At 63.7% G+C, this 222,311-nt stretch carries 213 protein-coding genes, 2 tRNA genes, 1 other RNA gene and 3 pseudogenes; 128 read left to right on the top strand and 91 right to left on the bottom strand.

What is annotated here, in order from left to right:
• Nucleotides 1-40: 40 nt before the first annotated feature.
• Nucleotides 41-277, bottom strand: a complete 237-nt coding sequence (locus AC0L2V_RS17775) for a hypothetical protein (RefSeq protein ID WP_128168674.1) — start codon at nucleotides 275-277, stop codon at nucleotides 41-43.
• 164 nt (nucleotides 278-441) lie between these two features.
• Here AC0L2V_RS17775 and gcvA point away from each other — a divergent pair, with 164 nt between their 5' ends.
• On the top strand, nucleotides 442-1,377 hold the full coding sequence (gene gcvA, locus AC0L2V_RS17770; protein WP_473520730.1) for a transcriptional regulator GcvA: 936 nt from the start codon (nucleotides 442-444) through the stop codon (nucleotides 1,375-1,377).
• 60 nt (nucleotides 1,378-1,437) lie between these two features.
• Here gcvA and AC0L2V_RS17765 read toward each other — a convergent pair whose 3' ends face one another.
• The 6 genes from AC0L2V_RS17765 to tsaD all read right to left on the bottom strand — a co-directional run bounded on the left by AC0L2V_RS17765 (nucleotide 1,438) and on the right by tsaD (nucleotide 5,609).
• Entirely contained in the window at nucleotides 1,438-1,860 is a 423-nt protein-coding gene (locus AC0L2V_RS17765; protein ID WP_473520729.1) for a DUF1761 domain-containing protein, read from the bottom strand.
• A 132-nt stretch (nucleotides 1,861-1,992) separates the two neighbouring features.
• On the bottom strand, nucleotides 1,993-2,592 hold the full coding sequence (locus AC0L2V_RS17760) for a class I SAM-dependent methyltransferase (protein WP_473520732.1): 600 nt from the start codon (nucleotides 2,590-2,592) through the stop codon (nucleotides 1,993-1,995).
• A 53-nt stretch (nucleotides 2,593-2,645) separates the two neighbouring features.
• Nucleotides 2,646-3,071 (bottom strand): EVE domain-containing protein, encoded by a 426-nt coding sequence (locus AC0L2V_RS17755; protein ID WP_027154811.1) that lies wholly within the window; start codon nucleotides 3,069-3,071, stop codon nucleotides 2,646-2,648.
• Nucleotides 3,072-3,194: 123 nt separating this feature from the next.
• Nucleotides 3,195-3,491: a YciI-like protein gene (locus tag AC0L2V_RS17750; protein ID WP_128168672.1), complete on the bottom strand. Its 297-nt coding sequence runs from the start codon at nucleotides 3,489-3,491 to the stop codon at nucleotides 3,195-3,197.
• Between the two features lie 25 nt (nucleotides 3,492-3,516).
• Entirely contained in the window at nucleotides 3,517-4,527 is a 1,011-nt protein-coding gene (locus tag AC0L2V_RS17745) for an NAD(P)H-dependent glycerol-3-phosphate dehydrogenase (protein WP_473520728.1), read from the bottom strand.
• Nucleotides 4,524-5,609 (bottom strand): tRNA (adenosine(37)-N6)-threonylcarbamoyltransferase complex transferase subunit TsaD, encoded by a 1,086-nt coding sequence (gene tsaD / locus AC0L2V_RS17740; RefSeq protein ID WP_208602488.1) that lies wholly within the window; start codon nucleotides 5,607-5,609, stop codon nucleotides 4,524-4,526. The genes AC0L2V_RS17745 and tsaD overlap by 4 nt, the downstream gene beginning before the upstream one ends.
• A 232-nt stretch (nucleotides 5,610-5,841) precedes the next feature.
• On the opposite strand from tsaD, the gene hemC reads away from it, so the two are divergent.
• The 6 genes from hemC to AC0L2V_RS17710 all read left to right on the top strand — a co-directional run bounded on the left by hemC (nucleotide 5,842) and on the right by AC0L2V_RS17710 (nucleotide 11,957).
• The gene (gene hemC, locus AC0L2V_RS17735) at nucleotides 5,842-6,768 is read left to right on the top strand and encodes a hydroxymethylbilane synthase (RefSeq protein WP_473520727.1); all 927 of its coding nucleotides are present in this window, start codon (nucleotides 5,842-5,844) and stop codon (nucleotides 6,766-6,768) included.
• 1 nt (nucleotide 6,769) lies between these two features.
• On the top strand, nucleotides 6,770-7,486 hold the full coding sequence (locus AC0L2V_RS17730; RefSeq protein WP_473520726.1) for a uroporphyrinogen-III synthase: 717 nt from the start codon (nucleotides 6,770-6,772) through the stop codon (nucleotides 7,484-7,486).
• A 91-nt stretch (nucleotides 7,487-7,577) separates the two neighbouring features.
• The gene (locus AC0L2V_RS17725; RefSeq protein ID WP_473520725.1) at nucleotides 7,578-9,071 is read left to right on the top strand and encodes a COG4223 family protein; all 1,494 of its coding nucleotides are present in this window, start codon (nucleotides 7,578-7,580) and stop codon (nucleotides 9,069-9,071) included.
• Between the two features lie 10 nt (nucleotides 9,072-9,081).
• Nucleotides 9,082-10,683 carry a heme biosynthesis HemY N-terminal domain-containing protein gene (locus tag AC0L2V_RS17720; protein WP_473520724.1) on the top strand — a complete coding sequence of 534 codons (1,602 nt, stop codon included), beginning with the start codon at nucleotides 9,082-9,084 and terminating at the stop codon, nucleotides 10,681-10,683.
• A gap of 64 nt (nucleotides 10,684-10,747) precedes the next feature.
• The gene (locus AC0L2V_RS17715) at nucleotides 10,748-11,227 is read left to right on the top strand and encodes a tellurite resistance TerB family protein (RefSeq protein WP_287343388.1); all 480 of its coding nucleotides are present in this window, start codon (nucleotides 10,748-10,750) and stop codon (nucleotides 11,225-11,227) included.
• Nucleotides 11,228-11,240: 13 nt separating this feature from the next.
• Nucleotides 11,241-11,957 carry a glutamine amidotransferase gene (locus AC0L2V_RS17710; protein ID WP_077380871.1) on the top strand — a complete coding sequence of 239 codons (717 nt, stop codon included), beginning with the start codon at nucleotides 11,241-11,243 and terminating at the stop codon, nucleotides 11,955-11,957.
• Nucleotides 11,958-11,994: 37 nt separating this feature from the next.
• Here the strand turns inward: AC0L2V_RS17710 and AC0L2V_RS17705 are convergent, their stop codons facing one another.
• The 6 genes from AC0L2V_RS17705 to AC0L2V_RS17680 form a co-directional block, all read right to left on the bottom strand.
• On the bottom strand, nucleotides 11,995-13,236 hold the full coding sequence (locus AC0L2V_RS17705; RefSeq protein ID WP_473520723.1) for an MFS transporter: 1,242 nt from the start codon (nucleotides 13,234-13,236) through the stop codon (nucleotides 11,995-11,997).
• A 300-nt stretch (nucleotides 13,237-13,536) separates the two neighbouring features.
• Nucleotides 13,537-13,998 (bottom strand): Ros/MucR family transcriptional regulator, encoded by a 462-nt coding sequence (locus AC0L2V_RS17700; protein WP_023800548.1) that lies wholly within the window; start codon nucleotides 13,996-13,998, stop codon nucleotides 13,537-13,539.
• Between the two features lie 147 nt (nucleotides 13,999-14,145).
• On the bottom strand, nucleotides 14,146-14,850 hold the full coding sequence (locus tag AC0L2V_RS17695; RefSeq protein ID WP_473520722.1) for an ROK family protein: 705 nt from the start codon (nucleotides 14,848-14,850) through the stop codon (nucleotides 14,146-14,148).
• 16 nt (nucleotides 14,851-14,866) lie between these two features.
• Entirely contained in the window at nucleotides 14,867-16,243 is a 1,377-nt protein-coding gene (gene zwf, locus AC0L2V_RS17690; protein WP_473520721.1) for a glucose-6-phosphate dehydrogenase, read from the bottom strand.
• A 16-nt stretch (nucleotides 16,244-16,259) separates the two neighbouring features.
• Entirely contained in the window at nucleotides 16,260-17,276 is a 1,017-nt protein-coding gene (gnd, locus tag AC0L2V_RS17685) for a phosphogluconate dehydrogenase (NAD(+)-dependent, decarboxylating) (RefSeq protein ID WP_473520720.1), read from the bottom strand.
• Nucleotides 17,277-17,396: 120 nt separating this feature from the next.
• On the bottom strand, nucleotides 17,397-19,793 hold the full coding sequence (locus AC0L2V_RS17680; RefSeq protein ID WP_473520719.1) for a glucan 1,4-alpha-glucosidase: 2,397 nt from the start codon (nucleotides 19,791-19,793) through the stop codon (nucleotides 17,397-17,399).
• Nucleotides 19,794-19,993: 200 nt separating this feature from the next.
• Here AC0L2V_RS17680 and AC0L2V_RS17675 point away from each other — a divergent pair, with 200 nt between their 5' ends.
• Genes AC0L2V_RS17675 through AC0L2V_RS17660 form a run of 4 tightly spaced genes read left to right on the top strand, consistent with a single transcriptional unit; the run spans nucleotide 19,994 to nucleotide 24,456 of the window.
• Nucleotides 19,994-21,007 (top strand): substrate-binding domain-containing protein, encoded by a 1,014-nt coding sequence (locus AC0L2V_RS17675; RefSeq protein ID WP_091592281.1) that lies wholly within the window; start codon nucleotides 19,994-19,996, stop codon nucleotides 21,005-21,007.
• A gap of 45 nt (nucleotides 21,008-21,052) precedes the next feature.
• Complete coding sequence (locus AC0L2V_RS17670) at nucleotides 21,053-22,522, top strand: ATP-binding cassette domain-containing protein (protein WP_473520718.1); 1,470 nt, start codon at nucleotides 21,053-21,055, stop codon at nucleotides 22,520-22,522.
• A gap of 1 nt (nucleotide 22,523) precedes the next feature.
• Nucleotides 22,524-23,504 carry an ABC transporter permease gene (locus AC0L2V_RS17665; RefSeq protein ID WP_473520717.1) on the top strand — a complete coding sequence of 327 codons (981 nt, stop codon included), beginning with the start codon at nucleotides 22,524-22,526 and terminating at the stop codon, nucleotides 23,502-23,504.
• Between the two features lie 4 nt (nucleotides 23,505-23,508).
• Entirely contained in the window at nucleotides 23,509-24,456 is a 948-nt protein-coding gene (locus AC0L2V_RS17660) for an ABC transporter permease (RefSeq protein ID WP_473520716.1), read from the top strand.
• Between the two features lie 63 nt (nucleotides 24,457-24,519).
• Here AC0L2V_RS17660 and AC0L2V_RS17655 read toward each other — a convergent pair whose 3' ends face one another.
• The 8 genes from AC0L2V_RS17655 to AC0L2V_RS17620 form a co-directional block, all read right to left on the bottom strand.
• Entirely contained in the window at nucleotides 24,520-26,028 is a 1,509-nt protein-coding gene (locus AC0L2V_RS17655) for an aldehyde dehydrogenase family protein (protein ID WP_473520715.1), read from the bottom strand.
• Between the two features lie 19 nt (nucleotides 26,029-26,047).
• Nucleotides 26,048-26,392, bottom strand: coding sequence for a cupin domain-containing protein (locus AC0L2V_RS17650; protein ID WP_473520714.1), 345 nt, complete (start codon nucleotides 26,390-26,392; stop codon nucleotides 26,048-26,050).
• Nucleotides 26,393-26,416: 24 nt separating this feature from the next.
• Entirely contained in the window at nucleotides 26,417-26,854 is a 438-nt protein-coding gene (locus tag AC0L2V_RS17645; RefSeq protein ID WP_473520713.1) for a cupin domain-containing protein, read from the bottom strand.
• A complete protein-coding gene (locus AC0L2V_RS17640) occupies nucleotides 26,851-28,125 on the bottom strand; it encodes a glycosyltransferase (protein ID WP_473520712.1) in 1,275 nt (424 codons plus the stop codon). The genes AC0L2V_RS17645 and AC0L2V_RS17640 overlap by 4 nt, the downstream gene beginning before the upstream one ends.
• Nucleotides 28,126-28,141: 16 nt before the next feature.
• On the bottom strand, nucleotides 28,142-29,215 hold the full coding sequence (locus tag AC0L2V_RS17635; protein WP_473520711.1) for an ABC transporter ATP-binding protein: 1,074 nt from the start codon (nucleotides 29,213-29,215) through the stop codon (nucleotides 28,142-28,144).
• Nucleotides 29,212-30,003, bottom strand: a complete 792-nt coding sequence (locus AC0L2V_RS17630) for an ABC transporter permease (RefSeq protein ID WP_473520710.1) — start codon at nucleotides 30,001-30,003, stop codon at nucleotides 29,212-29,214. The genes AC0L2V_RS17635 and AC0L2V_RS17630 overlap by 4 nt, the downstream gene beginning before the upstream one ends.
• Before the next feature lie 183 nt (nucleotides 30,004-30,186).
• Nucleotides 30,187-31,029: an ABC transporter permease gene (locus tag AC0L2V_RS17625; RefSeq protein WP_036269997.1), complete on the bottom strand. Its 843-nt coding sequence runs from the start codon at nucleotides 31,027-31,029 to the stop codon at nucleotides 30,187-30,189.
• Nucleotides 31,030-31,394: 365 nt separating this feature from the next.
• Nucleotides 31,395-32,459 carry a polyamine ABC transporter substrate-binding protein gene (locus AC0L2V_RS17620; RefSeq protein ID WP_473520709.1) on the bottom strand — a complete coding sequence of 355 codons (1,065 nt, stop codon included), beginning with the start codon at nucleotides 32,457-32,459 and terminating at the stop codon, nucleotides 31,395-31,397.
• A 233-nt stretch (nucleotides 32,460-32,692) separates the two neighbouring features.
• On the opposite strand from AC0L2V_RS17620, the gene AC0L2V_RS17615 reads away from it, so the two are divergent.
• The 8 genes from AC0L2V_RS17615 (at nucleotide 32,693) to AC0L2V_RS17580 (ending at nucleotide 42,438) form a co-directional block, all read left to right on the top strand.
• Nucleotides 32,693-33,631 carry a GntR family transcriptional regulator gene (locus AC0L2V_RS17615; protein WP_473492548.1) on the top strand — a complete coding sequence of 313 codons (939 nt, stop codon included), beginning with the start codon at nucleotides 32,693-32,695 and terminating at the stop codon, nucleotides 33,629-33,631.
• A 17-nt stretch (nucleotides 33,632-33,648) separates the two neighbouring features.
• Nucleotides 33,649-34,932, top strand: a complete 1,284-nt coding sequence (locus AC0L2V_RS17610; RefSeq protein ID WP_473520708.1) for a glycosyltransferase — start codon at nucleotides 33,649-33,651, stop codon at nucleotides 34,930-34,932.
• Between the two features lie 37 nt (nucleotides 34,933-34,969).
• Nucleotides 34,970-36,322 carry a glutamine synthetase family protein gene (locus AC0L2V_RS17605; protein ID WP_473520707.1) on the top strand — a complete coding sequence of 451 codons (1,353 nt, stop codon included), beginning with the start codon at nucleotides 34,970-34,972 and terminating at the stop codon, nucleotides 36,320-36,322.
• Between the two features lie 2 nt (nucleotides 36,323-36,324).
• Nucleotides 36,325-37,623, top strand: coding sequence for an NAD(P)/FAD-dependent oxidoreductase (locus AC0L2V_RS17600; RefSeq protein ID WP_473520706.1), 1,299 nt, complete (start codon nucleotides 36,325-36,327; stop codon nucleotides 37,621-37,623).
• A gap of 163 nt (nucleotides 37,624-37,786) precedes the next feature.
• The gene (locus AC0L2V_RS17595) at nucleotides 37,787-38,818 is read left to right on the top strand and encodes a BMP family protein (RefSeq protein ID WP_473517136.1); all 1,032 of its coding nucleotides are present in this window, start codon (nucleotides 37,787-37,789) and stop codon (nucleotides 38,816-38,818) included.
• 112 nt (nucleotides 38,819-38,930) lie between these two features.
• On the top strand, nucleotides 38,931-40,442 hold the full coding sequence (locus tag AC0L2V_RS17590; RefSeq protein ID WP_473520705.1) for an ABC transporter ATP-binding protein: 1,512 nt from the start codon (nucleotides 38,931-38,933) through the stop codon (nucleotides 40,440-40,442).
• On the top strand, nucleotides 40,442-41,494 hold the full coding sequence (locus tag AC0L2V_RS17585) for an ABC transporter permease (RefSeq protein WP_023800525.1): 1,053 nt from the start codon (nucleotides 40,442-40,444) through the stop codon (nucleotides 41,492-41,494). Before AC0L2V_RS17590 ends, AC0L2V_RS17585 begins: the two co-directional genes overlap by 1 nt.
• Complete coding sequence (locus tag AC0L2V_RS17580; RefSeq protein WP_023800524.1) at nucleotides 41,494-42,438, top strand: ABC transporter permease; 945 nt, start codon at nucleotides 41,494-41,496, stop codon at nucleotides 42,436-42,438. Before AC0L2V_RS17585 ends, AC0L2V_RS17580 begins: the two co-directional genes overlap by 1 nt.
• Before the next feature lie 20 nt (nucleotides 42,439-42,458).
• Here AC0L2V_RS17580 and AC0L2V_RS17575 read toward each other — a convergent pair whose 3' ends face one another.
• From AC0L2V_RS17575 to AC0L2V_RS17560, 4 genes are all read right to left on the bottom strand, one after another.
• A complete protein-coding gene (locus tag AC0L2V_RS17575; protein WP_023800523.1) occupies nucleotides 42,459-42,779 on the bottom strand; it encodes a hypothetical protein in 321 nt (106 codons plus the stop codon).
• A 4-nt stretch (nucleotides 42,780-42,783) separates the two neighbouring features.
• Nucleotides 42,784-43,092 (bottom strand): YggT family protein, encoded by a 309-nt coding sequence (locus tag AC0L2V_RS17570; protein WP_287241299.1) that lies wholly within the window; start codon nucleotides 43,090-43,092, stop codon nucleotides 42,784-42,786.
• Nucleotides 43,093-43,200: 108 nt separating this feature from the next.
• Entirely contained in the window at nucleotides 43,201-45,066 is a 1,866-nt protein-coding gene (locus AC0L2V_RS17565; RefSeq protein WP_473520704.1) for a sodium:solute symporter family protein, read from the bottom strand.
• 14 nt (nucleotides 45,067-45,080) lie between these two features.
• Nucleotides 45,081-45,335, bottom strand: a complete 255-nt coding sequence (locus AC0L2V_RS17560) for a DUF4212 domain-containing protein (protein WP_473520703.1) — start codon at nucleotides 45,333-45,335, stop codon at nucleotides 45,081-45,083.
• Between the two features lie 282 nt (nucleotides 45,336-45,617).
• On the opposite strand from AC0L2V_RS17560, the gene AC0L2V_RS17555 reads away from it, so the two are divergent.
• Entirely contained in the window at nucleotides 45,618-46,250 is a 633-nt protein-coding gene (locus AC0L2V_RS17555) for a hypothetical protein (protein ID WP_473520702.1), read from the top strand.
• A 6-nt stretch (nucleotides 46,251-46,256) separates the two neighbouring features.
• On the opposite strand, the gene AC0L2V_RS17550 is transcribed toward AC0L2V_RS17555, so the two are convergent.
• Entirely contained in the window at nucleotides 46,257-48,407 is a 2,151-nt protein-coding gene (locus AC0L2V_RS17550; RefSeq protein WP_473520701.1) for a DUF294 nucleotidyltransferase-like domain-containing protein, read from the bottom strand.
• Nucleotides 48,408-48,676: 269 nt separating this feature from the next.
• Between AC0L2V_RS17550 and AC0L2V_RS17545 the strand changes: the two genes are divergently transcribed.
• From AC0L2V_RS17545 to AC0L2V_RS17535, 3 genes are all read left to right on the top strand, one after another.
• On the top strand, nucleotides 48,677-49,069 hold the full coding sequence (locus AC0L2V_RS17545; protein ID WP_023800517.1) for a hypothetical protein: 393 nt from the start codon (nucleotides 48,677-48,679) through the stop codon (nucleotides 49,067-49,069).
• A 201-nt stretch (nucleotides 49,070-49,270) separates the two neighbouring features.
• Nucleotides 49,271-49,426, top strand: coding sequence for a hypothetical protein (locus AC0L2V_RS17540; RefSeq protein ID WP_091592315.1), 156 nt, complete (start codon nucleotides 49,271-49,273; stop codon nucleotides 49,424-49,426).
• Nucleotides 49,427-49,557: 131 nt separating this feature from the next.
• Nucleotides 49,558-50,496, top strand: a complete 939-nt coding sequence (locus AC0L2V_RS17535) for an LLM class flavin-dependent oxidoreductase (protein ID WP_473520731.1) — start codon at nucleotides 49,558-49,560, stop codon at nucleotides 50,494-50,496.
• Nucleotides 50,497-50,548: 52 nt separating this feature from the next.
• Here AC0L2V_RS17535 and fhuB read toward each other — a convergent pair whose 3' ends face one another.
• The 3 genes from fhuB to AC0L2V_RS17520 are packed head-to-tail and all read right to left on the bottom strand — an operon-like array spanning nucleotide 50,549 to nucleotide 55,615.
• Nucleotides 50,549-52,546, bottom strand: a complete 1,998-nt coding sequence (gene fhuB, locus AC0L2V_RS17530) for a Fe(3+)-hydroxamate ABC transporter permease FhuB (RefSeq protein WP_473520700.1) — start codon at nucleotides 52,544-52,546, stop codon at nucleotides 50,549-50,551.
• 5 nt (nucleotides 52,547-52,551) lie between these two features.
• Complete coding sequence (locus AC0L2V_RS17525) at nucleotides 52,552-53,433, bottom strand: ABC transporter substrate-binding protein (RefSeq protein ID WP_473520699.1); 882 nt, start codon at nucleotides 53,431-53,433, stop codon at nucleotides 52,552-52,554.
• Between the two features lie 7 nt (nucleotides 53,434-53,440).
• The gene (locus AC0L2V_RS17520) at nucleotides 53,441-55,615 is read right to left on the bottom strand and encodes a TonB-dependent siderophore receptor (RefSeq protein ID WP_473520698.1); all 2,175 of its coding nucleotides are present in this window, start codon (nucleotides 55,613-55,615) and stop codon (nucleotides 53,441-53,443) included.
• A 199-nt stretch (nucleotides 55,616-55,814) separates the two neighbouring features.
• On the opposite strand from AC0L2V_RS17520, the gene AC0L2V_RS17515 reads away from it, so the two are divergent.
• The 20 genes from AC0L2V_RS17515 (at nucleotide 55,815) to AC0L2V_RS17420 (ending at nucleotide 75,135) form a co-directional block, all read left to right on the top strand.
• On the top strand, nucleotides 55,815-56,639 hold the full coding sequence (locus tag AC0L2V_RS17515) for an ATP-binding cassette domain-containing protein (protein ID WP_473520697.1): 825 nt from the start codon (nucleotides 55,815-55,817) through the stop codon (nucleotides 56,637-56,639).
• Nucleotides 56,640-56,667: 28 nt separating this feature from the next.
• Nucleotides 56,668-57,603 carry a tonB-system energizer ExbB gene (exbB, locus tag AC0L2V_RS17510; RefSeq protein WP_473520696.1) on the top strand — a complete coding sequence of 312 codons (936 nt, stop codon included), beginning with the start codon at nucleotides 56,668-56,670 and terminating at the stop codon, nucleotides 57,601-57,603.
• Between the two features lie 15 nt (nucleotides 57,604-57,618).
• Nucleotides 57,619-58,077, top strand: coding sequence for a TonB system transport protein ExbD (gene exbD, locus AC0L2V_RS17505; protein WP_091592320.1), 459 nt, complete (start codon nucleotides 57,619-57,621; stop codon nucleotides 58,075-58,077).
• A complete protein-coding gene (locus AC0L2V_RS17500; RefSeq protein ID WP_473520695.1) occupies nucleotides 58,077-59,048 on the top strand; it encodes an energy transducer TonB in 972 nt (323 codons plus the stop codon). The genes exbD and AC0L2V_RS17500 overlap by 1 nt, the downstream gene beginning before the upstream one ends.
• Nucleotides 59,049-59,211: 163 nt before the next feature.
• Complete coding sequence (locus AC0L2V_RS17495) at nucleotides 59,212-59,544, top strand: ArsR/SmtB family transcription factor (RefSeq protein WP_473520694.1); 333 nt, start codon at nucleotides 59,212-59,214, stop codon at nucleotides 59,542-59,544.
• Between the two features lie 15 nt (nucleotides 59,545-59,559).
• A complete protein-coding gene (locus tag AC0L2V_RS17490) occupies nucleotides 59,560-60,066 on the top strand; it encodes an arsenate reductase ArsC (RefSeq protein WP_473520693.1) in 507 nt (168 codons plus the stop codon).
• 4 nt (nucleotides 60,067-60,070) lie between these two features.
• Nucleotides 60,071-60,760 (top strand): aquaporin, encoded by a 690-nt coding sequence (locus tag AC0L2V_RS17485; RefSeq protein ID WP_473520692.1) that lies wholly within the window; start codon nucleotides 60,071-60,073, stop codon nucleotides 60,758-60,760.
• Nucleotides 60,757-61,179: an arsenate reductase (glutaredoxin) gene (arsC, locus tag AC0L2V_RS17480; RefSeq protein WP_473520691.1), complete on the top strand. Its 423-nt coding sequence runs from the start codon at nucleotides 60,757-60,759 to the stop codon at nucleotides 61,177-61,179. The genes AC0L2V_RS17485 and arsC overlap by 4 nt, the downstream gene beginning before the upstream one ends.
• Complete coding sequence (gene arsH, locus AC0L2V_RS17475; protein ID WP_473520690.1) at nucleotides 61,172-61,900, top strand: arsenical resistance protein ArsH; 729 nt, start codon at nucleotides 61,172-61,174, stop codon at nucleotides 61,898-61,900. Before arsC ends, arsH begins: the two co-directional genes overlap by 8 nt.
• A 77-nt stretch (nucleotides 61,901-61,977) precedes the next feature.
• Complete coding sequence (locus tag AC0L2V_RS17470) at nucleotides 61,978-62,298, top strand: ArsR/SmtB family transcription factor (RefSeq protein WP_473520689.1); 321 nt, start codon at nucleotides 61,978-61,980, stop codon at nucleotides 62,296-62,298.
• Between the two features lie 50 nt (nucleotides 62,299-62,348).
• Nucleotides 62,349-63,773, top strand: a complete 1,425-nt coding sequence (locus AC0L2V_RS17465; protein WP_473520688.1) for an NAD(P)-binding domain-containing protein — start codon at nucleotides 62,349-62,351, stop codon at nucleotides 63,771-63,773.
• Nucleotides 63,770-65,068 (top strand): arsenite efflux MFS transporter ArsK, encoded by a 1,299-nt coding sequence (gene arsK / locus AC0L2V_RS17460; RefSeq protein WP_473520687.1) that lies wholly within the window; start codon nucleotides 63,770-63,772, stop codon nucleotides 65,066-65,068. Before AC0L2V_RS17465 ends, arsK begins: the two co-directional genes overlap by 4 nt.
• Nucleotides 65,069-65,106: 38 nt before the next feature.
• Nucleotides 65,107-66,606, top strand: coding sequence for a helicase HerA domain-containing protein (locus AC0L2V_RS17455; protein ID WP_473520686.1), 1,500 nt, complete (start codon nucleotides 65,107-65,109; stop codon nucleotides 66,604-66,606).
• 481 nt (nucleotides 66,607-67,087) lie between these two features.
• Nucleotides 67,088-68,212, top strand: coding sequence for a D-alanyl-D-alanine-carboxypeptidase/endopeptidase AmpH (gene ampH, locus AC0L2V_RS17450; RefSeq protein ID WP_473520685.1), 1,125 nt, complete (start codon nucleotides 67,088-67,090; stop codon nucleotides 68,210-68,212).
• A gap of 324 nt (nucleotides 68,213-68,536) precedes the next feature.
• Nucleotides 68,537-69,085, top strand: a complete 549-nt coding sequence (locus AC0L2V_RS17445; protein WP_128173635.1) for a sugar dehydrogenase complex small subunit — start codon at nucleotides 68,537-68,539, stop codon at nucleotides 69,083-69,085.
• On the top strand, nucleotides 69,082-70,695 hold the full coding sequence (locus AC0L2V_RS17440) for a GMC family oxidoreductase (RefSeq protein ID WP_473512361.1): 1,614 nt from the start codon (nucleotides 69,082-69,084) through the stop codon (nucleotides 70,693-70,695). Before AC0L2V_RS17445 ends, AC0L2V_RS17440 begins: the two co-directional genes overlap by 4 nt.
• Nucleotides 70,696-70,700: 5 nt before the next feature.
• Nucleotides 70,701-71,525, top strand: coding sequence for a cytochrome c oxidase subunit II (gene coxB / locus AC0L2V_RS17435; protein ID WP_473512363.1), 825 nt, complete (start codon nucleotides 70,701-70,703; stop codon nucleotides 71,523-71,525).
• On the top strand, nucleotides 71,522-73,096 hold the full coding sequence (locus tag AC0L2V_RS17430) for a cytochrome c oxidase subunit I (protein ID WP_473512365.1): 1,575 nt from the start codon (nucleotides 71,522-71,524) through the stop codon (nucleotides 73,094-73,096). Before coxB ends, AC0L2V_RS17430 begins: the two co-directional genes overlap by 4 nt.
• Nucleotides 73,093-73,899 carry a cytochrome c oxidase subunit 3 gene (locus AC0L2V_RS17425; protein ID WP_091592351.1) on the top strand — a complete coding sequence of 269 codons (807 nt, stop codon included), beginning with the start codon at nucleotides 73,093-73,095 and terminating at the stop codon, nucleotides 73,897-73,899. The genes AC0L2V_RS17430 and AC0L2V_RS17425 overlap by 4 nt, the downstream gene beginning before the upstream one ends.
• Nucleotides 73,900-74,700: 801 nt before the next feature.
• Nucleotides 74,701-75,135, top strand: coding sequence for an FKBP-type peptidyl-prolyl cis-trans isomerase (locus AC0L2V_RS17420; RefSeq protein WP_473512366.1), 435 nt, complete (start codon nucleotides 74,701-74,703; stop codon nucleotides 75,133-75,135).
• A 216-nt stretch (nucleotides 75,136-75,351) separates the two neighbouring features.
• Here AC0L2V_RS17420 and AC0L2V_RS17415 read toward each other — a convergent pair whose 3' ends face one another.
• The 6 genes from AC0L2V_RS17415 to AC0L2V_RS17390 all read right to left on the bottom strand — a co-directional run bounded on the left by AC0L2V_RS17415 (nucleotide 75,352) and on the right by AC0L2V_RS17390 (nucleotide 81,891).
• Nucleotides 75,352-76,332, bottom strand: coding sequence for an ABC transporter permease (locus tag AC0L2V_RS17415; protein WP_023800493.1), 981 nt, complete (start codon nucleotides 76,330-76,332; stop codon nucleotides 75,352-75,354).
• A 256-nt stretch (nucleotides 76,333-76,588) separates the two neighbouring features.
• Complete coding sequence (locus AC0L2V_RS17410; RefSeq protein ID WP_473512368.1) at nucleotides 76,589-77,557, bottom strand: ABC transporter permease; 969 nt, start codon at nucleotides 77,555-77,557, stop codon at nucleotides 76,589-76,591.
• A complete protein-coding gene (locus AC0L2V_RS17405) occupies nucleotides 77,554-79,092 on the bottom strand; it encodes a sugar ABC transporter ATP-binding protein (RefSeq protein WP_473512370.1) in 1,539 nt (512 codons plus the stop codon). Before AC0L2V_RS17405 ends, AC0L2V_RS17410 begins: the two co-directional genes overlap by 4 nt.
• A gap of 210 nt (nucleotides 79,093-79,302) precedes the next feature.
• Entirely contained in the window at nucleotides 79,303-80,337 is a 1,035-nt protein-coding gene (locus AC0L2V_RS17400) for an ABC transporter substrate-binding protein (protein ID WP_473512372.1), read from the bottom strand.
• 46 nt (nucleotides 80,338-80,383) lie between these two features.
• Nucleotides 80,384-81,298, bottom strand: a complete 915-nt coding sequence (locus AC0L2V_RS17395) for a sugar phosphate isomerase/epimerase family protein (RefSeq protein ID WP_473520684.1) — start codon at nucleotides 81,296-81,298, stop codon at nucleotides 80,384-80,386.
• Nucleotides 81,299-81,815: 517 nt separating this feature from the next.
• Nucleotides 81,816-81,891: transfer RNA gene (locus AC0L2V_RS17390), tRNA-Ala, on the bottom strand.
• A 161-nt stretch (nucleotides 81,892-82,052) separates the two neighbouring features.
• Between AC0L2V_RS17390 and AC0L2V_RS17385 the strand changes: the two genes are divergently transcribed.
• Nucleotides 82,053-82,343, top strand: coding sequence for a YggT family protein (locus AC0L2V_RS17385; protein WP_023800489.1), 291 nt, complete (start codon nucleotides 82,053-82,055; stop codon nucleotides 82,341-82,343).
• 10 nt (nucleotides 82,344-82,353) lie between these two features.
• Nucleotides 82,354-82,668: a DUF167 domain-containing protein gene (locus AC0L2V_RS17380; RefSeq protein WP_473512374.1), complete on the top strand. Its 315-nt coding sequence runs from the start codon at nucleotides 82,354-82,356 to the stop codon at nucleotides 82,666-82,668.
• 290 nt (nucleotides 82,669-82,958) lie between these two features.
• Here the strand turns inward: AC0L2V_RS17380 and AC0L2V_RS17375 are convergent, their stop codons facing one another.
• The 6 genes from AC0L2V_RS17375 to AC0L2V_RS17350 form a co-directional block, all read right to left on the bottom strand.
• Complete coding sequence (locus AC0L2V_RS17375; RefSeq protein ID WP_473512375.1) at nucleotides 82,959-85,013, bottom strand: M3 family metallopeptidase; 2,055 nt, start codon at nucleotides 85,011-85,013, stop codon at nucleotides 82,959-82,961.
• Nucleotides 85,014-85,127: 114 nt separating this feature from the next.
• Entirely contained in the window at nucleotides 85,128-85,538 is a 411-nt protein-coding gene (locus tag AC0L2V_RS17370; RefSeq protein WP_473512377.1) for a nuclear transport factor 2 family protein, read from the bottom strand.
• Nucleotides 85,539-85,547: 9 nt separating this feature from the next.
• A complete protein-coding gene (locus AC0L2V_RS17365) occupies nucleotides 85,548-86,192 on the bottom strand; it encodes a carbonic anhydrase (protein WP_023800486.1) in 645 nt (214 codons plus the stop codon).
• Between the two features lie 154 nt (nucleotides 86,193-86,346).
• The gene (locus AC0L2V_RS17360; protein WP_473512378.1) at nucleotides 86,347-87,123 is read right to left on the bottom strand and encodes a DUF429 domain-containing protein; all 777 of its coding nucleotides are present in this window, start codon (nucleotides 87,121-87,123) and stop codon (nucleotides 86,347-86,349) included.
• The gene (pdxY, locus tag AC0L2V_RS17355) at nucleotides 87,120-88,004 is read right to left on the bottom strand and encodes a pyridoxal kinase PdxY (protein ID WP_473512379.1); all 885 of its coding nucleotides are present in this window, start codon (nucleotides 88,002-88,004) and stop codon (nucleotides 87,120-87,122) included. Before pdxY ends, AC0L2V_RS17360 begins: the two co-directional genes overlap by 4 nt.
• Before the next feature lie 7 nt (nucleotides 88,005-88,011).
• Entirely contained in the window at nucleotides 88,012-88,254 is a 243-nt protein-coding gene (locus tag AC0L2V_RS17350; protein ID WP_473512380.1) for a hypothetical protein, read from the bottom strand.
• A gap of 161 nt (nucleotides 88,255-88,415) precedes the next feature.
• Between AC0L2V_RS17350 and AC0L2V_RS17345 the strand changes: the two genes are divergently transcribed.
• The 5 genes from AC0L2V_RS17345 to ppa all read left to right on the top strand — a co-directional run bounded on the left by AC0L2V_RS17345 (nucleotide 88,416) and on the right by ppa (nucleotide 91,880).
• On the top strand, nucleotides 88,416-89,048 hold the full coding sequence (locus AC0L2V_RS17345) for a LemA family protein (protein ID WP_473512381.1): 633 nt from the start codon (nucleotides 88,416-88,418) through the stop codon (nucleotides 89,046-89,048).
• An 88-nt stretch (nucleotides 89,049-89,136) separates the two neighbouring features.
• Complete coding sequence (locus AC0L2V_RS17340) at nucleotides 89,137-89,964, top strand: TPM domain-containing protein (protein ID WP_473520683.1); 828 nt, start codon at nucleotides 89,137-89,139, stop codon at nucleotides 89,962-89,964.
• Between the two features lie 8 nt (nucleotides 89,965-89,972).
• A complete protein-coding gene (locus AC0L2V_RS17335; RefSeq protein WP_473520682.1) occupies nucleotides 89,973-90,611 on the top strand; it encodes a TPM domain-containing protein in 639 nt (212 codons plus the stop codon).
• A gap of 116 nt (nucleotides 90,612-90,727) precedes the next feature.
• Complete coding sequence (locus AC0L2V_RS17330) at nucleotides 90,728-91,234, top strand: GNAT family N-acetyltransferase (RefSeq protein ID WP_023800479.1); 507 nt, start codon at nucleotides 90,728-90,730, stop codon at nucleotides 91,232-91,234.
• 112 nt (nucleotides 91,235-91,346) lie between these two features.
• Nucleotides 91,347-91,880 carry an inorganic diphosphatase gene (gene ppa, locus AC0L2V_RS17325; protein WP_023800478.1) on the top strand — a complete coding sequence of 178 codons (534 nt, stop codon included), beginning with the start codon at nucleotides 91,347-91,349 and terminating at the stop codon, nucleotides 91,878-91,880.
• Between the two features lie 245 nt (nucleotides 91,881-92,125).
• Here the strand turns inward: ppa and AC0L2V_RS17320 are convergent, their stop codons facing one another.
• Together AC0L2V_RS17320 and AC0L2V_RS17315 are read right to left on the bottom strand one after the other, a co-directional pair.
• The gene (locus AC0L2V_RS17320; protein WP_473512384.1) at nucleotides 92,126-92,719 is read right to left on the bottom strand and encodes a hypothetical protein; all 594 of its coding nucleotides are present in this window, start codon (nucleotides 92,717-92,719) and stop codon (nucleotides 92,126-92,128) included.
• 45 nt (nucleotides 92,720-92,764) lie between these two features.
• The gene (locus tag AC0L2V_RS17315) at nucleotides 92,765-93,364 is read right to left on the bottom strand and encodes a TetR/AcrR family transcriptional regulator (RefSeq protein ID WP_473520681.1); all 600 of its coding nucleotides are present in this window, start codon (nucleotides 93,362-93,364) and stop codon (nucleotides 92,765-92,767) included.
• Between the two features lie 82 nt (nucleotides 93,365-93,446).
• Between AC0L2V_RS17315 and AC0L2V_RS17310 the strand changes: the two genes are divergently transcribed.
• Both AC0L2V_RS17310 and AC0L2V_RS17305 read left to right on the top strand, forming a co-directional pair.
• Nucleotides 93,447-94,730: an MFS transporter gene (locus AC0L2V_RS17310; RefSeq protein ID WP_473520680.1), complete on the top strand. Its 1,284-nt coding sequence runs from the start codon at nucleotides 93,447-93,449 to the stop codon at nucleotides 94,728-94,730.
• Nucleotides 94,731-95,008: 278 nt separating this feature from the next.
• Nucleotides 95,009-96,577, top strand: a complete 1,569-nt coding sequence (locus AC0L2V_RS17305) for an alkaline phosphatase D family protein (RefSeq protein WP_473520679.1) — start codon at nucleotides 95,009-95,011, stop codon at nucleotides 96,575-96,577.
• Between the two features lie 273 nt (nucleotides 96,578-96,850).
• On the opposite strand, the gene AC0L2V_RS17300 is transcribed toward AC0L2V_RS17305, so the two are convergent.
• A complete protein-coding gene (locus AC0L2V_RS17300; RefSeq protein WP_236374700.1) occupies nucleotides 96,851-97,126 on the bottom strand; it encodes a hypothetical protein in 276 nt (91 codons plus the stop codon).
• 200 nt (nucleotides 97,127-97,326) lie between these two features.
• Here AC0L2V_RS17300 and typA point away from each other — a divergent pair, with 200 nt between their 5' ends.
• Nucleotides 97,327-99,156, top strand: coding sequence for a translational GTPase TypA (gene typA / locus AC0L2V_RS17295; protein ID WP_287234460.1), 1,830 nt, complete (start codon nucleotides 97,327-97,329; stop codon nucleotides 99,154-99,156).
• A gap of 257 nt (nucleotides 99,157-99,413) precedes the next feature.
• A complete protein-coding gene (locus tag AC0L2V_RS17290) occupies nucleotides 99,414-100,028 on the top strand; it encodes a LysE family translocator (protein WP_023800471.1) in 615 nt (204 codons plus the stop codon).
• Between the two features lie 9 nt (nucleotides 100,029-100,037).
• On the opposite strand, the gene AC0L2V_RS17285 is transcribed toward AC0L2V_RS17290, so the two are convergent.
• The gene (locus tag AC0L2V_RS17285; protein WP_091592503.1) at nucleotides 100,038-100,361 is read right to left on the bottom strand and encodes a YciI family protein; all 324 of its coding nucleotides are present in this window, start codon (nucleotides 100,359-100,361) and stop codon (nucleotides 100,038-100,040) included.
• Nucleotides 100,362-100,521: 160 nt separating this feature from the next.
• A pseudogene (locus tag AC0L2V_RS17280) lies at nucleotides 100,522-100,689 on the bottom strand (peroxidase-related enzyme); the annotation flags it as partial.
• Between the two features lie 136 nt (nucleotides 100,690-100,825).
• Here AC0L2V_RS17280 and AC0L2V_RS17275 point away from each other — a divergent pair.
• Both AC0L2V_RS17275 and AC0L2V_RS17270 read left to right on the top strand, forming a co-directional pair.
• The gene (locus AC0L2V_RS17275; RefSeq protein WP_473520678.1) at nucleotides 100,826-105,634 is read left to right on the top strand and encodes an NAD-glutamate dehydrogenase; all 4,809 of its coding nucleotides are present in this window, start codon (nucleotides 100,826-100,828) and stop codon (nucleotides 105,632-105,634) included.
• A gap of 282 nt (nucleotides 105,635-105,916) precedes the next feature.
• Entirely contained in the window at nucleotides 105,917-107,362 is a 1,446-nt protein-coding gene (locus AC0L2V_RS17270) for an MFS transporter (protein ID WP_473520677.1), read from the top strand.
• 204 nt (nucleotides 107,363-107,566) lie between these two features.
• On the opposite strand, the gene purH is transcribed toward AC0L2V_RS17270, so the two are convergent.
• The 4 genes from purH to htpX all read right to left on the bottom strand — a co-directional run bounded on the left by purH (nucleotide 107,567) and on the right by htpX (nucleotide 113,541).
• Nucleotides 107,567-109,183, bottom strand: a complete 1,617-nt coding sequence (purH, locus tag AC0L2V_RS17265) for a bifunctional phosphoribosylaminoimidazolecarboxamide formyltransferase/IMP cyclohydrolase (RefSeq protein ID WP_473520676.1) — start codon at nucleotides 109,181-109,183, stop codon at nucleotides 107,567-107,569.
• 90 nt (nucleotides 109,184-109,273) lie between these two features.
• A complete protein-coding gene (locus AC0L2V_RS17260; protein WP_473520675.1) occupies nucleotides 109,274-110,998 on the bottom strand; it encodes a heparinase II/III family protein in 1,725 nt (574 codons plus the stop codon).
• 132 nt (nucleotides 110,999-111,130) lie between these two features.
• Nucleotides 111,131-112,537 (bottom strand): RsmB/NOP family class I SAM-dependent RNA methyltransferase, encoded by a 1,407-nt coding sequence (locus AC0L2V_RS17255; RefSeq protein ID WP_473520674.1) that lies wholly within the window; start codon nucleotides 112,535-112,537, stop codon nucleotides 111,131-111,133.
• The gene (htpX, locus tag AC0L2V_RS17250; protein ID WP_473520673.1) at nucleotides 112,528-113,541 is read right to left on the bottom strand and encodes a zinc metalloprotease HtpX; all 1,014 of its coding nucleotides are present in this window, start codon (nucleotides 113,539-113,541) and stop codon (nucleotides 112,528-112,530) included. Before htpX ends, AC0L2V_RS17255 begins: the two co-directional genes overlap by 10 nt.
• A gap of 123 nt (nucleotides 113,542-113,664) precedes the next feature.
• Here htpX and AC0L2V_RS17245 point away from each other — a divergent pair, with 123 nt between their 5' ends.
• On the top strand, nucleotides 113,665-113,904 hold the full coding sequence (locus AC0L2V_RS17245; RefSeq protein ID WP_473512403.1) for a DUF1674 domain-containing protein: 240 nt from the start codon (nucleotides 113,665-113,667) through the stop codon (nucleotides 113,902-113,904).
• A 180-nt stretch (nucleotides 113,905-114,084) separates the two neighbouring features.
• Here the strand turns inward: AC0L2V_RS17245 and AC0L2V_RS17240 are convergent, their stop codons facing one another.
• A complete protein-coding gene (locus AC0L2V_RS17240) occupies nucleotides 114,085-114,750 on the bottom strand; it encodes an HAD-IA family hydrolase (RefSeq protein ID WP_128173621.1) in 666 nt (221 codons plus the stop codon).
• A gap of 172 nt (nucleotides 114,751-114,922) precedes the next feature.
• Between AC0L2V_RS17240 and AC0L2V_RS17235 the strand changes: the two genes are divergently transcribed.
• The 3 genes from AC0L2V_RS17235 to AC0L2V_RS17225 all read left to right on the top strand — a co-directional run bounded on the left by AC0L2V_RS17235 (nucleotide 114,923) and on the right by AC0L2V_RS17225 (nucleotide 119,253).
• Nucleotides 114,923-115,792, top strand: coding sequence for a transglutaminase-like domain-containing protein (locus AC0L2V_RS17235; protein ID WP_473520672.1), 870 nt, complete (start codon nucleotides 114,923-114,925; stop codon nucleotides 115,790-115,792).
• Between the two features lie 337 nt (nucleotides 115,793-116,129).
• Entirely contained in the window at nucleotides 116,130-117,548 is a 1,419-nt protein-coding gene (locus AC0L2V_RS17230; RefSeq protein WP_473520671.1) for a TadE/TadG family type IV pilus assembly protein, read from the top strand.
• 436 nt (nucleotides 117,549-117,984) lie between these two features.
• Nucleotides 117,985-119,253, top strand: a complete 1,269-nt coding sequence (locus AC0L2V_RS17225) for a class I SAM-dependent methyltransferase (protein ID WP_473512406.1) — start codon at nucleotides 117,985-117,987, stop codon at nucleotides 119,251-119,253.
• Between the two features lie 59 nt (nucleotides 119,254-119,312).
• Here the strand turns inward: AC0L2V_RS17225 and acs are convergent, their stop codons facing one another.
• Nucleotides 119,313-121,268, bottom strand: coding sequence for an acetate--CoA ligase (gene acs, locus AC0L2V_RS17220; protein ID WP_473512407.1), 1,956 nt, complete (start codon nucleotides 121,266-121,268; stop codon nucleotides 119,313-119,315).
• A 306-nt stretch (nucleotides 121,269-121,574) separates the two neighbouring features.
• Between acs and AC0L2V_RS17215 the strand changes: the two genes are divergently transcribed.
• The gene (locus tag AC0L2V_RS17215) at nucleotides 121,575-121,847 is read left to right on the top strand and encodes an usg protein (protein ID WP_027154578.1); all 273 of its coding nucleotides are present in this window, start codon (nucleotides 121,575-121,577) and stop codon (nucleotides 121,845-121,847) included.
• 332 nt (nucleotides 121,848-122,179) lie between these two features.
• On the opposite strand, the gene AC0L2V_RS17210 is transcribed toward AC0L2V_RS17215, so the two are convergent.
• Nucleotides 122,180-123,214, bottom strand: coding sequence for an aldo/keto reductase (locus AC0L2V_RS17210; RefSeq protein ID WP_473512409.1), 1,035 nt, complete (start codon nucleotides 123,212-123,214; stop codon nucleotides 122,180-122,182).
• 39 nt (nucleotides 123,215-123,253) lie between these two features.
• A complete protein-coding gene (locus AC0L2V_RS17205; protein WP_473512411.1) occupies nucleotides 123,254-124,432 on the bottom strand; it encodes an MFS transporter in 1,179 nt (392 codons plus the stop codon).
• Nucleotides 124,433-124,569: 137 nt separating this feature from the next.
• Here AC0L2V_RS17205 and AC0L2V_RS17200 point away from each other — a divergent pair, with 137 nt between their 5' ends.
• The gene (locus tag AC0L2V_RS17200; RefSeq protein WP_473512413.1) at nucleotides 124,570-125,478 is read left to right on the top strand and encodes a LysR family transcriptional regulator; all 909 of its coding nucleotides are present in this window, start codon (nucleotides 124,570-124,572) and stop codon (nucleotides 125,476-125,478) included.
• 48 nt (nucleotides 125,479-125,526) lie between these two features.
• On the opposite strand, the gene AC0L2V_RS17195 is transcribed toward AC0L2V_RS17200, so the two are convergent.
• Nucleotides 125,527-126,576, bottom strand: coding sequence for an aldo/keto reductase (locus AC0L2V_RS17195; RefSeq protein ID WP_473520670.1), 1,050 nt, complete (start codon nucleotides 126,574-126,576; stop codon nucleotides 125,527-125,529).
• 213 nt (nucleotides 126,577-126,789) lie between these two features.
• Entirely contained in the window at nucleotides 126,790-127,452 is a 663-nt protein-coding gene (locus AC0L2V_RS17190; protein ID WP_473513236.1) for a YggS family pyridoxal phosphate-dependent enzyme, read from the bottom strand.
• Between the two features lie 146 nt (nucleotides 127,453-127,598).
• Between AC0L2V_RS17190 and leuS the strand changes: the two genes are divergently transcribed.
• Entirely contained in the window at nucleotides 127,599-130,223 is a 2,625-nt protein-coding gene (gene leuS, locus AC0L2V_RS17185; protein ID WP_473513237.1) for a leucine--tRNA ligase, read from the top strand.
• Nucleotides 130,210-130,797 carry an LPS assembly lipoprotein LptE gene (locus AC0L2V_RS17180; RefSeq protein WP_091600163.1) on the top strand — a complete coding sequence of 196 codons (588 nt, stop codon included), beginning with the start codon at nucleotides 130,210-130,212 and terminating at the stop codon, nucleotides 130,795-130,797. Before leuS ends, AC0L2V_RS17180 begins: the two co-directional genes overlap by 14 nt.
• 126 nt (nucleotides 130,798-130,923) lie before the next feature.
• Here the strand turns inward: AC0L2V_RS17180 and fsa are convergent, their stop codons facing one another.
• Complete coding sequence (gene fsa, locus AC0L2V_RS17175) at nucleotides 130,924-131,577, bottom strand: fructose-6-phosphate aldolase (protein ID WP_236384724.1); 654 nt, start codon at nucleotides 131,575-131,577, stop codon at nucleotides 130,924-130,926.
• 189 nt (nucleotides 131,578-131,766) lie between these two features.
• Here fsa and AC0L2V_RS17170 point away from each other — a divergent pair, with 189 nt between their 5' ends.
• The 7 genes from AC0L2V_RS17170 (at nucleotide 131,767) to AC0L2V_RS17140 (ending at nucleotide 140,079) form a co-directional block, all read left to right on the top strand.
• Entirely contained in the window at nucleotides 131,767-133,950 is a 2,184-nt protein-coding gene (locus AC0L2V_RS17170) for a primosomal protein N' (RefSeq protein WP_091600165.1), read from the top strand.
• A 292-nt stretch (nucleotides 133,951-134,242) separates the two neighbouring features.
• On the top strand, nucleotides 134,243-134,638 hold the full coding sequence (locus tag AC0L2V_RS17165; RefSeq protein ID WP_473513242.1) for an AGROH133_08824 family phage infection protein: 396 nt from the start codon (nucleotides 134,243-134,245) through the stop codon (nucleotides 134,636-134,638).
• Nucleotides 134,639-134,884: 246 nt separating this feature from the next.
• On the top strand, nucleotides 134,885-135,445 hold the full coding sequence (locus tag AC0L2V_RS17160; RefSeq protein ID WP_023800087.1) for a F0F1 ATP synthase subunit delta: 561 nt from the start codon (nucleotides 134,885-134,887) through the stop codon (nucleotides 135,443-135,445).
• On the top strand, nucleotides 135,445-136,974 hold the full coding sequence (gene atpA, locus AC0L2V_RS17155) for a F0F1 ATP synthase subunit alpha (protein WP_023800086.1): 1,530 nt from the start codon (nucleotides 135,445-135,447) through the stop codon (nucleotides 136,972-136,974). Before AC0L2V_RS17160 ends, atpA begins: the two co-directional genes overlap by 1 nt.
• A 34-nt stretch (nucleotides 136,975-137,008) precedes the next feature.
• Entirely contained in the window at nucleotides 137,009-137,893 is an 885-nt protein-coding gene (locus AC0L2V_RS17150) for a F0F1 ATP synthase subunit gamma (RefSeq protein WP_287247004.1), read from the top strand.
• A gap of 73 nt (nucleotides 137,894-137,966) precedes the next feature.
• Nucleotides 137,967-139,550 (top strand): F0F1 ATP synthase subunit beta, encoded by a 1,584-nt coding sequence (gene atpD, locus AC0L2V_RS17145; protein WP_473520669.1) that lies wholly within the window; start codon nucleotides 137,967-137,969, stop codon nucleotides 139,548-139,550.
• Between the two features lie 121 nt (nucleotides 139,551-139,671).
• The gene (locus tag AC0L2V_RS17140; RefSeq protein WP_473513245.1) at nucleotides 139,672-140,079 is read left to right on the top strand and encodes a F0F1 ATP synthase subunit epsilon; all 408 of its coding nucleotides are present in this window, start codon (nucleotides 139,672-139,674) and stop codon (nucleotides 140,077-140,079) included.
• A 238-nt stretch (nucleotides 140,080-140,317) separates the two neighbouring features.
• On the opposite strand, the gene AC0L2V_RS17135 is transcribed toward AC0L2V_RS17140, so the two are convergent.
• Nucleotides 140,318-141,802, bottom strand: coding sequence for a mannitol dehydrogenase family protein (locus tag AC0L2V_RS17135; protein WP_473513247.1), 1,485 nt, complete (start codon nucleotides 141,800-141,802; stop codon nucleotides 140,318-140,320).
• Nucleotides 141,803-141,978: 176 nt separating this feature from the next.
• On the opposite strand from AC0L2V_RS17135, the gene uxaC reads away from it, so the two are divergent.
• The 9 genes from uxaC (at nucleotide 141,979) to recQ (ending at nucleotide 151,387) form a co-directional block, all read left to right on the top strand.
• Nucleotides 141,979-143,388 (top strand): glucuronate isomerase, encoded by a 1,410-nt coding sequence (gene uxaC, locus AC0L2V_RS17130; RefSeq protein ID WP_473513249.1) that lies wholly within the window; start codon nucleotides 141,979-141,981, stop codon nucleotides 143,386-143,388.
• Nucleotides 143,389-143,424: 36 nt separating this feature from the next.
• Nucleotides 143,425-144,402, top strand: a complete 978-nt coding sequence (locus AC0L2V_RS17125) for a TRAP transporter substrate-binding protein (protein WP_287050659.1) — start codon at nucleotides 143,425-143,427, stop codon at nucleotides 144,400-144,402.
• A 103-nt stretch (nucleotides 144,403-144,505) separates the two neighbouring features.
• The gene (locus AC0L2V_RS17120; RefSeq protein WP_091600171.1) at nucleotides 144,506-145,033 is read left to right on the top strand and encodes a TRAP transporter small permease; all 528 of its coding nucleotides are present in this window, start codon (nucleotides 144,506-144,508) and stop codon (nucleotides 145,031-145,033) included.
• A gap of 4 nt (nucleotides 145,034-145,037) precedes the next feature.
• The gene (locus AC0L2V_RS17115; RefSeq protein WP_292597357.1) at nucleotides 145,038-146,318 is read left to right on the top strand and encodes a TRAP transporter large permease; all 1,281 of its coding nucleotides are present in this window, start codon (nucleotides 145,038-145,040) and stop codon (nucleotides 146,316-146,318) included.
• Nucleotides 146,319-146,327: 9 nt separating this feature from the next.
• Complete coding sequence (locus tag AC0L2V_RS17110; protein WP_473520668.1) at nucleotides 146,328-147,104, top strand: FadR/GntR family transcriptional regulator; 777 nt, start codon at nucleotides 146,328-146,330, stop codon at nucleotides 147,102-147,104.
• 27 nt (nucleotides 147,105-147,131) lie between these two features.
• A complete protein-coding gene (gene kduI / locus AC0L2V_RS17105) occupies nucleotides 147,132-147,989 on the top strand; it encodes a 5-dehydro-4-deoxy-D-glucuronate isomerase (protein ID WP_473513252.1) in 858 nt (285 codons plus the stop codon).
• Nucleotides 147,986-148,753 (top strand): 2-dehydro-3-deoxy-D-gluconate 5-dehydrogenase KduD, encoded by a 768-nt coding sequence (gene kduD / locus AC0L2V_RS17100; protein WP_287072167.1) that lies wholly within the window; start codon nucleotides 147,986-147,988, stop codon nucleotides 148,751-148,753. Before kduI ends, kduD begins: the two co-directional genes overlap by 4 nt.
• 28 nt (nucleotides 148,754-148,781) lie before the next feature.
• On the top strand, nucleotides 148,782-149,120 hold the full coding sequence (locus AC0L2V_RS17095) for a cupin domain-containing protein (protein WP_473513255.1): 339 nt from the start codon (nucleotides 148,782-148,784) through the stop codon (nucleotides 149,118-149,120).
• Between the two features lie 422 nt (nucleotides 149,121-149,542).
• Entirely contained in the window at nucleotides 149,543-151,387 is a 1,845-nt protein-coding gene (recQ, locus tag AC0L2V_RS17090) for a DNA helicase RecQ (RefSeq protein WP_473513257.1), read from the top strand.
• A 36-nt stretch (nucleotides 151,388-151,423) separates the two neighbouring features.
• Here recQ and AC0L2V_RS17085 read toward each other — a convergent pair whose 3' ends face one another.
• The 3 genes from AC0L2V_RS17085 to AC0L2V_RS17075 all read right to left on the bottom strand — a co-directional run bounded on the left by AC0L2V_RS17085 (nucleotide 151,424) and on the right by AC0L2V_RS17075 (nucleotide 153,541).
• Entirely contained in the window at nucleotides 151,424-152,245 is an 822-nt protein-coding gene (locus AC0L2V_RS17085; RefSeq protein ID WP_473520667.1) for a DUF1186 domain-containing protein, read from the bottom strand.
• Nucleotides 152,246-152,569, bottom strand: a complete 324-nt coding sequence (locus tag AC0L2V_RS17080) for a hypothetical protein (protein ID WP_473513260.1) — start codon at nucleotides 152,567-152,569, stop codon at nucleotides 152,246-152,248.
• Nucleotides 152,570-152,647: 78 nt separating this feature from the next.
• Nucleotides 152,648-153,541 carry an alpha/beta fold hydrolase gene (locus AC0L2V_RS17075; RefSeq protein ID WP_473513262.1) on the bottom strand — a complete coding sequence of 298 codons (894 nt, stop codon included), beginning with the start codon at nucleotides 153,539-153,541 and terminating at the stop codon, nucleotides 152,648-152,650.
• A 189-nt stretch (nucleotides 153,542-153,730) separates the two neighbouring features.
• On the opposite strand from AC0L2V_RS17075, the gene AC0L2V_RS17070 reads away from it, so the two are divergent.
• Entirely contained in the window at nucleotides 153,731-154,711 is a 981-nt protein-coding gene (locus AC0L2V_RS17070; protein ID WP_473520666.1) for a Tim44 domain-containing protein, read from the top strand.
• An 82-nt stretch (nucleotides 154,712-154,793) separates the two neighbouring features.
• Here AC0L2V_RS17070 and AC0L2V_RS17065 read toward each other — a convergent pair whose 3' ends face one another.
• The 3 genes from AC0L2V_RS17065 to AC0L2V_RS17055 all read right to left on the bottom strand — a co-directional run bounded on the left by AC0L2V_RS17065 (nucleotide 154,794) and on the right by AC0L2V_RS17055 (nucleotide 157,413).
• Nucleotides 154,794-155,687: a LysR family transcriptional regulator gene (locus AC0L2V_RS17065; protein ID WP_473513264.1), complete on the bottom strand. Its 894-nt coding sequence runs from the start codon at nucleotides 155,685-155,687 to the stop codon at nucleotides 154,794-154,796.
• A gap of 131 nt (nucleotides 155,688-155,818) precedes the next feature.
• On the bottom strand, nucleotides 155,819-156,298 hold the full coding sequence (locus AC0L2V_RS17060) for a cyclophilin-like fold protein (protein WP_473520665.1): 480 nt from the start codon (nucleotides 156,296-156,298) through the stop codon (nucleotides 155,819-155,821).
• Nucleotides 156,295-157,413, bottom strand: coding sequence for an alpha/beta hydrolase (locus AC0L2V_RS17055; RefSeq protein WP_473513267.1), 1,119 nt, complete (start codon nucleotides 157,411-157,413; stop codon nucleotides 156,295-156,297). Before AC0L2V_RS17055 ends, AC0L2V_RS17060 begins: the two co-directional genes overlap by 4 nt.
• 202 nt (nucleotides 157,414-157,615) lie before the next feature.
• Here AC0L2V_RS17055 and AC0L2V_RS17050 point away from each other — a divergent pair.
• Nucleotides 157,616-157,767, top strand: a pseudogene (locus AC0L2V_RS17050) (IS481 family transposase); the annotation flags it as partial.
• 192 nt (nucleotides 157,768-157,959) lie between these two features.
• On the opposite strand, the gene AC0L2V_RS17045 reads toward AC0L2V_RS17050, so the two are convergent.
• Entirely contained in the window at nucleotides 157,960-158,676 is a 717-nt protein-coding gene (locus AC0L2V_RS17045; protein ID WP_473513354.1) for a pentapeptide repeat-containing protein, read from the bottom strand.
• 472 nt (nucleotides 158,677-159,148) lie between these two features.
• A tRNA-Ser gene (locus tag AC0L2V_RS17040) sits at nucleotides 159,149-159,238 on the bottom strand.
• 322 nt (nucleotides 159,239-159,560) lie between these two features.
• Between AC0L2V_RS17040 and AC0L2V_RS17035 the strand changes: the two genes are divergently transcribed.
• From AC0L2V_RS17035 to AC0L2V_RS17025, 3 genes are all read left to right on the top strand, one after another.
• Complete coding sequence (locus AC0L2V_RS17035; protein WP_473513269.1) at nucleotides 159,561-160,253, top strand: 50S ribosomal protein L21; 693 nt, start codon at nucleotides 159,561-159,563, stop codon at nucleotides 160,251-160,253.
• Between the two features lie 99 nt (nucleotides 160,254-160,352).
• On the top strand, nucleotides 160,353-160,622 hold the full coding sequence (gene rpmA / locus AC0L2V_RS17030) for a 50S ribosomal protein L27 (protein WP_023678077.1): 270 nt from the start codon (nucleotides 160,353-160,355) through the stop codon (nucleotides 160,620-160,622).
• A gap of 115 nt (nucleotides 160,623-160,737) precedes the next feature.
• Complete coding sequence (locus tag AC0L2V_RS17025; protein ID WP_473513271.1) at nucleotides 160,738-161,325, top strand: GNAT family N-acetyltransferase; 588 nt, start codon at nucleotides 160,738-160,740, stop codon at nucleotides 161,323-161,325.
• 170 nt (nucleotides 161,326-161,495) lie between these two features.
• Here AC0L2V_RS17025 and AC0L2V_RS17020 read toward each other — a convergent pair whose 3' ends face one another.
• Nucleotides 161,496-162,365 carry an endonuclease/exonuclease/phosphatase family protein gene (locus AC0L2V_RS17020; protein ID WP_473513273.1) on the bottom strand — a complete coding sequence of 290 codons (870 nt, stop codon included), beginning with the start codon at nucleotides 162,363-162,365 and terminating at the stop codon, nucleotides 161,496-161,498.
• A 179-nt stretch (nucleotides 162,366-162,544) separates the two neighbouring features.
• Here AC0L2V_RS17020 and obgE point away from each other — a divergent pair, with 179 nt between their 5' ends.
• The 5 genes from obgE (at nucleotide 162,545) to AC0L2V_RS16995 (ending at nucleotide 168,320) form a co-directional block, all read left to right on the top strand.
• On the top strand, nucleotides 162,545-163,573 hold the full coding sequence (gene obgE, locus AC0L2V_RS17015; protein ID WP_128168566.1) for a GTPase ObgE: 1,029 nt from the start codon (nucleotides 162,545-162,547) through the stop codon (nucleotides 163,571-163,573).
• Nucleotides 163,574-163,575: 2 nt separating this feature from the next.
• Nucleotides 163,576-164,772: a glutamate 5-kinase gene (proB, locus tag AC0L2V_RS17010; protein WP_128245913.1), complete on the top strand. Its 1,197-nt coding sequence runs from the start codon at nucleotides 163,576-163,578 to the stop codon at nucleotides 164,770-164,772.
• 3 nt (nucleotides 164,773-164,775) lie between these two features.
• Nucleotides 164,776-166,062 carry a glutamate-5-semialdehyde dehydrogenase gene (locus AC0L2V_RS17005; protein WP_473513275.1) on the top strand — a complete coding sequence of 429 codons (1,287 nt, stop codon included), beginning with the start codon at nucleotides 164,776-164,778 and terminating at the stop codon, nucleotides 166,060-166,062.
• A gap of 115 nt (nucleotides 166,063-166,177) precedes the next feature.
• Nucleotides 166,178-166,765 carry a nicotinate-nucleotide adenylyltransferase gene (locus AC0L2V_RS17000; RefSeq protein WP_473513277.1) on the top strand — a complete coding sequence of 196 codons (588 nt, stop codon included), beginning with the start codon at nucleotides 166,178-166,180 and terminating at the stop codon, nucleotides 166,763-166,765.
• Nucleotides 166,766-167,024: 259 nt separating this feature from the next.
• Complete coding sequence (locus AC0L2V_RS16995; protein WP_473520664.1) at nucleotides 167,025-168,320, top strand: MFS transporter; 1,296 nt, start codon at nucleotides 167,025-167,027, stop codon at nucleotides 168,318-168,320.
• A gap of 21 nt (nucleotides 168,321-168,341) precedes the next feature.
• On the opposite strand, the gene AC0L2V_RS16990 is transcribed toward AC0L2V_RS16995, so the two are convergent.
• The gene (locus AC0L2V_RS16990) at nucleotides 168,342-169,196 is read right to left on the bottom strand and encodes a mechanosensitive ion channel family protein (protein WP_473513279.1); all 855 of its coding nucleotides are present in this window, start codon (nucleotides 169,194-169,196) and stop codon (nucleotides 168,342-168,344) included.
• 240 nt (nucleotides 169,197-169,436) lie between these two features.
• Between AC0L2V_RS16990 and rsfS the strand changes: the two genes are divergently transcribed.
• From rsfS to AC0L2V_RS16950, 8 genes are all read left to right on the top strand, one after another.
• On the top strand, nucleotides 169,437-169,814 hold the full coding sequence (gene rsfS / locus AC0L2V_RS16985; RefSeq protein ID WP_023800052.1) for a ribosome silencing factor: 378 nt from the start codon (nucleotides 169,437-169,439) through the stop codon (nucleotides 169,812-169,814).
• A gap of 81 nt (nucleotides 169,815-169,895) precedes the next feature.
• Entirely contained in the window at nucleotides 169,896-170,378 is a 483-nt protein-coding gene (rlmH, locus tag AC0L2V_RS16980; RefSeq protein WP_473513281.1) for a 23S rRNA (pseudouridine(1915)-N(3))-methyltransferase RlmH, read from the top strand.
• Nucleotides 170,379-170,524: 146 nt separating this feature from the next.
• Complete coding sequence (locus tag AC0L2V_RS16975) at nucleotides 170,525-171,931, top strand: murein hydrolase activator EnvC family protein (RefSeq protein WP_473513282.1); 1,407 nt, start codon at nucleotides 170,525-170,527, stop codon at nucleotides 171,929-171,931.
• A gap of 1 nt (nucleotide 171,932) precedes the next feature.
• Nucleotides 171,933-173,258 carry a S41 family peptidase gene (locus tag AC0L2V_RS16970; RefSeq protein ID WP_473513284.1) on the top strand — a complete coding sequence of 442 codons (1,326 nt, stop codon included), beginning with the start codon at nucleotides 171,933-171,935 and terminating at the stop codon, nucleotides 173,256-173,258.
• 130 nt (nucleotides 173,259-173,388) lie between these two features.
• Nucleotides 173,389-174,600, top strand: a complete 1,212-nt coding sequence (locus AC0L2V_RS16965; RefSeq protein ID WP_473513286.1) for a divergent polysaccharide deacetylase family protein — start codon at nucleotides 173,389-173,391, stop codon at nucleotides 174,598-174,600.
• Nucleotides 174,601-174,602: 2 nt separating this feature from the next.
• On the top strand, nucleotides 174,603-175,124 hold the full coding sequence (locus AC0L2V_RS16960; protein ID WP_473513288.1) for an RNA pyrophosphohydrolase: 522 nt from the start codon (nucleotides 174,603-174,605) through the stop codon (nucleotides 175,122-175,124).
• An 89-nt stretch (nucleotides 175,125-175,213) separates the two neighbouring features.
• Complete coding sequence (gene alr, locus AC0L2V_RS16955) at nucleotides 175,214-176,365, top strand: alanine racemase (RefSeq protein WP_473513290.1); 1,152 nt, start codon at nucleotides 175,214-175,216, stop codon at nucleotides 176,363-176,365.
• Nucleotides 176,366-176,519: 154 nt separating this feature from the next.
• Complete coding sequence (locus tag AC0L2V_RS16950) at nucleotides 176,520-177,776, top strand: D-amino acid dehydrogenase (protein WP_473513292.1); 1,257 nt, start codon at nucleotides 176,520-176,522, stop codon at nucleotides 177,774-177,776.
• A 95-nt stretch (nucleotides 177,777-177,871) separates the two neighbouring features.
• Here the strand turns inward: AC0L2V_RS16950 and AC0L2V_RS16945 are convergent, their stop codons facing one another.
• The gene (locus AC0L2V_RS16945; protein WP_473520663.1) at nucleotides 177,872-178,753 is read right to left on the bottom strand and encodes a LysR family transcriptional regulator; all 882 of its coding nucleotides are present in this window, start codon (nucleotides 178,751-178,753) and stop codon (nucleotides 177,872-177,874) included.
• 232 nt (nucleotides 178,754-178,985) lie between these two features.
• Here AC0L2V_RS16945 and AC0L2V_RS16940 point away from each other — a divergent pair, with 232 nt between their 5' ends.
• The 3 genes from AC0L2V_RS16940 (at nucleotide 178,986) to AC0L2V_RS16930 (ending at nucleotide 181,811) form a co-directional block, all read left to right on the top strand.
• Complete coding sequence (locus tag AC0L2V_RS16940) at nucleotides 178,986-180,482, top strand: CoA-acylating methylmalonate-semialdehyde dehydrogenase (protein WP_473520662.1); 1,497 nt, start codon at nucleotides 178,986-178,988, stop codon at nucleotides 180,480-180,482.
• A 431-nt stretch (nucleotides 180,483-180,913) separates the two neighbouring features.
• Nucleotides 180,914-181,213 carry a hypothetical protein gene (locus tag AC0L2V_RS16935; protein ID WP_473513298.1) on the top strand — a complete coding sequence of 100 codons (300 nt, stop codon included), beginning with the start codon at nucleotides 180,914-180,916 and terminating at the stop codon, nucleotides 181,211-181,213.
• 283 nt (nucleotides 181,214-181,496) lie between these two features.
• Entirely contained in the window at nucleotides 181,497-181,811 is a 315-nt protein-coding gene (locus AC0L2V_RS16930) for a hypothetical protein (RefSeq protein ID WP_473520661.1), read from the top strand.
• 67 nt (nucleotides 181,812-181,878) lie between these two features.
• On the opposite strand, the gene AC0L2V_RS16925 is transcribed toward AC0L2V_RS16930, so the two are convergent.
• Nucleotides 181,879-182,571 (bottom strand): GntR family transcriptional regulator, encoded by a 693-nt coding sequence (locus AC0L2V_RS16925; protein WP_287072218.1) that lies wholly within the window; start codon nucleotides 182,569-182,571, stop codon nucleotides 181,879-181,881.
• 69 nt (nucleotides 182,572-182,640) lie between these two features.
• Between AC0L2V_RS16925 and AC0L2V_RS16920 the strand changes: the two genes are divergently transcribed.
• The 13 genes and pseudogenes from AC0L2V_RS16920 (at nucleotide 182,641) to AC0L2V_RS16860 (ending at nucleotide 197,208) form a co-directional block, all read left to right on the top strand.
• Nucleotides 182,641-183,534, top strand: a complete 894-nt coding sequence (locus AC0L2V_RS16920; RefSeq protein WP_473513303.1) for a dihydrodipicolinate synthase family protein — start codon at nucleotides 182,641-182,643, stop codon at nucleotides 183,532-183,534.
• 106 nt (nucleotides 183,535-183,640) lie between these two features.
• Complete coding sequence (locus AC0L2V_RS16915; RefSeq protein ID WP_473520660.1) at nucleotides 183,641-183,955, top strand: GNAT family N-acetyltransferase; 315 nt, start codon at nucleotides 183,641-183,643, stop codon at nucleotides 183,953-183,955.
• Between the two features lie 34 nt (nucleotides 183,956-183,989).
• The gene (locus AC0L2V_RS16910) at nucleotides 183,990-185,243 is read left to right on the top strand and encodes an NAD(P)/FAD-dependent oxidoreductase (protein WP_473513307.1); all 1,254 of its coding nucleotides are present in this window, start codon (nucleotides 183,990-183,992) and stop codon (nucleotides 185,241-185,243) included.
• A gap of 12 nt (nucleotides 185,244-185,255) precedes the next feature.
• Entirely contained in the window at nucleotides 185,256-186,257 is a 1,002-nt protein-coding gene (locus tag AC0L2V_RS16905) for a 4-hydroxyproline epimerase (protein ID WP_473520659.1), read from the top strand.
• 335 nt (nucleotides 186,258-186,592) lie between these two features.
• The gene (locus AC0L2V_RS16900; RefSeq protein WP_023800038.1) at nucleotides 186,593-187,495 is read left to right on the top strand and encodes a branched-chain amino acid ABC transporter permease; all 903 of its coding nucleotides are present in this window, start codon (nucleotides 186,593-186,595) and stop codon (nucleotides 187,493-187,495) included.
• A gap of 106 nt (nucleotides 187,496-187,601) precedes the next feature.
• Nucleotides 187,602-189,095 (top strand): annotated as a pseudogene (livM, locus tag AC0L2V_RS16895) (high-affinity branched-chain amino acid ABC transporter permease LivM); the annotation flags it as partial.
• A complete protein-coding gene (locus AC0L2V_RS16890) occupies nucleotides 189,095-190,240 on the top strand; it encodes an ABC transporter ATP-binding protein (RefSeq protein ID WP_473520658.1) in 1,146 nt (381 codons plus the stop codon). The pseudogene livM and the gene AC0L2V_RS16890, both read left to right, overlap by 1 nt.
• Nucleotides 190,240-190,968: an ABC transporter ATP-binding protein gene (locus AC0L2V_RS16885; RefSeq protein ID WP_027152864.1), complete on the top strand. Its 729-nt coding sequence runs from the start codon at nucleotides 190,240-190,242 to the stop codon at nucleotides 190,966-190,968. The genes AC0L2V_RS16890 and AC0L2V_RS16885 overlap by 1 nt, the downstream gene beginning before the upstream one ends.
• Before the next feature lie 17 nt (nucleotides 190,969-190,985).
• Entirely contained in the window at nucleotides 190,986-191,333 is a 348-nt protein-coding gene (locus tag AC0L2V_RS16880; RefSeq protein ID WP_027152865.1) for a DUF6867 family protein, read from the top strand.
• Between the two features lie 139 nt (nucleotides 191,334-191,472).
• Nucleotides 191,473-192,591: a branched-chain amino acid ABC transporter substrate-binding protein gene (locus AC0L2V_RS16875; RefSeq protein ID WP_287240313.1), complete on the top strand. Its 1,119-nt coding sequence runs from the start codon at nucleotides 191,473-191,475 to the stop codon at nucleotides 192,589-192,591.
• Between the two features lie 233 nt (nucleotides 192,592-192,824).
• A complete protein-coding gene (gene pyc, locus AC0L2V_RS16870) occupies nucleotides 192,825-196,283 on the top strand; it encodes a pyruvate carboxylase (RefSeq protein WP_473520657.1) in 3,459 nt (1,152 codons plus the stop codon).
• A gap of 160 nt (nucleotides 196,284-196,443) precedes the next feature.
• Nucleotides 196,444-196,704, top strand: coding sequence for a DUF2312 domain-containing protein (locus AC0L2V_RS16865; RefSeq protein WP_023800031.1), 261 nt, complete (start codon nucleotides 196,444-196,446; stop codon nucleotides 196,702-196,704).
• Nucleotides 196,705-196,752: 48 nt separating this feature from the next.
• A complete protein-coding gene (locus AC0L2V_RS16860; RefSeq protein WP_473520656.1) occupies nucleotides 196,753-197,208 on the top strand; it encodes a hypothetical protein in 456 nt (151 codons plus the stop codon).
• Between the two features lie 22 nt (nucleotides 197,209-197,230).
• Here the strand turns inward: AC0L2V_RS16860 and AC0L2V_RS16855 are convergent, their stop codons facing one another.
• Entirely contained in the window at nucleotides 197,231-197,740 is a 510-nt protein-coding gene (locus tag AC0L2V_RS16855) for an arsenate reductase ArsC (RefSeq protein ID WP_473520655.1), read from the bottom strand.
• Between the two features lie 217 nt (nucleotides 197,741-197,957).
• Between AC0L2V_RS16855 and AC0L2V_RS16850 the strand changes: the two genes are divergently transcribed.
• A complete protein-coding gene (locus AC0L2V_RS16850; protein ID WP_473520654.1) occupies nucleotides 197,958-198,302 on the top strand; it encodes a hypothetical protein in 345 nt (114 codons plus the stop codon).
• A 60-nt stretch (nucleotides 198,303-198,362) separates the two neighbouring features.
• Here the strand turns inward: AC0L2V_RS16850 and msrB are convergent, their stop codons facing one another.
• The 6 genes from msrB to AC0L2V_RS16820 all read right to left on the bottom strand — a co-directional run bounded on the left by msrB (nucleotide 198,363) and on the right by AC0L2V_RS16820 (nucleotide 202,811).
• Nucleotides 198,363-198,767 (bottom strand): peptide-methionine (R)-S-oxide reductase MsrB, encoded by a 405-nt coding sequence (gene msrB, locus AC0L2V_RS16845; RefSeq protein ID WP_027152870.1) that lies wholly within the window; start codon nucleotides 198,765-198,767, stop codon nucleotides 198,363-198,365.
• 108 nt (nucleotides 198,768-198,875) lie between these two features.
• A complete protein-coding gene (locus tag AC0L2V_RS16840; RefSeq protein ID WP_473520653.1) occupies nucleotides 198,876-199,697 on the bottom strand; it encodes an MBL fold metallo-hydrolase in 822 nt (273 codons plus the stop codon).
• Entirely contained in the window at nucleotides 199,698-200,888 is a 1,191-nt protein-coding gene (locus tag AC0L2V_RS16835) for a vWA domain-containing protein (RefSeq protein ID WP_473520652.1), read from the bottom strand.
• A 10-nt stretch (nucleotides 200,889-200,898) separates the two neighbouring features.
• Complete coding sequence (locus tag AC0L2V_RS16830; protein WP_473520651.1) at nucleotides 200,899-201,306, bottom strand: type II toxin-antitoxin system HicB family antitoxin; 408 nt, start codon at nucleotides 201,304-201,306, stop codon at nucleotides 200,899-200,901.
• A gap of 43 nt (nucleotides 201,307-201,349) precedes the next feature.
• Nucleotides 201,350-201,796 carry a GNAT family N-acetyltransferase gene (locus AC0L2V_RS16825; protein WP_473520650.1) on the bottom strand — a complete coding sequence of 149 codons (447 nt, stop codon included), beginning with the start codon at nucleotides 201,794-201,796 and terminating at the stop codon, nucleotides 201,350-201,352.
• Between the two features lie 175 nt (nucleotides 201,797-201,971).
• Nucleotides 201,972-202,811, bottom strand: coding sequence for an AAA family ATPase (locus AC0L2V_RS16820; RefSeq protein ID WP_287072235.1), 840 nt, complete (start codon nucleotides 202,809-202,811; stop codon nucleotides 201,972-201,974).
• 181 nt (nucleotides 202,812-202,992) lie between these two features.
• Here AC0L2V_RS16820 and ssrS point away from each other — a divergent pair.
• The 6 genes from ssrS to AC0L2V_RS16790 all read left to right on the top strand — a co-directional run bounded on the left by ssrS (nucleotide 202,993) and on the right by AC0L2V_RS16790 (nucleotide 206,192).
• A non-coding RNA gene (gene ssrS, locus AC0L2V_RS16815) (6S RNA) lies at nucleotides 202,993-203,148 on the top strand.
• 94 nt (nucleotides 203,149-203,242) lie between these two features.
• On the top strand, nucleotides 203,243-203,830 hold the full coding sequence (locus tag AC0L2V_RS16810) for a 5-formyltetrahydrofolate cyclo-ligase (RefSeq protein ID WP_473520649.1): 588 nt from the start codon (nucleotides 203,243-203,245) through the stop codon (nucleotides 203,828-203,830).
• Between the two features lie 81 nt (nucleotides 203,831-203,911).
• A complete protein-coding gene (locus AC0L2V_RS16805; RefSeq protein WP_023800020.1) occupies nucleotides 203,912-204,736 on the top strand; it encodes a TIGR00282 family metallophosphoesterase in 825 nt (274 codons plus the stop codon).
• 72 nt (nucleotides 204,737-204,808) lie between these two features.
• The gene (locus AC0L2V_RS16800) at nucleotides 204,809-205,576 is read left to right on the top strand and encodes a TerC family protein (protein WP_473492175.1); all 768 of its coding nucleotides are present in this window, start codon (nucleotides 204,809-204,811) and stop codon (nucleotides 205,574-205,576) included.
• A 60-nt stretch (nucleotides 205,577-205,636) separates the two neighbouring features.
• Entirely contained in the window at nucleotides 205,637-205,924 is a 288-nt protein-coding gene (locus AC0L2V_RS16795; protein WP_292409941.1) for a BrnT family toxin, read from the top strand.
• Nucleotides 205,905-206,192 carry a BrnA antitoxin family protein gene (locus AC0L2V_RS16790; RefSeq protein ID WP_473520648.1) on the top strand — a complete coding sequence of 96 codons (288 nt, stop codon included), beginning with the start codon at nucleotides 205,905-205,907 and terminating at the stop codon, nucleotides 206,190-206,192. The genes AC0L2V_RS16795 and AC0L2V_RS16790 overlap by 20 nt, the downstream gene beginning before the upstream one ends.
• A 5-nt stretch (nucleotides 206,193-206,197) precedes the next feature.
• Here AC0L2V_RS16790 and AC0L2V_RS16785 read toward each other — a convergent pair whose 3' ends face one another.
• Genes AC0L2V_RS16785 through AC0L2V_RS16775 form a run of 3 tightly spaced genes read right to left on the bottom strand, consistent with a single transcriptional unit; the run spans nucleotide 206,198 to nucleotide 207,557 of the window.
• Nucleotides 206,198-206,668 carry an SRPBCC family protein gene (locus AC0L2V_RS16785; RefSeq protein ID WP_473520647.1) on the bottom strand — a complete coding sequence of 157 codons (471 nt, stop codon included), beginning with the start codon at nucleotides 206,666-206,668 and terminating at the stop codon, nucleotides 206,198-206,200.
• Between the two features lie 27 nt (nucleotides 206,669-206,695).
• The gene (locus AC0L2V_RS16780; protein WP_473520646.1) at nucleotides 206,696-207,058 is read right to left on the bottom strand and encodes a VOC family protein; all 363 of its coding nucleotides are present in this window, start codon (nucleotides 207,056-207,058) and stop codon (nucleotides 206,696-206,698) included.
• Nucleotides 207,059-207,074: 16 nt separating this feature from the next.
• Nucleotides 207,075-207,557, bottom strand: coding sequence for an SRPBCC domain-containing protein (locus tag AC0L2V_RS16775; RefSeq protein WP_473520645.1), 483 nt, complete (start codon nucleotides 207,555-207,557; stop codon nucleotides 207,075-207,077).
• 51 nt (nucleotides 207,558-207,608) lie between these two features.
• On the opposite strand from AC0L2V_RS16775, the gene AC0L2V_RS16770 reads away from it, so the two are divergent.
• From AC0L2V_RS16770 to AC0L2V_RS16760, 3 genes are all read left to right on the top strand, one after another.
• The gene (locus AC0L2V_RS16770) at nucleotides 207,609-207,932 is read left to right on the top strand and encodes an ArsR/SmtB family transcription factor (protein ID WP_023800015.1); all 324 of its coding nucleotides are present in this window, start codon (nucleotides 207,609-207,611) and stop codon (nucleotides 207,930-207,932) included.
• A 226-nt stretch (nucleotides 207,933-208,158) separates the two neighbouring features.
• Complete coding sequence (locus AC0L2V_RS16765; protein ID WP_023800014.1) at nucleotides 208,159-208,908, top strand: YebC/PmpR family DNA-binding transcriptional regulator; 750 nt, start codon at nucleotides 208,159-208,161, stop codon at nucleotides 208,906-208,908.
• 128 nt (nucleotides 208,909-209,036) lie between these two features.
• The gene (locus tag AC0L2V_RS16760; RefSeq protein ID WP_473520644.1) at nucleotides 209,037-209,348 is read left to right on the top strand and encodes an Rdx family protein; all 312 of its coding nucleotides are present in this window, start codon (nucleotides 209,037-209,039) and stop codon (nucleotides 209,346-209,348) included.
• A 29-nt stretch (nucleotides 209,349-209,377) separates the two neighbouring features.
• Here AC0L2V_RS16760 and AC0L2V_RS16755 read toward each other — a convergent pair whose 3' ends face one another.
• Together AC0L2V_RS16755 and AC0L2V_RS16750 are read right to left on the bottom strand one after the other, a co-directional pair.
• Nucleotides 209,378-209,857, bottom strand: coding sequence for an anthrone oxygenase family protein (locus tag AC0L2V_RS16755; RefSeq protein WP_128181530.1), 480 nt, complete (start codon nucleotides 209,855-209,857; stop codon nucleotides 209,378-209,380).
• A gap of 1 nt (nucleotide 209,858) precedes the next feature.
• The gene (locus AC0L2V_RS16750) at nucleotides 209,859-210,692 is read right to left on the bottom strand and encodes an NAD(P)H-binding protein (RefSeq protein WP_473520643.1); all 834 of its coding nucleotides are present in this window, start codon (nucleotides 210,690-210,692) and stop codon (nucleotides 209,859-209,861) included.
• Between the two features lie 112 nt (nucleotides 210,693-210,804).
• On the opposite strand from AC0L2V_RS16750, the gene AC0L2V_RS16745 reads away from it, so the two are divergent.
• Nucleotides 210,805-211,446: a TetR family transcriptional regulator gene (locus tag AC0L2V_RS16745; RefSeq protein ID WP_473520642.1), complete on the top strand. Its 642-nt coding sequence runs from the start codon at nucleotides 210,805-210,807 to the stop codon at nucleotides 211,444-211,446.
• 69 nt (nucleotides 211,447-211,515) lie between these two features.
• Here AC0L2V_RS16745 and rpmE read toward each other — a convergent pair whose 3' ends face one another.
• Complete coding sequence (gene rpmE, locus AC0L2V_RS16740) at nucleotides 211,516-211,737, bottom strand: 50S ribosomal protein L31 (protein ID WP_006327661.1); 222 nt, start codon at nucleotides 211,735-211,737, stop codon at nucleotides 211,516-211,518.
• On the opposite strand from rpmE, the gene AC0L2V_RS16735 reads away from it, so the two are divergent.
• Nucleotides 211,720-211,908 carry a hypothetical protein gene (locus tag AC0L2V_RS16735; RefSeq protein WP_139172593.1) on the top strand — a complete coding sequence of 63 codons (189 nt, stop codon included), beginning with the start codon at nucleotides 211,720-211,722 and terminating at the stop codon, nucleotides 211,906-211,908. The genes rpmE and AC0L2V_RS16735 overlap by 18 nt on opposite strands.
• A 35-nt stretch (nucleotides 211,909-211,943) precedes the next feature.
• On the top strand, nucleotides 211,944-213,746 hold the full coding sequence (locus tag AC0L2V_RS16730; RefSeq protein ID WP_473520641.1) for an ABC transporter transmembrane domain-containing protein: 1,803 nt from the start codon (nucleotides 211,944-211,946) through the stop codon (nucleotides 213,744-213,746).
• A 93-nt stretch (nucleotides 213,747-213,839) separates the two neighbouring features.
• Here the strand turns inward: AC0L2V_RS16730 and AC0L2V_RS16725 are convergent, their stop codons facing one another.
• Complete coding sequence (locus tag AC0L2V_RS16725; protein ID WP_473520640.1) at nucleotides 213,840-215,339, bottom strand: carboxypeptidase M32; 1,500 nt, start codon at nucleotides 215,337-215,339, stop codon at nucleotides 213,840-213,842.
• Between the two features lie 188 nt (nucleotides 215,340-215,527).
• Here AC0L2V_RS16725 and AC0L2V_RS16720 point away from each other — a divergent pair, with 188 nt between their 5' ends.
• Nucleotides 215,528-215,881, top strand: coding sequence for a DUF1304 domain-containing protein (locus tag AC0L2V_RS16720; RefSeq protein ID WP_473520639.1), 354 nt, complete (start codon nucleotides 215,528-215,530; stop codon nucleotides 215,879-215,881).
• 121 nt (nucleotides 215,882-216,002) lie between these two features.
• Here the strand turns inward: AC0L2V_RS16720 and AC0L2V_RS16715 are convergent, their stop codons facing one another.
• From AC0L2V_RS16715 to efp, 7 genes are all read right to left on the bottom strand, one after another.
• Nucleotides 216,003-216,401, bottom strand: a complete 399-nt coding sequence (locus tag AC0L2V_RS16715) for a hypothetical protein (RefSeq protein WP_473520638.1) — start codon at nucleotides 216,399-216,401, stop codon at nucleotides 216,003-216,005.
• Between the two features lie 137 nt (nucleotides 216,402-216,538).
• Nucleotides 216,539-217,479, bottom strand: a protein-coding gene (locus AC0L2V_RS16710) for an IS630 family transposase (RefSeq protein WP_473520637.1) whose coding sequence is annotated in 2 segments (ribosomal slippage) — nucleotides 216,539-217,131 and nucleotides 217,131-217,479 — 942 coding nt in all. Because the reading frame shifts where the segments join, the coding sequence is not laid out codon by codon here.
• A gap of 197 nt (nucleotides 217,480-217,676) precedes the next feature.
• Nucleotides 217,677-218,708: a peptidoglycan -binding protein gene (locus AC0L2V_RS16705; protein ID WP_023800005.1), complete on the bottom strand. Its 1,032-nt coding sequence runs from the start codon at nucleotides 218,706-218,708 to the stop codon at nucleotides 217,677-217,679.
• Between the two features lies 1 nt (nucleotide 218,709).
• Complete coding sequence (locus tag AC0L2V_RS16700; RefSeq protein ID WP_473520636.1) at nucleotides 218,710-219,735, bottom strand: MotA/TolQ/ExbB proton channel family protein; 1,026 nt, start codon at nucleotides 219,733-219,735, stop codon at nucleotides 218,710-218,712.
• Between the two features lie 115 nt (nucleotides 219,736-219,850).
• The gene (gene trhA, locus AC0L2V_RS16695) at nucleotides 219,851-220,558 is read right to left on the bottom strand and encodes a PAQR family membrane homeostasis protein TrhA (protein ID WP_473520635.1); all 708 of its coding nucleotides are present in this window, start codon (nucleotides 220,556-220,558) and stop codon (nucleotides 219,851-219,853) included.
• Between the two features lie 122 nt (nucleotides 220,559-220,680).
• Nucleotides 220,681-221,481 (bottom strand): inositol monophosphatase family protein, encoded by an 801-nt coding sequence (locus tag AC0L2V_RS16690; RefSeq protein WP_473476266.1) that lies wholly within the window; start codon nucleotides 221,479-221,481, stop codon nucleotides 220,681-220,683.
• Between the two features lie 138 nt (nucleotides 221,482-221,619).
• Entirely contained in the window at nucleotides 221,620-222,186 is a 567-nt protein-coding gene (gene efp / locus AC0L2V_RS16685) for an elongation factor P (RefSeq protein ID WP_023800001.1), read from the bottom strand.
• Nucleotides 222,187-222,311 lie beyond the last annotated feature (125 nt).

Below are 222,311 nucleotides of genomic sequence, written 5' to 3'. Positions count from 1 at the left end.
CTACTCCCCTACTCCCCTACTCCCCTACTTCCCTACTCCCCTACGTCCGCGGCCTCTGCCAGCCGATATCGAGCAGACCCAACCGGCCGAGTTCCCGATCCATTGCGCGCGCGACATCCTTGCGCTCGGCGCCGATGTCGCGCAATTGGCGGTCCGAAAGGTCGTCGACGTTCTCGGGCGGGAGGTTGACTGCCATTTTTGCATGGCGGAACCAATCAGACACCGCGCGCAGCCAGGCCGGGCGGACGGTTACAGGACTCAAGACGATGTGAGACATGGTGCAATCCGGCTTCTCCGGACATCAAGTCCGGTTTGATGTTTGTACGATGGTCACATCATGACGGATTGAAATTAAAACGAGAAACGAGTAGTTTTCTCTGTATCTTCAAGTTTTTTTTGAGGATTGAAAATGCTCGACCGGCCTCTCCTCGTCCTATTCTGATGGCGCGCCCGCTGCCTGGAACCCGTGCACTGAGGACGCTGGAAGCAGCCGCCCGGCACCTCAATTTCACCCGCGCCGCGGACGAACTTGGCCTGACCCCGGCCGCGGTCAGCCACCAGATCAAGGAAATCGAGGATCAACTCGGCATCGTGCTGTTCACGCGCACCAGCCGCACCATCCGGCTGACCGAGGCGGGCGCGGTGCTGTTCGAGGCCTCGACCGACGCGCTCGACCTGCTTGGCCGCGCCGTCTCACGGGCGCACAAGCTGGGGCGTGGAACGGCGTTGCTGAAAGTGACACTCGACGCCCAGTTCGCGACAAAATGGCTGATGCGACGCGTCGACGATTTTCGCAAGCAGCGACCGGGCATCGAGCTCCGCTTCGACATTGCCTCTGAATTGCGCGATTTCGACCTGGACGACGTCGATGTCGGCATCCGTTTCGGCGCGGGAAAATATCCGGGACTTTGCACCCACCGGCTGTTCGACAACATCATCATCCCTGTGTGCAGCCCCAGCCTGCTGGCCTCCGGCCCGCCGCTGCGCGAGCCACGCGATCTCTTCCATCACACGCTCGCCCATATCGAGTGGGCGCGACAAGGCGTGACCTGGCCAAACTGGCGGATGTGGATGGCGGCGGCCGGCGTCGACGATTTCGACGACAGCCGGACGATCGTGTTCGGCACCTCGACCGACGCCGTTCAGGCCGCGCTCGACGGCAATGCCGTTGCGCTCGCCGATTTTGCCATGGTGGCGAACGACCTTTCCGAGGGCCGGCTGATCCGGCCCTTCGAACTTGGCATCAAGGTTCCGCCCGACTTCGCCTACTTCCTGGTCTATCCCATCGCATCCGCCAACGACCCCAGGATCGTGGCGTTCAGGGATTGGCTCCTCAACGAAGTTCACAACCCGCAGTCGGAGCCGACGCTTGGATGAGCTTCAGGTCGCCCTGAGTGATCAGCCGGCAGTCGTCGACCTGTTTTCATGGCGGCAGCGTCAGCCCGCGACATCCGCCGCGCCGAACCAGCCGATCACCGCGCCGATGATAAGCAGCACGCCGAGCCAGTGGCCGCAGTCGATGATGGTCAGGTCCCAGCCGAACCCTTGGTAGCGATGATTGACGGATAGCGTCGTGGCGACGAATCCGAACCAGAGAACGAAGCCGAAGACGAGCCCGGCAACGAGGCTCGGTTCGCCACCGGTCATCGCTGCGACGATCAGAGACATGACGAGCGCCATGACAATTTCCGCGACGAAGCTGATGACGAAGGGCAGCGGCGATTTACTCATGGTCGCCGGATCAAGCCTGGTGGCCTTGAGCCACGGCTTGCTCAGGCCCATGTACCAGGCAGCGCCGAACAACCACGCCACCACCGCGGCGACGATCACCGCCAGCCAGTTCACTGCTGAAAAATCCATGATTTCCTCCCCGGAAGCATGTCGCTCAAAAGCATGCCCCCGGGCCCGAGCCGGGGTGCCCAGCGGTTTTGGGACAACGGCATGCGTATTCTCAAAATCGAAGCGTGATGGAACGCCTGTTCGGCGATGCCGTCAAGAAAACCGCCAGACGGTGGTGCGTTTGACCAGCGCGTCTTCCAGCGCCCGGGTTACCGCCACCTCGTAGACGGCGAGCGGCTCCAGTCCAGCTTTCGGCAGATAGGAGCGGCCGGGATCGCCAACGAGGATGTCGGCGCCACGCGCCTTGAGCGTCGCGAGCCATGGCTTCAGCCGGTCGGCGAAGGATTTGTCGTAGAAGACGTCACCGGCCAGGACCACATCCCAGCCCGCATCGGTTCCGATGCAGTCGGTGCCAAGAAACATTATCCCGACGCCATTGGCCTCGGCGTTGAGGCGGATCGCGGTCGCGCAGAACGGGTCGATGTCGGCGGCGATCACCTCTGCCGCGCCGGCCTTCACTGCCGCAATGGCGACAAGGCCGGAACCGGAGGCAAAGTCGAGCACGCGCTTGCCCTGCACATCAGACGGATTGTCGAGGATGTAGCGGGCAAGGCCCTGGCCGCCGGCCCAGGCGAAGGCCCAGAAAGGCGGCGGCAGACCGATTTCGGCCAGTTCGTCCTCTGTCCGCTGCCACAGATCATGCGCCTCGTCGGCCAGATGCAGCAGCATCTCCGGCACATGCGGCGGTGCCATCAGCGCCGTGTTGTCGAGGATGAAGTTTCTCGCGCTGTTTGGCGTCAGCGCCGTCACGGCGCCGGCGTCAGGTCGCCCATGCGGCAGACCTCTTTCCATTCGGCCGGCGTCACCGGCTGCACGGAAAGCCGTCCGAGTCGGACCAGCGCCATCTCGGCAAGCTTGGGGTTGGCCTTGACCTGCTCCAGCGTCACCGGCTTCGGCACATCCTTGACGGCGCGGATATCGACACATTCCCAGCGCGGATCGTCAGTAGTGGTGTCCTGATGGGCCAGCGCGCAGACCTCGACGATGCCGACCACGTCGAGCCCGTCGTTGGAATGGTAGAAGAAGCCGAGATCGCCGATCTGCATCGCCTTCATGTTGTTGCGCGCCGCATAGTTGCGCACGCCGTCCCATTGCGTGCCGGCCTTGCCCTTCGCCTTGAGGTCCTCGAAGGAGAAGACCGAGGGTTCGGATTTGAACAGCCAGTAGTTCATTTTTTGCTCCTCCGCGGCTGGAGATCAGCTGCAGCGCCGCGCGTCTTTCAGACGCGCAAAGGACGCTGTAGCACTTTGATTTTGCGCATGATCCTTTCCGAAAATCGATTCCGATTTTCGGAGTCATGCACTCACTGGCTTGTTGAAGGTCCAATTCCATTGCCGGATTTCGACGCTTTCGAACAGCCCTGCCCTGGCAAAGGGGTCTGCCGCCGATAGCGCTTCTGCCGCCTCCAGATCGGGCGCCTCAACCACGACGAGGCTGCCGTTCGGCTTGCCGTCGGCGTCGAGGAACGGACCGGCGAAGGCCAGCTTGTTATCGCCGTTCAGTCCCTCCAAAAAGGCAACGTGCTCGGGCCGCGTATCGAGCCGCACCTGCAGGCTTCCAGGCTTGTCCTTGCAAATCAGCGCAAACAGCATCTTTCCATCTCCGGATTGTTCAACATTACACGTCGGTTTCGGTCTTCAGCGGCCTTGTCATCAGCGCCGACACAGCCTGGCGGATGGTGATCGTGCCGTCCAGTATGGCGGCGACGGCGGTGATGATCGGCGCGTCGATGTTGCGCTCGGTGGCAATGCGGGCGGCGATCGCCGCCGTCGGCACCCCTTCGGCCAGTGGCAGCCCGGCAAGCGGCTTGCCTTGCCCCAGCGCCAGCCCGTAGGCGAAATTGCGCGACTGGGCGGACGAGCAGGTGAGCAACAGGTCGCCGAGACCGGAAAGTCCCATCAGCGTTTCCGGCCTGGCGCCGAAGGCGGCGCCGATGCGGCGCAATTCGACAAAGCCGCGCGTCACCATGGCGGCCTGGGCGCTGGCGCCGAGCTCGGCGCCGGTGACCGCACCGGCGGCAATGGCGAAGACGTTCTTCAGCGCGCCGCCGATCTCGACGCCGATGAGGTCGTCGCTCGAATAGCAGCGCAAATTCTGCGCCGAAAAGCGCGCGGCCAGGTCGGCCGCCAGACCCTCATTGCTGGCGGCGACCACCACGGCCGTCGGCAGCCCCCTGGCGACGTCAGTGGCGAAGCTCGGCCCGGACAAGGCGGCGACCGGATTTTTAGGCAGGGTCTCTCCAGCGATCGCCGACAGCAATGCGCCGGTGTCGCGCTCGATGCCCTTGGCGCAGAGGACCAGCGGGACGTCTTTCGGCATATGGGCTTTCGCGGTGGCCAGCATGGCGCGCAGCGACTGCGCCGGCGCCACCGCCAGCACGCAGTCGGCGCCGTCGAGCGCAGCCTCGATATCACTCGTTGCCACGATGCCGGCCTGGAGCGCGATGCCAGGCAGATAGCGCGGATTTTCGCCACGGTCGATCGCGGCGACGGTCTCCGGGTCGCGCGCATAGAGGCGGACGAAATGACCGGCGCGCAACATGGCCAGCGCCAGCGCCGTGCCCCAGGCACCGCCGCCGAGCACGGCAACGCGCCAGCCGCTTGGTACCTTGTGCCCGCTACCGCTCATGCCTTGGCTCCGCGCCGGCCCGAGCCGACCATCGGAGCGGAGATGCTGTCCAGCGGCCAGCGCGAACGCGGCACGAAATCAGCGGTGTTTTCACCCGATATGCCGGCGCGCAGCCGCTCGATGCCGGCCCAGGCGATCATCGCCGCATTGTCGGTGCAGAGCTTGAGCGGCGGCGCGACGAAGGCAAAGCCGGCCTTCTCGCACAGGGCTTCGAGTGTGGTCTTGATCGTCCGGTTGGCGGCGACACCGCCTGCAACGACGAGCGCAGGCTTCAGCTCGCTCGGAAACTCCTGGCGGAAACGGTTCAGCGCCCTCGAAACACGGTCATCCAGCGCATCCGCAACCGCCGCCTGGAAGGAGGCGCAGATGTCGGCGACGTCCTGGTCGCTCAAAGGGGCAATGGCCGTCGCTGCCTGGCGCACGGCGGTCTTCAGCCCGGAAAAGGAAAAATCGGGCTGCGCCGAGCCCTTCATCGGTCGCGGGAAGGCGAAGCGCGCGGCGTCGCCGGTCGCCGCCGCCTTCTCGACATTCGGCCCGCCTGGATAGGGCAGGCCGAGCATCTTGGCCGTCTTGTCAAAAGCTTCGCCGAGCGCATCGTCGATGGTCGTCGCCCAGCGCTGGTAGTCGCCAACGCCGCGCACCGCGACGATCTGCGTGTGGCCGCCGGACACCAGCAGCAACAGATAGGGAAAGTCGAGCCCGTCGGTCAGCCGCGCGGTCAGCGCATGGCCTTCGAGGTGGTTGATAGCAATCAGCGGCTTGTTCGCCGCGGCTGCGATCGCCTTGGCCGTCATCAGCCCGACGATCAGACCGCCGACGAGGCCGGGGCCGGCGGTCGCAGCGATCGCGTCGATATCGGCGAGATCGACGCCTGAATCGGCAAGCGCGGCCTCGATGATGCCGTCCAGCGCCTCGACATGGGCGCGCGCGGCGATTTCCGGGACGACGCCGCCGAAGGCGGCATGCTCTTCGATCTGGCTGAGCACGATATCAGACAGGATTTTCGGCGCGCCGCCGCCGTCCAGCGCTACGACGCTGGCGGCGGTCTCGTCACAACTCGTCTCAATGCCCAGAACGCGGATCAATTCGTTGCCATCCCTGGAGATTGTGCAACCAGGCTTTCCCCGTTAGGAGAAAGCCCAAGGTCTGTTGATATTCAGGTGATGCCGGCCTGCAAATGGCGGGTTCCTGCGCTTCCGGTGCTCACGTACTCAAAGTACGCTCCGCTCCGGTTCTCGGAAACCACCATTTTCGGCTCGGCCTGACCTGAATCTCAACAGACCTCTATCTGCCGGTTATCACGGACAGCGCGCCATGCAAACAACCTTGAAAATCGGAACACGCGGCAGCCCGCTGGCGCTGGCGCAGGCGCATGAAACGCAGGCGCGGCTGATGGCCGCTCACGGTATGCCGGTTGAGGCATTCGAGGTGGTCGTCATCTCGACCAGCGGCGATCGCATCCAGGACCGGCCGCTGTCGGAAGCCGGCGGCAAGGGGCTGTTCACCAAGGAAATCGAGGAGGCGCTGCTGGCGCGCCGCATCGACATCGCCGTGCATTCGTCGAAGGACATGCCGACGGCGTTGCCCGACGGGCTGGAACTGTCTGCCTTCCTGCCGCGCGAGGATGCCCGCGACGCCTTCGTCGGCAAGGCGGCCAAAACGATCGCCGGATTGCCGCACGGCGCGAAGGTCGGTTCGTCGTCGCTCCGACGCCAGGCGCTGATCCGGCGGATGCGGCCGGATCTCGACGTGGTGATGTTCCGCGGCAATGTGCAGACGCGGCTGCGCAAGCTCGACGAGGGCGTCGCCGACGGCACCATCCTTGCCTATGCCGGGCTGAAGCGGCTCGGACTCGAAGATGTCGTCACCGACCTGATGCCGCTCGACAGCTTTCCGCCGGCGCCGGGGCAAGGCGCGATCTGCATCGAAAGCCGCATCGGCGATCTCGATGTGGAAAGAATGCTGACGGCAGTCCACGACGTGCCGACCGGGCAGGCGCTGGCCTGCGAACGCGCTTTCCTGGCGGCGCTCGACGGTTCCTGCCGCACGCCGATTGCCGGCCATGCGACGATATCGGCCGAAACGGTGTTCTTCGGCGGGCTGATCATCTCGCCGGACGGCGCGCAATCGCATGAGGTCAAGGCGGAAGGCCCGGCGCAGGATGCCGCGCGCATCGGCGACGAAGCTGCCAGGACCGTGCGGGCCAAGGCCGGCGAAAAATTCTTCGACGGCTGGGCCTGACATGCGTCGCGTCCTGGTGACGAGGCCGGAGCCGGGCGCCTCGCGCACGGCACAGCGGCTCGAGGGCCTGGGTTTTAAGCCGATCCTGCTGCCGCTGACCGAAACGGTGGCGCTGCCGGTTGATCCGGACAGGGTCGCAGCCAATGCCGCGGCCGTTGCCGTCACCAGCGCCAATGCCGTGCGCCATGCGCCGAAAGAAATCAGCACGGCGCTCGCCGGTTTACCTTGCCATGCCGTCGGCAGACGGACAGCGCAGGTCGCCCATGCGGCCGGGTTTCTGTCGGTCAGCGAAGGGCCGGGCGATGCCGAGGCGCTGGCGGATGCGCTTGCCGGCGATTGCGCCGGACAAACCATCGTCTATTTGTGCGGGCGGGTGCGTTATTCGGGTTTCGAGCAGCGGCTGCAGTCGGCAGGCGTTCAGGTTCGCGCCGTCGAGACCTATGACACTGTCGCGCTGGATTATTCCGATGAGGCCGTTCTTGCGCGCTTGTCCGGCCTGCCGGTCGAGGCGGTGCTGCTCTTTTCGGCCAAGGCCGCCACAGCGCTGCAGGCACTGGCTGGGCGGCCGGCGCTGCGTGAGCTTTTTAAAAAGACATGTTTTTTTGCGCTGTCCGGACGTATCGCCGCAGCCTTGGAGACTGTTGCCTCAGAACAGCTCCGCGTCGCGCCGGAGCCCAGCGAGGAGGCGCTGCTGGAGCTTTTGCGGACGTCGCCTTGACCCCGTGTCATCACGCCGCCCCTTTTCACCGCTTGGTGATGTGCTAGACCCTTCCTGAACCATCCCGAAGCGAAATTTGCGGAGCCCAAGCATGGTCAAGACGCCGAAGATGCGGCATTCGAAAAGCCGTCGCGAGCCGGTGACCATCGAGCTCGATCCCGGCGCTGTCTCGCGCGTTGCCGACGAGGATGGCGCCAACGGGCGGACCGACGAGGCGAAGGCTGAGGAGGCGGCAAGCGCGTCGCAGCCGGAAGCGCCTGAAGAACCCGTCCATGCCGACCAGACCGACATCGAGCCGTGGGAACATGCCGAAGCGGCCCCGCCGCCCGGCTCGGAACAGCCGGCAGAGGGCGACGCCAAAGCTCCAGAAGGCGCCAAACCGACTTATCCGGCCGGCTCGGAGGCATCGGCGAAGCGGGCCTTCGACTACAGTTTCGACGACGCATCGGCCAAGGACGCTTCGGCCAAGGCGGGCGCCGCAGACGCGCCGAAGGAAACCCAGGCAGGGACTGAAGACATGGCAGCGCAGCCGAAGCGTGGCGGCATCAACGGCATCGCTGCCGGCATTATCGGCGGCGTCATCGCGCTGGCTGCCGCCGGAGGGCTGCAGTTTGCCGGCCTGCTCGGCGCGCCAGGGGTTGGCGATTTATCCTCGAGCGGCGTGTCGCTCGATGGCGTCAACAGCGAAATCGCTGCGCTGAAGAGCGAGATTGCCGGGCTCAAGGATACAGCCGGCAACAATGACGCCTCGGCCAAGGTGGACGGGCTGTCGTCAGCGCTGGATCAGGTCAAGACGGATGTCGCGGCGCTGAAATCGGCGATCGAGCAGGGCGGCGCAGGCGACACAGCCGGGCTTGCAGCCCTCGGCGACAAGGTCAGGCAGATCGAGACGGCGGTTGCGGCGCTTGGCCAGACCGGCAACACGGCGCCGGTCGATCTCGGACCGCTCAACGAAAAGCTGGCCGGGCTCGACGCGGCGGTGAAATCCGCCGGCGAGACGGCGAAGGCACAGGACGGCCGGCTTGCAGCGCTGGAACAGTCGGTGTCTCAGCTTTCCGGCAAGGTCGAGGCACAGGCCGGGCAGCCCAAGGTTGCGCTCGCCATCGCCGCATCGGCGCTGAAGGCAGCACTCGACCGTGGTGCGCCATTCGCCGCCGAACTCGAAACCTTTGCGGCGATTTCGCCGGATGCTCCAGAGATCGCAGCCTTGCGTCCCTACGCCGAAACGGGCGTTCCGACCCGGGCGGAGATCGCAACCGAAATGCCTGCCGCCGCCAATGCCATGGTCGCTGCCTCCGAGCCCGTCGACCAGAATGCCGGCTTCCTGCAAAACCTGCTGTCGAGCGCGCAATCGCTGGTCAAGGTCAGGCCGATCGGTGCAGTCGAAGGCGCTGGCGCTCCGGAAATCGTCGCTCGCATGGAGGTGGCGGTCGATCAGGGCGATTACGCCAAGGCGCTCAGCGAATACGATATGCTGCCCGAGGCGGTGAAGGCGGCCGGCGCCGATTTTGCCGGCAAACTGAAGGCGCGAATCGAGGTCGAGAAGCAGGTCGACGCGCTGATCGCCAGTGCGATGAAGGCGTGAGGACAACCCGATGATTCGCATTCTGCTTTTCCTCGTCGTGGTTTTCGCGCTCGCGGCGGGTTTCGCCTGGCTGGCCGACCGGCCGGGCGAGATGGTCGTCACCTTCAGCGGCTACCAATACCAGGTCAGCCTGATGGTGGCGGCGGCGGCGATCGTTGCCGTGGTTGCCGCGGTGATGATCGTCTGGTGGCTGCTCAAGGCGCTGTGGAACAGCCCCTACACCATCTCGCGCTATTTCCGCGTGCGCCGTCGCGATCGTGGCTATCAGGCGCTGTCGACCGGCATGATTGCCGCCGGCGCCGGTGACGGGGCGCTCGCCCGCAAGAAGACCAAGGAAGCGGCAAAGCTGATCCGCTCCGATCAGGAGCCGCTGATCCAATTGCTGGAGGCGCAAGCCTCGCTGCTCGAAGGCGACCATGAGGGTGCCCGCGAAAAGTTCGAGACCATGCTCGACGATCCCGAAATGCGGCTGCTCGGCCTGCGCGGGCTTTATCTCGAGGCCGAACGCCTCGGCGACCGCAACGCGGCGCGGCACTACGCCGGCCGCGCCGCGGCGATGGCGCCGCAGTTAGCCTGGGCCGCCGAATCGACGCTGGAAGACCTGACCGGGCGCGGCGACTGGGACGGCGCGCTGAAACTGGTCGAGGCGCAGAAATCGACGCGGCAGATCGAGCGCGATGCCGCCAACCGGCGTCGCGCCGTGCTGCTCACCGCCAAGGCGCAGGCGCTGATCGACAGCGATCCCAATGCCGCCAAAACCGCTGCTCTGGAGGCCAACCGGCTGCGGCCGGATTTCGCGCCGGCGGCGGGGATCGCAGCCAAACTGCTGTTCAGACAGAATGATGTGCGCAAGGGCGCGAAGATCCTCGAAACGGCGTGGAAAGCCGAGCCGCATCCAGAGATCGCCGAGCTTTACACCCACGCCCGGCCAGGCGATGCCGTGCTCGACCGGCTGAACCGGGCGAAGAAGCTGCAGGAGATGAAGAAGAACCACGCCGAATCGTCGCTGGCGGTGGCGCGCGCCGCGCTCGACGCGCAGGACTTTTCAACCGCCCGCAAAGAGACCGAGGCGGCTATTCGCATGGATCGCCGCGAAGGCGCCTATCTGCTTCTGGCCGACATCGAGGAGGCAGAGACCGGCGATCAGGGCAAGGTGCGGCAGCTTTTGTCCAAGGCAGTGCGTGCACCGCGCGATCCGGCCTGGGTCGCCGACGGCGTCGTTTCCGAACGCTGGGCGCCGGTGTCGCCGATCACCGGCAAGCTCGACGCCTTCGAGTGGCGTGCGCCGATGGAGCGGCTCGGCCAACTCATCGACAGTGACGAGGATGCGCCGGACGCCGCGGTGCCGACAATTGCAGCGCCAACGAAGCCGGAAAAGGAAAATGTGATCGAGCTGAACCCCGCTGGTTCGGCCGAAAGACCGACCGCCGTGGCGGCATCGGAAACTGACGAAGACGATGTTGCGCCGGTCACCGCCACGGCGTCTGCCGCAGTGCCGCCGGATGGCGACGCTGCCGAACCGGCGGAGGAAATGGCCCGGCTGCCCGACGATCCCGGCGTCGATCCGGACGACGAAGAGCAAAAATCACCACGCAAGTTTCGATTGTTTTGATTTGGCTGAGCTTGAAAAGTTTGGCTGAGCTTGAAAGTTTTGGCGGATGGGAAGCAGGAATCGCATGTTCGAACGCGTTCTGTCGTTTCTGAAGGACCTGCCGGCAGACGGCCGCGCCCGCAACAACGCCGATGATCCGCGCGTTGCCGCATCCGCCCTTCTCTACCATGTGATGAGTGCCGACGGCGTGCGTCAGGATGCCGAATGGGAGCGGTTCAAGGCGGTGCTGGCGGAAAGCTATTCGATCAGCGGCGACGAGCTCGACGCGCTTGCCGCTGCCGGCGAGCGGGCCGACAATGAGGCGATCGACCTCTACGCCTTCACCAGCGTTTTGAAGCGTCAGCTCGATCCGGACGCGCGAAAAGCCTTCATCGGCCTGATGTGGGAAATCGTCTATGCCGATGGCGAATTGCACGAGCTCGAGGACAATATCGTCTGGCGCGTCGCCGAGCTGATGGATGTCGAACGCCACGACCGCGTCGAGGCACGCCGCAAGGCGGCCGCCGAAGTGCCGGGCGCGGCTGGAACATCGAGCGACGAATAGGCGGGATTTCCCCATGCCACCCACGCCGAGGCCGAGACCAAAAATCCTAATCGTGCTGCATCAGGAGAGTTCGAGCCCCGGGCGCGTCGGCCACATGCTTATCGAAGAAGGCTTCGACCTTGATCTCCGCTGCCCGCCGCTCGGCGACGCCTTGCCGGAAACACTGGACGGTCATGCCGGAACCGTGGTGTTCGGCGGACCGATGAGCGCCAATGATGAGGACGACTTCGTCCGCCGTGAGACCGACTGGCTGAAAATTCCGCTCAGGGAGAACCGGCCGTTGCTCGGCATCTGCCTCGGCGCGCAGATGCTGGTCAACCATCTTGGCGGCAAGGTCGAGGGTCATGGCGAGGGGCTGGTCGAGATCGGCTGGTATCCGCTGACAGCGACCGAGGACGGCAAGAAGCTGATGCGCTGGCCTGAGATGGTCTATCAGTTTCACCGCGAGGGCTTTTCGCTGCCGAAGGACGCGACGCTGCTGGCGACGGCCGAAACCTATCCAAACCAGGCCTTTCGTTATGGCGACAATGCCTGGGGCATCCAGTTCCATGGCGAATTGACAAGGGCGATGATGCAGCGCTGGGTCGTTCGCGGCGCGCATCGCTTCGAGTTGCCCGGCGCGCAGCCCGGTCGCGATCATCTCGGCGGCCGGCTGATCTGGGACATGCATCTCAAGCGCTGGCTCGGCGAATTCCTGCAGACGATCTTCGGCAAGCCGGCGCTGTCCTGATCTGATCTAGTTTTGCCCGGATCAGAGCGCCCTGGGATCAGTTTCGCCCGTTGAGGTGGCGCACCTTGCGCAGCTGCGGGAACAGCACCGCCCACAGCCCGGCGACAACGACTGCGCCGACGCCGCCGATCACCACCGCGGGCACGGTGCCGATCAATGCCGCCATGGTGCCGGCGCGGAATTCGCCGAGTTCGTTGGAGGCGCCGACGAAAACCTGATTGACGGCGTTGACGCGGCCGCGAACCTTGTCCGGCGTCCACAGCTGGATCAGCGTCTCCCTGATGTAGACGCTGAACATGTCGGCGGCGCCGAGCAAGGCGAGCGCTGCGATCGACAGCCAGGTGATGGTGGAAAGGCCGAACAGCACCGTGAAGGCGCCGAACAGCGCGACGAAGCCGAGCATGACCACGCCGGCATGGTTGCGGATCGGATGTCCGGCCAGCCAGATGGCAACGCAGATGGCGCCGATGCCCGGCGCCGAACGCAACAGTCCCAGGCCCCAAGGGCCGAGTTCGAGGATGTCGCGCGCATAGACCGGCAGCAGCGCCGTGGCGCCGGACAAAAGCACGGCGAACAAATCGAGCGAAATGGCGCCGAGCACGATCTTCTCGCTCCAGATATAGCCGAAGCCGGCAAACAGGGTCTGCATCGTCGGCCTGTCGGTCTCGCTGCGCTGGGCAGGCTTGGGGATGGTGAAGACCAGCACCGCGGCGACAAACATCAGAACGGCAGCGGTGCCGTATGCCGCTTGCGCCGAGAGCCCGTAGAGCAGGCCGCCGGCGACCGGTCCGACGATGGTCGCCGTCTGCCAGGCGGACGAATTCCAGGCGATCGCGTTGCCGAAATCCTCCGGCGGCACGAGGTTGGCGAACAGCGACGCCGCGGCCGGTCCGAAGAAGGCGCGCGCGATGCCGAACATGGCGAGCACGCCGAAGATCAATCCCGGTCCGCTAAGACCGCGCAGCGTCAGCAGCAGCAGGGCCAGCGCGCAGATCGCCTCCAGCAGCACCATCAGCGCCATGATCAGGCGGCGGCCGAAACGGTCAGCGACCACCCCGGTGATCAGCACCAGCAGCAGCGAAGGCAGGAACTGGACGATGCCGACAATGCCGAGATCGAACGGATCGCGGGTCAGGTCGTAGACCTGCCAGCCGACGGCGACGGACACGATCTGGGTGGCGAATGTGGCGAGGAAGCGTGCCGCCCAATAGCTCAGGAAGGGTTTGTGCCGGAAGGCGGCATAGCGCCGGTCGGGCGGTGCGTGAGGTTCGGGTGTCATGAATCAGGCCCCGTGGCAAGGAAGTCGGCCGGCGGGGCACTTCCACGAGGGCGCTGGTCCGACCACAGCGCTTTTAACGCAGTTCGGTGCGAGGCGCGCGCAAAAATCGGCTCTGGATCAAGGATTTCCGGCTACCGTGCTAATTGCACAGCGAGGCGGAGGCGGAGGGGTTATTAGGCGCGCAGGTCGAGTTCTCCCCGCGCCCCCTCCGTCCTGCCGGACATCTCCCCCTCAAGGGGGGAGATTGGACGTCGCGGCGGCTTTCGCCAATCTCGAGCGTCAAAGGCGGCTTCGAGCGCGTCAGACCGTGGCCTTTGGCTTCCTGGTCTTCTTGACCGGCGCCGGCGGGGCGGCCTTGCGGCCAAGGCCGATCGCCTTCGCCAACTGCGAGCGCGAGGCTGCATAGGTCGGGGCGACCATCGGATAGTCAGCCGGCAAGCCCCATTTGGCGCGGTAGGCATCCGGCGTCAGTCCGAAATGAACGCCGATATGGCGCTTCAGGGATTTGAACTTCTTGCCGTCTTCGAGGCAGATGATGTAATCCGGCGTCACCGATTTCTTGGGATTGACCGCCGGGATCAGCGGTGCTGCGACCGGAACGGCGGGCTGGCCGAGCCCACCTATCGACGCGCTGACGCTGGCGATGAGATCGCCGAGGCCGGAAGCGGGCAAGCGGTTCTTCTCGACGTAAGCGGACACGATGTGAGCGGTCAGCTCGAGAAGGTCGATGTCCTTGCGGGCTTTGTTGCTGTCGTCGGTCAATCTATTTTCTCCGTTAGTGGGGTCGCAGAATTCCTAGTCGGCAAATCTGCATAACGCAATGACGCAGCACCACGCTACACATTATTTTGAATAACAATACTAACGGCCGGGCCAGATCAACAGGTTTGGCCTCGAACCGCTATAATATCAGACAATCAGGGATTTGTCGCGCCACAGTCGAAATCCCCCTTCGAAGGCGCGTGTGTTGTCGCCACGCTCGCAACCAGCAGGCAATTCGTCGAGTTTGTCGACATTGCCGCCGCCGATGATCACATAGTCGGGCTGAAGGGCGGCGCGCAGCCGCTCGACGACGTCGAAAACGTGTTTGCGCCATTTCTTCTTGCCGCGCTTTTCAAGGCCGCGTTCGCCGACATAGTCCTCGAAGCTGCTGCCCTTCCTGTAGGGAAGATGCGCGAGTTCCATCGGCTGGGCGACGTTGTCGAGGATCATCGCAGCACCGAGTCCGGTTCCGAGACCCAGGAACAGCATGCGCCCGCCTTCATAGCTGCCGACGGCCTGCATCAGCGCGTCGTTGACCAGCTTCACCGGCTTGCCGAACTGCGTTGCGAAGTCAAATCCGACCCAACCCTTGCCGAGATTGGCGGGGTCGGCCAGTGGCCTGTTGTGGTGCACCGGGCCTGGATAACCGATCGAGACGACATCGTAAGGCAAGCCATCGGCGAGCGTCTGCACGACGGCGATCATCTGCTGCGGCGTCAGGCCAGGCCCGGAATCGGCTCTGCGCTCCTCGCCGCCGGCGCTGGTGAGGATCTTGACATGGGAGCCGCCGATATCGATCGCAAGCACGATCTTTTCGCTGTCCGGTGCTTGCTTTTTCGCCGCCTTGGCCATTGCGTCGCCTCCGAGTTCATTTCGCCGGGTTGATCCAGCCGTTCGGCGGTCCGAACCCGGCCATCGCCTCGGCGGGACCCCATGCCCCCGGCTCATAGAGGTGTGGCGGTGTGGTATCGCCGAGCACCGGGCCGACGATCCGCCAGGCAAGCTCGCTGGCATCCTGGCGAGTGAACAACTGGCCGTTGCCGTTGATGGCGTCGCCGATCAGCCGCTCATAGGGCGGCATGTCGCCCTTGCTGTCGTCGAGCGCGGTGAGTTCGACCTGCTCGCCGATCATGTCGTCACCAGCGGCCTTGCGCTGGGCGCCGATCGAGATCGCCACCTGCGGGTCGATGCGGAAACGGACGTGATTCGCATCTCCGGGTTTGATCGGGTCGAAGACGTCAAGCGGCGGCCGCTTCAAACGCACGATGACCTCGGTGGCGTGCACCGGCATGCATTTGCCGGCGCGGATGAAGAAGGGCACGTCGCGCCAGCGCCAGGTGTCGACGAAGAAACGCACCGCCGCAAAGGTCTCGACCGGCGAATTCGGTGCGACGCCCGGCTCGCTGAGATAGCCTTTGAACTGGCCGCGCACGACATCGTCACTGGTCAGCGTCCGGATCGCCCGCAGCACCTGCACCTTCTCGTCGATCAGATCGTCGGCCGAGCGGCCAACGGGCGGCTCCATGGCCAGCAGCAGCAGGATGTTGAGCAGATGGTTCTCGATGACGTCGCGGATGCAGCCGACCTCGTCGTAGAAGCGGCCGCGGCCTTCGACGCCGAAATCCTCGGCCATGGTGATCTGCACGCTCTCGACGAAATTGCGGTTCCAGATCGGCTCGAGAAAGGAGTTGGCGAAGCGGAAATAGAGCAGGTTCTGGATCGCCTCCTTGCCGAGATAATGGTCGATGCGAAAGATCGACTGCTCGTCGAAGACCAGGTGAAGGACCCGGTTCAGCCAGCGCGCCGATTGCAGATCGTGACCGAACGGCTTTTCCACCATCAGGCGCGCGCCCTGGGCCGCGCCCGACTGTTCCAGGCCCTGGATGACCGTCTCGAACATGGTCGGCGGCACCGCCAGATAGTGCAGCGGGTGCTGCGCGGTCCCGAGCGCGCTTTTCAGCTTCTCGAATGTCGCGGCGCTGCGGTAGTCGCCGCTGACATAGCGAAGCAGCGAGGCAAGTTTCGCGAATATCTTCTCGTCGACCTTGCCGATGGCCTTGCCGATGCCGTCGTGGGCCCGCGCTTGCAACTGCTTCAGGTCCCAGGCGTCGAAAGCGACGCCGATCACCGGTTCGGTGAGCGTTCCCTTGGCGACCATGGCGTAAAGTGCCGGGAAGATTTTTTTGTGGGCGAGGTCGCCGGTCGCCCCGAAAAGCACCAGCGTGTCGGACCGTTCCTGGTTCATGAGCGTGCCTTCCCCGTCACGAGCCGGTCTTCGGCTTTTCGACATGGCCGCCAAAGGCATAGCGCATGGCGGACAGCAGCTTGTCGGCGAATTCGGATTCGCCTTGCGAGGCGAACCGGTCGAACAGGGCCGAGGACAGAACCGGCGCCGGCACGCCGGTGTCGATCGCCGCCTTCAGCGTCCAGCGGCCTTCGCCGGAATCCGAAACCCGTCCGCCGAACTGCGTCAGCCCCGAATCGGCCTTCAATACGCCCGCCGTGAGGTCGAGCAGCCAGGAGCCGATGACGCTGCCATGCCGCCAGACCTCGGCTACCTCGGCGATATCGATGTCGAACTGGTAATATTGCGGATTTTCCAATGGACTGGTTTCGGCGTCGGCCGTCCGCTGTCGCTTGCCGGCATTCGCCGACTTCAGGATGTTCATGCCCTCGGCATAGGCGGCCATGACGCCGTATTCGATGCCGTTGTGGACCATCTTGACGAAATGGCCGGCGCCGCTCGGTCCGCAGTGGAGATAGCCGAACGGGGCGGTTCCGGCATCCTTGCCGGGGGCGGGCACCCCGGCATCGGCACCTGGAGCCAGGGTGGCGAAGACCGGGTCGAGATGCTGGACCGCGCTGTCGGGGCCGCCGATCATCAGGCAATAGCCGCGCTCGAGGCCCCAGACGCCGCCGCTGGTGCCGACATCGACATAGTTCAAGCCTTTCAATGCCAGGCGCGCGGCATGGTCGACAGCCTCGTGATAATAGGAATTGCCGCCGTCGACGATGATGTCGCCCGGCTCCATCAGGTCGGCCGCCTGATCGACGATCCGGCTGGTGATCGCCGCCGGCAGCATCAGCCAGGCGCTGCGCGGCTTGGTCAGCTTGCCGACGAAATCCTCCATCGAAGCGGCTCCGATCGCGCCAGCCGACACAAGGGCTTCAACGCTGGCCGGGTTGATGTCGTAGACCACGCATTCATGGCCATCGCGCAGCAGGCGCCGCACCATGTTGGCGCCCATCCTGCCCAGTCCCATCATTCCGATCTGCATGTTTTTCGTCCTGCTTCTTGAGGGATAGAAGATCTACTGGCTCTATTGTTGGAGCATGATCTTTTCCGAAAACCGGTTTCCACTTTTCGCTAACGCGGACCTTCGGTTCGGGATCATGCTCTAGTCCGGCTTGTCGATACCGACGGAAAAGTCGACATTCTCCCAACGGCCGGCATCGGGCCAGAAAAAAGTAAAGACGATCCTATTGCCCGGCGGGACATCGGCAACGGGCAGGTCCGTGAGATGGATGCCGAAGGCGTTCTCGATCGTCGCGGCGTCATGGATGGTTGCCCAATTATCGTTGCTCCAATGGACCACCGCCCGCGTCAGCAGTTCGACGCGCAGCAGCTTGCCGGCGTGCATGGCGCGGAGCTTGTGATTGAAGCGCCATGTCCGGCGCGGCGTCACGGTCCTGTCCTCGATGTAGCGTTTCACGCCTTGCGGCGGCATGTCGAAGACGGCGCCGTCTTTGAGCGAGCGCAGCAGCTTGATATGCTCCGAATGCGCCCAGACCAGCGGCATGGCGCTGCCCGATGGTCGGCCGTGCCGCAGTTCGTGTTCGGCGATGTCGGGACCGTCCCAGACCTGCTCCGGCAACAGGCCGCCAGACCCGGCAGAATCCTCCAGGGTCTTTAACAGGCTCGCTGCCTTGTCCTTGCGGTTCGCCGCCAGTTCGTAATGGGCGCGTTCGCCGACCAGCAGCGGCCAGGGCCGGCCCTGGCCGGACCCGTCGAAGGGCGCGCCGTCGGCGTGCTCGCCATAGCCGTCGCTGGTATAGCGATACCAGACGGGCCCCTGCGGCAGGTCGCAGCGCAGCCGCGCATCGATGACCCTGACCGTGTCGACGATGCGCGGATCGTCGGCGGCCCTGAGGCCGAAGCGGACGAGCGCCAGCGCATCCGGGCTGACGATCGCCTCGGCCGGCCGGTCGCTATCGCCCGGCGGCCGGTTCTTGATCGGCACATAGCCGTCCTTCGGCGACGCCGCGCCGGCGGTGTCGGGCGGCGCGATGCGGACGTAATAGCCCTCGACGCCGACCTCTTCGCCGAGTGGAGTGCCGGTGACATAGGTCCAGCGCTCGATCTGGTCGTTCCAGACATCGGCGGTTTCCCGCAGATAATTTGCCGGCTCTGCTTTGCCGCAAGTTTCGAACAGGTCGGCCGCGGCCAGCAGGGCGGCGATCTCGACGGCCAGCGTGAACGGGCTGTAGCCGGCATCCTCTTCCCAGCGGTCTTCGCCGGTGACCGGACCGTTGCGCACGACGTAGGAAGCGGCGCGCTCGATCATCGGCCTGAAGGAGCGCAATGCTGCGTCTGCCAGATGCCCAGCCCGGCGCAGCGCGTCTGCGAGCAGCAGCGGAAACGCGCATTCGTCCATCTGGATGCCCGACCAATAGGCAGATCCGTCGAGCCAGGCGTTCTGCGGCCAATGCCCATCCGGCTGCTGGATCGAACGGAGATAGGCGAGGATCTCAAGCGCTTGCGCCGGATCGCCGGCGGCGAGAAAGCCGCCCGCGGTTTCGACCAGATCGCGCGGCCAGACCAGATGATAGCCGCCGATATCGTCGTCGCCCTTGCTGAAGCCCCACGGGATCGACAGGCTGGCGACGGCCGCGCCGGTGGATGAGCGATGCGTTGCCAGAACCGCCGTGCTGACACGATAGGTGTTGATCCCCGCTACCTGCCGGTCCAGCGGCAGCAAGCCAGCCTGCCATTTGCGCCATTTTTCGATAAAGGATTTGGCCGCGGGCGCAAAACCTCGCTTCAGGCTGGCCGAGGCATTTTCCGCCGCCTCTTGCGGCGTCGTTCCGAAACCCAGTGCCAGCAGCGCCTTCGGGTCCGCGGCCGAGAAGCGGATCTCGCCGGTCAGCGCGACATTGCCGTCCTCGGCCCTGCGGCAAGCCGGGTCGAGTCGTCCGTCACGACGGAGTTGCTGCCAGCCGTCGGAGACACCGACATAGCCGGCCGAGCATGCTCCCCAGGGCAGCGACGAAGCGAGCGCCAGGCAAACGCCACGTCCCGATGCAAACAGGACAGGCCTCCCCTCGTAGTCGCCGACCCAGGCGGTGTTGGCCATGCCGGCGTTGACCAGATGCGGCGCCAGCAACGCGTAGACGCGGTGATCGGCGTATGTGCCGCTCAGCGGCGTGAAGCTGATTTCCTGCAGCAAAACAGGATGTTCCGGATCCGTAACGATGCGCTTTTCGATCCGGTAGGTGGCGGCGGTGTTGACCAGCCTGTAGGCGGGCACCCCATCCTCGAACGGCTCGAGGCGGTGCACGGCATCGCGCTTTTCTTCCGAGAAATAGAAGCCGGGGCCGGTGACGACCAGTCCCATGTCTCGCGTGCAGGCGCTGTCGAGGCGGGGATAATAGACCTCGTTGAGGATGCCGTGGCTGATCGTGAACCAGACAGGGCAGGCCGGCGAAAGCGCGGTTCCGACGCCGCTCTTGGTGCTCGACGTCCAGCGCGCCGGAATTCCGGGTGCGCCCAGCGTATCAGTCGGCGTCGCTGCCATCTTGATTTTGGTCTCCTGCCCATCCCTAAACCAGGAGCCGAAGCCTTTTCAATCATTGCACCGCAAGTTGATCGTCAAACCTTCATCGATCGCTGTTGACAAGTGCGCCCATCTAAATTTGTCTGACAATATTGAAACGAGGGTCGTCATAACAGCCGCCAGCAGCCAACAACGACCAGCAATCCATGGGAGGATAACAGATGAAGAAGATACTCGTCTTGAGTGCGCTTGCGGCGATGCTCGCGTCAGGCGCCGCGTTTGCCGACACCAGCGACAAGAAGATCGCCTTTTCCAACAATTATGCCGGCAATTCGTGGCGACAGGCGATGCTCGACAGCTATGCCATCGTCACCAAGAAGGCGGTCGCCGACGGGGTGGTCGCTGCCGCGGACATCTTCACGACGGCCGACAAGGAAGTGCCGACCCAGGCAGCCCAGGTGCAGAACCTGATCCTGCAAGGCTATGACGCCATCGTCATCAACGCCGCCTCGCCGGACGCGCTCAACGGCGCCGTCAAGCAGGCCTGCGATGCCGGCATCGTCGTCGTCTCCTTCGACGGCATCGTCACCGAGCCCTGCGCCTACCGCGTCGTCGTCGACTTCAAGGACATGGGCAGGCAGGAAGTCGAGCAGATGGCCAAGTTCCATCCCGAGGGCGGCAATCTGCTGGAAATCCGCGGCCTTGCCGGCACGTCGATCGACGACGCCATCCACGCCGGGATTCTGGAGGGCGTCGCCGCCCATCCCGAGTTCAAGATCGTCGGTTCGGTGACAGGCGACTGGGACCAGACCACAGCGCAGAAGGCGGTCGCGACGATCCTGCCGTCGCTGCCGGAAATCGTCGGCGTCGTCGATCAGGGCGGCGACGGCTATGGCGCGGCACAAGCCTTCGCCGCCGCCGGCAAACCGCGCCCGACCATCATCATGGGCAACCGCCAGGACGAATTGCAGTGGTGGAAGGAACAGAAGGACAAGGATGGCTACCAGACCTGGTCGGCGTCGATTGCGCCGGGCGTGTCGTCGCTGGCCTTCTGGGTGGCGCAGCAGGTGCTCGACGGCCGCACCGATGTGCCGCATGACCTGTTGGTGCCATACCTCGCCTTCACCCAGGATAATTTCGAGGCCGAGCTGCCGAACATCCCCAAGGGCGGCGTCGCCAGCCACGAATACACCCAGGAAGACGCCATCGCGGCGATCAAAGCCAACATCAAGTGAGCGTGGCACGTTGCCAGCTGCGTCGCCAACCGGATATCGCCAGGGATGCCTAGGGGTGACGCGGATATTGTCAGGCTGGACGGAGCCGAAAAACATTTCGGCGCCGTTCGGGCGCTCGCCGGGGTGGATTTCCACGTCGGCGCCGGCGAATGCGTCGGTCTCGTCGGCCACAATGGCGCGGGCAAGTCGACGCTCATGCATATGGTGGCGGGCACGCTCGTGCCCGACAGCGGTCGGATCGCGGTGCGTGGCGGCATCGAGGATAACTATTCGGTGCCGCGCGCCCAACAACTCGGCATACGCTGCGTATTCCAGGAACTGTCGCTGTGCCCGAACCTCAGCGTTGCCGAGAACACGCGAATCAACCACCCGGCGCTGCGCGGCTTTGGTTGGCGGCGCAAGGCGGCCGATCTGATCGCGGCCAAGCTCGACGAAATATTCCCGGGCCACAGCATCTCCGCCGCCGATATTGCCAGCGACCTTTCCATCGGCAGGCGGCAGATGGTCGAGGTGGCGCGCGCCTTCACGGTGACGCAGGATCCGCTCGAGCTGGTCATCCTCGACGAGCCGACATCCTCGCTCGACGCGCACACGGCCGGCCAGTTGCTGGGTTTCGTCCGGCGCTTTGTCGCCGAGGGCAAGAGCTGCATTCTGATCTCGCATGTTCTGGGCGAGGTGCTCGGGAATGCCGACCGCATCGTGGTGATGCGCGACGGCAAGGTCGTCGCGTCGGATGCGGCTAAGGCTTTCGATCGCGGCAGGCTGGTGACGACCATGGGCGGAGCGGCAGCGCGTGAGAAGATCGCGGCCGAAATCGCGACCCAAAAGCCGGAGACCGGCCCGTTGCGGGTCCAGGCCCGCCCGGCGCGGCAACAGGACGGCAACGAACTTGTGGCGCATGCCGGCGAGATCATCGGCCTTGCCGGGCTTGCCGGTCATGGCCAAACCGATCTGCTGCTGGCGATTTTCGCAGCCGCGGCGCGCACCAAAACCGGCATCGAGGTCACCGCGCCGGTGGCGCTGGTGGCCGGCGACCGCCAGTCTGACGGGATCTTTCCGCAATGGTCGATTGCGCAAAACATCGGCATCCGCTCGCTGGCGCGATTGCGCAACGGCCTGCTGATCTCGCCGCGGCGCGAAGCCGAGCTCGCCGACTTCTGGCAAAAGAAAATCGGCATCCGCACCCCCGACATGAACAACAACATCTTCTCGCTGTCCGGCGGCAACCAGCAGAAGGCCCTGTTTGCCCGGGCGCTCGGTTCCGACGCCAAGATCGTGCTGATGGACGACCCGATGCGCGGCGTCGACATCGGCACCAAGCTCGAGGTCTACGACCTCGTGCGCGAAGAGGCTGGCCGCGGCCGCACCTTCCTCTGGTACACCACGGAAACCGAAGAGCTCGACAATTGCCACCACGTCTATGTCTTCAAGAACGGCCGGATCGTCGCCAAGCTTGGTCGCGACGAGCTGACCGAGGAAAAGATCATCCAGTCCTCGTTCGGCGACGCGGCCTGAGATGACGGCAGCACCCGTCGAGAGCGGTCCCAAGAGTTCTTCCGAGCGAAGCGCGCTGGCGCGGGCGCGCCTGCTGCGCGGGCTGCTGCCTGCGATGTCGCTGGTGCTGGTGCTGCTGGCGATCGCCTGGCTCAACCCGCGCGCCATCAGTTATTTCGGCTTCAGCCTGATGCTCAATTTGGCGGTCCCGATCGCCCTGGCGACGATCGCGCAGATGTTCGTCATCGCCGGCAACGAGCTGGACCTGTCGATCGGCACCTTCGTCGGTTTCGTCGGCTGCGTCACGGCGACGTGGCTGAAGGACGCGCCGCTGGTCGGTGTCTTGATCCTGCTCGGGTCGATCGGCGTCTATGCGCTGCTCGGCGCGCTGATCCATCTGCGCAACCTGCCTTCAATCGTGGTGACGCTCGGCATGAGTTTTGTCTGGCAGGGTCTGGCCATCCTCATCCTGCCGAAGCCCGGCGGCAAGGCGCCGGACTGGCTGCTGTCGCTCATGGCCTTCAAGCCGCCCTTCGTTCCCTTCCCGATCATTGCGGCGCTGCTAATTGCCGCGGTCGTCCATTTCGGGCTGATGCGCACCTCGTATGGTGTGATCCTGCGCGGCTCCGGCGGCAATGCCGCGGCCCTCAGCCGTGCCGGCTGGTCGCTGCTCAAGACCAAGATCGTGCTGTTCGCATTGACCGGTCTGTTCGGCGTTTTATCCGGCATGGCGCTGATTGGCATCACCACCTCGGCCGATGCCAATATCGGCAATGGCTACACGCTGCTGTCGATCGCCGGCGTCATCCTCGGTGGCGGCGAATTCGTCGGCGGCCGGGTATCGCCGATCGGCGCGGTGATCGGCGCGCTGACGCTGGCGCTCGCCGCGTCGCCGCTGCTGACCTTCATGCACATCCCGCCCGATTGGCAGGTGGCCGCCAACGGCGCCATCCTCATAATCGTGCTGGCGGCCCGGGTTCTGATCAGCCGCAAAGAGAGGTGAGGGGATGGCATCGTTGCGATTGCTGCTCGCCAAACCCTGGATCTGGTCGTTCATCGGCGCGCTGCTGGTGTGGCTGGCGACGGTCACCTTCACCGGCGGATATGGCGGCGGCGGCATGATCACGGCGGCACTTTCGCTCGCCGTCTTCACCGTCATCGTCGGTGTCGGCCAGATGTTCGTGATCACGCTCGGTCCCGGCAATGTCGACCTGTCGCTGCCCGCCAATATCGGCCTCGCCAGCGCCGTCGCCATGAAGGTGATGGACGGCAATGATTCAATGATCGCGGTCGGGCTGCTGGCGGCGCTGGCCTGCGGCATGGCGATCGGCGCCGCCAATTATCTGTTGATCTGGGCGCTGCGCATTCCACCGATCATCGCCACACTGTCGGCGAGCTTCATCATCCAGTCGATCGACATCAGCTATGGCCGCGGCTTGCAGATCAAGCCGCCGCCGGGCTTTACCAGTTTCACCAACTGGCAGATTCTTGGCATTCCGGTGCTGGCGATCCTCACCGTGCTGTTCTCCATCGGCGCTGCGATCGCGCTGCAGCGCATGATCTATGGCCGTTCGGTGCTGGCGATCGGCCAGAACATCCGCGCGGCGTGGCTGGCCGGCGTCAATGTCGGCCGCATCCGCTTTCTTACCTACACGCTGTCGGGCGCGCTCGGCGGCCTCGACGGGGCGCTGCTCGCCGGCTATTTCCGCGGCGCCAATGTCGATATCGGCAACGAATACCTGCTGGCCTCGATCGCCGTCGTCGTCATCGGCGGCACGTCGGTAGCCGGCGGCAAGGCCAATGTGCCGGGTGTATGGGGCGCGGCCCTGTTCCTGGTGCTGCTTTTGACCATGCTCAACACGTTCGGCGTCAGCGCCGGCGTCCGTCTGTTGCTGACCGGGCTAATCATCGTCGGCGTCATCACTGCCGCCGGCGGGCAGAAAGCGCTGCGCTAGCAAGCGGCGGCTCTTGGCTGCGCTAGCAAGCGGCGGCTCTTGGCGGCGCTGACCTGTGTCATCTCATACGTGCTTGCGCCCGCCAGATTCGCGGAACCAGCTGTCGGGATAGGGATACCACCAGTCCTGGATCGCTGGCCTGTGGTCGATGATCACCATCTTCGAGCGGCGGAAGGCATCCAGCCCCTGGCGTCCAAGCTCGCGTCCGAGGCCCGACTTCTTCCAGCCGCCGAACGGCAGCGCGTCATTGTCGATCAGCGGATTGTTGACCCAGACCATGCCGGCCTCGAGCCGCTCCGCAGCCTCATGCGCCTCGGCAAGATCGGTGGTGAACACCGAGGCGCCGAGCCCGAACGGGCTGTCATTGGCAAGTTCTATCGCCTCGTCGAAATCCTTGACCCGGCAGATCGCGGCGACTGGCCCGAAACATTCTTCGCGCACGATCGCCATGTCGGGGGTGACGCCGGTCAGGATCGTCGGCTCGTAGAACCAGCCGACATTGTGCGCCGGCGGAATACGCCCGCCGGTGATCGCCTTGGCACCATTGCGCACGGCATCGTCGACCAGCCGCATGACTTTTACCCGTGCCGCCTCACTGACCAGCGGCCCGATCTCGGTCTTGTCGAGGCCGTTGCCGATGCGCAGCGCCCGTGTCTTCTGCGCAAACAGCTCGACAAAGCGGTCATGAACGGCATCGACGACGAAAAAGCGTTCGGCCGAAGTGCAGACCTGGCCGGTGAGATGGAACGCGGCGGTGACGCTGCCGGCGGCCGCGACGTCGAGCGGGGCGTGTCGGCTGATGATCAGCGGATCGCTGCCGCCGGCCTCGATGACGCATGGCTTCATGCGCTCGGCGCAAGCGACGGCGACAGCCTTGCCGGCGGCGACCGAACCGGTGAAGGCAACCGCATGGGTGCGATCGGAGGCGATCAAAGCCTGCGCCGTGGCCGCCGCGCCGGGCAGGCAGGAAACCAGGCCCTCCGGCAGTGAGCGGAACACGGTCATGTAATCCAGCGTCGACAGTGTCGTCGCTTCGGCCGGCTTGATGACGCAGGCATTGCCGGCGGCAAGCGAGGCGGCAACGGTCCAGCACATCAACAGGATCGGGAAATTGTAGGGCATGATGTGCACAGACGTGCCGTAGGGCTCGTAGCGCGCATACTGGAACGAACCCGCCTGCGTCGTGCCGGCGATCTTGCCGGCATCGTCGCGCGCCATTTCGGCGTAGTAGCGGAAGATCGGCGCGCAATTGGCGATCTCGCCGATTGCTTCCGGATAGGGCTTGCCCATCTCGCGCACCACCAGCTCGGCGCAGCAGGTGAAGTCGGCCGCCTCGATGGCGTTGGCGACTGCATGCAGATGCCTGGCGCGGCTCTTGGCGTCGAGCTTTTTCCAGGCAGCTTGCGCCCTGGCCGCAGCAGTGAGCACGGCGTCGATCTCGCCGTCGGTTGCAGTCGCGATGGCGCCGACGGTTTCCAGTGTCGCCGGATCGATCACCGGTTTTGCCGCGCCGGTCATCGGCCGATAATCCGGATTGACGAAGAAGGCCGGCCGGTCAGGTGAGAAGTCCATGGTCGTCCTTTCAAGTCGCTCAGCGGATCATGTAGACCTTCTTGATGGTCTCGTGGACGGTGCAGACGCCCTTCCAGTCCTGCGGAAAGAGCGCCGCGGTGTCGGGTTCGATCTCGATCACCTCGCCGGATTCGTGGACATAGGTGCAGCGGCCCTCTAGGAAATGGCAGAATTCGTCGCGGGTGACGTGGCAGTGCCATTTGCCTGGGGTGCAGACCCACAGCCCGCATTCGGAGCGGCCTTCCGGCCCCTTGTGCAGCAATTTGCCGGAGGTGCGGGATTCGCCCTCGATCATGGTGGGGATGATGCCCCAGTCGACGAGGTCGGTGAGGGCAAGCGGCGATTTCATGATTGGGGTCGGCATGTCGTGAAGCTCCAGTGGCTGGCTTCAGGCCAGCATGTAAATGTTGCGGATGGTCTCGTGGACGGTGCATTCGCCGGTCCAGCCGGCCGGGAACATGACCACCGTGGCAGCGGAGACTTCTATCACCTCGCCGTTGTCCGATCGGTAGGTCGCGCGGCCGGCAACGAAATGGCACAGTTCGTCGCGCGGGATCGCCAGCCGCCAGCGGCCGGGCGTGCAGACCCAGATGCCGGATTCCGGCTGGTTGTTCGGCCCCTTGTGGACGAGCCTGCCGGTGGAGTGCGAAGCACCTTCCAGCGCGTCGGGCTGGGCGCCCCAGTCGATCAGGTCGGTGCGGGTGGAGGCCTGGTGGAGGTGTGGGGCGGAGGAGGTTATGTGGGAGCTCCGCCATGCTTGTGCTTGACGTGCCCGCGCTATACGGCGGGGGCGCAAAGGAATGCCATACCCATCAGCCCGGGTCACAGCAGCTTCTCCAGCAGCCCCGCTGCCTTCTCGGGGCCGTTCTGCGCCTGCATCTGCGCCGACGTTTTCGCCAGCTTGGCCTTGATTGCCGGGTCGGTCAGGCAGGTTTCGATCTTGGCGATCAGCTCGGCATCGCTCCAGTCGTTGCGCGGCATGCCGAAGCCGTGGCCGGTCTCCTCGATCCGGGTCGCGTTGTCGTGGCCATCCCAGACATAGGGCATGATGATCGCCGGCTTGCCGAAATAGAGACACTCGGTGAACGAGTTGTTGCCGCCATGGTGGATCACTGCATCGACTTGCGGGATCACCGAGGGCTGCGGAAACCAGCTCTCGACGATGACATTGCCGGGCACTCGCGCGTATTGGTCCTTGTAGCCGCCGACATTGACCAGCGCCCGGTAGCGAGTCTCGGCCAGCGTCGCGATGATGCGCTTCAAGAGATCGACATCGCCGGCGCCAAGGCTGCCGAACGAGACGTAGAGCAGCGGCCCGTCATTGTTCTCGGCAAAGGTCGGCACGGTGTAGGGCTTCTCCTGCCGCACGCAGCCTTCCAGATACTGGAATTTTGCCGGGTCGAGCGGATGGCGGCGCTTGAACTTTGCCGCCTCGGGATAAAGCAACAGGTTGAGGTAAGGCGAGGCCTCGAAGAACTGGCCGATCGGATAAGGCGCTTCGTTGTTCGCTTTCAAAAACGCATTGAAGTCGTCATGAATCGGCTTGATGACCGCGTTGAAATGGTCGCGGTAGCGCTGATGGCAGGCGTGGTCGTTCTCGCCGCAGCCGGACAGATGCGGCGGGATGTCCTCGTCCTCGATCTCGTTTTCCGAGCAGGAGATGACGCGCACCCACGGCTTGCCATACTGCTTGATCGCCGGGAACATGATGACGTTGTCGACGCAGATGACGTCGGGCTTGATCGTCGCAAGCACGCTGGGCAGGTCCTTCTCAGCCCATTTGGCGCTGTCGACGATCGCCGTCCAGCAGTCCTTCACGTAATTGTCGACCTGGTCGTAGGGCGATTTGCGAAAATTCGGGATGTGGCCGTTGATGAAGTCTTCCCAGAACTTGGCCATCTGCTCGGGCGGCATCGGCTCGGACAGGTTGACCGGATGCGCCTCGAAGTCGTAGCCCTTGTAGACATCGACGAAACCGGGATCCGACAGGAACACCGCTCTGTGGCCGCGCGCCTCGACGGCCTGGGCGATGCCGACGGAATTGAGCGCCGGGCCGTGGGCCGCTTCCGGAAAAAACGCGATGGTCTTCTGCGCCATGAAAGTTCTCCTTCGATCACTCTGCGAAAATTCTGACGTCGGCGGCATCCCAGCCGAGCTCGACCGCATCGCCTGACGCGACCGGACGGCGGTCGGCGGCGTCGGCGGTGACGCGCACCAGGAACGGCTTTTGCGACAGAGTGGTGCGGACATGCAGCTGCAGGTCGAGCCCGTGATAGGCGAGCGCCTCGACGATGCCGGCAACACGGTTAGCCGTCTCTGGCGGCGGGAACAGCCGGATGCGTTCGGGCCGCACCGAAGCGACCGCCGCAGCGCCGGGCGAAAGTATTGCGGGAACCGTGCCTGATATTCGCGCACCATTGGCTGCCAGCACGCCGTCGGCGGCGGCTTTGCCCGGCACGAAATTCATCACGCCGATGAAGTCGGCGACGAAACGATCGGCCGGATGCTCGTAGACCGCATGCGGCGTATCGCATTGCAGCAGCTTGCCGTCCCTCAGCACCGCCATGCGATCGGCCATGACGAGCGATTCCTCCTGGTCATGGGTGACGATGACGAAGGTGATGCCGACCTCGTGCTGCAGGCGCTTCAGCTCCAGTTGCATGGCGCCGCGCAATTTCTTGTCGAGCGCGCCGAGCGGCTCGTCGAGCAGCAGCAGCCGCGGCCGCTTGACCAGCGCCCGCGCAAGCGCGACGCGCTGCTTCTGGCCGCCCGACAATTGCTCCGGCTTGCGGTCGGCGAAGGCGACGAGCTCGGTCGTCGCCAGGATCGCGTCGACGCGGGAGCGGATTTCCTTTGCCGGCAAGCGTTCCATTTCGAGGCCGTAGGAAACGTTGGCCCGGACGCTCATATGCGGAAACAGCGCGTAGGACTGGAACATCAGGTTGACCGGCCGCCTGTTGGGCGGGGTTTTGGCGATGTCGCGGCCGTCGAGCAGGATGCGCCCCTCATTGGGCGTCTCGAAGCCGGCCAGCATGCGCAGCAGCGTGGTCTTGCCGCAGCCCGAAGGTCCAAGCAAGGCGAAGAACTCGTTCTCGCGGATATCGAGCGAGATGCCGTCGACGGCCGTCACCCGGCCGAAATTCTTCGACACCTTGTCGATCGCCAGCAGCGTGCGCGGCTCGCTCATTGGCCGATGACTCCGCGGTTGAGCCGCTGCGACAGGGTCAGCGCGGTGATTGATACCGCCATGACGATGGTCGCCAATGCGTTGATCTCCGGCGTGATGCCGAAACGGATCATCGAATAGATCTGCATCGGCAGCGTGGTCGAGGCGCGGCCGGCGCCGGCGGTGAAGAACGCGATGATGAACTCGTCGACCGAAAGGGTGAAGGCGAGCAGCGCGCCGGCGACGACCGCCGGCAGGATGACCGGCAATGTCACCCGCCTGAAGGTGGTGACGGCCGAAGCGCCGAGATCGGCGGAGGCCTCGACGATCGACCAGTCGAAGCTTTTTAGCCGCGCGCGCACCACCGAGCAGACGAAGGCGAGGTTGAACACGACATGGGCGAGGACGATGGTGTGCAGGCCCAGGGTGAAATCGAGCATGGAAAAGAAGCTGAGCAGCGCGACCGCCAGCACGATGTCGGGAATGATCATCGGCGCAAAGATCAGCGCTTCGAGGCCGCTTCCATACTGCCGGCGCATTTCGACGCCGATCGCCAGAAGAGTGCCGAGCAGCGTGGCGATGGCTGTCGAGACCAGCGCCACGATCAGCGTGTTGAGGGCGGCGGAAAGAATCGCGGCGTTTCCGGCGAGCGAAGAATACCATTTCAGCGAAAAGCCCGACCAGACGGTCGGCAGCCCGCCTTGGTTGAAGGACAGCGCCACCAGCACGGCGATCGGAATGTAGAGGAAGGCGAAGACGAGGACGAGTATCGTTCGCAGGCCGAAGATGCGGGCTGGAGATGAAGTCATGGCTGACGTCCGATGGTCTGGAGGCAAGCGAGCGACGAGCGTCCTTCTCCCCGTTTATGGGGAGATACCGGCAGGCAGATGAGGGGCAGCGCCCAACGTTGCCGGCATTTGCGCCGCCCCTCATCCGCCCCTTCGGGGCACCTTCTCCCCGTGAACGGGGAGAAGGGAAAGAAGGGGGAGCGCTCAGTCATCGGCGCCTCCTTTCGCTTCGGCGATACGGCCCGCGGCGCGATCGGCAGCCAGGGCCTGCGCCGTCAGCACCAAAAGCATGATGGCGATCAGCGCCATCGCCAGCGCTGCGCCGAACGGCCAGTCATTGGCGGTCAGGAACTGGTCGTAGACAAGATTGCCGATCATCTGGAAGCGGCCGCCGCCGAGCAGTGCCGGCGTGACGAAATTGCCGATCGACAGCACGAAGACGAAGACCGCCCCGGCGGCGATGCCCGGCACCGTCAGCGGCAGTATAACCCGGCGAAATGTGGTCATGGCCGAAGCGCCGAGATCGCGCGAGGCCTCGGCCAGCTCCGGATTGAGCCGCGACAGAGGCGCGTAGCAGGCGAGGATGACGAAAGGCAGGTAATTGTAGACCAGACCGGCGATGACGGCGCCTTCGGTATAGAGCATCGACGGCGGCTCGCCGGTATAGCCGAACCAGCGCAAGAGCTGGGTGATCAGGCCTTCGCGGTTGAGCAGCACGATCCATGCATAGGTGCGGATCAGGTAATTGGACCAGAAAGGCAAGACGGCGAAGAACAGGAACACCGGCTGCCACCGGCGCGGTGCTGCCGCGATCGCATAGGCGGCGGCATAGCCGATCACCACCGCGATCAGCGTTGCCGTGCCGGCGATGCGCGCCGAATTGAGGAAGATGCCGGCATAGAGCGGGTCGAGCACCAGCCCGAAATTCTCCAGCGTGAAGCTGTATTCGATGCCGCCATAAATGCCGCGCCGGAAGAAGGCGAGCGCCAGCACCAGCGCGCATGGCACCACCATCAAGGCGGTGAGCCAAGCCAGCGCCGGCGCCATCAGCAAGGAGGAGCGAGAAGGTGTGAACGATCTCATGTCGCACCCTCCTCTGGCCTTGAGGCCATCTCAAAGGCATCGAAATTGTGTTTGGACAAGCGCCCCCTCACCCGGATTGCCAACCGAATTGCGAAGGGCAATTCGGGGCAATCCGACCTCTCCCCGAGGGGAGAGGAGGTCGCCGACCTTGGCGTCAGCCTCTTCTCCCCAGCGGGGAGAAGGTGGCCGCGAAGCGGCCGGATGAGGGGGTGCTGCGCCGGAGATTGGCGAGCGGCTGCAATCCAGCCGATCTCCCCCCTTGAGGGGGAGATGGCCGGCAGACCAGAGGGGGGCGTGAAGGAACGCAAGCCTGATTCCAGATGCCGAAACTACTGCGCCGCCTTGATCTCGCTGACGATCTTCGAATAGTCGCGCTGGGCGTCGCCGACGTCGCGCAACTGCTCGAACTTGACCAGTTCGGCCACAGGCATGTTCATATTTGGGAATTTGGCGAGGAAATCCGCCGGCAGGCTTTCCATAGCCGGCTTGTTCGGCACCTTGTAATCGATGTTCTGAGCCGCCCAGGCGTGGTTCTTGGCGTCCAGCATGAAGTTGATGAACTGGAAGGCGGCGTCCTTGTTGGCCGATGCCTTCATCACCACCATCGTATCGACCCACAGGTCCGAGCCTTCCTTGGGTATGGTGTATTTAATCTGCGGATTCTCGGCGATGCCATAGTTGCACCAGCCATCCCATGCCTGCACCATCAGCGCCTCGCCCGAAACCAGCTTCGAATAGAAGGTGGTGTCGTCATAGGCGAGCAAGGTCTTCTTGGCCGAGATCAGCAGGTCCTTGACCTCGGCGAGCTTGGCCGGATCGGTTTCGTTGACCGAATAGCCCTTGGCGAGCTGCCCGGCGGCAAGCAGCCAGCGGTCGGTCGCCAGCATCGTGGTCTTGCCCTTGAGCGCCTCGGACGGGGCGAGAAGATCGTTCCAGCTGGCCGGCTCGGTCTTCACCAGATCCGAGCGGTAGCAGAGGCCGGTGGTGCCCCAGGTGTAAGGCACGGAAAAATTGTTGCCGACATCGTGCGGCAGCTTGGCCGCCTCAGGATAGAGATTGGCGAGATTGGGGATCTTGGCGTGGTCGATCGTCTCGATCAGGCCGAGATTGTTCAGCACTTCTGCGAACGGCGAGGAAACGAAGACCACGTCATAGCCCTTGCCGCCCGAAGCAACGAGCTTGCCCATGATCTCCTCATTGGTGGCGTGAACGACGACCTCGCCGGAAACGGCGGTCGCTGCTTTGAAGGCGGCCATGGCGTCCGGCGCCATGTAGCCGTCCCAGTTGGAAATGACGAGGTCGGCGGCGGCCGCCGGCGCCGACAACGCCATAGCGAGGCCAAGCGCGATCGCGGATGTTTTTAACGAACGGTGCCGCAGGGTGGTGGCGGTCATGACAGACTCCCATTCTGGTTGATCGTCGAATTCAATCAATCGTCGGACCAGCGCTTGCGACGCGCTTCGATCCTGTTCCCCGGTCTTTTTATTGCCGATTGAACTAACAGTACTATTGCAGAAAAAAGTACGTCAATCCATAATTTGTCAAAATCGCCGCGAAATCCAGCCGATCGCGCCCGCAAAGGCAATCGGTCAAACCGCGGCGGTCGAGCCCGTTCACGAGAAACGCCATGCAAGCCGTTGCCAGACGCCCGCGCACCAATCATCTTGATCTCGCGCAGCGCATTCTCGACGTGGCCCGGCAGCGCGGCTTTACGGCCGGCGCCCATCTCCCGGAACAGCAGATCGCCTCGCTCTGCAACGTCTCGCGAACCCCGGTGCGGGCCGCGCTGCGCCTGCTCACCGAAAAAGGCGTCGTACGCTGGGAAGCCGAATCCGGCTATCGGCTGGCTGTCGACCTCACCAAGCAGGCGACCCTTGCCACTGACCTGCCAAGCGCCGAGGAGGACGAACTCGCGGAGATGATCCTGCGTGATCGGTCGGCGCGCCGGCTGGATCAGACGGTGACCGTCGGCGCGTTGATGCGGCGCTACAGTGCCGAACGAAAGACAGTACTAAAAGCGCTAAAGAAACTGACAGACGAAAATCTTCTGGATCGCGCACCGGGACAGGCCTGGCTGTTCAGGCGGGCGCCTGACGATCCGGAGGCGCAAGGGGAAAGCTACGAGTTCCGCCTGCTGCTCGAACCCGCCGCCATTCTGGCGCCTGGCTTTCGGCTGGACGGGACCCGCGCGGCAGCCTTGCGCCAGGGCATGGAGGCGCTGCTGGCGCTGCCCGACGCCACATTCGATATCAGAGAGTTCCAGCGGCTGGACATCGACTTTCACGGCATGATCGCCGACGGCTCCAGCAACCGCTTCGTCACCGACGCGCTGTCGGACCATCTCAGGCTGCGCCGGCTGCCGGGGACTTATGCCGGCGTCAACGTCTTCCGGCTGAAGCAATCGCTGCGCGAGCACCTGACCATACTCGACCAGCTGGAAAGCCGGCAGTATGAAGTTGCAGCCGATCTGCTTCGCGTCCATCTGCGATTGTCCCGCAGCCAGCGACCGCAGGCGGCCAGTCGCGGCGCTCCCGCATTGTTCGGCATGATCAGCCGGCCGGATTGACGAGGACCACGAGAACAGTGACGCGCAAAACCAGCCCGACTATCGCGTTGTTTCCCGAAGCGAGCTTCGGTGCCGCGCTCAATTGCGTCGGCATCGCGCAGGCCTTGCGCGCAAGGGGCGCGCGGCCGGTGTTCATCTGTCACGCCGGCTTTTCCGGTGTGTTCGCCGACTACGGGTTTCAGGAATATCAGTTGCCGACCGACGATCCGCTGACCGACAGCGAACGCCAGAGCTATTGGCAGGCTTTCGTGCGCCGGCATCTGCCGCATTTCAGGCTGAGCCCGATCGACCAGCTCGAAACCTATGTCGCCCCGACCTGGGAAGCGATCGTCGATACCGCGGTCAATGCCGAGGCGCCGCTGCGCCAATTGCTGACCCGGTTGAAGCCGGACGCCGTGGTGCTCGACAATGTCATCATGTTTCCAGCACTTGCTGCCGCCGGCTGCCCATGGGTGCGCGTCGTCTCCTGCGCCGAGACCGAGCTGCCCGACGCCGATGTACCACCCTATCTGTCCGGTCTCGCCGCCGACGACCCCGATCGCGCGGCCTTCGAGGCGCGCTACCTGGCAGCCGTCGCTCCGGCTCATGACCGGTTCAACCGGCTTCGGACCGACGCCGGTCTTGCACCCTTGCCGAGGGGCCTTTTTCTCGAAGCTTCGCCCGATCTCAATCTGCTGCTGACCCCGACGATCGTGCGCAGGCAGCGCGCCGAGCCGCTCGACCCGGCCCGCTTCGTCTATCTCGAAGGCTGCGTCCGTTCGGAAGGGCCGTTCGACGTGCCGGTCTTTCCACGCAATGACGGGCCGCTGGTCTATTTCAGCTTCGGCAGCCTGGGCGCGATGGATGTCGGCCTGATCGAGCGCATGCTCGCCGTGTTCGACCGGCTTCCGGCCCGCTTCATCGTCAATGTCGGCGGTCTGCGCGACAGCTATCGCGCGGTTCCGGACAATGTCTATCTCGACGCCTGGTTTCCGCAGCCGTCGGTTGTCGCCAAATCCGATCTCTTCATCCATCACGGCGGCAACAACAGCTTTTGCGAAGCGCTGCGTTTCGGCGTGCCGTCGCTGATCATGCCCTATTGCTGGGACGGGCACGACAATGCGCAACGCGCCGAGGAAACCGGCGTTGGCCGCCACCTCAGCCGCGATGGCTGGAGCGACGACGAACTGGAAAACGCCATCCTTGGCCTAATGGCCGATGGCGAGATGCGCTTTCGTCTCAAGGAGAATGCAGCCACCATGGCACGGGCGCCGGGAACCGAAATCGCCGCCGAATCCATTCTCGCCCTCGTAAGGACGTGACCTGATGCTCAACACCACGACAACGGATGCACCGCAAATGACCGCAACGGACGATCCGAAGCGATGGCTGGAGCAGCAGGGGATCAGGGAAGTCGAATGCCTGGTGCCGGACGTGAATGGCGTGTTGCGCGGCAAGGCGTTGCCAACGGCCAAGTTCCTGAAGTCGCTCGAAGACCGCGCGCTCTACCTGCCGAGCAGCGCCTTCCTGGTCTGCATAGACGGCCGCTATTCCGGTTCCAACGACGAGGGCTTCGCCTATCAGGATCCCGACATGCGGATGGTGCCGGATGTCGCGACGCTCTGCCTTGCGCCCGGCGCTGGAGCTGAAAAGGCCTATGTCTTCGCCGATGCGTTTTACATGGACGACCGGCCGTGGATGGCCTCGCCACGTCATGTGTTGAGAGCCGTGCTCGATCTCTATCACCAGCGCGGATGGCGGGCGGTGGTGGCGCCGGAGCTCGAATTCTACCTGACTGCGCCCAATCCCGATCCCGATCGGCCGTTGATCGCGCCGGTCGGGCGCAATGGCCGCTCCGAAACCGTGCAGCACCCCTATGACATGGCGGCGCTGGAGGAATTCGAGCCGGTGATCCAGCGGCTCTACGACTATGCCGCAAAGGCCGGGCTGCCGCTCGACACCTTGATCCACGAGTCAGGCACGGCGCAGTTGGAGATCAATTTCCTGCATGGCGACGCGCTGCCGCTGGCCGACAAGGTGCTGCTGTTCAAGCGGATGACGCGCCAGGCCGCGCAGCAATACGGCATGCATGCGACCTTCATGGCCAAGCCGATCGCCGCACAAGCCGGCAGCTCGATGCATCTCCACATCTCGGTCGTCGACGAGGGAGGGAATAGTCTGTTTGCCGGGCGCGACGATGCCGACACCGAGATGTTCGGGCATTTCATCGGCGGCCTGCAGAAATACATTCCCGAGGTGATGCCGCTGTTTGCGCCGAACGTGAATTCGTTCCGCCGCATCCGGCCCAACCACAGCGCGCCCGCCAACATCGAGTGGTCGCACGACAATCGCTCCTCCGGCCTGCGCGTGCCGGCCGGCGGGCGGGCCGCGCGGCGGGTGGAAAACCGGCTGCCCGGCGCCGATGCCAACCCGTATCTGGCGATGGCCGGCTCGCTGCTCTGCGGCTATCTCGGCGTCGAGGAAAAGCTCTCGCGTTCGGCCGAGGCATCGGGCAACGCCTATCGCAGCAAGAGCACGCTGCCGAAAACCATGGAGGAGGCGCTCGACCGTTTCGCCGCCTGCAGTCCGGTTCGGGACTTGCTCGGCGAGGATTTCGTCCAGACCTATTTGCGCGTCAAAAGCGTCGAACTCGACCTGTTCCAGAGCGTCGTCACCAGCTGGGAACGCGACCACCTGCTGCTCAAGGCCTGACTATGAGCTTGGATTCTGGGGGCTTCAATTCCGGCCTGGACATCGGCAGATCCTACTATGTCGCGACCGCCAATCCTGCCCCGGATCATTCGGCGCTGCAGGGCGACGTCGACGCCGATCTGGTGGTGGTCGGCGGCGGCTGCACCGGCCTGTCCGCAGCCCTTCATGCCGCCGAGCGCGGGCTGAAGGTGGTTCTCCTCGAAGGCGGCAAGATCGGCTGGGGGGCGTCGGGGCGCAATGGCGGCCAGATCATCCCCGGCCTGCGCAAGGGCGCCAAGGGCCTGGTCAAGCTTTATGGGCCCGAACGGGCGCGGGCGCTTTTCGCTCTCGCCCTTGAGGCGCGCGGGCTGGTGCTCGACCTGATCGAGCGCCATGCCATCGATTGCGACCTCCGGCTCACCGGCCATCTGGCCGGTGCGATAAACGGCTCCGACCTCCGCGACCTCGAGGAAGAGGCCGAGTGCCTTGCCGTCGTGATGAACTTTCATGACGTCGAGATGCTGTCTGCAGCGCAGGCGCGTGAAATGGTGAACACGCCCTATCACGGCGCCATGTACGAGAAGCTCGGCGGCCATATGCATCCGCTGAACTACACGCTGGGTCTTGCCCGCGCCACGGCAGCGGCAGGCGTTACCATCCACGAGAATTCGGTGGCGCTGCGGCTGGAGCGGGAACCTTCCATCCGGGTTTCCACGGCCAAGGGCACGGTCCGGGCCCGGCATGTCGTGTTGGCCGGCGACGCCCTGCTTCAGGGGCTCGAACCACGCGTCAACAGCCGCATCATGCCGGTCGGCAACTACATCATCGCCACCGAGCCGCTTGACGACTCCAGCGACGTCATCCCAAGCAATGCCGCCGTTTCCGACACACGCTTCGTCGTCAACTACTACCGGCTGTCGGCCGACGGCCGCCTGCTGTTCGGCGGTGGCGAGCGCTACACGCCGTCGCCGCCCGCCGACATTGCCGGCTTCGTGCGGCCGCATATGGAAAAGACCTTTCCGCAATTGCGCGGCCGCCGCATCGAGCATGCCTGGGGCGGGCTGGTCTCGGTGACGACATCGCGCCTGCCGGATGTCGGCCACTATGGCGAGGTCTATTTTGCGCATGGCTATTCAGGCAAGGGCGTGATCCTGTCGACGCTGTCGGGAAAGCTGCTTGCCGAGGCGATCACCGGCGATGCGTCGCGGCTCGATCTGTTTTCGACGCTGAGGCCAATGCCGTTTCCCGGTACCGCACTGCGCGGCCCGCTCTATGTCCTCGGCATGCTCTGGTACGCCATGCGCGACCGCATCAAGCATTGAGCAAGCGGTCCACTGCCGCCGTGGTCTTGCGACGGAGGGCGGCAACGCAGCTTCGCGACAAATTTGACCATGTGGACAAAGGTCGGACGCCGTTCCATAGTTCCCTCGCCTGATATCCAAAGAAACAGCCGGCTCGACACGGCGCCAATCAGAGGGGCATGCAATGGAAAACGGGAAGAGCAAAATCCAGTCGAAACGCGAAGGACTTTCGCGACGCAATTTGCTGGAACTCGGCGCGCTCGGCCTGGCGGCAGCCATGCTGCCGGGCAGTGCCTTGGCGCAGGACAAGAAGCTGAAGGTGGCGGCGATCTTCGCCACGCCGACCGAGGAGCCATGGGTCCACCAGATCCATGTCGCCCTGCAGAGGGCCGAGAAGGAACTCGGCATCGAGTACAAATGGTCGGAGAAGGTGCAGACGGCCGATTTCAGCCGTGTGATGCGCGAATATGCGCAAGGCGGCTATGAGCTGGTGCTGGGCGACGCGTTCGCTGCCGAACGCGAATCCCGCCGCACCGCCAAGCAATTTCCGAAGGTCGCCTTCCTGTTCGGCTCCGGCGCCGGGCCGGCCGAGCCGAATTTCGCTGTCTTCGACAACTGGATCCACGAGCCCGCCTATCTCTCCGGCCTGATCGCCGGAAAGATGTCGAAATCAGGCACGATCGGCGCCGTCGCGGCGATGGGCATTCCGGAAGTGAACCGGCTGGTCAATGCCTTCTTTGCCGGCGCCCGCGAGGTCAATCCTGACATCAAGAGAAAGGTCGCTTTCATCGGCTCCTTCTTCGACCCGCCAAAGGCCAAGGAAGCGGCTATCGCCCAGATCGACGCCGGCGTCGACGTGATCTATGCCGAACGTTTCGGCGTCATCGAAGCGGCGGTCGAGAGGAAGATCCTCGCCATCTCCAACATGTCCGACCAGTCCAACCTCGGCCCGGACACGGTGATCACCGGCCCGGTCTGGGATATGTATCCGACGGTCGAGCATGCGATCAAACTGGTCAAGGCCGGCGTCTTCACCGCGCAGGATTACGGCGATTTCTCGCGCATGGCCAAGGGCGGCTCCTTTCTGGCGCCCTATCACAAATTCGACAAGACGCTGCCCGCCGACGTCAAGGAGCTGGTCGAGAAGAAAAAGGCCGAAATCCTCGACGGCAATTTCCGTGTCGTCGTCGACGAGAACACGCCGGTTTCGGATTGAGCGCAGTTTTTTTGGGGTTGGCGCTGCACCCCCCCTCTGACCTGCCGGCAGGCCAGAGGGGGGGTGCAGCGCATCCCTCAAATCATAAGCCAATTCAGGAGCACCCTCGCCTTTGCCCGCCCCTCTCATCGAAATGCGCGGCATCTCCAAGAGCTTCGGCGCCGTCATGGCGAACGAGGCCGTCGATCTCAGCGTCGCGCCGGGCGAGATTCTCGGGCTGCTCGGTGAAAACGGCGCCGGCAAGACGACGCTGATGAACGTGCTGTTCGGCGCCTATGCGTCCGACGCCGGCGAGATCCTGGTTCAGGGCCGGCCGGTGACGATCAACAGCTCGGCCGATGCGCTCGCCGCCGGCATCGGCATGGTGCACCAGCATTTTCACCTGGCGCCGCGGCTTTCGGTGCTGGAAAACCTGCTGATCGGCATTCCCGGCAAATCGGGCCGGATCGACCGCGCCGGCGGGCTGGCGCGACTGGCGGATATCGGCCGCCAGCATGGCCTCACGCTCGATCCGGATCGTCCCGTCTCGGCGCTGTCGATCGGCGAGCAGCAGCGGCTCGAAATCGTCAAGGCGCTGTTTCGCGGTGCAAGGCTGCTGATCCTCGACGAACCGACGGCGGTGCTGGCGCCGACAGAGGTCGACGGGCTGTTTTCGGCGCTGCGATCGATGACGGCCCAGGGTCTCGGCATCATCTTCATCTCGCACAAGCTCAACGAGGTCAGGGCGTTGACCCATCGCTGCGTCGTGCTGCGGCACGGCCGCGTAACCGGGCGCGTCGATGCACCTGCCAGCACGACATCCTCGGAGATGGCGCGGCTGATGTGCGGCCACGAGATCGTTCCGCCGGCCAGGGGACAGTCGACACCGGGTGCCGCGGTGCTGACCCTGGACGGCATCTCGACGTCGCGCCATTCCGGCATGGCGCTGCGCAATGTCTCGCTTTCGGTGCGCGCCGGCGAGATCCTCGGCATTGCCGGTGTCTCGGGCAACGGCCAGCGGGCGCTTGCCGAGGTGATCTCCGGCGTTCGCGCCCCCGATGCCGGGCGGATGACGATAGCCGGCAAAGCTGTCTCGCGGTTCTCGCCGCGCGAGGTGCAGGCGCTCGGTCTCGGGCGCATCCCGGAAGACCGGATGACGACGGGACTGGTCACCAATCTGCCGCTCGCCGATTCGATGGTGCTGCCGCGTATCGGCATGGCGGCGTTCAGCCGCAACGGACTGCTCAGGCCGGATGCGATCCGCGCCTTCGCCGAGGCGCAGATCAAGGCGTATGACATACGCTGCCCCGGGCCGATGACGCGGGCCGGAGCGCTGTCCGGCGGCAATCTGCAAAAGGCGCTGCTGGCGCGTGAGCTCGCCTTCGACCCCAAGGTGCTGATCGTGTCGCAGCCGACGCGCGGCCTCGACATTGGTGCGGCGCGCTTCATCCACGAAAAGTTCCTCGACATGCGTGCCAGGGGCTGCGGCATCGTCGTCATCGGCGAAGACCTCGAAGAGCTGCTGATGCTCTGCGACCGCATCGCGGTGATGTATGAGGGGCGCATTGCCGGCACGCTGGCCAGCGCCGACGCCACCATCGCGCGGCTCGGCCTGATGATGACCGGGGCGGAGGGCCATGGTTGATGTTCCGCCTCGAAGCCCGCACCTCAACGCCCGCCTGGTTCAACCTGGCTCTGCCGCTGCTGGCCATCGGCGCGACATTGGTGCTGTGCAGCGGCCTCATCGCGCTGGCCGGCGCCGGGGTGATCGAGGCCTATGGCGTGATGTTCGCGGCGTCGCTGGGCGACAGCTACGCGATCACCGAAACGCTCGTGCGTGCAACACCGATGATCTTCACCGGGCTTGCCGTGGCGGTCGCCTTCCGCGCCAAATTCTGGAATATCGGCGCCGAGGGGCAGTTGCTTGCCGGTGCGGTGGCGAGCTGTGCCGTCGGCGCCATTCCGATGCCGGGGCCGCTCGCCATGCTGCTGATGGCGCTCGCCGGCGCCGCCGCAGGTGCTGCGGTCGCCCTGATCCCGGCGACGCTGCGGGTGAAATTCAAAGTCGATGATGTCGTTAGTTCACTGCTGCTCAACTCGGTCATCTTCTACGCGTTGATGGCACTGATTGAAGGCCCTTGGAAAGACAGCTTCAGCGGCTACCCGATCTCGCCGCCGATCGAGGATTCGGCGAATTTCCCGGTGCTGCTCGAAGGCACGCGGCTGCATCTCGGCGTCGTGGCGGCTTTCGTGGCCGCACCGGTCATCTGGTTCCTGATTGCGCGCACGACGCTCGGCTTCAGGATCAGGGTGATCGGCGAAAATCCCGAGGCCGCGCGCTATGGCGGCATCCATGTCGAGCGGGTGCTGATCTCGACGGCGCTGCTGTCCGGGGCGCTCGCCGGCCTTGCCGGCGTCAGCGAAGTCGGCGGCGTCCACTTCCAGGTGATGAGCGACATCTCGCCGGGCTATGGCTATTCCGGCATCGTCGTCGCCATGCTGGCGAGGCTCAACCCGCTTGGCGTGATGCCGGCGGCGCTGTTCCTCGCCGCCGTCATGACCGGCGCCGAGGCGATGTCGCGGGCCACCGGCGTTCCGGCCTTCCTCAGCGACGTCATCCAGGGCACCGCGCTGCTCGCCATGCTGGTGGCGCTGCTGTTCACGGCCTATCGCATCCGCCGCGTCGGAGCCGCATGATGAGCGTCGTGCTCGAACAGATTTTTCAGGTCGGCTTCCTCGCCGCGATCATCCGCATCGCCACGCCTTTGGCTTTCGCGACGCTGGGCGAGATGTTTTCGGAGCGGGCCGGCGTGCTCAATCTCGGCATCGAAGGCATCATGCTGTTGTCGGCGATGACCGGCTTCACCGCGACCAGCCTCAGCGGCAGCCTGTGGCTCGGCGTGCTTGCGGCGGTGCTGACCGGTGCGCTGATGGGTGCCGTGCATGCGCTGTTCACGGTGGCTCTCGGCCTCAGCCAGCATGTCTGCGGCATCGGCGTGACGCTGTTCTCGTCGGGCCTCGCCTATTTCCTTTACCGGCTTATCTTCGGCCAGCAATCGGTGCCGCCCAGCATCAAGAGTTTCGAAACGCTGCCGATCCCTGTTCTCTCCGACATCCCGGTGCTCGGACCAGCGGTGTTCAACCAGTTTTCGCTGGTCTACATGGCGATGGCAGCCGTTCCCCTTGCCGCCTTCGTGCTCTATCGGACGCCGTGGGGCCTGTCGGTGCGCATGGTCGGCGAAAATCCGCGCGCCGCCGATTCGGCCGGCGTCGGCGTCATCGCCACGCGCTTCCAGGCGGTGATCCTTGGCGGTGCCCTGATGGGGCTGGCCGGGGCTTTCCTGTCGATGGTGCAGTTCAATGCCTTCACCTTCGGCCTCGTCTCCGGGCGTGGCTGGGTGGCGATCGCGCTCGTCGTCTTCGGCCGCTGGGATCCCTGGCGTTCGGCAGGGGCCGCCCTGCTGTTCGCCTTCGTCGATGCCCTGCAACTGCGCATGCAGGCGAGCGGGCTCGGCCATATCCCTTATGAGGCGTTCCTGATGCTGCCCTTCATCTTCACCATCGTCGCCATGGCGGTGATGTCACGCAACGCCGTCGCGCCTTCGGCGCTGCTCAAGCCGTTCCGCCGCGAAGAACGCTGACAGGCCGGGGATGGGAATTCTCAGCCACTGCTTAGCGCCCGCATCACATTCGGCAGCGCCGGCAGCGTCAGCAAAACCGTGCCGGCAAGCCAGATCGACGCGACGACGATGCTCCTGGGGCGCGCCGACCAGCGCTCATAGAGCGCGGCCGGCACGCCGGCGAGCATGATGGTCATCGTCGACAGGATCAGCGCACTTGCCATGTAGACGATCTGGCTCAGGGGAGGCGCCCAGCCCGGATACCAGATCGGATAGAACAGGAACACCATCAGCACCCACGGCGAAAAGATGCCGTTGACGATGGCGACCGCCATGACCGGGACAAGAGCGTTTTTGTCCATTGCCTCAACCCCCCTGCGAAGCCATCGGCGCAATGCCGAAATTGATCAGAAAGACGAGGTAGAACACGCGCAAGGCCATAAGCCAGAGCACGCTGAAGACGATCACCACCGGCTGGGTCAGGATCGACGGCGTAATGCTCCGCACGGCCCGCAGGAACGGGTCCGTGACACTCTTGAAGAAGCGCCAGATGTAGTTGTCCCAGCTTTCGGGCACGAAGAAACCGAGCACGAGGCGACCGATCAGCGTGTACATCACCGCGGCAAGGACGAAATTCGGGATGTGGAAATACCAATAGGACCAGAAATCGTTCATGGGGGAGTTTCCAAGCAGCGGCGGCGCCGCGTTATGCCAGCGACGCCCCCGAAATGAAAGCGGGGTCCGTCACCGGACCCCGCCTTGAGCGCCGATCGCTATGCGCGATCAGGCGGTCTTTTCTTCCATCATCTGCTTGCCGCGCGGCACGCGGATTTCCTCGATGAAATCCTGCATGTCCCGGGACGGCGCCCTGGTGAGAAGGCTGACGATGATCATCACGGCGAAGCCAACCGGCAGTCCGAAGGCCGCCGACGAAATGTTCTTCACGCCCCACCACAGTTCCATATTCGGCGTCGCCTTGTCGAAGTCGGCGCCGTACTGGGTCATGACAAGGTAGAAGATGGTGATGCCGAAGCCCGCGATCATGCCGGCAACCGCACCGGCCGAGTTGGCGCGCTTCCACCAGACGCCGAGCACCAGCGCCGGGAACAGCCCGCCGGCGGCAAGCGAAAACGCCCACGACACCATCGACAGGATGTCCGACGGCTTGGTCGACGCGACGTAGGCGGCCAGCACGGCGACCATAACCAGCAAGATGCGGGACACGATCAGGCGCCGCGACGTAGGCGCATTCTGGTCGATCATCCTGTAGTAGATGTCGTGGCTGAGCGCGTTGGCGATGGCTAGCAGCAGGCCGTCCGCCGTCGACAGCGCGGCGGCAAGACCGCCGGCGGCGACGAGGCCCGAGATGACGTAAGGCATGCCGGCCATTTCCGGCGTCGCCAGCACGATCATGTCGGCGTTGAGGTTGATGTCGGCAAACGAAAGTGCCGTCACGCCCTTTTCGGCGCAGGCCGCGACGATCGCCGCGGAGTCTGTCGCCGCCTTGCCGCAGATCTGCACGAGCGTATTGTCGGCAGCGGCCCAGCGCATCATCCATCCGGCTTTCTCGGTGATGTTCTCGGGCGTCAGACCCGACGCCACCAGGTCGAGCATCGTCCACTTGGCGAACGCCGCATAGGCAGGCGCGGTGAAGTAGAGGATGAAGATGAACAGCAGCGACCAGGCGACCGAGACACGCGCTTCACGCACCGACGGGGTGGTGAAGTAGCGCATCAGGACATGCGGCAATGACGCCGTTCCGACCATCAGGCAGAGGATGAGCAGGAAGTAGTTCTTGGCATCGTAGCCGCCATGCACGAATGGGGTGATGTGATGCACGGTGATGCCCTGCGCCGTCTCAAGCGCGGTGATGTTCGCCAGCGCCTGGCCTTGCATCAATTGTGGGATCGGCACGCCGGTTTTCACCGTCGACATCCAGATGACAGGGATGAGATACGCGATGATGAGCACGATGTACTGGGCGACCTGCGTCCAGGTGACGGCGCGCATGCCGCCCAACATGGAGCACACCAGGATGCCGGCCAGTCCGACATAGACCGCGACGTTGAAGTCGATGCCAAGGAAGCGGGCCGAGATCAGCCCGGTGCCGAAAATCTGCGCGACGACATAGGTGAACGAGCAGGAGAACAGAACGATCACGCCGATGAAGCGGGCAAGATTGCCGCCGTAGCGCGCCGACAGGAAGTCGGGAACCGTGTAGGCGCCGAACTTGCGCAGATAGGGCGCAACGAGGATGGCCACGAGCACGTAGCCGCCGGTCCAGCCGAGCACGAAACCGAGGCCGTCATAGCCGAGCAGATAGAGTGAGCCGGCCATGCCGATGAAGGAGGCCGCTGACATCCAGTCGGCGCCGGTCGCCATGCCGTTGTAGAGCGCCGGTACGCGGCGCCCGGCGACGTAATATTCGCCGACGTGCATGGTGCGGCTCAGGATGCCGATCACCGCGTAGATGACGATGGTAAAGCCCATGAACAGGTAGCCGATGACAACATTTTCGACGCCCATGGCGCTCAAGATGGCCATCAGGATGATGAAGGCTATGAAGCCGCCGGTGTAGATGCCGTAGATGCGGCCGAGATTGGAGGTGAAGTCGCCTCCGCCTGCGGTGGTAGATGTCGTGTTAGCCATTGACGTTCCCCCGATCAATCTTCATGGACGCCATGCTCTTCGTCGATCGCGTTCTGGCGCCGTGCGAACCAGAACAGCATGACGACGAAGGCGATGAGCGAACCCTGAGCGGCCATGTAGAAGCCGAGCGGAAAACCAAAAATGACGATGCTGTTGAGTTGCTCCACGAACATGTGGATGACGTAACCGAAGAACACCCACAGGCCGAGCATGGTAAACATGAGGCTCTTGGTCTTGTTCCAATAACTTACGCGGTCTGGCGTCGCCATAGCTTGAACCCTCCCTTGGTTGGCAGCTTGCGAACCGTCTCGACCGCAAGGCGCCGTTTAAAGCTTGCCTCTTCCGCTGACGCGGAAGCCCTCCGGCATAGGTCGCGGCCAGGTATAGAATCAGCCGACCGTAACTTTGTATGAGTATCACTTCTTGTCGCGCCTGTTCATACGACTTTAGAATCGGTGAGAGGACTTGAATCGGTAAGAGGGCTGGCGGTGCGGCGTCGCGGAGGCTAAACGGTCAACATCGGTTGGAAACAAGACCGAAGGGAGAGCGCCGTGGGCCTGCTGAACAATTTGTTGCCCGAGTTCCTGCGCAAGCCGCAGCCGATCGTCAGCGTCGGCGAACTGGCTGACTTCATGGATTCTCGCGCCGCCTTCCTGGCCCAGAAAAGCATCGTCGAGTTCTGCCGCGTCAGGGCAGGAGTCTACTGGCAGAAGCTGTTCAGCGAGAAGGAGTTCCAGGCGGCGCTCAACCATTCACGCTGGCGCGCCTACCCTGCGTGTTACGCCATGATGGCGGAAATGGTGGAGGGTGCGCTGCGCGAACCCGCCGGCTTGCGCCAGCGAGGCCTGCCAGCGGCGCTGGAAAAAGTCGCCCTGGCAAGCTTCTCCAAATATGCCGTTCCGGCGGGCTCGCCCGCCACTTTCTGGGAGGACGCCGCCGAGCTTACACATCAGCGTCTCGCCGCCACCCAGATCGGCCCGCCGCGCCCGGTGCGCGAGATCCCCGAGCCGCTGGCGCGAACGGTTTTCGAGATGATACCGATCCACCCCAATCTGCTGACCAACGACTACGACTATATCTTCAACTTCCTGAGAATGAATCTTCTGCGCGCGCATGAGGATTTCCTGGTGCAGGCCGACCGCAGCGCCCTTGTCGATGAACTGCTTGGCGCCGCGCGCAGCTGAGTTTGTTTACTGTCCGAGCGTCGCCGGCGATGCGAACATCAGGTCCCGCACCAGGTCGGGTGCCGACTGAAGCCGCTTGATGAGGCTCTTGAGCTGTGCCTGCTGCTCGCGCGCCAGCGCATTGATCTCGACGCGGTTGGATACCGGTATACCGGAGTAGATGTCACGCGTCTGCTGAGCGAGCAGCAAGCCGACCAGCATGGCGTGGCCGGCTAGCATCGCCTTCATGTCGGGCCCGCCGCCAATATCCAGGGCGATCAGTCGCTCGAGCCGGGCACGCGTGTTTCGCTCGCGGATGCCGTGGCGAATTGCAAGCGTGCGTGCGGTCGCGACGATTGGAAAAAGGCCATGCTTCTTGATGTCCAGCCGGCCATTTTCAAGCTGAAAGCCGCCAAAGACAGTGAAGGGACTGCCGGTCGTCATCTGCTCGCCGAGCAGCTTCGCGAACACCGGCTCGGCGTGGGCGCGGTCATACGCATATTCGAGGAACTGCGCGGCCAGCGTCGTGTCACCATGCACCGGTCGCAGGTCGTAGACGATATCGACGTTGAGCAGGTCCTCAGGCCGCAGGCGGCGAACCCAATCCTCGACGCGCCCCTTCCAGCTGGAGAGGCTACCGCGGAATGCGGCATTCGAGGCCATTACCCCGCCTTTGCAATACGGCACGCCTGAGATGTCGAGCATGTCGGCGAGCCTGACCCCGAGATTCTTGAACCAGCGATCTTCGGGCCCATCCGGCTCGCCATCTGCAAAGACGATTGCGTTGTCCTGGTCGGGGGCCATCAGGCTTTCGCCACGGCCGCCTGAGCCGAGCACGAGCACGGCGTAGGCGCAGGGCGGCGGGCCGTGGCCTTCGATCTGCATCTGCTGTTCGGCAAGCACGGCGGCGCGGCGGGTAAGCGAGCAAAGTTCGTCGCTGATGATTTCCGCCACCACGCGCGGGTCGATTGCTTCGCCGAGGAGCGAACGTACCACGCCCGGCAGCATCGACCAACTGGCCGCCAGTTCGGCGGCATCCCTGGCATGTTCGATGGTGTCGTCGAGATCGATGGCAGCGGCGGCGCGGAGCCTCAACAGGTCGCGCGCCGAAAGCACGCCGACCAGCATGCCACCGTCATCGCGGACGGCGAGGTGGCGGACTTTCAGCCGATCCATGCGGCCGATCGCCCGGTAAGCGAAGGCGGCGGCGCGGATGCTTATCAGCGGTCGCGCTGCGATGTTTCCGACCGGCATGTCAAAAGCCTGCTCGGCGTCGGACGACATGCGGCGCAGCAGGTCACGCTCGGTAACGATGCCATACGCCTCGATCGCTTGATCCGGCGTTCCACGCTCGGACACGAGGACCGAGCTGATCTTGCGCTTGACCATGAGGTCGATGACCTGCCTTGTCGGTTTGGTCGACTTCACCACGACTGGCGGGCTGCTCATGAGGCTGCCGACGCGATGGCGATAGGCATAGGGATCAACCGGCTGAAACGCGGGAGCCTGGGGTCGCGACACCGGCTCGGCCCAGCCGGCGCGATGGCCGGCTTCGAGAGCGTCCGAAAGGGCAAGGCAGGCAACCTCGGCCTCTCCAAGTGTTCGGATGTTGCGCTTGCGCAACTCCGGAATCAACGCGGCAAAGATGTCTCCGGCCGCAAACGCATCGCCCAGAGCCGAATGCCGGCCGGTTATCTCCAGGCGAAGCCATCCGGCGATCGTTTCCAGCGAATGGTCTGCCAGATTGGGATTTGCTATGGTTGCAAGAAGCCGGACGCACAGCGCCCGAGGCTTTTTCCAGGGCAAGCGGGCGCGTCGGCATTCGCGCTCCAATACCGCCAGGTCGAAGCCGATCGAATGGCCGACGAGGATGCGGTCGCCGACGAACTCCTGGAATTGTGCCCATGCATCCGGGAAACTGCCGGCTCGGTCAACATCGGCATCGGTGATGCCGTGGACGAGCGAAGCCTCGGACGGGATTGCTTCACCGGGATCGATGAGGAGATCGAGCTGAGTTTCCCGGACGACCTTGCCATGCGCGATGCCGATCGCGCCAATCTGGACCACGCGCGCCCTGGTGGCGTCGGGCCCGGTTGTTTCGGTGTCGACGGCGGCAGCCGCAATTGCTATCAGCGGTGTCGCGCCGCTCGGCGGCTTCAATTCCGTCTCCTTCGGCATAGCCGATAGCCTTCCTCTGCCGGATGTTTTGCCCAGACAACGCCTGTCCGAGACAGCACCTGTCGGTGCGAAAAGGTTCGATCCGGCTTGCCATGCAACATAGAGCGCGCCGGCGGGCCGCGTCGATGGCCGAAGTCAGGCTATGGCGTTCGCAATGTTGCGCCGGGGAGTTGCGCGCCTGCACGTCCAGGCGGCACATTCGCCTTAAAGTGATTTGATACGGTCGCAGCGCTCGCACATTGTCGGCGAGCTTGCTGCCGAGGGCGCCGATGGATGAGATCAGGCGGGTTGCTGTGGGGTGCATCGGGCGCGCCGTCATGTTCGGCTCGCTTGCCATTGGCTGTGTCATGGTCGGATTCTCCTTCAACCCGGTGTCTGCATTTCGCTCCGGCGCGTTCCTCACGCTGACCATGGTTCTGGCGCTGATGTGGAAAGCCACGACCGCAGCCTTCAAAAATCCCAAGCACACCGAAGTCTGGCTCTACCTCGATGAGAAATCGCGCCCAGCCGATGCCTCGGCACGACGGGTGTTCGGCACCATCATGGGCGACGTTTACAGACTCTACGCCCGGATCGCACTCGGCGTCGCGGTCGGGTTCTTCCTTGTGTCGCTCGTGCTGATGCTGTTCGGCCTGGAAGCTTACAGGCCGCCCGCCAACTAGGCGGCCGCTCCGCCCATCCCTGCCCGCCCGCACGACCGGGCGTTTTGCCATCGGGCCGATCGGCCTCGGAAAGTGCCGCGGTAAGCAGCAAACAATCCAAATTGTCCTCAGGTTGGAGAAAAACATTCTAAGGATCGCTGGAAAATAGCACTCGACAAAGTCTACTAATTTAATAGATTAACGGCCGAGACGGAGGTCGATATGTCCTATTTCCAGAACGCCCACACTGCCCGCAAAGGCCAAAGGCTCGGTTCCGAGCAGACTTGGCGGCCGGCCTATGCGGGCGCCTTTGCCTATCTCGTCTTTGCCCTTGCGTTCGTGTTCACCGGGGCGGTCGTTCTAGGTTTTGTTCCCTGACTATGGAGCCCGCGAGTCATCGGGCCTGACTAAAGGGATAGCTGTCTGCCGTTTCGCGATATCGGAGTTGAATGAACCGAGTCCCGGTGCGCTTTCGCGCGCTTGACCCCAACGTGATGGAGGAGATGGCAATGCCGTTCGAGTTCACGCATGTTCCCGGTAAAACTCACCCGGCCGACCCAACCGCGCCGTTTTTCTACGATTTCGCGGAAACCGCGACAAAGCTGTCGCTGATCGAGGACATCGGTTTCCAGAAAATCGTCGTCGACGATCCGGCCGGGCTGCTGACCAATATGGATATTGCCGCCCGGGCGCTGGACCGCACTTCTTCGCTCGAGATCGTTCTCACGCATTGGGCTGGTGTAATCGACCCGACGGTGGCGGCACGGCAATTGGCGGCCCTCGACGCGAAAAGCGGCGGTCGGCTGTCGCTCAGGATGCTCAGCGAGCCGCTGAACGACGACGATGCCGAAACACGCCCGGTCGGTCATACGGTTGTCTGGCAGCGCATCGATGAATATCTGGTGCTGCTGAAACGGTTGTGGTCGAACGACAGGCCGTTCGACCATGAAGGCGCCTTCTACAGCGTCAGCGGCGGCTATGTGCCGCGCAAGGGGCCGCGTAGCGCCGGCGTGAGCATCCGCATGGGGGGACGGTCCGGAACGGCGCTCAGGGTCGCCGGGCGGCATGCCGATGTCTACGAGCTGACGCCGGGTTCGCTCGACGAGATCCGGCAACTGATGGAGCGGGTGCGCAATGCCGCCGCCGAACACGGCCGGGCCGGCAAGCTGCGCTTCGCGCTTCCCGTCCGGATCCGTTCGGCCGGCAACGCCGCCTGCCAGAAGGCGGTCGAAATTGCCGGACCGCCGGCACAAGTCGCGCTTTCCCTGCTTCCTTATGCTGCCCTGGGAATCGAGGAATTCATGATCGTCGGCGTCGACAGGCCACGCGAGATCGCAATGGCTGGCCGTGAAACGATCGCGCTGCTGCGCAACACTCTGGCGCGCCGCGAGGCTCCACCGCCCGGGGCGTTTGCGCCTCGCGTGATCCGCGAAGCACGCGCCGGCTGAGCGCGTGCTATACGCTTGGTGGTCGCCAACCCGAAGCGCGTGGCGGGGCCGCTCATTGCCGGCCTTTCCACATCAGCACCATGAAGTAAGGCCCGCCAACCAGGGCAGCTAGCAAACCCGCAGGAATCTGCCACGGGAAAATCAGCATCCGGCCGGCCCAGTCGGCCGAAACAAGCATCATGCCGCCAAGCATCGCCGATGCGAAAAGCTGCGGCAAGGCGCGTCGAAAGCCGAGCATGCGGGCCAGGTGCGGCGCCATCAATCCGACGAAACTAAGCGGCCCGATGACCAGCGTGGCTATTGTCGTCGGCACCGAGATAAGCACCAGGAGCACGACCCGCACGCGAAACAGGCCAAGCCCGAGCCCGCGCGAGGCGGCTTCTCCAAGCGGCAGGATTTCCAGCCAGCGGCTGGTGAGGGGCACGATGGCGAGCAGAGCAGTCGCCGCCACGGCGGCGATTGTGGCATCGGCGGCGGTGGCCCGGTAGGTGGAGCCGGACAGCCAGCCGATCAGCGTATCGAGCCGAGGATCGCCGCTGGCGAGCATCACCGCCGAGAATGCCGACGCCATCGTCGCCACGGCGACCCCGGAAAGCAGCAACCGATCAGGCGCGAGAGGCTGCTGGCGGCCGGCCGGCGAAACCATCGCCAGGCTGACCAGCGCCCCGACGAGACCGGCCGCGATCATCGCCGGACGGTTGACATCAGAAGTCGCGACGAAGAGCAGCAGGATGCCTAGCGAGGCGCCTCCTGAGATACCCAGCACCTCGGGCGCCGCCATCGGATTGCCGGTCATCCGCTGCATCAGCGTGCCGACCACGCCCAGCATCATACCAGCGCAAACCGCGACGACGATGCGAGGCGCTCTGAGCGGCAGCAGGTCGGCAAGTTCGGCGGCCGAGGCCACGTGCCAGCCGGTCGCGCCTCGCCCGACAACAAGCGCGGCGCAGAGAAGAAGCGCCATCGCGACGAGCCCCAGCAGCAGATAGGCCCACCCGCTGCGCCTGCGCACGGAAGCCAGCATGGTGCCGTCCCGATCCGGGCTGGTGCGCAATTTCGGCAGGAGAAGAAACAGCAGCGGCGCACCGAGGAAAGCAGTCGCCACGCCTGCCGGGATTTCGGAGGTAAACGGCAGGACCTGCACCAGCCGGTCGGTCAGCCACAACAGCATGGCGCCCGCAAGCGGCGCCCAGATCATGCGCTGGCGCAGGGTCCGTGCGCCGGCGAGCCTGACCAGCGCCGGCGCCGCAAGCGCCACGAAGCTGATGACGCCAACGGCTGCGACCACCATGCTGCTCAGCGCGACGGCGACGGTCATCCCGGCCAGCCGTGTCACCACGGGTTTCGTGCCGAGGCTTTCGGCTCCCTCGTCGCTGAGGTCGAGAAGCCGCAGTGGCCGGAGCAGAAGGAAGGCAGCAATGCCGGCCATCGCCAGCCATGGCGCGAACCCGAGCACCACGGCATCGCCGTTCTGGATTAGCGAACCGCTCTGCCAGATGAAGAGTTCCTCGGAATATTCGCGGTTGGCCGCCATCAGCAGGGCGCTCGCCGAACTGCATGTGAGGCTGACCACCAGGCCGGAAATGATGATCGCGACCGGCGAAAAACTCCGGCCCCGGGCCAGAGCCAAAACCGCCAGCGTCGACAGGGCGCCGCCGGCGAGCGCCACCCATTCGCGACCTTGCTCCAGCATCCACGGCGCGTAGAGCGTGGCGATCGTCAGGGCGACGGTGGCGCCGGCATTGGTGCCGATGGTCGTCGGCTCGGCGAGCGGATTGCGCAGCAGCTGCTGGAGCAGCGTGCCGGTCAGGCCGAGCGCCGCGCCGGCCAGCAGACTGATCGCCAAACGCGGCAGAAACGCATGCCGGTAAAGCAGCTGCCGCGGATCGGCAAAGTCGGTCGCCCCGAGCGACTGCCACCACATGTCGGCGGGCAACAGGCGCAAAAGCCCGGCAGCGGTGAGATAGGCGGCGAGCACCGCCGGCATGCCGACGAGGGCGACGAGCATCCCTGCCTTGAAACGAGCACGATGGCCGGCTGTGGACTGCATGATGGTCATGCCCGGGCCAAAAACGTCGCAAAACGGGTAGCGGCGGCTAGCCCGCCGAACGGCCATACCGGCGGGATTGTCCTGACGTTGCCGGCCTTGACGCAGGGAAGGTTGGCCCAGAGGCTGCTCTGGTCGATCCTGATCTTCACATGCGGCGGGATCGGATCGAGCGAAATCACGCGGGCCTCGCCGATCGCAACCAGTTCTTCGATGCCCAGCATGGAAAAGCCCCAGCTATCGGTCGGCGCCGTCCAGGCGTTGGTGAGGCTCAACCGGTCGAGCACGTCCTGGAACAGACTGCCCTTGCCGTAGACGCGGACGTGACGATCGTCGAACATGCTGACCACCGCGAGCGGCTGGTCTGCCCGCCCTGAAAACTGTGCCCTGATCTGGGAAATTGCCGCCGCCGTTTCCTGGACAAGGCGCAGAGCCTCAGCCTCGCGGCCGAGCTGTGAGCCAAGTTTCAGCGTCTCATTCTCGGCCTGGCGATAAGGCGCTTCGGTGCCATCGTAGAAGGGCACCGTATGCAGCGGCGCGATCCGCCTGAACGGAGCTTCGTCCAGCCCATAGCCATAGGCGCCGGTGATAAGATCGGGCCTGAGTTCCAGGAGCAGTTCGAGATTGGGCTCGCCGCGCGAGCCGAGATCGAGGCAGCCGGCAGGAAGAGCCGGTCCCGCGACCCAGTCGCGGTAACCTTTTGAGTCGGCGACCGCCACCGGGCCGATCCCGAGCGAGATGACCATCTCGGCCGAGGTCCATTCGAGGCAGGCGACGCGCGGCGGCGGAGCGGCATGCGCCGGGTCGCCGCGCACGCCTAGGCTCGTCGCGGCCAGGCCGGCCAGGCACCGGCGCCGCGTCAGTGGCGCCAATTGGGTCCGGGCCTGCACGCGCGGGTCACCATGTGTACTTCACCGAGCCGTTGATCCGGCGACCCTCGCCATAAAAGCAGCCGAAGCTTTCCGCGTAGCAGGAGGCGACATAGCGCTTGTCGAACAGATTGCTGACATTGAGGTTCAGCTCGGCGTTCCTCCATTCGTAGTGGAGTGCGGCATCGACAAGCGTGACTGCCGGCACTTTGAAAGTGTTGGCGTCGTCGCCGAAAGTCGAGCCGACATAGCGGATGCCGGCGCCGAGCCCGAAGCCTTCCAATTTGCCGCTGCCGACGGTGTAATTCGCCCACAGCGAGGCCGCATGCTCCGGCACGCCGAATGGGGTGTTGCCCTCATCGCTGATTGTCTCGCCACTATCGTCATCGACGGTGATCGAGGTGGCCTTGGTGATCTCGGTGTCGAGATATGTATAGGCCGCCCGGAAATCGAAGCCTGAATCGAGGCTGGCAACAGCTTCCAGCTCGATGCCGCGCGACCTGATCTCGCCGGTCTGGAAGATGTCGTTGGGCGCGCCAACACCGCCATTGCGCACGACATTCTGCCGGGCCAGGTCGAACGCCGAAACGGTGACGAAGGCGTTCCAGCCGACCGGCTGGTACTTCAGCCCGACCTCGTACTGCTTGCCGGTTTCGGGCACGAGCGGATTGCCGTTGCTGTCGGGGCCGGACACCGGCTGGAACGATTCGGAATAGCTGACATAAGGGGCAAGGCCATTGTCGGCGAGATAAAGCAGACCAGCGCGGCTGGTGAAGGCGTCGTCCTTCTGGCGGGGACCGAAAGCGCCGGCCAGATTGTCGTGGACTTTCGCGTCGGCCCAGTCCTGGCGGCCGCCCAGCGTCAGTCGCCAGTTGCCCAGCTTGATCTGGTCCTGCGCGTAGAGGCCGACCTGCGATTGGGTGGTGTCGGTGTCGGTATAGGGCGTCATTTCGCCGACCGGGTAGCCATAGGCCGGGTCGAATATGTTGAAATCATCGTCGGTCATATCGTTGGTGGCGGCATAGTCGCGGTAGGTGTAGCGCTTATAGTCGAAGCCGAGAAGCAGCGTGTGGGCGAGCGGCCCGGTGTCGAAATCGGCCTGCGCCTGGTTGTCGATGGTCACGCCGCTGAGCTTGCTGCCGCCGGCATCGGCATAGCGGGAATAGTCGCCCTCATCATTCAGAAGCCCGCCGCCGAAGACGCCTTCCTCATAGTGCTTCAGATAGACGTAGCGGGCATGCTGGCGAACCTGCCACGTCTCGTTGAAGCGGTGATCCAACTCGTAACCGATCGACGCCTGGTCGTTGTCGTAGGTGTCGAAGCCCGGTTCGCCGACGAACATGCTGTTCGGCAGGTATTTTCCGTCCCTGCCCGGCCTGATCGTGCCGTATGCCGGCAGATACTGCATCGCCCAGCCGGACCGGTCGCGCTGATAGTTGGCGAGGATGGTCAGGCTGGTATCGGCATCGGGCTGCCAGGTCAGCGCCGGCGCGATGAAGATGCGTTCGTCCTCGACGAAATCAGTCTGCGTATCGCCGGTGTGGGCGGCACCGGTGAGGCGGAACAGCAGCGACTTGTCGGCGTTGACAGCCCCGCTGAAGTCGAACTTTCCTTCATAGCGGTCGAAGCTTCCGGCGCCGAACTCGACCTCGCGGAGGTTCTCCTCGGTCGGGCGCTTGCTGACATAGTTGATGATGCCGCCAGGACTTGCCTGGCCGTAGAGAACCGATGCCGGCCCGCGCAGGATTTCGTAGCGTTCGGCACCGTAGGAATCGAGCGCCGTGAACAGCGTGAAATTGCTTTCCTTGAGTTGCAGCCCGTCCTTGTAGAAGACGCCGCTGGAGTTCGAAATGCCGCGCATCTGCAAGCCGTGGCCACGATTGTCGGTGCCGTAGAGATTGCCGGTTGCGCCTGGCGTATAACGCAGCGCACTGTTCAGGCTGTCCACCGCCTGCGCTTCCATCTGGTCTTTGGTGATGACCGATATCGACTGCGGCGTCTCGATCAGCGGTGTTTCGGTCTTGGTAGCGGTGGAGCCCTGGGTGGCGACATAGCCGTCGACCGTCCCAAAGGCGCTTTCGACGCGTTCCTGAATATTGATCGGGTCGAGAGTGGTGGTCGCCTCCTGCGCGACGGCGTGACCGCCGCCAAGCAGCACCGGCAGCGACATCGCCGCGACCAGCAGGTTTCGGCGCGCAGTCACTTCGCTTTGAGTTCTTCCGCGACCTGAACCAACGACCATCTCGGCGCGCTCCACATTTCGTGTTTCGACGCAAATCCGGCGCGTCACGACATTTTGTTGACTCAAAAAGTCATCTTCATTGTTGACTAGTAAACTCATGTTTCATAGTCAACCGGACATCGGCGCCCGCAAACCGGATTGCCGAAAACCGGATTTCGAAATGCGCGCGCAAAGCTGGAGGAAGGCCGAGACCGTGGCAGGAATTCATGCCCAGACTGCCTTTCATGTCGAAGCCGTGCGGTTCGCTGTCGGCGAGCGGACGCTGCTCGGTCCGGTTACACTCGAGTTGCAACGCTCGCGCGTCTATGGGCTGATCGGGCACAACGGCTCGGGCAAGTCGACGCTGATCAAGCTCCTGGCGCGCCAGCAGCCGGCAAGCTCGGGCGGCATAACCTTCGCGCAGCGGCCGCTGGTGCAGTGGCGCGCGCGTGAACTGGCGCGCGCGCTCGCCTATCTGCCGCAGACGATGCCGGCGGCGACCGGCCTGACGGTGCGCGAACTGGCGACGCTCGGCCGCTATCCCTGGCACGGCGCGCTCGGCCGTTTCGGGCATGAGGACAGGCGCCATGTCGATGAGGCGCTAGTTTTGACCGACATGGCTGACTTCACCGACCGGCTGGTCGACGAATTGTCCGGCGGCGAGCGCCAGCGCGCATGGCTGGCCATGCTGGTGGCGCAGAATGCCGGCGTCATGCTGCTCGACGAGCCGATCTCGGCGCTCGACATCGCCCATCAGGTCGAGGTGCTGGGGCTGGTCAGGGACCTCAGCCGCAAGCGCGACCTGTGCGTCGTCGTCGTGCTGCACGATCCCAACATGGCGGCGCGCTACTGCGACGAATTGATCGCGCTGAAGGACGGCAGGCTGCTGACGCGCGGCACGCCGGACCAGATCATGCAGGGCGACGTGCTCAAAGGAATTTTCGGTGTCGAGATGGGCGTGTTTGCGCACCCCGTCACCGGCCAGCCCATCGGCTATGTGCAATGAGGCCACTGTGAGAATAAGGAAGAAGCCCTTGTCCAGACATGGTTTGTTCGCGGCGTTGCTCGCATCCGCCATCCTGTCGGCTGGCGGCGCAGTCGCCCAGGAGCAACCGGGCGCGGCCCCGGCGATCGAGGCGCCGGCTCCAGTGCCTGGGCAGGCTGCGCCAGACGCCGCCGCGCCACCGGCGACGCAGCCCGGCGTGACAACACCTATCGAGACAACGCCTACCGAGACTGGCCCTTCGACGGCAATCTCCCTGACCCTGCCGCGTGACCTGTCGCCATGGGGCATGTTCATGGCGGCCGACATCGTCGTGAAAGCGGTGATGATCGGGTTGGCTTTTGCGTCCTTCGTCACCTGGACGATATGGCTGGCCAAATCGCTGGAGATCCTTGGCGGCAAGCTGCGCGCCCGCCGCGCGGCACAAGCGATCGGCAATGCCGCGACGTTGAACCAGGCCGGGCGCGCGCTTGGCCACAATAACGGTCCTGGCGCCCTGCTGGTGCGGGCAGCCGAGGAAGAGACTGCGCTTTCGGCCGGTTCGCTCGACCATGTGTCCGGCGACGGGCTGAAGGAACGGGTCACCTCGCGCCTGTCGCGCATCGAGGCGGCGGCGGCGCGGCGCATGTCGCGCGGCACCGGCGTGCTGGCGACAATCGGCTCGACCGCGCCCTTCGTCGGCCTGTTCGGCACCGTCTGGGGCATCATGAACGCCTTCATCGGCATCTCGCAGGCGCAGACCACCAACCTCGCCGTCGTTGCCCCGGGCATTGCGGAAGCCTTGCTGGCCACGTCGATGGGCCTTGTCGCGGCGATCCCGGCGGTGGTCATCTACAACGTCTTCGCGCGATCGATAGCCGGCTACAGGCAGATCCTTGCCGATGCGTCGGCAGGGGTCGAGCGGCTGGTCAGCCGGGATCTGGATTTCCGCACGGTCGCGCCGGCAAAGCAGATGGCCGCGGAATGAACACGGAGCGACGCCATGGCGGCTAGAATTCGAGAGAACATTGACGGCGATCTCGAGGAAAATCACGAGATCAACGTCACGCCGTTCATCGACGTGATCCTGGTTCTGCTGATCATCTTCATGGTCGCGGCGCCGCTGGCGACCGTGGATGTCAATGTCGACCTGCCGGGCTCGACCGCAACGCCTGCGCCTCGACCGGAGACGCCGCTGTTCCTGACGCTGAAGAACGATCTCAGCCTGGCGATCGGCAACGACAGCGTGCCGCGCGCAGCCTTCGCCGCCGCGCTGGTCGGCAGGACAAAAGGCGACAGGCAGACGCGCATCTTCCTGCGCGCCGACAAGGCGGTCGGCTACGGCGAGCTGATGGAGGTGATGAACCTTTTGCGCGGCGCCGGCTATCTGAAGATCGCGCTGGTTGGCCTCGAGACCGCGCCCAGCGATGCCGCGGCGCCGCAAGTCGGAACCGGCCAATAATGTCGCCGGCGGCCGCCCTGCCGATGGCCGATCAGCGGCGTTTCGGCGCGCGCGAGATCGCCTGGTGGGCGGGCGCGGCTGCGCTGGTCCTGATGGCGCATGCCGCGGTCGGCTATGCGATGCAGAGCTGGCGCCCGGCCGAGCCCGATGGCGGGCCGCCGCAGGCGCAGGTGATCGAGTTGTCGCCAATGGCGCTCACGCCGGCCGAGCCGGCGCCGATATCGGATGAGATAGCGCCCGATCAGCCGGACCCGGCCGAGGAGCCCGAGATTGCCGAAACGGAGCCTCCGCCCGAACCGCCCGTCGAGCAGGCCGAGCCGGTCACCGAGCCGTCGGAGGCCGCTCCGGCCGACACGGTCGAGCCGACCCCGCCGACAGTGGCCGAACGGGTCGACCAGCCGCCGCTCGAGGAGGTCGTGCCCGAAATTGCCGAAGCCGTCACGCCGGAAGTGGTCGTTCCGCTGCCGCAGCCGAAACCGGTCGACAAACCCGTCGAGGCCAAGCCAAAGAAACAGGCAAAGACTGAGGTAAAGGAGCCGGCTGAGGTCAAGGCGAAGAAGCCTGTCAAAGAAGCCAAAAAGCGTCCGAAAAAGGAAATGGCCGCACCGCCGCGGACGACGGCCAGTGTCGCTGCGACATCCGCAGCCAGGGCGGCCGCCCCGAAATCGACCAAGGCAACGGCTGCGAGACGCGGGGACGCCAAGAAGTGGAACTCGCAACTGACAAGGTGGCTCAATCGGCACAAGCGCTATCCGAAGGCCGCGAAAGCCCGCCGTTCGGAAGGAACTGTGACCGTCTCCTTCATGGTGGCCGGCTCCGGCCGAGTGACGTCCGTTCGCATCACCGGTTCGTCCGGCGACCCTGATCTCGACCGCGGTGTACTCGACCTGCTGCAGGGCGCTACAGTGCCGGCGCCGCCAGAAGGCGTTAGCTCGCGTGTCAATGTGCCGTTGAGGTTCGACCTGCGGTGATTCGCCGCCGGCCGAGAGCCATTTGCCGCTTTCCAATTTCTACGTCGTGTTTGCAGATTGCGCGCTATTGTACTGTGCATTCGGCGATGATTTTCGAGTGCCAATTGTCATCTGGTTGTCACATACCCGCCATATACATCGATAATTCCGGATTCTAGGATACATGGATAAGAACACCGCTCTTCTCGCATTGGCAGCGCTTGGTCAGGACACCAGGCTCGAAGTGTTTCGCCTGCTGGTGCGGGCGGGCGCGAACGGTGTGCCAGCCGGCGAGATCGCCGCGCGCCTCGGTGCGGTGCAGAACACCATGTCGGCGCATCTGAAGGTCCTCGACCATGCCGGCCTGGTCCGCGCCGAGCGCGACGGCCGGACGATCCGCTACGTCGCCGACATGACCGGCTTTCGCGATCTGCTTGCCTATCTCATGGAGGATTGCTGCAACGGCGCGCCGGAGCTCTGCCAGCCGGTCATTCAGGCCGTAACTTGCAACTGCTAGAAGGGAGGACCACCCATGAATGACCCATACAACGTGCTTTTCCTGTGCACCGGCAATTCGGCACGGTCGATCCTTGCCGAAGCGATCCTCAACCGTGTCGGCGCCGGCAAGTTCAGGGCCTATTCGGCCGGATCGCGCCCGAAGGGAGAGGTCCATCCCTACGCGCTCCAGCTTTTGAAAACCCTCAACCACGACACGTCCTTCGCCCGCTCGAAAGACTGGCAGGAATTTGCGGCTCCTGGCGCGCCCGAGATGAATTTCGTTTTCACCGTCTGCGACAACGCGGCCAATGAAGCCTGCCCGGTCTGGCCGGGACAGCCGATGACCGCGCATTGGGGCGAGCCCGACCCGGCCGCCGTGGACGGCACCGACGCCGAAAAGCATCTGGCCTTTGCCGAAGCCTATCGCATGCTCAACAACCGGATCTCGATCTTCGTCAGCCTGCCGATGAACACGATCGACAAGCTCGCCCTGCAGAAACGGCTCGATGAAATCGGCCGCGATCTGCCGAAGGTCGGCTGACATCATGGCGGCTGACCTGTCCCGCCGCATCGTCGCGGAAGCGCTCGGCACGGCAATGCTGGTCGCGACGGTCGTCGGCTCCGGCATCATGGCGGATCGTCTGACGGACGATGTGGGTCTCTCCCTGCTCGGCAACACGCTGCCGACTGGAGCGATTTTGGTGGTGCTGATCACCATACTCGGACCGATTTCCGGGGCGCATTTCAATCCGGCGGTGACGCTGGTTTTTGCCCTCAGGCGGGAAATCGAAGCGAACGCTGCACTGGCCTATGTGATCGCCCAGATTGCCGGTGGCGTCGCCGGAACGCTGCTGGCGCACGCCATGTTCGAACTGCCAATTCTCCAGATCTCGCAAACCGTGCGGACCGGAAACGGACAATGGATTGCGGAACTGGTGGCCGCCTTCGGCCTGGTCTTCACCATTCTCGCCGGTCTTCGCTTCCGTTCGGATGCCATCCCCTGGCTGGTCGGCCTCTACATCACCGCGGCCTATTGGTTCACGGCCTCGACCTCGTTTGCCAATCCGGCAGTCGCCATTGCCCGGGCGGTTTCCAACACCTTCGCGGGCATCCGGCCGATAGATCTGCCGGGGTTTATTGTCGCCGAGCTGCTGGGCGCGCTGCTTGCGATGGCGTTGGCAGGATGGCTGCTCGCTGAACCCAAGCCAATCAGACAGATGAGAGCCGCGAAATGACCATCACCATCTACCACAACCCCGACTGCGGCACCTCGCGCAACACGCTGGCGATCATCCGGCAGTCCGGCGAAGAGCCTGAGGTGATCGAGTATCTGAAAAATCCGCCGCCGCGTGAACGGCTGGTCGAGCTGATCGCGGCGATGGGGATGACGCCGCGCCAATTGCTGCGCGAGAAGGGCACGCCGTATGCCGAGCTCAATCTCGCCGATCCCAAATGGACCGATGACGAGATCGTCGAGTTCATGCTGGCGCATCCGATCCTGATCAACCGGCCGATCGTGGTGACGCCGCTTGGCACCATGCTTGCTCGGCCGTCCCAAGCGGTTCTCGACATCCTGCCCAATCCTGAGATCGGGCCGTTCGCCAAGGAAGACGGCGAAGTCGTCATCGATGCGCAGGGCAAGCGCGTTGCCTGACCTAGTGCCCGAAGACTCGCTTCCGAACGTCGACGAAGACCAGTTCCGGCCGATCGACCTGCAGGCGCTGCTCGACGTGCCGCGGTCGATCCACAAACCTCGCGTGCTGATGCTCTACGGCTCGCTGCGCGAGCGCTCCTATTCGCGGCTTGCGACGGAGGAGGCAGCTCGCATTTTGCGCCGCCTGGGCGCCGAGGTGCGCATCTACAATCCCGCCGGCCTGCCGCTGCCGGATTCGACCTCGGCCGACCACGCCAAAGTCCAGGAGCTGCGAGACCTGTCGATCTGGTCGGAAGCGCAGGTCTGGTGCTCGCCGGAGCGGCATGGCTCGATGACGGGAGTGATGAAGGCGCAGATCGACTGGCTGCCGCTCTCGGCCGGCGGCGTCAGGACGACGCAGGGCCGCACGCTGGCGGTGATGCAGGTGTCTGGCGGCTCGCAGAGTTTCAACGCCGTCAACCAGCTTCGTCTCCTCGGCCGCTGGATGCGGATGATCACCATCCCCAACCAGTCGTCGGTAGCCAAGGCTTTCAACGAGTTCGACGAGGCCGGCCGCATGAAGCCGTCGCCGTACTATAACAGGATCGTCGACGTGATGGAGGAGCTGATGAAGTTCACGCTGCTCTTGCGCGATCGGTCCGCCTATCTCACGGACCGTTATTCAGAGCGTGTCGAAAGCGCCGAAGCGGTTGCCGAGCGGGTCAATCAGCGGTCGATTTGAGAGCGGGTGTGGTTGCTAATTCGATAATTTTCGAAATAGGTATTGACGCGGCGCTGTCTCAGCGCTAACTTATTTCCATGAAACTCGAACAAGCAGCAAAACAGCTTGAAGCGCTCGGCAATCCGACGCGGCTGAAGCTTTATCGCACGCTGGTGCGGGCAGGCGAAACAGGACGACCGGTCGGTTATCTCCAAGAGGCCCTCGGCATCGCTGCGTCGACGCTGTCGCATCATCTCCACCGGCTCATCCTGACCGGCCTGGTCACCCAGGAACGCCAGGCAACGACGCTGATCTGCCGGGCCAATTACCCTGTGATGAACGATCTCCTTGGCTTTCTTGCCGACGAATGTTGTGCCGATGCCGCATGCGGCCCGGCTGTCGGCGAGGCGGTTGCGTAACTCATTTTTGACTAGTATTTCCATAGTTCTAGAAACATAGAAGGTGTGCCATGGTTTCTGAAAACGATCTCCCGGTCGCCATCATCGGCGGCGGACCTGTCGGCTTGGCGGCTGCCGCCCAACTGGTCAGCCGTGGCCTGCCGGTCAAGGTTTACGAGGCCGGTGCTTCTGTCGGCTCGAACCTTCGGGATTGGGGTCATGTCCGGGTTTTCACGCCATGGCGTTATTGTGTCGATGCGGTCGCCCGAAAACTTCTCGAGAGCCATGGCTGGCAAATGCCGGAGCCGGAGGCGTTCCCCACCGCCGATGAGATCGTCGACCAGTATCTCGCGCCGCTGGCCAAGCTTGCCGAACTGGCGCCGTCGATTGAGACCAATGCCTGTGTTGTCGCCATTTCCCGCTGGGGAGCCGACAAGGTGTTGAGCAAGGCGCGGGAGACGCGGCCGTTCATGCTTGTGGTCGAAACGGCGGAAGGCACGCGCCGGGACAGCGCCCGTGCCGTCATCGATGCGTCCGGCACCTGGCAGACGCCGAACCCTCTTGGCGCCGGCGGCTTGCCGGCCGAAGGCGAGAGGGAATTTGGAGACCGCTTCGCCTACGGCATCCCAAATGTTCTCGGTCGCGACAGTCATCTCTATGCACGTCGCACGACATTGGTGGTCGGCGCCGGCCATTCCGCTGCCAATGCCTTGCTGGAATTGGCGGAGCTTGCGCAAACCGAACCGGGCACTTCGGCACTATGGGTGACGCGCAGCACCGACCTTGTCCGCATCTACGGCGGCGGCGATGCCGACGCCCTGCCGGCGCGCGGCGAGCTTGGCTCCGATGTCCGGCAGCTCGCCGAGAGTGGCCGGGTGCGGCTGGTGACCGGCTTTGCCATTGTTGCTATCCGTGAGGTCGACGGCCGCCTCGCTGTCGAAGGCCAGGCAAAGGACGGGTTGCGCACGCTCGACCCCGTCGACAGGATCATTGCCGCGACGGGGCAGCGCCCCGATCTCGCCTTGACCCGGGAGCTTCGGCTGGACCTCGATCCGTGGCTCGAAGGCGTCAAGGCGCTCGGGCCGCTCATCGATCCCAACGAGCACTCATGCGGCGACGTCCCACCGCATGGCCATCGCGAACTCAGCCACCCCGAGCCCGATTTCTACACGGTCGGCGTCAAAAGCTATGGCCGGGCGCCGACATTCCTGCTGCTGACCGGCTATGAGCAGGTCCGCTCGGTCGCCGCGGCGATCGCCGGCGACATGGCTGCCGCCGATGCCGTGCAGCTGGTGTTGCCCGCGACCGGCGTCTGCACTGTGCCCGTGTCTCTTTCAGGCGTTTCATCCGGAGCTTGCTGTGGCGGACCAGCGCCGGCAGCTGTCGATGCCTGTTGTACCGACGATGCCAAGGCAAAGGCGAGCGGCAAGTCGGGCTGCGGCTGCGGCAGCACGCAAGCAGTGCGCAGCGACGATCTCGAGATCGCCGCTCAATGAGCGACCGGAAAATCCCGGCTGCCGCGCTCTGGGCGTTGGGGCTGACGCAGATCATCGGCTACGGTACGCTCTATTACAGTTTTAGCATCCTGGTGCCGTCGATCGCGCGTGAGCTCGCCTGGCCGGAACAATGGGTTTTCGGCGCCTTGTCGGCGTCGCTGCTGGTGGGTGGACTGTTTGCGCCGACAGCGGGGCGCTGGGCCGATCGTTTCGGCGCCGGCCGCGTGATGACCTTTGGCTCGCTTGCTGCCGCAGCAGCGCTTGTCGCTTGCGCGGTTGCACCCGGCCGGGTGAGCTTCGTGCTGGCCTTGATGGCGATGGAACTGGCGTCTGCCTTCGTGCTCTACAGCGCCGCTTTCGTCGCGATCGTCCAGATCGGCGGCGCCAGGGCGCAGCGCAGCATCACCCATCTGACGCTGATCGCCGGCTTCGCTTCCACCCTGTTCTGGCCGCTGACGGCAGCACTGCACGAATACCTGAGCTGGCGCGAGGTCTATCTGGCCTTTGCGTTCATCAATGTCGCCATCTGCCTGCCCATCCATGCCTGGCTGGCGCGGCTGTCTCGTCGGGCGGACAAAAACGCTTCGGCGACACCTGCTGCCGCCGGCCCGGCGGGCGGACCGGTTGCCTTCACCGCGCGCGACCGCAGCAGAGTGTTTCTGCTCATGCTTGGCGGCTTCGCGATCGAGGGTTTCGTGCTGTCGTCGATCCTCGTTCACATGGTGCCGCTGACGGCGGCGCTCGGGCTTGGCTCCGCCGGGCTTGTCGTCACCACGCTTTTCGGCCCGTCCCAGGTGGCAAGCCGGCTGATCAACATGCTGTTCGGCGGCCGGCTTGCGCAGACCTGGCTCGCGGTGATCGGCGCGACATTGTTGCCGCTCGGCCTTGTCGTCCTGCTGGCGACGACACCGTCGGTGGCCGGCGCCATCGCCTTCGTCATCCTGTTTGGATTGGGCTCGGGCCTCGCCAGCATCGTCGGCGGCACGCTGCCGCTGGAACTGTTCGGACGGGAGCGCTACGGCGCCCGGCTCGGCTGGGTGACGGCCGCGCGTCAGTTCTCTTCAGCCCTTGCGCCATTTGCCCTTGCCATGGCGATGGCAGGCTTGGGCGTCCAGCCATCGCTCTGGTTCACCGCTGCAGCAGGCATGCTCGGCATACTGGCTTTTTTCGCCATCATCCTGATCAGACGGCAGCCCCTCGCGCCTGTGATCTTACGTCAACGAACTGACGCCGCGCGCCGCGTCGAGCTGTGCGCAACACCGAGCCGCCGGCCATCGGCGCTCGACGGGCTGTGATGCGGTTGATAAGCCCTCTCCTCAAGGAGAGTCGAGACATGACCGTTGCGATCGAGATGGGCCACACGACCGCAGGCGCTCCGGCGGCACTGGATCTTGAGGAGCTGCTGGCGACGCGCCTGCTGGTGCAGGGCAACTCGGGCTCCGGCAAATCCCATCTGCTGCGCCGGCTGCTGGAGCAGAGTGCGCCCTGGGTGCAGCAGACCATCATCGACCCCGAAGGCGACTTCGTCTCGCTGGGCGACCGTTTCGGCCATTTGGTGATCGACGCCGAGGAGCATACCGAGCGCGGCCTGCAGAGCGCCGGCGAGCGGGCTCGCATCCACCGCGTCTCGACGGTTCTCAATCTCGAGGGGCTCGACGCCGAGAACCAGATGCGCCGCGCCGCCGCCTTCCTTGGCGGGCTTTTTGAGGTCGCCCGCGACCACTGGTACCCAATGCTGGTGGTGGTGGACGAGGCGCAGCTGTTCGCGCCGGCTGTGGCCGGCGAGGTTTCGGACGAGGCGCGCAAGCTCTCGCTTGGCGCCATGACGAACCTGATGTGCCGAGGCCGCAAACGCGGGCTTGCCGGCATCATCGCCACCCAGCGGCTGGCCAAGCTCGCCAAGAATGTCGCCGCCGAGGCTTCCAATTTCCTCATGGGCCGGACTTTTCTCGATATCGACATGGCGCGCGCCGCCGACCTTTTGGGCATGGAGCGGCGCCAGGCGGAGGCTTTTCGCGACCTGGAGCGCGGGCAATTCATGGCGCTCGGCCCGGCGCTGTCGCGCCGTCCGCTCGGCTTGCGCATCGGCCCGACCGACACAAGTCCGCGCAATGGCACGCCGCGGCTGATGCCGCTGCCGGAAGCAGCCCTTGAGGACGCACGCGCCATCATCCTGGCAGCACCGCCGCCGGAAGCTGTCCGGCCGCAGCGCCGGTCGTCGCCGGACCTTCTCGATCAGCTGATGGCGGCGAAGTCGGCGGCGCTGGAAATCCGCCCCGAACCGTCGGAGCCGCCGATCAGCGCCGAGGATTTGGCGGAGCGGCGTGAGCGCGTCGACCGTGTCTTGCGCGCCGTTCTGGCGCAGCCCGACGCGGGCTTCCGGGTCATCGGCGTGCTTTATCAGGAGTTCGTGGTCCGCTGCCGGATAGAAGGCCTCGCCTCGGTGGTGCCGGACCTGCCCGCCTTTCGCCGCATGCTGACGCGCGCCCGCGCCGGCCTCGGCTCCGACATGGCAGGGGATGACGCCTGGCAAGACGTCTCGGCGCGCGCCTCGCTGCTGCCCGAGGATATGCAGGGCGTGTTCATGATGATCGCCCGCGCGGCGAAGGAGGGCTGGCCCTGCCCGAGCGACGCGGCGATCGCCCGCGCCTACGGCTCGCACTCGCTGCGCCGCGCCCGGCGCCTGCTAACCTATATCGAAGAGCAGGGGCTGATCGTCTGCCAACTCGACGGGGTTGGACGGCGGACGGTGACGCTGGTGGAACTCGCCTGGGCGACGGCGCCGGGCGACCCCGGTGCTGTGGAGGTGGAGCAGGGGCGTTTGGCTGTGTGAGGCGGCGGCCGAGCGCGCAAGGGAAATGCCACGCATCAAGGCCATGTATGGCCAAGCGGCAGGTACAGCGGCGAGTCTTTTTTGCGCAGATAGGGCCTTGGCCCGTCACAGCTCTTCTGCCCGGTCTTCATCATACGACGACGATTGGCGCGACGCAGATCCGCCTGGTGTAAGTTGTTCGACGCTACAGCCCTGCCGACGGCGCTTCACATATCTTCTAAATTACCCGCGAGTCGGTTTGCTAATGAAGAGATCAGCCCCGATCAACTGACGAAGGACAAGAAATACGACAGGACTGTAGCGCAAATAGCCGCCGAAACTACGCTACCGCCGCCGATTACCCCCTTCGGTTCATTCTGTTGACATCTCCTGCTTCTGGAGAGATGGTAAGATACTACGCGGCGGCCCTTTTTCCGAAGATTTTATTCTGCAGCTTCCTCAAAGGATTTCGGCAATGCGTTTGTCTCGATCGCGCCGACTTATGGCCATCGCTTTGACGGCAATCGCAGCCGTTCCCTCTTCTGGACATGCCGAGGACAAGCTGCTGACGGAAGCGGTGCAGTTCAACGGTACGATCCTGTATCTCTCCACCGAAGTGCCTGGCCTGATCTTCGGCGCCGTGCGCAACGGCGAGACGGCCTTGGCCGGTTTCGGCAAGATTGCCGACGGGAGTGAAAAAGTGCCCGACGGCGACACAATGTTCCGCATCGCATCCGTGAGCAAGGTGTTCTGCGGCAGTGTGCTTTCCTCGCTGGCGATCGACGGCAAGGTACAGCTCACCGACCGGCTGCAGGATCGCCTTGGCTGGGACGTCACGCTCCCTGAGAAGGATGGCCGCGCCCTTCGCCTGATCGATCTCGTCGCGCAAGCTTCCGGCCTTCCGCGGGAGGTGCCAGTGGCCGAGGCGCCCCCCTCCGACCCCTTCTCTACGAACACCAAAGAGGCGCAGATTGCCGCCCTCAAGGACAATCCGCTGCTGTTCGCGCCGGGCACCGCCGTTCTCTATTCGAACTTCGGATACGACCTCCTTGGAGCGGCGCTCGCGAATGTCTCTGGAAAGCCGTATGCCGAGCTCCTTCGGGAGCGGGTCCTCGATCCTCTCGGCATGAAAGACACGGTTTTCAACGCAAGACCGGAGGACGAGCCGCGCCTGATGCAGGGCCATAACTTCGACGGCAGCGCCATGCCCATCGTGCCGACGAGCACAGCCATGGAGTGCGCCGGTGGATTGTACTCGACCGCGGACGACCTGCTGCGCTGGATGAACTGGCATGTCGAGAACAAGCCTTCTGCGACCGATGCCGAGTTGCGGCTTTTGAACCACGCGGCTTTTTTGTACCGGGACGGTCTCGGGTCGGTGGTGGGGCTGGATGACGGCGGCCCGATGGACGCCATGGGTCTCGGATGGGTCATCATGCTCCCCACCGAGCATAGCCCGCTCATCCTCCAGAAGAGCGGCGGCCTGCAAGGGATGTTTCTCTATGTTGCGATTGCACCGACACGCGGCGTCGGCGCTTTCTTCGTCATGAACCAATTCAATGCCGCCGGCTTCATGGCGGGGGTCAAGACGACGAACGATCTCGTCGCAGAGATCGCTCCACGCTGATTTTCGCGCTGATCAGGGGGAACGTGCGCGATGATTAACGCTGTGGAGGGGGCCTGACGGACCGCATGTTTGGTGGCAAGGCAAGCTCGACATCGGCTATTTCCGGCCGACGGCTTAGTTATTCCCTCCTGAGGACGACCACCGCATGGATAGGTCGCCGCGTGCAAGGTCAGGCCCAAGCGGCGCTTTTGATCTCAAATGTGGAGCTCTCTGGCTCGACTGTTCTGAGCTTGAAAGGGTCGATTGACCAAGCTCAGATTGAGCCGTAGCTTCAGATAGCGTGCGGCCTGGTTGTTTCAGCAGAGGCTCGCCTTGAGGGTACCGATGGCTGGCAGTGACGATGCGCGTCTGCCCAAGCAGGTAGGTCAGCCGGCGGCGCATCATTCTGCGTCGGCAACAGTGCGGCGACGCGAGCTTCTCATTGCCGTCTCGACGCTCGCAGCATTCTTCGGATTGCCCGCCGCGGCCCGTAGCCAGGTCGCCTTGAGCAGCGCGATCGAGCCCGGCGCGTTTCGCGAATTGACAGGCATACTGACGGGCATGTCGCCGAGCGACGCCACGCTGCCGGAATTGTTCCTGCAGGCATTCTCCGCTGACGCCGCCGATCTCGGAAAACTGCATGCGATCGTGACGGAACAGCCCGAGACAGAATGGGACAGCGCGATTGCGTCGGCGGGGCTGAAACCGCTGTCGGAATCGCTCATCCAAGCCTGGTATACGGGTAGCATCATGCACGGCTCGGAAGAACGCGTCCTTACCTATCTCGATGCGTTCGTCTGGCATGCCTGCGGTTACACCAAGCCGCCGACGCGATGCGACACGAATTTTGGCGCGTGGGCGAACGCACCACCGCCCGGACGGTTTTCCGAATGACCGCGCCGGCGTCCGCCGATGTCGTGTTTGTCGGTTCAGGCGTAGCCGCGGCGCTTGCCGGCGCGGCTATCGCGAAAGCAGGGTTCAGCGTGCTGTTCCTCGAGGCGGGACCGCGCGTCGATCGCGGCACCGCTGTGACACGATTCCAGTACTCGTCCGCGAAGGGCCAGAACTCGCCTTACCCCGACCAGCCCTATGCGCCGCAGCCGGAAGAATCCGACTTCTCCGCCTACTATGTCGAGGCTGGGCCGGACACCTTTAGGGGACAGCAGGCGAGGATCGTCGGCGGCACCACGTGGCACTGGGGCGGGCTCGCCGCGCGGTTCCGGCCAAACGATTTCAAGATGCACTCGAAGTTCGGCGTCGGCGTCGATTGGCCTATCGCCTATGGCGACATGGAGCCGTGGTATCAGGCCGCCGAGGAAGAGATCGGCGTCGCGGGCGACGACACCGCCGATTTCGGCGCGCCGCGCTCAAAGTCGTTTCCGATGCCACCGATCCCCATGACCTATGCCGACAAGCAGGTCGGCATCGCTGCCAAGGCGCTCGGCTACTCGGTGTTGCCATTTCCACAGGCGCGCAATTCGGTGTGGCGGGATGGCCGCCCGCAATGCTGCGGCAATGCGAGTTGCGTGCCGATCTGCCCCATCCAGGCGAAGTACGACGCGACGCATCATCTCGCCATCGCGGAGCGCGCCAGCGCGCATGTCGAGCCGCAGGCCGTGGTGCACGAGCTAGTCGTCGGTCCGGACAAACGCATTGCCGAAGTGCGTTACCGTCGCCCAGATCGCAGCGAGGGCAGCGCGACCGGAAAAATTGTGGTCATCGCGGCGCATACCATTGAGACGCCAAAGCTGCTACTGCTTTCGACGGGAGACAATGCGCCGACGGGCGTGGCGAACAGTTCCGACCAGGTCGGCCGCAATCTGCTGTCGCAGATCGATGTCGGCATTCAGGGACTGACCAGGGATCCCGTGTTCACCTATCGCGGACCGGTCTCGACCGGTGGCATTGCCGAGCTTCGGGACGGCGATTTCCGCAACGAGCGTGCCGCCATCGGCATCTCGCCTTCCAACGAGGGCTGGGCGCGGGCGGTCGGTCCGTTCCAGGCTGCGACGACCTTCATCAAACAGGGCCTGCGCGGCGATGCGCTGAAGGCGGCAGTCCGTTCGCACGTCGCGCGGGAGCTGATCATTGGCAGCTCTGCCGAAATGCTTCCCAATCCGGACAATCGCGTGACGCTGAGCAATCAGATGGACGGGATCGGCATTCCGCGGCCGAACATCGCCTTCAAGTCTGACGACTACACGGCGCGCGGGCTGGCGGTCGCGCGCGATGTGCAGAACAAGCTCATGGCTGCACTCGGCGCCACGCAGATCAAGCAGCTCGGCCCGATCGCTGACAGCGCGATCATGGGCGGCACGACACGCATGGGAGATGACCCGCTCACCTCGGTCGTCGACAGGGACCTGAAGAGCCACGACCATCCAAACCTCTACATCGTTGGCTCGTCCGTCTTCCCGTCCATCACGGCGAATGCGCCCACGCTCACCATTGCGGCGCTCAGTGCGCGCCTCGGCGCGCATCTCATCTCCCTGCTGAAGGCGTAGATGTCATGCGCGGGCGGGGCACTGTTTTCCTCGGTTTTGTCTCCGCAATGATGCTCGACGCACGGCACGGCTTGGCGCAGGCGCCGGCGAACTGGCAGACAAGTTTCGGCGTCTCAGCCTCGGAGACGAAGGAGCGGATCGTTGCGCTGCACGACCACATATTGCTGATCGGCGTCTGCATCGTCGCGCTCGTCGCCATGCTGATCGGTTTCGCGCTCTTGCGCTTCCGGGCGAGCCGCCACCCCACGGCGTCAAAAGTCACGCGCATGCCCTGGCTGGAATTCGGCTGGACTATCGCGCCGGTGCTGGTGCTGGGCGCGATCGCCGCGCCGTCGCTCCAGCTGCTCGCCTATGAGAGCGATATTCCCGACGCACAGTTGACGATAAAGGCCAGCGGCCATCAGTGGTTCTGGCGTTATTCCTATCCCGACAATGGCGGCTTCGCATACGATTCCATCATGTTGCCGCCGGCCTCCGTTCCGGCCGGTGAACCGCGTCTGCTAGCGGTCGACAATCGCATGGTTGTCCCGGTCGGCGCTGTCGTGCGCATACAGGTGACATCGTCGGACGTCGTGCACTCCTTCTTCATGCCGGCACTGGGCCTACAGATTTACGCCATGCCCGGGCGCCTCAACGAAACCTGGACACGCGTCGAGAAGCCGGGCATCTATTACGGGCAGTGCAACCAGATCTGCGGTCTGAACCACTCCTTCATGCCGATCGCGATCGAGGCCATGGCGCAGCCTGATTTCGACGCCTGGGTGCGGGACGCTGCAACGCGATATCCGGTCGTCAGCGCCGCGACTATATCAGCGCAGGTGGCGAAATGAGCGCTACCGAACATAGGCGCGATGGCCGGTCGATTGCGGCTTGGCTGTTCACCACCGACCATAAGGCGATCGGCACGCTTTATCTCGGATTCGCGATCATGGCGGGGACGCTGGGTGGCGCGATCTCGGGCTACATGCGGCTCGAACTGGCGCAGCCGGGCATGGACTATGTCGTCAACGGCCAGTCCTGGAACGCGCTGATCACCGCGCATGGCCTGATCATGATCTTCTACATGGTGATGCCGGCGTTGATCGGCGGCTTCGGTAACTGGTTCGTCCCGCTGATGATCGGTGCGCGCGACATGGCCTTTCCGGGACTGAACAGTCTCGGCTTCTGGTTACTGCCGCTGTCCTTGATCATGCTGATTGGATCGCTGCTGGTCGGCGACGGAACGGGTACCGGCTGGAGCCTCTATCCGCCGCTGTCGGGCATAGACGGCCAGCCCGGACCGTCGGTCGACATGACGATCCTCGCGCTGCACTTGGCCGGCATTTCTTCCGTGATCAGCGCGATCAATTTCGTCACTACCATCCTCAACATGCGCGAGGATCGCTTGCCGCTGTTCGGCATGCCGCTGTTCGTGTGGTCGATCCTGATTTCGTCGCTGATGCTGCTTCTCGCCATGCCGGTGCTGGCGGCCGCGCTGGCGATGCTGCTTGCCGACCGCAATTTCGGCGGCGCCTTTTTCGATCCAGCCGGCGGCGGAGACCCGATGCTGTTCATGAACCTCTTCTGGTTCTTCGGCCATCCGGAGGTCTACATCATGATCCTGCCGGCCTTCGGCATCATCAGCCAGATCGTCTCGCGGTTCTCAGGGCGCCCGATTTTCGGTTATCCCGGCATGGTGCTGGCGATGGCATCAATTGCGGCGCTGGGTTTCATCGTCTGGGCGCACCATATGTTCACCGTCGGTGGCGGCTTCGCGCCGCGTGCCTTCTTCACGCTGGCCTCGATGGTGATCGCGGTGCCGACCGGCATCAAGGTGTTCGCCTGGATTGCCACTATGTGGGGCGGGTCGATCCGCCTCACCGTGCCGATGCTGTGGGCGCTGGGCTTCATCATCATGTTCACGGTCGGCGGCACGACGGGGATCGTGCTTGCCAATGCCGGCGCGGATCAAGTGCTGCACAACACCTACTACGTCGTCGCGCATTTCCACTATGTGCTGAGCCTCGGCGCGACCTATGCGATCTTCGCCGGCTTCTATTACTGGTTTCCGCGCATGACCGGACGCATGTTCCCGGAGTGGGTTGGACGGCTGCATTTCTGGTGCTTCTTCATCGGCACCAACGTTCTGTTTTTCCCGATGCATTTCCTCGGACTGGCAGGAATGCCACGGCGCATCGCGGATTATCCGGACGGTTTCTTGGGCTGGAATATGATTGCGTCGCTCGGCGCTGTGCTCGCGCTCGCCTCCACGCTGCTGTTCCTGGTGATGCTTGCGGTCTCGCTGCGGCGTGGCGCGCTGGCCCCGCGCGATGTGTGGGGTCCGGCTTTCACGCATGAATGGGATGACGATCCCGAGATGGCGCGTGCGCGCGGCACGGCGGGCGCGGAGGCAGGCGCGTGAGCAAGACTGTCACCGAGGTCGGCGGCACGGATGGCCGATGGCCTGTCGCGATTGCTGTCTCGCTGTTCCTGCTAGCGTGCGCCGGTCTCGCGCTCTTCCACCCGTCGCTGTTCGGCACGCTGGCAGGCAGCATCGCGGTACTCGGTCCGCTCGTGATCGCGGTGGGGCTTCTGCCATTGTTCATCGCTCTGACAGCGTGGTCGCGGGCGACGAGTGGTGAGCGTGCGAATGGTCCGCAAAACACCTTTGGCCCGAGGATCGCGATCATCGCATTAATCGCGTCCGAGGTAGCGTTCTTCGCCGCCTTGTTCGCCGCCTACCTACGATACGCGATCTATCCGGAGGTCGCGGGGTTCAGCTCATGGCCACCTACGCCGATGCGCCCCGACGACCCTTGGGGCGGCCCGCTTCTCAACACAGTGATCCTCGTCGCGTCGGGGGTCTGCGTCGCAGCGGCGCACGACTGGCTTCTGAAAGAGCGATGGCAGCTTTCGGCTATCGGGCTTACCGTGGCGATCGCGCTCGGCGGCGTGTTCGTCGGCCTTCAGCTTCGGGAATTCAGCCTCGCCTCGGTGGGATTCCGCGACGGTGTCTATCCCTCGATCTTCTTCCTTACGACTGGCTTCCACGGCCTGCACGTCGTTATCGGCATCTTGTTGCTGTCGATCGCCGCATATCGGGTGATCCGCGCGCGCTCAGCCGGCGGCGCCGGCTTCATCCCGACGGCGGCATCCTGGTACTGGCATTTTGTCGATGCGGTGTGGCTTCTGCTGTTCGCCGTCTTCTACGCCTGGGCCAGCTAGGAGCGTGCCGACGCGACGTCGACTAGCATCGGCATTGCTGAAACATATCTGGGAGCCCGCTGAGGGCGGGCCTTCGCGGTTCAAAGTTGCATAGAAGCAAACTCAAAAGCACCCAGAAGAGCTGCCTCTGGCGGAAGTGACCTTACTCCATAGTCGATCAGTTTCCTGCAGGATCAAGTAGTGTAGTGGCTCCCCTCCTCGATCATCAATCGACCAAGCATATCTCAAGCTGTAGTTGCAAAAGAATTGCGGCCGTGGTTTTGCCTAAAGGCAAGTTGCGTTTCAGGATGAGGGCCGCAATGGCAGAGCGTCATTCAATTGATCACGAACTTGCCGTAAAGGCGGTGGCGTCTTCCGTGCACGATGCCATAGCGACTCGCCATGGCTTGCGCGGCTGGAACACGAGCCAGGTGACCGGCGACGGCACCGGGCGATCCTAATGCCGAGGAGGCGGAGCAGGGGAGGTTGGCTGTTGAAGGTTGATGCGCTTGGGCGAAAGCTGACGTCGCTCAACATCAGCAAACGCCAAAAACCGCGGGGTGGGTGGCCGATCAGAGTCTTCGCAATCTCTGTCGCCACGGCATGCTCGAAAAATGCGCGCCCCAGATCCTTGGCGAACAGATCCCAGTCCGCCTCCGCGACCTGTCTTTACGCAGGTGGCTGAATCGGCATTGTGGGTTTACATCGGCAGCCAAGCCCCTAGTTTTAGAGTTTCGCGCCGCGCACCTTAGTGCGTGGATGATCGAAAACGGGACCGTGAACTCTGGCCGGTCCCTCAAAAACTCCCAAAGGATGACTGCCATGACACAGGCCAAGAATGGCGACACCGTGCGCATCAATTATACTGGACGTCTAGCCGACGGCACTCAATTCGATTCTTCCGGCAGCGAACCGCTGCAATTCAAGCTCGGTGAAGGGCAAGTGATCCCCGGCCTTGAGACCCATGTCGAGGGCATGGAGGAAGGCGCGAAAAGCACCGTCACCGTTCCCGCCGACGCCGCCTATGGCCCCCACCGCCCCGAAGCGGTCATGACCGTCGACCGCGCCAGGGTGCCGGACAACCTCAACCTCGATATCGGTACTCGATTGCAGGCCAGAACCCCCGAAGGGCGCCCCATGCAGGTGACGGTTGTCGGCGTCGACGACGCCAGCGTCAAGCTCGACGGCAATCATCCGTTGGCCGGAAAGGATCTGGTGTTCGACGTTGAACTGGTCGAGATCGTTCAGGCGGCGTAGGGTATCCATGCGGCCAGGGCCGTGGTGGCTATGATTTCGGGTGACGGACTTCCGCCGGAGGTTTCGGCGGTTTGTGCCGCCTGCCGCCCTGCTTTCCGCGCTTAGGCCATCGCCAAAACCGTGCCGACATTCGTAAGGTTCGACACTGCATCTAATCTAATGCGACAGCGCGCAAAGCTTCGGTCAAAAGCAGCCCCCCGACTCCAGCCTCCACCCCTACCGATCCTCAATAATCCGCAGATACGCCGCCGTGACGAACAGCACGATCAGCCCGAACAGTATCCGCCGCGCGCCTTCCGGCATTTGCAGGATGGTCAGCAGCGTCGTCAGCACGGTGAGGATCAGCGCGCCGATGATGGTGCCGGTGTAGCCGCCGCGGCCGCCGAAGATCGAGGTGCCGCCGATCACCGCGGCGGCCACCGAAGGCAGCACCAGCGGCTCGGCCAGCGACAGCGACGGCGCCTTGATCAGGCCGATGTAGAGCAGGCCGGTGATGCCGGCGAGCACGCTGGAGATGACGTAGAGCGCTGTGATGACCTGCCAGTAGCGGACGCCGGACAGGCGCGCTGCGCCTTCATTGTCGCCGACTGCGTAAAGCAGGCGGCCAAAGCCGGTGCGGTTCAAGGTGAAGACGATGAGGACGGCGATGGGCACGAACAGCAGCAGCGCGTTGGGCACGCCATAGGTGAGGCCAGTGCCCAACCAGGCCAGGAAGGGCGGAATCTTGGCGCCCGAAGCGATGACGGTGCGCTGATAGACCTGCAGGCAGCCGGTGCCGATCAGGCTGGTGCCAAGCGTCATGATCAGCGGGTGCACGCGAAACACGCCGACGCCGATGCCGTTGACCAGGCCGATCAGCACCGCCGGCACCAAGGCGATCAGGATCGCCACCGCCGGGTCATGGTTGACGACCTGCGTCGCCATGATGAAGGCGCTCATCGTCGCCACGGTTCCGACCGACAGATCGATGCCGCCGGTCAACATGGTCATGGTCTGGCATCCGGCCAGAATTGCCAGCGGGATGGCGAATTTGACGGTGTTGGCGAGCCACCGCTCGTTGACGATGCCGGGGCGCAGGATCTGCAGGACCACCACCAGGATGACCAGCAGGATGATCAGCGGGATCAGCGGCCGGTCGGCCATGAAGCGTTTCAGGCGGCGGCCGAAGGGGACGGGTTGGATCGCGGTTGTGCTCATGGGGTTGCTCGCGATTGGGGTGGCGCGATGCCAGGAGAGGATGGCGTTCTACGGCGCCCCCCTCTGTCCTGCCGGACATCTCCCCCACGGGTGGGGAGATTGGCAGCTTCGGCGCCTCGCTCATTCTTGCAACGTCGACAATTGGCGAAAGCCGTCGCGCCGTCCGATCTCCCCCCAAGTGGGGGAGATGTCCGGCAGGACAGAGGGGGGCGCCGTGGATCGCCGACTCCGTAAACCAGCCTTACGCCATTGCTCATCATTGCCGCCCCCTCATGGTAATAAACGCGCCGAACATGACGACGGCGACCATGATCGCGCCCTCGATGATTGCGGTGACGTTGGGATCGATGGCCAAGAGCGTCAGGTCGGTGCGCACCAGCCGCAGCACGAAGACGGCGACGATCGGGCCGAGCAGGCCGCCCTTGCCGCCGCCAAGCGCTACGCCGCCGAGCACCACCGCCGCCACGCTGGCCAGAAGATAGGGGCCGGGAATAGGGGCGCCGATGCCTGTGCTCATGGTCAGCGCCAGCCCGCCCATGGCAGCGAAAAGCCCCGACAGGGCATAGGCGATAATTTTGGTGCGCGCGACCGGCACGCCGCTGCGAAATGCGGCGAGCTCGCTGCTGCCGATGGCGTAGATCGACAGGCCGAGTTTTGAGCGCTTGAGTGGTATCCAGATGATGCACAGGCAGACGACCAGAAGCACCAGCGCCTTCGGTATCCAGGCAGAGATTTCTGGCAAGCCCGGGATCGCGACGGTGCCGACGATGGTCGCCCGCAGCCATTCGGCGACCGCGCCGCCGGGCGCGCCGAGCACCAGCAGCGCCGCGCCCTGCAGGACGAACAGGGTGGCCAGCGTGACGACGATATCGGGCACGCGGGTGACGACGATCAGCATGCCGTTGACGGCGCCTAGGACCAGTCCCATGGCCAGCACGAACGGCACGACGAAAAACGCGTATTCCTCGCTGGCGCCGTCCATCATCGAGGCGGCGGTGACGCTGGTCAGCGCCATCATGGCGCCGACGGAAAGGTCGATGCCGCCGGCGATGACGACAATCGTCTGGGCGGCCACGGCAAAGGCGTAAGGCAGCACCGCGCGCACCAGCGAGCCGAAATCGCCACTGCCATAGCCCGGCTGGATGAGCCTGGTGATCACCAACAGGACCACGAACAGGACGAGCAGGCCGGCGACCCAGCCCTGACGACGGACGAGGCGGGTCAAGGTTTCGCCACCGGGCTCGAGTGGATATCGGCAAGAATGCCGACGTCCACCTTGGCGCCGCGCGGCAAGCCGTAAGCGGCGCGCATCAGTGCCGGCTCGTCGGCGAGTTCGACGGGGAAGACATCGACGACGCGTCCCCCAAAGATGACGATGACGCGATCGCAGACACGCTGCACCTCCTCGAGTTCGGATGTATAGAACAGCACCGACTTGCCCTGGTCGGCGAGTTCGCGCAGCAGCTTGTAAATCTCCTGCTTGGTGCCGACATCGATGCCGCGCGTCGGGTCGAAGCAGAGGATGGTCTGTGCCTCAGCGGCGATCCAGCGGGCGATCGTCACCTTCTGCTGGTTGCCGCCGGACAGCCGCTGCACCTCGCGCTGGGCGCGGGTGTCGATCTGCAGACGCTCGATCGCGCTGACGATCCTTGAGCGTTCCTGCGCCATGTTGATCGGCCCCCAGTTGCGCAAGGCGGCGCTGAACGGGAGCGCGATGTTTTCGCGCACCGAGCGCTGCATGGTCAGCGCTTCGGTGCGGTCGCCGGGCACATAGGCGATGCCGGCGCGGATCGCATCGGCCGGATGCGCGAATTTCACCGGCTGCCCGTCCACCTCGATCGTGCCGCCGGACGGGCGGATCGAGCCGGCGAGCGCGGCGAACAGCTCGTCCTGGCCTTGGCCCTCGAGCGCGACGACGCCAGCGACCTCGCCATTCGCCAGGTCGAACGAGACGTCGTTGAGCTTGGTGCCGACACGAAGGTTCGCCACGCCGAGGCGCGCGCGGCTATTCCCAGGCGAAGCGGCCTGGCTCGCCTGGCGCGCCGTCACGCGCGTCTTCTCGACCTTGGCGCCGAGCATCATCTCGACGATGCGCTCCTCGACGCCCGGCTCGATGTCGACGACGCCGACGGTCTCGCCGTCGCGAAGCACGGTGGCACGGTCGCAAAGCGCCGATATCTCGACAAAGCGGTGGGAAATGAAGATCACAGAACGGCCGCTGTCGCCCTGGCGGCGAACGACCTCAAGCACCTTTTCGGCAAGGTTAGCCGGCAATGCTGCGGTCATCTCGTCGAGCAGCAAAACGTCGGGCTCGACCGCCAGCGCGCGCGCCAGATCGAGCACGCGCAGCACGGCAAGCGGGATGTCGCGCGCGGTGTCGCGTATGTCGAGGTCGGGAATGCCGAGTTCGCGCACCCAGGCGCGGAACGGCTCGACCGGCGTGTCGGTCAGGCGAAGGTTGGAGGCGACGTCGAGATCGGGGATGAGCGATGGTTCCTGGTAGACCGGAAGCAGGCCGGCGCGGCGCGCATCGGCAGGCGAGCGCACGTCGTGCGTCTCGCCGCGGATCAGGATATGCCCGGCATCGGCGCGGATGGCGCCGGTCAGGATTTTGACCAGCGTCGATTTGCCGGCGCCATTGGCGCCCATCAGGGCGTGAACCTCGCCCGGCAGGACCGACAGCGACGCGTTGCGCAACGCCACCACGGCGCCGTAGGTTTTTACAACGCCGGTGGCGTCCAGGAGCGGGTTGGTGGTCAAAATCGCGTTGCTCTCGTTCAAAGTTGTCTAAAACGGCGATCTTGCCTTCTCCCCTTGTGGGAGAAGGTGGCCTCGCGAAGCGAGGTCGGATGAGGGGTGTTCCAGGGAACACCAACGTCTCATTCGTCCAACACCCCTCATCCGTCTCGGCGCTGCGCGCCGATCCACCTTCTCCCACAAGGCGAGAAGGAGGAAGCGCGGCAGCGATCATTACTCGCCCGGGCCCTTGCAGGCGATGATCTGCTCCTTGGTGTAGGTGGTCCACTCCGGGATGGAGATCGAGACCGGCCATTCCGGGCTCAGCGACGGATCGGCTACGCTCTTCAGCTTGGCCTTGCCCTCTTCGGTGGCGTTCTCCCACAGCTGCGGCTCGACCAGCACGGTCTGCTCCGCCGGCTTCTTGCCGTTCAGGATCTGCAGGGCCAGCGTCACGCCGGCACCGCCGATTGAACCAGGATTGGTCACCGCCGCGCCGACGAGGCCTTCGACCGAGTTCAACTGGCCGACGAAGCCGGCATTGTCGGCGCCGACCACCGGCACCAGCGGCGTCTGCGACTCGACCAGCGCGTCGACGATCACATTGTCGATGCCTGAGGTCCAGATGCCGTTGAACGGCGATCCGGTGGCGATGAAATCGAGGATCTGCTGCTTGCCCTGGTCCTGCTGCCAGCCGGTGAAGACCTCATGCACGACCTTGACGTTGGGGAATTCGGCGAGCGCCTTCTTGAAACCCTTGTCGCGGTCGCTGTCGGCCGAGGCGCCGGCGGCACCACGCATATAGACGACGTCGCCCTTGCCGCCGATCTGCTGGAACAGCCATTTGGCGCCGAGATAGGCGTACTGTTCCTGGTTGTTGGAGATGATGTAGGCCGAAGGCTCGGTGACCGCCTGGTCGACGGCGACGACGACGATGCCGGCCTTGGTGGCTTCCTCGAGCGCTGACTTGATGCCGGCGGGATCGGCCGGGTTGACAACGATAGCGTTGACCTTGGCGCTGATCAGGTTGCGGATGTCCTCGAGCTGGCCGGCGGCGTCGGTGTTGCGATGGGCGATGTTGAGCTTGGTGACCTCGCCGGAGGCGAGCGCCTGCGCCTTGATGGCGCAGATCATCTCCTCGCGCCAGCCATTGCCCTGCACCGTGTTGGAGACGCCGATCGTGTATTTGGCTTCTGCAGACGAGACGCCCACCGAAGCCAGAAACGCCGCGCCGGCGAGCAGCGAGACCATCGCCAGATATTTTTTCATTTCAGTCTTCCTCCACCTTGTTTTCAGTTCAGTTCGAAAAGGGGCCTCATTTCACGAAGGGGCGCAGCACGTCGCGGGCGAGTAGAAAGCCGCGCTTGATCTCGTCGTCGCTTCCTTCAAAGCGCCGGTCCTCGTGTTCGATGATGATGGCTCCGTCGTAGCCGACGCGATAGAGGCCGGAGAAGATCACATTCCAGTCGACATCGCCAAGCCCCGGCATGCGCGGCACCTGCCAGCCCATGCCGGCCGAGAGGATGCCGCGCTCGTAAAGCCCATCATGATCGATCATCAGGTCCTTGGCATGGACATGCAGCATGTACGGGCCGAACTCTTTGATGAAGCGGGCCTGGTCGATCATCTGCCAGACCAGATGCGACGGGTCGAAATTCATGCCGACGTCGCCGCCCCAGGCATCGAGGATGCGGCGCCAGATATAGGGCGAATAGGCGATGTTGTGGCCGCCCGGCCATTCGTCGTAGCTGAAGATCATCGGGCAGTTCTCAAAAGCCAGCTTGACGCCGTTGTCGCGCGCATGGGCGATGATATCGGGCCACAGTTTGAGTGCCTCTTGCCAGTTGGCGTCGATGGTTTTTGAGGCGTCGCCGCCGCAGAAGGTGTTGACGACAGGCACGCCCATATGGCTCGCCAGCACGATCACCTTCTTCAAATGATCGACGACGACCTTGCGGTGGGCGGCATCGGGATGCAGCGGATTGGGATAAAAGCCGAGGCCGGAGATCGACAGGTTCTCTTCCGCCAGTGCGGCGGCGATTTCCTTGGCCTGCGAGGCCGAGGTCGAGGCGGCGTCGATATGGCTGGTGCCGGCATAGCGCCGGGCTGCGCCTGAGGATTTCGGCCAGCAGGCGATCTCCAGCGCCTCGAAGCCGGCAGAACTTGCCCAGTCGGCGACCTCGCCAAGCGGGGTGTCGGCAAACGGTGCGGTGAGCAATCCGAGCTTCATGTGGCCCTCCCGTGGTTCACGACCGGCCTACTATGCCGATTGTGCAGGCCGCTTCAACCGTGTCGCCGCCGGCAATGCGCAAACCTGTCTGACGAATGCCACCGGATCGTCGCAGAGCCGGCCATCGTGAACGGCTGTGACAGCCGTGCGGAACGGCTGGATTTAGTTAGGCGTCTGACAACAACAGGACTTCCCTTGGCTGGGCACCAGCCCACTCCCGCAACGACCTGATTTTGCTCTTGTGGGGCGATTTCGGTCGAGCTAATGATGTGTCGGGCTTAGGGGTTTGAAGTGACTGACATCATCACATTCGTGGTTGCTGGCGCGTGGGCGGCAGTTGGATTTGGCGTGATCTGGTACGTCAGAACGAGACCGCCTATCCCTGAAGGTCACGAGGACCCCGATCTGCGGGAATGGCTTGATGGCCAGGTTTAAGCCCCAAGCTCAAAAGCCCGCCAGAGCGCGTTCGGGGTGCCGGTACAGCTATCTTCTTGATTTTACTGAGGTAAAAATCCGCTGGTGGAGCTGAGGAGGATCGAACTCCTGACCTCGTCATTGCGAACGACGCGCTCTCCCAGCTGAGCTACAGCCCCGTCCAGCGGAATGGGCGCATTTATCGGGCGCGGCGGTTTCCTGTCAAGACGGCGTTTTGCCCAAAAGCCGGGCGGCCAGCCACCGGCCTGCCGTGCCGCGAAGCTGGCTCTTGCCGCCTCCGCCTGCAATGGCTACATGTCGGCAACAATCGGAGACCGGCATGATAGCCCTCATTCAGACCATTGTCCTGGCGCTTGACATTTATTGGTGGATCATCATCGCTTCGGCGATTTTCTCCTGGCTCTACGCCTTCAACGTCGTCAACTCGCGCAACCAGTTCGTCGATAGCGTCAGCAACATGCTGTTCCGGCTGACCGAGCCGGCGCTGCGGCCGATCCGTCGCTTCCTGCCCGATCTCGGCGGCATCGATATTTCGCCGATCATCCTGCTTTTGATCCTGTTCTTCCTGCGGCAGTTCCTGCTCACCACGGTGGCGCCGCTGGTCGTCTGACGGCGGTTCCATGACCGGGCCGTTTCGCCCGCGTAACGACGGCGTCGACCTGTTCGTCCGGCTGACGCCGAAAGCGGCGATGGACAGGCTCGAAGGCATCGAGATTTCGGCAGACGGGCGAAGCCATCTGAAGGCGCGCGTCCGTGCCGTGCCGGAAAACGGCGCCGCCAACCAGGCGCTCGAACGGCTGGTCGCCAAGGCGCTGGGCGTGCCGCGATCGGCCGTCTCGGTCATCGCGGGCGGCACGGCGCGGCTGAAGACGCTGCGCATATCAGGCGATCCGGCGGCGCTGGCGAGATGCGTCGAGGCGCTGGGCAGCGCTTGAACCTGCCCCTCTTTGCCAAGACTTGCCATCTCCCCCACAGGGACAGGGCTATCGCAGGTGGAAAGCCGAGGCTTTCGCTCTACGATGTACCCCCACCCCTAACCCTCCCCACAAGGGGGAGGGAGACTTCCGCTGGCGCTGACCTCGGGCAAATTGGCTGCTTTCGGCGGAAGTAAGGGCGCGCGGCAGCGTTCCCTCCCTTGTGGGGAGGGTTAGGGTGGGGGTCCACCTTCGCAAGAATCCACCTGCGATTGCCCTGTCCACGAGGGACAAGATTGGCGCTTCGGCCTTCAGACCAGCCCGCGCTTGGCCATCATCGCTTCGGGCGACGGCATCTTGCCGCGGAAGGCGGTGTAGAGCTCTTCCGGGTCCTTGGAACCGCCGGCGGCATAGATGTTTTTCCTGAGCCGCTCGGCCAGCGCCGGATTGAACAGGTCGCCCGTCTCCTCGAAGGCGGCGAAGGCGTCGGCGTCGAGGACCTCCGACCACATGTAGGAATAGTAGCCGGCCGAATAGCCGTCGCCGGCAAAGATGTGGCCGAAATGCGGGGTGCGGTGGCGCATGGCGATGGTGTCGGGCATGTTGAGCCTCTCGAGCGTTTCGGCTTCGAAACGAAGCGGCTCGTCCGGCGCGTCCGGCCGCGCGTGGTAGGCCATGTCGATCAAGGCCGAGGCGGTGAACTCGACCGTGGCGAAGCCGGCGCCGAAGGTGCGCGCCGCCAGCATCTTGTCGACCAGCGCCTTCGGCATCGGTTTGCCGGTCTTCACGTGCAGCGCATGCTTTTCCAGCACCGCTGGCACCGTCAGCCAGTGCTCGTAGAGTTGCGAGGGCAGTTCGACGAAATCGCGGCTGACCGAGGTGCCCGCGACCGACGGCCAGGTGACCTCGGTCAGCATGCCATGCAGGGCATGACCGAATTCGTGGAACAGGGTTTTGGCCTCATCGACCGACAAAAGCGCTGTCTCGCCCTCCGGCGGCTTGGCGAAATTCATGATGTTGTAGATGACCGGCCTGGAGCCATCGCCAAGCTTGTAGCCGGATTTCAGCGCGCTCATCCAGGCGCCGGAGCGCTTTGAGGGCCGCGCGAAATAGTCGGCCAGGAACAGCCCGCGCTCGCTGCCGTCGGCATTCCTGACGATGAAAACGCGCGCGTCCGGATGCCAGGTGGCAATGCCTTGCTTCTCCTCGAAGCTGATGCCGAACAATTTTGTCGCCACGTCGAAACAGGCGTCGATGATGCGGTCGAGCTGCAGATAGGGCTTCAGCTCGGCCTCGTCGAAGGCAAACTTCTCGGCGCGCAGCTTCTCCTGATAGAAGCGCCAGTCCCAGGCGGCGAATTCTTCGTTGCTGCCGGCCTCGGCCGCCAGCCGCTGCAATTCGATCTGATCGCTTGCGGCCTTTTCCACCGCCTTTTTCCAGACCGGGTCGAGCAGCGTATGCACCGCCTCGGGCGTCTTTGCCATGGTGTCGTCGAGCTTCAGCGCGGCGTAGGAAGCGTAGCCGAGCAGCTTCGCCTTTTCGGCACGCAGACGCAGCATATCGCGCACCACGGTGGTGTTGTCGGTGGCGCCGCCGTTCTGGCCGCGCATGGTGAAGGCGCGGAAGGCGATCTCGCGCAGGTCGCGGCGTTCGGAGAAGGTCGAGAACGGCTCGTAGATCGAGCGCGACAGGGTGACGGCATAGCGGCCCTTCTGGCCGCGCATCTCGGCGGCCTCCGCCATCGCACTTTTCAGGAATTCCGGCAGGCCGGCAAGGTCGGCCTCATCGAGGAACAGCGCCCAGTCGCGCTCGTCGGCAAGCAGGTTCTGGCCGAAATTCGTGCCGAGCGACGACAGCTCCTCATTGATCGCCGCCAGCCGTTTCTTGCCCTCGGCGTCGAGCCTGGCGCCGGAACGGACGAAATTCTTCCAGGTCTTTTCCAGCACCCGCAGCGTTTCGGCATCGAGCTTCAGGGAGTCGCGGCGCTGGTAGAGATCGTCGATGCGGGCAAACAGCCTCTCGTTCATCGAGATCGCCGAGAAATGCCGCGACATCTTTGGCGAGATCTCGCGCTCCAGCGCCTGGATCGCCTCGTTGGTGTGGGCGCCGGCCCGGCACCAGAAGATCGACGAGACATGGTCGAGCGCCTCGCCGCCAAGCTCGAGCGCTGCAAGCGTATTCTCGATGGTCGGGGTCTCGGCATTGCCTGATATCGCCTCGATCTCGGCCTCATGCGCCGCCAATGCCGCATCGAAAACCCCGGAAAAATCGCCGTCGCCGATGCGGGTGAAATCGGGCAGACCGAGCGGCCCTTGCCAGGTGGTGAGCGGATGGGCGGCGAGGTCGACGGCGGACGGCATGGGCATTCTTCCGTTAAGTGAGGGGCTTTCGCTAAGTGAGGGGCTTTCGCTGCGTGGCGGGATGAGGCGGATCGTCACCGATGTAAGGCGCCGGCTTGCCGCACGCAATATCGCGGCTGGTCAGTAGCTATCGCAGTTTTCGGCGATCGCCGCCTGCGAGCTGGCAGTGATGCGGTTGTCGGCGATCGCGAAGGTTTCCTGCATCAGCACGTCGTTGTTGGGGAAATCATAGCAGGCGATCACCGTGGTGACGCCGCCTTCGGTCTTCTCGATCCGATGCCGGATTTCAGCCCCGGCGACGGCGCCCTCCCAGTCGTCGATGGAGGCGATGAACTCCTGCTTGGTCTGGACGACGCCGAGATCGTCGAGTTTTATCCGGACGTCGTCGGCAAGCAGATCCGACAGTTCCGTGCGATCGGCGACCAGCAGCGCCGCATACCAGCGGCTGATGAGCGCGCCGTCGTCGGCGCCGGCGGACATGACTGAAAACAGCAGCGCCGCTGCGGCCAAAGCGATCGAACGGCATGCCATGCAACCCTCCTACGTCATCTCCGGCCGCTCGAAGTCGCCGGTGTCCTTGTTCATCACCCAGAGTTCGCCGGTCGAGATGTCGAACCAGGCGCCGTGCAGCGACAGCCGTCCCTTGCCTTCCAGGATCGAGACGCAGGGAAAGGTCCTGAGATTGGCGATCGAATAGCGGATCGAAATGCGCTCGAGCGCGGTCTGGCGCTCGGTCGCCGTCATGAAGGTGCTGGACGAAACGGTCTCGGCCGCCGGCGCAATCAGGCTCATCCACTTGCCGATGAAGTCGCCGGGCGACAAGGGCGCTGCGGTACTGTCGAGTGCTGCGCGGATGCCGCCGCAGCGGCCATGGCCCATCACCACGATGTTCTTGACCTTGAGGCTCTGCACGGCGAACTCGAGCGCGGCCGAGGTCGAGTGGAACTGGTCGTCGGGCGCATAGGGCGGCACCAGATTGCCGACATTGCGCAGCACGAAGAGTTCGCCGGGACCAGCGTCGAAGATCGCCTCGGGAGCCGCGCGGGAGTCGCAGCAAGCAATGATCATCGTTTCGGGGGCCTGGCCCTCGCGAGCAAGCGAGCGATAGCGTCCGCTTTCGGCGAGATAGCGGCCACTCATGAAATTGCGGTAGCCGGTGAGCAGATGGTCTGGGAGATGAGGCATTGGCGGCGTCTGGAGCCTTTCCGGGTTAGGCGGCAGCTCTGTAGGTCAGGAAGGCTCTAGCGGCAAAAGCCGGTCGCGAGCAATGCCGAATCGCGAAGGACGTGGTTGCCATTCGCCAATGCGATTGCCTCGCCGATAGATGGGCCGAGGAGATTCACGCCCAAATGGCGACAGGGATACCAAAACGGTCGGCGAGCGGCGGATCCGGAAACGGCCTTGCCTCGCCGCTGGCGATGCGACCGGCGATCAGCATCATCGCTGCGGCATCGAGAAAGTCGTCGGCAGCGGCGCCTCGCGGCGGCGTCCGGTCGAGAAAGCCCCTGAAATAACCGTGCCGGCAAAGCAGCGCCTTGCGTTCCGCCATGCCGGCCGGGTTGACGGCGCCCTTGATCTTCTTCGGCAGGCGCATCGCCTGGTCGTCGTTCAGCCGGCAGAAAGCGACTTCCGGATGCGATTCGAAGACGCGGCGGCGCAGTTCGGGACGCGCGATCAGAACCGCATCGACCTCGCGGATCTTGGCAAAGATGCCAAAAGCCTGGATCGAGACGCCGCGCGGCGGATTGGAGGTCGCCTTGGCCACTTCGCTTGCCTGGCGATGCGCGGCATGCCAGGCCTCGATCGTAGTGAAGCCGTCCGTATGCGCATAAAGCGCCGCACGCGAGGGGATGGCGAAGACACTCGATTGCCTGTTGCCAAGCAGCGGCCGCACCAGAGCTTCGGGCCCGCGGCCGCCCTTTTGCGAAACATCGGGCAGGCCGATCGGCATGTCGACGGCGACTGTCGCCTCGGCGGGCAATGCGTCGAGCAGTGCTGCGAAGCTTGGAAAAACGGCTACCGAGGGGGCTGCGCCCGGGTTACGAGGTGTCGAACCGGGATCGCGGCGAACGGCGATCCAGCCGGCCTTGCAGCCGTCGACGCCGACAACGGTCACGCTCTTTTGTCCCGCCCCGGATGCAGGAGATGGCGAAGCTGCACCATGGCCATCGGGTGCGACAGGCTCTGTGCATCGGTTTCGAGCTGCAATTCGTCGCCGCCGCGCTTGGCGGTGCGCGCCAGGATCTCGTAGACCGCCGTCGTGGTCGACTGCAGTGCCTTGATCGCCGGCTGGCCGGACAGGATGCGCGCCAGATAGACGGCCGCCGTCAGGTCGCCGAGGCCATTGGGCGGCTTGTCGATGAGGCGATGCTCGGCGAGCAGCGCCTGGTTGCCGTTGAGCAGCAGATTGCCGGTACCGCCGGCCATCATCGCCGGCGCCGACGTGACCAGCATGGTCGACGGCTCGGCCTGAAGGGCGGCCGCCATCACCGCTTGGAGGTCGGGCAGCGGCGCTCCCGCCATCCACTCCAGCTCGTAGCGGTTGGGCGTGGCGATGTCGGCGATCGGCATCAGCCGGTCACGCATCGCGATGGCGGTCGTCTCCGGCACATAGAGCCCGCCCGAATCGCCCATCACCGGGTCGCAGATATAGACGGCGTCCGGCGTCTTCGCCTTGACCGCGCCGACCAGCGAGGCGACGGCGTCGGCCTGGCCGCCTTCGCCGAGATAGCCGGACAGCACCGCGCCGACCTCGCCGAGCCATGGCGCGCGCTCGAGATCGGCCATCAGCGCCCTGAATTGATCGAGCGGCGGCACGATGCGCGTCGCCCGTCCATGGCCCGGATGCCAGGGCAGGATGACGGTCGGCACCGCCCACACCGGAAAGCCCAGCGTCTCCAACGCAAAGACCGCGGCGCGGTTGCCGACCGAGCCGCGCGCGACATGGCTGGAAATGACGATGACCGCGCGCGGCGCGTCGGATTCTTCGGTGCTCACGAGGTTCCTAACCCTGGATGATGAAAAGCACGAGCCAGATCAACAGGCCAATGCCGACAATGAGCCCCAGCGCCCGGCCGATGCGCGTGCCCCAATATTCGATCGGGTCCGCCCGGTCGGCGTCTGCAGCAGTGACGTGATCGCGCGCGCCCTTGGCCGTCCGCGCAACGGACGAGGCCGGGTCGGTTTCACTTGCCACGCGCTCGATGATGCGGCGCGATTCGTCGTCGCTGTCCTGGCGTCCCGCCATGGCTATGCCCTGTTTTCGCAGCGACTTTAACCTGTTCGCCCGGTCAATCACAGGGCCTGAGAGTGAATGCCAAAGCACCAGCAGCGCCCCAGGTTGAGGTCATGTTCTTGCGCGCGGATTGTGGTAATGCTTCGCCCGTCAGTCTTGTTGAGGGATTTTCCATGCCTGCCCTTTCCTCCCCTTTCGTCTTCCGCAACCTGCCAGCCTTGCTGATGATGGCGATCGTGCTGCCGCTGCTGGCCGGCTGCGGCTACAACACAATTCCGACGGCGGAGGAAAACGCCAAGGCCGCATGGAGCCAGGTGCTGAACCAGTACCAGCGCCGCGCCGATCTCATTCCCAACCTGGTCGAGACGGTCAAGGGCTATGCGGCGCATGAGAAGGAGACGCTCGATGCCGTGGTCGAGGCGCGCGCGAAGGCGACGCAAGTGACGGTGACGCCCGAGACGCTGAGCGATCCGGAAGCGGTCAAGAGATTCCAGGATAGTCAAGCCGGCCTGACCAGCGCGCTGTCGCGGTTGCTGGCAGTGGTGGAGAATTATCCCGACCTCAAGGCCAACCAGAATTTTCTGGCGCTGCAGGCGCAGCTCGAAGGCACCGAGAACCGCATCTCGGTCGCCCGCCGCGACTATATCGAGGCGGTGCGGGAGTACAATCTGACGCTGAGGACCTTCCCGTCGGTGATTTGGGCGACCCTGTGGTTCCGCGACAATCAGCCATTCGCCAATTTCACCATCGAGGAAGACAAGATGCAGACGCCGAAGGTCGATTTCGGCACGCAGCAGGGTGAGTGATCGGCGCTTGGCGAGCGCAGTTCCATTGGCCTTGTACTCCGTCCCACCCCCCTCTGTCCTGCCGGACAGTCCGGCAGGACAGAGGGGGGTGGGACGGAACGCCAGCCTTGCATTCCTGCCGGTTGCTCTAGCCCTTCTCTACTTAGCCCTCTTCCTCCCCCTCGCCACCCTTGCCGCCGAATTGCCTGCCCTGACCGGGCGGGTCGTCGACAATGCCGGCATCATCGATGCCGCAACCGAAGCGGCGCTGACCCGCAAGCTTGCGGATTTCGAGGCCGAGAGCTCTGACCAGATCGTCGTCGCGACGCTTCCTGGCCTCGACGGCGAGGAAATCGAGCCCTACGCCAACCGGCTGTTCCGCGCCTGGAAGCTCGGCCAGGCCGGCGAGGACAATGGCGTGCTTTTGCTGGTCGCCAAAGACGACCGCAAGATGCGCATCGAGGTCGGCTACGGGCTGGAAGGCACGCTGACCGACCTGCACACCAGGCTGATCATCGAAAACGACATGGTGCCGGCCTTCCGCGCCGGCGATTTCTCCGGCGGCATAATGAAGGCCGTCGACGACATGGTCATGGTGCTGGAAGGCAATCCGGAAGAGCTGGAAGCGCGCGGGACCCGCAACCAGCAGCCGCCATTCAACACCGACGATCTGTTCTTTGCGATCTTCATAAGCATCTGGGCGATCATCTTCTTCGGCAGCATCGCCGCCTCGATCCTGCCGCCGATCTTCGGCCGGAAACTCGGCCCCGGTCGCTATCGCTGGCTGGGCATGACCTTCCAGCCGGGCCGGCAATCTTCTGGCGGCTGGTCGTCCGGCGGGGGAGGCTGGTCGTCGGGCGGAGGAGGCTCAGGCGGTGGCGGGTTTTCGGGCGGCGGCGGCTCGTCCGGTGGCGGCGGATCTTCAGGAAGCTGGTGAGACACGACATGGCAACTCGACCGATCAGCCGCGAGGACCATGACCGCATCGCCAAAGCGATCCGCGTTGCCGAATCGAAGACCGACGGCGAAATCTACTGCGTGGTCGCCTATGCCAGCGACGACTATTTCTTTCCGGCGGCCTTCATGGCGACGCTGGCGATGCTCGTCGTCAGCCTCGCCGTCAGCTACGGGCTGGAAGCGTGGTGGCTGTCGATCCGCTTGCCGCATTTCGTCATCGCCCAGCTTCTGGCGATGGCCTCGGTGCTTGTGCTGTTGTGGGCGCTGCCCGGCTTGCGCATCCACCTGGTGCCGAGACGGCTGCGTTACCAGGCCGCGCACGCCAATGCGATAAAGCAGTTCCTCGCCCGCAACGTCCACCGCACCACGGCGCGCACCGGCGTGCTGGTCTTCGTTTCGATTGCCGAGCACTACGCCGAAGTGATCGCCGACAGCGGCATCGACAGCCGCGTCGGCCAGCATGTTTGGGACGGCGTCGTCCGCGACCTTACCGCGCATGCCCGCGACGATCGTCTCGCCGACGGCTTCATCAAGGCGATCGAAGCGACGGCTGCGGTGCTGGCCGAGCATTTCCCGGTTTCTTCCGGCGACAGCAACGAGCTCGACGATCATCTGGTCGAAATCTGAGTCGCTACGAACGGTTTTTTCAGCACTCAACGGCACGTCTATCGTCTGTGCGAAAGCTTGGGAGCCGCTGACCGGACTCTTGCATTCGGGCGATGCGGGTTTATGGTTAACCAATCATGAAGACGCTGAGCATCGACATCAGGAAAGCCGAGCCGCGCGACGCAAGCGCCATCGCCGACGTGCACCTGCTGGCCTGGCGCGGCGCCTACTCCGGCATCATCCCGCATCGCACGCTGACATCGATGATCAACCGCCGCGGCGCCGACTGGTGGGCGAACGCCATCCGCCGCGCCGCCACCGTCCTGGTTGTCGAGATCGGCGGCAAGGTCGCCGGCTACGCCACGATCGGCAAGAACCGCGCCCGCGAGCTCAAGCAGCAGGGCGAGATCTACGAACTCTACGTGCGCCCGGAATATCAGGGCATCGGGCTCGGCAGCCGGCTATTCTCGGCAGCACGGGCGCGACTGGCAGACCACGGGCTGAAAGGCATGGTGGTGTGGGCGCTGGAGGACAACCAGAACGCGCTCACCTTCTATGCCGGCGCCGGCGGCCGCGACGTCGCCGAGGGAGTCGAGGTTTTCGAGCAGAAGGCTCTGAAGAAGGTCGCCTTCGTCTGGGAATGACGGCTCGACACGCCTCTCGCCAGCACCCTCAGCCGATTTCAGTACCATTCGCCGCATTGCACCATGCGCCGCTGCCCGCTATCGGTTTCCAATCGAAAGAGGGACAAAAGCCATGCGTATCGAAGCCATCGCCATCGGAAAGAACCCGCCGGAGGACATCAACGTCATCATCGAGGTGCCGATCGGCGGCGAGCCGATCAAGTACGAGATGGACAAGGAGGCCGGCACGCTGTTCGTCGACCGCTTCCTGCACACCTCGATGCGCTACCCCGGCAATTACGGCTTCGTGCCGCACACGCTGTCGGGTGACGGCGACCCGATCGACGTGCTGGTCTGCAACACGCGCGCGCTGGTGCCGGGCTGCGTCATCAATGTGCGGCCGATCGGCGTGCTGGTGATGGAGGACAATTCCGGCCTGGACGAAAAGATCATTGCGGTGCCGTCGCCCAAGCTGACGCTGCGCTACGAGAACGTCACCGAATACACGCACCTGCCCGACATCACCCGCCAGCAGGTGCAGCACTTCTTCGAGCACTACAAGGATCTCGAACCCGGCAAATGGGTCAAGATCGAGGGCTGGCATGACGCCGCCTACGCCAAGAAGATGATCGTCGAGGCGATCGAACGGGCCAAGGCAAGCAAGTAGCCGAACGCCTGAAGTTGCGAGCAAACTGCTGGCGTAGCGCCGCCCCCTTCCGCCTGCCGGCACCTTCTCCCCGTGAACGGGGAGAAGCCCGCTGACCTCGACCTTGGCGCCCATTCAGCAACGCTGGTAATTGGCGAAACCATTTATTGGCTGCGTCTTTCTCCCCGTCACTATACGGGGAGAAATGCCCGGCAGGGCAATGAGGGGCAGCGCTGACCGACGTTACTTTTCAATGCCACGCGCTCCTAATTATCGACGCGGCCGAAAGCGGGCGCGTTGCCGATAACCACGCGCTTGTCCTTGCCGCAGGCAAAGGTCCGCGCCTTCTCGTCGGCGAGCTTGCGGGCCTGGTCGTTGGCGCCGGGGTTGCCGGTGGCCAGCACCAGGCCGACGGTGCAGCCTTCATAGGTCTCCGGTTGGCCGACCTTGGCGACGATCAGCACGTCGGTCGGCTTGTTCTCCACCTCGGGATTGCTGATCGAGCGCCGATGGATGACCGCAAACGGGACGGCGCGATCGCCGTTCGTCTCGATGCGCCACTCGAGTTTGGATGCAGCCGTGTTAAAGGCGACAAAACTTTCCCAGACTGCGGTCATGTCGCTGGGCGGAAAACCATAAAACAGCGATTCGCGGGCGTCGTCGTAGGCGATCAGCACCGGGTAGCCGCGATAGCCCGAACAGGCGAGACTGGCCCAGTCGCCGTCGCCTTCCTCCGCTTGCGCGTAGGTCACGCAGTCCTTCTTCCAGTCGAGATCGGTGTAGGCGCTGGAAATGTCGCCGGCCCGGGCAGGCTGGCAGAGGCCGGCAAGGGCAAGCGGGATCAGCAAAAGAGCACGCATCGCGGGCTACTCCGTTTCGGGGCTGCCGCACGGTATCGTTAATCGCTATTTCTTCAAGCTCGCTTCGATCAGCAGGTCGGCATTGCGGGCCACAGACTTCGCCGGTCCGCCGGCCCCGAACAGCTGACCGCTGATATAAGCGCCTTCGATCAGGAGTAGCAGCCCGTCGCCCAGCGTCTCGGCGTCGCCGGCACCCATCGCCGCCGCCATGGCGCGCAGGCGTCGGCGCAATTCCTGCTTGTTGGCCTCGCTCACCACGCGGGCCGGGTGGCCACGTTCGGGATATTCCACGGCCGCGTTGGTCATGCCGCAGCCGCGATAGTCGGGCTTTTGCGTGCGCTTGCCGATGCGGGTCAGGAAGGCGGCGCTCTGCGCGCGCGGATCGCCGGGATGGGCAGCCACCGCCGCGTCGAAGCGGGCCCAGAACTCGAGGTCGTATTGCCGCAGATAGGACGCGGCCAATTCGTCCTTGGACGGAAAGCTGCGATAGAGGCTGGGCTTGGTGACGCCGGCGCGCCGCACGATCTCGTCGACCCCGATCGCCCTGATGCCTTGCCGGTAGAACAGGTCGCGGGCAACGCGAAGGATTTTTTCGCCCGCGCGGGGCCGTTCATCCGCTTTGATCGCTGGTTCAATGCTTTTCATTGTTGGACGTGCCGTTGCCTGCTTGACAATGTTACCGATCGGTACGTATGCTCCCATTCATCGCAACGTACCGGTCAGTAACATGATAGCTCGATCCCGCCCGTTTGGCCAGCGCTATGCTTTCGTCGTGGTCGCCGTCATTTTCCTGTGCCTGCTGATCGCGGCGGGCCTGCGGTCGGCGCCGGCCGTCATGATGCTGCCGCTGGAGGAGAGTTTCGGCTGGCGGCGCGATGTCGTCTCGCTCGCCGCGGCCATCGGCATCTTCCTCTACGGCCTGACCGGGCCGTTTGCCGCGGCACTGATGGAACGGATCGGGCTGCGCCGCACGCTGCTGGCGTCGCTGGTGCTGATGTCGGGCTCGACGGCGCTCAGCCTGTTGATGACCCAACCCTGGCACCTGCTTCTCACATGGGGCGTATTCTCCGGCGTCGGTTCCGGCGCGGTCGCCACGGTGCTCGGCGCCACCATCGTCAATCGCTGGTTCAAGACCAATCGCGGCCTGGTGATGGGGCTGATGTCGGCCTCGGCCGCCACCGGCCTGCTGGTGTTCCTGCCGTTGCTCGCCGCGCTCGCCCAGTCGGGCGGCTGGAAGCCTGTCGCCATCGCCATTGCGGTCGCCACCGCCTGCCTGGTGCCGCTGGTCTGGCTGCTGGTGCCGGAACGGCCGTCCGCGATCGGCATGGTGCGCTACGGCGCGGACGTCGACGACGTGCCGCCGGTTCCGCCAGCCTCGCAGGGCAATTTCCTCACCCACACGTTCAGCACGCTGCGTCGTGCCGCCGGCACGCGGGTGTTCTGGTATCTGTTCGCCACTTTCTTCATCTGTGGCTTCACCACCAACGGACTGGTCGGAACGCACCTGATCGCGTTTTGCGGCGACATGGGCATCGGCCAGGTGCAAGCCGCCGGCCTGCTGTCGCTGATGGGCATCTTCGACCTGATCGGCACGACGCTGTCGGGCTGGCTCACCGACCGTTTCGACCCGCGCAAGCTGCTCGGCGTCTATTATGGCATCCGCGGCCTGTCGCTGATCTATCTGCCTTATTCCGGCTTTTCGTCGACCAGCCTGATCATCTTCGCCGTGCTCTACGGATTGGACTGGATCGCCACCGTGCCGCCGACGCTCAGGCTGTCAAACGAGGCGTTCGGCGACCGCAGCGGGCCGATCGTCTTCGGCTGGATCGTCGCCGGCCATCAGGTGGGTGCAGCGGCGGCCGCCTTCTTCGGCGGCACCATGCGTGAATTGCAGGGCAATTACGAACTTGCCTTTCTCATCGCCGGCATGACGGCAATAGCCGCAGCCTGCCTCTCGCTGTTGATCAACACCAGCCGTCCGGCCTTCGAGCCGAACCCGCAGGCGGCTTGAGCTGTGACGGCCGAGCACTAATCTCCCCCCTTGAGGGGAGATGGCCGCGAAGCGGCCAGAGGGGGGCGGTCCGACCGGGCTCGGCCCCTTATCGCAGTCGCAGGAGGTTGGCGCTCCACGCGACACGACCCCGTCTGTCGCCTTCGGCGACATCTCCCCCTCGAGGGGGGAGATTCGCCAGCCTGTTGATCGTCAGAAAACCTTCATGGTTTCGAGATGTGCGTGAAACATTGAGGCTGGACCTTGGCGGCGACGTTTAAGCCATCCAGGAGACAGCCATGAACAAGATTTCGCGCCGCGCTTTTGTCACGTCGGCGAGCGCCGCCGGCCTCGTCGGCGTATCGGGCCTCGCGCTTCCCTATTATTCGCGCGCCAATCAGCGGCCCGCCTTCACCCATGGCATCCAGTCGGGCGATGTCGACGCAACCAGCGGCGTGGTGTGGACGCGGACCGACCGCCCTTCGCGCGTCATGTTCGAAGTCTCGTCGACGGAGAATTTCGCCAATCCCTTGCGCCTTGCGCCGCTCGATACGTCGCCGGCCAGCGATTACACGGTAAAGCGGCTGCTCACCGACCTCACCTCCGACCAAGACATCTTCTACCGCATGGTCGCGGCCGATCTTGCCGACATCAACGCCGTCTCCGAGCCGATCGTCGGCCGCTTCCGCACGGCGCCGGCCTCGAAACGCGACATCCGCTTCGCCTGGTCGGGCGATACCGCCGGCCAGGGCTGGGGCATCGACGACACCGGCATGAAGACCTATGCCACGATCGGCAAGCATACGCCCGACTTCTTCCTGCATTCCGGCGACACCATCTATGCCGACGGCCCGATGAAGGACGAGGTCGAGCTGCCCGGCGGCAGCAAGTGGAAGAACAAGGTCCTCATCGGCGAAAAGCGCAAGGTTGCCGAGACGCTGGACGAGTATCGCGGCCAGTGGAAGTACAACATGATGGACAGACATGTGCTGGGGCTCAACGCCATCTGCCCGACCTACTATCAGTGGGACGACCACGAGGTGGTCAACAACTGGTCGGATTCGAAGAACCTGAGCGCCGACGACCGCTACTCGGAAAAAAACATCCATGTGCTGGCGGCACGCGCGGCACGCGCCTTCCACGAGATGACGACGATCCGCTACGAGCCGTCGGAACCGGGCCGCGTCTATCGCAAGATCGCCTACGGGCCGCTGCTCGACGTCTTCTTCCTCGACATGCGCTCCTATCGCGGCGCCAACGGTCCTGGCATGCAGGATACGGTGACGCCGCAATCGCGCGTCCTCGGCGAACAGCAGATGAAGTGGCTGAAGCGCGAACTGGCAAACTCCAACGCGACCTGGAAAATCATCGCCGCCGACATGCCGCTTGGTCTCGTCGTCTGGAACGACGCCACCAACAAGGCCGGCGCCGAGGCCGTCAGCAATGGCGACAATGGCCCGGCCAAGGGCCGCGAACTGGAAATTGCCGACCTCCTTCGCTACATAAAGAATGCCGGCATCACCAACACCGTCTGGCTGACCGCCGACGTGCACTACACGGCGGCGCATTACTACAATCCCGACAAGGCGCAGTTCCAGGACTTCAATCCGTTCTGGGAATTCGTCTCCGGTCCGCTCCACGCCGGCACCTATGGACCCAATGATTTCGACATGACCTTCGGCCCGGAGCTGAAATTCATCAAGGCGCCAACCGCCGAGCAGGGGCAGAACCTGCCACCCTCGGCCGGCCTGCAGTTCTTCGGCCTCGTCGACATCGATGGCGCCACTGAACAGATGACGGTGCGGCTGATGGATCGCGACGACAATGAACTCTACAAGGTCACGCTCGACCCGGTGCATTCGGCGTGAGGGGCTGGGTCACTTTGTATCAATCCTGGGTGACGTCGCGCTGCCCCTCATTGCCCTGCCGGGCATTTCTCCCCGTAAACGGGGAGAAAGTGGCCCGCATCGAAGATTTCGCTAATCGCGAACGTTGCAGAAGGAGAGCCGACATTTCGCGCAGCGGGCTTCTCCCCGTTTACGGGGAGAAGGTGCCGGCAGGCAGATGAGGGGCTGCGCCGGCGTTGGCAAAACTTCAGGAAGCGTCGATCCGACCTTTCCGACAATGTGCGGAAAGCAGTCCTAATCCGGATAGCAAACGGTCGGAATATTGGGCCAAACAGCGCTGTCGCAGTTGGCGGCCTCCTGCCTTTGCTTGAAGGCGGCGCTGACCGGCCCGGTCACCACCGGGTCGACGCCATCGGGAGCGTCGGCAAACAACTGCTCCGCCGTTCGGGTGTCGGACGGCAGGGCAGGCTCCTTCGACGTCGCGGCCGACTGTGCCACGCCTGCCGCAAGCAAAACGGCGAGGGCAGCCCATGCAAGGATTGGCCGGTATCTGATGCCCGTTTTGCTCATGAAATTTGAACTGTCCCGACCGTGAAAGGTTCCGCTTTGGTTAATAATTCAATTTCACACCAAGACGCTTAAGATTTGGTGACCATGTATTTGGTGGCACGCCTCCTCTTTCGCAATTGCGAAAAACCCTGTATGAGCCGCCCAACCGAAAGAGGCAGCGCCTTTTGGCCTGCTGCCTGCAACGCTCCCGAGACCACAACATGAAAATTCGTAATATCGCGATCATCGCGCACGTCGACCATGGGAAAACCACCCTCGTCGACCAGCTCCTGAAACAGTCCGGTTCGTTCCGCGACAACCAGCGCGTTGCGGAACGCGCCATGGATTCGAACGACCTCGAAAAGGAACGCGGCATCACCATCCTGGCCAAGGCGACCTCGGTCGACTGGAAGGACACCCGCATCAACATCGTCGATACCCCCGGCCACGCCGATTTCGGCGGTGAAGTCGAGCGCATCCTGTCGATGGTGGATTCGGCCATCGTGCTGGTCGACGCCGCCGAAGGGCCGATGCCGCAGACAAAATTCGTCGTCGGCAAGGCGCTCAAGGTCGGATTGAAGCCGATCGTCGTCATCAACAAGATCGACCGGCCGGACGCCCGCCACGTCGAGGTGGTCAACGAAGTGTTCGACCTGTTTGCAGCGCTCGACGCCACCGACGAGCAGCTCGACTTCCCGATCCTTTACGGCTCGGGCCGCGACGGCTGGGTCTCGGAAAACCCCGAAGGCCCGAAGGACCAGGGTCTGGCGCCGCTGTTCGACCTCGTCATCAAGCATGTGCCGGCGCCGACCGTCCACCCCGGCCCGTTCCGCATGATCGGCACCATCCTGGAAGCCAATCCGTTCCTTGGCCGCATCATCACCGGCCGTATCGAATCCGGCACGCTGAAATCCAACCAGGCGGTCAAGGTGCTGCATCATGACGGCACCCAGGTCGAAACCGGCCGTATCTCGAAGATCCTGGCTTTCCGCGGGCTCGAGCGCCAGCCGATCGACGAGGCGCAGGCGGGTGACATCGTCGCCATCGCCGGCCTGTCGAAGGGCACCGTCGCCGACACGTTCTGCGACCCGTCGGTGACCGAGCCGCTGCATGCGCAGCCGATCGATCCGCCGACGGTGACGATGTCGTTCCTCGTCAACGATAGCCCGCTGGCCGGCACCGAGGGCGACAAGGTGACCAGCCGCGTCATCCGCGACCGCCTGCTGCGCGAGGCCGAAGGCAATGTCGCGCTGAAGATTGAGGAATCGCCGGACAAGGACTCGTTCTTCGTCTCCGGCCGCGGCGAATTGCAGCTTGCCGTGCTGATCGAGACGATGCGCCGCGAAGGGTTCGAGATCGCCGTGTCGCGGCCGCGCGTCGTCATGCAGAAGGGCGAGAATGGCGAGTTGCTCGAGCCGGTCGAGGAAGTCGTCATCGACGTCGACGAGGAGCATGCCGGCGTCGTCGTGCAAAAAATGTCGGAGCGCAAGGCCGAGATGGTCGAATTGCGCCCGTCAGGCGGCAACCGCCAGCGCATCGTCTTCCACGCGCCGACGCGCGGCCTGATCGGCTACCAGTCGGAACTGTTGACCGACACCCGCGGCACCGCCGTCATGAACCGGCTGTTCCATGCCTACGAGCCTTACAAGGGTGAGCTGCCGGGCCGCACCAACGGCGTGCTGATCTCCAACGAACAGGGTGAATCAGTGGCGTATGCCATGTGGAACCTGGAAGACCGCGGCCCGATGGTCATCGATCCGGGCGTCAAGGTCTATCAGGGCATGATCATCGGCATCCATTCACGCGACAACGACCTCGAAGTGAACGTGCTGAAGGGCAAGAAGCTGACCAACATCCGCGCCGCCGGCAAGGATGAGGCGGTGAAGCTGACGCCGCCGATCCGCATGACGCTGGAACGCGCGCTGGCCTGGATCCAGGACGACGAGCTGGTCGAAGTGACGCCGAAGACCATTCGTCTGCGCAAGCTCTATCTCGACCCGAACGAGCGCAAGCGTTTTGAGAAGTCGGCGAAAGTGGTCGGCGCGGCGTAAGCGGGATGTCGAAAGATGGGCGGCAAACTCGTCACGGCTGTCGCATACGGTATCGACCCGAGGCTGAAGTTTGGGTCTCGATGCTTAGTGCGTAAGGGATCTATGCTCTCGCGACGCATATTTCCGACGTAGGCGGGCTTGGCCTGATTCATGGAGGTCGGCGCCTCTTCAGAGGGCAAAGTTCTCTGCAAGCTGCAGGGGTGCCAAATCGCCGCCGATCGGATACCCTTAGCTCTCTGACGCTCGAAGGCACTCACATGCACGTCACCTCGCTTTTGATCTTCGCCGCCGCCCTTTTCGTCGCCGCGGGCTCGCCCGGCCCGTCGATTGCCGCCCTGGTGGCGCGGGTCATCGCAAAGGGCTTTCGCGACGTGTTTCCATTCCTGCTCGCCATGTGGATCGGCGAGGCCATCTGGCTGTCGCTGGCGGTGTTCGGGCTGGCGGTGGTGGCGCAGACCTTCCATCTCGCCTTCGTCGTGCTGAAATGGGTCGGCGTCGCCTATCTCGCCTACCTCGCCTGGAAGATGTGGACGGCCCCGGTCGAGGCGCGCGAAGGCGAGATGCCGCGCGAGGAGTCGGCCGTCAAACTGTTCTTTGCCGGCATGGCGGTGACGCTCGGCAATCCCAAGATCATGATGTTCTACCTGGCGCTGCTGCCGACCATCATCGATCTCGCCTCAGTGACGGTCGTCGGCTGGATCGAGCTGACGCTGACCATGGCCGTGGTTCTGGTCGCCATCGATCTGGCCTGGGTGCTGGCGGCAGCGCAGGCGCGAAAACTCTTGAAGAGCAGGCGGGCGATGAAGATCGCCAACCGCGTCAGCGCCACCACGATGGCCGGTGCCGCGGCGGCGATCGCGGCGCGATCCTGAGCCGTTGCATCAACCCATTTCGATGATCGGCGCGATCTCGACGCTGAAACCCGGGTCCTTCAGGATAGGACAATCCTTGGCCTTGGCGACGGCATCGTCGATGTCGTTCGCTTCGATGATTGTGTAACCGGCGGTCGGATTGCTGCCGCCATTGTTCTCGACCTTGCCGCCGGGCAGCACGGTCTTCGACATGCCGACCGGATTGCCACCGTCGACCACGGCCGAGCCAAGCTTGCCGTACCACCCGTTCCAGGCATCCATCGCTGCTTGCCGTTCAGCCTCGTCGGTCGGCATCTTGCCGGAGCCGTGATAGACATAGAGAAATTTCGCCATGTTCTCCTCCGTTGATCTTCCGTTGATCGGCGGGCGTCGAACCGACATGCGGTCACGCCGCAGGGGCAATCATCGGACCAAACCGGCAAAGACGCAACGAGAAAGCGAATCACTAATGTGAGGTCCGGTTGGCTCGCAATCGCCATGCTCTCACCGCGCCATCGCCTGGTATGTCGGTGAAGGCATGCAGCTTCGTCTCATCGAAAGCGTAGGCCAAAAGCACGTTGGGAACGAGACCGAGCTTCTCCTCGCATTTGGCGAAATAGGCATTCGTCGCTTCGCTCAGTTCCGCAGGCGCGAGGTCAAGTGCGACGATTTTGTCTTTCATGGCGGATTTTCTCCTCATTTTCGGTGATCCACGGGCGAATCCCGACATTTCGTCGCAAGCGGTCAAACCTTTGTCGCCAAATATCGGTCATCTGCTACCATAGTCGCAAAACATATGACGGGAGGGATTTAGCGACATGGCCGGCCTGAAATCTGCAAGCCAGTTGAAAAAGATAAGCACGGCCAAGGGCAGCGAGAAACCCGGCAGGCTTGCCGATTACCTGCTGGCCCGTGCGCCGGCCGAAGATGTCGCCGCCTATGAGGTCACCGCCCTCGAACGCGCAGCCGATCTCGCCGGACGCGCCGTCGCCAGGCACAAGAAGGGCGATTGCGTCGTCGCCATAGAGGTTGATTCCGGTGTCGTGCGCCAGGGCAGGCCGATGACGGTGATCACCGTCGTCAACGACAACATGCCGTTCCTGTTCGATTCCATCCTCGGCGAGATCACCGAGAGCGCCGGCGAACCGCTGCTGGTTACCCATCCGGTCATCGTCGTCAGGCACGGTAAGAGCGGCGTCGACGAAATCCTCGGTGATGGCGGCTTCGCCAAGGGCGATCACAGTCATGAACGGCTGAGCGTCATCCACGTCCATATCGGCCGTCTTTCGTCCGAGCAGGCCGAGGCATTGGCTGACCGGCTGAAGAAAATATTGGGCCAGGTGCGCGCCGCCGTCACCGACTGGAAGCCGATGCTGGCCCGCCTCGACCAGGCAATCTCCGAGTTCCGCTACGCTCCGGTGCCGCTCGACAAGGCCAACGTCACCGAAGCGATCGCCCTCCTCGAATGGCTGCGCGACGACAATTTCACCTTCCTCGGCATGCGCGAGTTCAAATATACCGGCGGCGAGAAGAGCGGCACCCTGGAGCGCACCGAAAAGCCCGGCCTCGGCATCCTCTCCGATCCCGACGTGCTGGTGCTGCGGCGCGGCACCGAAGCGGTGTCGACGACGCCGGAAATCCGCGCCTTCCTGCACGGGCCGGAACCGCTGATCGTCACCAAGGCCAATGCCAAATCGTCGGTGCACCGCCGCATCTATCTCGATTACATCGGCGTCAAGACCTACACCGCCAAGGGCGTGCTTGCCGGCGAGCTGCGCATTGTCGGCCTGTTCACCTCGACTGCCTACACGCGCTCGGTGATGAAGATCCCCTACCTAAGGTCGAAAGCCGAAACCATCATCGCCAAATCCGGTTTCAACCCTGAAGACCACTCCGGCAAGGCACTGATCAACGTGCTGGAGAGCTATCCGCGCGACGAGCTGTTCCAGGTTCCGGTGCCGATCCTGCGCAAGCACGCCGAAGCCATTCTGGGGCTGATCGAGCGGCCGCGCGTCAGAGCGCTGGTGCGCGCCGATCAGTTCGACCGCTTCGTCTCGATCCTCGTCTTCGTGCCGCGCGACCGCTACGACAGCGTTGTACGCGAGAAGATCGGCACCTATCTCAAGACGGTGTTCCAGGGCCGGCTGTCGGCCTACTACCCGGCCTTTCCGGAAGGCGGGCTGGCGCGCGTCCATTTCATCATCGGCCGTTCCGGCGGCAAGACGCCGAAGGTCGACCAGGCGACGATCGAGGCAGCGATCCGCGCTATCGTGCGGACCTGGGACGACATTCTGCGCGAGACCGCGGCCGAGACCGGCGCCGATGCGGCGCTCACGGCGATCGCCTCGCGCTTCTCGGGAAGCTATCGCGACAGCTTCTCACCGGCGGAGGCGCTGGCCGATGCCGGGCGCATCGCCAGGATCAGCGCGGCCAATCCGATCGCCATCGACTATTATCGTCATGCCAACCAAGAACCGCATCAGGCGGCGCTGAAGATCTATCACCATGGCAGCCCGGTGGCGCTGTCGCGGCGGGTGCCGGTGCTGGAGAACATCGGTTTCCGCGTGATCAGCGAGCGCACCTTCGAGGTCGGGGACGAGGCTTCCGGTATGATCGATAGTGATCAGCCGGGCATGGTCTTCATCCACGACATGGAGCTCGAAAACAGCTACGGCAAGCCAATCGACCTTGGCGACCGCGGCGCGCTGTTCGAGGACGCGTTCCTTTCCGTCTGGCGCGGCGACATCGACAATGACGGCTATAATGGCCTTGCCCAGACCGCCGGCCTGTGGTCGGGCGAGGTTTCCATCCTGCGCGCCTATGGCCGCTATCTGCAGCAGGCCGGGATTCCGCAAAGCCAGGATTTCATTGCCGCCGCACTCAACCGCTATCCGGAGATCGCGCGTGGCCTGCATGAGCTATTCGTCGCTCGCCTCGGACCGACGGCGCAGACGGAAGGGGTGGTCGCGGCCAGGCACCTCAAGGCCAAGGTCAGGGATGCGCTGGAAGAGGTTCCCAACATCGATGACGACACCATTATCCGTCGCTACCTCAACCTGATCGAAGCATCGCTGCGCACCAATCATTTCGTTCCCGATCTGAAGGAGAAGGGCCAGTCGCTGGCGATCAAGCTCGACTCGCAAGCGATCGACGGCCTGCCGGCGCCGCGGCCGTGGCGGGAGATCTTCGTCTACGGGTCCGAGGTCGAGGGCGTGCATCTGCGCTTCGGCCCGGTCGCCCGCGGCGGCCTGCGCTGGTCGGACCGCGCCCAGGACTACCGCACCGAGGTGCTCGGCCTGGTCAAGGCCCAGCAGGTCAAGAATGCCGTGATCGTGCCGGTTGGCGCCAAGGGCGGTTTCTATCCGAAGAAGCTGCCGATGGGTGCCGGTCGCGACGCCATCTTCGAAGCCGGCGCGTCCGCCTACAAGAATTACGTCTCCAGCCTGTTGTCGATCACCGACAATATCGGCCTCGACGGCGTCATTCCGCCAGATGGGGTCGTGCGGCGCGACCAGGACGACCCCTATTTCGTCGTCGCCGCCGACAAGGGCACCGCAACCTTCTCCGACACCGCCAATGCCATCAGCGAGAAGCATGGCTTCTGGCTCGACGACGCCTTCGCCAGCGGCGGCTCGGCCGGCTACGACCACAAGAAGATGGGCATCACCGCCAAGGGCGCCTGGGAAGCGGTCAAGCGGCATTTCCGCGAGATGAATCGCGATATCCAGACCACACCCTTCACCGTTGTCGGCGTCGGCGACATGTCGGGCGACGTGTTCGGCAACGGCATGCTCCTGTCCGAGCAGACCCGGCTGATCGCCGCCTTCGACCATCGCGACATCTTCATCGATCCCGCTCCCGACATGGCGGTTTCGATGGCCGAGCGCCGGCGCATGTTCGCCCTCGCCCGTTCGAGCTGGCAGGACTACGACAAGACAAAACTGTCCGAAGGCGGCATCATCGTCTCGCGCAGCCAGAAATCGATCACGCTGCCGCCGACCGCGGCCGCGGCGATCGGCCTCGGCAAGACGACCGCCTCGCCGGTCGAGATCATGAGCGCCATCCTCAAGGCGCCGGTCGACCTTTTGTGGTTCGGCGGCATCGGCACCTATCTCAGGGCATCGACGGAAAGCAACCAGGACGCTGGCGATCGCGCCAACGATGCCATTCGGGTGACTGCGCTCGAAGTGCGCGCCAAGGTCATCGGGGAGGGCGCCAATCTTGGCGCGACGCAGCGGGCCCGCATCGAGTTCGGGCTGAATGGCGGGCGCTGCAATTCCGACGCCATCGACAATTCGGGCGGCGTCAACTGCTCCGACGTCGAGGTCAACATCAAGATCGCGCTGGCTTCCGCCATGCGCAAGGGGGCGCTGACCCGCCCAGCGCGCAACAAGCTTCTCGCCGAAATGACCGACGAGGTGAGCGCGCTGGTGCTGTCCAACAATTACGAGCAGACGCTGGCGTTGTCCCTTGCCCGCAAGCGCGGCCTTGCCGATATCGCCCATCAGAGCCGTTTCATGGCAGCGCTCGAGGCGCGCGGCCTGCTCGACCGCAATGTCGAAGCTCTGCCGTCGCCGGCAGCCTTTGCCGAGCGCGAGGCGCGCGGCGAGCCGCTGACCAGGGCCGAGCTCGGCGTGCTGTTGGCCTATGCCAAGATCGTGCTGTTTTCCGACATCGTCGCCAGCGACGTGCCGGACGATCCGCATTTCGACCGTGACCTGATGGGCTATTTTCCGGACCGTATGACGAAGAAATTCGCGGCCGAAATCCATGGCCATCGCCTGCGCCGCGAAATCGTCGCCCGTGTCGTCGCCAATGATCTGGTCAATCGCGGCGGCCCCCCCTTCGTCAACAGGCTGCAGGAAGCAACCGGCCGCAGCACGGCCGACGTGGTCCGGACCTTCGCTGTGGTGCGCGACGGCTTTGGCTTGCCGGCGCTCTATCGCCAGATCGACGCGCTCGACAACCAGATCGACGGACAGGTGCAGCTCGACCTTTATCAAGCCGTCAGTCGGCTTACCTATGTCGCCAGCGGCTGGTATCTCAAGAACGATGCCAGCACCGCTCCGCTCGGCCAACGGATCGCCGAATTGCAGAACGCCCGCAAGGCACTGGAGCCGAAGCTCCCTTCGCTGCTTCCGGCGTTCTCGCGCGAGCGGATAGAGGAGCGACGGCATGGTCTGGCTAAGGGCGGCGCGCCCGAACAGCTGGCAGAACATCTGGCGCTGACCGATGTGGTCGGCGTCGTGCCAGACATCGCGCTGACGGCCCGAACGGCCAACGCCGACATCATCGCCGCCGCGAAGGCGTTTTTCGCGGTCAGCGATGCCTTCCGCATTCCGCGCGTCGAGGATGCGGCGCGCTCGATCGCGCCGTCCGACTACTACGATCAATTGGCGCTTTTCCGCGCCACCGACACGATCGGCGCAGCCAGGCGCGGCATCGCCGTGGCGGCGCTCACCGGCCATGCCGGGGCGGCGGACCCGGTGGCGGCATGGCTGGAGGCCGGCGGCGAGAGGGTCGGGCGCATCCGCGAGCGGCTGCAGGCGCTGACCGAGGGCGGCGACATTACCGTGTCGCGGCTGTCGGTGGCATCGGGGCTGATCAGCGACCTGACGGCGCTGTGAGCTGTTCACTTCACAAGGCCGGCGCTGCCCCTCATCCGTCTGCCGCCACCTTCTCCCCGTATAGTGACGGGGAGAAGGAACTTGCTGCAATGCCAGCGCCTTTTCTGCAACGGCAGCCGTTCGCGAAACCGCCGATGACAATGTCTTTCTCCCCGTCCCTATACGGGGAGAAATGCCCGGCAGGGCAATGAGGGGCGGCGCGGCCTCTGTCATTTGCGTGAGCACCGGAAACATGCAGACATGGCGCCGGTCGCAGGCCAAGCGAACGGGGCAGGAGGGCATATGGCCGAGGTAGCAGTGCAGCGAGCGCCGGAACGCGGCATCTGGGGATGGATGCTGTTCGACTGGGCAGCACAACCGTTCTTCACCGTCATCACCACCTTCATCTTCGGTCCTTATTTCGCTTCGCGCATGGTTCTGGATCCGGCTGCCATGCAAGCTGCCGAGGCAGCCGGTCCAGCCGCAGTTGAAGCTTACGTCGAATCCCAGCATCTACTTGGCCTGACGGTCTGGGGTTGGAGCATCGCCGCGGCGGGACTGGTCATTGCCGTTTTGTCGCCCATACTCGGCTCGATCGCAGACCAGACCGGCCCGCGAAAGCCGTGGATCGCGTGCTTTGCCGCGATCAAGATCACGAGTCTTTGTTTGCTCTGGTTTGCCGCGCCGGGCTCAAATCTGTTTCTTATCGCGGCTTTGTTTTCGCTGGCGTCGGTGGCGGCGGAATTCTCGACGGTGTTCAACGATTCGATGATGCCGCGCCTGGTTCCGAAGAGCGAAATCGGCCGCATCTCGAATATGGCCTGGGGTCTTGGCTATCTCGGCGGCATGATCGCGCTGATCTTCGTCGTCGCCTTCATGGCGGGTTTGCCGGAGACCGGCAAGACGATCGTCGGTCTCGACCCGCTCCTCGGTCTCGACCCGATCTTCGGCGAAGACGCTCGGGCGACCGGACCACTGTCGGCTGGCTGGTACTTGCTGTTCATCCTGCCGATGTTCTTCTTTACCCCGGATGCCGCCAAAGGCATTCCGATCGGGCCGGCGGTGCGCGAGGGGCTGTCGGAGCTGAAGTCGACACTGGCCGAAGTGCGCCAGCGCAGCGGCATCTTCCGCTTCCTGGTCGCCCGCATGATCTATCAAGACGGCGTCAATGCGCTGCTTGCGCTGGGAGGACTTTTCGCGGCAGGGATGTTCGCCTGGTCGATCACCGAGATCGGCCTGTTCGGCATCATCCTCAACGTCGTTGCCATCGTCGGCTGCTGGATCGCCGCCCGTCTCGACACGGCGCTCGGCTCCAAGGCCGTGGTGATGATTTCGCTGGTTATGCTGTCTGTCGCGACAATCGGCATCGTCTCGACCGGACCGGGTTTCACGCTGCTCGGGATGCTACAGCTCTCCACCGCCGATTCGGGCGGCCTGTTCGGCACGGCGGCGGAAAAGGCCTACATTCTTTACGGCTTGCTGATCGGCCTTGCCTTCGGGCCAGTACAAGCCTCGTCACGCTCCTACATGGCGCGTAGCGTCACCGCGGCCGAATCGGGCCGCTATTTCGGCATCTATGCACTGGCCGGACGGGCGACCAGCTTCCTCGCGCCGTTTCTGGTGTCGACCATAGGCTGGGTAAGCGGTTCGCAACGGCTCGGCATGGCTGTAATCGTGCTGTTCCTCGGCGTCGGCCTGGCGATCCTGGTCCGCACGCCGTATCCGGCAGACAACCCGACGGCGGAGTGAGCTGCTTCTTCCCTTCTCCCCTGTGGGAGAAGGTGGATCGGCGCGTAGCGCCGAGACGGATGAGGGGTGCTGCAAGAAACTCAACGTGAAAACATCAAGGATTTTAACAGCTTACGCCTTCATCGTAGCGATCCTGCCAACACCCCTCACCCGACCGAGCTTCGCTCGGCCACCTTCTCCCACAAGGGGAGAAGGCAAGAGGCGCTAATGCCTGAAATGCCTGACGCCGGTAAATACCATGGCGATGCCTTGGGCGTCGGCGGCGGCGATGACATCGTCGTCGCGCATCGAGCCGCCCGGCTGGATGACCGCGGTGGCGCCGGCTTCGATCGCAGACAAAAGCCCGTCGGCGAACGGGAAAAAGGCATCCGAGGCGACAACAGAATTCTTGGTCAGCGGCTCGGCCAGGCTGGCTGCCTCGGCCGCGTCGAGCGCCTTGCGCGCGGCGATGCGCGAGGAATCGACCCGGCTCATCTGGCCGGCGCCGATGCCGACGGTGGCACCGTCCCTGACATAGACGATGGCGTTCGACTTGACGTGCTTTGCGACGCGGAAAGCGAATTTGAGATCGGCCATTTCGGCCGTTGTCGGAGCCCGCCGGGTCACCACTTTCAAGTCGAGGTCGTCGACCACCGCATTGTCGCGGCCCTGGACGAGAAACCCGCCGGAAACGGATTTCACAGTCGAGCCGGCCGCGCGCGGATCGGGCAAGCCGCCGGTGACCAGCAAGCGCAGGTTCTTCTTGGCGGCGACGATGCGGATTGCTTCGTCCGAGGCGCCCGGCGCGATGATGACCTCGGTGAAGGTTTTGACGATCTCTTCGGCTGCCTCGGGATCGAGGGTGCGGTTCATCGCGACAATGCCGCCAAAGGCCGACACCGGATCGCAGGCAAGCGCTTTGGCATAGGCCGCCTTCAGCGAAGCGCCCTCGGCGACGCCGCATGGGTTGGCGTGCTTGATGATGGCGACGGTGGCGGAGCGCGCCGGATCGAACTCGCCGACCAGTTCGAAGGCGGCGTCGGTGTCGTTGATGTTGTTGTAGGAAAGCTGCTTGCCCTGAAGCTGGCGCGCCGTCGCGACGCCCGGTCGCTTGTCGCCATCGACGTAGAAGCCGGCACTTTGGTGCGGGTTCTCGCCGTAGCGCATCACCTGGTCGAGCCTGCCGCCGAAGGCGCGCCAGGTGGGATGCTCGATCTCCAGCGCTTCGGCGAACCAGCCGGAAATCGCCGCATCATAGGTCGCGGTGCGGGCGAAGGCCTTGGCCGCCAGCTTCTTGCGGAAATCCAGCGAGAGCGAGCCGAAATTCATCTCCAGCGCGTTGAGCACCGAGGCATAGTCCTCGGGGTCTGTGACGATGGCGACATAGGCGTGGTTCTTGGCGGCGGCGCGGATCATCGCCGGGCCACCTATGTCGATGTTCTCGACGATCGAGGCGTAAGCGGCGCCGGAGCGGCGGACATCCTCGAAAGGGTAGAGATTGGAGACGACGAGATCGATCGGCTCGATGCCATGATCGCGCATCGCCGCGGCGTGTTCGGGATCGTCGCGCACGCCGAGCAACGCGCCATGCACGGACGGATGCAGGGTCTTGACGCGGCCGTCCATGATCTCGGGAAAGCCGGTGAGTTCGGAGACGTCGCGTACAGCCAAGCCTGCCTCGGCGATCGCCTTTGCCGTGCCGCCGGTGGAGACCAGCTCGACGCCGGCAGCGGCCAACGCCCTGGCGAAATCGATGAGGCCGGTCTTGTCGAAAACGGAAAGCAGCGCGCGACGGACAGGAACGAGGTCGGGCGCGGGAATGTTCTTGGCGGCGACGGCCATGGGCTGGCGGCCTTTCACGGCTGGTTGGGACAGTGTCCGCGCGCCGTAGCACATGAGGCCTGGAAATCAAACTGCGGGGCTACCGCAGTCTCAGCTTTTTGCCGGATGACCGGCGATGGCCGTCCGTGTCAGTTGCCAATGGACTTCGGAAATCTCTGACGCCTTGAAGGCCAGCACGATCTGCCGGCTGCGGCGCGGGCCGCCAAGGCCGGCGAAATAGATGGATTCCTCGACCTCGGGTGCCACCTCGGTGCAGGTGAACACCCATGTGTCGGCTTCATCGGCGGTCAGCACCAGACGATCGTGCTCGTCCTTGAGCAGGCCTATGTCGGGATGGATGTGGAAGCGCACGGTGACGAAATCGCGGCCGTTGTTGCGGATCGCAGCATTGCCCGGCCGCAGAAGGCGATCCCTGCCGGCGAGCACGTTGCCGTTCGTCGACAATTTCAGTTCGCGCTCATGCAGCAAGCCGAAGCGCGCGACATAGCCGTCATGGCGAGCCAGAAAACCCTGGCTGCCTTGCTGGTCGGTGCGCTTGCAAGGCACATGCTGCGGGCCGCCGATCAGCGGCGTGCCGAGCAGATCGTTGACGCGAAGCGAGTGGCTGAAACGGGCTGACGAGGTGTCGTTGATGGTGGCTGTCGAATGGGCGGCTGTGGCGCGGGCAAGCGGCCGGAATTCGGCAGCGCCATAGGTGTCCACGCCGGCATTGACAATATAGTGGCGGCGGCCGGAAGACAGCTCGAAGGAAAGGCATCCGGCGTGCGCCGCGTTGGAAACATCGATGCGCGGTGGCGGGCCGGTATCGGCGATCACGGTGACGCCGCCCATGGAGAGGCGCTCGTAGCCCGAATGCGGTGCGTGCAGCAACGGCGCGCCGGCGGTGTCGTCGTGGCGCAGAATGGTGGCGATGCGGTTGTGGATGGTCGCGCCCATGCCGTTGAAGCGGGCGAGGCTGCCGTCCTGGTGGCGAAAGAAACGCAGCGCCGGCAGCATGCGATCGATGGCGCCCATCAGCGCCGCCGGCGGCGTTTCGGCCTGATTGGCATAAGTCTGGCGCAGCGGCAGAAGGTCGGCGAGGATTTCAAGCACGGCCATCGGATTGCGGGAAACATGGCCTCCATCCGGCAGAATCTGACGGTCGAGCTCCTCGGCGAGGTTGCGGGTCGCGCCGCGCAGCGCTGACGCCGGCGCCGGTAACGACAGAGCGGCAAAGGCAAGCGCGATGCGGGCCCGCAGCCTGTCCTTGCCGTCCGGCATCTCGCGTGCCATCGCCCTGAGATAGCGGATCTGCATGGCCAGCGATTTCAGGAAGGCCCGGTAGAAGGGAAATTCAGCACCCTGCAGCACCACCGAGGAATGCTGCAGCCAGGCAATGACGCGCTTGGCCGTCGTGCCGGGCTCCCAGGCGACACCGGAAATATTGCTGCCATGGATGGTGATCCAGTCGGAGACCAGCGCGCGGGCATTGGCGGCGGCAAGCTCGGTGCCGGCGGCGCGCATATGGCGCAGCCAGCGAAAGCCGTGCAGGGCCTTTTGCCAGCCGGGATTGGCCACCGCAATCTGGAAGGGCGACTTGCCGCCGGTCTCGACCAGATGTCCCGACAGCGGATAGCGGCCATAATAAATCTCGAGGGCGATCTGCCGGTCGGCCAGGCGCAGGTCCGGCGGAGCGATCAACACCCGTTCCGGTGTGCGGCCGGAGTAGCGCCAGCGATGGATCGGCCCGGCACGCAGGCGCCGGCGCGTCTTGCGCCAGAACTCCTTCGCGACAAGCGTCCATAGACGTGTCGTGCTGCCGGCAGCGATCGCCAAAAGCCCTCCTCATAGCGCCCAATCCGAAGACAAGCTTATATGATTCAAGAACTTATGCGAAGGCGAATTCCACGGAGGCCTTGAAATTCAGCCTGTTTTCCGCAGGATTCTTCCTAAAACAGTCTTCAAATTCTAGGGTTGGCCGGCCCTGCGCATGCGGGCGGCGAAGAAGCCATCCAGGCCGGACCGTTCCGGTGAGCCGAGCTCCAGATCTGCGGGCGTGGTGCGCAGCGTCCCCTGCGGCGTCAGGAACGGATCGATGCCGGCGATCTCGCCCGGGCGGAGCGGATCGTCGACAATGTCAGCCGTCCCGGCGAGGAAGGCGCGGTGAAGCGCCTCGCCTTCGAGCGGGTCGAGCGAGCAGTTGGAAAAGACGATGCGCCCGCCAGGCCTGACCAGGCTGACGGCGCGGGCGAGCAGCCTGCGTTGCAGATCGGCGAGTTTTTCGATGTCGGCCGCCGTCTTCGTCCACGGCACGTCGGGATGCCGCCGCACCGTGCCGGTTGAGGAGCAGGGCGCGTCGAGGAGGACGGCGTCGAACAGTTGTTCCGGCTCGTATTTGAGCAGATCGGCCTGGACAATTTCTGCGGACAAACCGAGCCGTTCGAGATTTTGCGAGAGCCGCGCCAACCGGTTCTTCGAGGAATCGATCGCGGTAACCGTGGCGCCGCCGAGAATGAGCTGAGCGGTCTTGCCGCCGGGGGCGGCGCAGAGATCGGCGACGCGCAAACCCCTGACGTCGCCGAAAAGCCGGGCCGGAAGGCTGGCGGCGGCATCCTGGACCCACCAGGCGCCGTCTTCAAAGCCGGGCAGTTCAGTGCCCGAGGCGCTGAGTCTCTCCACGCGCACAGTGCCGGTCGGCAGCACGATGCCGCCGAGCCGCTCGGCCCACAGCGCAGGATCGGTCTTGACCGTGAAGTCTACCGGCGCCTCGTATCTGTGGGCGGCGAGGATTTGCCTGGCTTTCTCAGTGCCATAGGCGGCTTTCAGCCGGTCGGAAAACCATTTCGGCGCTTCGTCGGTGGCGGCAAGCGCTGCAGCCAGCTCGGCCTGCTTGGATCGCGCCAGTGTGCGCAGCACGCCATTGACGAGACCGGAGAAGCGCACCGTGCGCGGATCGGACTTGGCGTGGGTCACGGCAAGGTCGACTGCGGCGCTTTCGGGAATATCGAGGAACAGGATCTGCGCCGCTGCTACATGCAGAATATGCGAAAGCGCGGTGGCGTTGGGTGGCAGCGGCTTTTCCAGGCGGCGGGCCAGCAACCCTGATATAGTCATGCGGAAGCGCAGCGCGGTGACCAGTATGGCGCGCACCAGCGCCCGGTCGCGCAGGTCGAGCGCCTTGTATTGCGGATGGCCGTTCTCGTGGTCGGTCAGCCCGTCCAGCGGCGTCCTCGCATCGATGACGGCGGCCAGCAATCGTGCCGCGGCCTTGCGCGCGGCAAGGCCGGCAACAGGTTCGCCGGGGCTCGGGCTCGCTGCATTGTTTTCATGATCGCCTGAAATTCGGTGCCGGCGTTTCGCTTCGCTCACGACCACGGACCCTTGGGTCCGGTCGGATTGCGGCCCCAGGGATTGGACTTCGGCCTGGCCGGTTCAGCCGGCTGCTCAGCTTTCTCCCACGGGCCCGATGGCCGCTGTTCGTCTGCCTGCCGCGGCATCGGCGCTTGCGGCCGCGCGGAGGCGGATGCGCCACCGGCCATGTCCTGCGCCATCGCCTGCAGGGCGGCGATGCGGTTGTCGGTGCTCGGGTGGGTCGAAAACAGGCTGTCCATGCGTTCGCCGGAAAGAGGATTGATGATGAAGAGGTGGGCAGTTGCCGGATTGCGCTCGGCATCCGGGTTGCGGATGCGTTCGGCGCCGCGAGCGATCTTGTCAAGGGCCGAGGCAAGCCAGAGCGGCTGTCCACAGATCTCGGCGCCGCGCCGGTCGGCCTCGTATTCGCGGGTGCGGCTGACCGCCATCTGCACGATCATCGCGGCGAACGGCGCCACGATCATCGCCACCAGCACACCGATAATGCCAAGCGAATTGTTGTTGTCGCGGTTGCCGCCGAAAAAGAAGGCGAAATTGCCGAGCATCGAGATCGCGCCGGCAAGCGTGGCGACGATCGTCATGGTCAGTGTGTCGCGGTGCTGCACATGGGCGAGCTCGTGCGCCATCACCGCCGCGACTTCCTCATGCGACAGTTGCTGCAACAGTCCGGTGGTGGCGGCGACCGCGGCATTCTGCGGGTTGCGGCCGGTGGCGAAAGCGTTGGGCTGCGGGTTGTCGATCAGATAGGTTTTCGGCATCGGCAGGCCGGCCTGTCTGGCGAGGCTCTGCACGATGGCGTAATATTCCGGGGCGTTCCTTTCGTCGACCTCGACCGCGCGGTTCATCGACAGCACCATCTTGTCGGCGTTCCAATAGCTGAACAGGTTCATCGCGGCGGCAATCAGCAAGGCGATCACCATGCCGCCCGATCCGCCGATCAGATAGCCGACGCCCATGAACAGCGCGGTCATCGCTGCCAAAAGCATGGCGGTGCGAAGTGTGTTCATTGTCTGCTCCGTTTCTGCCGGCCTTTCGGAAAAAGGGTCGATCCTTGTCGGCTCATCGCTATATGATGGGAAACGTGTGGCCCTGTTTCAATTGGGGCCGGTTTCAATCGCCGGGAATATCGCATGATCGACGAAGCCAATATATCAGGCGAAACCAGCAATGCAGACGCCGGCCCCGGTCACGACGTGCCGCAAAGGACGCTGACACCGGCAGCCCGCCGCGCTTTGGCGGAAGCGGAAGCACGGCGCGAACACTATCGACGGCAGGAAGCCGCGATGCCCCGGGAGATCGGCGGCCGTGGCGGCAGGGAACCCGGCCGCTATGGCGATTGGGAAGTGAAGGGCCTGACCAGCGATTTCTAAGGGCCAGCGATTTCTAAGGGTATTTCGATATTCAGGTGATGCCGGCCTGCGAACAGCGGATTCCTGCGCTTCTCACGGACCTGAAAGTCCGCTCCGTTCCGGTTCTCGGAACCCACCTAGTCTGGTCGCTTCGTGCCCGTCTTCGACTCCGGCTCGGCCTGACCTGAATCTCAACATACCCTAAGCAGCAGCGCGCTCCGCGCCGAGGACAATCCAGCCGCGGTCGTCGACGGTGACGCCGATCCCCTCATAACCGGCGATCGCAGCATGCGGCGTTTGCAACGGATGCTGGTGCGTGGCGCTGATCACCACGACGGTGGCTCCCGCGGCCTCGGCCGCCGCTATCCCGGCGGGCGCATCTTCGAAAACGAGGCAGTCGCGCGCGTCAACGCCCAGCCGCTCGGCGGCCAGCCGGAAGCAATCCGGCGCCGGCTTGCCGCGGGAAACGTCCTCGGCCGCGACAAGGGTGGCGGGAAGCGGGATGCCGGCGGCCGCGATGCGCAGCAGAGCCAGCTCGCGCGGCGCCGAAGTGACGATTGCCCAGCGCTCGGGTGGCAGCGACGCCAGAAACGCCGCGGCGCCGGCGATTGGAAGGATGCCGTCGATATCGGCCACCTCGGCCTGCAGAAGCGCATCGGCTTCACGCATCGGGTCGACGCCTGGAAGCGCCAGCCGAGCGATGGTCTCGATCGCCCGCACGCCGTGGATCGTTGGCAGGAATGCGGCAACGTCGAGATCTTGCCGGCGTGCCCAATCTGCCCAGACCCTTTCTGCCGCGGCAATCGAATTGACCACCGTGCCGTCCATGTCGAACAGCAAGGCTGCGAATTTTCTGCCTGCGAACATCTGCTATCCCAAGTTGTTTCGGAAGGAACCAAAGCCTGTCGATCGACCGTAACGTCGCACCGGCGGCATGGGAAGGCACGAGATCGCCTTTTTCGACAGACCAGGGAACCACGGCCGGCCATCTCGCGTTAATCCAATCGCCTTCCACGACACTCACAAGAGGGGAACCGCAATGCTGATTCGGCTCGGCTACGAAATCGCCATCGACTGTGCTGAATCCACCCCGGTGATTTCGCTGCTCGAGATCCACAAGCAGCGCCAGGCCGACATCAAGCGGCAAACGCGCGTGCTGACCTCGCCCTCCGTCCCCACCAGGCTCTATCACGATCTTTATGGCAACACCTGCCGCCGCTTCACCGCGCCTGGCGGAGGCTTTCGCATTCTTTACGACGCCGTCATCGAGGACAGCGGCGAGACCGACGAGGTCAACACGCTGGCCAGGGAAGTGCCGGTGGCGGAGTTGCCCGACGAGGTGCTCTGTTATCTGCTCGGCAGTCGCTATTGCGAAACCGATCATCTCAGCGATCTGGCCTGGCAGGTTTTCGGGCCTGTTCCATCCGGCTGGGCCCGGGTGCAGGCGATCGTCGACTATGTCCACAACCGTCTGTCGTTCGGCTACGGCTATGCGCGCCCGACCCGCACGGCGGCGCAGGCGCATGAGGAGCGCGTCGGCGTCTGCCGCGACTTCGCTCATCTGGCGATCACGCTCTGCCGCTGCATGAACATCCCAGCCCGCTACGTGAACGGTTATCTCGGCGACATCGGCGTGCCGGTCGACCCGGCACCGATGGATTTTTCGGCGTGGCTGGAAGTGTTCCTCGAAGGCAAGTGGTACACGTTCGACCCCCGCCACAACATGCCGAGGATCGGCCGCGTCGTCATCGCGCGCGGCCGCGACGCGACCGACGTGCCGCTGCTGCACAGTTTCGGCCCGCACCGGCTCAGCCTGTTCAAGGTCTGGACCTACGAGCAGGAAAGCAATCTGTTCAACCCGCCCCATCGCGGCGTCGACAGGACGGCCAGCGCGCAGATGCTGGCATAGGAGCGCAAGCGCGAACGGCGCGTCCGGCTGTTACGATCATCGGCTGTCCTACGGATATGATGCGCCTGATCCGCTTCGGCACAGACCCTCTGTGCCGGATCGGGATCGGGCTGTTGTGCTCCACGGCAGACCTCGGGTTCATGGTAAGCGCTTGGTAAACGAAACTGCCGCAGCGGCTTGTCGTTTACCGCCTATTTACCTTGCCCCATTTCGAAACCAAGCAAAAACAATGGCTTGACTATGAGCCGCCGGCTTTTGCTGCGATGAGGACGCCGTCCGGCCGGAATCCTGCAATGCGGCCTTCACACGGCTCGAGTCGTGGCGAATGGAGGCGAGCATGCGGCGTTTTGGGGGTCTTGTTCACGCGATCGGCGGCTTTGCCGGAGATCGAAGCGGAAATTTAGCGGTTCTGTTCGGCATGGTCGCGTCGGTGCTGGCGCTTGGCGTCGGCTTTGCCGTCAATGTTTCGCAGCTCTACAACACCAAATCGAGCTTGCAGGGCGTGGTCGATGCGGCGGTGACCTCGACGGCACGGGACCTGACCACCGGCGTCATCACGGAGGCCGAGGCCAACAAGTCGGTGCAGGCGTTTCTCGATGCCAACAGCCGAGCGGGCATGCTGCAGGCTGATCGGATCGTCCTCGACAAATTGACCATCGACAGGACCGCCAACACGGTTCAGGCGGACGTGCATGTCAATGTCCGCCTTTATTTTCCGATCTTCGGCATAGGCGATATGCAGCGTGTCACGGTATCGACGACAGCACTCTATTCGGACAGGCAGATTGAAGTGGCCATGATGCTCGACGTGACCGGATCGATGGAGGAAAGCTGGTATAAGAAGACCGACAAAATTGGCGACCTGCGGGACGCGGCTTCAGGAGCCGTGGAAGACCTGCTCAAATGGAACCGCGACGAGAACGATCCCCGCGTACGCATCGCCATCGTTCCCTACGCCGAAGCCGTCAACACAGGCGGTCTGGCCAGCGCGGTATTCGTCGAGACGAGATATGGATCAAAGGTGCCGCCCCCGATCGATGCTCCGGTCTCGGTGTCCTTGACATTGGCGTCCGATAAATGTGCCACTGAACGCAAGGACAGGGATGGTTACGCCGATTATTCGGCCGACGGCCCTTACACGCCGCGCCTGGACAACAATGGCAAAACCTATCTGGCCAAAGTCAATCGGGACTACAATATGCGGAGCTGCCCGTCCGCCGAGCTCATCCCCCTGACCGCCGACAAAGACAAACTGCTCAACACAATCGCGGATTTCAGGGCGGATGGCGTGACGGCCGGCGGTATCGCCGCGCAATGGGGCTATTACATGCTTTCGCCGTCGTGGCGCTCGGCAATTGCCGATGCCGGTCTGGGTGCCGGCCCCGCCAATTTCGACAAAAGAAGGGTGGCCAAGATCGCCATCCTGATGACCGACGGCCAATTCAACACTGCTTTTGCCAAGGGCCCCGGTGCGCCCAGCTCGCAGGGTCAGGGCCAGACCTCGCGAAAGAATGCCGAAGCCATCTGCGCCAACATGAAGCGCGATGGGATTGAGATATTCACGATCGGCTTCGACCTGAACGATCCGACCATGACGGCGACCGAGCGAGATCAGGCAAAGAGCGTCCTCAAGAATTGCTCTACAGCGGACAGGTCCTCGCTGAAGCACTACTACGAGGCCGCCACCGGCACGGAACTGGCCGCTGCCTTCTACGAGATCAGCAAGAATATCGAGAAGCTTGCCATCAAACGCTGATCTTCCCCGACGGCTAATAGACGAACACCCAAAGGAAAAGGCCGCCGCTTCTTTCGAAGCCGGCGGCCTTCCGTGTTTCCGTCCATGGCGCGGCTCATGGCGGCGACGTGACTTAAAGTGCTGGAGCGTCCTTTGCGCGTCCAAAGGACGCGCGGCGCTACAGGCGTCGCCAGCCGCGCATCTCGCGCCTTAACGGGAAGACTGCTTCCCGAAAGTGCAATCCGCTGAGGCCACGTTCTGGAAAACGAAATCACTCGACATCGGATCACCTCCTTTCGATTTGTTGAACACGCCCTCATGATGGGGTGTCGATCTGCAAATGGCAAGGCGCCATCGTGAAAATGCGGTGCGCGTTTGCCGCTAACTGCTTGCGGCTATCCGATCGGACAGGCAATGTCGCTGCCGGACCGTCAGGGGCTGAGCAGGAGGAACGGGGATGGAGGCAGCCGAGAGAGCCGCACGGATCGTTCGAACGGTTATCGAGACGTTGAAGCCGGGTTTCGCGGTCAAGCTGTGGAACGGCGAGCGGATCGGCCCCGCCACCGGCCCCGTGGTCACCATCAACGACCAGGACATCGTCTGGCAGGTGATGCGGCGGCCCAACCTCTCGACGCTGATCGAAATGTGGATTTCCAAGACCATCGACGTGGAAGACGGGTCGCTGTTCGATTTCTACGCTCTGCCTGCGCAGGGCAAGCTCAGGGCGAAGCTCAAGTCGTTGCCCAAGCTCGCGGTCCTGCGCGACCTGCCGGCCGTGCTGTTTTCGAGAAAACAGATGACGGCGCGGACCGACCTTTCCGGGCGCAACCCCTTCGTCAGCGGGTCGAACAGGCAAGCAATCCAGCACCACTACGACATTTCGAACGCCTTCTACCGGCTCTTCCTCGATGAACGCATGGTCTATAGCTGCGGCTATTTCACCGATTTCGCCAATGACATTGACCAGGCGCAGAAAGACAAGCTCGATCATATCTGCCGCAAGCTCCGGCTGAAGCCCGGCGAAAGGCTGCTCGACATCGGCTGCGGCTGGGGAGCCATGCTCATCCATGCCGCGAAAAATTACGGCGTCGTCGGCCATGGCGTCTCGCTGTCGGAAGCCCAGACCCAGCTCGCCCGCGAGCGCATCCGTGCTGAGGGACTGGAGGATCGCATCACCATCGAGATAAAGTCCTATGCCGAGCTGTCCGACTCCTTCGACAAGATCTCGTCGATCGGCATGTTCGAGCATCTGGGGCTGGCCAACCACGCCGCCTATTTCTCGACCATTCGTCGCCTGCTCAAGCCGGGCGGCATCTATCTGCATCACGCCATCACCCGGCGCGACAAGGGCAGCATCAAGAAGACCCTGCGCAAGGGCCCGGAATTCAAAGCGCTGATCAAATACATCTTTCCCGGCGGCGAACTCGACACGATCGGCATGACGCTTGGCAATCTCGAAGCGCACGGCTTTCTTGTCTACGATGTCGAGAATTTGCGCGAGCACTACGCCCGCACCTGCCGTCTGTGGGCCGAGCGCCTCCACGCACGCTTCGACGAAGCGATCGCCGAGGTCGGCGAAGCCAAGGCGCGCCTCTGGCTGCTTTATCTCACCGGCTGTTCGATTACTTTCGAACGCGCCTCGGCGCAGATTTTCCAGACCGTCGTCACCAAGCGCGCGCGGGGCCCGAGCGGACTGCCGCCGACGCGGGCGGACCTTTATCAGTAGAGCGCCAGCGAGCCGATTTCATCCGATGGGGTTTCCGACGACCGTCGACCGGATGTTTCTTATGCCCGCTTGTTCTGCCGGTTGGCGATGAGGTCGTCGACGACCGCCGGGTCGGCCAGCGTCGAGGTATCGCCGAGCGCGGCAAAATCGTCCTCGGCGATCTTGCGCAGGATCCGCCGCATGATCTTGCCCGAGCGGGTTTTCGGCAGGCCCGGAGCGAACTGGATCTTGTCGGGCGTGGCGATGGCGCCGATGTCCTTGCGGACGTGGGTGACAAGTTCCTTGCGCAACGCCTCGTCCGGCTTCTCGCCGGCCATCAAAGTGACGTAGCAGTAGATGCCCTGGCCCTTGATGTCGTGCGGGTAGCCGACGACGGCGGCTTCCGAGACTTTCTCGTGCGAAACCAGCGCCGATTCGACCTCGGCCGTGCCCATGCGGTGGCCGGAGACGTTGATGACGTCGTCGACCCGGCCGGTGATCCAGTAGTAGCCGTCGGCGTCGCGGCGGCAGCCGTCGCCGGTAAAATATTTGCCCTTGTAAGTGGAAAAATAGGTCTGCACGAAGCGCTCGTGGTCGCCATAGACGGTGCGCATCTGGCCCGGCCATGAATCGGCGATGCAGAGATTGCCGCTGGCAACGCCTTCCAGCACCTTGCCGTCGCCGTCGACCAGTTGCGGCTTGACGCCGAAGAACGGCTGCGTCGCCGAACCTGCCTTGAGCGGGGTGGCGCCGGGCAGCGGCGTGATCAGGATGCCGCCGGTCTCGGTCTGCCACCAGGTGTCGACAATCGGCACCTTGCCGTTACCGACGACGTTGAAATACCACTCCCAGGCTTCCGGATTGATCGGCTCGCCGACTGTGCCGAGCACGCGCAACGATTTGCGCGAGGTTTTGGCGACATGGGCGTCGCCGGCGCCCATCAGGGCGCGCAACGCCGTCGGCGCGGTGTAGAAGATGTTGACCTTGTGCTTGTCGATGACCTCCCAGAAGCGGGATTGCGAGGGATAGTTCGGCACGCCTTCGAACATCAGCGTGGTGGCGCCGTTGGCGAGCGGCCCGTAGACGATATAGCTGTGACCGGTGACCCAGCCGACATCGGCGGTGCACCAGTAGATGTCGCCGTCGTGATAGTCGAAGACATATTGGTGGGTCATCGAGACGTAGACGAGATAGCCGGCCGTGGTGTGCAGAACGCCCTTCGGCTTGCCGGTCGAGCCCGATGTGTAGAGGATGAACAGCGGGTCCTCGGCCTTCATCTTCTCCGGCTTGCATTCCGCCTTAACCGTCGCGATCTCGTCATGGTACCAGACGTCGCGTCCGGCCACCCAGCCGGTCTTGCCGCCGGTGCGGCGCACGACGACGACCTTTTCGACTTTCGTTCCGGCCTTGGCGGCGATCTCGATCGCTTTGTCGGTGTTGTCCTTCAGCGGGATCGGCTTGCCGCCGCGCAGGCCCTCGTCGGCGGTGATGACGAAGCTTGATTTGCAGTCGTCGATGCGGCCGGCCAGCGCGTCCGGTGAGAAGCCGCCGAAGACCACCGAATGGATGGCGCCGATGCGCGTGCAGGCAAGCATCGCATAGGCGGCTTCGGGGATCATCGGCATGTAGATGGTGACGCGGTCGCCTTTCCTAACGCCGTGCTTCTTCATCACATTGGCGAGCCGGCAGACATGCGCATGGAGCTCGTTATAGGTGATCTTCCTGTCGTCGTAGGGATTGTCGCCTTCCCAGATGATGGCGGTCTGATCGCCGCGCTTCTTCAGATGCCGGTCGATGCAGTTCCAGGAAACATTGGTCTCGCCGTCCTCGAACCATTTGATCGAGACCTTGCCGTCGAAGGAGGTGTTCTTGACCTTGCTGTAGGGCTTGAACCAGTCGATGCGCTTGCCGTGCTTGCCCCAGAACTTGTCCGGGTTCTTCACGCTGTCGGCGTACCATTTCAAATAGGTGTCTTTATCGATCAGCGCATTCTTCTTCCACGCCGGCTGGACGCGATGGACATGAACCTCGGACATATCTTTGCTTTCCTCCCGAAACCAGGCCGCCCGGCTTGACCGCCGGCGGCATCGCGGCGAAGCGGCCGCGAATTCGCGCGCATTATTAACAGTTCCGCGGTGACGGCAACATTAGACGTTGGATTCGCGCGGCGGGATGCCGCAGAGGTTTGAGTTGCCGCTATCAGCACTCGACCACGATCGCTGCTAACTGCATGTTTTTGTGTCGGAAATCCGGCCTCTAACTACGAAATATCAATAGACGATTAAGCAAATTGCGGGCACAATTTCAAATTGGGAGGAAGGAGAATCAACCGGGGGACCGCGATGCGTGACCATTCCGAAATGGACCTGATGCTCAAGGGCTATGGCTTGACCACGGCCAAAATCCTTTATCATTTTCCCGATCATCCGCATCTGCTGCAGAGCTTCATCTGGCAGGACTACGACATCGCTCCGAAATTTCCGGTGCTGATCCGGTTCATCGAGTTCTGGCAGACCAAGCTCGATGGCCCGCTGCATTCGGTGAGCTATACGCACCAGAAGCTGATCGCGCCCAATGAGTGGCGGAAGCTCGATGGCGAGTTCGTGCTGCATTAGGGCAACGGCGCAGGATGTTCTGGCGGGCTGCTTGCATGATGGATTCCGCATGCCTTGGTGATTGGCGGAAACATCTCGGAGCTTCGTCATCCTGGGGCGGAGCAAGGAGCGAAGCGACGCGGCGCAGACCCCAGGATCCATGCCGTGACTTCAAAGCGCCGCTGCGGGGCCGAATTCTGCTCCGCTGCACCCTACGGCCAAGGTTATGGCATGGATCCCAGGGTCTCCGCGACGGAGCTTCGCTCCTGCTTCGCCCAGGGATCACGAAGTTGGGGAGGCTTCGGCAAGTCCCGAATGTTTATGATGGTCACCCGAACGAGCGATCGCGACTCTCAGACCGCAGGCGGGCTCAGCCGGGCAAAACCCTCCTGCCGGCGATACGGAAAATACGGATAGGCTGCGGTCACCGCGCTTGCTGCGTCGAGCGTCTTGATCTGGTCGGATGTCAATGACCAACCGACGGCACCAAGATTCTGGCGCAGCTGTTCCTCGGTGCGCGCGCCGATAATGACGGAGGCGACGGTCGGCCGCTGCAGCAACCAGTTGATGGCGATCTGCGGCACGGTCTTGCCGGTTTCTCTGGCCACGGCTTCGAGCGCATCGACAACCCTGTAGAGCAACTCGTCTTCTACCGGCGGCCCGAAGCTTGCGGTGTCGTGCAGCCGGCTTTTTTCCGGCAGTGGCTCGCCGCGGCGGATCTTGCCGGTCAGCCGGCCCCAGCCGAGCGGGCTCCACACCAGCGCGCCAACGCCCTGGTCGAGCCCGAGCGGCATCAACTCCCATTCATAGTCGCGCCCGACCAGCGAATAGTAGACCTGATGGGCGACGTAGCGCGGGTAGCCGTGCTTGTCCGCCAGGCCGAGCGATTTCATCACTTGCCAGCCGGAAAAGTTGGAGACGCCGACATAGCGCAGCTTGCCGGCGCGCACGAGACTGTCCAGCGTCGACAGCACCTCCTCGATCGGCGTTGCGGCGTCGAAAGCATGCAGCTGCAGCAGGTCGATGTAATCGGTGCCGAGACGCTTGAGCGCGTGCTCGACCGCGTTGATGAGGCGCGAACGGGAGGACCCGGCATCATTGGGTCCGTCGCCCATCGGCAGCGAGGTCTTGGTCGAAATCAGCACGGCATCGCGGCGGCCCTTGACGGCTGCGCCGAGCACTTCCTCGGAAGCGCCGTTCGAATAGACGTCGGCGGTGTCGAACAGGTTGACGCCGGCCTCCAGGCAGATGTCGACCAGCCGCCGCGCTTCCGTCGCATCGCTGTTGCCCCAGGCGCCGAACAGCGGCCCCGAGCCGCCGAAGGTTCCAGCGCCGAACGAGAGCGCCGGAACCTTCAGGCCCGAGGCGCCAAGACGTCGATAATCCATCTTTTTCTCCTGTGATGTCTAAGGGGGTTCGTCGGGTTGCTACGTGCGGGCAGATGCCGGCTCGCCAAGCGTCGGGCGATCGAGACGCAGCGCCAGCCACGCCACGGCGAGCGCCGAGAGCGGCAGCAGGGCGGCGACCCAGGTGATGGCGCCAAGGCCGGGGCCATGGGCGATGACCATGCCGCCGAGCCAGGCGCCGGCGGCGTTGCCGAGGTTGAAGGCGGCGATGTTGAAGGACGAGGCGAGGCTCTGGCCGGCGCCTTCAGCCTTTTCCAGCACCCACATCTGCAGCGGCGCTACGGTGGCGAAGGCGGCGGCGCCGAGCAGGCCGACATGGATGACAGCCATCGCCCGGCTGTGCAGGGCGAAGGTCATCGTGCCGAGCACCAGCGCCAGCACAACGAGACTGCCGAGGACGGAAGGCACCAGCCAGCGGTCGGCGAACTTGCCGCCGGCGAGATTGCCGGCGATGAGGCCGCCGCCGAAAACAAGCAGGATCGGCGACACCGCCGCTTCCGCAAAACCGGTGATCTCGGTCAGCAGGGGGGCGATATAGGTGAAGACGGCGAAGACGCCGGCATAGCCAAGCACGGTGGTGGCGAAGCCAAGCAGAACCGGGGCGCGGCCGAGCACGGCGAGATCGCCGCGCAGGTCGCTCTTTTCCAGCGCTGCCGGGCTGCGGGGCACCGGCAGGAGAATGATGGCGAAGGCGACGATGCCGACCAGGGCTACAGCCCAGAAGGTCGCCCGCCAGCCGAAGGCCTGGCCGAGCCAGGTGCCGAAGGGCACGCCGAGGATGTTGGCGATGGTCAGGCCGGTGAACATCAGGGCGATCGCCGAGGCCTTCCTGTTGGGGGCGACCAGCCCGGTCGCAACCACCGCACCAACGCCGAAGAAGGTGCCGTGGGCGAAGGCGGTGAGCACCCGGGCAGCCATCAGCGTCCAGTAGTCGGGGGCCAGCGCGCAGGCGAGGTTGCCCAGCGTGAAGACCGCCATCAGCACCAGAAGCACGGTCTTGCGCGGCCAGCGGCCGGTGGCGATCGTCAGCAGCGGCGCGCCGATGACGACGCCCAGCGCATAGCCGGAGATCAACTGGCCGGCGGCCGAGATCGAGACGCCGAGATCGGTGCTGACGTCGAGCAGCAGGCCCATAATGACGAATTCGGTGACACCGATGCCGAACGCACCGGCGGCGAGAGCATAAAGTGCAAGAGGCATTGCGGTTCCCACTCCGGTGACAGCAGTTTTGACGACAGGACGCCGTGTCCTCCTGCGCCCCGACCCGGAAGATCGTGTTGCCATGTGCTGTGAACCAGCCTTGCGTCGGGCACATTGTCTGTGAAATAGATTCACGAATGGCGAGGCCCGACATCAACCGCTCCGGCGAGATCGAAGTGTTTGTCCGTGTCGTCGAAGCGGGCAGTTTTTCGGCTGCGGCGCGGATGCTGCGGATGACGCCGTCGGCGGTGAGCAAGCTGATTGCGCGGCTTGAGGCGCGGCTTGGCGCGCGGCTGATCAGCCGTTCGACTCGCAAGCTGCAACTGACACCGGAGGGAGCGGCCTTCTTCGACAGCGGCGTGCGCATCCTGGCCGACATGGCGGCAGCCGAGCGCGAGGCGGCGGCTGGTGCTGCGCCGCGCGGCCGGCTGCGGGTCAACAGCTACGTGCCGTTCGGGCAGCACCGGCTGATCCCGCTGTTGCCGCGCTTTCTCGAACGCTATCCGGAAATCGCCATCGATCTGGTTTTGACCGACAATGTCATCGACCTGATGGAGGAGCGCGCCGATGTCGCCATCCGCGCCGGGCCGCTCGGCGAATCACGTTTGGTGGCGCGCAAGCTCGGACAGAGCCGGCTGGTCGTCGTCGCCGCGCCATCGTACATCAGGACGCATGGCGCGCTCCAAACGCCGGCCGATCTCGATCATCACAATCGGATGGGTTTCTGCTTCGTGCGCCATGTCGACGGCTGGCCCTTCGTCGGCGCGGCCGGCGAGGCCTTCATCGTCCCGATCACCGGAAACACGCTGGTCAGCGACGGCGAGGCGATGCGGCTGATGGCGCTCTCGGGCGCTGGCATCGCCCGGCTGGCACGCTGGCATGTGGAGCCCGACATCGCCGCCGGCCGGCTGGTCCCGCTTCTGGAGGACTTCAACCCAGGCGACGAGGAGCTTACCCACGCTGTTTACGTCGGCCAGGGCAAACATTTGCCGGCCCGAGTGCGGGCCTTTCTCGACTTTCTGGTCGAGACGGTCCGGCTGAGCTGAGCCCAAGAAGATCGGGAGCCCGCCGGCTTCCGAAATCGAAGCTGAGATTTACTTCTTCTCCGCAAAGGGCGCCGGACGCCGGCCAGCCGCCTGGCGCTCGAGCATCCAGCCCGGATATTCGGATGGCAGCGCGCTGACTTCGTCGAGACGAGCAAGATCGTCGCTGTCGAGCTTCAACGCGGTGGCGGCAAGGTTCTGTTCGAGCTGCTCCATGCGGCTGGCGCCGATGATCACGCTCATCACGAAAGGCTTGGCCAAGACATAGCCAAGTGCCACCGTGGCGACGCTGGCGCCGTGCTTGCCGGCGATCTCGCGCATGACGGCGACCGCCGCCCAGGCGCGGTCTTCATCGACCGGCGGGAAATTGAAGCTGGCGCGGCGGCCCTCGCCATTGCCGCGCGCGCCGGGTCCGTATTTGCCGGAAAGCAGCCCGCCCGCCATCGGCGACCAGACCATCAGCCCAAGCTTCTCCTCGTTGAGCAGCGGCACGATCTCGCGCTCCAGATCGCGGCCGGCGATCGAATAGTAGGACTGAACCGTCTCAAAACGGGCAAAACCCTTGCGTTCGGCGATGCCCAATGCCTTGGCGATGCGCCAGGCTGCCCAGTTCGAGACGCCGACATAGCGGACCTTACCGCTGGCAACCAGATCGTCGAGCGCCCTGAGCGTCTCGTCGATCGGCGTTACCGCGTCGGTGCCGTGCAACTGATAGAGATCGATATGGTCCAGCTGCAGCCGTTCGAGACTGCCGTCGACCGAATCCATGATGTGGCCGCGCGAGGAGCCGCGCTGGTTGGGGCCGTCGCCCATGGCGCCATGGACTTTGGTGGCGATGATCACGTCCTGCCGCTCGATGCCGAGATTGCGCAGCGACTGGCCGAGAAACCGTTCTGATGCGCCGAAGGAATAGACATCGGCCGTGTCGAAGAAATTAATGCCGGCGGCGAGCGAGCGCTGGACGATCCTGTCGACGCCATCCTGGTCGAGGCTGGCGATCAGGCCCCATTGGTTGTTTTGGTCGGCGGCGCCGAAGGTCATGGTGCCGAGACAAAGTTCGGAGACAAACATCCCCGTGTTTCCAAGTTGACTGTAGCGCATGGTGCGGCTCCGGAAAGTTTTGGAATGACCCGGCCGATATAGGAACGATACGTTTCGTTTCTACTTGTTGGCGTAACGGCCTGGTGGTTCTGGACCAAGCTCCGCGACCGACGATCCGGTGCAACGGGAAACAGGTCAGATTGTCCAAGGGTCGAGGACCGTCACCGGGCCCGACTATCAAGGCTGATCGCTAAACTGCCGCTAAAATGCCCGCTAGCGGCTGCCGAAGATCGCCGAGCCGACCCTGATGCTGGTCGCGCCGAAGGCGATCGCGGTTTCGTAGTCGCCGGACATGCCCATCGAAAGCGTCTCCACCCCTGCCTCCGTGCCGAGCTTTTCCAGCAGCGCGAAATGCGGGCCGGGGTTCTCATCGGCCGGCGGAATGCACATCAGGCCTTCGATGGCGAGGCCATGGACCTCGCGGCAGCGCGTAACGAAGGGTACGGCTTCGCGCGGTTCGATCCCTGTCTTTTGCGGTTCCGAGCCGGTGTTGACCTGAACGTAGAGTTTTGGTGACCGGCCTTGCCTGGCGATTTCCTTGGCGAGTTCGGCGGCGATCTTCTCGCGATCGACCGTCTCGATGACGTCGAACAGGGCGACTGCTTCCTTCGCCTTGTTCGATTGCAGCGGACCGATCAGGTGCAGTTCGATGTCGGGGAAGCCTTGCTTCAGCGCTGGCCATTTGGCTTGTGCTTCCTGGACGCGGTTCTCGCCGAAGACGCGCTGCCCGGCGTCGATGACCGGGCGGATATCGTCGGCGCTGAAGGTCTTCGAGACCGCGACCAGCGTCGCCGCGCCGGCTTGCCGTCCTGCCTCGCGCTCGGCGGCGGCGATCCTCGCCTTGACCGTGAAAAACTGTTCGACGGCGCTCGCCATGCCTATATCCTGACTCTGGTTTTTGTCCTGGCCGGGGCGTCGCAGTTGACGGGTCCGGCAATCCATGGTGAACACCGCGACGACATTTCCTGAGCCGCCGGGCATGTCCGGCTGTTCGCGCATGCTTTTTAAGTGAAAAACACCCAATGGCAACCGAACGATACAATCCGCGCGCATCAGAGCCCAAATGGCAGAAGGCCTGGGACGCCAAGAAGCTGTTCGAGGCTGACAACGACGACCCGCGTCCGAAATACTACGTGCTCGAGATGTTTCCGTATCCGTCGGGGCGCATCCATATCGGCCATACCCGCAACTACACGATGGGCGACGTGGTGGCGCGCTACAAGCGGGCCAAGGGTTTCAACGTGCTGCACCCGATGGGCTGGGACGCCTTCGGCATGCCGGCCGAGAACGCGGCGATGCAGAACAAGGTCCATCCCAAGGACTGGACCTATCAGAACATCGCCGCCATGCGCGAGCAGCTCAAGGTCATGGGCCTGTCGCTCGACTGGGCGCGCGAATTCGCCACCTGCGATGTCGACTACTACCACCGCCAGCAGATGCTGTTCCTCGATTTCGTCGAGAAGGGGCTGGTGACGCGCAAATCCTCCAAGGTCAACTGGGATCCGGAGGACATGACGGTGCTTGCCAACGAGCAGGTCATCGACGGACGCGGCTGGCGCTCCGGTGCGCTGGTCGAGCAGCGCGAGCTGACGCAGTGGTTCTTCAAGATCACCGACTATGCGCAGGACCTGCTGGACTCGCTGGAAGGCCTCGACGAATGGCCGGAAAAAGTGAAGCTGATGCAGGCGAACTGGATCGGCCGTTCGGAAGGCCTGCTGATCCGCTGGCCGCTGGCCACTCCAGTTGACGGCGAAGATGAGCTGGAGGTCTACACGACGCGGCCCGACACCATCTTCGGCGCCTCCTTCATGGCGGTCGCAGTTGACCATCCGCTGGCCAAGAAGGCGGCCGAAAACAATCCGGCGCTGGCCAAGTTCATCGATGAAGTCCATCACATGGGCACTTCGGTGGCAGCACTGGAGACAGCCGAGAAAAAGGGCATGGATACCGGTATACGAGTCGTCCATCCGTTCGATGCGAACTGGACTCTGCCTGTCTACGTCGCCAATTTCGTGCTGATGGAGTACGGCACCGGCGCCATATTCGGTTGCCCGTCCGGTGACCAGCGCGACCTCGACTTCGCTAACCGATATGGCCTGCCGGTCATTCCGGTGGTGATGCCGGAAGGCGAGATCCAGGGAAACTTCCAGATCATCGACGAGGCCTATGTCGGCGACGGCGTGATGATCAATTCGCGCTTCCTCGACGGCATGAAGCCTGATCAGGCGTTCGACGAAGTGGCCAAGCTGCTGGAACAAAAGACCATCGGCAACCGGCCGATGGCCGAGCGCAAGGTCAACTTCCGCCTGCGCGACTGGGGCATTTCGCGCCAGCGCTACTGGGGCTGCCCGATCCCGATGATCCATTGCGAGGATTGCGGCGTGGTGCCGGTGCCGAAGGCGGACCTGCCGGTCAAGCTTCCCGACGACATCGAGTTCGACCGGCCGGGCAATCCGCTCGATCGCCATCCGACATGGCGGCATGTCAAATGCCCGCAATGCGGCAAGGATGCACGCCGCGAAACCGACACGATGGACACGTTCGTCGATTCGTCGTGGTATTTCGCGCGCTTCACCGCGCCCCGGGCGAACGACCCAACCGATCCCAAGGCAGCTACCGAATGGCTGCCGGTCGACCAGTATATTGGCGGCATCGAGCACGCCATTTTACACCTGCTCTATTCGCGCTTCTTCACCCGCGCCATGCGTGAGACCGGCCATGTCGACCTCGCCGAGCCGTTCAGGGGCCTGTTCACGCAAGGCATGGTGGTGCACGAGACCTATCGGGTCGGCAGTGGCGCGAACAGCCGCTGGCTTGCGCCCAGCGAGGTGCGGCTGGAGGACGTCGATGGCAAGCGCCGCGCCATAGAAATCGCGACCGGCGAAGAGGCGGTGATCGGCCCGCTCGAAAAAATGTCGAAGTCGAAGAAGAACACGGTGAGCCCCGAAGAGATCACCGACGGCTACGGCGCCGACACCGCGCGCTGGTTCATGCTGTCGGACTCGCCGCCCGAACGTGACGTCGAATGGACCGACGAGGGCGCCGCCGGCGCGCACCGCTTCATCCAGCGCATCTGGCGCCTGGTGTCGACAGCCGCCGAATCGCTCGCCGGAATCCAGCCGGCAGCGGCGAAGCAGGGCGAGGCAGGGACTGTTTCCAAGGCCACGCACAAGATCCTGAAATCGGTGGGTGAGGACATTGAAAAGCTCGCCTTCAACCGCGCCATCGCCCGCATCTACGAACTCGCCAATGCGCTCAACACGCCGCTCAACGAGGCGGCCGAAGGCAAGGCCGATCCGGCGCTCAAGGCTTCTTGCCGGCAAGCCGTCGACATCCTCGTGCATTTGATTGCGCCGGTCATGCCGCATCTGGCCGAGGAATGCTGGCAGGCGCTCGGCGGCACCGATCTGGTCGCCGAACGGCCCTGGCCTGTCTTTGATCCGTCGCTTGTCGCCGACAGCGAGATCGTGCTGCCTGTCCAGGTCAACGGCAAGAAGCGCGGCGATTTGACAATTGCCCGCGACGCGGACCAAGGTGCCGTCGAAAAAGCGGTTCTGGCTCTCGACTTCGTGCAGAAAGCGCTCGAAGGTAAGGCACCGCGCAAGGTGATCATCGTCCCGCAGAGGATCGTCAATGTCGTTGCCTGATCCGAGGAAGACAGAAGTGACGCATTTGCTGCGCCGTGCCGCGCTGTATGGGCTGGTCGCTTCGGTTGCGCTGGTTTCGGCCTGCACGGTGCGCCCGCTCTATTCGAGCGCGCCGCTGTCGGCCGGTTCGCAAGTTGGCGCTGCCGCCGAACTCGGGTCCATCTCGGTCAAGCCGGTCAACACGCGCTACGCCCAGCAGGTCCGCAACAATCTGATTTTCGCGCTCGGCCAGGGTGCGGGCGAGCCGGCGTCGCCCGCCTATTCGCTCGATCTCGGCGTTACCGAACTTATTGAATCCGCTGCAAAGGTGCAGGTCACGACCGATGACGACGAACCAACCGCGGGCACGGTGACACTGACCGCGAATTATGTGCTGACCGACGCCAGGACCGGCACGACGATCGCGACCGGCAAGCGCTCGATAGCGTCGTCCTTCGACCGGCCCCGTCAGGAGTTCGCCTCCTACCGGGCGCAAATCGACGCCGAGAACCGCGCGGCGCGCGAACTGGCGGACCTGCTGCGCCTGTCGATCGCCCAGGCTCTGGTCAAGCACGGCAAGACGGTGGCGGGTTAGCGCCGTTCGGCCTGGATCGAGACGTTCCGGCTACCGCCGAGGCCTGATTGCTGGCACAAAAAAAGGCCGATTGCTCGGCCTTTTCTACGGGAACACGGCGTTTGATTTCAGCCGATCTTCTTGATTTCAGCCGATTGTCTGGCCGGTCTTGGCCCAGTCGGCGAGGAACTGCTCCAGGCCCTTGTCGGTCAGCGGGTGCTTGACCAGCGCCTTCAGCGTCGCCGGCGGCGCGGTGATGACGTCGGCGCCGATCAGTGCGGCCTGCTTGACGTGGTTCACCGTGCGCACCGAGGCGGTCAGGATCTCGGTCTGGAAATCATAATTGTCGTAGATGGTGCGGATATCGGCGATCAGTTCCATGCCGTCCCAGCCGCTGTCGTCGATGCGGCCGACGAAGGGCGAGATGAAGGAGGCGCCGGCCTTGGCGGCGAGCAGCGCCTGGGTAGCCGAGAAGCACAGCGTGACATTGACCATGCGGCCGTCCGAGCGGATGTCCTTGCAGGCCCTCAGGCCGTCGAGCGTCAGCGGCACCTTGATGCAGACGTTGTCGGCGATCCTGGCCAGGATCTTGGCCTCCGCCATCATGTCCTTGTATTCGGTGGCGACGACTTCGGCCGAGACCGGGCCCTTGACGATCTCGCAGATCTCTCTGGTGACTTCGGCGATCTTGCCGCCGGATTTGAGGATCAGCGAAGGATTGGTGGTGACGCCGTCGAGCAGCCCCAAATCGTTCAGTTCACGGATTTCCTTGACATCGGCGGTGTCGACAAAAAATTTCATGACGGTCTCCTGAAGATTTTTATCGCATCGGCCCGAAAATCGAATCGATTTTCGGAAGCACGATGCGAGGTTTAAAGTTCTAGAGCGTACTTTGTGCGTCCGGATGGACGCACGTCGCTCTAGTGCATGTCATGCACCTCTGAGGGTCGGACTTTGATCTAGACGAAAGTCGGGGCAAGGTCACGCCTCATGATCGAAGATTCGCCCTTTGTCGCGGCCGCACCGGTGCTGGTGCCGATGCCCGCCGAGCGGCCCTACACCTATGCCGTGCCCGCCGGCATGCGCGTGGTGCCGGGCTCGATCGTGCGCGTGCCGCTCGGTCCGCGCCAGGTCGCCGGCATCGTCTGGGACGGCGCCGTCGAAAAGGTCGATGCCAAAAAACTGCGCTCGATCGAGCAGGTCTTCGACTGCCCGCCGATCGGCCGCGCCATGCGCCGCTTCGTCGACTGGATTGCGCAATACACGCTGTCGCCGCCCGGCATGGTGGCGCGCATGCTGCTGCGGGCGCCGGAGGCCTTCGACCCGGAACCGTGGATCGAAGGCCTGCAACGCACCTTGGCCAGACCCGACCGTGTGACGGATGCGAGGATGCGCGTGCTGGAGACAGCCGAAGGCGGGCTCGCCTGGACGCGGTCCGGGCTGGCGCATGCGGCCGGCGTGTCGTCGACGGTCATCGACGGGCTGAAGGCGCAAGGCGTGTTCGAGACCGTCATGATCCCGCCGCGACCGGTGGTCGCAGCACCCGACCCAGGCTACGCCCAACCATCGCTGATGCCGGACCAGCGCGATGCAGCCGAGATGCTGCGCAGCAATGTCGCGGCCGGCGCATTCGGCGTCACGCTGCTCGACGGGGTGACCGGATCGGGCAAGACCGAGGTCTATTTCGAGGCGGTGTCGGCGGCGCTCGACCGCGGCAAGCAGGTGCTGATCCTGCTGCCGGAGATCGCGCTGACCCACGCTTTCCTCGAGCGCTTCCAGGAACGGTTCGGCGCCAAGCCGGCCGAATGGCATTCGGACCTGCCGCCAAGAATGCGCGAGCGTGTCTGGCGGCAGGTGGCGGAAGGTGGCGTGCGCGTCGTTGCCGGCGCGCGTTCGGCGCTGTTTTTGCCGTTCAGGGAGCTTGGGCTGATCGTCGTCGACGAGGAGCACGACCCCGCCTACAAGCAGGAAGACCGCGTCTTCTACAATGCCCGCGACATGGCGGTGGTGCGCGGCCACATCGGCGGCTTTCCGGTCGTGCTCGCCTCGGCGACACCGTCGGTCGAAAGCCGGGTCAATGCGAGCCAAGGCCGCTATAGCAGGGCGGTGCTATCGGCGCGCTTTGCCGAAGCGGCGCTTCCCGACCTGAAGACGATCGACATGCGCCGCGCCCCGCCGGCACGCGGCGGCTTCCTGTCGCCGGTGCTGCTTGGCCATATGCGCCAGACACTGGAGAAGAAGGAACAGTCGCTGCTGTTCCTCAACCGGCGCGGCTATGCGCCGCTGACGCTGTGCCGGGTCTGCGGCCATCGCTTCGGTTGCCCGGTCTGCTCGGCCTGGCTGGTCGAGCACCGCTTTCGCGGCCAGCTCGTCTGCCACCATTGCGGGCACAATGAGCGGCGGCCCGAGGCCTGCCCGGAATGCGGCACGCTCGACCATCTGGTCGCCTGCGGGCCGGGCGTCGAGCGCATCGCCGAAGAGGTCGTCGCGCATTTCCCCGACGCCCGCACCATCGTCCTGTCGTCCGACCTGATGGGCGGCGTGCGGCGGCTGAGGCTGGAGCTTGAAGCCATCGCAAATGGCGAGGCCGACATCGTCATCGGCACGCAGCTCGTCGCCAAGGGCCACAATTTCCCCAACATGACACTGGTTGGCGTGGTCGACGCCGACCTCGGCCTGGCCAATGGCGATCCGCGCGCCGCCGAGCGCACCTTCCAGCTGCTCAGCCAGGTGACCGGCCGCGCCGGCCGCACCGGCAAGAAGAGTCTTGGCCTGCTGCAGACCTTCCAGCCCGACCACCCGGTCATGCGGGCGATCGTCTCCGGCGACGCCGAGGCTTTTTACGAGCGCGAGATCGCCGAGCGCGAGCGGGCGGTGCTGCCGCCTTTCGGCCGGCTCGCCGGCGTCATCGTCAGTGCTGCGACGCGGGCGGAAGCGGAGGGCCATGCGCGGGGTTTGCGGCGCGCCGCACCTCAGGCCGCCGACCTGTTCGTGCTCGGCCCGGCCGAGGCGCCGCTGTCGCTGATCGGCGGCCGCCATCGCTTTCGCCTGCTGATCCAGGGCGAACGGCGCGCCGACATTCAGGGGTTCATTCGCGCCATGCTGGCCGAGGGACCGAAGCTGCGGGGCTCGGTGCGCGTGCAGGTCGACATCGACCCGCAGAGCTTTTTGTGAGGCGTTTGGAGTTAGCCTAGTCAGCCGCAGGCGGGTCTTGCAATATATTCCAGCACCACACCTCGAGCGCCTCACTCCCTGTGTGGTCTCATGTGGTCATAATGCATAGCGTTCCATAAAGGAGGAACAGCCCGTCACGAAGCTCTTGGTACGACGCGCATCCATACCGAGGCGGCGGTCGTGTTCGCGTTGGACTGATGCGCGCCCGTAATTCGTGACGCGCATCTGGCGCATGGCTCTTGCTTCGCTAGAATGCCCGAAATTTCGAAACAGCCATTTGCGAGGGGACAGTATGGAATTTGCGTTTCCGTGGCCGATGAGCCAGGGCGAGTGGCTGGCGTGGTCGAGCGCCGTCGTGACCTTGCTGTTCGGGCTGATGTTGTTCCTGGCGCCGGCACTGGCTTTCCGGATACTCAGACTGCAGGTCAAGCCCGAAAAGGCGGCGGCGATCGCCGAAGGGCGCGGCAGGATGTCGGGCTTCTATCTCGGCGTCGGCCTGTGCTGCATTCTGCTTGCGCAACCGCTGCTCTACATGGCGCTTGGCTTTTCCTGGCTGTTCACCGCCTTCGGCCGCCTGCTGTCGATGATGTCAGATGGCGCCAACACGCCCTTCAATTGGGTTTCCATCGTGCTGGAACTGGTGCTGGCGGCGCTGCCGCTTGCCTTCGCCTTCGGCTTTGTGCCTTGAATCAAAGGCTAATTCGGGACCGGCGGTCGAACCGCGCCGCCGGATGCGACAATAGTGCCTGAAAACCATGCGGGGCGACGCATTGCGGTCTTAAAATGCCTGTGCTAGACGGCAATCGACTTTCGGCCGGGGATAGCGGAAGCCGCGTCTTCGTGCTTGGAAAAATGCAGTAAGGTCAAAGATTTAGCCAGAGTTTTCGCTCGCGCCAATAATCTGCGGCCTGTCAGACAAGAGAAAAGACGGTCCGTGGCCCAATCGTCATCGCCAATCTCAGGTGTCGCAGAGCGCTATGCGGGTTCGCTGTTCGAGCTCGCGCTCCAGGCGAATTCGGTCGGCCAGGTCGAGGCCGACCTCAACAGTTTCGCGGCGATGCTCGAAGGCAGTGCTGATCTGACCCGCCTGATCAATAGTCCGGTGTTCTCCAGCGAGGACCAGGCCAAGGCCATTGCGGCGATCGCCGACAAGGCGGGGATCACCGGCCTTACCGGCAATTTCCTGCGCGTCGTCGCCCAGAACCGCCGTCTGTTCGCCATCCCCGGCATGATCAAGGCATTCCGCCAGATCGCCGCCGAGCATCGTGGCGAGACCGCCGCTGAAGTGACCTCGGCGCATGCGCTGACCGATGCCCAGCAAACCGAGCTGAAGGCGGCGCTGAAAAGCGTTGCCGGCAAGGATGTCGCGATCACCGTGACCGTCGATCCGTCGCTGCTCGGCGGGCTGGTGGTCAAGATAGGCTCGCGCCAGATCGATACGTCGCTCAAAACCAAACTCAATTCGCTCAAGCTTGCACTGAAAGAGGTCGGCTGATGGACATCCGCGCCGCGGAAATTTCCGCAATTCTGAAAGACCAGATCAAGAATTTCGGCAAGGAGGCCGAGGTCTCCGAAGTCGGCCAGGTTCTGTCCGTCGGTGACGGCATCGCCCGCGTCTATGGCCTCGACAATGTCCAGGCCGGCGAGATGGTCGAATTCCCCGGCGGCATCCGCGGCATGGCGCTCAATCTCGAAGCCGACAATGTCGGCGTCGTCATCTTCGGCGCCGACCGCGACATCAAGGAAGGCGATATCGTCAAGCGCACCGGCGCCATCGTCGATACGCCGGTCGGCATGGGCCTGCTCGGCCGCGTCGTCGATGCGCTCGGCAACCCGATCGACGGCAAGGGCCCGATCCAGGCGACCGAGCGCAAGCGCGTCGACGTCAAGGCGCCCGGCATCATTCCGCGCAAATCGGTGAACGAGCCGATGTCGACCGGCCTCAAGGCCATCGATGCGCTGATCCCGGTCGGGCGCGGCCAGCGCGAGCTGGTCATCGGCGATCGCCAGACCGGCAAGACCGCGATCATCCTCGACACGATGCTCAACCAGAAATCGGTGCACGAGCACGGCCCGGAGAAGGAAAAGCTCTACTGCGTCTACGTCGCCGTCGGCCAGAAGCGCTCGACCGTTGCGCAGTTCGTGAAAGTTCTCGAAGAGCGCGGCGCGCTCGATTATTCGATCATCATCGCCGCCACCGCTTCCGATCCGGCGCCGATGCAGTTCCTGGCGCCGTTCACCGCCTGCACGATGGGCGAATATTTCCGCGACAACGGCATGCACGCGCTGATCAGTTACGACGATCTGTCCAAGCAGGCCGTCGCCTATCGCCAGATGTCGCTGCTGCTGCGCCGCCCGCCTGGCCGCGAAGCCTATCCGGGCGACGTCTTCTACCTGCATTCGCGCCTTCTGGAGCGTGCCGCCAAGCTCAATGACGACAATGGCGGCGGTTCGCTGACGGCTCTGCCGATCATCGAGACCCAGGCCAACGACGTGTCGGCCTATATCCCGACCAACGTCATCTCGATCACCGACGGCCAGATCTTCCTGGAAACCAATCTGTTCTTCCAGGGCGTCCGCCCGGCGGTCAATGTCGGCCTGTCGGTGTCGCGCGTCGGCTCCTCGGCGCAGATCAAGGCGATGAAGCAGGTCGCCGGCTCGATCAAGGGCGAACTCGCGCAGTACCGCGAAATGGCGGCCTTCGCCCAGTTCGGCTCCGACCTCGACGCCGCGACGCAGCGCCTGCTGAACCGCGGTGCACGCCTGACCGAACTCCTGAAGCAGCCGCAATTCTCGCCGCTCAGGGTCGAAGAACAGGTCGCGGTGATCTTCGCCGGCGTCAACGGCTATCTCGACAAGTTGGCGATCGACCAGGTCAGCAAATTCGAGCATGGCTTGCTCAGCCACATGCGCTCGGCCGGCAAGGAGGTGCTCGACGGCATCCGCAAGGAGAAGGCGCTGTCGGACGATCTGCGCGCCAAGCTGAAGGCGGAGATCGACACCTTCGCCAAGACCTTTGCTTGAACGACGGCCGGACGGACGAGATCAGGTTTGAAGCATGCCTTCACTAAAAGACCTTCGTAACCGTATCGCCTCGGTCAAGGCGACGCAGAAGATCACCAAGGCGATGCAGATGGTCGCCGCGGCGAAGCTGCGCCGCGCACAGGAGGCGGCGGAAGCAGCGCGCCCCTATTCAGAGCGCATGGGTGCGGTGCTGGCCAACATCACCCAGGCGATCGGCGGCGGCGGCGAGGCCCCGGCGCTGATGACCGGCACCGGCAAGGACGACGTGCATCTGCTCGTCGTCTGCACCGCCGAGCGTGGTCTGTGCGGCGGCTTCAATTCGCAGATCGCACGCCTTGCCCGCGACCACATCCGCAAGCTTTTGGCCGACGGGAAACAGGTCAAGATCATCTGCGTCGGCAAGAAGGGGTTCGACATCCTGCGTCGCGACTATGCGGCGCTGATCCTCGAGCGCGTCGACTTGCGCGAGGTGAAGACGCTGGGCTTCGTCAATGCCGATGGCATTGCCAAGAAGGTCATCCAGCTCTTCAACGAGGGCGGCTTCGACATCTGCACGCTGTTTTATTCGCAGTTCAAATCGGTGATCAGCCAGATCCCGACAACCCAGCAGATCATCCCGGCAGGCGTGCCTACCGCTCCCGCCGAAGCGACGGACGGCGGCAGTGCCGTCTATGAATACGAGCCGGAGCCGGGCGAAATCCTCTCCGACCTCATTCCGCGCAACATTTCCGTACAGGTTTTTCGCGCTCTGCTCGAAAACGCCGCCGGCGAGATGGGCGCCAAGATGAGCGCCATGGACAATGCGACGCGCAACGCAGGCGATATGATCAACAAATTGTCGATCACCTACAACCGCCAGCGGCAGGCGCAGATCACCAAGGAATTGATCGAAATCATTTCGGGCGCCGAGGCGCTCTAGGCGCGCTCCCATGAAGGTCAGCGACCTTCAGGCGGATCGCGTGAGAAACAAAGAGACGAAAAGGGTAAAGACGATGGCGAAAGCAGCGACCCCCCAGAAGGCGGCCCCGAAGACCGCCGCGACGGCGGCAGCACCGGCAAAGGCTCCGGCGGCGGCAGCGAAGACGGCTCCGGCCAAGAAGGCGGCAGCGCCCGCCAAGGCTGCCGCGGCGAAGGCGCCGACCGTTGCCATCAACAAGACCGGCTTGGCTGGCAAGGTTCGCCAGGTCATCGGCGCTGTTGTCGACGTTCAGTTCGGCGAACATCTGCCGGCGATCCTGAACGCCCTGGAAACGTCCAATGTCGGCAATCGTCTCGTGCTCGAGGTGGCTCAGCATCTCGGCGAGAACACGGTGCGCTGCATCGCCATGGACTCGACCGAAGGTCTGGTTCGCGGCCAGGACGTCTATGACACCGGCGCGCCGATCACCGTGCCGGTCGGTCCGGGCATGCTCGGCCGCATCATCAACGTCATCGGCGAGCCGGTCGACGAGGCGGGCCCGGTCGACGGCACCGAGATGCGCTCCATCCACCAGCCGGCGCCGACCTATGTCGAGCAGTCGACGGAAGCACAAATCCTGGTCACCGGCATCAAGGTTCTCGACCTGCTGGCACCCTATGCCCGCGGCGGCAAGATCGGCCTGTTCGGCGGCGCCGGCGTCGGCAAGACGGTGCTGATCCAGGAATTGATCAACAACGTCGCCAAGGCGCATGGCGGCTTCTCGGTGTTCGCCGGCGTCGGTGAGCGCACCCGCGAAGGCAACGATCTCTATCATGAGTTCATCGAGTCCGGCGTCAACAAGAAGGGCGGCGGCGAAGGATCCAAGGCGGCGCTCGTCTATGGCCAGATGAACGAGCCGCCGGGCGCGCGAGCCCGCGTCGGCCTAACCGGGCTGACAGTTGCCGAATATTTCCGCGACCAGGGCCAGGACGTGCTGTTCTTCGTCGACAACATCTTCCGCTTTACGCAGGCTGGCTCCGAAGTGTCGGCGCTGCTCGGCCGAATTCCTTCGGCCGTGGGCTATCAGCCGACGCTGGCCACCGACATGGGCGCGCTGCAGGAGCGCATCACGACGACGACCAAGGGCTCGATCACCTCGGTGCAGGCGATCTACGTGCCGGCCGACGATCTGACCGATCCGGCGCCCGCGACCTCGTTCGCCCACCTCGACGCGACGACCGTGCTCAACCGCGCGATCTCGGAAAAGGGCATCTATCCGGCCGTCGATCCGCTCGATTCGACCTCGCGCATGCTCGACCCGATGGTCGTCGGCGAAGAGCACTACCAGGTCGCCCGCCAGGTGCAGTCGATCCTGCAGCGCTACAAGTCGCTGCAGGACATCATCGCCATCCTGGGCATGGACGAGTTGTCGGAAGAGGACAAGCAGACGGTGGCCCGCGCCCGCAAGATCGAGCGCTTCCTGTCGCAGCCCTTCTTCGTCGCCGAAGTGTTCACCGGCGCGCCGGGCAAGCTGGTCGATCTCGCCGACACCATCAAGGGCTTCAAGGGCCTCTGCAACGGCGACTACGACCACCTGCCGGAAGCCGCCTTCTACATGGTCGGCGGCATCGAAGAAGCGGTCGAGAAGGCACAGCGCCTGGCGGCCGAAGCGGCGTGATTGGTGAATGGTCAATAGTGAATTGTGAATTGTGAATGGGGAGCAGCGGACAGGAAATCGGGGCTGAGTGAAGGTCTTCGGATCGTTCACCATTCACCATTCACCATTCGCTGAGTTGATCATGCCTGAAGCTTTCAAATTCGAACTGGTCTCGCCGGAGCGGCTGCTGGTTTCCGAGCAGGTCGAATCCGTCGTCATTCCGGGCGCCGAAGGTGAAATGACCGTCATGGCCCATCACGCGCCGGTCATGACCACGATCAAGCCCGGCGTCGTCACGGTAAAGACCGCGGAAGGCAAGGCAGAGCGCTACGTCGTGTTCGGCGGCTTTGCCGACATTGTTCCGGCCGGCTGCACGCTGCTGGCCGAATCGGCTGTAGCCGTCGGCGACATCGACCGCGCCGACCTCGCCCGCCGTATCCAGGAAGCCAGGGAAGACGTCGCCGACGCCAAGGACGACGAGACGCGCAGCAAGGCCGAGCAGTTCCTTAGCCAGCTCACCACACTCGAAGGCGCGATTTTGTCGGCATAGAGGCCACGAATCCTCGGCCGGGCGCCACTTCCCTTCTCCCCTTGTGGGAGAAGGTGGATTGGCGCGCAGCGCCAAGACGGTTGAGGGGTATTGGAAGAAATGAGGCGTCGGCGTTCTCGGGAACACCCCTCATCCGACCGCGCTTCGCGCGGCCACCTTCTCCCACAAGGGGAGAAGGGAAGTGCGTTGCCCAGCCCGTTCGCGATCTACCGCGCGCATGGCGCGTTGCAGGCCGGCCTCATGGCTTTTTACTGACTATCCCCAGCGCTGTGAAAGCAGCAGCCACGCCGCCCTGGCGCAGGCGTTCGAGATGGGCGGCCGCGAGGTCGATCAGCGTCAGGCGCTCGGCACCGCCCTTGGCGAAGCCGGCCAGGTCGAACACCGCCACCACCGCTTCGCCAGCCGACAGATGCCGAGTGTCGAGTGCGGCCAAAGCCAGGTCGAGCGGGTCGGTGAAGTGGTTTTCCGGCAAGGCTTTGCCGCGCGCCTCGCAAGCCGCGATCCAGGCGGCGACCACCAGCATCAGATAGGCGGGCGGGGCACCGTCACTCATCCGTTCCATTGCCGAGGCAATGATGCGCTGGGGCAGTTTCTGGCTGCCATCATTGGCGATCTGCGCCGTCCGATGGGCGAGCGCGGTGCTCGAATAGCGCTTGGCAAGCTGGGCCGTGTAGTCGGTCGTGTCGAGCCCGGCGTCCTTCGGCAGTGTCGTGATCGCCTCGGCCCACAATCCGTCGACAAATTGCTGGATCGCCGGATCGGCGAAGGCGCGGTCGACCGTCTCAAAGCCGCTGAGCAGGCCAAGATAGGCGATCGCCGAATGCGAGCCGTTGAGCAGGCGCAGCTTCATGTCCTCGAACGGCCCGACGTCACCGACCATGGTGACCCCGAACCTTTCCCAGGCCGGCCTGCCCGCCGGGAAATCGTCTTCGACCACCCATTGGCAGAACGGCTCGGTCATGACAGGCCAGGCGTCATCGACGTCGAGCTGGCCTGATATCCGTGCCCGGTCGGCATCGGTGGTCGCCGGCACGATGCGATCCACCATGCTCGACGGAAACGCCACCTCATCGGCGATGTGGCGGGCGAGATCGGTACCGCGCAAAGCGGCGAATTCGACCAGCAGCCGGCGCAGCGTGGCGCCGTTGGCCGGGAGATTGTCGCAGCACAGCACTGTGAATGGCTGGATACCGGCGGCGCGGCGGCGCGCAAGCGATTCGGCCAGAAAACCATGCGCCGTTCGCGGCATTTGCGGGTTGGCCAAATCGTGGACGATGTCGGCTTGGGCTGTGTCCAGTCCGCCACCTGCCGCCCTGAGATAGGCTTTTTCGGTGATCGTCAGCGTGACGATGGCGGTGCGCGGATCGGTCAGCGCGGCCAGCACCGCGCCGGGATCTTCCGGGGCCACCAGCATCGACAGGATCGAGCCGACGACGCGCAGGCTTTCGCTGTCGCTGCTCCTGACCGCCAGCGTGTAGAGCCCGTCCTGCGGCGCCAGCGCGTCGCGTGTGTCGGCGCTGCGCAGCGAAACGCCGACAATGCCCCAATCCATCTCTCCCGCCGCCAGGCAGTCGTCGACATAGGCTGCCTGATGGGCGCGATGGAATGCGCCGACGCCGAGATGGACGATGCCGGGTACGGCACGGTCGCGGTCGTATCCGGGGACCGCGACCGAGGCCGGCAATGCCTGCCGCGTGCTGTTGGAAAGGCGTCTGTCTGTCATCGTGCGATGGGTCTGATCGAGCTCGTGCCGGGCGTGGCAGGCATGCGGCGTAACATCCGTTTCGTTCCCGCACAATGGGCTGACGTTGCGTTAAAGTCATCATACAACAATCTATTTTTTGTATGTTGACATTATTTCTTTCCGATCCTACCGATGGCCGGGTTGGGAGGAACGACGTGGCCGTATTGACCGATCCGGATTTGCTGTTTCCCTCGGAGGCGCGTCCGCTGTCGCTCGCCCGCGACCTTTACGCCGCTGTCAAGGATCTGCCGATCGTCAGCCCGCACGGTCACACCGATCCACGCTGGTATGCGCTCAACGAGGCGTTTTCCGATCCGGCGCAATTGCTTGTTGTGCCGGACCATTACATCTTCCGGATGCTGTTCAGCCAGGGCGTCCGGCTCGAGGATCTCGGCGTGCCAACGCTCGACGGCTCACCGGTGGAGACTGACGGCAGAACGATCTGGCGGCGCTTCGCCGAGCACTATCATCTGTTCCGCGGCACGCCGACGCGGCTGTGGTTCGACCATGTGCTTGCCCATCTGTTCGGCATCGAAGAGCCGCTGACGGCCGCAACCGCCGACGGCCATTACGACACGATCTCGTCCTTGCTGCAGTGGGAGAATTTTCGCCCGCGAGCCCTGTTCGAGCGCTTCAACATCGAGGTCATCGCGACGACCGAAGGCGCGCTCGACGATCTCAGATGGCACCAGATGATCCGCGACAGCGGCTGGGAGGGCCGCGTCGTCACCGCCTACCGGCCGGACGCCGTCGTCGATCCCGATTTCGAAGGCTTTTCTGCCAATCTCGATCGACTCGGCGACATCACCGGCTGCGATACCGGCAGCTGGGCCGGCTATCTCGATGCGCATCGCCAGAGAAGAGCCTTCTTCAAAAGTTTTGGCGCGACCGCGTCGGATCACGGCCATCCGACGGCGGAGACCGCCAATCTGTCGGATGCTGCCGCGCATGAACTGTTCAACCGCATCCGCCGGGGCTCGGACGACGAGCGTGAGCGAAAACTGTTTCGCGCCCAGATGCTGACCGAGATGGCCAAGATGAGCCGCGACGACGGGCTGGTCCTGCAGATCCATCCCGGCTCCTGGCGCAATCATTCGCCTGCCGTCTTCCACAAGTTCGGCAGGGACAAGGGTTTCGATATCCCGACCAGAACCGACTATGTGACGGCGCTGAAGCCGCTGCTCGACTGCGTCGGCCTGGAGCGCGACCTTGCAATCATCCTCTTCACGCTCGACGAGACCAGCTATGCGCGCGAACTGGCGCCACTCGCTGGCGTCTATCCTGCGCTGAAGCTCGGGCCGGCCTGGTGGTTCCACGACAGCCCTGAGGGCATGCGCCGGTTCCGCGAGATGACCACCGAGACTGCCGGCTTCTACAACACCGTCGGCTTCAACGACGACACCCGCGCCTTTCCATCCATCCCGGCCCGCCATGATGTGGCGCGTCGGGTCGATTGCGCCTTTCTTGCGCGTCTCGTCGCCGAGCACCGGCTCCGCGAGGACGAGGCGCACGAGCTGGCGCAGGAACTTGCCTATACGCTCGCAAAAAAGGCGTACCGGCTCTAACGGCGCTTGCCGCCATCGTTCAAACGGGAGGAACCAATGCTGCATTTTTCTAGACTGGCGGGAGCTACGCTACTGGCCGCCGCACTGATGGCCGGAACGGCAAGCGCCCAGACGGTCCTGCGCTCGTCCGACACGCACCCGGACGGCTATCCGACGGTCGAGGCTGTCAAATATTTTGGCGAGCTGGTGAAGGAGCGCACGGCCGGCCGCTATTCGGTCGATGTCTATCATTCCGCGCAGCTCGGCGAGGAAAAGGACACGATCGAGCAGGTGCGCTCGGGCGTGATCGACCTCAACCGCGTCTCGATGGCGCCGTTCAACGGACTCATCCCCGAAACCACCGTTCCCTCGCTGCCCTACATCTTCCGCTCGGAAGACCATATGCACAAGGTCATGGACGGACCGGTCGGCGACCAGATCGCGGCGGCGTTCGAACAGGTCGGGCTGGTGCTGCTCGCCTTTTATGACGGCGGCGCGCGCTCCTTCTACAATTCGAAGAAGCCGATCAACACTGTAGCCGATATGGCCGGCTTGAAATTCCGCGTCATCCAGTCCGACATCTTCGTCGACATGGTGGCCGCACTCGGCGCCAACGCGACGCCGATGCCGTATGGCGAGGTGTATTCGGCGATCGAAACCGGGGTCATCGACGGCGCGGAGAACAATTTTCCGAGCTACGACACCGCCAAGCATGCGGAAGTCGCCAAGCACTATTCGCTCGACGAGCACACGATGGTGCCGGAAGCCTTTGTCATGGCAAAGTCGAGCTGGGACAAGCTGACGCCGGAAGACCAGGCGATCTTCAAAGCGGCCGCCAAGGAAAGCGTCGCCAAGCAGCGTGAGCTGTGGGCCGCCAAGGTCAAGGAATCGCGTGCCAAGGTCGAGGCGGCCGGTTCGCAGATCACGACGCCGGACAAGCAGCCCTTCATCGACGCGATGGGACCGGTCTACGAAAAGCACGTCAAGGACGACAAGCTGAAGGCGATGGTCGAAGCCATTAGGGCCGTTCAGTGATCAAGCGGCGGCGCGGGCATTCCGCGCCGCCACCCTCTTGCGGAGAGAACCAGTGACCTCCAGCTCAGAACAGAGACCGTCCCTGTCCGGCATCGCGCGCGTGATGTCCCGCGTCAGCACGGCGGCGCTGTGGATCGCCGGCATCGGGCTGGTGCTGATGACCGCCTTCGTCGCCTGGCAGGTGTTCGGCCGCTATGTTCTGAACCGCTCGCCGAGCTGGACCGAGCAGGGCTCGGTGATGCTGATGAGCTGGTTCATTTTCCTCGGCGCTGCCGTCGGGGTGCGCGAGAACTATCACCTCGGCTTCGACGTCCTGCTCTACGTGCTGCCGAAAGGCGGAAAGCGTTGGCTGAGGATGATCTCGGATCTCGTCGCGCTCGCCTTCGGCATCGGCATGATCTGGTATGGCAGCCAGCTGGTCGCGCTGACCTGGGGCGCCACCTTGCCGTCGCTCGGCATATCGGGGGGCTGGGACTACGTCCCGCTTGTCGCGGGAGGCGCGCTCATCGTGCTGTTCACGCTGGAGCGCATCGTGCTTCGCCTCTCCGGTGCGCCGATCGACGATGCGCTCGATGAGCTGCCGCCGGCGGAAGTCGCAGCCGAACTCGACACAGCCAACGTGAAGGTCTGACGCCATGGAACTCTGGATACTCTTTGGCGTCTTCACCGTCCTGATGCTCATCGGCACGCCGATCGCTTTCTGCCTCGGCGTCGCAAGCTTTGCCACCGTCCTCTATATCGGCCTGCCGCCGCTCATCGTGTTCCAGCGCCTGAATTCCGGCATGAGCGTCTTTTCGCTGCTGGCCATTCCGTTTTTCATCTACGCCGGCGACCTGATGGTGCGCGGCGGCATCGCCAGCAAGATCGTTGCCTTCGCCGGCTCGCTCGTCGGCCACATGCGCGGCGGCCTCGGGCAGGTCAACATCGCGACCGCTACACTGTTCGGCGGCATTTCGGGCTCCGCGGTGGCGGAGGCAGCGGCGGTCGGCGGCTTGATGATCCCGCAGATGAAGGCGCGTGGCTATGGAGCGGATTACGCCGTCAACGTCACGTCGATGGCGGCGCTGATCGCGCTGCTGCTGCCGCCGTCGCACAACATGATCATCTATTCGATCTCGGCAGGCGGAAAGATCTCCATCGCCGACCTGTTCACCGCCGGCATCATCCCGGGCCTGCTGTTGGCCCTGGCACTGATGATCACCGCCTATTTCGTGGCGCGCTCACGCGGTTATCCGACCGAGCCGTTTCCGGGCTTCGCCGCCGTCGCGCATCTCTTCGCCGTCGCGGTGCCTGGCCTGCTGCTGATCGCGATCATCTTCGGCGGCGTGCGATCGGGCGTTTTCACGGCCACAGAGAGTTCCTGCATCGCCGTCATCTATGCATTGCTCGTGACTGTCCTGGTCTACCGGCAGATGACCTGGGAAGGTTTCGTTCATGCCACCCATGGCGCCGTGCGCACCACGGCCATGGTGCTGCTCATCATTGGCATGGCAGCGGCGTTCTCGTGGTTGATGGCCTTCCTCAAAGTGCCGGCAGCGCTGATAGCCTCGATGAACGCGATCTCGGAAGATCCGCTGGTCGTGCTGCTCCTGCTCAACCTCTTGATGCTGTTCCTCGGCACCTTCATGGACATGGGACCGACGATTATCATTTGCACGCCGATCTTCCTGCCCGTGGCACAGGCCTACGGCGTCGATCCGGTGCATTTCGGCGTCATCATGATCCTCAACTTCGGCATCGGGCTGAACACCCCGCCGGTCGGCGCAGTGCAGTTCGTGGCGTGCGCGGTGGGCAAGATATCCGTCTGGGAAGCGATGCGCTCGATCTGGCCGTTCTATGGGGCCGGCCTCGTGGTGCTGGGGCTCGTCACTTACATTCCGGCCATCTCGCTATGGTTGCCGAGCGTCTTCAAATAGGGGCTGGCAATGGCATCGGATATGGGAATCAACCTGAAGGTCGAACGCAAGCCCAAGCTGTCGGAGACCGTGGTCGCGGCGATCCGCAAGCAGTTGCAGGCGGGCGAGATCCAGCCAGGCCAAAAGCTGCCGACCGAGGGTCGGCTGACCGAAACCTTCGGGGTCAGCCGCACCGTCATCCGCGAAGCGCTGGCCAAGCTTGCCGCCGACGGTCTGGTCGAGCCGCGCCAAGGCGCCGGGGTCTTCGTCACCGAGCACATTTCGACGATGTTCGGCACGCTGGCCGCGGACATCCGCAGCAAGGATTCGATCGCGCTCAACGTGCTGGAGGTGCGCCTGGCGATAGAGATCGAATCCGCCGGGCTGGCCGCTATCCGTCGCAATGCCGCGCAGGAAGCGGCGATCCAGGAGGCGTTCTTCGAGTTCGAGCGGCTGCTGTTGAACAGCGAGCCGACAGGTCCGGCCGACCTCGCCTTCCACCGGGCGATCGCCAGCGCCACCAACAATCCGTTCTATGTCGAGATGCTCGACGTGCTCGGCCGGCGCGCCATTCCTTGCGACGTGACATCGCCGTGGTCGACAGAACTCGCCCAATCCGACGCCTATCAGCGCGGCCTGCAAGACGAGCATCTGGTGATCCTGAACGCCATTACATCAGGCGATGCCGAGTTGGCGCGCGAAGCGATGCGCGCGCATCTCAGCGCCAGCCAGCAGCGCTATCGCGAGCGCCTGCATGCACGTCAGATTTTTTATGCCGATTCGGTCAAGGCCGCGGCAACCGAATGACCAATGAGGCAGCCCAATGGGACAGCAATGAATCACACTGAAAACCACACCGACTTCACCTCGCGCTTCGCCATCGACCCTGTCACCGCCGCGGCAATGGGGACGGACGAGCTCCGCCACAATTTTCTGATCGAAGGCCTGTTCCAGCCCGGCCGCATCGGCCTGACCTATACGCATTACGACCGCATGATCGTTGGCGGCGCCATGCCTGCCGGGACACCGCTTCCGCTGCAGGCGATCAAGCCGACCGGAACAAAGAACTTTCTCGATCGCCGCGAAATGATCGCCGTCAACATCGGCGGCGCCGGCATCGTGAAAGCCGGCGGCCAGTCCTACGAGCTGCAGCCGCGCGACATGCTGTATCTCGGCATGGGCGCCAATGAGGTGTCATTCGCCTCAGTCAATCCAGCCGAGCCGGCCAAGTTCTATCTGCTCAGCGCGCCGGCGCATCAGAGCCATCGCAGCCAGCTGATCCGCATCGGCGATGCCAAGCGCCTCGATCTCGGCAGTCAGGCGACCTGCAACGAGCGCTCGATCTTCCAGTTCATCCATGCCGAGGGCGTCAAAACCTGCCAACTCGTCGTCGGCATGACCCAGCTCGCCCCAGGTTCGGTCTGGAACACCATGCCGTGCCATGTGCATGACCGGCGCATGGAGGCCTATCTCTATTTCGACCTGCCGGAGACGGCGCGGGTGTTTCATTTCATGGGCGAGCCGGACGAGACGCGCCATCTCGTCATGCGCAACGAGGAAGCGGTGCTGTCGCCGGGTTGGTCGATCCATTCGGGCGCCGGCACCTCCAACTACGCCTTCATCTGGGCGATGGCCGGCGACAATGTCGACTATACGGATGTCGACCCGGTAACGATGGAAGAGCTGCGATGAGCGACCTCTCGGCTTTCAGCCTGGCCGGCAAGCGCATTCTCGTCACCGGCGCCAACACCGGCATTGGCCAAGGCATCGCCCTGTCGATCGCGCGCGCCGGTGGTGCGGTGGTCGGCGTCGGCCGCTCTGCAATGGATGAGACCGCGGAAAAGATCGCTGCTGCGGGCGGCGGCTTCGAGGCGGTGCGCTGCGATCTTGCCGACCACGCCGCCGCCCAGGCGATGCTCGATCGCGTCTGGGACGAAACCGGGCCGCTCGACGGACTGGTCAACAATGCAGGGATCATCCGGCGCGCCGACGCCGTCGATCTGGGGCAAGCCGATTGGGAGGATGTCATGGACGTCAACCTGAAGACGGTGTTTTTTCTCAGCCAGAGCTTCGCCCGGCGCGTGCTTGCCGATCCCGAACGGCGCGGCAAGATCGTCAACATCGCCTCGGTGCTGAGCTTCCAGGGCGGCATCCGCGTCGCCTCCTACACCGCCTCGAAACATGGCGTGCTCGGCATCACCCGGTTGCTCGCCTGCGAATGGGCGTCGAAAGGCATCAACGTCAACAGCATTGCGCCCGGCTACATCGAAACCAACAACACCGAGGCGCTACGTGCCGACCCGGACCGCAGCACGGCCATTCTGGCGCGCATTCCGGCCGGGCGCTGGGGCGGGCCGGAAGACATCGGCGACGCGGCCGTCTTCCTGCTGGCGCCGGCGTCAAACTACATGCATGGCGCGGTTGTGCCGGTGGACGGCGGCTGGCTGGCACGATGAGGCGCATGCCCATGATGAGGATGTGGCGATGACCGGAACGAAGATCTTTGCGCATGCCGGCGAGGGCGCGTGGACGCCGACCGCGGATGGTAACCGCAGGCGCGTTCTGCTGCACACGGACGAACTGATGATGGTCGAGTTTGGGTTCGACAAGGGCGGTGTCGGCGCGCTGCATTCGCACCCGCATGTCCAGGCGAGCTATGTCGCCGAGGGCCGCTTCGAGGTCACCATCGACGGCACGACCGAGATCCTGGAAACGGGAAGCAGCTTCATCGTCCCTTCCAACCTGATCCACGGCGTCAAGGCGCTCGAGGCCGGCCGCCTCGTCGACAGCTTTACCCCGCATCGCGCCGATTTCCTCGTCTGACGAGAACCCCGCAGGTCACTACGAAGCGGCAGCCGATCTCGGAAGCAAAAAGCCCGCGCCTCCGGAGAGACGCGGGCGTGTTGCCTGGGCGCTTGTGGCGCCGCGGTACTCAAAACATCACCGCAGGACCTGACCCTGCCGAATCATGGTGAAGATAGGATTAATCGGCCCGAGCCGTTGCGCGATATTCACAGCCAAAGTGAATAGAGGCTGGAATCACGCTCGCATATCCGCCAATGAGGGGGATAACTTTTCAGACGGAGCCGACGGAGACAGGACTTGAGGAGCGTTCGAATGTCCGAATCGGCTGTCCAAGCGGTCACCCGACGATTCGCCAGGGAGCTTTGGCAGGTAACGTCGCCGCTGACTCGGGCCGTTCCCCCAATGCCTTTTCGGGCAGCGCCGATCATAGAAATTCCCTGATGCAGGCAGCGGCGGCGAGCGTCCCGGCGGAGGATCCCAAGCGGCGCGTCCTGAAGGACGTGTTCGGCTTCGACGATTTTCGTCCCGGCCAGGACGCCGTGACGGAGGCGCTGCTGGCCGGGCGTCATGTGCTGGCTGTCATGCCGACCGGCGCCGGCAAATCACTCTGCTACCAGGTTCCGGCGCTGGTCCTGGGCGGCCTCACCATTGTCGTTTCGCCGCTGGTGGCGCTGATGCAGGACCAGGTCGCCGCATTGCGTCTTGCCGGCGTGGCGGCCGATACGATCAATTCCTCGCTCGACCGCGATGCCAATGTCGCCGCATGGCGCCGCGTCGCGGCGGGCCAGACGCGCCTGCTCTATCTTGCACCCGAGCGGCTCATGACCGCGCGGATGCTCGAGGCGCTGGCCAGGCTCGACATCCGGCTGATCGCTGTCGACGAGGCGCATTGCATCTCCCAGTGGGGGCCGTCGTTCCGGCGCGAATATGAAGAGTTGTCGCGGCTGCGCGACATTTTCCCTGATGTGCCGATCATTGCGCTGACGGCGACAGCGGACGAGGCGACGCGCACCGACATCGCCGGACAGCTGTTCGCCGGGCGTGTCGAAACCCTGGTGCTGGGCTTCGACCGGCCGAACATCAAGCTTGGCGTCGAGGCCAAGCACGACAGCAAGCGCCAATTGCTGGGCTTCGTACAGCGTCATGCCGGCCGCAGCGGGATTGTCTATTGCCTGTCGCGCAAGAAGACGGAAGAGATGGCGGCGTTCCTCGAGAAGAACGGCGTGCGCGCCCTGGCCTATCATGCCGGCATGAGCAAGGACGCGCGTGAAGCAAATCAAAACGCTTTCATGACCCTGTCGGGCGTGGTGATGGTGGCGACCATCGCCTTCGGCATGGGGATCGACAAGCCTGACGTCGCCTATGTCTTCCACACCGACCTGCCGGGCAGCCTCGAAGCCTATTATCAGGAAATCGGCCGCGCCGGCCGCGACGGGCGGGCTGCCGAGGCACATATGCTCTTCGGTCTCGGCGACATTCGCATGCGGCGGCTTTTCATCGACGACGAGGACGCGCCGGCGGAACATAAAAGGCGCGCGCATGGCCGGCTCGATACGCTGATCGGCTATTGCGAAACGGCCCAGTGCCGTCGCCAGATCCTGCTTGGCTACTTCGGCGAACCAGCAATGCCTTGCGGCAATTGTGACAACTGCCTTGACCAGACGCCGCATGCGGATGGCGAGGCGGAGGCGCGGATCGTCTTCGCGGCCATCGCGCAGACCGGCGAGCGTTTTGGCGCCGCCCATGTCGTCGATGTTCTGCTCGGCCATGAAACCGAGAAAGTTCTGGCCAGGAACCACCACAGGCTTGCCAGCTTCGGGACCGGTGTGGCGCACAAGAAGGATGTCTGGCAGTCGCTCATCCGCCAACTCGTCGCGGGAGGGTTTCTGACGTTGGACTCAGGCGGCCATGGCGGCCTTGCCATCGCCGAAAAGGGCCGTGAGCTGGCCCGCGGCGAGGTTCCGTTCCGGTATCGCGTAGAGGTGCGGAACCGCGCGGCACGAGACAAGACTCGTCCCACCCCGAATGCTACCGCGGGTACTGAAGACCTGGATACCGCGCTTTTGGCCACGCTCAAGGCGGTTCGGCTGCGTCTCGCCCGGGAGCGCCAGGTGCCGGCCTTCGTCATCTTCTCCGATCGCACGCTGATCGACATGGCCGAACGCTGCCCGCGCGACCTCGACGCCTTCGCAGCAGTCAACGGCGTAGGTGCCGCAAAACTCAGGGAATTCGGCGAGATCTTCCTCGGCGCAATCGCTGCGCACCAATCCCGTGGATCGGCCTGAGACAGCCAAGGATCAAGTCCGCGGTGCTGCAGCAGGTCAATTTGCGAGACAGCATTTCTTCGCTTTCTTGACGCGGCCGTCGTACCACGCGCTGTGAACCAGCGGCGCCAGATCGCGCAAGCCAAGCCGGGCGATTGCCTCCAGCCAGGCGATCCAGGCGAAATCGTCGTCACCGGCCAGCCTCTCGGTGTGGAATCGCTCGAGAAAATCTCGCATTCGGTCACGCTCGATGCGGCCTTCCCAGGTCAGGAAGGTCGCTGCGCCCAAAGCTGCATCGCGGACGTATTCATCGACAGAGCGGTCGCTGATCAAGCTGAACAAAGCGTCGGCGTCGCCATCAAATACGCCGGCGACGATACGCGCCATGCTCTCGGTCACCACGTCGCCGAGCAGGTCATCGAGCTCGCGTCCCGGACGGCGCAGCAGGCGCAACAAGGGCCCGAACGTTCGAGTGTCGCGAGCGCCGCCCAGGATGTAAAGCCGCATCTCATCATCCCGCGACAGATCCTCTCCTTCGGCCGCTCTTGCGATGACCGCCCGCAACGCGGGAGCGGATTCTTCAATCCTTGCGATGCAGTGGGCGATGGCGACGTCCGGAAATTGCCCTTCGCGTGCCAGGTCATGCAGTTGATCTTCAATCGGACCCAGATCGAAGGCGGGCCCGCCACGGCCAAGGACGGTTTCCAGCTCTTCCTTCTTCATGGCATCCTCGCTGTCGTTCGTGCCTGGCAAATCTACGACAGACCGGCTGCCTTTCAACAGTTCATCCGCCGCACGAACGGCAAATACCTGTGCAGAAGGTCTCAGACTCGCGGGATCGCTTCGACAATGCTCGGCCTTCGGCAGCAGGCGCCGCAATCAGCACCTGCTTCGTCTCACAGCTGCGATCGCAGCCTCCTGCTGCTGCAATTGCTCGATTTTCGCGTTCTGGCGGGCAGTGACGGTAGTGGCGACACGCCGGGCTCCCCATAGCCAGTTCGGAATGTTGGTTTTCGCGACTTTGCCCCGGGTGATCGCTGTCGCCGACAGCTCCTTGGCGACTTCGCCCATGGCCACGTTGAGTTCGACGCAACTCATCCTGTCGTATTTCGCTGCATCAAAGGATGCATAGAAGGGCGAAGCGCAACCTCCGACAAACACGAGACTGCATGTCAGGGCCGTGGCTGTAGAGATGGCTTTCATTTTATCAAGCAGATTTGATGCCGGACGGGCGAATGAGGCATGTGAAGCTCTACAACACTCTGCCCTGGGCGTCATTCCCTATTCAACCGCGAAGAATTTCGAGAGAGCCGCTGCGGTCTGGTGAGGGTGCTCTTCTGGAAAGAAGTGCCCGCCCGGAACGGGACCTCCTTCAACTCTGTCGGCCCATTTCCTCCAGATAGCCAGCGGGCCGCCTTGCTCCGCATACCAGGTCTCGAGGCCGCCTTGGCTACTCCACAGTGCCAGGAGCGGACATTTGATGCGACGACCGTTTATCTGGTCCAGCGCGTCATGCTCACGATCGATCGTGGCAGCGGCCCGATACTCTTCGCAAATCGCATGAATATGAACGGGATCGCGAAGCGCCTTGACATAAGCCTCCCTGATCGTTGCAGAGAACATTTCTGCCGGCGATCCCCACTGCACAATCGCATTGTCGACGATGGCATCGGGCGCCGCGCCGATCAGCCGCTCCGGCAGCGGTTCCGGTTGCGCAAGAAGGCTCCAGGGCCAGAAGCCGAGAGCCAGTCTGGCATCCGCCCTGTCCCACGCGGCGGCGGTCGGGATGACGTCGAGGACCGCGACCTTGGACATCTCATCGGGGTGATCGAGTGCCAGGCGATAGGCGACCCGCCCACCGCGGTCGTGTCCGGCAACCATGAACCGCTCAAAACCCAACTGCTGCATGACTTGAACCATGTCTGCGGCCATGGCGCGTTTGGCGTATGGGCTATGATCGGCCGAGGAGACCGGGCAGCCACTTTGCCCATAGCCGCGAAGATCGGCGGCGACGACTGTGAAGCGGGGCGCCAGGGCCGCGGCAATATCCCTCCACATCAGATGCGTTTCTGGAAAACCATGAAGCAGCAGCAGCGGCGGACCGGTTCCGCCGACCCTTGCGAAAATGGTCGTGTCGTCCAGTTGCAAGCTGGTGGCCCTGAAACCTGCAAACACCGTTTTTCTCCTCGGTGTGCCTCAGGCGACAACGCACAAGGTGGCAGAAGGATCACTGTCGGCTGCTTTGCCTGAATTTGTGGCGGCCCTGGAATTCTCCTCAATTGCCAGGTACGGAAACTGCGGCCACTGATATTTCGATCGGCGCACCCCATATAGCGCCAGAGTGTCGCTTGAGGATTTGCCAAGATGATTTCGCGTTCGAGCCGGTTTGCCGTTTTGTTTGCAGGACTGTTCCTGGCTTTTTCCATGGTCACGGCCGATTACGCCGAGGCGCGGCGTGGCGGCAGCTTCGGCAGCCGCGGCACGCGCACGTTCCAGTCGGTCCCGCCGACCAGGACAGCGCCACAGCCGGCCGCGCCGGTCGAGCGCTCGATGACGCCCAACACCGCAACGAACAATGCGGCGCGCCAGACACCGGCAGCCCAACGACCAGGGATCTTCAGCGGCCTCGGCGGTTCGATGATGCGCGGCCTGCTGCTCGGCGGTCTGATCGGACTTCTTTTGGGCCAGGGGTTCGGCGGCTTGGCTGGCATGTTGGGCCTGCTGCTGCAAGGACTGCTGATCGGCGGCACGATCATGCTGATCATCCGCTTTTTCCGGTCGCAATCGGCACGCAACCAGGCGCCTGCCATGGCCGGTGTGCCGCGGAGCATGGGCAATTTTGGGCGAAACGCGGCAGCCCAGCGCGAGGCGGACAACGTCACATCTTTCCCCATTCCAGGCATCGGGTCTGGCTTTGGCCGGACGGCTCCAGCCAACGATCAAATTACGATGACGCCGGCCGATCTCGATACATTCCAGCAGCGGTTGACCGAAGTTCAGGAAGCGTTCGGGCGTAAAGACCATGCTGGCTTGCGCCGGCTGGCGACCCCCGAGATGGTGTCGTACCTGTCCGAAGAACTTGCCGACAATGCCAAAAACGGCATCAGGAACGAGGTGTCGAACGTCAGCCTGCTGGAGGCCGATATTGCGGAGAGCTGGCGGGAAGATGATCGTGACTACGCGACGGCTGCCCTGCGCTACGAGTCTCTTGACGTGATGCGTGATCGCGCCAGCGGCAAGATCGTCGCCGGCGAAGCCGATCGGCCGACGGAAACAACCGAACTGTGGACCTTCACGCGCCAGAACGGCGGCGACTGGAAGCTGGCGGCAATACAGCAGCCCTGACCGATACGCTGCAGCCTCGGCGGTTCACGTCCTCTGGCGATGGCTTCAGTGGCAGGAACGTCGAAGCCCGCGGCATCGATAGTCACTCGCGATGGCGCAGCGCATCGACCAGGGCAACGAAAGCAGGCGAGGATTGCCGGCGGCTCGGATAATAGAGATGGTAGCCATCCCAATAGGGCGACCATCCTTCCAGGACCCGCGCCAGCCGCCCTTTGGCGATGTGGGGAAGGGCCATTTCTTCCGGAACATAGCCGAGGCCGCGGCCGGCCAGCGCGGCGTCCAGGACATGAAAGATGTTGTTGAAGACGAGTTGCCCATCGACGCGAATTTTGATCTCGCGGCCGTTCTCCTCGAACTCCCACACATAAAGAGCCCCGGACGTTGGAAAACGGTAGTTGATGCAATTGTGCTGCACGAGGTCCTGCGGCTTCTCCGGCGCGGGATGCTCGGCAAAGTAGGATTCATCGCCGACGACCGCGAAGCGGAAATCCGGTCCGATGCGAGCCGAGATCATGTCTTTCGCAAGCTGTTCGCCCATGCGGATCCCGGCGTCGAAGCGCTCCGTCACGATGTCGGTGAGGCCGTTGTCGAGCAGGAGTTCGACCTTGATGTCGGGATATTTCGGCAGAAAGCGTTTCAGCTTGGGCCAAAGGATGCTGCTGATTGCATAGTCAGGCGCTGACAGCCGGATGGTTCCGGCGGGCTTTTCTCTCAGTTCGTTCAGGGCATCGACCTCGATTTCGATCTGGTCAAAGTGCGGCCCAATCCGCTGCAAAAGCCTCTCACCCGCCTCCGTGGGAGCCACCGCGCGCGTCGTGCGGGTGAGCAGGCGAACGCCAAGGCGCGCTTCGAGTTGACGGATGGTGTGGCTTAGCGCGGATTGCGATATGCCGAACCGGGCTGCGGCGCGCGTAAAACTACGCTCCCGAGCAACAGCCAGGAACGCGAGCAGATCATTGACATTCTGCCGCGACACTCATGAATCCTTGTAGCCAGAACTCGATTATACCGGATAAATCGAAGGCGAACACAGAGACTTCATTGAGCGGCAGCTATTCAATCCGCCGCTCGCCCCCGGCGACGAACTACGAGCGGATTGCGCAGGTTTCAGTCGGCGCGTTCAACGCGGATGGTGACCGGACCGGGACGGTCAAAGATCGAGACATCGCCAGTGACCTGCCCGAGCCTGATGATGCCAGGCGCCGGGAGGCGACCGCTCCGATAGTAGATCACGAAATGATCGGAACTCCACAACCCAAGCGTGCCGACAGAGAACTCGCGCTGCCGCGCCAGCTCGGGCAAGGCGGAAGGCAGATTGCCGGTCTTTTCCTGGCGCAGATGATCGGACATCTCTATCGTGAGCGGCAGCATCTGCGCCAGAGATTTTGCGGCCTCGTTATCGGCGAGATCGGCTGTGACCTCGCCCCAATCCGAAGAGATGCGAATGCGTTCTTGAGCCATGGCAGGTCCAACCGTTCCGATTGCGATAACAGCGGCGCTCAGCAATAGTTTCAGCATGCGGTCGTATCCCCGATCAATGCTGATGGAGCCTGTACCGTCTGGTACAGGCTCCATCGCGCCGTTCACGCAGAGAGATGCTGATTGAAGAAGCTGGTCAGCTTGTCGAACGGGATCAGGTCGACGCGATCGTAGAGATCGACGTGCCCGGCGCCGGCAACCCACACAAGCTCCTTCGGCTCGGCCGCTCGCTTGTAGGCATCCTCGCTGAACTCGCGGGAGTGGGCCTGGTCGCCGGCGATGAACAGCATCGGGCGCGGCGAGATCGTCTCGATGTCGTTGAACGGGTAGAAATTCATGAACTTGACATTGCTGGTCAGCGTCGGATGCGTGGTGATCTGCGGGTTTGCGCTTGCGGGCGTGAATTCACCCCGCGTCGTGCGGTAGAAGTCATAGAATTCTCGCTGGATGGGATGGGTGCCGGCGGTCAGCTCGTGCACAGTGCCGCCGGTATATTCGACCGCGGCGCCTTCAGACTCGGCCCAGCGCTGCTCGGCAGCTGCAGCAATGATCTGCTTGCGCTGTTCGATGCTCAGCGAATGATTGAGCGCGTCGCGATTGGCGGCCCCCATGTCGTACATGCTGACGGTCGCGACGGCGCGCATCCGCGGGTCGATCTTGGCCGCGCTGATGACGAAGCTGCCGCTGCCGCAGGCGCCGATCGCGCCGATGCGGTTTCTGTCGACGAATGGCCGCGTACCGAGGAAATCGACGGCGGCGCTGAACGCTTCGGCGTAGACGTCAGGCGAAACGATCTGGCGGGCCTCGCCCTCGCTTTCGCCCCAGAACGGCAGGTCTATGGACATCGCGACGAAGCCCTGTTCGGCCATCTTGGTGGCATAAAGATTCGCGCTCTGCTCCTTCACCGCACCCATCGGATGCCCGACGACGAGCGCCGGATGGCGCGCATTGCGGTCGAGCTTGTTGGGAATGAACAGATTGCCCGCAACGTTCATCTCGTATTGGCTCTTGAAGGCGATCTTTTCCAGCGTCACCCGATCACTGGTGTAGAAGTTGTTGGCGCCGTTTGACATGTCTTGAGCCTTTGCGAAGGGGATGTTGAACAGCGACGCCGCACCGAGCGCGGCAACGCCGGCGCCGGTCAGCTTCAGCAGATCACGCCGGCCAAAGTCGACACTGGACTGTGGTTCCGCCGTGCTCTCGATTCCGATCTGCTTGTTCATGCCTGTCTCCTTTGATCGTCCTGAACTGTCGCAGGGCTGCCGGGCCATGCTCATTTCCTCGGCATGCGCGGCAGTGTTGCGAATGTGTGAAATAGAATAGCGACGACGCCGGCGATCGATTAGGCGGCAAAATCCGCATGTCGTTATGAGGATGATTCATCAATCGAATAGCGCAGGCTCGTCCCGAAGGTGAACAGATTCGTCCGCCTCCGGCCGCATCTGCATGCACAGGAAGAAGATCGTCACCGTGCCCGCCGATCAAGGTTCGGCGTCAACGAGTTCGACGATGGCATTTGGCCCTTGAGCCTCATGCCCTATGATCTTGGATACTTCGACCTGGAACAGAGGACATTGGCAAAGCCCCATCCCACATTCTTGGCGCAGCCGGGACTAGCCACCTCTGCGAACGGTGCGGAAAGCACGAGTTCATGCATGTCGAGACGCAAAACCAACCGCTCGGGAACGGCGGGGCATTCGGGTTAGGCGGCTTGCCGAAAGGTTCGAATCCTGTCGGGTGCAGCATTGCCGCAGTTCGCTTGCCGACAACTATTCCTGCTCGAATTGACAGGGCCAATCTTCAGGCCTCGTCAAGCCAGAAGGCAACTCGGTCCGGGCGTCTCCGCAAGCCATGTTGAGCTGCCACTGGGACAGACCCGCCGAATTGGAAAGGTCGACGCCCTCGATATGGGTCAGAAAGAAAAAGGCGTGGTCAAAGTCTATCGACGCGGTGAACGTCGCTCCTCGGAAGTCCGCGCGTGCGAGATTGGCAAACGAGAAGCGGCTGCCGCTGAGATCGGCGCCATGGAACTGCGCACGCCCCAATTCTGCCTTTGTGAAATCAACGTTGGTCAGATTGGCGTCCTGGAAATTCGAGCGCTGCATTTCCGCGCTCGCAAACACAGCGCCCTGCGCGTCCATACGGCTGAAGTCGGTCCTGTAGGCCTCGATTCTGTCGAACCGGGCGCCTTTGGCGGTCGAGTCGGCCAGGGAAGCACGCACAAGCGTTGCCTTCTCAAGATTTGCCGCAAGGAGATTGCTGTTCCTGAGGTCGGTCGAAGTGAAATCAACACCGAACAGGTTCGCCCCGCTCAGGTCCTGTCCTTCCAGGATGAGAAGCTTCTTGTCACACTCGTGCCAATTGACGCCAGGCGTCGCGGCTGCGTGGCAATTGTGAGCAGCAGTGGCGTTCTGCCAAGCAAACACAGTGCAAATCGCCAGAACCAAGCCGGATGCGGCGTAAGCTCTGGTTCGCCTCAAAGTCATGGTTGCTGGACCTCTGCTACTCGCCGACACTCAACCTGACCACATCTGCTGACACTCGAGAGTGCTCCTCGTCTACACCACCGTCAACCCGGGAGCAGAGAACCTGGCGACGGTCGCCGCAGATGCCCAGCGGACGTCAACAATGGGAACCCTGCTCGGGTGCTGACCGCCACCGCCGGCGTCCGCCGCCGACAAGCGTGAATCCGCTTGGGTCCGCACCGATCGGTACTTCCCGACGGCGAGGTTGACCCGGCACGGGGTGCTAGTCGCGTATCCTGATTCCGCTGTCGCTACCCCACGACTTCGCTTAGCGAGGCCGAAGTTGATCTGTGCCATCTACCAGTTCGAAGCATGAACCCCGCATATTTGTGTCGTAAGCTGACGTGCCGCGAATACGGCGTTTTCGGTAGGCGGGCTTTATGGCGGGCGCGCAACCTATTCTTTGATTTTTATCAATGTAAACAATGTCGTATGGCGGAGAGGGAGGGATTCGAACCCCCGATGGGCTTGCACCCATGCCGCATTTCGAGTGCGGTGCATTCGACCACTCTGCCACCTCTCCGCGGTCATGGTCCGCCGTTGCCGGCGCGGCGCACTAGATAACGGCTGGACGGACAGGTTACAAGGGCCAATCTGCCTGATATCAGGCTTCTCTCCGGGCCGTATTGGTCGTTGTTCGCTACCTCCGCCGCCTGTGCCAACGGCACCGTCTTGCTTTCGGCCGTTTGCCTTGACTCGCGCTGCACCTTCGGCTAGGGACAGCGCGCAATCGGCGTGGAGGGCTCTTCCGCGCCGCTTGCTTTTTGAACCCGCAGACTGACAAAAAGACGGCCGAACCGCCTGAAGCGGTTCGTCAAGGCCGACCGAACAGCGAAAGGCAAAAAATGTTCGCAGTCATCAAAACGGGCGGCAAGCAGTATCGCGTTGCCGCCAACGATCTCCTGAAGATCGAAAAAGTCGAAGGCCAGGTCGGCGACATCGTCGAGATTGGCCACGTGCTCGCGCATGGCGAGGGCGAGAATGTCACATTCGGCGCGCCGTTCGTCGACGGCGCTTTGGTCACCGCCGAAGTTGTCGAACAGGGCAAGAACCGCACCGTCATCGCTTTCAAGAAGCGCCGCCGGCAGAATTCGCGTCGCAAGATCGGCCATCGCCAGCTGTTGACCACCGTGCGGATCGCCGAGATCCTGCTGGGTGGCGCCAAGCCGACGAAAAAGGCCGCGGCCAAGGCCGAAGCGAAGGCCGAGATTGCCGCAAAGGCCGAGGCGAAGGCTGAAGCCGCCCCGAAGACCGAAGCGAAGACCGAGGCAGAGGCTGCGCCGAAGAAGGAAGCCAAGGCAAGCGAAACCGCCGCGCCGCTGTTCAAGGCGCCGAAGGGCGAGCCGGACGATCTGACCGTGATCAAGGGCATCGGTCCGGTTGCGGCCGGCCAGTTGAACGAGCAGGGCATCACGACCTTCGCCCAGATCGCCAAGCTGTCGGACAAGGATATCGCCAAGATCGACGAGCATATGCCGTTCAGCGCCGACCAGATCATGGACTGGCGCGAGCAGGCCAAAGATTTGGCGAAGAAGTAAAGCGGACCGGCGCGATCGCCGTCGGTTCGGACTTGAAACGGAACGCGAACGCGTTCATAAGACCCTTTAAGCGCCTAGCGGCGCATCGGAGTTAGTTAGATGGCACACAAGAAAGCTGGCGGTTCGTCGCGCAATGGTCGCGACTCCCATTCCAAGCGGCTCGGCGTGAAAAAATTCGGCGGCGAAGCCGTGATTCCGGGCAACATCATTATTCGTCAGCGCGGCACGACGTGGCATCCCGGCACCAATGTCGGCATTGGCACGGATCACACGCTGTTTGCGCTCGAAGCTGGCGCAGTCACCTTCAATAAAAAAGCCAATGGCCGAACCTACGTATCGGTGAACCCGATGACCAAGGCCGCGGAGTAGCCGGTTCCGCACGAGAACACCGGCACCCATCTCGGGAACCGGTGTCTGGCCAAGCCAGGAAATGGATCAGGGGAGATGGGTTCCATCTCCCCTTTTTCTTGCCTGGAGGACTGACATGGTTGCCGAAGCGGATGACACAGACGGTGAAAGTTACGCGATAGATTGTCCGGTCCTGGTGACCGAGCGGCTGGTCCTGCGGGCACCGCGCGAAAGCGACATCGAGCAACTGGTGGCGCTCGCCGACAATCGCCATGTCGCCGAAATGCTGGCCCGCATGCCGCACCCCTATGGCGAGGCCGAGGCACGCGCCTTCCTCGCGATGACGGCATCGCGCCGGGCCGGCATTGCCTATGCCTTGACCCTGGCCGGCACCGAAACCTTCGTCGGATGCGCCGGCCTCAACACCACCGATCGCGGGCTGGAGCTCGGCTACTGGATCGGCGAGCCCTACTGGAAGCGCGGCTATGCGACGGAGGCCGCGCATGCGCTGGTCGACCTCGCCTTCCAGAAGACGGCGATCCAGGTGCTGCATGCCTCGACGCGGGTGATCAATCCGGCCTCGCGCCGGGTCATCCACAAATGCGGCTTCCAATATGCCGGCCAGGGCATGCTGAACTCGATCGTCGCCGGCCAGGTGCCGGTCGAGCGCTACCGCCTCGATCGCAAGACCTGGACCAGCCTGCGGAACTGGGTCCATTTCTAGGCATGTCGATCTTCAGGTGAGGCCGGCCTGCAAATGGCGGCTTCCTGCGCTTCCGGTGCTCACGTACCAAAAGTACGCTCCGCTCCGGTTCTCGGAAGCCATCATTCTCGGCGCGGCCTGACCTGAATCTCAACACGCCTAGGCGCGAAGGTTGCGGACCGAATTTGGGTTCAAACCATCTCGACCCAGACCGGCAAGTGGTCCGAACCGACTGCCTGCTGGTCGACCCACAGGCGCTTCAGCGATTTGGCCAGCGAGGCGCTGGTGAAGACATAGTCGATGCGCTTGTGGCGGCTGGCGTCGCCAGGCCGCTTGGGGTCGACCCAGGTGACGAGATCGGCGCCTGCGGCGGCAAGGCGCAGGGCGGCATCGACGGCAAGATCCGCGGTTACCGGCATGCCGAATTCGTGATCCAGGTGGCCGACGAATTCGACATGTTCCGGCGATCCGGCCAGCATGTTGAAGTCGCCCATGACGACGAAGCCTTCGGGACAAGGCAGGTCGGGCAGGCCGACCTCGGCGACACCCGACAGCGCGCCGCCCTCGATCGCATAGTTCAACAGGCGCCGGCGCAGAAACCGGATCTGGCTGGCGCGTTCGACCGGGCTGCGATGGTCGAGATGGGTGGAATAGAAGCGGATAAAACCAAGCGGCGTCTCGATTAGCGCCTCCAGCGCGCCGCGCTGGAAATTCATCACTTCGAAACTGCGGCTGCGCGGCAAGAGGAGATTGCGCGACAGATGAACGGGGGTTTTCGACAGCACCATGTTGCCGAGTTGGAAGGTGGTGGTGATGGCGCGGCCGTTTTCCAGACGCGAGCCCACATTGGCCTCGAAATTGCTGCCGTAGACGGCGAAATATTCGGGCAGCGCCTCGCCAAGCTCGGCCACCATGTCGCGGCCGCCATTGTTGGGGTTGTTGCGCGAGACCTCCTGCAGCGCGATCACGTCAGCGCCGCGCACGGCATCGGCTATGCGGCCGACATCGTAGCGGCCGTCAAGACCGACGCCGTAGTGGATGTTGTAGGTTACAAGCTGCATTGCGACTCCGGCGATGTTCAGACTCGGCCATGTTCAGGCTCGGACCATGTTCAGACTCGGACTATGTCAGACTGGGGCCATGTTGATAAACAGCCTCGCCCTTCGCGCCACCTTGGTTTAGAGCAGTGCCAAACGTTAGAGCAATGCCGCAAGGCCGTTAGCAGAAACTCAGCAATACGATGAAATTTCTCGATCAAGCCAAGGTCTATGTCCGCTCCGGCGATGGTGGCGCCGGATCGGTGTCGTTCCGGCGCGAAAAGTTCATCGAGTTCGGCGGTCCCGACGGCGGCGACGGCGGCCGCGGCGGCGACGTCTGGGTGGAGGCGGTCGATGGGCTGAACACGCTGATCGATTATCGCTACCAGCAGCATTTCAAGGCCAAGACCGGCACGCACGGCATGGGCCGCAACATGACCGGCGCCAAGGGCGCCGACGTGACGCTGAAAGTGCCGGCGGGAACGCAGGTCTTTGCCGAGGACAACGACACGCTAATCTGCGACCTGACCGTCGTCGGCCAGCGTTTCCTGCTGGCCAAGGGCGGCAATGGCGGCTTCGGCAACCAGCATTTCAAGACCTCGACCAACCAGGCGCCGCGCCGCGCCAATCCGGGTCAGCCGGGCGAAGAGCTCAACATCTGGCTCCGGCTCAAGCTGATCGCCGATGCCGGCCTGGTCGGCCTGCCCAATGCCGGCAAGTCGACTTTCCTCGCCGCTGTCACCGCTGCCAAGCCGAAGATCGCCGACTATCCCTTCACCACGCTGCATCCGGGCCTCGGTGTGGCCCGCATCGACGGGCGCGAGTTCGTCATCGCCGATGTTCCCGGCCTGATCGAAGGCGCGCATGAAGGCGTCGGCATCGGCGACCGTTTCCTCGGACATGTCGAACGCACGCGGGTCCTCCTGCACCTCGTCTCGGCGCAGGAAGAAAATCCGGGGAAGGCCTACAAGACCGTGCGCGCCGAACTCGACGCCTATGGCCATGGGCTGGTCGAGAAGGTCGAGATCGTCGCACTTTCCCAGGTCGACACGCTCGATGCCGACGCGCGCAAGAAGAAGGTCGCTTCGCTGAAACGCGCCGCCGGCCGCGCGCCGATGCTTTTGTCCGCGGTCACCGGCGAAGGCGTCGAAGCCGTTCTGCGCGCGCTGATGACGGTCGTCGCCGAGGCGCGCGAAGCTGTCGCCGCTCCGGTCGAGACGCGCTGGAGATAGCGATGGCCGCGCAGTCGCTGAAAAAATACCGGCGCATCACCGTCAAGATCGGCTCGGCGCTGCTTGTCGACCGCACGGCGGGGCTGAAGCGCGACTGGCTGGCCTCGCTTGCCGACGACATTTCAGTGCTGGCCGAGAATGGCGCCGAGATCCTGGTTGTGTCGTCCGGCGCCATCGCGCTTGGCCGCACCATTTTAGGCCTCGGCAAGCGGGCGCTGAAGCTCGAGGAAAGCCAGGCGGCGGCGGCCGTCGGGCAGATTGCGCTGGCCGGCGCCTGGTCGGATGCGCTCGGCAAGGGCGGCCTGAAATCGGGCCAGATCCTGCTGACGCTCGGCGACACCGAAGAGCGCCGCCGTTATCTCAATGCGCGCGCGACGATCTCGACGCTGCTCAAGATGAAGGCGGTGCCGGTCATCAACGAGAACGATACGGTGGCGACCTCGGAAATCCGCTATGGCGACAATGACCGGCTGGCGGCGCGGGTGGCGACGATGATGGGCGCGGACCTTTTGGTGCTGCTCTCCGACATTGACGGGCTCTACACGGCGCCGCCGGCGCGCGACCAGCATGCCAGGTTCGTCGCTGTCGTCGACCGCATCACGCCTGACATCGAGGCGATGGCGGGTGCGGCCGCTTCGGAGTTTTCACGCGGCGGCATGCGCACCAAGCTCGACGCCGGCAAGATCGCCACCGCCGCCGGCACTGCCATGATCATCACATCAGGCACGCGGCTGTCGCCGCTGCTGGCGATCGAGCGTGGCGAGCGGGCGACGTTCTTCCGGCCGAGCGCCAATCCGGTCAAGGGCTACAAGACATGGATCGCCGGGCAGCTCGAACCGGCAGGCCGGCTGACAGTCGATGCCGGCGCCATCGGCGCGCTGCTGTCGGGCAAGTCGCTGCTGCCGGCCGGCGTCAAGCTGGTCAGCGGCAATTTCTCGCGCGGCGACACGGTGGCGATCCTGTCGCCCGAAGGCCGCGAGATCGCGCGCGGACTGGTTGCCTACGATGCCGCCGATGCCGTAAGGATCGCTGGCTTGAAAACAGCCGAGATCGAAACGGTGCTCGGCTATGAAGCGCGATCGGCGATGATCCACCGCGACGACCTTGTGGTGAGCCATTCCAGTGACCAAGTACAGGCCGGCGACCAAGTACAGGCCGCTGACCAAGCGGTCGGTGACGAGGTGAATAGCGGAGGATGAGCCATGCTGAAGCTGCATGAAAAATCCCGGGACGATACGGTGGCGCTGATGGCCGATATCGGCCGCCGCGCCCGCGCTGCCGCCCGACCGCTGGCCGTCGCCACAGCCGAGCGCAAGCACGCCGCATTGATCGGTATGGCGCAGGCGATCCTTCGCCACGAGCAGGATATTCTCGACGCCAACGCCATCGACATCAAAAATGCCGAGCAGTCGGGGCTTTCGCCTTCTTTCATGGACCGGCTGAAGCTTGATCCCGGCCGCATCCGTGCCATGGCCGACGGCATCAGTGAAATCGCCGGGCTGCGCGATCCGGTCGGCGATGTCATTGCCGCGTGGGACCGGCCGAACGGCCTGCATATCGAGCGCGTGCGCACGCCGCTCGGCGTTGTCGGCGTCATCTACGAAAGCCGGCCGAACGTGACCGCCGATGCCGGCGCGCTGTGCCTCAAGGCCGGCAATCCGGTGATCCTGCGCGGCGGCTCGGATTCGCTCAACTCCTCGGCGGCGATCCATGCCTGCCTGGTCGAAGGGCTGAAAGCGGCCAAGCTGCCGCAGGATGCCATCCAGCTGGTGCCGACCGCCGACCGCGCCGCCGTCGGCGAGATGCTGAAAGGACTTTCCGGCAATATCGACGTCATCATTCCGCGCGGCGGCAAGAACCTGGTCGAACGCGTACAGAACGAGGCGCGGGTGCCGGTCTTCGCGCATCTCGAAGGCATCTGTCATCTCTACATCGACGGCTCGGCTGATCTCGACATGGCGGCCACGATCGCGGTCAACGCCAAGATGCGGCGCACCGGCGTCTGCGGCGCGGCCGAGACGCTGCTGGTCGACCGCGCTGTTGCCGCAACTCATCTGGTGCCGATCCTCGGGGCGTTGCGCGACGCCGGGTGCGAAATCCATGCCGACGCCGAGGTGCTGAAAGTGTTTACCGACGCCCAGCCTGCGACCGACGCCGACTGGGTGAGCGAATATCTCGATGCCATCATCGCAGTAAAACTGGTCGACGGCGTTGCCGGTGCGATCGAGCACATCGAGACTTTTTCCTCGCACCACACCGAGGCGATCGTCGCCGAGGATGCCGACGCCGTCGAACGGTTCTTCAACGAGATCGATTCGGCGATCCTTCTGCACAATGCCTCGACGCAATTCGCCGATGGCGGCGAATTCGGCATGGGCGCCGAGATCGGCATCGCCACCGGCAAGATGCATGCGCGCGGCCCGGTCGGTGTCGAGCAACTGACCTCGTTCAAGTACCGCGTGCGCGGGACGGGACAGGTGAGGCCTTGAGCTTATTCGCGGTTAGAGCCTGACAGGCGTGCGCCCAGCCACCCCCTCTGTCCCGCCCGGTGCCTGACACATGCTATCCCCGTCCGAACAACCCGTCCCCTCTCGCTACCTTCATATGCCGCATGCCGAAAAGGGCCTGGCCGTCGGACTGTTCGGCGGCTCGTTCAATCCTGCCCATGCCGGCCATGCGCTGGTCGCCGAGATCGCGCTCAGGCGCCTGGCGCTCGATCAGTTGTGGTGGATGGTGACGCCGGGCAATCCGCTCAAGAGCGCGCGGGAACTGGCGCCGCTGGCCGAGCGGCTGCGCCTGTCCGAGCAGATTGCCCGGAACCCGAAGGTCAAGGTCACCGCCTTCGAGGCGAGCCATTATGTCCGCTTCACCGCCGACACGCTGGCCCTGGTCAAGGCGCGCAACCTGGGTGTCGACTTCGTCTGGATCATGGGCGCCGATTCGCTGCGCGATTTTCATCGCTGGCAGCGCTGGCGCCAGATCGTGATGACGTTTCCGATCGCGGTGATCGATCGCCCTGGCGCGACGCTGTCGTTCCTGTCGTCAGTTGTCGCCAAGACGTTCGACTACGCGCGTGTCGACGAGGGCGACGCGCCGCGGCTCGCCCGCATGAAGGCGCCGGCCTGGACCTTCATTCACGGCCCGCGCTCGTCGCTGTCGTCGACCGCGATCCGCAAGATGGCGCAGGGATAGGAGTCTCTTTCTCCTTCTCCCCTTGTGGGAGAAGGTGGCCGAGCGAAGCTCGGTCGGATGAGGGGTGCTGGCAGGATCACTACCCTGAAGAACTAAGCGATTGAAAGCTCTATCTTTCTACGCTTCATTTCTTCCAGCACCCCTCATCCGTCCCGGCGCTACGCGCCGATCCACCTTCTCCCACAAGGGGAGAAGGCAAGTCGGGCGATGTCGCATTTGCGGCTGCCTTTCCTCGGTCCGTGAGCGATCCTGCGCGGGCATGGCGATTCTCGAACGAAACCAGACCAGACGCGACCCGGCACAGGGCAGCCCGCCGGCCCCGGCGATCGCCATCGCCAGCGTCGTCCTGTCGATGGCGCTGGTAGCGGTCGGCAACGGACTGATGTTCGCCTATATCCCGGTCCGGCTCGGCGCCGAGGGCTTCGATCCGACCTGGGCCGGGCTGATCGTCACCGGCCTCTCGGCCGGCGGCCTGGCAGGCTGCATCCTGACCGGTCCGCTGGTACGACGCGTCGGCCATGCGCGCGCATTCATGGTGCTGTCGGCGTTGATCGTGCTGTCGAACGCCGCCGTCGGGGCCGGACCGCACCCGCTGTCGTGGATCGCGGCACGCGCGCTCTACGGCTTTGCCATATGCGGCCTGTTCATCGTTGCGCAAAGCTGGCTGAACGACGTCATCGCCAACGCCATACGCGGCAGGGTCATGGCCTTCTTCTACGTCGCCTATGTCGCCGGGCTCGGTGTCGGCTACTCCACACTGGCGCTGATCGACATAAGGGCAGCGGACGCGCCGCTGGTCGGCATCGCCTTCACCGCGCTGTCGATCCTCCCCGTCGGGTTGACGCGGCTCGCACAGCCGCCGCCGCCGCCGGCGGCGTCGGTGGCGCTTGGCCGGGCCTGGCGGATTTCGCCGGTCGGCGTCGCCGGCATGCTTGCCGTCGGCGGCCTGTCGATGACGATTTCAGGCTTTGCGCCGATCCATGCCACGGCCAAGGGCTACAGCCAGGCCGATGTGGCACTGCTCCTGTCGGCGATGCCGATCGGCACATTGATCCTGCAGATCCCGCTCGGCTGGATTTCCGACCGCACCGACCGCCGCTTTGTGCTGGTCGCCGCTTCGGCGCTTGCCATGGTGGCGGGCCTGTTCGCGCTGGGCTTCGATGGTGGTGCGCTGGCGGCGCTGGTCGTCATCTATGTGGTCTGGGCCGGCGCGTCGGAATCGATCTATTCGCTGGCCAGCGCACATGCCGCCGACCGCGCCGGCAAGGACGACATGGTGGCGCTGTCCAGTTCACTGCTGTTCGCGTGGTCGCTGTCCGGCTTCATCGTGCCCGGCATCGTGACCGGGCTTTCCGCCGTCTACGGAACCCAGGCCTTCATCCATGTGGCCGTCGTCATTGCCACCGTTTTTTGCCTGTTCGTGCTGTGGCGCGTGGTGGCGATGTCGCCTGTTCCCGCCGCCGAGACCGGCAATTTCGCGCCGATGAGCGCGCAGGCACCGCTGCCCGTCGATCTTGCCTTTCCGTCCGAAGAGCAGCGCCGCGCGGATAAATAGCTATGCCGGGAATCGATCGTCTCACTGTCTGGTGACGGCTTCCTGCCGCGGTGCTTCCGGTGGTGGCGCGGGTATAGAAATGCCTTCGCTGTCGAAGGCCTGCTTGGCGCGTTTGGTGAGATCGATCTGGGTCGCGAAGAAATCGGCAGCCGAGGTCCAGTAGCGCAAGGTGATGGCGACGTTGCTGTCGCCGACGGTCGCCACAAAGGCAATCGGCGCCGGCTCCCGCCTGACGCGTCGCTCGTCGGCGGCGACGCCCAGCATGGTCTTTTGAGCGAGATCGATATCGTTCCACGAGCCGATGGTCAGGGTGATATCGGCGCGGCGGATGCCGTTGCGTGTATAATTGCGGACGGGCTGGTTCCACAGCGTCGAATTGGGAGCGAGCACGTAAACGCCTTCGACCGTTCTCAGCGTGGTGGCGAACAGCCCGATTTCCTCGATGGTCCCGGAAATGACCCCGACCTCGACATATTCGCCGATGCGGAATGGCCGCAGCGCCAGCAGCATGATGCCGGCGGCAATGTTCTGCAGCGTGCCCTGCAGCGCCAGGCCGATGGCCAGGCCGATGGCGCCAATGGCGGCAATGATCGAGGTCGTCTGGACGCCGAACTGGCCGAGCACCATGACGACGACGAGGATCAGTATGGCGTAGCGGACGATCCGCGAGAAGAAGTGGCGCAGCGTCGTGTCGAAGCCATGGATATGGCCGAGGCCGGCGTAGATCGAGCGCTGGGCAAGGCCGGCGACGATATAGCCGAGGACCAGCAGGATGACGGCGCCGATGGCCGAGAACGAGTACGAGACGATCAGAGCGCTGAGCTGCGCAAGGCCGGACTGCACGGTGAGGAGAGCGTTCTGAGGGTCGACAGGCATGAGGGGGGATCCGATTGGTCAATGCGCCGATAACCCTCGCCAGGCGGCAAGAGTTCCGATTTTTCTTCAACTGCGGAACCGGAAGAACGGTTCGTCGTTGGCTACGGTAGGGTTGCCGTCTTGAAACTGCAACGCAACTCTGCCTATCTAAGGGTGTCACCTGCTTTGAAGGGTGATTTGGTTGTTCTTGCTGCGAAAGGAAATACACTGAGAACAGCACTTTGGAAGAAGGCCGACATCGTGCCTTCGCCGGCCGGGATCAGCGTAAACGACGCCGTGTCCCGCGCCATCAAGACAGTCCTTGCCAGTCTGGAAGACTCCAAGGCCGAAAACATCGTCTCAATCGACATTCAGGGAAAATCGAGCCTCGGTGACTATATGGTCATCGCGTCCGGCCGATCGCACCGTCATGTCTCGGCTGTCGCCGATCATCTCCTCAAGGCGCTCAAGGATGCCGGGCTCGGCACGGCGCGCGTCGAGGGACTGGCCGGCGCCGACTGGGTCCTGATCGATTCGGGCGACATCATCGTCCATGTCTTCCGCCCCGAAGTCCGCGACTTCTACAATCTCGAAAAGATGTGGCAGGCGCCGGACCTCGAGGAAGAGACCCTCCACTGAGCCGTATCGGTTGATGCATGTCGTTTACCAAAACCGGTGACCACTTTTGGTGACATGCATTAGCGGCTCTTCGAGGCAGGGATGAAAATCACCGTTCATGCCGTGGGCCGGATGAAAGCCGGCCCCGAGAAGCTGCTCGCCGACCGGTATTTCGAGCGCTTCGCCAGGAGCGGGCCGGCCGTCGGGCTCGAATTCTCAGGGGTCGTCGAGATCCCGGAGGGCCGCGCCCAGACCGCCAACGAGCGTCGCCGCGAAGAGGGCCAGAAACTGCAGGCGCAGTTGCAGCCTGGTGCCGCGCTGATGCTGCTCGACGAGCGCGGCAAGAGTTTTTCCTCCGAGGATTTCGCCGGGCGCATCGGCCTGCTGCGTGATAGCGGCCGCAAGGCGCTGGTCATCGCCATCGGCGGCGCCGACGGTCATGACCAGTCGCTGCGCGATCAGGCCGACCTGATGGTGTCGTTCGGTGCGCCGACATGGCCGCACCAACTGGTCCGTGTCATGTTGGGCGAGCAGCTTTACCGGGCGGCCACAATCCTGTCCGGCCATCCCTATCATCGCTCGTGAGCCGTTGCAGATTCGACCGAAACCGGTGGATTGGCGTGAGCCGCCCGGATTTTCGCCTCAATGCGTCACGAGGCTGTTTTCGGTCGGCGGGCTCTCGAACATGGTTGATTGTTCGTTAACGAAGCCACGCATAAAGTCGGGCTTCAATGGCTGAAGGTTGGAAATCGCGAACGGGCTTTTGGCGCGCAGGCTGCGGCTTGGCAGCGGCGGTGCTTATGCTGTCGCTCGGTGCCGCGCGGGCGCAGAGCAGGCTCGACATGGCGCCCGACCCGGACCAGAGCCGCGCCGAATACGAACGGATATCGCAGGAGATCACGCTGTCGTCGGAGCGGCTGGCCAGGCTCGCCGCCGACATGGCGACTGTCAAGAAGGACCATGCCTCGATCACCGCGGCGCTGATCCAGTCGGCGATGACCGAGCAGAAGCTCGGCCAGGACATCGAGGACATCGGCGCCAAGCTGGAAGGGCTGAAGAGCGACGAGCAGAAAATCCGTGCCTCACTGGCTGCCAGGCGCGACGTTCTGGCCGAGGTGCTGGCCGCGCTGCAGCGCATGGGGCTCAATCCGCCGCCGGCCATCCTGGTCAAGCCTGAGGACGCGCTGTCGTCGGTGCGCAGCGCCATCCTGCTCGGCGCCGTGGTGCCGGAACTGCGCCAGCAGACCGAGATATTGCTGGCGGAACTCAAGGAGCAGTCACGGGTGACGGCCTCGATCGAGGCGGAGCGGGCGCGGCTGACGGCGGCAGTCGCCGAGCAGACGGCGGAAAAGAAGCGGCTCGGCATGCTGCTCGAAGCCAAGCAGAAGCTCGAAGCCGAGACGCAAACGGCCCTGGCGGCGGAAAAGCAGCGATCCGCGGCACTGGCGGCCAAGGCCGGCAGCCTGAAGGAACTGATCGCCTCGCTCGAGGCCGACAAGGCCCGCAAGGCCGCGGGCGCGGCGAAGGCAGCCGAGCAGAAGGCAGCCGAGCAGAAAGCCGCGGAGCAGGAAGCCGCGGAGCAGAAGGCAGCGGGCGCCGACAAGGCCCCGGCGCAGACGGCTCCGGCACAGAAGGCCCCGGAACAGACGGAACTGGCGGCCCTGCCGGTGCCGGAAGCCAACCGGCTCACCGCCGCGGCGCCGTTTTCGGCGCTTCAGGGGCAGATCGCGTTGCCGGTCACCGGCAAGATCAAACGGCGGTTCGGGGCCAGCGACGGTAACGGCGCAGTGATGCTCGGTGACATGGTTGCGACACAATCGGGAGCCATCGTCACCGCGCCGGCGGACGGAAATGTGCTTTATGCGGGACCTTTTCGCTCTTATGGTCAACTCTTGATCCTGAACGCAGGAGACGGCTATCATGTCGTTCTCGCGGGGATGAGCAGAATCAGCGTCGCGTCTGGCCAGTCGGTGCTCGCAGGAGAGCCGGTCGGCGCGATGGGAGAGGCCCGGGTGGCGAGCACCTCGGCATCGAAGAATGGAAATGCCACGCCGGAACTCTATGTTGAGTTCCGCAAGGATGGAAAACCCGTCGATCCGACCCCATGGTGGGCGGACCGTTTGTCTGGAAGGACGTGAGATGATGCGGAAACTGTCGCTTCTGTTTGCCGGTGCGCTGATGGGCGCATCCGCGATGAGCCTGGTCTATGGCGCGCCCGGCTCGACGGCGAACGCTGCGGGCTCCGAGACCTATAAGCAACTGGCGATCTTCGGTGATATTTTCGAGCGGGTGCGGGCGCAATATGTGACGCCGCCCGACGACAAGTCGCTGGTCGAAAACGCCATCAACGGCATGCTTACCTCGCTCGACCCGCACTCCTCCTATATGAACGCCGAAGAGGCGCAGGACATGCGCGTGCAGACCAAGGGCGAGTTCGGCGGCCTCGGCATCGAGGTCACCATGGAGAACGACCTGGTCAAGGTGATCACGCCGATCGACGATACGCCGGCTGCCAAGGCGGGCGTGCTTGCCGGCGACTATATTGCCAAGATCGACGGCGAGGAGGTTCGCGGCCTGAGCCTCAACGATGCGGTCGAGAAGATGCGTGGGCTGGTCAACACGCCGATCAAGCTCACCATCCTGCGCCAGGGCGCCGACAAGCCGATCGAACTGACGGTGGTGCGCGATATCATCAAGGTCAAGGCGGTCAAGTTCCGGGTCGAGAACGACATCGGCTACATCAAGATCACCTCCTTCACCGAAAAGACCCATGATGATCTCGAGAGCGCCATCGATACCATCGAGAAGCAGGTGCCGAAGGAAAAGCTCAAGGGCTACGTGCTCGATCTGCGCCTCAATCCGGGCGGGCTGCTCGATCAGGCGGTGAGCGTGTCCGACGCCTTCCTCAACCGTGGCGAGATCGTCTCGACGCGCGGCCGCGATCCGAAGGACGTCACCCGCTTCGATGCGCGGCCGGGCGACGATATCGACGGCAAGCCGCTGGTCGTGCTCGTCAATGGCGGCTCGGCCAGTGCGTCCGAAATCGTCGCCGGCGCGCTGCAGGATCTGCGCCGTGCCACGGTCGTCGGCACGCAGTCGTTCGGCAAGGGTTCGGTGCAGACCATCGTCCCGCTCGGCGAGAACGGCGCGCTGCGCCTGACGACGGCGCTCTATTACACGCCGTCCGGCAAGTCGATCCAGGGCAAGGGCATCACGCCCGACATCAAGGTCGACCAGCCGTTGCCGCCGGACCTGCAGGGCAGGGACCTGACGCGCGGCGAGTCGGACCTCAAGGGCCACATCAAGGGCAGCGAGGAGGGCGATGCCGGTTCAGGTTCGGCAGCCTATGTGCCGCCGGAGCCGAAGGACGATCTGCAGCTCATCTTCGCCCAGCAGTTGCTGCGCGGCGAGAAGACCGATCCGGCGTTCCCGCCGAATCCGGACAAGGCTGTGCTGAACCAGTAGGGGCCGTGCTGAACCAGTAAAAGTCGATCGGCCGGACAACAGGTCTGGCTGCCTGATCGAAGCGATGTAATGCTGCCGGGGCCGCAAGGCCTCGGCAGTTTGATTCGGGGACCGCGGCTGGGGATGCGGCTTGGCTGACATCGGTAGTGACATCGAACGCCCACTCGGGCAGGCCGTCCGGCCGCCGCGCGCGGCCCGCAGGATCAGCGCTGGCGTGCTCGCGGCCACTGTCGTGGTGCTGGCCGTGATCGGCGTCTCCGGGGCGATTGCGCTGCGTGAAAGGCCGTTTCGAAAGCCGGAAGAAGTCGCCGTTTCGACGCCGATGGCGACAGCCGTGGTCGAACCCGCAGCGCCGGTCACTGAACCGGCGCCGAAGGCCGAAGCAGCATCCAAGGCGAGCATACCCAAGACGGGCGGGTCCAAGGCAAGCGGATCCAAGACCGGCGGGCCGCAGATCATCCACATGCAGGCCGAAGCGGGCGACGGTCCACCCGGGGCCATCGTCATCCACGACCCTTCGACGACCGGCCAGAACCTGAGGATCGCGCATATTCCCGACAGGGCGCTGGTCGAGTCCGGCGAAACCGGTCCGTTGCCGGTTCGTGCTGCCGACGGCAGGCGGCCATTCGATGTCTATGCGCGACCGTGGTCCGGTGCGCGCGGTGCGCGCGTGGCGATCGTCATCGGCGGGCTTGCCGTGTCACAGACCGGCACGCAGGCGGCCATCGCCAAGCTGCCGGCCGAAGTGACGCTGGGCTTCGCGCCGCAGGGCAACAGCATCGGCCGCTGGATGCAGGCGGCGCGGCAGAGCGGCCATGAGATCGTCATGCAGGTGCCGCTCGAACCGTTCGATTATCCGAATGTCAATCCCGGCCGCAACACGCTGACGGTCGTGGCGACACCCGACGAGAATTTGGAGAATTTGCGCTGGGCGCTGTCGCGGACGACCAATTACACCGGCGTCATGAACTATATGGGCGCTCGTTTTTCGGCCGATGCGGCGGCGATGGGGCCGCTGATGGCCGAGCTTGGCAGGCGCGGCCTGGCCTATGTCGACGACGGTTCGTCGGCACGCAGCCTGGCGCCCGAACTGGCGTTGAAGAACGGTGTGCCGTTCGCCGCCGGCGACACGTCGATCGACGCCGTGCGCGACCGCGGCGCCATATTGAAGAAGCTGGACGAACTGGAAGCAACCGCGCGGGCGAAAGGCTTTGCCGTCGGCATCGGCTCGGCCTTCGACCTGACGGTCGACACCGTGTCGTCCTGGGTGATCGAGGCCAAGAAGCGCGGCATCGAGATCGTGCCGATTTCGGCGGTGGCGGTGGATCCGGAAAAAGGTTGAGCATGGCGAAGAAAAAACCGGTCGACCCCGAGACGCTGCCCTATCGTCGCTGCGTCGGAGCGATGGTCCTCAACGGAGACGGGCTGGTCTGGGTCGGGCATCGCATTGCCGAGCCGGACAGCGAATTCGCCGGCACGACGCAGCTCTGGCAGATGCCGCAGGGCGGCATCGACAAGGGCGAAGAGCCGCTGCAGGCGGCACAGCGGGAACTCTACGAAGAAACCGGCATGCGCAGCGTCTCGTTGCTGGATGAGGCGCCAAACTGGATATTTTACGACCTGCCGGCCCATCTGGTCGGCATCGCCTTCAAGGGAAAGTATCGTGGCCAGACGCAAAAATGGTTCGCCTTCCGCTTTCACGGCGATTTGAGCGAGATTGAGATCAATCCGCCGCCGGGCGGCCACACCGCCGAGTTCGACAGATGGGCCTGGCGACCAATGGAGGAATTGCCCGACCTGATCGTTCCGTTCAAGCGTCAGGTCTATGAGGATGTGGTTGCGGCATTCCGGCATCTGGTTGCGTAGCTTGGCGCAAGCCGCGCTCGCGCCAACCACGGTTGCCGCGTCGGCGCGGTGGCCTTATTGATGGCCAATCCGCTGCAGACGGGATTGGCATGAACGGCACTTCCAAAAAATCTCTTTCCGAAAGGGCCGCCGTCAAAGCCGCGCCGATCAGCGAAGCGGCGGCCGGCGCCATATTGACCGTCGATCTCAGCGCCATCCGCGAAAATTACCGGCGGCTCAAGGCGCGGTTGGGCGGTGTCGGCTGCGCCGGTGTCGTCAAGGCCGACGGCTACGGGCTCGGCGGGCCGCAGGTGGCCGCGGCGCTGGCGGCCGAAGGCTGCGCTGTTTTTTTTGTCGCGCATTTGGCCGAGGGTGCCTTGCTGCGCCAGGCGCTCGGCGCACGGGCGGCGATCTATGTGCTGAACGGCATTCAGCCGGGCGCCGAAAGCGAAGCCGTCGCAGCGGAGCTGGGCGTGGTCATCAACAGCGCCGGCCAGCTCGCCGCCTGGCGCGTGGCGGCGCAGCGGGCCGGCCGCAAGCTCAGGGCTGCAATCCAGGTCGACAGCGGCATGTCGCGGCTCGGCATGGCGGCAGCCGAGGTGGAGGCCGTCGCTACCGACCCGCAAGCTTTCGACGGTATCGACGTCATCTTCGTGATGAGCCATCTCGCGCGCGCCGACGAGCCCGGACATCCGGCCAACGAGCAGCAGCGGCTGGAATTCGAGCGGCTGCGAAGGATGCTGCCAAAGGCGCCGGCCTCGCTCGCAAATTCCTCCGGCATCTTTCTTGGGCAGTCCTTTCACTACGACCTTGCCCGGCCCGGTGCGGCGCTCTACGGCATCAATCCGACGCCAGCGCAGGAAAATCCGATGCTGCCGGTGGTGCGGCTTCAAGCAAAAATCATCCAGACGCGCAGCCTCGAGAGGGGAGCCGGCGTCGGCTATGGCCATATTTTTCACGTCACCGATTCGCTGATCGCCGCAACGATCTCGCTTGGCTATGCCGACGGCTGGCATCGACGTGCGGCCTCGGCCGCCTGGTTCGAAAATGTGCGCTTGCCGTTCCTGGGCCGTGTGTCGATGGATTCGATCGTCCTCGACATTTCGGCCCTGCCGCCCGGCAGGCTGAAGGCGGGCGACCTCGTCGAACTGATCGGTCCGTCGCAGACGGTCGACCAGGCGGCCGGCCATGCCGGCACCATCGGCTATGAAATCCTGACCAGCCTCGGACACCGCTTTCACCGGCGCTATGTGAATGGATAGCGCGCGGGCTTTTTTTTAGGCATGTGTCGTCGTCCCAAAACCTCCTGCCTACTTTTGGGCGACATGCTTGGGCACTTGGCGGACGCGGTAAAATCCGGCAGACAGAAAGCCACGATGCGCCCGCTGACAAGACATCGTTCTGGAGAGCTATGCGATGAAGATCTTCGTGCTGGGCGGCGGCGTCATCGGGGTCACCACTGCTTATTACCTGGCCGAGGCCGGCCATGAAGTGACGGTGATCGACCGCCAGAAGGGCCCGGCGCTGGAAACCAGCTTTGCCAATGCCGGCGAGATCTCGCCAGGCTACGCCTCGCCCTGGGCCGGTCCCGGCGTCCCGCTGAAGGCGATCAAATGGCTGCTGATGAAGCATGGGCCTCTGGTGGTGCGGCCGACTCTCGATCCACGTATGTGGGTATGGCTGGTCAGGATGCTGCGCAACTGCACGGCCGAGCGCTATGCAGTCAACAAGGCGCGCATGGTGCCTTTGGCCGAATACAGCCGCGACACGCTGAAAGCGCTGCGCGAGGCGACGGGCATCGCCTATGACGAGCGCAGCAAGGGAACGCTGCAGCTTTTTCGCACGCAACAGCAGCTCGACGGCACAGCCGGCGATGTCGAGGTGCTGAAGACATATGGCGTTCCCTACGAGATCCTTGATCCCGACGGCTGCATCGCGGCCGAGCCGGGCTTGGCAGGGATCCGTGAAAAGTTCGTCGGCGGCCTGCGGCTGCCGGGCGACGAGACCGGTGACTGCAAGATGTTCACTGACCGTCTGGCCGAGCTCTGCGCAGCGCGCGGCGTCACCTTCGAATACGACACGTCGATCAGGCGCATCGTGCGCAAGCGCAACCAGATCGCCAACATCAATACGAGCAAGGGATGGAAGGCCGCCGACGCCTATGTGATGGCGATGGGCAGCTATTCGGCCAAATTCATGCGCTATCTGAAACGACCTATCCCGGTCTATCCGGTCAAGGGTTATTCTATCACCGTGCCGATCAAGGATGCTGCCGCAGCACCGGTGTCGACGGTGATGGACGAGACCTACAAGGTGGCGATCACCAGGCTCGGCGATCGCATCCGGGTCGGTGGCACCGCGGAGATTTCCGGCTTCGACCTGACGCTGCATGAATCGCGGCGGCGCACGCTCGAACATTCGCTCGGCGACCTTTTTCCAGGCAGCGGCGACATACGGTCGGCGACCTTCTGGTGCGGGTTGCGGCCGATGACGCCGGACGGGCCGCCGCTGATCGGCCGCACCGAGTTTTCCAACCTCTATCTCAACACCGGCCACGGCACGCTCGGCTGGACCATGGCCTGCGGCTCGGCCAAGGTCCTGGCCGACATCATTTCCAGCCGGGTGCCGGACATCGATGTCCGCGATCTCGGACCGGAGCGATACCAGCGGTAGGATCGGAAGGATTCTTCACGCATTTGAGCTGAGGAACTTGCCGCGTGACTCGGCATCAGGCTCCAGCACACCTCGCCGCGTCAGAGAAAATATCGTCAGACGAACAGGCTTCGCTCCCGTTCCACCGCCCTGGAGATGAAGCTCGCGACGATCTGGACGCGGCGCAGCGGCCTGACCGATTCGTGATAGACCAGCCAGTAGGCGCGGCGGATGGGCGCGACGATGTCGACGGCCACCAGTTCCGGCATCGAGTGGGCGACGAAGGTGTGCAGGATGCCGATGCCGGCACCGGAGCGCACCGCTTCGGCCTGGCCGAGCGCCGAGGAGATGGCGAAGCTCGTGCGCCAGTCGGCGCTGAACTCGGCCGCATAGTCGAGCGAGGGGCTGACGATGAGGTCCGGCACATAGCCGATCAGCGTGTGCCGGCCGAGCTCGGCCGGCGTCTGCGGCAGGCCATGCGCGTCGGCATAGGCGCGGGACGCGAACAGGCCGAGCGTGTAATCGACCAGCTTTCCCGCCACCAGCCTGCCTTCCGTCGGTCGCTCCACGGTGATGGCGATGTCGGCTTCGCGCCTGGACAACGAGAAGGAACGCGGCACCGGCACCAGCTGGATGGTGAGTTCACGGTGAAGCGTCGTCAGCGCGCCGAGGCGTTTGGCCAGGAAGGCGACGCCGAAACCATCAGGCGCGCCGATGCGCACGGTGCCGGAGACGTCGTCACCTTCGCCCGCGACGGTCGCGCGGGCGGCAATCATGTCGCCTTCCATGCGCTCGGCGATGTCGAGGAAACGCTCGCCCGCCGGCGTCAGCTCGCTGCCGGTGGTCAGCCGGCGAAAGAGTTTTGTGCGCAGCGCATCCTCGAGCGCGGCGACGCGGCGCGATACTGTGGCGTGGTTCAGCTCCAGCCGCTTGGCCGCGCCGAGGATCTGGCCGGTACGCGCCACCGCCAGAAAGATGCGGACGTCATCCCAGTTCATGAGGAGGGTCCGGATGACAATCGTCGACGTTGCGTTCCGTGGAACGGGGCGCGAAGGAACTCAATTTCTCAATCCTTGCCGCTAAGGGACCTGCATCCCTATCATTTGCGGCAATTGATGCACAGGCGTCGCTCGCACTCTATTTACCGCACAACGGTTGCGTGTTCGCTCGCGTTGCCATCGGCGGCGCAAAGGCGGACAATGCCGCATCACAAATACAGGGAGAGAGACCATGATCGACTACGGTCATTTCATCGGCGGCAAGCGTGTCGCCGGGACCAGCGGCCGCAAGCAGGACGTCATGCAGCCGATGGACGGCACGGTGCGCGGCACCGTGGCGCTGGCTTCGCAGGCGGAGCTGCGCGCAGCCGTGGAGAACGCCAAGGCGGCGCAGCCCGGCTGGGCGGCGACCAATCCGCAGCGGCGCGTGCGCGTCCTGATGAAATTCCTCGAACTGGTCGCCCGGGAATACGATGCGCTGGCCGACATTCTGGCGCGCGAGCACGGCAAGACCATCGCTGACGCCAAGGGCGACATCCAGCGCGGCCTGGAAGTGGTCGAGGTCTGCATCGGCGCGCCGCACATGATGAAGGGCGAGTTCACCGACGGCGCCGGCCCCGGTATCGACGTCTATTCGATGCGCCAGCCGCTCGGGGTCGTTGCCGGCATCACGCCGTTCAATTTTCCGGCGATGATCCCGTTGTGGAAGATCGCGCCTGCTATCGCTTGCGGCAACGCCTTCATCCTGAAGCCTTCGGAGCGCGACCCGGGCGTGCCGATGCGCATCGCCGAGCTGTTCATCGAGGCCGGCCTGCCAGCGGGCATTCTCAACGTCGTCAACGGCGACAAGGAGGCGGTCGACGCCATCCTCGATGATCCCGATATCAAGGCCATCGGCTTCGTCGGCTCGACGCCGATCGCCCAGTACATCTATTCGCGCGGCTGCGCGGCCGGCAAGCGCGTGCAGTGCTTCGGCGGCGCCAAGAACCACATGATCATCATGCCCGACGCCGACATGGACCAGACCGTCGACGCGCTGATCGGCGCCGGCTACGGCTCTGCCGGCGAGCGCTGCATGGCGATCTCGGTGGCTGTCCCGGTCGGCAACGATACCGCCAATCGGCTGATGGAAAAGCTGGTGCCGCGCGTCGAAAGCCTGAAGGTCGGCCCTTCGACGGATTCGTCCGCCGATTTCGGCCCGCTGGTGACGGCGCAGGCGCTGGAACGGGTCAAGGGCTATGTCGACATCGGCGTCAGGGAAGGCGCCAAGCTGGTCGTCGACGGGCGCGGCTTTTCCATGCAGGGCTATGAGAACGGCTACTATATGGGCGGCTGCCTGTTCGACAACGTGACCGCCGATATGCGCATCTACAAGGAAGAGATTTTTGGGCCGGTGCTCTCGGTAATGCGTGCGCCGACCTACGAGAACGCAATCAAGCTCGCCAACGATCACGAAATGGGCAACGGCGTCGCCATCTTCACCCGCGACGGCGATGCCGCCCGCGATTTCGCCTCGAGGGTCCAGGTCGGCATGGTCGGTATCAACGTGCCGATCCCGGTGCCGATCGCCTACTATACGTTCGGCGGCTGGAAAGCGTCTTCCTTCGGTGACCTCAACCAGCACGGACCGGACGCATTCCGGTTCTACACCAAGACCAAGACGGTGACTTCGCGCTGGCCGTCCGGCGTGAAGGACGGCGCCGAATTCGTCATCCCGACGATGAATTAGCCGGACGGTTGCTTGTCCTGTGCGTCCTCGCCTTCGGCTGCGGGCGCGCGGGCAGGCGTGAAGGACGACGCCGAATTCGACATCCCGACGATGAATTAGCCGGACGGTTGCTTGTCCTGCGCGTCCTCGCCTTCGGCTGCGGGCGCGCGGGCAGGCGTGAAGGACGGGGCCGAGTTCGTCATCCCGACGATGAATTAGCCAGTCGACAAACAGCTCCAGATTTAATGATTGAAGACGAAGAAGGCCCGGCCAGAAACCGGGCCTTTTTGCTGACCGGTCGCGGCGGCGTGTATGCCTGAACGCTAATGTGATGGAACCAGGCGGACAGCAGAAGCCTTAACTTGCAATCCTGCCGCAAAGGAGACGCGGCAGATCGACCAACGGCGCTGGCGACAGCTTCGGGGGCTACGGCCGGCGCAAGGAGGTGTGAGATGACACGTCTCATGGTGTCGCTACTTGGCGCCGCGGCTGCCGCGTTTTCCGCGGCCCCGGCAACAGCGGCCGAACAATGCGCGCTACGAGCCGACATGATCAAGGCGCTCGGCGAGAAGTTCCGGGAAAATCCAACCGCGATCGGCGTCGTCAATCCGAATGTGATTGTTGAAGTCTTCGTTTCCGATCAGGGCACCTGGACCATCCTCGCCAGCGACACACGCGGTCAAAGCTGCGTGGTTTCGGTGGGTGAAGGCTGGGAGAGCGCGGTGAAGACAGCGGCGCTGCCAGGGACCTGAGCCGCCTAGCGGGTGGCAGCCGCCTTAGCATAGCCGCGCAGGCCGCGGTTCTCGGTGACGACCATGAAACGGATCCACAGGCGCCCCAGCGGGCGCCTGCTTGCGCTTTTTTGTTGCCGACACCATATGGAACATAGTGGGAACATTTGGAATCGTCCCGCTGATGACAGACCGGAACACGGAAAGGAACGACGCGATGGTGATGACGTCGGGACCGGCCTGGATCGTTCCGGCAAAATGAGGGCTCTTCCTTTGCCGGACGTGATGGCAAAGGAGATGCCCTATGGCGCGCAAATCGCTGTTGGTTGGATTGAAAACCCTGATTCTTGCTGGCGCATTGGCGGTGGGTACGAACGCCGCAAGCGCCCAATATCACTACTGCGTTGAACATCGCGATCTCGTCGCCCACCTGAGCGAGCAGTTCCAGGAAAGACAGTTTGCTTTCGGGCTGATCGGTCAGATGGCGATTATGGAAGTCTATGTCGCCGACAGCGGAAGCTGGACGATCATCGTCACCGACGTCGCCGGCAGAAGCTGCATCGTCGCGGCCGGCGAACATTGGGAAAACGTGGTGATCCCGACCGACCAGGACGCATGACGAATTGAGCGATGCTCAGCGCCTGTGGGCGGAACTCAAAGAGCCTGCCGAAGCTTGCTGCCGAACTCTAGCGCGTAGCGGCCGCCGCGGCATGGCCGCGCAGCAGCGCCATCAGGCGCTTGGCATCCTTGGCGGCGGCGTCTTCGTCGCCGTCGAGGATCGAGCGGATCAGGGCGACGTGGTGCTCGGCCGATTCGGCAAGCCCGGTATCGGCCTTGTAGCGGAACCAGAAGCGGCGGCTGTGGGTCTGCAAGGGAGCCGCCAGCCGCGCGGCGAAGGGGTTGTCGGCCGCCAGCGCCAGCGCCTCGTCGAGCGCCTTGTCGGCCTGAATGAAGGCCAGCACATTGCCCGATATCACCGCCCTCTGCATGGCCAGTGCCGCGTCGTGAAACAGGTCGGCGGCCTCGCGGGTGACGAAGCGGGCGGCCGAGCGGGCAAGAACCACCTCGACGCCACGTCGTGCATCGAGAACGCGCAACCAGTCGCCGGGATGCAGCGGGGCAATGGCGATGCCGGCACGCGGCCGGACATCCAGCAGTCCCTCCCACGCCAGCCGCTGGATCGCCTCGCGCACCGGCGTGCGGCCGAGCCCCAGCCTGTCGATCAGCGCGCCTTCGGTGATGAAGCTTGCTGGCGCCAGTTCGAGCGTCACGATCATGTGCTCGAGCACGCGGTAGGCTTTCGCCGCCACGGGCTCGAATGCCGGGCTTGTTTCATTGAATATCAAAGGCGGGCTCCTGATATATTTTTGGTATATCATAGCGAAATCCGTGTTGACAGTCCGTTTCTTAATAAATATACGACTGATATATCAGATGGAGCGACCGCTATGTGGACCGGAGTTTTCCCCGCCGTCACGACCAAATTCACTGAGGACGACAGCCTCGACCACGCCGAGATGGAGCGCTGCTTTGCGCTGCAGATGGAGGCCGGCTGCGACGGCATCATTGTCTGCGGCTCGCTCGGCGAGGGGCCGATGCTCTCGCATGACGAGAAGATCGACGTGCTGAAGACCGCGCAGAAGATCGCCGGCAACAAGCCGGTTCTGCTGACTGTCAACGAAGCCGGCACCCGCGAGGCGGTGGCGATCGCGCGCCGCGCCGCCAGAGAGGGCGCAAACGGGCTGATGGTGGTGCCGAGCCCGATCTACCACACCAATGCGGAGGAGACGGTCGCCGCGTTGCGCGCCGTCGCCGAGGCCGGCGACCTGCCGGTGATGATCTATTCCAACCGGCTTGCCTATCGCGTCGACGTCACCGTCGATCAGATGGAGGAACTGGCGAAGGACAAGCGCTTCGTCGCCATCAAGGAATCCTCCGACGACATCCGCCGTTCGACCGAAATCATCAACCGCTTCGGCGACCGCTACGATTTGTTCACCGGCGTCGACAATCTGGCGTTCGAGGCGCTGTCGGTCGGCGCCATCGGCTGGGTGGCCGGGCTGGTCACCGCGTTTCCGCGCGAGACGGTCGCGATCTACCAGTTGATGAAGCAGGGCCGCCGCGAGGAGGCGCTGACAATCTACCGCTGGTTCCGGCCGCTGCTCGACCTCGACGTGTCGACCTATCTGGTGCAGAACATCAAGCTCGCCGAAGTCCTGGCGGTGAACACCAACGACCGCGTGCGCATGCCGCGCCAGCCGCTGTCGGGCGAGCGCCGCAAGATGGTCGAGAAGATCGTCCGGGATGCGCTGGCGGCGCGGCCGGAGCTGCCGAGGTTTTGAGGAAGGTTTTATGCCGTCTCGGATCCGTCTCAAACGCGTCGAAAGCGATGGAGATTGGGCGGCATATCACCGTATTCGTAAGCGGGTTCTTTGGGAGAACCGGGGCTTGGATGGATATGACGAACAGCATCCCGACGACCGTCTTACGAGCAATCACCCACTGCTCCTCATGCACGATGGCAAGCCGGTAGGCACTGCCAGACTAGACGTTGCTGGTCCGCGCCTCGGCGTTGTCAGGCTTGTTGCCATCGAACCGAATCTGCAGCGGCGTGGCCTAGGCCGGATTCTCATGCAGGAAGTCGAGAGCTATGCCCGCCATGTTGGTTTGGAGCGGCTTGAAGTCAATGCCGCTAAGGAGGCAGAGGGGTTCTATCAAAGCCTCGGCTGGGTGGCCGTTCGGTCCGACGGAAAAACCCATTGATGACAAAGTCCCTCAGTCCTGGAGAAATCCAATAGTGGCGGCGCCAAACCAGACGGTCGACATCGCCATTATCGGCGGCGGCATCATCGGCATCTGTGTCGCCGCCTATCTGGCCGAGGCGGGGCGAAACGTCACGATCTTCGATCGGACGGGGATCTGCGAGGAAACGAGTTCCGGCAATGCCGCCGCCCTGGCGTTTTCCGATGTGCTGCCGCTGGCCCACAAGGGCATGATCAGGCATCTGCCGAAATGGCTTGCCGATCCGCTCGGCCCGCTCAGCATCCCGCCCACCTACCTGCCGAAGTTGCTGCCCTGGCTTATTCGCTTCTGGCGCGCCGGACGAAGCGACCGCTACGCGGCCAGCCTCGCGGCGCAGACCGGGATGATGCGGCTCGCCGGGGCCGAATGGGCCGGGCTGATGGCGCGCTCAGGCACCGAAAATATGCTGCGCGAGGACGGCTCGCTCGAACTTTACGAGAGCGAGGCCGAATACAAGGCGTCGCTGCCCGGCTGGGCGGCGAGGCAACGCTTCGGCATCGGCTTCAGCCAAGTCGAGGGCGATGCGCTCGCCGCCTTGCAGCCGGGCCTGTCGCCGCGGTTCGTCAAGGGCACTTTCGTGCCGGGATGGAAGACCGTTACGGATCCGAAATTATTGGGCAAAGCGATCTGGGCCTATGCCGAAACCAAGGGCGCGCGTTTCGAAAAGGCTCGGATCGACCACGTCGGGGCGGGACAGGACGGCGCGACATTGACGCTCGCCGACGGCACGGTGCGGCAGGCAAGATGCCTCGTCATCGCCGCCGGCGCCTGGTCGCATCTCCTGGCGAAACATATCGGCGACCGCATCCCGCTCGAGACCGAGCGCGGCTACAACACGACGCTGCCGAAGACCGCCTTCGACGTGAAGCGGCAACTGATCTTCTCCGGCCACGGCTTCGTCGTCACGCCGCTTGAAACCGGCGTGCGCGTCGGCGGCGCGGTCGAGCTCGGCGGCATTGAGCGGCCGCCCAACTACGCCCGCTCGAAAGCGCTGCTCGACAAGGCACAGAAATTCCTGCCGGGGCTTGACCCGGCCGGCGGCCGTGAATGGATGGGATTGCGGCCATCGCTGCCGGATTCGCTGCCGGTGATCGGTGGCGCCAGGCGGGCCGGCACGATAGTCTATGCCTTCGGCCACGGCCATCTCGGCCTCACCCAGGCGGCTGCCACCGGACGCCTGGTTCGCGATCTCATTCTCGGCCAAAATCCGGTGTTTGATCTGTCTCCGTTTTCTCCGAACCGCTTCTGACGGGATCTAGAAATGGCGCGCCACTCCTTCTTCTGCATCGACGGTCACACCTGCGGCAATCCGGTGCGGCTGGTCGCCGGGGGCGGACCGCTGCTCAACGGCGCGACGATGATGGAGCGGCGCGCGCATTTCCTGGCCGAATATGACTGGATCCGAACAGGGCTGATGTTCGAGCCGCGCGGCCATGACGTGATGTCCGGCTCGATCCTCTATCCGCCGACGCGGCCCGATTGCGATATCGCCATCCTGTTCATCGAAACCTCGGGCTGCCTGCCAATGTGCGGTCACGGCACCATCGGCACGGTGACGATGGCCATCGAGCACGGGCTGGTCAAGCCGAAGACACCGGGCTCGCTCAGGCTGGACACGCCGGCCGGCCTGGTCACCGCCGAGTACCGGCAGGTCGGCGAATATGTCGAGGAGGTGCGCATCACCAACGTGCCGTCCTTCCTCCATGCCGAGGGTCTGACTGTCGAATGTCCGCAGCTCGGCGAGATCAGCGTCGATGTCGCCTATGGCGGCAATTTCTACGCCATCGTCGAGCCGCAGAAGACCTATCGCGACATGGCCGACCACTCTGCCGGCGACCTCATCGCCTGGAGCCCGATGGTGCGGCAGCGGCTCAACGAAAAATACGCCTTCGTGCATCCCGAGAATCCCGGCATCGGCCGGCTGTCGCACATACTGTGGACGGGTGCGCCGACCGACAGCCAGGCGGATGCGCGCAACGCCGTCTTCTACGGTGACAAGGCGATCGACCGCTCGCCTTGCGGCACCGGCACCTCGGCGCGGATGGCGCAGCTTCACGCCAAGGGCAAGCTTGGGACCGGCGACGAATTCGTCCACGAATCGATCATCGGCTCGCTGTTCAAGGGCAGGGTCGAGAAGGAAGTCACGGTGGCGGGCAAGCCGGCGATCATCCCCTCGATCGGCGGCTGGGCGCGCATGACCGGATTGAACACGATCTTCATCGACGATCGCGATCCGTTCGCGCACGGATTCGTCGTCAAATAGAGAGAATCCTGACGCAGGGGAATCGAACAGAATGCAAGGATCGATTGCCCAGACGGCGCAACGATCCCGCTCATCAACTTATTTTTACGGCGATTCCTTCGAAGCATCGTGCATTTTGACGACGAATCGCCAAAGACATTGCGTTAGGCCAATGATAGGGTCGGCGATAGTCCAGAGGCCGGGAAGGGAAGAACGGGCAATCCGATTGCGTGCTTCAAAATCACGCATGCCGACTAAAGAATGACGTTGCAATCCGGGCTCGAAACTTTACGACTAGGGGAAATACGAAAAGGAATGCGTCTGCATGGGCGACATTCCAGGGGAGCCACGACAGCATGCAGTATTTTGTCCAGCAGCTTATCAACGGGCTGACGCTGGGATCGATCTATGGACTGATCGCGATCGGCTACACGATGGTCTACGGCATCATCGGCATGATCAATTTCGCCCATGGCGACATCTTCATGGTCGGCGCCTTCGCCGCCCTCATCGTTTTCCTCATCCTCGGCGCGATGTTCTATTCGGTGCCGGTGGTGATCGCGCTGCTGGTCATGATGATCGTCGCGATGCTGTTGACCAGCCTGTACAACTGGACGATCGAAAAGGTGGCCTACCGGCCGTTGCGCGGGTCGTTCCGGCTGGCGCCGCTGATCACCGCGATCGGCATGTCGATCGCGCTGTCAAACTTCGTCCAGGTGACGCAGGGGCCGCGCAATAAGCCGATCCCGCCGATGGTGTCCAAGGTCTATAATATCGAGGGCGTCAGCGTGTCGCTGAAGCAAATCGTCATCGTCATCGTCACCGCGCTGCTGCTGGCGCTGTTCTGGTACCTGGTCAACAAGACCTCGCTGGGTCGAGCCCAAAGGGCTTGCGAGCAGGATCGCAAGATGGCGGCGTTGCTCGGCATCGACGTCGACCGCACCATCTCGATCACCTTCGTCATGGGTGCGGCCCTTGCCGCCGTCGCCGGCACGCTGTTCCTGATGTATTATGGCGTCATCGCCTTCTCCGACGGTTTCACGCCCGGCGTGAAGGCGTTCACCGCGGCCGTGCTCGGCGGCATCGGCTCGTTGCCCGGCGCCGTGCTCGGCGGGCTTATGATCGGCTTCATCGAAAGCATGTGGTCGGCTTATTTCTCGATCGACTACAAGGACGTCGCGGCCTTCTCCATCCTGGCGATCGTGCTGATCTTCCTGCCTTCCGGCATTCTCGGCCGGCCAGAAGTCGAAAAGGTCTGAGTTCATGGCGGTCACCACGTCTCCGGAGCGCGACATCGTCGCCACTCCCATGCAGCGCGCTACCCGCGAAGCGCTTTATGCCGGCGCCATCGCGCTCGGCCTGTTCGTGCTGTTCATCGGCCTGAGGACCGATCAGAACATCTCCAACGAGCTGATCCTTGTACAGCGCTGGTGGCTTCTTGCAGTCGTGGTCGTGCTGACCATGGCTGGCCGTTTTCTCTATGTCGCCTACGGACAGCCTTTCCTGGCAAATCAGAAGATCGTCGACGTCGCCACCGGCCTGCTACCGCAGAGCATGGCGGCGCGGTTCTTCCGCTTGCCGTATTTCATCGCTGCCATCGTCACAGTGGCCGTGCTGGTTTTCCTTGCCGGCTCCCTTGACGGATTGCTGGGCCCCGGCCTGGCCGGTTATGCACGGTTCCTGAGAGCGCTGGCGACCATCTACGCCCTCGCCTCGGTGATGTTTTATTTCCGAACCTTCATCCATGCCCATTTCTCGGCATTGGGCATAACCGCACTGGCGCTCTACCCAATCATCGTTGTGCTGGTGCTTGCTGTGTATGGAGGATCGGTGGCCGCCGGGTTCCAGGGTTCTCTGAAATGGGTCGACAATTACGGCATTCAGATCCTGATCTATGTCATGCTGGCCTGGGGGCTGAACATCGTCGTTGGCCTCGCCGGCCTGCTCGACCTTGGTTATGTCGCCTTCTATGCCGTCGGCGCCTATGCCTATGCGCTGCTCGGCACGCAATACGGCCTGTCGTTCTGGATCCTGCTGCCTGCCGCCGGCGCCATGGCCGCCTTCTGGGGGGTGCTGCTCGGCTTTCCGGTGCTGCGCCTGCGCGGCGACTATCTGGCGATCGTGACGCTGGCCTTCGGCGAGATCATCCGTCTCGTGCTGATCAATTGGCGTGAGGTTACCAACGGCTCGGCCGGTATCTCCGGCATTCCCAAGGTCACGTTTTTCGGACTGATGTCGTTCAACGTCTCGGATCCGAACTACATCGCCAAGGTCTTGGACATCGCCACGTCGAGCGCCTATTACAAAATCTTCCTCTACTACCTGATCCTCGGGCTCTGCCTGCTCACCGCCTTCGTCACCATAAGGCTCAGGCGCATGCCCGTCGGCCGCGCCTGGGAAGCGCTGCGCGAGGACGAGATCGCCTGCCGCTCGCTCGGCATCAACACCACCACCACCAAGCTCACCGCCTTTGCCACCGGCGCCATGTTCGGCGGCTTCGCCGGCTCGTTCTTCGCCGCGCGGCAAGGTTTCGTCAGCCCCGAATCCTTCATCTTCCTGGAATCGGCCATCATCCTCGCCATCGTCGTGCTCGGCGGGATGGGTTCGCTGGTTGGCATCGCCGTCGCCGCCATGGTGATGATCGGTGGCACCGAGGTGCTGCGCGAACTCGATTTCCTGAAGCAGGTCTTCGGTCCCGACTTCACGCCGGAACTCTACCGCATGCTGCTGTTCGGCATGGCCATGGTCATCGTCATGCTGTGGAAGCCGCGCGGCTTCGTCGGCAGTCGTGAACCGACAGCCTTTCTCAAGGAGAGCAGGGCTGTATCCGGCTCCTTCACCAAGGAGGGCCACGGCTGATGAGCGATGCGAGCCCATCCGTGAACGATGCCATCCTGCAGGTCGAACATCTGTCGATGAAGTTCGGCGGTCTGGTCGCCATCGGCGACCTGTCCTTCCAGGCCAGGCGCGGCGAGATCACCGCGCTGATCGGGCCGAACGGCGCCGGCAAGACCACCGTGTTCAACTGCATCACCGGCTTCTACAAGCCGTCTGAGGGCATGCTCACACTCAACCGGCGCGACGGCTCGAGCTATCTGCTCGAACGGCTGCCGAACCATGAGATTCCGGCGCGAGCCAAGGTGGCGCGCACCTTCCAGAATATCCGCCTGTTTTCCGGCATGACGCTGCTGGAGAACCTGCTGGTGGCGCAGCACAACAAGCTGATGAAGGCGTCCGGCTACACTGTCCTCGGCCTGTTTGGCTTCAGCGGCTACCGGACGGCGTCGGCCGAGTCGATCGATCTCGCCAAGCACTGGCTGGAAAAGGCCGACCTCGTCGATCGAGCCGACGATCCGGCCGGCGACTTGCCCTACGGCGCGCAGCGGCGCCTGGAGATCGCGCGGGCCATGTGCACGGGTCCGGAACTGCTCTGCCTCGACGAACCGGCGGCCGGGCTCAATCCGAAGGAATCAATGGCGCTCAACGCGCTCCTTATGGACATCAAGGACAACACCGGCACCTCCATCCTGCTGATCGAGCACGACATGGCGGTGGTCATGCAGATTTCCGACCACGTCGTGGTGCTCGAATATGGGCGCAAGATCTCGGACGGCAGTCCGCATGCGGTGCGCACCGACCCGCGTGTCATCGCCGCCTATCTCGGCGTCGAAGACGAGGATGTCGAGACGGTGCTGATCGAGGTCGGTGACGAAGACGTCATCGAGCAACTCGACACCGGCCCGGATTCGACGCACGGTCCGGGCTCGTCGTCCTCGTATTTCGCCGGACCGGTGACCGAAACGGTCGGACACCGTGAGGGCGAACGCGTCACGGTGTCGAAGGGCGCGTCGAAAGCCGGGCAGGTCGATGCAAGGTCGGGCGCGGCGGCAAAGCCCGCATCGCCGGCCGAAGCCAAACCGACGGAGGAACCTTCCGCCGCGAAATCCCCCGCGGCAAAGCCCAAGACACCGGGCGACTCCAACCGGGGCGGAGGGAATGAATGATGGCCGGCACAACGCTGCTCGACATCAAGGGCGTCCAGACCTACTACGGCAACATCAGGGCGCTGAACGGCGTCGATGTCACCGTCAAGCAGGGCGAGATCGTGGCGCTGATCGGCGCCAATGGCGCCGGCAAGTCGACGCTGATGATGACCATTTTTGGTGCACCACGGGCGCGGGCGGGCACCATCACCTTCGCCGGCACCGACATCACCCAGTTGCCGACCCATGAGATCGCGCGCATGCGCATCGCCCAGTCTCCGGAGGGCCGGCGCATCTTCCCGCGCATGACGGTGATGGAAAACCTGCAGATGGGCGCCAGCCTCGACGACCTCAAGCACTACGACGAGGACGTCGAGAAGGTGTTCACGCTGTTTCCACGCCTGAAGGAACGCATTGCCCAGCGCGGCGGCACGCTGTCGGGCGGCGAGCAGCAGATGCTTTCGATCGGACGTGCGCTGATGGCGCGGCCGAAACTGCTCTTGCTCGACGAGCCGTCGCTGGGCCTGGCGCCGCTGATCGTCAAGCAGATCTTCGACGCCATCCGAGAGTTGAACCGCACGCAGGGGCTGACCGTGTTCCTGGTCGAGCAGAACGCCTTCGGCGCGCTGAAGCTCGCCACGCGCGGCTATGTCATGGTCAACGGCAACGTGACGATGAGCGGCACCGGCAAGGAGCTGCTCGCCGATCCGGACGTGCGCGCCGCCTATCTCGAAGGCGGCCATCACTGAGTTCAGGAGTCTTCATTATGCAGGGCATTCTCTATGAGGAACCCTCGGTCTGGCAGTTCTTCTTCGTCACCTGCCTGCTTGGCGGCTGGGCGGCGTGGATGACGGGCAAGGCCTGCGCCCAGACATGGCGCAGCGTCGTCCAATTGTTCGCCTATTTGCTCGGCCTCGGTATAGCCGTAAGGTTCATCCATCACGCGCTGTTCGGCGGCACGATGTTTTCGCTGCACTACTACATCGTCGACACCATCGTCCTGATGATATTGGGCTTCATCGGCTATCAATACACGCGCACCAACCAGATGGTGACACAGTATAGCTGGCTCTACGAAAGAGCATCGCTTTTGAGTTGGAAACCAAAAGGTTGACGTTCATCATTAACGCCTTTTCGCGGATGAATCGGCGTGACAAGTGCCTGAAAATCGGCAAAGTACGCTTTCTGCGAGTAAAGGTGGGCATCGCATGAAAGCATCATCCACGCCCACTCTGTAAATGGGAGCGTTTTACATGAGAAAATCACTTTTGTCCGCCGTCGCCCTGACCGCGCTCGTCGCGTTCAGCGGAAGCGCGTGGGCTGACGTCCTGATCGGCGTTGCCGGTCCGATCACCGGCCCGAATGCCGCCTTCGGCGCGCAGTTGCAGAAGGGCGCCGAACAGGCTGTCGCCGACATCAATGCGGCCGGCGGCATCAACGGCGAGCAGGTCAAGCTCACGGTCGGTGACGACGTCTCCGATCCGAAGCAGGGCATTTCGGTCGCCAACAAGTTCGTCGGCGACGGCGTCAAGTTCGTGGTCGGCCACTTCAACTCGGGCGTTTCGATCCCGGCATCGGAAGTCTACGCGGAGAACGGTATCCTCGAGATCACGCCGGCCGCGACCAACCCGCAGTTCACCGAGCGCGGCCTGTGGAACACGTTCCGTACCTGCGGACGCGACGACCAGCAGGGCAGCATCGCCGGCGCCTATCTCGCGGAGAACTTCAAGGATGCCAAGATCGCGGTCGTCCACGACAAGACGACCTATGGTCAGGGCCTTGCCGACGAGACCAAGAAGGCGATGAACGCTGCCGGCGTGACGGAAGTCATGTATGAAGGCGTCAATATCGGCGACAAGGACTTCTCGGCGTTGATCGCCAAGATGAAACAAGCCGGCGTTTCCATCATCTATTGGGGTGGTCTGCACACCGAAGCCGGACTGATCATCCGCCAGGTGGCTGACCAGGGCCTCAAGGCCACGCTGGTTTCCGGCGACGGCATCGTGTCGAACGAACTGGCCTCAATCGCCGGTGACGCGGTCGAGGGCACGCTGAACACGTTCGGCCCGGATCCGCGTCTGATCCCGGAGAACAAGGAACTGGTCGAGAAGTTCCGTGCGCAGGGCTTCGAGCCGGAGGCCTACACGCTTTATTCCTACGCCGCCATGCAGGCGATCGTGGGAGCCGCCACAGCCGCCAAGTCGAACGATCCGATGGAAGTTGCCAAGGCTCTCAAGGCCAATGGCCCGTTCAAGACCGTGCTGGGCGATCTTTCCTACGACGAGAAGGGCGATCCGACACTGCCTGGTTACGTCATGTACGAATGGAAGAAGGGCGACGACGGCAAATACACCTACGTCCAGAAGATGTAAGCCTGCCGACGACGACAATTTCGGAATGCCCGGCGCCTCGCGCCGGGCATTTTTATGTGTGCCGTTTTACCTTCCTCGGGGCACCTTTGCGCATTCGAGGGAAGGCGCGGCGCTCTACCCAATGAGCGGATTTAAATCGGTTTAATGGCCGTCGCCCGATTTTGTTTGCGCTGCAGCATTTTCGCGTTAATCATGGCGCAGTTCCCCTTCCGTCAGCGTCCGGAGCCTTGTCCTTGGCAATCACGAAGATCCTTGTCGCCAACCGGTCCGAAATCGCCATCCGCGTCTTCCGCGCGGCCAACGAGCTCGGCCTCAAAACCGTGGCGATCTGGGCCGAGGAGGACAAATACTCGCTGCACCGCTTCAAGGCGGATGAAAGCTATCAGGTCGGGCGCGGGCCGCATCTGAACAGGGATATGGGACCGATCGAAAGCTATCTGTCGATCGAGGAAGTGATCCGCGTCGCCAGGCTTTCGGGCGCCGATGCCATCCATCCGGGCTATGGGCTGTTGTCGGAAAGCCCTGAATTCGCCGAAGCCTGCGCCAAGGCCGGCATTATTTTCATCGGACCCAAGCCGGATACGATGCGCAGGCTCGGCAACAAGGTCGCCGCACGCAACCTGGCGATCGAGGTCGGCGTGCCGGTAATCCCCGCCACCGATCCCTTGCCGGACGACATCGGGACGGTGAAGGCGCTCGCCAGGACGATCGGCTATCCGGTGATGCTGAAGGCGTCGTGGGGCGGCGGCGGCCGCGGCATGCGCGCCGTCCGCTCGGAAGTCGATCTCGCCCGCGAGGTGACGGAGGGCAAGCGCGAAGCGAAAGCCGCCTTCGGCAAGGACGAGGTCTATCTCGAAAAGCTGATCGAGCGCGCCCGCCATGTCGAGGTCCAGGTGCTGGGCGACACACACGGCAATGCCGTGCACCTGTTCGAGCGCGATTGCTCGATCCAGCGCCGCAACCAGAAGGTGGTCGAGCGCGCGCCGGCGCCGTATCTCGAAATGTCGCAGCGCGAAGAGCTTTGCGGCTACGCGCTGAAGATCGCGCGCGAGACGAGCTATGTCGGCGCCGGCACGGTCGAGTTCCTGCAGGATGCCGACACCGGCACATTCTACTTCATCGAAGTCAATCCGCGCATCCAGGTCGAGCACACCGTCACCGAGCAGGTGACCGGCATCGACATCGTCAAGGCGCAGATTCATATCCTCGATGGCTTTGCCATCGGCACGGCGGAATCGGGCGTGCCGGCGCAGAAGGATATCAGGCTCAACGGCCACGCGCTGCAGTGCCGCATCACCACGGAAGATCCCGAGCATAATTTCATCCCCGACTATGGCCGCATCACCGCCTATCGCGGCGCCACCGGTTTCGGCATCCGCCTCGATGGCGGCACCGCCTATTCCGGCGCGGTCATCACCCGCTTTTACGATCCGCTGCTGGAGAAGGTGACGGCCTGGGCGCCGACGCCGGCCGAGACCATCGCCCGCATGAACCGGGCGCTGCGCGAGTTCCGTATTCGCGGGGTGGCGACCAACCTCACCTTCCTCGAGGCGATCATCAATCACCCAAGTTTCGCCGAAAATTCCTATACGACCAAGTTCATCGATACGACACCGGAACTGTTCGCGAGCGTGAAGCGGCAGGATCGCGCGACCAAGCTGCTCAACTACCTGGCCGATGTCAGCGTCAACGGCCATCCCGAAACCCGTGGCCGGCCGCAGCCTAAGGCCGATGCGGCGGCACCCATGGTGCCCTACCTCAACGGCAACGTGCCCGATGGCAGCAAGCAGAAGCTCGACGCGCTTGGGCCGGAGAAATTCGCGGCCTGGATGCGCGCATGCAAAGAAGTGCTGGTCACCGACACGACGATGCGCGACGGACACCAATCCCTGCTCGCGACGCGCGTGCGCACCTATGACATCGCCGGCATTGCCGGCACCTATGCACGCGCGCTGCCGCAGCTTTTGTCGCTCGAATGCTGGGGCGGGGCGACCTTCGACGTCGCCATGCGCTTTCTCACCGAGGACCCGTGGGAGCGGCTGTCGCTGGTGCGCGAGGCAGCGCCCAATCTGTTGCTGCAGATGCTTTTGCGCGGCGCCAACGGCGTCGGCTACACCAATTATCCCGACAATGTCGTCCAGCATTTCGTTAAACAGGCAGCAAGCGGCGGCGTCGACCTGTTCCGCGTCTTCGACTGTTTGAACTGGGTCGACAACATGCGCGTCGCCATGGACGCGGTCGGCGCCGAAGGCAAGCTGATCGAAGCAGCGATCTGCTACACCGGCGACATACTCGACCCGGCCCGAGCCAAGTACGACCTCAAATACTACGTCGCGCTGGCCAGGGAGTTGCAGGCGGCCGGCGCCCATATCGTCGCGGTCAAGGACATGGCCGGGCTCTTGAAGCCGAATGCCGCCCGCGCACTGTTCAAGGCGCTGCGCGAGGCGACCGACCTGCCGATCCACTTTCACACGCACGACACGTCAGGCCTGTCGGCGGCGACGGTGCTGGCGGCGGTGGACAGCGGTGTCGACGCCATCGACGCGGCGATGGATGCCCTGTCCGGCAACACCTCGCAGCCTTGCCTGGGCTCGGTCGTCGAGGCGCTGAAGGGCACTGAGCGGGATCCGGGCCTCGACCCGCAATGGATCAGGAACATCTCGTTCTACTGGGAGGCGGTGCGCAACCAGTATGCTGCCTTCGAAAGCGACCTGAAGGGGCCGGCCTCGGAAGTCTACCTGCACGAAATGCCGGGTGGGCAGTTCACCAACCTCAAGGAGCAGGCGCGCTCACTCGGGCTGGAGACGCGCTGGCACGAAGTGGCGCAGACCTATCACGACGTCAATCTGATGTTCGGTGACATCGTCAAGGTGACGCCGTCGTCCAAGGTTGTCGGCGACATGGCGCTGATGATGGTGAGCCAGGACCTGACGGTTGCCGATGTCGAAAATCCGGCCAGGGATATCGCCTTCCCCGACTCGGTCGTGTCGATGCTGCGCGGCGACCTCGGCCAGTCGCCCGGCGGTTGGCCGGAGGCACTGCAGAAGAAGGTGCTGAAAGGCGACAAACCGATCGCCGTGCGGCCCGGTTCGCTGCTGAAAGCTGCCAAGCTCAAGGCCAGCCGCAAGGAGATCGAAGACAAGCTCGAACGCAAGCTCAGCGAGTTCGAATTCGCCTCGTGGCTGATGTACCCGAAGGTCTTCTCCGACTTTACCGCAGCGCAGGAAACTTATGGGCCGGTCAGCGTGCTGCCGACGCCGACCTATTTCTACGGCATGAAGCCGGAGGACGAGATCTTTGTCGACATCGAGAAGGGCAAGACGCTGGTGGTGCGCTGCCTGGCCATCGGCGATGTCGACGAGAAGGGCATGGTCACCGTGTTCTTCGAGCTCAACGGCCAGCCGCGCCGGGTCAAAGTGCCGGATCGGGCGCACGGCGCTTCCGCCGCCAAGGCGCGGCGCAAGGCCGAGCCCGGCAACGAGGCGCATGTCGGCGCACCGATGCCGGGCGTCGTCTCGGCGCTCGCCGTTGCCGCCGGCCAGGCGGTCAAGGCCGGCGACGTGCTTTTGTCCATCGAGGCGATGAAGATGGAGACGGCATTGCATGCCGAGCGTGATGGGGTTGTCGCCGAAGTGCTGGTCAAGACCGGCGACCAGATCGACGCCAAGGATCTGCTGATCGCCTTCGGATGAGACAGAAATGTTGCCCAAGCAGAGTTGTCTGCGTCTGGCGGCAGCCCTTCATGCCGCATCGATAACAGCTTGACCGGTCGCCTCCGGTCGGGCATCGAACCGCTGCAAATTCGCCGCGACGGTTCGTGAGTCGCGGCATGGAAAACGACGCGGAGAAAAAATGGCCGACGACATCACCGAGACCAGCCAGACTGTTGCCGCCGGCCAGCTGCGAGCCTTCATCGAGCGCATCGAGCGGCTCGAGGAAGAGAAGAAGACGATCGCCGACGACATCAAGGAAGTGTTCGCCGAGGCCAAGGGCACCGGCTTCGACACCAAGGCGATGCGGTCGATCATCCGGCTGCGCAAGAAGGACCAGGCTGAGCGGCAAGAGGAGGAAACCATCCTCGATCTCTACAAAGCCGCACTCGGCATGGTGTAAGGCTGGTAACAGCCCTGGGCGCCGGTTGCGCCCGCAACGGGTCGAACCATGAGCGAATTCGACTTTGGCGGCCGCCGCGCCTCTGAGTTCCGCCAACGCGGCTTCTGGACGCTGTTCGCGGAACGGCATCCGGAAGAAAGGCCTCAGATGGCGCGGCGCGGACCCTGGTTCTGGCAGCGCGGGCTGCCCGACTTCGCATTGGTCCTTTCCATGTATGTCGCGCCGGCGCAGAACCATGTCGGCGTCTTCTTCGGCCGCAACGAGAAGTTCGGTGCCACGCAAGCCTGGTTGCGGTTGAAGCCGTTCCAGCCGGCGATCGAAGACAGGTTGAAGCTCAGGCCGGAACAGAGCTGCAAGGGCCTCGGCATCAATTCGCTGTGGCGCGTGAACTGTTTTGCCGAGGACAATTGGCCGGCCATGGCCGACTGGCTGGTGACGGAAGCATCGCGCTTCGAGCGCGCTGTTACCGAGGTGCTGGGCGGGGGTGACGAAGCCGGACCGTGAATTCGCGTCACAGTGGCTTGAGTTAGTTCGGCTTCGCCGTGGCGCGGCCAATCCGATCGAGATGCTGTTGCAGCGCCAGATGGTCGAGCGCATCCATTCGCAGATTGGTAAACAGCGAGATGCGGTTGTTGAGCATGCGATAGGCATCGGCAAAGGCAAGATGCAGTTCGGCTTCGGTGCCGTCTGCCTTGCCTGGGTCCGGTATCGACCAGAGCGCGGTCATCGGATGACCCGGCCAGATCGGACAGGATTCATTCGCGGTGCTGTCGCAAAGCGTGAAGATGAAATTCATTTCCGGCGCGTCGGGCTCGGCAAACTCGTCCCAGCCTTTCGAACGGGCGAAGCTCGTATCGTAGCCGAGGCTTTCGAGCAGCTGCAGTGCGTAGGGATTGACCTCGCCCTTCGGTTGCGAACCGGCGGAAAACGCCTTGAACCTGCCGCCACCCATCCGGCTGAGAATGGCTTCCGCCATGATCGATCGCGCCGAATTGGCGTTGCAAAGAAACAGCACGTTGTAGACATTATCGCTCATCTCAAAACCTCCCTTGGCAGGCGACTGGATGATGGGGGCGGCAGAGTCCGGCAAGGTGTCTTTGCCGAAACGCCGACAAGGGCGACGTAGAAAGGTTTCACGACCGTTTGATGACAATTTGTCAAATCATACGCTTGCCTGGCGATGATCGATTTGCGTTGACAGGCTTGCTGCTTTGGAAATCTCTGCGGCTGTCGAATGAGGGAAAGCCGCGTCGATGAGTGCGCCAGAGACTTTCGAAAGCGAAGACGGCAAGGCAGGCCGTGCGGCGGGTTTCTTCCGCTCGCGCTGGCAAGGCACGGCGCCGCTAGACCGGCTGTTCTGGCGCGATCTTGTCCTTGTCGGCACGGCGATCAACATCGCCGTGTCGGTGCTGGCGCTGATCCTGCTCGGGCTGAAGCTACCGCTCGCTCTCGTTCTGGCGGTGCATTTCGCACCGGTGCCGTACAATTTCTTCCTGACTTTTGCGGTGTGGCGGATCGCCGAGAAAACCGGCGGCGTCAAGGCTTCGCTGATGACACTGGGGGCTGTGCTGTGGCTGATCCTGGTGGTGGTGATCTGACGGACAGTGCTGCCGGCAAAGGCCGGCGGAAGCCGTTGTTTGACAACGTCTGGATTCCAGTCAGGCAGCCGGCTCGAATTTCAGCGCGACCCCGTTGATGCAATAGCGTAGGCCGGTCGGCGGCGGGCCGTCCTCGAAGACGTGGCCGAGATGGCTGCCGCAGCGGGCGCAGTGGCATTCGGTGCGGACCATGCCGTAGCTGCGGTCGACAGTCGTCTCGACCGAACCGGGCACCGGATCGTTGAAGCTTGGCCAGCCGGTGCCGCTCTCGAACTTCAGCTTGGATTCGAACAAGGGCTGGTCGCAGCCGACGCAGGAAAAAGTGCCGGCGCGCTTCTCGTGGAGCAGCGCGCAACTGCCCGGCCGCTCGGTGCCGTGATTGCGCATCACCGCATATTGCTCCGGCGTCAGCCGGGCGCGCCATTCGGCATCTGTTCGGGTAACAGGGTAGGTGTGACTATCCATCTTTGCCTCTTAGCTCATGCTGCTATTGGGCTGCTTTCCCAAGTTCGCCTAAAATAGGCATTTGTTACGGCGTTTGCCCGTATTTCCAATCCTGCCGCGAAGAATTCCTCAGGCGATCGCTGCGAGATACCGCGCAACAGACCTTGCAAATCCCGTCTTTGCATCGCCGATGACGTTCTGGTTCCACCATGCGCCATAGATATGGTCGAACGCGAAAGGCTCCAGTGCCGACGCGATGCGGAGTACCTTCGCCGCATTGAGCGGGATGTAGTTCGGGTAGCTGTACATGAAGCTGACATGGCGGCGGGTTGGCGTCACCTGCAGGATGTCGCCGGCCAGGATGGCGTCGCCGCCGTCGCGCTTCCAGTGCAGCACCTGGCCGCCGGCAAAGTGACCGCCGCAACGGATAAGTGTCAGCGAGGGGTTCAGGGCGCGCGTCTCGCCCTGCCAACTGACAACAGCCGGATGCGGCCGCATGATCCACTTGCGGTCATCGGCATGCAGATAGATCGGCACGCCGCCAAACGCCTCGCTCCACTCGACCATCGCCGAATAATAATGGCAGTGCGAAATGGCGATCGCGATGAGGCCGCCTCGTCGGTTGATTTCGGCCACCGCCTCGTCGCTGACCATCGAGATGCAGTCCCACAGCACATTGCCGTGCGGCGACTGTGCCAGCAGCGCCCGCTGACCGATGGCGAAGCGCGGCTCGATGCCGAAGGCGAGCACGCCGGCGTCGTCCTTCATCACGATCCGATGCCCGGCGGCGAGCTCTTGCGGCGTGATCCAGGCCTGACCCTCCCAGCGCACATATTGCCGCTCGTCCTCGCAGATCGGGCAATGTTGCGGCGGCGCGGCTGCCGCCGCGAACTGGACGCCACATTGCAGGCAGAGGAAACAGGTCGGCCGTCCTGTTTTGCGTGGATCCATTCAGTGCTTCCTTGAAAGCTGCTTCGTCGCGGCCTCGAGCCCGGCGAGCGTCAGCGGAAACATGCGGCCGCCAAAGATGTCGCGGATCATGGCGGTCGAATGGGTAAAACCCCAGTGCTTTTCGCTTTCGGGGTTGAGCCATACCGCGTTCGGCCATTGCTGCAGCAGACGGCCGAGCCAGACGACGCCGGCCTCCGGATTCCAGTGCTCGACCGAGCCGCCGGGATGCGCAATCTCATAGGGGCTCATCGAGGCATCGCCGACGACGATCACCTTGTAGTCCGGACCGTATTTGTGGAGCAGGTCGAAAGTCGAAATCACCTCCGCATGGCGGCGGCGATTGTCCTTCCACACGCCCTCGTAGAGGCAGTTGTGGAAGTAAAAATATTCGAGCTGGCGGAATTCGGCGCGGGCGGCCGAAAACAACTCCTCGACGCTTCTGATGTGATCGTCCATCGAGCCGCCGACATCGAAGAACATCAGCAGCTTCACGGCATTGCGCCGCTCGGGCCGTGTCTGCACGTCGAGATAGCCGTGCTCGGCGGTGGAGTGGATGGTGCCGGGCAGGTCGAACTCTTCCTCGGCGCCTTCGCGCACCCAGCGACGCAAGCGCTTCAGCGCGATCTTGATGTTGCGGGTGCCGAGCTCGACGGCATCGTCGAAATTCCTGAACTCACGCCTGTCCCAGACTTTCACCGCACGGCGGTTGCGGCTCTCATGCTGGCCGATGCGAACGCCTTCGGGATTGTAGCCATAGGCGCCGAAGGGTGAGGTGCCGCCGGTGCCGATCCATTTCGACCCGCCCTGGTGGCGGCCCTTCTGTTCCTCCAGCCGCTTTTTGAGCGTTTCCATCAGCTTTTCGAAACCGCCCAGCGCCTCGACCAGCTTTTTCTCCTCATCGGTCAGGTGCTTTTCGGCAAGCCGCCGCAGCCATTCCTCCGGGATGTTTTCGACGTCGACCGGGTTTTCGCCAGCCAGCGCTTCGACACCCCTAAAGATGTGCGAAAAAACCTGGTCAAAACGGTCGATGTGGCGCTCGTCCTTCACTAGTGCCGAGCGGGCGAGATAGTAAAAACCTTCGACGTCATAGTCGACCAGCCCCGCCTCCAGCCCTTCCAGCAGCGACAGATATTCCCGGAGCGAGACGGGAACCCGCGCAGCCTTCAGTTCGAGGAAGAAGGGGATGAACATCGTCCGACTTCTATCTGTGCCCTTCGATCTTCTCGCGAGCGGCGCTGGCGATGAAGGCGGAACGCGTGAGGCCGCGTCGGCTCTCTTCGGCATCGATTGCCGCCAAGAGACCTGCGTCGAGCGACAGATTCGCTCGGACAGGCCGTCCGGAATCGATCAGCACGGGGATCATCACGGCAGATTCGCCGGCAGCGCTATCGATTTCGCCCAGTCGGAGCAGATCTGGCACCGTGCGCGCGCCGGGCAAGGGCAAGTGCTTCGCCATTCGTGCCTCGGCCCATTCGCGAACGGCGGAGGTCGCATCGGCTATCGCCTCCTCGGGACTTGCGCCACCGCCGTGACATCCGGGAAGATCCGGGACCCGCACTCCCCAGACATCATCTGCGCCGTCGAGAATTCCGACATAGTGCGTCATCATTCCTTCTTAAATCCATCCGGTAAGCCGGGCGATCGACCGTTCGTCACATCAGATCATATTCGATGAAGCCGGTCCTGCGCGCCACGTGGTCGTAGAGCTTGCGCGCGGTGGTGTTGGTCTCGTGCGTCATCCAGTAGACGTTCTTGACGCCGATCTTGCCGGCTTCCTGCTTGACTGCTTCGATCAGGGCGGCGCCGACGCCTTTGCCGCGCACGTCCGGGTCGGCGAACAGGTCCTGCAGATAGCAGTTGTTTTTTTCGGACCAGCAGGAGCGATGGTAGAGGTAATGGGTGAGGCCGACCGCCTTGCCGCCGAGCGTGGCGATGAACCCCTTTGGTTCGAACTCCCCCGCCGTGAAAAGCCGCTTCCAGGTGACCGCGTAGACGTCTTCCGGCAGTTTGGTTTCGTAGAAGGCGAGGTAATCAGTCCACAGACGCTGCCAGTCGGCATGGTCGGATTGTGCGAGTGGGCGGACGGTGATCTCGGTCATTTCATTTCCTTCCGAAGCTTCGGGCCAAGGCTGCCCCGGTGCCCGGACGGCGGCAACGGTCCAGCAACGGGAAAGCGCTGTCCGCCGCATGCCCGGCCCTGCGCTATGGCTTCGGGCGTTCGTCGCTCGAAAAGCCAAATCGTTGGCTTTTCGTCGGCCTTTGGCCGACCGCTCCTCACCCCTGCCTTCTCGCCATAAAGGCCAGCCGCTCGAACAGATGCACGTCCTGTTCGTTCTTCAACAGCGCGCCGTGCAGCTTGGGCAGTGCGTTTTTCGGGTCGCCGCGCAAATCCTCGGGCGCGATATCGTCGGTCACGAGCAGGCGGATCCAGTCCAGTGCCTCGGAGGTCGACGGCTTCTTCTTCAGGCCCGGCACGTCGCGGATTTCGTAGAACTGGGTGAGTGCGGCGCGCACCAGGTTCTGCTTGATGCCGGGATAGTGCACGTCGACGATCCGATGCAGCGTCTCGACGTCGGGAAAGCGGATATAGTGGAAGAAGCAGCGGCGCAGGAAAGCGTCCGGCAGTTCCTTCTCGTTGTTGGAGGTGATGATGACGATCGGGCGCACAGCGGCGCGGATCGTCTCGCCGGTCTCGTAGACGAAGAACTCCATTCGATCGAGTTCCTGCAGCAAATCGTTGGGGAACTCGATGTCAGCCTTGTCGATCTCATCGATCAGAAGCACGACCTTCTTGGCCGTCGCGAAGGCATCCCACAGCTTGCCACGCTTGATATAATTGCTGATGTCGTTGAAGCGCTCGTCGCCGAGTTGGCTGTCGCGCAGCCGCGACACGGCGTCATACTCGTAGAGGCCCTGCTGCGCCCTTGTCGTCGACTTGACATGCCATTCGATCAGCTCGAGACCGAGCGCGGCCGCCACTTGCCTGGCCAGTTCGGTCTTGCCGGTGCCGGGCTCGCCCTTGACCAGCAATGGCCGCTCCAGCGCGATTGCCGCATTGACCGCCACCATCAGATCCTTGTCGGCGACATAGGCCGCCGTGCCTTCGAAACGCATTTTTGCTCCTCGGTTTTCATGGCAACCGTAAGGAGACAGCCCAGCCCATGCAAGGCGCAGCGGCGAGGGCGCGGTGAACCCATGTGCCGCGCAGCTCCCAGGCAGGACCTTGCGACGAATAAAGCCGCCGAACATGGCCGTCTCTCTGGCGCTTGGCCTGCCATCGGCCTATATTGGGCGTGACGGTCTGCGCTTCCCGGCAGGAGAACATTTTCCCCGGGGCCTTAATGATCCCTAGGGAGCTGTCCCTGGGAAGACCCGTGGGTTTTCTCATACGGCGCCCACCTACTTTGTAGGTTCCCGGGATCGCTCTCTCCACCGGTTGTGTGGATCGTCACTTGACGCAAAGGATCCACCCTTCGGTGGATCATGCGGTGGAAAACGTCGCTCCTAAAACTCCATCCAAATCTGACCTTTTCTATCGTCGGCGCATGACATCCTCGAAAGACCTGAAAAGTCAGTTGCGACGCGAAGCACTCGGGCGCCGCGACGCGCTCGATCCGTTCTGGCGGGTGGAGGCAGCGCTCGAAATGGCCGAGACGGCGCGGGACAGCATTGCGATGGAGCCGGGCCAGATCGTCTCCGGCTTCTGGCCGATGCGCTCGGAAGTCGACGTCCGGCCGTTGATGTTCGCCTTGCGCGAAAAAGGTGCACGGCTTTGCCTGCCGGCGATTCTCGACAAGACCACTATCGTCTTTCGCGAACTGGTGCGCGGCGCGCCGATGATCGACATGGGGTTCGGCACCGTCGGGCCGCATGAGGAGGCCGAGGTGCTCGATCCCCAGGTGATGCTGGTGCCGCTCGCGGCTTTCGACGCGCGCGGCCACCGCATTGGCTATGGCGCCGGCTATTACGACCGTGCCATCGCGCGGCTGGTCGACAAGGGGCAGCCGCCGCGGCTGATCGGCATTGCTTTCGACTGCCAGCAGGTGGCGCTGGTGCCGGACGAGCCGCATGACGTGACCATTCCGGAAATACTCACCGAGAGCGGGTTGCGCCGGTTCGCGCCGAAATTGTAGATAAGTTCCTGGACGCATGGTCTTTTCCGGAAGTCATGCAGCTTTTTGCTTCGCTGACCTTCGGTTCGGGATCATGTTTAGATGAGACTTCTCTTCCTCGGCGATATGGTCGGCAAGACGGGACGCACGGCGGTGTGGGAACAACTGCCCGGCCTGATCTCGGATTTCAAACTCGACTTCGTCATCGTCAATGGCGAGAACGCCGCCGGCGGCTTCGGCATTACCGAAGAGATCTTTCGCGAGACGATCTCGGCGGGCGCCGACGTCGTCACAACCGGCAATCATGTCTGGGACCAGCGCGATGCGCTGGCTTTCGCGCCGCGCGAGGAACGCTTTCTGCGTCCGTCCAATTTCCCCAAGGGCACGCCGGGGCGGGGCTCGGGCGTCTACATCGCCAGGAACGGCGCGCGCGTTCTGGTCGCCAACATCATGGGCCGGGTGTTCATGCATCCTGAACTCGACGATCCATTTCAGGCCGGCGAGCGCGAGCTTGCCGCCTGCCCGCTTGGCGAACAGGCCGATGCGGTGGTCATTGATTTCCATGCCGAGGCGACCTCTGAAAAAATGTGCTTTGCGCACTTCGTCGACGGCCGCGCCAGCCTGGTCGTCGGCACCCACACGCATCAGCCGACCGGCGACCACCATATCCTCAACGGCGGCACCGGCTATATCTCAGACGCCGGCATGTGCGGCGACTATGATTCTTCGCTCGGCATGGACAAGGAGGAGCCGCTCAACCGGTTTCTGTCGAAGGTGCCGAAAGGGCGCTTCGAGGCGGCGAGCGGCCCGGCGACTTTGTGCGGCGTCGGCGTCGACATTTCGGATCGCAGCGGCCTGACCGAGCGGATTGCGCCGTTTCGCCGCGGGCCGCGGCTCGAAGAAACCGCGCCCTCGTTCTGGTCATGACATTGATGTAAGCGATTGTAGTACCTAATTGCCGGCAACGCCTGCTTCAGATCGTAAGAGGGGACGACCTCCATGCAGCTCATCGAATTCCTGGCGCCACATTTCGCCTTTGTCTCCGATCCGACTGCATGGGTCGCGTTGCTGACGCTGATCGTGCTGGAGGTGGTGCTCGGCATCGACAATCTGATCTTCATCTCGATCCTGACCAACAAATTGCCGGAGGCGCAGAGGGCCCGCGCCCGGCGAATCGGTATTTCGGCGGCGCTGATCATGCGGCTGGTGCTGCTTGCCACCATCTCGATCATCGTCCAGTTGACGGCGCCGGTATTCACCGCGTTCGGCCACGGGTTCTCCTGGCGCGATCTGATCCTGATCGCCGGCGGCCTGTTCCTCGTCTGGAAAGCGACCAAGGAAATCCACCACACGGTCGATCTCGAGGACCATCAGGACACGATGATCGGCGAAACGCTGCAGCTTTCGCTGGGCGGCGCCGTCTTCCAGATCCTGCTGCTCGACCTCGTCTTCTCGATCGATTCGATCATCACCGCAGTCGGCATGACCGACGAGATCGCCATCATGTACATCGCCGTGATCGTGGCAGTCAGCGTGATGATGCTGGCGGCTGGACCGCTCGCCAATTTCATCGCCAAGAACCCAAGCATCGTCATGCTGGCGCTGAGCTTCCTGCTGATGATCGGCATGACGCTGATCGCCGACGGCATGGGCTTCCATGTGCCGAAGGGCTACATCTACGCCGCCATGGGCTTTTCCGCTCTTGTCGAGGGCCTCAACATGCTGGCGCGACGTCGAAGAAAAGCAAAGGCCGGCGCGGGGCACTGAGTCATCGACGCTTGACTCTTACGGAATTGTACGTACAATATTGTAAATGATGGTGCGGCCTTGCAGTTCGAGTGGGATGCTGAAAAGGCCAGGCGCAATCTTGCCAAGCACGGTGTCGCATTCGATCTCGCAAAAGGCGTCTTCGACGATCCGCTTCATCTCATCGTGCCTGACCGGTTCGAAGATGGGGAGCAACGATGGCATGCGATTGGGATGATCGAGATGTTGGTGGTTTTGCTCGTTGTGCACACATACCCTGATCTCGAAGATGAAGAACGGGTGCGGATTATCGGCGCCCGAAAAGCGACGCCGCATGAAAGGAGGCGCTATGAGCAGGAAGGAGCTTAGCCAGGATCAGCGCGACCAGCTTGCCAAGCTGGCTGATTTGCCTGACGACGAAATCGATACTTCCGACATTCCGGAAGCCCCGACCGAGAACTGGGTTCACGCTCGCCGCGGGCATCTTTATCGGCCGCTCAAGCAACCGGTGACCATTCGGCTCGACGCTGATGTGCTGTCCTGGTTCAAGGAGCACGTCAAGGGTGGCGGTTATCAAACCGAGATCAACCGCGTGCTCCGTCGTCATGTGACGGAGCAGGAAAAACGGCGGTCCTGAGCGCTTCAGCTAAGGGTCCGCACGCCCTTCGGATGACGGTCGCCGATCAGGCCAAGCGTCAAGCCTTGCTCCAACCAGGCCTTGGCGCCGGCGAGCACCAGCGCGAAGCCCTCGGTCGAGCCGATCGCCTGCTTGACCTGCTCATCGGGGCTGCCGGCAAAACCGAAATTGCGAACCTCGACAAAGGTCGCGCCGCCCGGCATCTCGGTAAAAGTCCAGACCACCGTGGTCGGCGGATCGCTCCATTGCATGACGATCTTTTCGTTCCTGACGATCTCGCTGACCGTGACCGGCGTCGAAACGCCATACATCCGCCATTCCCAGCGAACCTCGTTGCCGCTGTCGAGCCTGTCGCTGCCATGGGTGAACCAGAACTTCGTCGTGATCGCCGGATCGACGATGGCTTCGAACACTTCTGCAACCGGCCGTCGGATCAGCATGCCGGCTTCGGCGGTCGGTATCTCACGGATGTCCATTTCGTCCTCCTTCCGAACAGGTCTCCGTCACCAGGCGTCGGGTTCGCGCACCAGGTGAATGATGTTGGCCGGATTGGTGATCCAGCCGCCACGAAAACCTTCGCCGAGCGCCTCGATGGCGTCGCAGCGCACGACACCGGCCTTGGCGAGATGATCGGCGGCGGCCGAAAAATCATCGGTGAACAGTTCCAGCCAGACCTCGGCCTGGCTCAGCATCGGCGCCTCGTCGATCCACAGGCGACTGGGGCCGAGCTCGAATCCGATGGCCGGCGCCTTGGCCGTGAACGGTTTTAGGCCGACGACATCGCGGTAGAAGGCGATCGTCTCCTGGTGTTGGTGGGGCGGCACTTTCATGGCGATGTTGATGCCGCCGGTGATTTTCGTAGCCATTCTTTCCTCCGTCTTCTCAGATATTGTCTTCATTGGCGGGCTTGCCATTCATCTCGCTGCGATAGTAGCCGTCGCGCAAATTGATGCCGTATTCGACATAGGCCTTCATGCAGGCCAGCATCTGCGACCAGCCCTCGCAATTGAGGTAGGACTTCTTCAGGCCGACCGCGTCCTCGTGCCAGCCGGCCTCGGCGATGGTGACGAAGGTGCCGCCGTCGTCCAGCGGCTCGAAATTCATCTCGATGCGCGTCTTGTAGGCCGGCTTGCCGTCGGCGTCGGTGGCGTCCCAGCGCAGCACGATGCGGTTGTCTTTCTCCACCTCGTCGACCTCGACCGGGACCTTGCCCCACCAGACGACCCTGGCGCCGGCCACCAGCGGGGCACTGGCGCCGCCGATGGTGGTGAAATAGCCGCTGAGCTTGTTCGGATTGACGACCGCATCGAAGACTTCGGCAACCGGTTTGCCGATGCGGCCCGAAACTCTGAATCCAAGAGACATATCCACAGCTCCTTCCTTGATCGGATCGATATTATGTTATAAAAACATAACATGTCAAGCAAGGCGCAGGATGACAATGTTTTCAAGGCGCTGGCGCATCCGCGCCGGCGCGCGCTGCTCGACGAGCTGAAGGACGCGCCGCGGACCACCGGCATGCTGTGCGATGCCTTTCCCGACATGGACCGCTGCACCGTCATGCTGCATCTGAAAGTGCTGGAGGAAGCCGACCTGGTGGTGGCGCGGCGCGAGGGGCGCGAACGCTGGAACCATCTCAATGCGCTGCCGATCAAGCAGATCCACGACCGCTGGATCAGCCAGTACGCCACGCATGCGATCAGCATTCTCGACCGGCTGAGATCCGATCTGGAGGAGTGAGCGTTCGCAGGAAAAGCAGCTGGCGGTTGCATGGCCGCACCATCCTTACGGCGCGGCTGGACGAATTGAGCCGATTTATCTATAAGCCGGCCATTCCGAGATAGAGCGCCGTACGTCCATCCGGACGCAGCAGGGACGTTCTGAAATTTTGACTTCGAGCATTTTGGCAAAGGCGAGGTGACTACCTCGCTGCAGGGTGCTCTGCCAAGAAAACGACAGGGGTGCCATGGCTGGCCATTCACAGTTCAAGAACATCATGCACCGCAAGGGCCGCCAGGACGCGGTGCGGTCGAAAATGTTTTCCAAGCTGGCGCGCGAAATAACCGTCGCCGCCAAGAGCGGCACGCCGGATCCGTCGATGAACCCGCGCCTGCGTCTTGCCGTGCAGAACGCCAAGGCGGTGTCGATGCCGAAAGACAACATCCAGCGCGCCATCAACAAGGCGTCGATGGGCGACGCCGAGACTTACGAAGCCGTGCGTTACGAAGGCTACGGGCCAGGCGGCGTTGCGCTCATCGTCGAGGCGCTGACCGACAACCGCAACCGCTCGGCGTCGAATGTGCGTGCCGCCTTCACCAAGGCCGGTGGGGCGATGGGGGAAACCGGCTCGGTGTCGTTCATGTGGGACCGTGTCGGCGAAATCTTCTATCCGGCATCGGTAGGCAGCGCGGAGAAGGTCATGGACGCGGCGATCGAGGCCGGGGCCGACGACGTCCAGTCGGACGAGGAAGGCCACACGATCTATTGCGCCTTCGAGAATCTTGGTGAGGTGTCGAAGGCGCTGGAAGGCGCGCTCGGCGAGGCTGAATCAGTGAAGCCGATCTGGAAGCCGCAGACCAACATTGCGGTCGATGAGGAGCGGGCACAGTCGCTGATGAAGTTGGTCGCCACGCTCGAGGACGATGACGACGTGCAGAGCGTCTACGCCAATTTCGAGGTCGACGACGAGACCATGGCGAAGCTCAGCGCGGCATGAGCACAACTCAACCAGACATGAGCGGAGTTCAGTCCGGCATGAGCACAGCTCAGTCCGAGATACGAGCGGAGCTTAATCTGAGATATGAGCGGAACTCAATCTGACATATGAGCGGAGCTCAATCTGACATGACCGAAAAGCCGTTGCCCCAGGTCCGCATCACCTATTGCGCGCAGTGCCACTGGCTGCTGCGGGCCGGCTGGATGGCGCAGGAGCTGCTGTCGACCTTCGCAACGGATCTGGGCGAGGTCACGCTGGTGCCCGGCACCGGCGGCATCTTCACCATTTCCTGCAACGAGACACTGGTCTGGGACCGCAAGCGCGATGGCGGCTTTCCCGATGCCGCAAGGCTTAAGCAACTGGTTCGCGACGTGATCGATCCGGACCGCGATCTCGGCCATGCCGACCGCAAGAGCGACAAGTCAAAAGACTCTGCCTGACGCAAGGTCTTTTAACTTCCTGCCCTCATTCACCGCCATGCCACGATGAAGCAGGCCAGCGCGACGATGGCGGTGATGGTGCGGACGTGGTTCCACATCACCCAGTCCCTGAGATAGGTGGCCCAAACGGCGGCGCCGTTGGCGCTTGCCGGATCGACGGCGGCCAGCGCGTTGTTGAGCGGCACGTTGAAAATCATCGTCACGATCAGGTTGCCGACGACATAGATCAGGGCGCCGGCGAGAAGCCACAACGAGCCCGGTTGGCCCCAGCCGATGACAGCGCCGACGACGAGGACGAGGCAGATCAGCCCGGTGCCGAAAAGCGCGGTCATGAACAGCGGCGTCACCGCAGTGACGTTGATCGAATTCATGGCGGCGATACCGCCCACGGCAGGCATGCGGGCGAGGCCCGGCATGACGAAGCTGGAGAAGGCGAAGAAGACACCAGCGACGACGCCCGAGCCGAGCGCGGCGATGAAGGTGAGGCTGGGAAGCAGTTTCATGATCATGTCAGTCACTCCATTTGCCCGTACCAGCGGTTTCGGTTGCATAGGTGGAAAAGTCCTTTGGGGCGCGGCCGAGCACGCGCTCGACGCCGTCGGTCAGCGCCTCGTTGCGACCGTCGAGCACCTCGGTGAACAGCTCGTTGAGCAGCCAGGCGAACTCGGCCGGCAACTCGTATCCGGCTACTGCGGCGGTGAACTCGGCATGCGAAATCCTGACAAAGCGGATGTCGCGGCCGGCCGCCTTGCCGATCTCGGCGACCGCGTCGGCGAAGCTCAGCAGACGCGGCCCGGTCAGCTCGTAAAGCTGGCCGACATGGCCTTGCCGGGTAAGCACCGTCACGGCGGCATCGGCAATGTCGTCGGCATCGACGAACGGTTCTCCGACAGTGCCGACCGGCAAGGCCACCTCACCGGCCAGCAGCGGATCGAGCAAAAAACTCTCGCTGAAATTCTGGGAAAACCAGGCGCAGCGCAGGATCGTCCAGTCGGCGCCTGAGGCTTTCAGCATCTCTTCGGCACGTTGCGCTTCGATCTCGCCGCGCCCCGACAGCAGCACCAGCCGGCGCACACCGCTTGCCACGGCAAGGTTGGCGAAGGCGCCGACCGCTTCGGCCGCGCCGGGCACCGCAAGATCGGGATAGTAGCTGATGTAGGCGGCACCGACACCATCGAGCGCGGGTTCCCAGGTCGTATCGTCTTCCCAGTCGAAGGGCGGGGTGCCCGAGCGCGAGCCGATCCGTACCGGCAGGCCCTGCGCCGTCAGCCTGTCCGCGAGACGACGGCCGGTTTTGCCGGTGCCGCCGAGGATCAAAATCGGTTTTGCTGCTGTATCAATCATGGCGATTTTCCTTTGCTCAAAAATATGAGTAATCCTCACATTTGCAAAACGTGATAAACCCTCGTATTTTGTGAGTCAAGCCAGTTTGTTGATCATTCGCCAGGAGACAGTGATGGAAGGCTCGAGCGTAGCGGGTTCACAGGATGGCCAGATCGCATCGCCGCGCCGGGCGCCCAGCCAGCAGCGCAGCCGCGAGCGGGTCGAGCGGATGCTGGCCGCCGCCTCTGCGCTGATCGCCGAGAAAGGCAGCGATGCCATGCGCATGGGCGAGGTGGCGGAACGGGCCGGCGTGTCGATCGGCTCGCTCTACCAGTTCTTCCCGGACAAGCGAGCGATCATCTGGGCGCTGGCCGAGCGCCACACCTCCGAAAGCCAGGCCTGCATCGCGGCAGCGCTTGCACCGGTTAGCGACGCCGAAGGGCTGGGGCGGGCATTCTCCGAGCTGGTGGATATCTATTACGGGCTATTCCTGGCCGAGCCGGTGATGCGCGACATCTGGTCGGGCACACAGGCCGACAAGGCGCTGCGCGAACTCGAACTCGCCGACAGCCGGGCCAACGCCGAATTCCTCACCGCGGTGCTGAAGCGGCTGCGGCCCACCGCCGATCCGGCGGCGCTGGAAACGACGGCGTTTCTCATCTGGCAGATGGGCGAGGCCACCATGCGGCTGGCGATCTCGGTCGGTCGAAAGGAAGGCGACGACCTGGTCGCCGCCTACAAGCGCATGGCGCTGCGCGAACTGGTCGACGAATAGAGCCGCATTCCGGCAAGAAAAAACCCGCCACGAGGGCGGGTTCCTTCTGATCCGAAAAAGGCTTACGGCTTAGAGCCCAAAACCTTCGAAACGCTTCTTGAACTTCGACAGGCGGCCGCCGCGGTCGAGCAGGGTCTGCTGGCCGCCGGTCCAGGCCGGATGGGTGGTCGGGTCGATGTCGAGGTTCATCGTATCGCCTTCCTTGCCCCAGGTCGAACGGGTCATGTATTCGGTGCCGTCGGTCATGACGACCTTGATGGTGTGGTAGTCGGGATGGATATCGGTCTTCATTGTGCTATTCCTGGTTCGCTGGCGCCGCTGACGGGCGTAAAGCCTGCGTCGATGCGCCCCTTTTTAAAACTCGAAGCCGCAGCTATTGAGGAGCCACGGCTTTTAAAAACGGTCGGCGAGCCTATACATCAGCCGGAATTGAATCACAAGGCCGCGGTAAGCGCATATTGAGGCGCATGCCCAGAAGGCGGCCAGAGGAAACGGTCATGGCGCACACCAGCGGCGATGCAGACGAGCGTAGGCGCTCGCTCAAGCCGCTGCGGCGCCTGTTCCCCTACATCACCCGCTACCGGAAAATGGTCATTGGCGCGGTCGTCTCGCTGACCGTTGCTGCGGCGACGACGCTGGCGCTGCCGCTGGCCGTGCGGCGCATGATCGACCATGGCTTTTCCGATTCCGATTCCATTTTCATCGCCGAGTATTTCGCCATGCTCGTGGTGATGGCTGCCTTGCTCGCTGCGGCGTCGGCCAGCCGCTATTATTTCGTCATCACGCTGGGCGAGCGCGTCGTCGCCGACATCCGCAGCGACGTCTTCCGCCATGTCACGACGCTGTCGCCATCCTTTTTCGATACCGCACAGTCGGGCGAGATCGTCTCGCGGCTCGCCGCCGACACGACGCAGGTCAAGTCGGCGGTCGGTGCCACCGCATCGGTAGCGCTGCGCAACGTCATTCTTGGGCTTGGCGCCGTGGCTATGATGGTCTTCACCAGCCCGAAACTGTCGGGCCTCGTCATCGCCGCCATTCCGGTGATCGTGCTGCCGCTGGTCGCCTTCGGCCGCTCGGTGCGGCGCAAATCGCGGCTGGCGCAGGACACACTGGCCGACGCCACGGCCTATGCCAGCGAGCAGATCGGCGCGGTGCGCACGCTGCAGGCCTTCACCAATGAGAAGCTGGTCACCGGGCATTTTTCAGCTGCCGTGGAAGCGGCTTTCGAGGCGGCGCGGTCCTCGATCTTTGCCCGCTCCTTCCTCACCTTCTTCGCCATCTTCATGATTTTTTCCTCGGTGGTGGCGGTGCTGTGGTTCGGTTCGCGCGACGTGCTCGACGGCACGCTGTCGCCGGGCACGCTCGGACAGTTCCTGCTCTATTCGGTGTTCGCCGCCGGCGCGCTTGGCGCGCTGTCGGAAGTGTGGGGCGAGCTTTCCCAGGCGGCGGGCGCTGCCGAACGGCTGACCGAGATCCTGGCCGAGAAGCCCGCGATCCAGGCCCCCGCGCATCCGAAACTGCTGCCGGCGACGGCCAGAGGCGCAATCAGTTTCGACGATGTGTCCTTCTCCTATCCGGCCGGGCCCGACCGCGCTGCCGTCCACGGCCTGAGTTTCCAGGTCAAGCCCGGCGAGACGGTGGCGATCGTCGGCCCGTCGGGTGCCGGCAAGAGCACCGTCTTTTCGCTGCTTTTGCGCTTCTACGACCCCGAGACCGGCAAGATCATGATCGACGGCGTCAATGTGCGCGAGGCCGACCCCGTCGCCATCCGAGAGCGAATCGCCATCGTGCCGCAGGACGTCACCATCTTCGCGGCCAGCGCCCGCGACAATATCGGCTTCGGCCGTCCGGACGCCAGCCAGGCCGAGATCGAGGCGGCGGCCAGGGATGCGCTTGCCGACGAGTTCATCCTGAAACTCGAGAAAGGCTATGACAGCCAGGTCGGCGAGCGCGGCGTGACCTTGTCCGGCGGCCAGCGCCAGCGCGTGGCGATTGCCCGCGCGATACTGCGCGATGCGCCGATCCTGCTGCTCGACGAGGCAACCTCGGCACTGGACGCCGAAAGCGAGACGCTGGTGCAGACGGCGCTGGAGCGGCTGATGCAGGACCGCACCACGATCGTCATCGCCCACCGGCTGGCGACGGTGCTGAAGGCGGACCGGATCCTGGTCATGGATGGCGGCTGCATCGTCGAGGAAGGCACCCACCAGAGCCTCGTCGCCAAGGGCGGCATCTATGCGCGGCTGGCCAAGCTGCAATTCGAAACCGGGGCGAACGCCTTCAGAGGCGCCGCGGAGTAGTAGGACGACGCTGCCAAACGGCTTCGTCTTTTGCAAATGGCGCTGGTCGGCGGCGACGAAAGTGCCGCCGCGTTCGATGCGCTTGAAAATATGTCAGGCGCCCTTCAGCACCTCCCCATAGCGCTTGCGCAAATGCTCGGTGAAATGCGTGGCGTTGAGCTTCTCGCCGGTGGCGCGTTCGAGCAGTTCGGGCGTCGACCAGCGCGAGCCTTGCGACCAGATCTTTTCACGGCGCCAGTCGTTGATCGCCGCGAAATTTCCCTTGGCGAGGTCTGCGTCGGCCGAGGGATGCTCTCTGGTCAAGGCGGCCCATTGCTGCGCCGCCATCATCGCGCCCAGCGTATAAGACGGAAAATAGCCGAAGGCAGCACCCGGCCAGTGCACGTCCTGCATCGGCCCGTCGGCCGGGTTGTCTGATGTCGACAGGCCGAGATAGTCGCGCATCTTGGCGTCCCAGGCCTCGGGCAGGTCGGCGGCCTCGAGCCGCCCTAAGACAAGCTCCTGCTCCAGCTCGTAGCGCAGGATGACGTGCAGCGGATAGGTCACCTCGTCGGCGTCGACACGGATCAGCCCGCGCTCGACCCGGTGCACATGCGGCAGGATGTCTTCGATCGACCAGGTCTCGCCGAGGTGCTTTTCGACCACCGGCAGCGCCCAGCGCCAGAATTCGGGGTTGCGGCCGATCTGTTTCTCGACGAACAGGCTCTGGCTTTCATGCACAGCCATGCCGCGCGCCTTGCCGAGCGGCCAGTGCGCCCACGCCTGCGGCAGGTTCTGCTCGTAAAGCGCATGGCCGGTCTCGTGCAGCACGCCCATCAGCGCCGACAGGAAATCGGAGGTCTTGTAGCGGGTGGTGATGCGCACGTCGCTCGGCACGCCGCCGCAGAACGGATGATGCGATACCGACAGCGAGCCGTGGGTGAGATCGAAGCCGACCGCCGCCATCATGGCGAGGCCAAGCTCGCGCTGCTTTTCGATCGCATAGCTGCCCGAAAGCGGTTTTAGCGGATGTTTCGCCAGCCGCTCATCCTGCACCGCCAATGCCTCCGGTACGAAATCCCGCAGGAACGTCTTCAACTCGGCGAAGACCGGCGTGATGTCGGCGGCGCGGTTGCCGGGATCGTACTGCTCCATCAGCGCGTCGTAGGGATCAAGGCCGAGCACGTCGGCGCGAAGGGCTGCTTCCTCGCGCACCAGTGCGACGACGCCTTCTAGCGCCGGCAAAAAGCCGGCCCAGTCGTTCTTTGCACGCAAGTCGCGCCACAACTGCTCGGAGCGCATCCGGGCGGTGGTTTGGCGCTCGACGAATTCGACCGGCAGGCAGGTCAGGTTGGTGTATTGCCGTCGGAATTCCTTGACCGCTGCCTGCTGTTCTTCGTTCAGCGTTTCCTGTTCGGCCGCTGCGATCCAGTCGGCGATCTCCGGCGCTGTCGCTCTGGCGTGATGCATGCCGGCCAGCGCCGACATCGCCTCGGCGCGCTTTTCGCCGCCGCCGACGGCCATGTGGGTCGCCTCGTCGGCGCCGAGAATGGCGAGCGCATGCTCCAGTGCTTCAAGCTTGTGGCCGAGGTCGTCGAGTTTTTGAAAGGACATTGTGGCTTCCGCGGAATTTGAACGGCGGGAAAAGATACCAATGCGCTGATATTGGCAACCCTGAAAGGCGGTTCGCGATGGGCACATGGTTGCTGGCCAGGATGCACGCTGCAATGGGTCTTGCGGGAGCGGTGGCGTGCGTGATCAATGTCGCGAGGCGGCGGCGCGTCGCATCGGGGAGACGAAGCATGATCGCCAATGTGCTGGTCGGGTTGGTGGCGCTGATCCACCTTTACATCGTCTATCTGGAGATGGTGCTGTGGGACACGCCGCGCGGCCACAAGGCGTTCAAACTGACGCCGGAATTCGCCAGCGCATCGAAAGTGCTTGCGGCCAACCAGGGACTCTACAACGGCTTTCTCGCCGCCGGGCTGATCTGGGGGCTTTACCTCGGCGCGGCTGGTTTCCAGATCAAGGTGTTTTTCCTGCTCTGCGTCGCCATCGCCGGCCTCTACGGCGCGGCGACGGTCGGCAGGAAAATCCTCTACGTCCAAACCGTGCCCGCTGCCGTTGCTCTGGTCGCAGTTTGGCTGGGCGCATAACCCCGAAATCGGACTCGATTTTTGGAAACGCTTCCTGCCTGGGGCTTCGGTGCGGAACGGATCTTGCGCAAGATCAACAGATCATGCGCAAGATCAAAGTGCGGCGCTGTAATGGATGATTTCAGCCTTTTGGATAGTTTGGGCCGTAGCCGTTCGGATAGTACCCGCCATCGCCACCGCTGCCGATGAGGAAGGCGCTGCCGGTGGCAGCCCGCAGCCTTTGGCTGACATGATCGAGCTCAGCCAGCAATTGATGATATTGCGTGGCCGGCATCGTTCCATCTCGCGCGGCCCTCTGCGCGGCCCGATCAAGTTGAGCGACCTGCGTGCGCAAGCCACGCGCTTCGTCCAGCTTGATCCTGTTCGCCTGCATGGCGCCTCGGATACCGGTATCCACGCTCTCTATCTGGTTGATCAAAGCTGCCTCATGCGGGCCGGCGTCGGCGCCAGCAAGCGGGACGGTGACGAGAAGTGCGGCGAGCGTTGCAGTCCTGAAGGTCTTGGGAGTGAAAGAGCGCATGTTGCGTCTCCTTTTACAGGGGAGGCGGCGATTGGGAGGGCCACCTTCCGGCCGTGGGCCGTCGGTTCCGTCGGGCCGCGATGGACGCTTCCACCGCCGGCGGTTCTCGGCCCCATGACAGCTAGAGCGGGATGAATTTAGTTTGGCGCATAACCGGCCTCGATGAAGTAGTTTGTGCATTCGGTTGAGGTGACAGTGCCGAGGATTTGGCCGATAGCGTCACAGACGGTCTCGACTGTTCGCCTGGCAGCCTTGCGCAGCCAGTGCTTGGCGAAGAATTTCTCAATAGGGTTGAGGTCGGGGGAGTATTTGGGCAGCAAGAACAGCCTGGCGCCGGCCGAGCGGATGGCACGGCGCACGGCCTTGCCCTTGTGCGAACCGAGATTGTCCATGATGACGATGTCATCGGGCTTGAGGGTGGGGACGAGAACCTTGTCGACATAGAGCTGGAAACGCTCGCCGTTGATCGGTCCGTCGATCAGCCATGGTGCATCGACGCGGTCGTGGCGCAGCGCCGCCAAGAAGGTCATGGTCTTCCAATGGCCGTGCGGCACCTTGGCCCTGAGCCTTTGGCCACGAGGCGCCCATCCTCTGAGCGGCGCCATATTGGTCTTGGTCCAGGTCTCATCGATGAAGACCAGGCGGGAAGGATCGATGCGGTCCTGATACTTTGCCCACTGTGCTCGCCTGCGCGCCACATCGGGGCGATCCTGCTCAGCCGCGATCAGCGCCTTTTTTTGTGACTGAGCTTCTCGGCATGGACGAACTCCCACACCGAGCGGTAATCGACCTTCAGGGCGCGCTCGCCAAGCTCGGCCACAAGACCGCGCAGTGTGAACTCCGCCGCCCGGCAGCGCACCAACAGCCACTCCCGATGCTCTCCAGCAATCTTCTTCGGCCTGTGCCCACCCATCTTGCCGGGCGCAAGGCTGCTCGTTTCGCGCAAGCGGCGTACCCATCGGATGACCGTGCTGATTCCAACCCCGTAGCGCTCTGCCGCCTGACGTCGCGACAGGCCCTCCTGCTCAACCGACGCTACCACCCGCGTGCGAAGATCCATCGAATAAGGCTTGCCCATCCATGCTGGCCTCCTGACCCAGCCAGCAGGTTGAATCTGATTTGCTCGCCTTCGGGAATCCCCTTTCGATTCAGCCTCAATTCATCCCGCTCTAGGAGGGATCCTCGGCAAAGTGTAATCAAAAAAAGGTAATCTTTTCAGGCCTTGCTAGTCTGCATCGCCGCCCTACGTGCGGCCGCCGCCTGGAGCCGGGGCGATCAGCGCTCGGTCAGTTTCAGCTCGATGCGGCGGTTCTTGTTGCGCGCGTCTTCGGTGTCGGCGGGGTCGAGCGGCTGGAATTCGCCGAAGCCGGCGGCAACCAGGCGGTTGGCCGGCACGCCGTTCTCGATCAGGAACTTCACCACCGAGGTCGAGCGCGCCGTCGACAATTCCCAATTGTCGCGGTAGCGGCCGGTGCCCGACAGCGGCTTGTCGTCGGTGTGGCCGTCGACGCGCAGCACCCAGTTGATCTCCGGCGGGATCTCCTTCTGCAGGTCGATGATGGCGTCGGCGAGCTTCTTCATCTCGTCCTTGCCGGCATCGTTGATCACTTCGGAGCCTGTCGGGAAAAGCACTTCCGACTGGAAGACGAAACGGTCGCCGACGATGCGGATGTTCTCGCGGTCGGCGAGGATTTCGCGCAGGCGCCCGAAGAAGTCGGACCGGTAGCGGTTCAGTTCCTGCACACGTTGCGCCAACGCGACGTTCAGGCGGCGGCCGAGATCGGCGATCTTGGTGTTGGACTCGCGATCGCGCGCTTCCGACACGTTGAGCGCTTCTTCGAGCGCTCCGATCTGTCTGCGCAGCGCCGAGATCTGCTGGTTGAGGATTTCAACCTGGCTCAGCGCCTGCTGGCTGATCTGGCGCTGGTTGTCGAGTTCGCCCGACAGCGCCGTGGCCCGCTGGTTGGCGGCGTCGCCGGCACCGGCGCCTTGCGCCAGCAATTGCTCGAGCCGGCTCTTTTCCGCCTCCGACGCCGACAGCGACGCCTGCAAATTGGCGAGCGAATCTTCCTTGTCCTGCGTTGTCGAACGCTCCAGCGCCAGAAGCTGGGTCAGTTCGTTGATCTGCGAATTGAGGCGGTTGAGCACCGTGTCCTTGCCGGAGATTTCGCGGCCGAGCAGGAACTGCGCCAGCACGAAGACGGTAAGCAGGAACATGATCGCGAGCAGCAACGTCGACAGCGCGTCGACGAAGCCCGGCCAGTAATCGATACGGCGATCGGCACGCCGGCTCCTGGCGAGAGCCATGCTAATGGACTCCAGTCTTCTTCAAGGCGTCCGCAATCTTCTCCAGAGTGTTGCGCATCGCCTTCTGCTCGTCCGACTGGGCCTCGACCCAGTCGCGCATGATCTGCTGCTCCGAGCGCATGTTCTTGACCAGACCCGAAATGCCGTCGGCAAGGTTGGCCATGGCGGTGGCGACACGCGGATTGGCGCCACCGCCGCTCTCTTGCATGCTGCGCAGTCTTTCCGACAGGACGCGGATCTCGTCGGAGGACTCGGCCCTGGGCGGTTCGGCGACAACGATGTCGGAGGACAGGTCGGTGACCGAGGATAGCCAGTTTTCGAGCTCGGTGTAGAAGCGTGTCTGGGCGCGGCCAGCCTGCAGGTCGAGGAAGCCGAGCACCAGGGAACCGGACAGGCCGAACAGCGACGACGAGAAGGCGGTGCCCATGCCGGCCAGCGGCGCGGCAAGCCCGGCCTTCAGGGATTCGAGCACGGCAGCGGCATCGCCGGTGCCGGGATCGAGCGAGCCGATCGTCTCGCGGATCGAGCCGATCGTGTTGAGCAGGCCCCAGAAGGTGCCAAGCAGGCCGAGGAACACCAGCAGCCCGACAAGATAGCGCGAGGTGTCGCGGCTTTCGTCGAGGCGGGTGGCGATCGAATCGAGCATGGTGCGCATCGAGCTGGTCGAGAAGGCGATCGTCGGCGAGCGGCCGATCATCGCCTTCATCGGCGCCAGCAGCACCGGTTCGGTGGTTTCGGAGCCGGCCCGAAAAGAGTTGACCCAGCGCACTTCGCGAAACAGCCGGCCGACCTGCGCGAAGGCCAGCAGGATGCCGACCGCAAGCACGCCGACGATCAGGCCGTTGAGACCGGGATTGGTGGCGAAGGCTGTCGAGATCTGCCGGGTCAGGATGGCGGCGATGAAAGCGACGATCATCAGGAAGATGACCATGGTCAGGAGAAAGACCTGCGGGCTCGACAATTTGTGCGGATCGTACATCAGCACGTCGGAGCGCCTGCCCATGCCGAAGGATTTGAAAAAAGCCATCCGTGCCCCGTTTCCGATGCCGCCGCCGCCGCCAATTCACGTTTGACGGCGACTCTAAACGCAATTGTGACCAAATTGAATGGCGCTTGGCAATATTGCCAAGCAGACCATTGCGTTAGAGTCGCTTGATGACCAGGCAGTCGACCATGGCGGCAAGATGCAGGCCGGCGCCGGTGACGACAAAGCCGTGCCACAGCGCATTGTGGAAGCGCAGGCCCTTCCAGGCGAAGAAGATGACGCCGCAGGAATAGACGATGCCGCCGGCAACGATCAGCGCGATCGATGTCGTCGGCAATGTCTCGACGAGCGGCTCGACCAGAACGATGCCGCTCCAGCCGATGGCGAGATAGAAGACGACCGCCAGCCGGTCGAAGCGACCGGGAAGAAGCACTTTGATGGCGATGCCGATCGCTGCCGCGACCCAAACCAGGACGATCATCGAGATGGCCAGCGGCGAGCCGTCGAGCTGGGCGAGAAAAGGCGTGTAGGTCGCGGCGATCAGCAGATAGATCGCGGCATGGTCGAAGCGCCGCAATATCCACTTGGCTGGCGACGACACCGGCCACAGATTGTAGGCCAGCGACACCGACAGCACGGTGAGCAGCGAAATCACGTAGAAAGCGGCGGCGATATATTCGCCCGGACCGGTATGGAAGGCAGCCAGCGCCAGCAGCGTCGAGCCGGCAGCAATGGCGAGCACGATGCCCACCGCATGGACGATGCCGTCGGCGATCATTTCGGCGCGCGAATAGTGCCAGCGTCCCATGAACGGGATTTCGATCTGGGGTATCTCGATCTGGGATTCCGGGCCGATATGCGTCATGAAGGATCCTGCATCCGCCTATTTGGGCGGATGCCGGACAGCATTTCAAGCTTTCGTTGCGGTTTTGCGACTGCGGCGGTTCAGCGCGCCAGGTCCGGGTTCATGCTTCTTCGGGATCACGTCTAGCGCGGCGTCACCGGCTTCCTGACGGTCTTCAACAGCGCACGCTGGATGGTCTCGTTGCCGGCGATGATCGAGCCGCCATCCAGCATGTTCTGCCCGCCGGCGAAGTCGGAGATGAAGCCGCCAGCCTCGCGGATCAGCAGGATGCCGGCGGCGACGTCCCAGGCCGACAGGCCGGTTTCCCAGAACCCGTCCATGCGGCCGGCAGCGACGTAGGCGAGATCGAGCGAGGCGGAGCCGAGGCGGCGCACGCCCGAAACTTCGGCCATCACGTTGCGCAGCTCGATCAGGAAATTGCCATGTTGGCCGCGGCCGAGATGCGGCACGCCGCAGCCGATCACCGTGTCGATCAGCTTGGTGCGGCCGGCAACCCGCAGCCGGCGGTCGTTCATGAATGCGCCGCCACCGCGCTCGGCGGTGTAGAGTTCGTCCATCGCCGGATTGTAGACGACACCGGCGACGATCTGGCCCTGGCGCTCCAGCGCGATCGAGATGGCGAAGAGCGGAATGCCGTGCAGGAAATTGGTGGTGCCGTCGAGCGGGTCGACGATCCAGCGGTGCTGGCTGTCGTCGCCTTCGATCAGGCCGCGCTCCTCCATCAGGAAGGCATAGCCCGGCCGCGCCTTCGACAGCTCGGTGAAGAGGATTTCTTCTGCCTTGCGGTCAGCCTGGCTGACATAGTCGCCCGGCCCCTTCATCGAGACCTGCAGGTTCTGCACTTCGCCGAAATCCCGCGACAGCGAGCGCCCGGCCTTCATAGCGGCCTGGACCATGACATTGAGGATCGCGGAACGCGCCATTGCTCTTCTTCCTGCCGCTGCGCCTATTTGCCTTGAGGCATGATCTTGTCCAAAAAGTCTGCAACTTTTTGGGATGATGCTATTTGCTTTGAGACATGATCTTGTCCAAAAAAGTCTGCAACTTTTCGGGATCATGCCTTAGTCGGCGCGGCGCACATAAGTGATTTCGTTGGTGTCGACGATGATACGCTCGCCCGAGCCGATGAAAGGCGGCACCAGCACGCGAATGCCGTTTTCCAGCATCGCCGGCTTATAGGACGAGGCGGCGGTCTGGCCCTTCACCACCGGGTCGGCCTCGGTGATCGTCAGCGTCACCTGGTCGGGCAGCGAAATGCCGATCGGCCTTTCGTCATAGAGCTGGACCGTCACCATCATGCCGTCCTGCAGGAAGGCAGCGCGATCGCCGACGAAATCCTTTTGCAATTCAAGCTGCTCGTAGCTTTCGGTGTCCATGAACACCAGCGCTTCGCCCTGTTCGTAGAGGAAGGAGAAATCCTTCATCTCCAGTCGGATCTGCTCGACTGTCTCGGCCGAGCGGAAACGCTCATTGAGCTTGGTGCCGTTGATCAGGTTCTTCAGCTCGACCTGATTATAGGCGCCGCCCTTGCCTGGTTTGACAGCGTTGGTTCTGACCGCCACCCACAGGCCGCCATCGTGCTCGATGACGTTGCCGGGACGGATTTCGTTGCCATTGATCTTGGCCATGATGATGTGATCCGGAATGAGATTTCGCGACGAAAGCGATTTGGCGCCTCCAAGACCACAAATCGCCAGGAGAGGCAAGCGATTGGGCAAGAGGGGGATTGGGCAAGAGGGGGAGTGGGCAAGAG

Source organism: Mesorhizobium sp. WSM4814 (assembly GCF_055811595.1).
This window is presented reverse-complemented; position numbering and strand designations above follow the sequence as displayed.

Coding starts and splice junctions, on each gene's coding strand:
- AC0L2V_RS16950 (WP_473513292.1), top strand. CDS start 176,520: ATGAAGATCTTCGTGCTGGGCGGCGGCGTCATCGGGGTCACCACTGCT.
- htpX (WP_473520673.1), bottom strand. CDS start 113,541: ATGAACACACTTCGCACCGCCATGCTTTTGGCAGCGATGACCGCGCTG.
- AC0L2V_RS16860 (WP_473520656.1), top strand. CDS start 196,753: ATGAGCGAATTCGACTTTGGCGGCCGCCGCGCCTCTGAGTTCCGCCAA.
- ampH (WP_473520685.1), top strand. CDS start 67,088: ATGGCCATCGCTTTGACGGCAATCGCAGCCGTTCCCTCTTCTGGACAT.
- AC0L2V_RS17045 (WP_473513354.1), bottom strand. CDS start 158,676: ATGACTTTGAGGCGAACCAGAGCTTACGCCGCATCCGGCTTGGTTCTG.
- AC0L2V_RS16720 (WP_473520639.1), top strand. CDS start 215,528: ATGATCGCCAATGTGCTGGTCGGGTTGGTGGCGCTGATCCACCTTTAC.
- AC0L2V_RS17095 (WP_473513255.1), top strand. CDS start 148,782: ATGACCGGAACGAAGATCTTTGCGCATGCCGGCGAGGGCGCGTGGACG.
- AC0L2V_RS17400 (WP_473512372.1), bottom strand. CDS start 80,337: ATGAAAAAATATCTGGCGATGGTCTCGCTGCTCGCCGGCGCGGCGTTT.
- AC0L2V_RS16735 (WP_139172593.1), top strand. CDS start 211,720: ATGGATATCGGTCTTCATTGTGCTATTCCTGGTTCGCTGGCGCCGCTG.
- arsK (WP_473520687.1), top strand. CDS start 63,770: ATGAGCGACCGGAAAATCCCGGCTGCCGCGCTCTGGGCGTTGGGGCTG.
- ppa (WP_023800478.1), top strand. CDS start 91,347: ATGCGTATCGAAGCCATCGCCATCGGAAAGAACCCGCCGGAGGACATC.
- rpmE (WP_006327661.1), bottom strand. CDS start 211,737: ATGAAGACCGATATCCATCCCGACTACCACACCATCAAGGTCGTCATG.
- recQ (WP_473513257.1), top strand. CDS start 149,543: ATGCAGGCAGCGGCGGCGAGCGTCCCGGCGGAGGATCCCAAGCGGCGC.
- AC0L2V_RS16970 (WP_473513284.1), top strand. CDS start 171,933: ATGATGCGGAAACTGTCGCTTCTGTTTGCCGGTGCGCTGATGGGCGCA.
- rpmA (WP_023678077.1), top strand. CDS start 160,353: ATGGCACACAAGAAAGCTGGCGGTTCGTCGCGCAATGGTCGCGACTCC.
- AC0L2V_RS16930 (WP_473520661.1), top strand. CDS start 181,497: ATGGCGCGCAAATCGCTGTTGGTTGGATTGAAAACCCTGATTCTTGCT.
- AC0L2V_RS17570 (WP_287241299.1), bottom strand. CDS start 43,092: ATGAACGATTTCTGGTCCTATTGGTATTTCCACATCCCGAATTTCGTC.
- AC0L2V_RS17110 (WP_473520668.1), top strand. CDS start 146,328: ATGGCATCGGATATGGGAATCAACCTGAAGGTCGAACGCAAGCCCAAG.
- AC0L2V_RS17640 (WP_473520712.1), bottom strand. CDS start 28,125: ATGGCGCAGAAGACCATCGCGTTTTTTCCGGAAGCGGCCCACGGCCCG.
- atpA (WP_023800086.1), top strand. CDS start 135,445: ATGGACATCCGCGCCGCGGAAATTTCCGCAATTCTGAAAGACCAGATC.
- AC0L2V_RS17330 (WP_023800479.1), top strand. CDS start 90,728: ATGAAGACGCTGAGCATCGACATCAGGAAAGCCGAGCCGCGCGACGCA.
- AC0L2V_RS17415 (WP_023800493.1), bottom strand. CDS start 76,332: ATGAGCACAACCGCGATCCAACCCGTCCCCTTCGGCCGCCGCCTGAAA.
- AC0L2V_RS16920 (WP_473513303.1), top strand. CDS start 182,641: ATGTGGACCGGAGTTTTCCCCGCCGTCACGACCAAATTCACTGAGGAC.
- AC0L2V_RS16865 (WP_023800031.1), top strand. CDS start 196,444: ATGGCCGACGACATCACCGAGACCAGCCAGACTGTTGCCGCCGGCCAG.
- AC0L2V_RS17500 (WP_473520695.1), top strand. CDS start 58,077: ATGTCGCCGGCGGCCGCCCTGCCGATGGCCGATCAGCGGCGTTTCGGC.
- AC0L2V_RS16800 (WP_473492175.1), top strand. CDS start 204,809: ATGCAGCTCATCGAATTCCTGGCGCCACATTTCGCCTTTGTCTCCGAT.
- AC0L2V_RS16690 (WP_473476266.1), bottom strand. CDS start 221,481: ATGGCGCGTTCCGCGATCCTCAATGTCATGGTCCAGGCCGCTATGAAG.
- AC0L2V_RS17560 (WP_473520703.1), bottom strand. CDS start 45,335: ATGGCGACGCCAGACCGCGTAAGTTATTGGAACAAGACCAAGAGCCTC.
- AC0L2V_RS17695 (WP_473520722.1), bottom strand. CDS start 14,850: ATGGCCAAGGCGGCGAAAAAGCAAGCACCGGACAGCGAAAAGATCGTG.
- AC0L2V_RS17375 (WP_473512375.1), bottom strand. CDS start 85,013: ATGCCCATGCCGTCCGCCGTCGACCTCGCCGCCCATCCGCTCACCACC.
- AC0L2V_RS17200 (WP_473512413.1), top strand. CDS start 124,570: ATGGCGAGGCCCGACATCAACCGCTCCGGCGAGATCGAAGTGTTTGTC.
- AC0L2V_RS17705 (WP_473520723.1), bottom strand. CDS start 13,236: ATGACACCCGAACCTCACGCACCGCCCGACCGGCGCTATGCCGCCTTC.
- AC0L2V_RS16855 (WP_473520655.1), bottom strand. CDS start 197,740: ATGAGCGATAATGTCTACAACGTGCTGTTTCTTTGCAACGCCAATTCG.
- AC0L2V_RS17775 (WP_128168674.1), bottom strand. CDS start 277: ATGTCTCACATCGTCTTGAGTCCTGTAACCGTCCGCCCGGCCTGGCTG.
- AC0L2V_RS17620 (WP_473520709.1), bottom strand. CDS start 32,459: ATGACCGCCACCACCCTGCGGCACCGTTCGTTAAAAACATCCGCGATC.
- AC0L2V_RS17080 (WP_473513260.1), bottom strand. CDS start 152,569: ATGAAAGCCATCTCTACAGCCACGGCCCTGACATGCAGTCTCGTGTTT.
- AC0L2V_RS17035 (WP_473513269.1), top strand. CDS start 159,561: ATGTTCGCAGTCATCAAAACGGGCGGCAAGCAGTATCGCGTTGCCGCC.
- AC0L2V_RS17440 (WP_473512361.1), top strand. CDS start 69,082: ATGACCGCGCCGGCGTCCGCCGATGTCGTGTTTGTCGGTTCAGGCGTA.
- AC0L2V_RS16750 (WP_473520643.1), bottom strand. CDS start 210,692: ATGATTGATACAGCAGCAAAACCGATTTTGATCCTCGGCGGCACCGGC.
- AC0L2V_RS16945 (WP_473520663.1), bottom strand. CDS start 178,753: ATGAACTGGGATGACGTCCGCATCTTTCTGGCGGTGGCGCGTACCGGC.
- AC0L2V_RS17320 (WP_473512384.1), bottom strand. CDS start 92,719: ATGCGTGCTCTTTTGCTGATCCCGCTTGCCCTTGCCGGCCTCTGCCAG.
- AC0L2V_RS16785 (WP_473520647.1), bottom strand. CDS start 206,668: ATGGACATCCGTGAGATACCGACCGCCGAAGCCGGCATGCTGATCCGA.
- AC0L2V_RS17140 (WP_473513245.1), top strand. CDS start 139,672: ATGCCTGAAGCTTTCAAATTCGAACTGGTCTCGCCGGAGCGGCTGCTG.
- AC0L2V_RS17165 (WP_473513242.1), top strand. CDS start 134,243: ATGGAATTTGCGTTTCCGTGGCCGATGAGCCAGGGCGAGTGGCTGGCG.
- AC0L2V_RS16830 (WP_473520651.1), bottom strand. CDS start 201,306: ATGATGACGCACTATGTCGGAATTCTCGACGGCGCAGATGATGTCTGG.
- AC0L2V_RS17285 (WP_091592503.1), bottom strand. CDS start 100,361: ATGGCGAAATTTCTCTATGTCTATCACGGCTCCGGCAAGATGCCGACC.
- AC0L2V_RS17305 (WP_473520679.1), top strand. CDS start 95,009: ATGAACAAGATTTCGCGCCGCGCTTTTGTCACGTCGGCGAGCGCCGCC.
- AC0L2V_RS17170 (WP_091600165.1), top strand. CDS start 131,767: ATGATCGAAGATTCGCCCTTTGTCGCGGCCGCACCGGTGCTGGTGCCG.
- AC0L2V_RS17000 (WP_473513277.1), top strand. CDS start 166,178: ATGCCGCATGCCGAAAAGGGCCTGGCCGTCGGACTGTTCGGCGGCTCG.
- arsC (WP_473520691.1), top strand. CDS start 60,757: ATGACCATCACCATCTACCACAACCCCGACTGCGGCACCTCGCGCAAC.
- AC0L2V_RS17005 (WP_473513275.1), top strand. CDS start 164,776: ATGCTGAAGCTGCATGAAAAATCCCGGGACGATACGGTGGCGCTGATG.
- AC0L2V_RS17135 (WP_473513247.1), bottom strand. CDS start 141,802: ATGACAGACAGACGCCTTTCCAACAGCACGCGGCAGGCATTGCCGGCC.
- AC0L2V_RS17300 (WP_236374700.1), bottom strand. CDS start 97,126: ATGAGCAAAACGGGCATCAGATACCGGCCAATCCTTGCATGGGCTGCC.
- AC0L2V_RS16935 (WP_473513298.1), top strand. CDS start 180,914: ATGACACGTCTCATGGTGTCGCTACTTGGCGCCGCGGCTGCCGCGTTT.
- AC0L2V_RS16890 (WP_473520658.1), top strand. CDS start 189,095: ATGAGCGATGCGAGCCCATCCGTGAACGATGCCATCCTGCAGGTCGAA.
- rlmH (WP_473513281.1), top strand. CDS start 169,896: ATGAAAATCACCGTTCATGCCGTGGGCCGGATGAAAGCCGGCCCCGAG.
- AC0L2V_RS17630 (WP_473520710.1), bottom strand. CDS start 30,003: ATGACTTCATCTCCAGCCCGCATCTTCGGCCTGCGAACGATACTCGTC.
- proB (WP_128245913.1), top strand. CDS start 163,576: ATGGCCGCGCAGTCGCTGAAAAAATACCGGCGCATCACCGTCAAGATC.
- kduI (WP_473513252.1), top strand. CDS start 147,132: ATGAATCACACTGAAAACCACACCGACTTCACCTCGCGCTTCGCCATC.
- AC0L2V_RS16885 (WP_027152864.1), top strand. CDS start 190,240: ATGGCCGGCACAACGCTGCTCGACATCAAGGGCGTCCAGACCTACTAC.
- AC0L2V_RS17180 (WP_091600163.1), top strand. CDS start 130,210: ATGTCGTTGCCTGATCCGAGGAAGACAGAAGTGACGCATTTGCTGCGC.
- AC0L2V_RS17565 (WP_473520704.1), bottom strand. CDS start 45,066: ATGGCTAACACGACATCTACCACCGCAGGCGGAGGCGACTTCACCTCC.
- AC0L2V_RS17495 (WP_473520694.1), top strand. CDS start 59,212: ATGGATAAGAACACCGCTCTTCTCGCATTGGCAGCGCTTGGTCAGGAC.
- AC0L2V_RS17205 (WP_473512411.1), bottom strand. CDS start 124,432: ATGCCTCTTGCACTTTATGCTCTCGCCGCCGGTGCGTTCGGCATCGGT.
- AC0L2V_RS17215 (WP_027154578.1), top strand. CDS start 121,575: ATGCGTGACCATTCCGAAATGGACCTGATGCTCAAGGGCTATGGCTTG.
- AC0L2V_RS17420 (WP_473512366.1), top strand. CDS start 74,701: ATGACACAGGCCAAGAATGGCGACACCGTGCGCATCAATTATACTGGA.
- AC0L2V_RS17335 (WP_473520682.1), top strand. CDS start 89,973: ATGGCAACTCGACCGATCAGCCGCGAGGACCATGACCGCATCGCCAAA.
- purH (WP_473520676.1), bottom strand. CDS start 109,183: ATGGCCGTCGCCGCCAAGAACATTCCCGCGCCCGACCTCGTTCCTGTC.
- AC0L2V_RS17535 (WP_473520731.1), top strand. CDS start 49,558: ATGCCGTTCGAGTTCACGCATGTTCCCGGTAAAACTCACCCGGCCGAC.
- AC0L2V_RS17055 (WP_473513267.1), bottom strand. CDS start 157,413: ATGAACAAGCAGATCGGAATCGAGAGCACGGCGGAACCACAGTCCAGT.
- AC0L2V_RS16960 (WP_473513288.1), top strand. CDS start 174,603: ATGGCGAAGAAAAAACCGGTCGACCCCGAGACGCTGCCCTATCGTCGC.
- AC0L2V_RS17655 (WP_473520715.1), bottom strand. CDS start 26,028: ATGGACTTCTCACCTGACCGGCCGGCCTTCTTCGTCAATCCGGATTAT.
- AC0L2V_RS16810 (WP_473520649.1), top strand. CDS start 203,243: ATGACATCCTCGAAAGACCTGAAAAGTCAGTTGCGACGCGAAGCACTC.
- AC0L2V_RS16715 (WP_473520638.1), bottom strand. CDS start 216,401: ATGCGCTCTTTCACTCCCAAGACCTTCAGGACTGCAACGCTCGCCGCA.
- AC0L2V_RS17725 (WP_473520725.1), top strand. CDS start 7,578: ATGGTCAAGACGCCGAAGATGCGGCATTCGAAAAGCCGTCGCGAGCCG.
- AC0L2V_RS17600 (WP_473520706.1), top strand. CDS start 36,325: ATGAGCTTGGATTCTGGGGGCTTCAATTCCGGCCTGGACATCGGCAGA.
- AC0L2V_RS16700 (WP_473520636.1), bottom strand. CDS start 219,735: ATGGCTTTTTTCAAATCCTTCGGCATGGGCAGGCGCTCCGACGTGCTG.
- AC0L2V_RS17020 (WP_473513273.1), bottom strand. CDS start 162,365: ATGCAGCTTGTAACCTACAACATCCACTACGGCGTCGGTCTTGACGGC.
- AC0L2V_RS17310 (WP_473520680.1), top strand. CDS start 93,447: ATGATAGCTCGATCCCGCCCGTTTGGCCAGCGCTATGCTTTCGTCGTG.
- AC0L2V_RS17470 (WP_473520689.1), top strand. CDS start 61,978: ATGAAACTCGAACAAGCAGCAAAACAGCTTGAAGCGCTCGGCAATCCG.
- AC0L2V_RS17540 (WP_091592315.1), top strand. CDS start 49,271: ATGTCCTATTTCCAGAACGCCCACACTGCCCGCAAAGGCCAAAGGCTC.
- AC0L2V_RS16850 (WP_473520654.1), top strand. CDS start 197,958: ATGAGTGCGCCAGAGACTTTCGAAAGCGAAGACGGCAAGGCAGGCCGT.
- AC0L2V_RS17115 (WP_292597357.1), top strand. CDS start 145,038: ATGGAACTCTGGATACTCTTTGGCGTCTTCACCGTCCTGATGCTCATC.
- AC0L2V_RS16995 (WP_473520664.1), top strand. CDS start 167,025: ATGGCGATTCTCGAACGAAACCAGACCAGACGCGACCCGGCACAGGGC.
- AC0L2V_RS17545 (WP_023800517.1), top strand. CDS start 48,677: ATGGATGAGATCAGGCGGGTTGCTGTGGGGTGCATCGGGCGCGCCGTC.
- AC0L2V_RS17665 (WP_473520717.1), top strand. CDS start 22,524: ATGACGGCAGCACCCGTCGAGAGCGGTCCCAAGAGTTCTTCCGAGCGA.
- AC0L2V_RS17635 (WP_473520711.1), bottom strand. CDS start 29,215: ATGAGCGAGCCGCGCACGCTGCTGGCGATCGACAAGGTGTCGAAGAAT.
- AC0L2V_RS17395 (WP_473520684.1), bottom strand. CDS start 81,298: ATGAAGCTCGGATTGCTCACCGCACCGTTTGCCGACACCCCGCTTGGC.
- AC0L2V_RS17120 (WP_091600171.1), top strand. CDS start 144,506: ATGTCCCGCGTCAGCACGGCGGCGCTGTGGATCGCCGGCATCGGGCTG.
- coxB (WP_473512363.1), top strand. CDS start 70,701: ATGCGCGGGCGGGGCACTGTTTTCCTCGGTTTTGTCTCCGCAATGATG.
- AC0L2V_RS17465 (WP_473520688.1), top strand. CDS start 62,349: ATGGTTTCTGAAAACGATCTCCCGGTCGCCATCATCGGCGGCGGACCT.
- AC0L2V_RS17235 (WP_473520672.1), top strand. CDS start 114,923: ATGCTGATTCGGCTCGGCTACGAAATCGCCATCGACTGTGCTGAATCC.
- AC0L2V_RS17190 (WP_473513236.1), bottom strand. CDS start 127,452: ATGGCGAGCGCCGTCGAACAGTTTTTCACGGTCAAGGCGAGGATCGCC.
- AC0L2V_RS17240 (WP_128173621.1), bottom strand. CDS start 114,750: ATGTTCGCAGGCAGAAAATTCGCAGCCTTGCTGTTCGACATGGACGGC.
- AC0L2V_RS17615 (WP_473492548.1), top strand. CDS start 32,693: ATGCAAGCCGTTGCCAGACGCCCGCGCACCAATCATCTTGATCTCGCG.
- AC0L2V_RS17430 (WP_473512365.1), top strand. CDS start 71,522: ATGAGCGCTACCGAACATAGGCGCGATGGCCGGTCGATTGCGGCTTGG.
- AC0L2V_RS17755 (WP_027154811.1), bottom strand. CDS start 3,071: ATGAACTACTGGCTGTTCAAATCCGAACCCTCGGTCTTCTCCTTCGAG.
- AC0L2V_RS16820 (WP_287072235.1), bottom strand. CDS start 202,811: ATGCGTTTCGAAGGCACGGCGGCCTATGTCGCCGACAAGGATCTGATG.
- exbD (WP_091592320.1), top strand. CDS start 57,619: ATGGCGGCTAGAATTCGAGAGAACATTGACGGCGATCTCGAGGAAAAT.
- AC0L2V_RS17580 (WP_023800524.1), top strand. CDS start 41,494: ATGAGCGTCGTGCTCGAACAGATTTTTCAGGTCGGCTTCCTCGCCGCG.
- AC0L2V_RS17025 (WP_473513271.1), top strand. CDS start 160,738: ATGGTTGCCGAAGCGGATGACACAGACGGTGAAAGTTACGCGATAGAT.
- AC0L2V_RS16770 (WP_023800015.1), top strand. CDS start 207,609: ATGTCAAGCAAGGCGCAGGATGACAATGTTTTCAAGGCGCTGGCGCAT.
- AC0L2V_RS16790 (WP_473520648.1), top strand. CDS start 205,905: ATGAGCAGGAAGGAGCTTAGCCAGGATCAGCGCGACCAGCTTGCCAAG.
- AC0L2V_RS17245 (WP_473512403.1), top strand. CDS start 113,665: ATGATCGACGAAGCCAATATATCAGGCGAAACCAGCAATGCAGACGCC.
- AC0L2V_RS16900 (WP_023800038.1), top strand. CDS start 186,593: ATGCAGTATTTTGTCCAGCAGCTTATCAACGGGCTGACGCTGGGATCG.
- gcvA (WP_473520730.1), top strand. CDS start 442: ATGGCGCGCCCGCTGCCTGGAACCCGTGCACTGAGGACGCTGGAAGCA.
- fhuB (WP_473520700.1), bottom strand. CDS start 52,546: ATGCAGTCCACAGCCGGCCATCGTGCTCGTTTCAAGGCAGGGATGCTC.
- AC0L2V_RS17490 (WP_473520693.1), top strand. CDS start 59,560: ATGAATGACCCATACAACGTGCTTTTCCTGTGCACCGGCAATTCGGCA.
- AC0L2V_RS16730 (WP_473520641.1), top strand. CDS start 211,944: ATGGCGCACACCAGCGGCGATGCAGACGAGCGTAGGCGCTCGCTCAAG.
- AC0L2V_RS16705 (WP_023800005.1), bottom strand. CDS start 218,708: ATGGCTCTCGCCAGGAGCCGGCGTGCCGATCGCCGTATCGATTACTGG.
- AC0L2V_RS16745 (WP_473520642.1), top strand. CDS start 210,805: ATGGAAGGCTCGAGCGTAGCGGGTTCACAGGATGGCCAGATCGCATCG.
- AC0L2V_RS17660 (WP_473520716.1), top strand. CDS start 23,509: ATGGCATCGTTGCGATTGCTGCTCGCCAAACCCTGGATCTGGTCGTTC.
- AC0L2V_RS17765 (WP_473520729.1), bottom strand. CDS start 1,860: ATGGATTTTTCAGCAGTGAACTGGCTGGCGGTGATCGTCGCCGCGGTG.
- AC0L2V_RS17550 (WP_473520701.1), bottom strand. CDS start 48,407: ATGCCGAAGGAGACGGAATTGAAGCCGCCGAGCGGCGCGACACCGCTG.
- AC0L2V_RS16775 (WP_473520645.1), bottom strand. CDS start 207,557: ATGTCTCTTGGATTCAGAGTTTCGGGCCGCATCGGCAAACCGGTTGCC.
- typA (WP_287234460.1), top strand. CDS start 97,327: ATGAAAATTCGTAATATCGCGATCATCGCGCACGTCGACCATGGGAAA.
- AC0L2V_RS16835 (WP_473520652.1), bottom strand. CDS start 200,888: ATGTTCATCCCCTTCTTCCTCGAACTGAAGGCTGCGCGGGTTCCCGTC.
- AC0L2V_RS17595 (WP_473517136.1), top strand. CDS start 37,787: ATGGAAAACGGGAAGAGCAAAATCCAGTCGAAACGCGAAGGACTTTCG.
- AC0L2V_RS16805 (WP_023800020.1), top strand. CDS start 203,912: ATGAGACTTCTCTTCCTCGGCGATATGGTCGGCAAGACGGGACGCACG.
- AC0L2V_RS17750 (WP_128168672.1), bottom strand. CDS start 3,491: ATGCTGTTTGCGCTGATTTGCAAGGACAAGCCTGGAAGCCTGCAGGTG.
- efp (WP_023800001.1), bottom strand. CDS start 222,186: ATGGCCAAGATCAATGGCAACGAAATCCGTCCCGGCAACGTCATCGAG.
- AC0L2V_RS17485 (WP_473520692.1), top strand. CDS start 60,071: ATGGCGGCTGACCTGTCCCGCCGCATCGTCGCGGAAGCGCTCGGCACG.
- AC0L2V_RS17515 (WP_473520697.1), top strand. CDS start 55,815: ATGCGCGCGCAAAGCTGGAGGAAGGCCGAGACCGTGGCAGGAATTCAT.
- AC0L2V_RS17715 (WP_287343388.1), top strand. CDS start 10,748: ATGTTCGAACGCGTTCTGTCGTTTCTGAAGGACCTGCCGGCAGACGGC.
- AC0L2V_RS17365 (WP_023800486.1), bottom strand. CDS start 86,192: ATGCCTCATCTCCCAGACCATCTGCTCACCGGCTACCGCAATTTCATG.
- AC0L2V_RS17575 (WP_023800523.1), bottom strand. CDS start 42,779: ATGGACAAAAACGCTCTTGTCCCGGTCATGGCGGTCGCCATCGTCAAC.
- AC0L2V_RS16940 (WP_473520662.1), top strand. CDS start 178,986: ATGATCGACTACGGTCATTTCATCGGCGGCAAGCGTGTCGCCGGGACC.
- acs (WP_473512407.1), bottom strand. CDS start 121,268: ATGTCCGAGGTTCATGTCCATCGCGTCCAGCCGGCGTGGAAGAAGAAT.
- AC0L2V_RS16990 (WP_473513279.1), bottom strand. CDS start 169,196: ATGCCTGTCGACCCTCAGAACGCTCTCCTCACCGTGCAGTCCGGCCTT.
- AC0L2V_RS16840 (WP_473520653.1), bottom strand. CDS start 199,697: ATGGATCCACGCAAAACAGGACGGCCGACCTGTTTCCTCTGCCTGCAA.
- AC0L2V_RS17745 (WP_473520728.1), bottom strand. CDS start 4,527: ATGAGCGGTAGCGGGCACAAGGTACCAAGCGGCTGGCGCGTTGCCGTG.
- AC0L2V_RS17270 (WP_473520677.1), top strand. CDS start 105,917: ATGGCCGAGGTAGCAGTGCAGCGAGCGCCGGAACGCGGCATCTGGGGA.
- AC0L2V_RS17230 (WP_473520671.1), top strand. CDS start 116,130: ATGCGGCGTTTTGGGGGTCTTGTTCACGCGATCGGCGGCTTTGCCGGA.
- AC0L2V_RS17345 (WP_473512381.1), top strand. CDS start 88,416: ATGCCTGCCCTTTCCTCCCCTTTCGTCTTCCGCAACCTGCCAGCCTTG.
- msrB (WP_027152870.1), bottom strand. CDS start 198,767: ATGGATAGTCACACCTACCCTGTTACCCGAACAGATGCCGAATGGCGC.
- leuS (WP_473513237.1), top strand. CDS start 127,599: ATGGCAACCGAACGATACAATCCGCGCGCATCAGAGCCCAAATGGCAG.
- AC0L2V_RS16755 (WP_128181530.1), bottom strand. CDS start 209,857: ATGATCATGAAACTGCTTCCCAGCCTCACCTTCATCGCCGCGCTCGGC.
- AC0L2V_RS16905 (WP_473520659.1), top strand. CDS start 185,256: ATGGCGCGCCACTCCTTCTTCTGCATCGACGGTCACACCTGCGGCAAT.
- AC0L2V_RS17380 (WP_473512374.1), top strand. CDS start 82,354: ATGACCGGGCCGTTTCGCCCGCGTAACGACGGCGTCGACCTGTTCGTC.
- AC0L2V_RS16780 (WP_473520646.1), bottom strand. CDS start 207,058: ATGGCTACGAAAATCACCGGCGGCATCAACATCGCCATGAAAGTGCCG.
- AC0L2V_RS17670 (WP_473520718.1), top strand. CDS start 21,053: ATGCCTAGGGGTGACGCGGATATTGTCAGGCTGGACGGAGCCGAAAAA.
- AC0L2V_RS17730 (WP_473520726.1), top strand. CDS start 6,770: ATGCGTCGCGTCCTGGTGACGAGGCCGGAGCCGGGCGCCTCGCGCACG.
- AC0L2V_RS17070 (WP_473520666.1), top strand. CDS start 153,731: ATGATTTCGCGTTCGAGCCGGTTTGCCGTTTTGTTTGCAGGACTGTTC.
- AC0L2V_RS17315 (WP_473520681.1), bottom strand. CDS start 93,364: ATGAAAAGCATTGAACCAGCGATCAAAGCGGATGAACGGCCCCGCGCG.
- AC0L2V_RS17680 (WP_473520719.1), bottom strand. CDS start 19,793: ATGGCAGCGACGCCGACTGATACGCTGGGCGCACCCGGAATTCCGGCG.
- gnd (WP_473520720.1), bottom strand. CDS start 17,276: ATGCAGATCGGAATGATGGGACTGGGCAGGATGGGCGCCAACATGGTG.
- AC0L2V_RS17275 (WP_473520678.1), top strand. CDS start 100,826: ATGGCCGGCCTGAAATCTGCAAGCCAGTTGAAAAAGATAAGCACGGCC.
- AC0L2V_RS17125 (WP_287050659.1), top strand. CDS start 143,425: ATGCTGCATTTTTCTAGACTGGCGGGAGCTACGCTACTGGCCGCCGCA.
- AC0L2V_RS17585 (WP_023800525.1), top strand. CDS start 40,442: ATGTTCCGCCTCGAAGCCCGCACCTCAACGCCCGCCTGGTTCAACCTG.
- AC0L2V_RS16975 (WP_473513282.1), top strand. CDS start 170,525: ATGGCTGAAGGTTGGAAATCGCGAACGGGCTTTTGGCGCGCAGGCTGC.
- hemC (WP_473520727.1), top strand. CDS start 5,842: ATGCAAACAACCTTGAAAATCGGAACACGCGGCAGCCCGCTGGCGCTG.
- kduD (WP_287072167.1), top strand. CDS start 147,986: ATGAGCGACCTCTCGGCTTTCAGCCTGGCCGGCAAGCGCATTCTCGTC.
- alr (WP_473513290.1), top strand. CDS start 175,214: ATGAACGGCACTTCCAAAAAATCTCTTTCCGAAAGGGCCGCCGTCAAA.
- AC0L2V_RS17625 (WP_036269997.1), bottom strand. CDS start 31,029: ATGGCGCCGGCGCTGGCTTGGCTCACCGCCTTGATGGTGGTGCCATGC.
- AC0L2V_RS17710 (WP_077380871.1), top strand. CDS start 11,241: ATGCCACCCACGCCGAGGCCGAGACCAAAAATCCTAATCGTGCTGCAT.
- AC0L2V_RS17760 (WP_473520732.1), bottom strand. CDS start 2,592: ATGGCACCGCCGCATGTGCCGGAGATGCTGCTGCATCTGGCCGACGAG.
- AC0L2V_RS17370 (WP_473512377.1), bottom strand. CDS start 85,538: ATGGCATGCCGTTCGATCGCTTTGGCCGCAGCGGCGCTGCTGTTTTCA.
- AC0L2V_RS17445 (WP_128173635.1), top strand. CDS start 68,537: ATGGCTGGCAGTGACGATGCGCGTCTGCCCAAGCAGGTAGGTCAGCCG.
- AC0L2V_RS16875 (WP_287240313.1), top strand. CDS start 191,473: ATGAGAAAATCACTTTTGTCCGCCGTCGCCCTGACCGCGCTCGTCGCG.
- AC0L2V_RS16880 (WP_027152865.1), top strand. CDS start 190,986: ATGCAGGGCATTCTCTATGAGGAACCCTCGGTCTGGCAGTTCTTCTTC.
- trhA (WP_473520635.1), bottom strand. CDS start 220,558: ATGACGCATATCGGCCCGGAATCCCAGATCGAGATACCCCAGATCGAA.
- AC0L2V_RS16825 (WP_473520650.1), bottom strand. CDS start 201,796: ATGACCGAGATCACCGTCCGCCCACTCGCACAATCCGACCATGCCGAC.
- AC0L2V_RS17195 (WP_473520670.1), bottom strand. CDS start 126,576: ATGCGCTACAGTCAACTTGGAAACACGGGGATGTTTGTCTCCGAACTT.
- fsa (WP_236384724.1), bottom strand. CDS start 131,577: ATGAAATTTTTTGTCGACACCGCCGATGTCAAGGAAATCCGTGAACTG.
- AC0L2V_RS16925 (WP_287072218.1), bottom strand. CDS start 182,571: ATGATATACCAAAAATATATCAGGAGCCCGCCTTTGATATTCAATGAA.
- AC0L2V_RS17675 (WP_091592281.1), top strand. CDS start 19,994: ATGAAGAAGATACTCGTCTTGAGTGCGCTTGCGGCGATGCTCGCGTCA.
- AC0L2V_RS17605 (WP_473520707.1), top strand. CDS start 34,970: ATGACCGCAACGGACGATCCGAAGCGATGGCTGGAGCAGCAGGGGATC.
- obgE (WP_128168566.1), top strand. CDS start 162,545: ATGAAATTTCTCGATCAAGCCAAGGTCTATGTCCGCTCCGGCGATGGT.
- AC0L2V_RS17290 (WP_023800471.1), top strand. CDS start 99,414: ATGCACGTCACCTCGCTTTTGATCTTCGCCGCCGCCCTTTTCGTCGCC.
- AC0L2V_RS17225 (WP_473512406.1), top strand. CDS start 117,985: ATGGAGGCAGCCGAGAGAGCCGCACGGATCGTTCGAACGGTTATCGAG.
- AC0L2V_RS16760 (WP_473520644.1), top strand. CDS start 209,037: ATGACCGAAAAGCCGTTGCCCCAGGTCCGCATCACCTATTGCGCGCAG.
- zwf (WP_473520721.1), bottom strand. CDS start 16,243: ATGAACCAGGAACGGTCCGACACGCTGGTGCTTTTCGGGGCGACCGGC.
- AC0L2V_RS16725 (WP_473520640.1), bottom strand. CDS start 215,339: ATGTCCTTTCAAAAACTCGACGACCTCGGCCACAAGCTTGAAGCACTG.
- AC0L2V_RS17385 (WP_023800489.1), top strand. CDS start 82,053: ATGATAGCCCTCATTCAGACCATTGTCCTGGCGCTTGACATTTATTGG.
- AC0L2V_RS17350 (WP_473512380.1), bottom strand. CDS start 88,254: ATGGCGGGACGCCAGGACAGCGACGACGAATCGCGCCGCATCATCGAG.
- AC0L2V_RS17455 (WP_473520686.1), top strand. CDS start 65,107: ATGACCGTTGCGATCGAGATGGGCCACACGACCGCAGGCGCTCCGGCG.
- atpD (WP_473520669.1), top strand. CDS start 137,967: ATGGCGAAAGCAGCGACCCCCCAGAAGGCGGCCCCGAAGACCGCCGCG.
- AC0L2V_RS17150 (WP_287247004.1), top strand. CDS start 137,009: ATGCCTTCACTAAAAGACCTTCGTAACCGTATCGCCTCGGTCAAGGCG.
- AC0L2V_RS17210 (WP_473512409.1), bottom strand. CDS start 123,214: ATGGATTATCGACGTCTTGGCGCCTCGGGCCTGAAGGTTCCGGCGCTC.
- AC0L2V_RS17650 (WP_473520714.1), bottom strand. CDS start 26,392: ATGCCGACCCCAATCATGAAATCGCCGCTTGCCCTCACCGACCTCGTC.
- AC0L2V_RS16765 (WP_023800014.1), top strand. CDS start 208,159: ATGGCTGGCCATTCACAGTTCAAGAACATCATGCACCGCAAGGGCCGC.
- AC0L2V_RS17720 (WP_473520724.1), top strand. CDS start 9,082: ATGATTCGCATTCTGCTTTTCCTCGTCGTGGTTTTCGCGCTCGCGGCG.